Below are 230,686 nucleotides of genomic sequence, written 5' to 3' on the forward strand. Positions count from 1 at the left end.
GCCGGCCGAACTGGTCGGGCTGATGAGCGCCTTCAACGGCGCACTGGACCGGTTGCAGGCGGCCTATGAGCGGCTGGCGGCCTTCAACGCCGATGTCGCCCACGAGCTGCGCACGCCGCTGGGCAACCTGATCGGTCAGACCCAGGTCGCCTTGTCGCGCACCCGCGACGCCGACGAGCTGGAGGATACGCTGCACTCCAACCTGGAAGAGCTGGAGCGGCTGCGCACGATCATCAACGACATGCTGTTCATGGCCCGCGCCGATCAGGGGGCTCTCGCGGCCAACCTGGCGCCGCTGTCGCTGGCGGCCCTGACGCACAAGACCGCCGACTTCCTGGACGTGCTGTTCGAGGACGCCGAAGTGCGGCTCGAGGTGCGGGGCGACGCCACCGTCACCGCCGACGCCTCGCTGCTGGGGCGGGCTGTCACCAACCTGCTCGACAACGCCATTCGTCACGGCGTTGACTGCAAGACCGTGCGGGTCACGATCGAGCCTCAGGACAAGGCCGTGTGCTTGTCGGTGCGCAACAAGGGCGGCCCGATCCCCGAACCTCACCTGGCGCGACTGTTCGACCGCTTCTACCGTATGGACCGCGCCCGCGAGCACAGCGGCGAGGTCCACGGCCTGGGTCTGGCGGTGGTCAAGGCCATCGTCATCATGCATGGCGGTTCGGTCTTCGCCCGCTGTGAGGGGGGCGAGGTGCTGATCGGGTTCTTGCTGCCGAAAGCGGAGCCGGCGGCGACGGAAGGCGAGCCCGGAGGTTCGGTCGTCCTTCCGCCGCCTGAGCGAGAAGTCGTCGACGCCTAGCCGGCGCTCCAGCCGCCACCCAGCGCTCGGATCAGGTCCACGCTGGCCGACAGGCGGCGCGTCCGCAGGTCCAAAGCGTCGCGCCGGGCTTGCAGTTCGGCGGTTTGCGCCGTGACCACATCCAGATAGCTGGCTGCGCCTTCGCGATAGCGGGTCGTGGCCAGGGCTGTGGTGCGAACGGCGGCGTCGACGGCTTCGTCCTGGCGTCCTTGCGCGGCGGCCAGGCGGTTGGCCAGGACCATCTGGTCCTCGACCTCGCGGAAGGCGTCCAGCACGGTCTGACGGTAGCCGGCAGCGGTCTCGTCGAACACCGCGCGGCTGCGGGCGACCTCGGCCTTGCGCGCGCCGCCGTCGAACAACGGCACGGCGGCGGCCAGCGGGCCAAGCGCCCAGACGTGGTTGGCGGCGGTCAGCAGCTCACCACCATTGGACTGGTAACCGCCGGCGGCCGCCAGGGTCACGCTCGGGAACCAGGCCGCGCGGGCCACGCCGATGCGGGCGTTGGCGGCGGCCATCCGGCGCTCGGCGGCGGCGACGTCGGGGCGGCGCTGCAGCAGGGTCGAGGGCGCGCCGACCGGGGTGACCGGGGCGTCGCTCAGGCCTGACGTCGAAGCCAGGCTGAAGGTCGAAGCCGGCTCGCCCACCAGCACGGCGATGGCGTGTTCCAGCAGGGCGCGATTGGCCACGGCCTGTTCGTACTGGGCCTGGGTCGCCGCCAGCTGGGTCTGGGCCCGGCCGGTGTCGAGTCCGCTGGCCGCGCCGCCGGCCTGGCGACGGTTGGTCAGGTCCAGGGCCTGGCGATAGGCCTCGACCGTCGAGGCCAGCACCGCGATCTGGGCGTCGGCCCCGCGCAGGGCGAAGTAGCTGTCCGCCAGCTGGGCTTGCAAGCTCAGGCGCACCCCGGCCAGGTCGGCGGCGCTGGCCTGAGCGTCCGCCTTGCCGGCGGCCACCAGGTTGCGCACTCGGCCCCACAGATCGACCTCATAGGCGGCGCTGGCCGCCAGGGTCGTGGTGTCGAAGCGGCCGTTGGCCGGCGTGCGCTGGCGCTCAGTGCTTGCCGAGGCTCCGACGCGGGGGAAGAGGGCGCTGGAGGCCTGGCGCGACAAGGCGCGGGCTTGGTCGTAGCGGGCGAGGGCGGCGGCGAGGTCGGCGCTGCCGGTCTCCAGCCGACGTTCCAGACCGTCCAGCGTCGGGTCCTTGAAGACCGCCCACCAGGTTGCGTCGCGGGTTTCCGCTGGCGCGGCCGGGGTCCAGGGACCGGTGTCGCGGAAGGCGGCCGGCGCGACGGGCGTCGGCGGAGCGTAGGCCGGAGCCATCGAGCAGCCGGCTAGGCCAAGGCCGGCCAGGATCAGAAGGCTAGCCCTTTGCATTGGCGCCGCCCTTGGCCTTGGTCTTCACCGCATTGACCTTGTCGCCGGTCGCGATGGCGTCCGGCGGGCTGGTGACGATCCAGTCGCTGGCGGCCAGGCCCGAGGCCAGTTCCAACTCGGCGCCGTCGTCGCGGGCGATCTTGACCGGATGGATCGAGACGATGTTGTCGCCGCCGACCACGGCCACCGCCGTGCCTTCCTTGCGGAACAGCAGGGCGTTGGACGGGATCCGTACCGAGGCGGTCGAGGCCGCGCTGCCCCCCTGCAGATTCAGGCTGACCTGGGCGTAGCCGCCGGGCTTCAGCCGGCCGCCGGCGTTGTCGACCTCCAGCTGGATCAGCATCGAGCCCGACTGGGCGTCAACCGCGTCGGCCGTGCGCACCAGGCGGGCGTTGAAGGTCTGGCCGGGAAGGTCGGGCGTGGCGAAGGTCGCGCTCATGCCCGGGCGGATCTGGCCGGCCAGGCTCTGAGGCACGCTGACATAGAGACGCAGGCGCTTGGTGTCGGAGACTGTGAACAGCGGCGTGGTGCGGCCGCCGCCGGCGCTGATCAGGTCGCCCTGGTCGGTGTCGCGGCTGGTCACCACCCCGTCGAACGGGGCGACGATGCGCTTGAAGGCGGTCAGGCTCTCCAGGCGGCGCACATTGGCGATGGCTTCATTGCGCATGGCCTCGCGGGCGGCCAAGTCCCCGGCGCGTTCGTCGGCCTCCTGCTGCGAGACGGCGTTGTCGGCGACCAGGCGCTTCCAGCGCGCGGCGCTGGTGGCGGCCAGGTCGCGCTGGGCCTGGGCGGTGGCCAGGGCGGCGCGAGCGGCGACCAACTGCTGGTCGACTTCGGGCGCGTCGATCTCGGCCAACACCTGGCCCGCCGTCACCGGTTGGCCGATGTCGACATACCAGCGGCGCAGATAGCCGTCGGTGCGGGCGAAGACCGGGGCCTCGTTCCAGGCCTGCAGGCGACCGGGCAGCACCAGTTCGCCGCTCTCGCCGCCGCCGGGCTGGATGATGTTGACCGTGGTGACGGCGCTGGCCTGGCTGGTCTTCTTCAGGTCTTGGCTGGCCATCAGCCGCGAGGTCGCGCCGGCCGCCAGGATCAGGACGAAGCCGGCGGCGCCGATGAGGGCCAGGCGACGCAGACGCTTGGGGTCGGTCTTCGGAAACGTGGACTCAGACATGGGCGACGCCTTCGGGGGAGGCGGCTTCCGCGTGGGGGCGGCGGCCGTGGACGATGGAGAAGATGGTGGGGACGAACAGCAGGGACGCGCAGGTGGCGAAGATCAAGCCGCCGATCACGGCGCGGCCCAGCGGGGCGTTCTGCTCGGCGCCTTCGCCCAGGGCCAGGGCCATGGGCGCCATGCCGATGATCATGGCCAGGGCCGTCATCAGCACGGGGCGGAAGCGGGTGACCCCGGCCTCGAACGCGGCCTGCACGGCGTCGCCGGTGGCGTCCAGCCGCTCGCGGGCGAAGCTGACCACCAGGATCGAGTTGGCCGTGGCCACGCCCATGCACATGATCGCGCCGGTCAGGGCCGGGACGGACAGCGGCGTCTCGGTGGCGAACAGCATCCAGGCGATGCCGGCCAGGGCGGCGGGCAGGGCCGAGATGATCACGAACGGGTCCAGCCAGGACTGGAAGTTGATGACGATCAACAGATAGATCATCACGACCGCGCCTAGCAGACCCCAGCCCATGCCGGAGAAGGCGGTGTTCATGGTCTGGTATTGGCCGCGCAGGGTCACCTTGATCTTGGCCGGTTTGTCCTTCTCCAGCTTTTTCAGGACCTTCTGGATGTCGGCGGCCACGCCGCCCAGGTCGCGGCCTTGGGTGGCGGCATAGACATTGACCATCGGCTGGATGTTGTACTGCGAGATCACGGCGGCGGTGGAGCCGCGGCTCAGCGTGCCCAGGCCGCCCAGCACCTGCGGCGCCTGGTTCGGGGCGCGGGCGCCGGTGACCGGGATCGACGACAGCTTGTCGAAGCTGTCCAGCATGTACTCGGGCGTCTGGGCCACGACGGGGTAGGAGACCCCGTTCTGCGGGTTCAGCCAGAACACCGGCGCGGTCTGTTGGCTGCCGGCCACGGCGCCGGCCAGGCTGGCGGTGACGTCGCGCTCGTCCAGGCCCAGGGCGTGGATCCGCGTGCGGTCGGCGTCGAAGCGCAGTTCGGGGGAAGCGGCCGGCTGCTGGATACGAACGTCGGCGATGCCCTTCACCCCGCGAATGGCCCGCAGGATCTTCTGGGCGTAGGCCTGGTTGCCGGCCGCGTCGCCGCCCGACACCTGGATGTCGATCGGGGCCGGGCTGCCGAAGTTGAGGATCTGGCTGGTCACGTCGGCGGGCAGGAACGAGAAGGTCGCGCTCGGGAAGGCCTTGGGCAGCTCTTCGCGCAGCGTCTTGACGTAGTCCTCGGTCGGGTGATGGCCCTTCTTCAGGCTGATCAGGATGTCGCCGTCCTGCGGGCCGATGGTGCCCGAGGCGTTGTAGGCGGTGTTGATGCCGCTGGTGGACAGACCGATGTTGTCGACCATCGTCTCGACCTCGCCCGCCGGGATCACCGTGCGGATGTGGCGCTGGATGCGGTCGAACAGGGCCGCCGACTCCTCGATCCGCGTGCCGACCGGCGCGCGGACATGCAGGGCGATCGAGCCGGAATCCACGGCCGGGAAGAAGTTCTGGCCCAGGAACGGGATCAGCAGCAGGCTCAGCAAAGCAAAGCCCAGGAACCCGGCGACGAATACGCCACGCGCGTCCAGCGCGAACCCCAGCAGGCCCGCATAGGCGTCGCGCACCTTGGAGAAGGCCCGCTCGAAGCCGCGCTGGAAGCGGACCAGGCGGTTGCTCGACGGGGCCTCCTCGTCATGCGGGACGTGCGGCTTGAGGAGATAGGCCGCCATGGTCGGGACCAGGGTCCGCGACAGCAGGAACGAGGCGATCATCGCGAAGACCACCGACAGCGCCATCGGCACGAACAGGAAGCCCGACACGCCCGGCAGGAAGAACATCGGCACGAAGACGATGCAGATGCAGAGCAGGGACACGAACGCCGGGGTCACGATCTGGGCCGCGCCGTCCAGGATCGCCGTCTTGACGTCCTTGCCGTGCTCCAGGTGCCAGTTGATGTTCTCGATGGTGACGGTGGCGTCGTCGACCAGGATGCCGACGGCAAGGGCCAGGCCGCCCAGCGTCATGACGTTCAGGGTCTGGCCGAACGCCGCCAGGGCCGCGATGGCCGCCAGCACCGCCAGCGGGATCGAGACGGCGATGATCACCGTCGAGCGCCAGCTGCCCAGGAACAGCAGGATCATCAGCGAGGTCAGCACGGCGGCCAGGGCGCCTTCGTGCACCACGCCCTCGACGGCGGCCTTCACGAAGGTCGACTGGTCGTTCAGCGGGGTGACGGTCAGCTCCGGCGGCAGCTGCGCCTTCAGTTCGGGCAGGGCGCCCTTGACCCCGTCGACGATGGCGATGGTCGAGGTGGCGCCCGACTTCAGCACCGTCATCAGCACCGAGCGCTGGCCGTCGACGTGGACGACGTTCTGCTGCGGGGCCGAGCCATCGCGGACGTGGGCGACGTCGCCGATGCGGATGGTGGCGCCGTTGACCGTCTTGATCGGCAAGGCGTTCAACTCGTCGACCGTGCCGGGGGCGTTGTTCAGGCGCAGGCTGTACTGGAACTCGCCGATCTTGACGAAGCCGGCCGGGGTGATCTGGGTCTGGGCCGCGATGGCCGCGCCGACGTCGGATGCCGACAGGCCCTTGGACAGCAGGGCCTGTGGGTCGATGTCGACCTGGATCTGGCGGGTCTTGCCGCCGAACGGGAACGGCACGGCCGCGCCGGGCACAGTGACGAGCCGTGTACGGATGAAATTGACGCCGTAGTCGAACAGTTGCTGCTCGGACAGGCCCTGGCCGGCCAGGGCCAGCTGCACGATCGGCACGGTCGAGGCGTTGTAGTTGAGGACGAGCGGCGGGGTGATCCCCGGCGGCATCTGGCGCAGCACGGTCTGCGAGATGGCGGTGATCTGGGCGTTGGCCAAACGCACGTCGGCGCCCGGCTGGAAGTAGATCTTCACCACCCCGATGCCTTGCAGCGAGGTCGCCTCGATGTGGTCGATGTCGTTGACCGTGGTGGTCAGGGTCCGCTGGTAGGGCGTCAGGATCCGTCCCGACATGTCGGCCGGCGATAGGCCGTTATAAGTCCAGGCAACCGCGACGACGGGCACGCGGATGTTGGGGAAAATGTCGGTCGGCGTCCGCAGGATCGCCAGCACGCCGACGATCAGGATCATCGCGGCCATCACGACGAAGGTGTAGGGACGCGCCAAAGCCGTCCGCACAAGCGAGATCATACTGAATTCCGTCGTTGCGGCGGGGGAGGTTGGCCATGGTCTAGCAAGGCCAAGGGGTCCGCAGCCTGACGGCTACCTGACAAGACGGTCAGGTAGGGGCGAGATTGACGGGCAAGGCCTTATCCGGCCTTGCCATCAGGCCGTCCTAGAGGGTCTTGCCCGCGCGATCGATCAGGTCGCGCAGGAGGTCGTTGTAGGTCTCGAAAGCGGCGACCTCGGCTTCGGGCGCTTTGCCGGCCTCGTCATATTCGCGCAGACGCAAGGCCGCCTGCGCCGCCGGATCGTCTAGGAAGGTTTCGATCTCGCCGGGGCTCATCGGGCCGCCTTGCAGGGCCAGGCTTTGCAGCGAGGCCGGGCTGAGGCGCTCGTGATAGACGGGGTCGACCGCCACGCGGTAGCGCTTGGCCGCCACGTGCAGGCGGACCGGCTCGGTGACTTCGGGGCCGAAGGCGCGCGCCAGGTAGCCGGCGCTGATCTGTTCGTGGCGCGTGTCGATGCCCAGGGCGGCGGCGTGTTCTCCGATCTTCTGCATCATGTGGCCGACGTCGTGCAGCAGGGCGGCGGCGATCAGTTCGGGCGGCGCGCCGTCCTGCTTGGCGTGGTGCGCGGTCTGGATCGCGTGCTCCATCTGGGTGACGTCCTCGCCGTAGCGCAGGCCGCCCAGGCGGGTGAAGAGGTCGGTCAGTTCGGCCACGAAAGCATCGGCCGCAGGGCGAGAGGTCATCGAGTATCCGTGGGCTTTAGAGACGCATGCGGCCGATGCCGGGATCGGTGCGGCTGGCGCGGCCGGTTTCCAGGTGGCCGGCCAGTCGCTGGGTGAACGAGGGGGCGTCGGCCAGGGTCAGGGTCAGGTCGTACCAGTGGTCGCTGCCGCGCAGGTCCCAGACCGAGCGCGCCACGCGCTTGGGCGTCAGCATGACGGTCTGGCGGGCTTCCCCCTCGGCCAGCGGATAGTCTTCGGCCATGTGCAGCGTCGCCAGGCCCTGGCCAGACAGGCTGACGACCAGGCGCGAGCGGACGTCGGCGGCGACCGTCACGATCGGCTGGGTCTTGGACGTATCGCCCGCGAAGCGACGGTAGAAGCCGTTGGGGCCATGGACGGTCAGGTCGTAGGGGCCCGGCGCGCGGCCGGCCTTGTTCCAGTGCCCGGCGGCGTATTTCTGGCCGGCCGCCAGGGTGAAGCGCCAGGGCGCGTCGCGGTCGGTGTTGTCGAACACCTGGAACACCGCGCCGGCGCGACCGGCATTGACCAGGTCGATCCACAGCGCGCCGTCCTTGATCCGGGCGTCGGCCGACAGGGCGTAGGGCAGGGGGCGTGCGCCGCGTTGCGGGCCGTCCTGGGCCGAGGGGCCTTGCGTCGCCGGGATCTTCAGGCTCGGCGCGGCCTTGGAGCGCGCCACGCGTTGCATGTAGTCGGCGGTCGCCGGCAGGGTCAGCGCGGTCCAGTCTTGGTTGGGCGTGGCGAAGTCGAAGGCCGAGGTCAGGTCGCCGCAGACGGCGCGGCGCCAGTCGCTGATGTTCTCCTCGCGCACCCCAAAGCGCTTCTCCAGGAACTTCAGGGTCGAGGTGTGGTCGAACACCTCCGAGCAGACGAAGCCGCCCCGGCTCCACGGCGAGACGACGATGGCCGGCACGCGTATCCCTAAGCCCAGGGCGTGCGTGCCTTTGTTGGCTCCCTCGGCGTCAGGGCCATAGGTCTTGGTCTCGCCGGCCACCGACACCGAGCTCCAGCCCTGTTCGGGGTTAAGCGGCGGCATGGGCGGCTGCATGTGGTCGTAGAAGCCGCCGGCCTCGTCGTAGTTGACGATGAAGACAGTCTTGGCGAACACCTCGGGGTGATCGACCAGGGCCTTGATCAGCTCGGCGCAGACATGCTCGCCCTTCGACGGCTCGGCCGAGGGATGCTCCGACAGGTCGGCGGCGGTGACGATCCACGACACCTGCGGCAGGCGGTCGGCGGCGACGTCGGCGCGGAAGGCTTCGACCAACTGCACGCCGTCGGAGCGCTTGCGGTCGGGGTCGGCCTTGCCTTCGCCGACCCACGAGCGGCCGCGCGTATAGAGCTCGGAGTCTTTGGCGCAGGGGCGGAAATTCTTGAACACCGACAGGATGTTGTCGCCGAAATTGTCGTATTCCTGGTAGACCTTCCAGCTGATCCCGGCCGCCTGCAGGCGCTCGGCATAGGTCGTCCAGTCGTGCGGCCCGTTGGCCATGACCTTGTCTTCGGCCATGTCGGCGCTGGGCGTCTCGTCCTCGCCGTAGTTGCTCATTTCCGGATCGCCGCCGACCTTGCCGCCGCCATTACAGCCGGTCCACAGGTGCAGGCGGTTCGGATAGGTCTGGGTCAGGGTCGAACAGTGATAGGCGTCGCAGACCGTGAAGGCGCTGGCCAGGGCGTGGTAAAACGGCAGGTCCGAGGCCTTGTAATAGACCATCCGCTTGTGCAGCTCGCCGGTGTGGCCCCATTGGTCGTAGCGGCCGCCGTTGACGATGGTGATCGCCGCTTGGTGGCCTTGGTCGGCGCCATCGACCGTGTAGGCGTTGGTGACGGAAGCGTCGCCGTGGAACGGGGCGACGAAGCCGTCAGGATGTTCCTTGGAAGGCTGGCGCCAGACCGAGCCGCCGCCGGGCAGGCGTTGCGGGCGCGGATCGCCCAGGCCGCGCACGCCGTTCAGCGCGCCGAAATAGTGGTCGAACGACCGGTTCTCCTGCATGAAGATCACGACGTGCTCGACGTCCATGATCGTGCCGGTGCGGTGGCGCGCCGGGATCGCCATGGCCTTGGCCACGGTGGCCGGCAGCAGGCCGGCGGCGGCGCTGGCCGTGGCGGCGGCGCGCAGGAAAGAGCGGCGGTCGGTCGGCATCGGCCCAACTCCCAGTGACGTTATTTTGGTATAGACCAGTGTTGAGCGGGTGTCGGCGAAACTTTCGTGACACCGCCAGAGGGGTCAGGCGGGGGCGTTGCGCGCCCGATCCCTTTCCTTGACCCTGGAGGAGCGCCCTCCCATCCTCGCGCGGAGGCGGGATTCGACCGCTGGCCAGGTCGCCCAATGCAGCAGCCCGACAGTCTTCAGTATCTCGGCGTGCGTGACGATATCGCCGCGCGCATCGCCGGCGGCGCGTTCAAGCCGGGGGAGCGACTGCCGTCCGAACGCCAGCTGCAGGCCGGCGGCGGGGTGGCCCGGGGCACCGTCCGTGAGGCTCTGTTCCAGCTCGAGGCCGAGGGGGTCATCTACCGCAAGGACCGCAGCGGCTGGTACGTCTCGCCGCCGCCGGTGGTCTATGACCCGACGCGCTGGGAAGGCTTCATGTCTTACGTCGAGGCGCAAGGGCGTCGCCCCGAGACCGAGACGCTGAGCAAGACCGAGATCGTCGCCGACGACATGCTGGCCCAGATCTTCTCGCGGCCGGTTGGGGCGCCGATGTACTGGATCCGCCGCAGGCGCCTGATCGACGGTCGGGCCGTGCTGATCGAGAGCATCATCGTCGACGCCGCCCGCGCGCCGGGCCTGATCGACCACGATTTGAACGGCTCGCTGACCAGCGTGCTGAAGTCGGTCTACGGCATCGGCGTCGCGCGCAACAAGGTCGACATGCGGCCCTGCGCCCTGACCCGCGACGAGGCCGAGGCCTTGCGGGTCAAGTCGGGCCTGCCGGGTCTGAGCCTGGTGCGGACCTGCTACGACGCCCAAGGCGAGGTAGTCGAGTTCGACCGTGAATACTGGCGCCATGACGCCCTGACGGTCAGCGTCGACATCCGCGTCCGCTAGAGTCCGGCGAGGCTGTTCGCACCGTCACCAAGGTGTCGCGCAGTTGGTATAGACCAGAATGCTCCATCAAGGGGCATTCCCATGACGACTGGTCCTCGGCGCTGGCTGGAGCGGGCCCACCCGCTGGCTTTCACCCTGTTCGCGGGGCTGGCCGGCTTCTGCGCCTATTTCTCGATGTACGCCTTCCGCAAGCCGTTCGCGGCGGCGACCTTCGGGGCGGTCGAGGGCTGGAACTTCGCGGTCGACTACAAGATCGCCCTGGTCCTGGCCCAGGTCGCCGGCTACGCCCTGTCGAAGATGATCGGGGTCAAGGTGATCTCTGAGATCGCGCCCCGTCATCGCGGCGCGGCCATCCTGGGACTGATCGGCGTCTCGTGGCTGGCGCTGCTGGCCTTCGCCGTGATCCCCGCGCCCTGGAACGTGGCGGCGCTGTTCCTGAACGGCCTGCCGCTGGGCATGATCTGGGGCCTGGTGTTCGGCTTCATGGAAGGCCGCCGCACGTCCGAGGTGTTGGGCGCGATCCTCTGCGCCAGCTTCATCCTGTCGTCGGGCGTGGTGAAGTCGGTCGGCAAATGGCTGATGGTCGATATCCACGTCTCGCCGTTCTGGATGCCGGCCGCCACCGGCGCGATCTTCATGCCGCTGCTGGCCGTCTCGGTCTGGGCCCTGGTGCAGATGCCGCCGCCGAGCGCCGCCGACGAGGCCGCCCGCGTGCGCCGCCAGCCGATGGACCTGGCCCAGCGCCGCGCCTTCCTGGCCGCCTACGCGCCAGGGCTGCTGATGCTGGTGCTGTCCTACGTGCTGCTGACCGCTCTGCGCGACTTCCGCGACAACTTCGCCGCCGAGATCTGGACGGCCATGGGCTTTGGCGAGGCTTCGGGCGTGTTCACCGCTAGCGAGCTGCCGGTCGCCGTCGTCTCGCTGGTCGTGATGGGCGCGGTGATGCTGGTGCGCGACAACCTGCGGGCCCTGCTGGTCATGCACGGCGTGATCCTGGCCGGCTTCCTGGTGCTGGGCGGTTCGACCCTGGCTTTCCAGGCCCACCTGCTGACGCCGCTGACCTGGATGATCCTGACGGGCGCGGGCCTCTACATGGCCTACACGCCGTTCAACGCCATGCTGTTCGACCGGATGATCGCCTTCAGCGGCCGGGTCGGCACGGCGGGCTTCCTGATCTACGTGGCCGACGCCTCGGGCTATCTGGGCAGCGTGGCCCTGCTGGTCTGGCGCAACTTCGCCATGGTCGACCTCGACTGGCTGGGCTTCTTCGTCAACAGCATCTACGCGACCAGCGCCGTCGGCGCGGTCTGCACGGTGCTGGCTGGCGTCTACTTCCTGCGTCAACGACCCAAGGCGGCGAGCCGATCGGGCGCGGCGCCGTTCCCGGCCGCCGCTCAAGCGGTCGAGCCCTGACCTTGGAGCGGTCCTTCGATCTCGCCGTGGTCGGGGCCGGCATTGTGGGCCTGGCCCACGCCCTGGCCGCCGCCCGCCTGGGCAAGCGCGTGGTCGTCATCGATCGCGACGCCCAGGCCAACGGCGCCTCGGTGCGCAATTTCGGCTTCGTGACGGTCACGGGCCAGGAACGCGGCGAGGTCTGGCGGCGGGCGCGGCGATCGGCGCGGGTCTGGGATGAGATCGCTGGCCCCGCCGGGATCGAGGTGCTGCAGCGCGGCCTGACCATGGTCGCCCGCCGGCCCGAAGCCCGCGACGTGCTGCAGGCCTTCCTCGAGACCGAGATGGCCGAGGGCTGCGCCTGGCGTGACGCGACGGATCTGGCCGACCGACTGCCGGGGCAGGGCCAGGTGCTGGGCGCGCTGACCAGTTCGGTCGATATGCGGGTGGAGTCCCGCACCGCCATCCCGCGCCTGGCCGCCTGGCTGGCCGCCGCCCATGGCGTGAGTTTCCTGCGCGGCGTGGCCGTGCACAGCGTCGAGACCGGGCGGCTGGAGACCTCGGCTGGAGTGGTGCGGGCCGAGACCATCGTGGTCTGCCCCGGCGACGACCTCGTCACCCTGTTTCCCGACCGTTTCGCCCGCGCCGAGGTGACGCGCTGCAAGCTGCAGATGCTGCGCCTGGCCGCGCCGGGCTGGCGGCTGCCGGGGCCGGTGATGTCCGACCTGGGCCTGGTTCGTTACCTCGGCTACGCGGCCCTGCCGGAGGCGGGCGCCTTGCGCGCGCGTCTGGAGACGGAGCAGGGCGCCCACCTGGAGCACGGCGTCCACCTGATCGTGGCCCAGAGCGCCGACGGCTCGCTGGTGGTCGGCGACAGTCACCACTACGCCGCCACGCCCGACCCGTTCTCCCGCGAGGACGTCGACGCCCTGATCCTGGACGAGTTCGCCCAGGTATTCGGCCAGGCCGCGCCGCCGGTGCTGGAGCGCTGGACCGGCACCTACGCTTCGGCCCACGGTCACAGCCTGGTCGAGGCGCCGCTGCCGCGCGTGCGCCTGGTCGTGGTGACCGGCGGCACGGGGGCCTCCACCGCCTTCGGCCTGGCCGAGGAAGTGATCGCCGGCCTCTATGATCTTCCCCGCCAAGGAGCCGCCGCATGAGCAACAGCCCCATCCAGGCCGTGGTCTTCGACTGGGCCGGCACCATGATCGATTTCGGCTGCCGCGCCCCGGTCAAGGCGCTGCGCGAGGTCTTCGCCGAAGCCGGCATCGAGATCACCGAGGCCGAGGCGCGGGCCGATATGGGCAAGGCCAAGCGCGACCACGTGCGGGCCCTGCTGGCCATGCCGCGCATTGCGGGCCTGTGGGAGGCGCGCCATGGCGGCGCCGTGACCGAGACCGATGTCGACCGCCTGCACGACGCCGTCGAGCCGAAGATGCGCGCCGCCGCCCGCGACTGCGCCCAGCTGATCCCCGGCGCGGCCAAGCTGGTCGCCGGCCTGCGGGCACGCGGCGTGAAGATCGGCTCTTCCACCGGCTACACGCGGCCGATGATGGCCGACATCCTGCCGCTGGCGGAAAGCCAAGGCTACGCGCCCGACGTCGTGGTCTGCGCCGGCGAGACCGCGGCGGGACGACCTTCGCCGCTGATGATGTGGAAGGCCCTGGTCGAATTGGGCGCCTGGCCGGCCCGGGCCTGCGTCAAGGTTGACGACGCCGTGGTCGGCATCGGCGAGGGGCTGGAGGTCGGCGCCTGGACGGTGGGGCTGTCGGCTTCGGGCAATGGCGTCGGCCTGGAGCAGGCGGCTCTGGCCATCCTGCCTGCCGCCGAGCGCGCCGCCCGGATCGAGGCGGCCGCCCAGGCGCTGCGCGAGGCTGGCGCTCACTATGTCGTCGACAGCGTGGCCGAGTTGGGTCCGGTGCTGGCCCAGATCGAGGCGCGGATCCAGCAGGGCGAGCGACCCTGACTTAAGTCAGTTTGGTATAGTCCAAAGCGTATCAGATTTTAGCCAACACGCCACTCGGCCCGCTATGTGCGCGCCGGGGTCGCGCACCCATACCTGCAGGGATTATTGCGAAGGGCCGTTGTGTGACGAAATTCCTTTCGTCCCGGGCGCCAACTGTCACGCTGGTGTCGCCGCAAGCTGCTCTAAGCCTTCTGGTCCATACCAGTTGGAGAGCAGGGGATCTCTCATGCCAAAGCAATATTCCGTTCTGGCCACGCGCCCGAACTTCAAGAGGCTTTTGCTGGCCACCGTCGCGGCGCTGGTCGCCGGCGCCAGCCCGCGGCTTGCGCTCGCACAGCAGGCCGCCGCCAGTGACGCCGTCGACGAGGTGGTCGTCACCGGCTACCGCAAGTCGCTAGCCGACGCGCGCACCATCAAGCGTGACTCGGTGATCCAGAAGGACGCGATCGTCGCCGAAGACATGGCGAAGTTCCCGGAACTGAACCTGGCCGAGTCGCTGCAGCGCCTGCCGGGCGTGCAGATCAACCGCGAAGCCGGCGAGGGCCGACGCATCTCGCTGCGGGGCCTGGGTCCCGACTTCGCCCGCGTCCAGCTGAACGGCATGGAAGTGCTGGGCAATGTCGACTCGGCGCAGGACAGCCGCGGCCAGCGCTCGCGCGACCGCGCCTTCGACTTCAACATCTTCGCGTCGGAACTGTTCTCGAAGGTCGAGGTCGAGAAGACCTACCAGGCGGCCCAGAACGAAGGCGGCATGGCCGGCACGGTCGGCCTGTTCACCGGCAAGCCTTTCGACTACGCGCCCGGCGCCAAGGGCGCGATCTCGGTCAAGGCCGGTACCAACCAGTACACCAAGGACACCCAGCCGCGCGTCGCCGGCCTGTTCAGCTACAATTGGGACAACAAGTTCGGCGCGCTGGTCTCGGTCGCTTACGCCAAGCGCCGCACCACCGAGCAGGGCCACAACACCTATAACTACGACCAGCCCGACGCCGCCAAGCTGGCCTCGATGGTCGCCGCCGGCCTGGACATCTCCAAGCTGACGGCCGCGCAGAAGACCAAGTTCCTGTCCGGCGACCTGATCTTCGCCGACGGCAACCGTCTGTCCTCGTGGGACGCCAAGATGGAGCGCCTGGGCATCACGACCGCGCTGCAATGGAAGCCGACGGACAATCTGCTGTTCACGCTGGACGCGCTGCACGGCCGGTTCACCACCCACCGCGACGAGCTGCACCTGGCCACCCGGCCGCTGAACTCCGACGGCTCGATCGCGTTCGACGCCCCGGCCGGCGGCGTGTGGCCGGCGGCCTTCCAGAAGGGCTCGGTGATCAACAACCTGGCCTGGGACGCCAACAACTACGTCACCATGACCGACGTCACCGGCACGACGTTCGGCAGCGAGCACCGTCGCTCGCTGAACAAGAACCGCTTCAACCAGATCGCCCTGACCGGCGAGTGGAACGCGTCCGAGCGCCTGACGATCGACGGCCACGCCGGCTACGAAAAGTCGACCTACAAGACGCCGTACGACGACAAGCTGTACATGCGCGCCAAGGGCAATCTGATCGCCAACTACGGCGCGGATGGCCAATCGGCTGACTTCCAGTATCCGGGCTGGAACCCCACCGACGCGTCCACCTACGCGATGGACTCGTTCTATTACCGCGGCTTCAACAACGAGTCGGAGCTGAAGGAAGGCGTGCTGAACGCCCGCTATGAGCTCAATGACGTCCTGACGCTGCGCGCCGGCGTCGCCTATCACCGCTTCGTGCAGGGCGGCCGCGACGTGTTCTATGACGACAACGTCAACGGCACCCGCTCGAAGATGCGCGGCACGGCGGTCGGCGACGTCACCTCGGTGTTCAAGAACAGCTTCGGTTCATGGCTGATCGGCGACTACGACAAGGCCTTCGCCAAGTACAAGGAATACCACCGCTTCGAGAAGAACACGGACGGCACGGGCGGCGCGCTGCAGGACATCGAGAACGTCTACACGACCACGGAAAAGACCGTGTCCGAGTACGTCCAGGTGGACTGGGACAGCGAGATCGGCGGCATGCGTTTCCGCGGCAATGCCGGCCTGCGCGGCTATCAGACCGACACCCACAGCACCGGCTGGATCCAAGGCGACAGCTACGCCTATCTGGGCACCACCGACGTCAGCGGCAGCTATGACGGCGTGTTGCCGGCCATGAACGCGGTGCTGGAGCTGACGCCGGAAGTGCTGGTGCGCTTCGCCGCCTCGAAGAACCTGAACCGTCCGGGCCTGGGCTCGATGGCGGCCGAGGGCAGCGCGTTCAAGGACGACAGCTCGGGCGAGATCACCGCCTCGCGCGGCAACCCGAACCTGAAGCCCTACAAGGACACCACGCTGGACGTGTCGGTCGAGTACTACTTCGGCAAGGTCGGCCTGCTGTCGGCCAGCGTGTTCCACAAGAGCATCGACAACTTCATCGGCTCGCTGACCCTGGAGAACGTGCCGTTCAGTCAGACCGGCGTTCCGTACACGACCATTCCGGGCGCGACGGCCAACACCATCGTCTCGGAATTCTCGATGCCCATCAACGTGGCGGGCAAGAAGAAGCTGACCGGCGTCGAGCTGGCCGCGCAGACCGAATTCTCGTTCCTGCCCGCGCCGTTCGACAAGCTGGGCGCGGTGGCCAACTACACCTATGTCGACGCCGACGACGCCCTGACGGGTATCTCGAAGACGAGCTACAACTTCACGCTCTATTACGAGACCGACAACTGGGGCCTGCGTGGCTCGATGAGCCACCGCGACCGCTGGTACTCGGGTCGTAGCGAAGACCCGATGAGCGCCAGCACGCGGGGCTTTGAAGGGTCCACCTATGTGGACGCCGCGGCCTTCTACAACATCACCGACAAGCTCCAGCTGTCGCTGGATGCGATCAACCTGACCAACCAGAAGGACACGCAGTTCTGGGGTCAGAACCGCTACCTCTACAACCAGACCCAAAGTGGCCGGACCTACATGATGGGTCTCAGCTACAAGTTCTGACATGAGCGCACGCTAGGTTGGGCGCCCGCTTCCTTTAAGGAGGCGGGCGCCTTTCCCGTGTTTCCGGACCCATGATCGTTTCCCACAAACACCGTTTCGTCTTCGCCGCGGTGCCCAAGACCGGCACCCACGCCGTGCGCCAGGCCCTGCGCGAGCACCTGAGCGACGACGACGTCGAGCAGGTCGGGTTGTTCGTCAACAAGCGCTTCCCCTGGGAGGACCTGGCGGCGATCCAGCACGGGCACCTGTCTCTGCGCCAGGTGCGGCCCTATCTCGGCGAGGAGGCGTTCGGCGGCTATTTCAAGTTCGCCTTCGTGCGCAATCCGTTCGATCGTTTCGTCTCGTACTGCGCCTTCATGCTGCGCGGCGGCGACGTGTTCGAGCGGCAGCCGCGGGACGCTATGCGCCACTTCCTGTTCGCGGCGCCGCCGGAGCAGCACATCCTGTTCCAGCCGCAGGCCTCGCTGCTGGTGGACGAGGATGGCCAGACCTTGCTGACCGACGCGGTCGGCCGCGTCGAGGACATGCAAGGGTCGTATGACGCGATCTGCGCGCGCCTGGGCTTTGCCTCGCGCCCGCTCGACCGCGTCAACGGCACGCGGCGCGGCGACTATCGCGACTACTATGACCAAGCCCTGATCGACGGCGTCGCGGCGCGCTACGCCCAGGATCTGGAGCTGTTCGGCTACGACTTCGAGGGGCCGCGATGAGCGCCGCCCCGGCCGCCAATCCGCGCAAGACCACGACCGTGCGCCCGCTGGGTCCGGTCGATATCGGCGCGCTGCGGACGGCCGTCCTGGCGATCCCCGAAGAGGTCTGGGCGGCCGAGAACGCCGGCAAGCCGAACAAGTTCGAAGCGCTGGACGCCACACGCCACATCGTCTTCCGCTTCATCGACGGCCCCCGCGACTGGCGCGCCTCGCACGATCGTCCGGCCTGGGCCCAGTGGCGCGGCCTGCTGGAGCCGGTGCTGGCGGAGGCCGTCGGCGACTATGGCTATGCGCGCGGGGTCTTTCCCAGGGTGATGCTGGCCAGGATGCCGGCGGGCGGGGTGATCCATCCGCATGTGGACGCCAACCCGGCGGCCAAATGGCCGCACAAGATCCACGTGCCGCTGACGACCAATCCCGGAGTGGTGTCCTTCTTTGGCGGGGCTGAGCACTGCTTCCCGGCTGGCGAGGCGGTGGAGGTCAACAACCTGGGTCCGCACTGGGTGCGCAATGACGGCGACACCGATCGCGTCCACTTGATCTTCGAATATTACGACGCCGACCAGCCGGACCCGGACTGGCTGGCGCCATTCCTGTCGGCGAGCGCGGCGCGATGAGCGAGCGCGACGCCCTGCTGCGGGAAGCCCAAGACCTGCGCGCCCGCCAGCGTCTGCCGGACGCCCTGACCACACTGGCGCGGCTGGAGGCGCTGCATCCCCGGTTCAGCCGGCTGCACCAAGAGCGCGGCCACTGCCAGATCCTGCTGCGCGACGGACCGGCGGCCATCGCGGCCCTGCACGAGGCCGTGCGCCTGAATCCGACCCTGCCGGCCAGCTGGGACATGCTGGAGCAGCTCTATCGGATGGCCGGGGACCCAGGCCAGGCGGCCGCGGCGGCGCGGCAACTGGCGATCCTGCAGCAGTTGCCACCGGCGATCGTGGCCGCCAACAGCCTGCTGGCCGACGGCGACCTGGAGCTGGCCGAAGACGTGCTGCGCGATTACCTGGACCAGGATCCGCACAATGTCGGCGCCTCGCGCCTGCTCGCGCGGATCCGCCAGGAGCGCGGCGATCTGGAGGAGGCCGAGGCGGTGCTGGCGGCTGTGGTCGAACGCGCTCCGGACTATCATCCCGCTCGCTTCGACTACGCCATGGTGCTGCTGCAACGGCAGAAGCCGCTCGCGGCCCGACAGGAAACCGAGCGCCTGCTCGAACACGATCCGGGCAACCGCGACTATCTCAAGCAGTACGGCGCGGCCTGTGTCGCCCTGGGCGACCACGAGCCGGTGATCGATCTTTACGCGCGGCTGCTGGACGGCCTGCCGCCGACCGGGCCGGAGGTCGCCGATCTGCGCCTGTGGCGGGCCAACGCCCTGAAGGTCACCGGGCGGCAGGCCGAGGCGGTCGCCGACTACCGCGCCTCGTTGGCGGCCCGGACGGACAACGGTGTGGCCTGGTTCAGCCTGGCCAATCTCAAGACCTATCGGTTCACCGACGACGAGGTCACGCGGATGCGCGCCCTGGAGGCTCGCAACGACCTGCAGGACATGGACCGCGTCTATCTGGGCTTCGCCTTGGGCAAGGCGCTGGAGGATCGGGGCGAGTACGACGCCTCATGGCGATCCTATGCCCGCGGTAACGCGGTGCGGCGAGGGCTGGGCCGCTGGCGTCCGGATGTCGCCGAGGCCTGCGTGACCCGGCTGAAGTCGGTGTTCACCGCCGAGGTCTTCGCCGAGCGCGCCGGTTGGGGCGTGGATGATCCAGCGCCAATCTTCGTGCTGGGCCTGCCACGCTCGGGCTCGACCCTGATCGAGCAGATCCTGGCTTCCCATTCGCAGGTCGAAGGGACCCAGGAACTGACCGAGATCGGCCGCTATGCCGGCGAACTGTGCGGCCGCGATCCGGACTGCGGCCTGCCGCTGGAGCCCGAGGCGCTGCTGGCCCTCACGGCCGGGCAGGCGAGGGCGCTGGGTGAACGTTTCCTGGCCGAGACGCAGGTCCATCGCCGTCTGGGCCGGCCATTCTTCATCGACAAGATGCCCAACAACTTCTGGCACGTGGGGCTGATCCATCTGATCCTGCCGCGCGCCACGATCATCGACGTACGCCGCGAGCCGATGGCCTGCGGCTTCTCCAATCTCAAGCAGCTGTTCGGCACGGCCAATCAGGAATTCACCTATGGCGCCGACGACATCGCACGCTACTACCGCGCCTATCTCGACCTGATGCGCCACTGGAATGCGGTGCTGCCGGGCAGGGTGCTGCGGGTCCAGTACGAGGACGTGGTCGAGGATCTGGACGGCGGCGTGCGGCGCATGCTGGCCCATGCCGGCCTGTCGTTCGAGCCGGCCTGCCTGGACTTTCACCAGACCCAGCGCAGCGTGCGCACGCCTAGCTCCGAACAGGTGCGGCAGCCCCTGGGCCGCGAGGGCCTGACCCAGTGGACGCTTTATGCGCCCTGGCTGGACGGCCTGCGGGACGCGCTGGGCGACGCCGTCACCGGCTACAGGAACTGACCGATGCGCCTGTCGCGCCCCTTCTTTCAATTGCCCGTTCTGTTCGACGTGTCTCGCCTGCAGGCCGAGGTCTCGGCCTTGCCCGACGCGGCCTGGGTCGCCCATCCGGACCAACTTCCGGGCAACAGCGCGGCGCGCCTGATCAGCGCCGGCGGGGCCGAGACCGACGCCGTCCACGGCCAGATGCTGCCGACGCCGTGGCTGGAGGCCATGCCCTATCTGCGACAGGTCCTGGCGGGCTTCGGCGTGGTGTGGAGTCGTTCGCGGCTGATGCGCCTGGCGCCCGGCGCGGGCGTGCCCGAGCATGCCGACATCAACTATCACTGGCACACACGGGTGCGGTTGCACATTCCGGTTTTTACGCAGGCCGAGGTGCGTTTCCACTGCGACGGCGAGGTCGTCCACATGGCCGCCGGCGAGGCCTGGATCTTCGACAATTGGCGTCGCCATCACGTCGAGAACAAGGCCAGCCAAGCCCGTATCCATCTTGTCGCCGACACCACCGGCACGGCGTCGTTCTGGCGGTTCGCCAGTGGCCCGACACCGCCTCGCGAGCAGTGGCGGACGGTCGGCTGGGAGGTGGGCGGCGACCACCGGCTGCTGACCGAGAACGATCAGCGCTCTCCGGTCATGCCAGCTGCGGAGGTACAGTGGCTGATCGACGACCTACGCGCGGAGCTGACGATCGCCGCCGACACCGCTGAGGCCAAGGCGCGCGCCGCGCGGTTCAGCCTGCTGCTGGAGAGCTTCGTATTCGACTGGCGTCAACTGTGCGCCTTGCACGGCGTCAGCGGGCAGGGGCGGCCAGAATTCCTGCGGCTAGCGGGGGCCGTACGCGCCGCGGCGACGCCGCTGGCCGAAGGGCTGGTCATGCGCACCAACGCCGTCAGCGCGCTGCTGGTGCTGGAAAAGCGGGTGTTGCAGCATCTGGTCGCGGAGTAGACGCAGGCGTTCCGTGACTAGGCGACGCGCCGGCGTGGCCGCAGAGCTTGGGCGACGGCGGCGAAGAGCTCGGCGATGTGTTCGCTGACCCAGCTGACGGGGTTTTCGCCGGGGCGCTTGCGGCTGGCGACCCAGATGGCGACGCAGGCGATCGCGAAGACGGCGGCCGGCAGGCCGATCGTCAGGGCCGCTGGAAGACCTGCGCTAGACGCCATGGCGTGGCCCAGGATCATCGAGGTCTCGAACAGGAACAGCAGGACGCCGCCGGCCGCCATCGCCGAGCTGGATCCGGCCCGCTTGGCGCTGAGACCGAACGGCACGGCCAGCAGCGGCAACAGGGGCAGGATCAGCGCGCGCGACGAGCGGCTGTAGAACTCGGCTAGAAGGGTCTGTCGGGGCAGGGCGGGCTGGGCCTTGCCGAAGCCCCGTTGCGCCAGCTCGATGAGCGTCAGTTCGCTGACCTCGTCGCCACGCACGCGAAACAACTTCTGCGACAGCGATAGCGGCAGATCGAAGGACACGCGCGAGAAGTTGGCGACATAGACGCGGGCGTCGCGTGTGGTGCTGATCTGCCGGCCGTCGTGCAGTTCCAGTGTGACGGTGGGATCGCCGGGCGCCTTGTGGACGATGGCCGAGACCGCCGTCACGACGTCCTCGCGCCCATCGGCCTCGACCGTACGGATGAAGATGCGTTCCAGACGACGTCCGCTGGCGTCGGCATAGTCGGCAGTCAGGAAGACGGGACCCGTGGAGAGCAGGGCCTTGGGGCGCACGTCGCCGTTCCATCCGGCCTTCTCCGCAGCGTGCAGCACGGCGTGGTAGGCGTATCGGCTGTAGGGCTGGATGAAGCCGAACAGCAGCACGCTGAACATCATCAGCACCAGGCCGAGACCGACGAACGGGGTGGCGAAGCGGCCCAGCGAGATGCCGGCGGCCAGCATGGCGTCGATCTCGGAGCTCTTGTTGAGGCCGTTCACGACCACGAACAGGCCGATGAAGAAGCCCCCCGGCAGGGTCAGGCCGACATAGTGCGGGACCAGGTTGACCAGCAGTTCGGTCAGGAACCGGAAGCCTTCCGTCGTCTGGGACAGTAGCTGGAATGAGCGCATGAGGCGCTCCATCAGGAATGCCACCATCGTGCTGATCAGCACCGCGCCCATCGGCGTCAGGGTGCGCTTCAGCAGGTATCGGTCGAGGATCGTCGGAAACATGGGGATACGCGGAATCTCAGAGCGCCGGCGCGCCGGCGACCTGCGGGACGCCGCGCCGGTGTTCCAGGACCCGAGGCGACGGTGCGGTCGCCCGCGCGCTCAAGGCCTCGGCATAGACCTCCACGACCTCGTCCAAGATCGTTGTCCAGCGATAGGCGGCGCTACGCTCCAGCGCCTTGGCGCTCAGATCTCGGCGCGTGTCGGGCTGAAGGATGAGCTCGGACAAAGCGTCGGCATAGGCGTGCGGCTGGTCGGCGCAGAGCCTGGCGTTGTAGCCATGCCGCAGCAGGGCGCGGGTGTTGGGCGCGTCGGCGCAGACCATGGCCAGACCGCTGGCCATGGCCTCAAGATTGACGTTGCCGAAGGTCTCGGTGGTGCTGGGATTGAGGAAGATGTCGCCGCTGGCCAGGGCCGTGGCCAGGGCCTCGCCGGACAGGAAGCCCGCAAACACGGCGTTCGGTAGTCGTTCCTGGAACCAGGCGCGAGCCGGGCCGTCGCCGATCACCAGCACTTGCGGCGCGTGGCCCGCCGCCTCGAGCCGTCCGACGGTCTCGGTGAAGGCGGCCAGGCCCTTTTCCATGACGATCCGTCCCAGGAACACGATGACCGGACGGTCGGGCGCGAAGCCTTGGCTGGCCCGCCAGGTCTCGCAGCGCCGTCCGGGGTGGAACAGGTCGGGGTCGACGCCGCGCGCCCAGGTCCGCACGCGGGCGGCCAGGTTCTGGGCCCGCAACTCGTCGCCGATGGCCTCGGTCGGGGCCATGACGTAGTCGCAGGCGCCGTAGAACTTCCAGAGCTGGCGGCGCACCAGAGACTGAAGGCAGCCCAGGCCGTAATAGTCGAGATAGGTGTCGAACAGCGTGTGCAGGCTGGCGACCACCGGGGTCTTCAGCTTGCGGCCGAGCCGCAGCGCCGCCGAGCCCAGAAGGTCGGGCGCCGATAGGTGGATGAGGTCTGGCTTGAAGGCTTCGACGTCGCGGCGCAGGAAGCCGGGCAGGCCTAGCGCCAGGCGGTAGTCGTTCCGGAAGGGGATTCTCACCGACGGCGCCGAGACCAGCTCGCCCGCCGGTTCGAAGGCGGGGTTCGGCCCGGTTGGCGAATAAACCCGCACCTGGGCGCCGACCGTGCCCTCCAGGTGGCGGACCAGTCGGTTCAACGACTTGTTGGCCCCGTCCAGGGTGTAGTTGTAGTTCCCCGAGAACAGGGCGATCCGCAACGGACGCGCGCCATCGGCATGGGCCGAGATCCTAAAGTCCATGGCAGTTGTTCCCCCGTGCGCCTTAGTCCCCCGACCACGACGCACTCCCAAAGCCGCATGTAGGGCTGTTACAGCAGGTGTCGCCGTCGGTTTTATGAAGGCGACCTACGCATCACCGTCACGGTACTGATTTAGCGATGGCGTCGGGGTTCCTGGGGGAAACACGCCGGATGCGGATCGTCGACGTCGCCGAGTTCTATTCGCCCACTGGCGGGGGCGTGCGGACCTATATCGACCGCAAGTTCGAGGCCGCCGCCCAGCTGGGCCACGACCTGTTCGTCATCGCGCCAGGCCCGGAGGACAGGGTCGAGCCGCGCGGCTCGGGCGCGCTGATCCAGGTTCGCTGCCCGAGCCTGCCATTCGACGCGAACTACCACATGTTTTGGGACGCGGCGCCCGTGCATCGCTGGCTTGATTCGCTGGCGCCGGACCTGGTCGAGGCTTCCTCGCCCTGGCGTGGGGCCTGGATCGTCGCGAGCTGGCAGGCGCCCGTCCCGAGGGCCATGTTCATGCATGCCGACCCGGTGGCGATCTATCCGCAGCGATGGCTAGCCCCGGTCGCCAGTCCCGAACGGATCGACCAGCTGTTCGAGTGGTTCTGGAGCTATCTCCGCGGACTGGCCGGACGCTTCTCCTCCGTCGTCGCCGGTGGGCTCTGGCTGGCCAAGCGATTCGAGCAGCACGGCGTGGCCTCGGTGGCGGGTATTCCGCTGGGCGTCGACCGGAGCTCGTTCTCGCCCGCGCTACGCGACGAGCGCCTGCGATCCGAACTGCTCGAGGCTTGTGGTTGTCCCGACGACGCCAAGCTGGCCCTGGCCGTGGGGCGCTTCCATCCCGAAAAACGCTGGCCGATGGTGATCGAGGCGGTGAGCCGGGCCAGCGCCGACGTGCCGATCGGCCTGGTCGTGGTCGGTGACGGCATCGACCGCGCCCGCGTCCTGCGCGCCGTCGCCGGCAAGCCCAACGTCCACCTGATCCCGCCGATCCGCGACCGGCCCCGACTGGCCGGGCTCCTGGCTAGCGCGGACGCCCTCGTGCACGGCTGCGACTCCGAGACCTTCGGCCTGTTGCCGGCCGAGGCCATGGCCAGCGGCCTACCTCTGGTGGGGCCGGATCGTGGAGGCTTCGCCGATCTCGCCAAACCCTCGACCTCGGAGATCTATCGCTCTGGCGACGTCGAGGCGGCGGCGGGCGCCATCCGTCGCCTGTTCGCGCGCGATCAGAGCGCGCTAAAGGCCGCGGCGATCGAGGCGGCAGCCAGCGTGCGTCACGATACCGACCACTTCGCGGACCTGTTCGAGCACTATCAGGCGGTGGCGGCGCGGGCTTTGCCTGTAGCCTCGCACTCGGCCTCGCATCCGCTTCTGCCGGTCGGCGCGGAAGCGTGACCGACGTGACGCAACCTGACGCCATGAAGGACAGGGCCTCTGTCTGGTGGAACCTGCTGGGCGTCGCTGTCTCGTTGGGACTGGTCGGCGCCGTCGTCTTGCAAATGGGCGACGCGACGTACGAGGTCCTGAAGACGATCGGCCAGCTGCCGCCCCTGGTCTGGCCGACCCTCGTGCTGCTCTACCTCGTCCAGCCGGTTTTCGACTACGCCATCTTCCGGCGGCTCTGGAATCTGCCCCTGGCTGGCGTCGAGGCGCTGCTGCGTAAGAACGTCATCAACGAGGTCGTCCTCGGCTACAGCGGCGAGGCGTTTCTCTATGTCTGGGCGCGGCGGGCTGCGGCCGCAGTGCCCGCGCCCTTCGCCGCCATCAAGGACGTCAACATCATCTCGGCGCTGCTGGGCAATCTGCTGACCCTGGTCCTGGCAGGCATCACCGCCACGCAGTTGCGCGACCTGGATTTCGGCCAGCGACTAGGGCCGGCCCTGTGGTCAGGGCTCATTCCGGTGGCGATCTCGATCGGCGTTCTGATCTTTGGACGCCGAGTGTTTTCGCTGCGCACGAGCGAACTGGTCTATGTCGCCGTGGTCTGCGGTCTGCGCCTGGCCGCCTGGTCCGTGCTCACGATCCTGGTTTGCGCCATGGCGCTGCCAGGCGTCGAGCTCAGCCTGTGGGTCGTTCTCCTGGCCCTTCGCTCGTTAGTGTCGCGCCTTCCGCTGATCACCAACAAGGATCTGGTGTTCGGAAACCTGATGCTGCTGCTGCTCGGCGCGCATTCCGCCGTCGCCGTGCTGCTGGCGGCGTTGGCGGTCATGACGCTGGGACTGCATCTGGCGGTCATTGTCGGTCTCGGCGCGCTCGATCTGGTTCGCGGTGTGCGGCGAGCGTCCGCGTCGCGGGGCGCTCCCTCTGGTCTCGCTGTCGACGGCGTGCGACCTCCTGGTTCATGAGGCTGCGACCTGCGGTCCTGACCTTCCTGAAGGCGCTCGAGGCGGCGGGGAGCGGGCGGGAACGTCAGTTCCGCGCCCGCTCGGGTCGTCACTTGGTCGTGTAGAGGCGGCGCAGCGTCGCCAGCTTGGCGCGGTCCAGGCCCAGTTCGTCGCGGAGGTAGCCCTCGGCTCCGCCGGCATGGCCGTCGATGACCTTGAAGGTCGCTTCGATATAGCTGCGGTCGACGCCCATGAACGCTTGAAGCACCCCCGGCGGCAGCCGTCGCCAGGCCTGGGATGCGGCGTCGTCCTGGGCGAGGCCCTTCCTCGGATCGAAGTAGCGGTTGCTGAGCAGGTAGTCCTCGATGACCGTCTCGCGCGGCACGTCCAGCGCGGTCAGGATCAGGGCCGCGGCGACGCCGGTGCGGTCCTTGCCAGCCGAGCAGTTGAACGCCAGGGGCGTGTCGCCGGCCAGGAGTTGCTCGAACATCCGGCGGTACTGGCTGTTGAAGCGCACCAGCGTATGCGGATACTGCGCGGTCATGACCGCGCGGGCCTGCTCGCCGGTCCAGCTGCTGGCGGCCTTGAAGTCAAAGCCCATGGCGTCCATCCGGTAGTCGTCAGCCAGGACGCGAGGCGTCTGTCCGGCGGGCCAGCGAACCGGCGCGGCTTGGCGCTCCTCGGTGCTGCGGAAGTCGCAGACCGTGCGAATGCCCAGCTTGGCCAGGTACAGGAAGTCGGCGTCGGTCAGGCCGTTCATCGCGCCTGAGCGATAGAGCACGCCCCATTTGACGGTGCGCCCGTCGCGGGTGGGATAGCCGCCGAGATCCCGGAAGTTCTGCCCGCCTTGCAGGGGCAGCACACGGTTGTGCGCGACCTGGGCAGCGGTCGGCGTCTGGGCGTGGAGCGTCCCGGCGACCGGCGCCAGGAGGGCGAGCGCGCCGAACGCGCTGGCGAGGATGAGTTTACGCATCTTGTCCTCTCTGGATCTTAGAAGCGCAGCGTGGCGTCGAGGCCGAAGGTGCGCGGGTCGTTGAAGACGCCGTAGTCGCCAATGACAGCCCAGGCGGCGTGGCTCTTCACGAACAGGTGCTGCTCGTTGAGCAGGTTGCGCGCCCACAGGGCCAGCTCCAGCTTGCCGTCGCGCGACAGGTCCAGGCCCGCCAGCGCCAGGCGGCCGTTCACCAGGAACGAGCTGTCGGTCAGCGTCGCCTCGCCGGCCATCGAACGGTAACCGTCGGCGATGTTGGCGTCGAGGTGCGCCTTGAGCATCGCCGCGCCACCGCCGACCGGCAGGCTGTAGTCGATCGAGACGCTGCCGGCGTTCTTGGGCGTGTTGGTGACGTAGACGATCGTCGGGATGCCCTTATTGAACGGATTGGGCGCGGCCGGCAGCTTGGCCTCGGTATAGGCGTAGCTGGCCGAGATCGTCAGGCCAGGCAGCGGCGCCAGCGAGCCGTCGATCTCGAAGCCCTTGATCGTGCCGCGACCCATGGCGTTGGTGGTTTCCACCGTGGTGCGATTGGTGGCCGCCTGCGGGGCCAGGAAGTCGATCTGGATGTCGGTGTAGCGGGTCGAATAGGCCGCCAGGTTCAGGCGGGCGCGCTTGTCCCAGAAGGTGGTCTTCAGGCCGCCTTCAAAGGTCGAGACGTTTTCAGGGCCGTACGAGCGGTAGGTCAGTGAGCGCGAATTGGCGCCGCCGGCGCGATAGGCCGTGCCCCACTTGCCGTAGACCTCGACGTCGCTGCTGGGATCGAAGGCCAGGATGACCTGCGGGTCGAAGTGGCTCTTGGAGAAGTCGAAATTGTAGGCCGTGTTGGCGCCGTTGACCTTGTAGAGCTGACCGCTCTTCTCGTCGTGGGTGTAGCGGCCGCCGGCCGTCAGGCGCACCTTGTCGTCGAGGATCGGCGGGGTCCAGGTCGCCTGGCCGAAGGCGGCGTAACTGTCGGCCGTCGCCGTGCTGGCGCGATCCGGGAAGACGGTGGCGGCGCCGGCCGCGAAGGTCGGGATCGGCGTGGCGACGGTGCCGTCGGCATTCCACTTCATCGTGCTCGGGGTCCAGGCGTCGTCGTCGCCAGCCTCGTGGTAATAGTAGAGTCCGCCGACGTACTGCAGGCGAGCGGCGTCGCCGACGAACTGCAGTTCCTGGCTGAACTGGTGCTGGCGCATCGAGGCCAGGCTGTAGCGGCCGAAGTTGGCGTTCGGCACGAACGGGCCGGCGTGGGCGCCGATGCCGTTGTCGTACTGGTTCTGGCGCAGGTGGCGCCAGGCGGTGATCGAGCGGATCTCGAGATCCTCGTTCGGGCGCCAGCTCATGTGCAGGCCATAGCCATAGGTCTCGCCCACGCTGGGCTGTTCCGGCAGGCCGATATCGGCGGTGTCGGCGCGCTCCGACTGGAGCTTGACCAGCGGCGCCAGGGCGGCGGAGGCGGGGTTCTTGGTGACGAGCTGAACATAGTAGGACGTCGAGGCGTCGTAGCTGTAGTCGGCGTCGAGCTGGGCGCTGAAGCTGGCGTTCGGCTCCCACAGCGCGCCGATGTGCGCGCCGCGACGGTCGAACTGGTTGAAGTCGTCCGCGCCCTGGAAGGGGTTCTTCACGGTCCCGTCGCGCTTGGCGATCAGGCCGTCGAACTTGACGCTGACATTGTTGACGGCCGGCAGGTTCAGGTGGGTTTCGGTCGAGTAGCCGCCCAGATTACGCACGCCGATCACCTGGCGCAGGTCGAAGTCGCCGGTCGGCTTGCGCGAGACGATGCTGACGGCGCCGCCCACCGAGTTGCGGCCGAACAGCGTGCCTTGCGGGCCCTTCAGTACTTCGACGCGCTCGATGTCCATCAGCGCCATGCCCAGGCCTTGGGCGCGGCCCAGATAGACGCCGTCGATATACATGCCGATGCCGGCGTCGCGGCTGGGCTGGTTCGGGTCGCCGCCGGTGATGCCGCGCACGCCGATGCTGAGCGCCGAGTTGCGGGTGAAGGTCGGGGTGATGCGCAGCGAGGGCACGGCGCCGTCCTTCAGGTCCAGCAGGCTCTCGACGTGACGGTTGGTCAGCGCCTGGGAGTCCATCACCGAAATGGCGATCGGCGTCTTCTGAACGTTTGTCTCACGCTTTTCGGCCGTGACGATGATCTCGCTCAGCTGGGCGTCCGCCGTCGCCGCCGGCGCATCGGCCGCTTCGGCGTGCGCCGCCATCGGGAAGAGCAGGCCGAGCGCGGCGCTCGCGAGCATTGCCGCTCGCAGTGTCGAAGTAGGTTGTTGCATGGTGGTCCCCTGACTTGGTCGACCGGCCATTTAGAGCGTTTGTATGTAACCTGTGTGACGCTTGTCTTGAGCGTGCGGATCGTCGAATATCGGCTCTGGTAAGGGAGTGCTGTATGCCGGCTGGGCGATCCGAACAGAGCGAAAAAGCGCACTTGTCTGCGCAAAAACTCGTGTCAGCGACGCTTTCGGCGTGGGAGCTGGAGGGTTCTGGCGGGATTTCGGGGCGTTCCCTGGCCGGATCGGCGGGGCTGCCGATGTCGGCCATCTACTATCACTTTGGCGATTTAGAGCGTTTGTTGGAAACCGCCCAGGCGGAAGCCCGGGCCGAGGCCGAGCGCTGGTGCGCCGCCCAGCTGGACGCGATCGGGACCGAGATCCGGGGCGCGGCGGCGCTGGGGCCGCTGCTGGCCGCTCTGGTGGACGACTGGTGCGAGACGCGGCGGATTCTGGCCTTCGCTCGACGCGAGGGGCAGCTGATGGCTCTGCGCGACGAGCGCCACATTGCCGCCTGCGCCAAGTGGGACGCCTTGTGGCTGGGCTTCTGGCAGGAGGTCTGCGACCGCCTGGGACTTTCTGACCTGGGGACCGCGACAGCCTGGGTGTTCGATGGTCTGTGCGGCCTGCATCTGCTGCGATGGCGCAGGCCGGTCGACCGGGCCGCGCTGACTGAGCTGTCCGACGGCTGGGCCTGCTGGGCGGCCGGCCGGACCGCGGGGGCAAGCGCCTGGTTCGATCGCGCCAAGCTTGACGCCGCCGCCCTGATCATGCCGTCACCGCCCGAAGACGACACTGCCAGCGCCATCGCTGCCGCGGCCGCGGTGACGGTCGCCAAGCGGGGCGTAACCGGCCTGACCCATCGCGCCGTGGCCGCCGAGGCCGGGCTGACCCTGGGCGTCGTCTCCTACAAGTTCAGGACCAGCGCTGACCTGCTGAAAGCAGCATTCGACGCCGTCTACCGCCGCGTCGTGCCGCCAGGCAGCCTGGACACGCCAGCGCCGTTCACGTCTCCCGACCGGTCGGCCTTCGGTGTTCCGCAACGCGCGGACCTGCTGGGCATGGAGGAGCTGTTGGTGGCGGCGGCGCGCGATCCGGATCTCCAGGCCTTCGCCGCCCAGCTGCACTACATGCGCGGCGGCTCGGCCGGACGCTTCATGCAGGATCTTCTGGGGCCGCACGTATCGATGGCCTCGATCGACAACGTGGTCGCCTCGGCCATGATGGGCGGTCGCGTTCGCGCCTATCTGTGCGGCGGCAGGGCGCATGATCCCGATCCGCCCCATGGCGACTTCGGCCCTCTGCTGAGCCGGTTCGCCCGCCGCTAGGCCGGGTCACATGGTCGTCATCGGCGCATTGGACAATGCGCCGACAAGGGGGCGACCGTGCGCGTCAAATCATCGGAGCGGTTGAGCCTGTTCGGGCTGGTCGTCTTTTCGTCGCCCATACTGATCATGCAGGCGATCGAGATCCCGTGGCGAACCTATCTGCCCAGTCTCTTCGCCACCAAGTTCGGCCTGTCGCTGGGGGCGGTGGGCGCGCTTCTGATGGCCATCCGGCTATTCGATGGCCTGGCCGAGCCGGTGATCGCCTGGGCCAGCGACCGGTTCCCGACGCGATGGGGCCTGCGCCGGCCCTGGATGGCGGCCGGCGCGCCGCTGATCATGCTGGGGGCTGCGGGTGTGTTCTTTGACTGGCCGTGGACGAACTTGGCCACCCTGGTTGCCGCCTGCCTCGTGCTCCACCTGGGCTATGTGATGCTGGTGACGCCGCATGGCGGCTGGGGTCTTGAGCTGGCGCGGGACGCCGACGAGCGGTTGCGGATCACCGCCGGCAAGCTCTGGTTCGCCGCGGCTGGGACCATCGCGATCCTGCTGTTGCCGTCCGCGCTGGAGCGGGGTTTCGGGACGGGGCTGGAGGGGCAGGTGGCCGCGCTGGGCGTTGCGCTACTGGTCCTTTGTCCTCTGATCGTCGTGATCGTGCTGCGCCTCATACCCGAGCCCGATCTCGCGCGCGGCGACGGCGCGAAACTGGCCAATCCGCTGACTTTGTTCGTCGAACTGATGCGCTTGCCGAGGATGCGGCAGGTGCTGCTGATGCATGCCCTGGCGGGCTTTGCACCGGCGGCGAGCGGCGCCGTTTTTCTGTTCTTCGTGGAGGGCGGGCTGGGCTTGCGGGGCTGGGGAAGCACGCTGCTTCTGCTGCAGACGGCGGTGATGCTGGTGACGACGCCGGTCTGGAGCAAGTTTGGCGCGCGCTTCGACCCCCGCGCATTGCTGGCGCTGAACTATGGCTGGCAGCTGATCACCGCGCCGCTGGTCTTGATCCTACCCGTCGGCATGCTGCCGGCGGCGATCGGTTTCCTGACGTTGCGCGGCCTGTCCGCCGGCCTGGATTTTCTGGTGTTGCGCGCGATGGTCGCCGAGATCGCGCACGACAGCGCCACGGCGGGCCTGCGTTGCGGCGCCAGCTGTCATTCGGTCTGCAACATCGCCATGAGGCTGGCCATGGGCGCGGGCGCTTGGTTTGCTCTGTCGCTCCTGTCCATGGCCGGCGGCGACGGGGCGGCGCTGAGCGCGAATGCGAGCACGGCTTTCCGTGTCGTCTTCGTCTTGCCATCCATCCTGGTCGGCGCTGTGGGCCTTGTCGTCCTGGCCCTGGGGCGTCCGCGAACGGCCCTGGGCGGCGCAGGGGCGCTGCAGCCTCTGTAATAAAACCGTCGCGCAGTCGTGGTCTTCGAGCCCCTTCGGCAAGAGGCGGGGGTTCTGTGCAGCTCAGTCGTGACGCGACCGTCGACTGGGTCGCTCTCAATATCCTTCAGCACGAAGGCTTCGTGCGCGCCTGGTTGACCCGGGTCACACGTCGCTCGGCCGAGGTCGACGACATTATCCAGGAAGCTTACTGCCAGATCAGCGAGCTGGACTCGGTCGCCCACATCCGCAGCGGCAGGGCCTACTTCCTGGCGACGGCGCGCTCGATCATGCTGCAGCGGCTGCGGCGCGAACGGGTGGTGCGGATCGAGAGCGTCACCGACATCGACGCCCTGCGGCTGGCCGACGACGAGCCGTCGCCCGAACAGGTGACCGGCGCGCGCCGCGAACTGGAGCGCGTGCTGGGCCTGATCGCCACACTGCCGCCGATCTGCCGCCAGGTGATAGAGCTGCGCCGGATCCACGGGTTCTCGCAGAAGGAGACGGCCCAGCGGTTGGGCGTTTCCGAGTCGGTGGTGGAGAACAATACGATCCGCGGCCTGCGCGTGATCCTCAAGGCCCTGGCCGAGGATGCAGGCGGGGTGTCGGCCGAGGCCCTGCCGCGCCGTTCACGGGAGAGCGCCCGTGTCTGAGGCGATCGACACCAAGGCGGCCGCCTGGGCCGTGCGTCTCGACGCGGGCGAGGACGCGGGCGAGCTGGATGCCGCCCAGCGCGCCGAGCTGGAGGCCTGGATGGCCGAGGATCGCCGCCATCGTGGCGCTCTGTTGCGGGCGCAGGCGGGGCTGCGGCTGATGGATCACGGCCAGGTGGTCAGCAAGATGCTGCCGCCGCCTCGGCGTGACGCCCACAAGGCCGCCCGGGTGCGTTCGCGCTGGGCCTGGGGTGTGGGTCTGTCCGCGGCAGCGGGGCTCGCGGCGGCCGCGGTGCTGTGGGGCGCGCCGGTCAGTGACTTCAAGACCGAGGTTGGCGAACAGCGGCGGGTGGCCCTGCAGGACGGCTCGGTGGCCATGATCAACACCGACAGCCGGCTGCGCGTGAAGCTGGGCGGCGCCGAGCGGCGTCTGGCTCTACGCCAGGGCGAAGCCTGGTTCCAGGTCGCCAAGGATCACGTCCATCCGTTCATCGTCGACGCCGGGCCAGTGCATGTGCGGGCGACCGGCACGGCCTTCTCGGTCCGGCGCTTGGCCGACGGGGCTCAGGTCGTGGTCACCGAGGGGCGGGTCGTGGCCTGGAGGGACGGGCAGGGCGAGGCGCCGGTGGCGATCTCGGCCGGGCAGTCGGCCTTCGTCGCCGACAGCGCCAAGCGGGTCATCTCGGCCAAAGCTGCCCGGCCCGACGACGTCCTGGCCTGGCGGCGCGGCGAGATCGTCTTCGACGGTGACACGGTCGCCTCGGCCGTCGCCGAGTTCAACCGCTACAACGAGCGCAAGATCGTGCTGGCGGATCCGGCGATCGGCGAGCGGACGGTCGTGGGCTACTTCCTGATCGACCAGCCGGAGAAGTTCGCCCTGGCGGCCTCGCGCATGACCGGCGGCGCGATGCGGGAAGATGGCGGCTCGATCGTCATCGAAAATTCACAATAAAACCAGGCCTGTTCCTGAAGGAATTCGCCGTCGCCAAGCATCTATCGCGCACAAGTCGACAAAAGGGGTGCGACAGTGCTTGGTCATCGCGGTAACAGCTTTATTCTATCCTTGGTTGCGTCGACCGCGATCGTGGTTCCATTAAGTGCGAAGGCCGAAGTTCGTCGCTTCGACATTCCGGCTCAACCGGCCTCCAGCAGCCTGCCGCAGTTCGCGCGCCAGGCCGGCTTTCAGGTCCTGGCCCCCGCGCCGCTGACCCAGGGCGTCCAGACCCAGGCCGTGTCGGGGGCGATGGAGCCGCGCGCGGCGCTGGACAAGCTGCTGGCCGGCACCGGCTTGCGGGTCGCCTCGCAGGACGGTGTCGTCGTGACGCTGGACGCCGGTGGGGCCCGATTTCCGACCGGACAGGGTGAAGAGGCCAGCGCCGTCGAAGCCCTCGTCGTCACCGGCACCGCGCTCCAGAACCAGGAAGCCATCGCCACCCGCCGCAATGCGCTGACCGTCGTCGACGCCCTCACGCAGGACGACACCGGCGACCTGGCCGACCAGTCGCTAGCCGAGGCGCTCAGCCGTGTTCCCGCCGTCAGCACCATGCAGGTGTTGTATGGCGAGCAGGAAAGCCAATACGTCGCCGTACGCGGCATCACGCCCGACCTGAACTACGTCTCGGTCGATGGCATCGGCATGATCTCGGTCGCCAACCAGGGCGCGGGTCAGCGCCGGGTGGACCTGGCCCTGATCCCCAGCCAGGCGGCCCGCACCACCGAGATCTACAAGACCTTCACCGCAGACCAGGACGCCGGCGCGATCGGCGGCGTGATCAACATCGTGCCCTACAGCGCCTATGGCCGGGGCAAGGACAAGTTCTACGTCGACACCTTCGTCAACTACGTCACCAACAACGACGTGCCCGGCGGCAACAGCCTGGGCGGCTACAAGGACTCGCCGTGGAGCGGCGGGATCAAGGCGCTGTGGAGCCACCGCCTGGGTCCGGACGAGACGTTCGGCCTGGTGCTCAGCGGCACCTACCAGCAGCGCTCGTACGACGACGTCAAACGCAACCCCAACGCCCGCACCTACTACACGGCGACGGGCGCGGCCACGACGCCCGACCAGCCCAACTGGAACGGCTTCGATCCCGCGCCCCAGGCGATGGTCGACTACGAGTTCACCAGCTTCATCAAGACCTTCGGCGGCTCGGCGACGTTCGAGTTCAAGCCGACGGACCGCTGGTACAGCTCGCTGATGGTCTACGACTACAAGCAGACCGAAGACCAGACGAACAACGTCTTTACCCTGCGGGCCTTCGCCAACCTGTCGAACCAGACCCAGCACACCGGCACGCTGAAGGTTCCGGATGTGCGCACGGCCTTCAACTACGACCGCTTCGAGAACGAGGCGCGGGGCGCCCTGTTCAAGACCCGCTACGACATCGACGAGCGGACCAATATCGAGCTGCGGGCCGGCTACAACACCAGCACCTTCTACGACCTGGAATGGGCCAACGCCTACCAGTCCAAGCCGACGAACCTGTCGATCAACTACGACATGTCCGAGCCGTCGGTGAAGTTCACGCTGGACGGCACGGACGGCCTGACCGATCCGGCCAAATATTCGCTGCTCACCGCCGGCGACACCCTGACCAAGGCCAAGGGTACGGCCACCGAGGTCAAGCTCGACTTCTCGCGGAACTTCGACTCCGACACCCTGGGCTTCGGCTACAAGGCCGGCGTCGGGTCGCGCCGCTTCGAGGTCAGCCGCAACCTGGACCAGACCGTCTACACGCCGGGCAAGTCGACCCTGGCCGGCTACGACTATTCGCCGACCGGCTATCGGCCGTGGCTGTGGAACTATCCGGTGGTGTGGGTCAACTACGCCAAGTTCCGTCAGGACATCCTGCCGACCCTGGCGACCAACGCCGCCTCGTCGGCCAGCGCCTCGCTGGCGTCGGACTATCGCTACGACGAGACGATTTCGTACGGCTATGTCTCGGCGCTATACGCCCTGTCGCACACCCGCTTCATCGGCGGCCTGCGCCTGGACGTGGCCGACTATTCGGCCGACGTGCCGGTGTCGGTGGGCGGCGTCTTCAAGCCGGGCACGACTCGGTACAAGGGCGACTACACGCACCTCTTGCCATCGTTCAACCTGGTGCACGACTTCAGCGACAACGTGCGCCTGAAGGCCGGCTATAGCCGCACCCTGGGCCGTCCCGCGCCCGAGGACATCGCCCAGGCCGAGACCCGCAATGACGTCAGCTTCACGATCTCGCGCGGCAATCCCGACCTGAAGCCGCGCCGGGCCGACAATTTCGACCTGACGCTGGAGGCCTATTTCAACGGCGCCAAGGGTCTGGCCAGCATCGGCGCCTTCGCCAAGTCGGTGAAGGACGACATCTATGCGCTGAAGGAAGAGGAGCTGATCGACGGCTTCCGCTACACGATCAGCACCCCGATGAACGCCAACAAGTCGACGCTGCGCGGCATCGAGGTCCAGTACATCAACAACGCCTTGCCGGGACTGCCCGGGCCGCTGAAGGACAAGGTCGGGGTCGCGCTGAACGCCACGCGCACCTGGGGCGACATGGACTACATCGTCGACGGCAAGGTGCTGCACATCGACCGTCTGCTGTACCAGCGCAACTGGATGGCCAACGCGGCGGTGTTCTACAAGCTGCCGCACGATGGCGAGGCCCGGGTCGGCTATAACTGGGGCGACGCCTATTACGACGGCATCGGCGCCAGCCCGTGGCTGAACCGCGGTCCCGAGGCGCGCGGCCAGATGGACGCCACGGTGCGCTACCGCATCGCCGGCGACTGGATCGTCAAGCTGCAGGCCAAGAACATCCTCAATGAGGACCTCTACCTGGGTTACGACGCGAACCTGAAGGAACGCCGGGCCGAGATGAAGAAGGGTCAGTCCTTCTTCCTCAACGTGATCTACCGCCCGTGAGCGCCGGCATGACCCTTCAACGCAGACGCCTGATCCAGGCCGGCGGCCTCGTGCTGTTGGCCGGCGCGGCCTCCGGCCCCGTCTGGTCGCAGAGCCTGGGCGCCTATCCGTTCACCCTGGGCGTGGCCTCGGGTGATCCCGCGCCCGACGGCTTCGTGATCTGGACACGGCTGGCGACCAAGCCGCTGGAGCTGGGCGGCGGCATGCCATCGCGCATCGTGCCGGTAGGCTGGGAGGTGGCCGAGGACGAGGGCTTCACGCGTATCGTCGCCACCGGCAAGGCGCCGGCGCGGCCGGAGCTGGGTCACTCGGTCCACGTCGAGGTCGAGGGCCTGAAACCCGGCGCGCGCTACTGGTACCGCTTTTCCGCCGCTGGCGAGACCAGCCGGGTGGGCACGGTGCGTACGACGCCGGCCGCCGGCGCCCGCGCCGACCGTCTGCGGCTTGGCGTGGCCGGGTGCCAGCACTACGAGGCAGGGCTGTTCACGGCCTACAAGCATCTGAGCCAGGAGCCGGATCTCGACGCCATCTTCCACTACGGCGACTACATCTACGAGGGCGCGGGCGGGAAGGGTTGTCCGGTCAGTAAGGATGCCGACAAGGGCCGGGTCTGCTTCCGCGAGCATGCGGGCGGTGAGATCTACTCGCTGGACGACTACCGCCGTCGCTACGCCCAGTACAAGACCGACCCGGACCTGCAGGCCGCCCACGCGGCCGCCGCCTTCCTGTCCTCGTACGACGACCATGAGGTCGACAACAACTGGGCCGGCGACGACGACCAGGGCGCCACTCCGCGCGAGATCTTCCGCCTGCGCCGGGCCGCGGCCATGCAGGCTTGGTACGAGAACATGCCGGTGCGCCGTTCGTCGTTCCCGGTCGCTGGCGCGGTGCGCATGCATCGCCGGATCGACTGGGGCGACCTGCTGCGTATCCAAGTTCTCGACACGCGCCAGTTCCGCAGCGGCCAGATCTGTGGGGCCAAGGCGCTGGAGCGTTGCCTGCCGCTGGACTCGACCCCGCGCCCGACCATCCTGGGCGAGGCCCAAGCGGCCTGGCTGGAGCAAGGGCTGGGCGGGGACCAGCGCTGGAACCTGCTGGCCCAGCAGGTGATGGTGATGCCGTTCTTGTATCCAGCCACGCGGGGCGCTGGTCGCACCAATCTCGACAGCTGGAGCGGGTACGCCGCCAGCCGCGAGCGCTTGGTCGCGGCGATCCAGGCCCGAAAGCTGACCAATGTCGTGATCGCCACCGGCGACGTGCACCAGCACCATGCCGGCGTCCTGCCGGCGCGCGAGGGGGCGTGGGACAGCCTGGCCGTGGCGACGGAGTTTGTCTCGAGCTCGATCAGTTCGGGTGGTGACGGCGTGGCATTGTCGGACGAGTGGAAAGGCGTGCCGGCCGACAACCCGCACTGCAAGCTGTTCGACGCCCGTCGCGGTTATCAGATCTTCGACATCGGTCGCGACGTGTGGCGCACCGACGTCAAGGTGGTTGATAGGGTGACGACGCCCGGCGGCGCATTGTCGACCGTGGCGCGGTTCGCGGTCGACCGCCGCCGGCCGGGCTTGTCGGTCAGCTAGTCGCAGCGAGCGCCTCGCGGCGCATCCGGCGATCCGGGTGAGCCAAGCCGCGAGGCGCCGAGGCGTCGAATATGCCACGAAGCGGGGCGCCGAGGGGCCGATAGCGGCCGGAGGGTCTGTCTGAGGATTGCCGAGGTCGGCGGCGCGACCAAAGCTCGACGAACCTGGGTTTGTCGCCTTCGAGGCCCCGTTGAAACAGAGCCGCGCCGAAATCGTCGCCTTTGTCGGCGGCCAGATCCTGCCGCACGAGGCGGACGTGCGCGCATGGCTGCGCCGGTCCGGCAGCGCGCCCGCCGACATCGACGACATCATCCAGGAGACCTATTGCCGCCTGGCCGCGCTGGACAGCGTCGCCCATATCGCCAGCGGTCGCGCCTACTTCTTCCGGACGTCGCGCAACATCGCGATCGAGAAAATCCGCCGCGCTCGCATTGTTCGTATCGATTGCGTCACGGAAATCGACGCGCTGAACGTCGTAGATGATGAGCCTTCTCCCGAACGGGTGGTCGCCGGCCGTCGCGAGCTGGGGCGGGTGCAGCAACTGATCGAGGGGCTTCCCGAGCGGTGTCGGCAGATCTTCACGCTTCGCCGGATCCACGGCCTGTCGCAGAAGGAGATCGCCGCGCGGCTGGGGGTGACCGAGAATGTCGTGGAGACACAATCGGCGCGGGGCTTGCGTTTAATCCTGCGGGCCTTATCGGAAGCTTCGACGCAAGATCAACCGGCAGTCGGCAAGGCCCATGAGCTCCATTCCGTCCGCAAGCGAGATTGACGACGAGGCGGCCGACTGGGCCGCCCGCGTCGACGCGCACGGGCTGGATGTCGAGCACGATCCCGAATTGCAGGCTTGGCTGAGGGGCGACGCGCGTCGCGCCGGCGCGTTCCTGCGCGCCCAGGCGGCGATCAGCTTCCTGGATCGGGGCAGGGCGCTGGCCAGCGTCACGCCGCCGGTCGAGACCATCGTGGCCGAGCGCCCCAACCGCCGCGCTCTACTGGCCGGACTGGGCGGCAGTGTGGCGGCGGCCCTGGCGGGCGGCGTCGGCTTCTGGAGCCTGCGGCCCCGGCGGCTGGACACGGCTCTGGGCGAGATCCGCCGCGTGCCGCTTGCCGACGGCTCGCTGGTGGCGATCAACACCAAGACCTCTCTCGATGTGGCGATGAAGGCCAAGTCGCGCCGGATCGTGCTCAAACAGGGCGAGGCCTGGTTCCAGGTCGCCAAGGATCCCAAGCGTCCCTTCGTCGTGGCGGCCGGCCAAGCGCGGATCCGCGCGGTCGGTACGGCCTTCTCCGTGCGACGCAGCGATGAGGTCGGGGCCGGCGTCGACGTCATGGTGACCGAAGGCGTGGTCGAGACCTGGGTCGAGGGCGACGAGAGCTCCCGGCGACGGGTCTCGGCGGGCAACCGGGTGATCCTGGCTAGCACGGGCTCGCCCGTCGTGGCGGAGACGCCGTCCGAGATCGAGCGCAGCCTGGCCTGGCGCAACGGCGAGATCGCCCTGGACGGCGAGAGCCTCGAGCAGGCCGCCAAGCTGTTCAACCGCTACAACAGCCGCCAGATCGTGATCGAGGATCCGGTCCTGGCGCGCGAACGGTTCGTCGGCCTGTTCCAGACCAACGAGCCCGAAAGTTTCGCAGCCGCGGTCGCCGCGACCCTGGGCGCGGTGGTGTCGGACGACGCACAAGCGATCAGGATCAGTCGCGCTCATAGTTCCTGAGCATATATTTCCGACGTTGATCATAACGGCATTGAATATTGCTCATTCGCTCTCGCGATATGAGTAAATCTGACTTCTCATGCATGTATATTGACTCAGTATAAGGTGGGTTCGTCCGCCTATCGTCCTCCGATTTCCAGATCGGGGGTGTTCATGAGATTTCAGAAACATCGATTTTCTACGGAAACAACTTCCATCGTCGCGTCTGGCCATGTCGGCGCGCATCCGAAACAGGCGCCCGAAGCTGCGGCTGGCGCAAAAGCAGGCGTGTTGAGCCGTGATCGGACCAAACACGCCGAGAACCCCCGGAAAAACGGCCCAGGCCCTTCGTGCTTTCAGGAGGCCGCGTTTGGCTGGCCTCGGAACGATGGGGGATTGTCGATGCGTGTGTGGACGAACCGTTCCGCCAGACGAGGCCTGTTGCTGTCGGCCTGCGCCGTTTGGGCGCTGAGCGCCGGCGCGGCCCTGGCCCAGACGACGTTCAAGATGGACGCCCAGCCGGCGCCGGAGGGGATCCGGCAGTTCGCGCGCCAGGCGGGCGTGCAGATCCTGGTCCAGTCGGACGCGGCCGAGGGCAAGCGCACCGCGCCGGTGCGCGGCTCGCTGCCGATCGATCGGGCGTTGCAGCAGCTGTTGGCCGGCACGGGCCTCAGCGTGGTCTCCAACGACGGCAAGACGATCATCCTGGCCCCGCCGCGCTCGGGCCTGATCCGCACGGGCTGGTCGAGCGCGGCCGCCGGGGTCACGCCGCCTGCGCCGGAACCGGCTCCACCCGAGCCGGATACGCCCAGCGTCATCGAGGAGGTCATCGTCACCGGCACCCGCTCGACCTCACGCACGGTCACCGAGAGCATGGCGCCGATCGACGTGATCTCGGCGGCCGAACTGACCAAGAGCGGCAAGCAATCGACCCGCGACCTGATCTCGACCCTGGTGCCGTCGGCCAACACCTCCAACAGCGGCGCGGGCGCCAGCTTCGCGATCAAGACGGTGTCGCTGCGTGGCCTCTCGGCCGACCAAACCCTGGTGCTGGTCAACGGCAAGCGCCGGCACAACACCGCCATCCTGTTCGTCAACGGCACCACCCAGAACGGCCAGTCTCCGCCCGATCTGGACCTCATCCCCTCGGCCTCGATCGAGCGGATCGAGGTGCTGCGTGACGGCGCCTCGGCCCAGTATGGCTCGGACGCGTTGGCCGGCGTCATCAACGTCATCCTGAAGAAGAGTCCCGAGGGCGGCTCGATGACCGCCCTCTACGGCAAGACGGCCGAGGGCGATGGCGAGACCGGCCAGTTCTCCGGCAATCTCGGCATGCAGCTAGGGCAGGAGGGCTACCTCAACCTGACCGCCGACATCCGCATCACCGACCCGACCGATCGAGGCGACAAGACCCTCAACACCACCCAGATGTACTTCCCGCTGAACGCTCTGGGCCAGCCCGTCCGGGTCGGCACGGCGGGCGCGACGCTGGATCCGCGCGAGGCGACCGCCAACCGCCACACCAGCCACCCGGGCTCACCGCAAGTGCAGCTGTTCTCGCTGGGCTACAGCGCCGGCTCGCCGCTGGGCGACAAGGTCGACCTCTATTCGTTCGGCACCTTCTCCAGCCGCAACACCGCCGCGTGGCTGACCTTCCGCAACCCGAACGCCGCCAACAACATCACGGCGATCTTCCCGGACGGCTACACGCCGCGCCTGTTTCTCAAGGACCGCGACTTTCAGGTCGCCTTCGGGGCCAAGGGGACCGAGTTCCTGGGCTTCAACTGGGACCTGTCGACGACCTTCAGCCGCGACGACGTCGACTACTACACCAGCTCGCTGAACGCCTCGCTGGGCCCGGCCAGTCCGACCTATTTCTACCTGGGCACGCTGAAGTTCCAGGAGTGGACCTCGAACCTGGATCTGACGCGCGAGGTCGACACCGGCGTCTTCGCCGACCCGCTGTTCGTGGCCCTGGGCGCGGAGTATCGCGACGACAAGTTCGAGATCGTGGCGGGCGAGCCGGCCTCGTACATCAACGGCGGCTATGTCGCGCCGGCTGGCAGCCCGCAGGCGGGCGTCGTGTTCGCGGGCGGCTCGCAGGGGGTGACGGGCTTCCCGCCGTTCTCGGCCGGCTCGTTCTCGCGTGACAACATCTCGGCCTATCTGAACGTCGAGCAGAAGGTGACCGACAAGCTGGAAGTCGCCCTGGCCGGCCGCTTCGAGCACTATTCGGACTTCGGCAACGCCAAGACCTTCAAGCTCTCCAGCCGCTACGCCATCCTGCCCAAGCTGGCGATCCGCGGCACGGCCAGCACCGGCTTCCGGGCGCCATCGCTGCAGCAGCAGCACTACGCCTCGTCCAGCACCATCGGCGTGATCGTGCCGCCGGCGACGACCACCCAGCTGTACCCGGTGCAACTGCTGCCGCCGGACAACCCGGCCGCCATCGCCCTGGGCGCCAAGCCGCTGCGTCCGGAGAAGTCGGTCAACTACTCGGTCGGCCTGGTGGCCCAGCCGATCTCGCGGATGAACGTCACCCTCGACGTCTACCAGATCAAGATCGACAACCGCATCCTGCAGAGCGGCACGCTGGGTCCCAACACGGCCGTCAGCACCGCCCTGGCCAGCCAGGGCCTGAACCCGCAGCAGGCGGCGTTCTACTACGGCAACTTCGCCGACACGAAGACGCAGGGCATCGACTTCGTGGTCGACTACCGCACCGACTTCGGTGACTTCGGCAATGTGCATTGGACCTTCTCGGCCAACCACACCAAGAACAAGTTCACCCGCGTCGTGCAGCCGCCGCCGGCCCTGGCGGCCGCCGGGATCGTCTATATCGACCGCGTGAAGATCGGCGACCTGACCGTCGGCACGCCCAAGGAGAAGTACATCCTGGGCGCGGACTGGACGCTCAAGAAGTTCAACACCAACCTGCGCCTGACCCGCTACGGCGAGGTCATCCAGCGCACCGCGCTGGCGGCCAATGACGAGACCGTCTCGCCAAAGCTGATTGTCGACCTCGACCTCAGCTACGCGGTCTCTGACAACGTCTCGGTCAGCGTCGGCGCCAACAATCTGCTGGACGCCTATCCCGACAGCGTTCGCGCCGCCAATCGGGGCACGCCCGCCTTCGCCTACTACAATCAGTACGCGCCGTACGGGATCAGCGGCGGCTTCTACTACGTCCGCATGGCGGCGAAGTTCTAGGGTTGGCCTGGCCGGTCCGGCAGCCCCCGGACCGGTCCTTTTTGCGAGTTCAAGATGACCAAGACCTCCAAGCGCGGCGTCAGCCGCCGGCGGCTGTTCTCGATCGGCGGCGGGGCCATCGCCGCCTCGGGCGTCGCGGCCCTGACGCCGCCCGGCGCCAAGGCGGCCGACCAGCCGCTGGCCTCCGACACTAAGATCGTCACGGCCACGGAAGGCACCAACATCTGCGCCACGGTCTCGCCGGACGGCAAGACCGTGGCCTTCGACGTCTACGCCATGCTGTGGCTGGTCCCGATCGCGGGCGGCCCGGCCAAGCGCCTGACCGATGAGATCTACGAGATCGCCCAGCCCGACTGGTCGCCGGACGGCAAGACCATCGCCTTCCAGTCCTATCGCGACGGCAACTTCCACGTCTGGACCATCGGTGCGTACGGGCAGGGGCTGAAGCAGCTGACCAAGGGCGCGTTCGACTGCCGCGAGCCGCGCTGGTCGCCGGACGGCAAGACCATCGCCTTCTCGTCCGACCGCGGCGGGCGCTATGGCGTCCACCTGCTGGACGTCGCCAGCGGCGCGATCACCGCCTTCAGCTCGGGACCGACCGATGAGTTCGAGCCGTCGTGGGCGCCGGACGGCAAGGCCATCACCTTCACGGTCGACAAGGTCCGCATCGACGTCCAGGCCTTGGACGGGACGCGCCGCACCGTGGCCCAGGTCAAGGCCTCGGCCGACCGCTTCAACGCTGCCTCGGTGGCGAGCCCGGCCTTCACGCCGGACGGCAAGGATGTGCTGTTCACGGCCATCGAGAGCGGCAAGGCCGAGCTGCGCGGCGCGGCCGGCGTCGTTGTTGGAGGCCAGGACGTGTTTCCGTTCCGCGTCTCCTGGCTGGCGGACGGCGCGTTCGTCCACACCGCCGATGGCAAGATCAAGCTGCGCAAGCCCGGCGGGACGGCGACGACGATCGCCTTCTCGGCCGCCGTGCCGGTGCTGACGCCGCGCTACACCAAGAAAAGCCGCGACTTCCTGTCGGCCAAGACCCGGCCCGTGGTCGGCATCGGCAGCCCGGCCCTGTCGCCGGACGGCCGCCAGGTCGTGTTCCGGGCGTTGAACGACCTCTACCTGCTCGACATCGGCGGCGGCCCGGCCAAGCCGCTGGTCAACGACGGCTTCAGCAAGGTCGATCCGGCCTGGTCGCCGGACGGCAAGACCCTGGCCTATTCGACCGACAAGGGCGGAACACTGGACATCTGGCTGCGTGACGTCGCTACCGGCGCCAGCAAGCAGCTCACGCACTTTGACGGCGCGGCGGTGTCCGGCGCCTGGTCGCGCGACGGCAAGTCGATCGCCTTCCTCAGCCAGAACGGTGGCCTGTTCGTCGCTGACGCCGTCACCGGCGAGACCCGCCGCCTCTACGGCGACCTGTGGGAACCGGGCAAGCCGACCTGGGGACCGGGCGACAAGACTATCGCCTACGCCGCCTTCAAGCCGTACTCGGCCCGCTTCCGCGAAGGGCTCAGCGAGATCCTGACCGTCGATCTGGCCAGCGGGAAGGGGACCTACGCGCCCATCGCGCCCGACCGCTCGCTGGGCACGCGCGGCGACGACGGGCCGGTGTGGTCGCCGGACGGCAAGAGCCTGGCCTATGTCTTCGCCAGCCGCCTGCACGTCTCGCCCGTGGACGAGACCGGCAAGCTGCTGGGCGCGCCCAAGCCCCTGAACGACGAGGTCACAGACGCCGTCAGCGTCAGCGGCGACGGCAAGAGCCTGATCTACATCAGCGCCGGCCAGCTGAAGCTGATCTCGGCGGCTGGCGGCAAGCCCAAGACCGTGCCGCACGGCCTGACCTGGGCCAATGTCCGGCCCAAGGGGCGGATGGTCGTCCGCGCCGCCAGCCTGTGGGACGGCAAGTCGCCGGAGTTGCGCAAGAACGTCGACGTCCTGATCTCCGACGGCCGCATCGCCGGCGTCGCGCCACGCGGCGAGGTCACCGCCGACGTCAAGGTGATCGACGCCCCGACCGGCACCGTGATGCCCGGTCTGATCGACATGCACACCCACCGCCAGATGCAGGGCTACGGCTATGGCGACCGGGAAGGGCGTCTCTGGCTGTCGTTGGGCGTCACGACCACCCGCTCGCCCGGCGGTCCGGCCTATCACACGGTCGAGGACCAGGAGGCGATCGAGGCCGGCAAGCGGATCGGCCCCCGCTACTACGCCACCGGCGAGGCGATCGACGGCTCGCGGATCTTCTACAACTTCATGCGGCCGGTCACCGAGCCGGGCCAGATGGCGCTGGAGATGCAGCGCGCGGAGGCGCTGTCCTACGATCTGATCAAGACCTATGTCCGCCTGTCGGGCGAGCGCCAGAAGGAGGTCATCGCCTGGGCCCACGCCAAGGGCCTGCCGCTGACCTCGCACTACCACTATCCGGCCCTGGGTCTGGGCATGGACGGCATGGAGCACCTGGGGGCGACCAGCCGCACGGGCTATTCCCGAACGGTCAGCGCGCTGGGCGCAACCTATCAGGACGTCAACGCCGCCTTCGTGGCCAGCAAGGCCGCGCGGACGCCGACCCTGTTCACCTCGACGGCGCTCTTGGGCGACGACCGCTCGCTGGTCGACGATCCTCGTATCAAGGCGCTGTATCCGCCGTGGGAATATGCCCGGCTACTGGAGCGCGCCAAGCAGATGGCGGCCGCGGATCGCACGGCGATGCTGGCCTCGCTGTCGCGCAACGTCGCCGAGGTGGCGCGCACCGTCCGCGCGGGCGGCCGCATCACCACCGGCACGGACTCGCCGATCGATTTCAACGCCGTCAGCCTGCACATGAACCTGCGGGCCATGGTCAAGTTCGGCATGACGCCGTTCGAGGCCCTGGTCACCGCCACCAGCGCCTCGGCCGAGTATCTGGACGAGCCGCTAGGATCGGTCGCGACCGGCAACTACGCCGATCTCGTCCTGGTCGACGGCGATCCGCTGGCCCGCATCGAGGACGCGGCGAAGGTCACCACAGTGATCAAGCACGGCGAGGTCTATTCGGTCGCCGACCTGATCGGCCCGTTCGCCAGCCACGCCCAGCACGCTGCGCTGGGCTCCAAGCGGCGCTTCGTCTGCGAGGCGTCGGCCGAGTACTGGTGGCACGAGCCCGACTTCCTGGCCCACGCCCGCGCCTCGTGTTGCGACGGCGACTGCGGCTTTGCACCGACCTTCAGTCAATTCGCCTAAGTTTCGGGGACGACCATGGGCATTTCGCGACGCAACTTCCTGGGCGCGGTCGGCAAGGCCGGCGGCTACGGGGCGCTCTACACCACCATGATGGGCATGGGCCTGCTGGCCGCGCCGCGCGCCTATGCCGGTCCGCCCAAGCTGCCGGCCGGCGGCGGAGCGGGCAAGTCGGTGGCCATCCTTGGCGCGGGCATCGCCGGCCTCGTGGCGGCCTATGAGTTGCGGAAGGCCGGCTATGCGGTGACCGTGCTGGAAGCCCGTGATCGTCCGGGCGGCCGCGCCTGGTCGGTGCGCAGCGGCTCCAAGATCGTCCAGATCGGGCGGCCCGATCAGACCGTCGACTGGGCGGCGGGCAAGCACGCCTATTTCAACGCCGGTCCCGCCCGCATCCCGCAGTGGCACCACGCCATCCTCGGCTACTGCCGGGACCTGAACGTGCCGCTGGAGGTGATGGTCAACGCCAACCGCTTCGCCAAGCTGGACTTCGGCGGCAAGGTGGTGACCGAGCATCAGGCGGTCAACGACACCCGCGGCGCCTTCACCGAGCTGCTGGCCAAGGCCGTCGACAAGGGCGCGCTGGATCAGGAACTGACCGGCGTCGATAAGCAGAAGCTGCTGGGCTACCTCTCGGCCTATGGCGACCTGGGCAAGGGCTACGCCTACAGCGGCTCGACCCGCGCGGGCTTCAGCGCCAGCCCCGGCGGCTACGCCCATCCGCCCAAGGCCGGCGAACCGCTGCGCATGGCCGACATGATGAGCTCGCGCTTCTGGGGGGCCAGTCTGATCTTCGAAGAGATCGTCGATATGCAGGCCACTATGCTGCAGCCCGTCGGCGGCATGGATCGCATCGCCTATGCCCTCTACGAGCAGGTCAAGCCGGTCGTGACGTTCGAGGCGGTGGTCAAGGCGCTGCGCAAGACGCCGAAAGGCGTGAAGATCGAATATGCCGAAGCCGGCGCCGCCAAGACGCTGGAGGCCGACTTCTGCATCTGCACCATCCCGCTGCCCGTGCTGGCCAAGATCCCCTCGGACTTCGCCCCGCGCGTGAAGCAGGCCATCGCGGCGGGCGAGTACCATCACGGCACCAAGGTCGCGTGGGAGAGCCGGCGGTTCTGGGAGCAGGACGACTTCCAGTTCGGCGGCCTGGGCTGGACAGACGAGGCCAACGAACTGGTCTGGTATCCCAGCGGCGGCATCGGCGAGAAGACGGGCATCCTGGTCGGGGCCTATTCGATCGGCTTCTCGGGTCCCGACGCCCCGCCAAAATACGCCGCCATGTCGTTCGACGAGCGTTTCGCGCTGTCGCGCCGGGTGATCGACAAGTTCCACCCCGGCCACGGCAGGGACCTGAACAAGCCTTTCACCGTCTCGTGGATGCAGACGCCCTATAGCGAAGGCGTCGCTGTGGGCTGGAAGGAAGAGCAGCGGACCACCGACTATGCCGAGCTCTGCAAGCCCGACGGCGCCTTCTACTTCGCTGGCGAGCACATGAGCTATATCAACGCCTGGCAGGAGGGCGCGGCGCTGTCGGCCCACGAGGCGATCAAGCTGATCCAGGCGCGGGTCTCGGCGGCCTGAGGCGCCATGCCTGCGGGTTCCGTCCGGAACCCGCAGGCTCTGGTCCTTAGAAGTCGGCCGAGATCGTGAACTGCACCGTCCGCGGCGGGGCCGGACGGAAGCTGGCCGGCGTGTTCACCGTCGTGCTGATCGTGCCCAGATAGTCCTTGTCGAACAGGTTATCGACATTGACCCGCGCCTTGACCTGGCTGAACGGCCCGGCCGCGAAGCCGTCGCCGATGTCGATATAGGCGTTGACGATGGTGTAGCCGCCGACCTTCTCGCTGTTGACGAAGTTGGTGAAGCGGCTCTCCAGGTGGCGGGCCGAGACATTGACCAGCAGGCCATCAAACGGCTCGACCGTCACCCCGGTCGTGAACACCCAGTCCGGGAAGTCCGGCACCTTCTTGCCGGCGATCGCCAAGGTGACGGGCGCGGCCGTGGTGCTGGCGCGGTAGTTCAGGACGTCGTCCTGGAACTTGGCGTCGTTGTACGAGACGTTGGCGTTGAAATAGGCCTTGCCGGCGAAGACTTCCGGTTTCCACTGGCCGCTGAACTCGACGCCCTTGGCCTTCACCGCCCCGACGTTCTGGAAGAAGGTCTCGGTCACGCCGCCGCCGCCCGGCACCAGGGACGCGAACGACTGCAGGCGGTTCTTGAACTCCGTCTGATAGGCCACGATCGAGGCGTTGAACGTGCGGTGATTGGCGCGGTAGCCGATCTCCCAGTTGGTCGAGGTCTCGGGCAGGGGCGCGGCGACCGTCGGGCTGGCGGCCGAGAAGATGTCGTCGGCGCCGCGCGGCAGGGCCATGTTCTCCGAGTACGAGGCAAACACCTGGTCGCGGCCGGTCAGGCTGTAGACCGCGCCGACCTGGGGCAGGAAGCTGTCCTTCCAGTTGGCCTTCAGGATGGGGTGGCGGCCGTTGATGTAGTCGGCCGGGTTACGATAGCCGGCGATCTTGTAGTCGATATCGGTGGCCTTGAAGCCCAGCTCGACCTTCAGCTTGGCCTCCAGCAGGGTCAGGGTGTCCTTCAGGAAGAACTGCTTGGTCTCGCGCAGCGACTTGTAGTCCCGCTGGGCATGGACCCGCTCGTTGAACAGCGGCGCGCCGTCGGGATGGCCGTTGGCGACGTTGTAGCGGTTCTGGGTGCGGTGATAGTCGTCGTTCTCCAGCCAGAGACCGGCCTCGATCTTGTTGAAGCCGACATGCCACGAGACCTTGCCGGTCACGCCCTGGCGCACGCCGTCGACGCCGGACAGGCCGTACTGGATGCCCTTGGGCGCGACGATGCCGGCCACCTTGCCGACCTCGGCGTCATAGCTGGCCTTCGAGGTCGCATAGGCCTCGGGCGAGACGCCGTAACCGCCCTTGTCCTCGTAGTAGGCGGTGGTGGTGAGGTCGAGATTGTCGGTGATCGGTGTATTCAGCGTCAGGCCGTACAGGTGGTCCTTCCGCTTGTTGACCGCGAACTTGTAGTACTGGGCGTAGTTGGCGTTCGAATAGGTCGGGCCGCCGGCGACCGCTGGCAGATTGGTCGCGGTCTGGGCCGTGCCGGCCGCGCCAGGGTTTGGAACGACGCCCAGATAGGCGAAGTAGCGGCCCGAGCGCCCGAACACATCGCCGGCCGTGCCGTTGTACTGGGCCAGGGTGATCGACGGGCTGTCATAGTCGAAATAGTCATTGTGGACGGTCTGGAAGCTGATGTCGCCGCCGTTGGGCAGGGCGTACTTCAGCTTGCCCTCGAAGTGCTTGCGGTCGATCGTGCCCGGGCCGCGCCACAGGTCGCCCTTGATCCACGAACCGCTGGCATAGCCTGAGAAGCCGCCATGTTCGCCGGTCTCAAGCCGCAGGAGCACGCGCCGCAGGTTGTCGCTGCCCAGGGTGCCACTGAACGCGCCGCCGGCGTCCTTCGAGGGGGCTTGGGTGAAGTAGTCGACGATCGGACCCAGCGAGGCGTAGCTGGGCAGGGCTACATCGCCGGCCCCGGCTGAGGCGGTCACCCGCAGCAGGTTCTCGTTGTCGACGTAGCGATAGATCGGGCTGCCGCCGAACTGGTCGCTGCGGCCCATCGGGATGTTGTCCAGCAGAAAGCCGATTTGCTGGAAGTTGAAGGCCCGCACCGAGACCGAGTTGCCGAACTCGTACATCCCCAGGGCGTCATTGGCCTGGACGTTGAAGCCGGGCAGGGACTCCAGCATCTTCAGGCCGGTGATGCCCGCCGGCGCCGACAGCAGCGCCTCGCGGGTGATCGAGACCGTGGCGGTGGCGTGGTCGGTGCCGATCGCGACACTGGCCTCGGACAGGCGCTTGCCGGTCACCACGACGGTGTCGACCTCGGCGACCTCTTGAGCGAGGGCGGGCGTGGCGCCGCCCAGCACGGTGGCGGCCAGCAGAAGCACACGCAGACGCGCGGCCGGGTACGGACGATTTCGAACGGTCATGATGATCCCCAATCACTTTAATGGGGATAGCGTTGCCGTTGTGTCGCGGTAGGTAAATTCAGAATTTCTCAGATCTGCAACATATATTGAAATAGTCGTCGTGCTGCGCACGAGCGTTCAATTTATGAACATTGAAAATGTATATTATGAGATTTGCGAAATGACTTGCGCAACACGCTCGTCGAGCGCGGCGATGATCTGAGAACTATTGTTCCTTCTCGCTGATTTGAGCGGGGCATATGAGCGACCGTCAAGTCTGTTCGCTCGCTTTGGCGTGACGGTCGTCAGAGTGCGAACGATCACGGCGCCTGGCGCGCGAACGGCGGGCGCCGTCTTGGCCTGAGGCGCACCGGCGCCGGGCGTGAAGTTTTGATGAAATCAACGGTCCGGCGCTGAGGCCCCTCGAAGACGCGTCGTTGTTGCCGTCGGGGGCGTGGGTCGAGCGAGCGCGTTCGGCTCTCCCCGTCGCAACAAAGACTCGGGGATATCGGCAATGATCGGAACGAACACGAACAGCGGCCGCGCGCGCCGCACGGCCTGGCTAATGACCAGCTGCGCCGCCATCGGCCTGTTCGCGGCGACGGGCGCCCAAGCCCGCCAGGCCGCCGAAAGCGCCCAGGTCGACGAAGTCGTCGTCACCGGCAGCTATCGCCGCAGCCTGGAAAAGGCCGTGGACATGAAGCGCGACGCGATCGGCTTCTCGGACTCGATCGTCGCCACCGACGTCGCCAACTTCCCCGAGCAGAACCTGGCCGAAGCGCTGCAGCGCATGCCGGGCGTCACCATCGAGCGCAACAAGGGCCTGGGCGGCCGCGTCAGCGTTCGGGGCCTGCCCAGCGAGTTCACCTTCGTCACCATCAACAATCTGGCCACGGCGTCGGGCAGCGGCGGTCGTGACGTCGAGTTCGACATGTTCGCCTCGGAGATCATCCAGCAGGTCACCGTCCAGAAGTCGCCGCGCGCCTCGGACGAAGAGGGCGGCATCGCCGGCTCGGTGAACATCTCGACGGCGCGTCCGTTCGACTACAGCGGCCGCAAGCTGGTGGCCTCGGCCGAGGGCGCCTACAACTCGATCTCGGAAAAGACCGATCCGAAGGTCTCGTTCCTGGCTTCGGACACTTGGGGCAACTGGGGTGGCCTGGTCTCGTTCTCGGCCGCGCGCCGTACGAACCGCACCGACTCCAACTCGGGCATCAACTTCCGCCCGATGTTCCGCTTCTCGGAAGCCGGCGGCGTTCGCGCCTCGCAGGCCGCCGCCGTGCTGGCCCGCGACGCTGGCGTGATCATCAAGAGCAACACCAACCGCGACGAAACCGGCCGCATCATCTTCCAGGACAAGGTCGGCGACCGCGCCTACCTGAACACCCAGGACCAATGGGGCGGCACCGCGTCGCTGCAGTATAAGCCGACCGCCAATTTCGACATCGCCTTCGACCTGATGGTCGGCGCGTTCGACGGTACGGAAGACCAGTATGACGCGGCGGCCTATTCGGCCTCGAGCCGCAGCACGCTGGAGACCATCCACGAGTACGACAAGGACACCCTGTCGCAGTACGGCATGGTCGTCCTGCGCGACGTCTCCTACACCGCGACCCAGCACGAGATGCTCAGCAAGGAGCAGATCAACAAGACCGACTACGTCCAGTTCGGCTCGGAGTTCAACTGGCACGGCGAGACCTGGAAGCTGCACGGCCTGGCCGGCTATTCGGGCGCCAAGAAGACCCTGGACTACTCGAACCTGAAGCACGTGGCCTACGCCCCGTCGCGCACCCGCTGGACGGAAAAGGGCGGCGAGACCGTCAAGAGCGCCAACCCGGCCTCGATCGACATGTACAACTCGCCGTCGAAGTACCTGTTCGAGGCCTATGAGACGACCCTGGAGAAGATCCAGGACGACAAGTACGCGGCCCAGGTGGACTACACCAAGGAGTTCGCCTTCAGCTTCTTCCCCGCGCTGAAGACGATCCAGATCGGCGCCCGCTACACCGACAAGTCCAAGGAACGTCAGTACGGCGCCCTGAACATCCAGGGCCCGAGCGCGGGCAGCACCGCCTGGCTCAACACCCGCACCATGGCCGACAGCCCGCTGACCCCGATCGGCGACCTGGTGCCGGGCGGCGACTACAGCATCCGCGACATCAACTGGAGCCAGATCTCCAACGAGTACGCGCGCAAGACCTTCCGCTACGCCGGCTTCAAGACGCCGTTCACGCCGGGTGACTACTATGAGGTGGCCGAGAAGGTCACGAGCCTGTACGCCATGGCCGACCTGGGCTTCGACGTCGGTCCCGTGCCGGTCGCGATCAATGGCGGCGTCCGCTATGTGGACACCTCGATCACCTCGTCGGGCTACCACCAGATCCAGAACCCGAACGGCTCGACCGGATTCACCCCCGCGCCGGTGTCCAGCGATGGCAGCTACAACAAACTGCTGCCCAGCGTGAACTTCACCGCCGAGCTGACCGACAGCATCATCCTGCGCGCCGCGGCGTCCAAGACCCTGATGCGTCCGGCCCTGACCGACCTGGCCTACAAGCGCACGGCCAACTTCAACTCGTTCCGCTTCACCGACGGCAATCCGGGCCTGAAGCCGACCTTCGCCGATCAGTGGGAAGTGGGCCTCGAAAAGTACCTGCCGCAAGGCGGCCTGCTGGCGGTCTCGTACTTCAACAAGAAGATCGAGGGCGTCGTTCGCCAGGCCCTGACGGGCACGGTCAAGAACGTCACCAAGTACAACGCCAACGGCACGATCGACGGCGTCTACGACTTCGACGTCTACCAGCCGATCAACGCCGAGGGCTCGTACAAGGTCGACGGCGTCGAGCTGGTCGCCATCGTGCCATTCGACCTGCTGTGGCAGCCGCTGAAGGGCTTCGGCGTCAACGCCAACTACACGATCCTGGACAGCTCGCTGAGCGGCCAGTCGCTGATCAAGGTCCCGACCCCGCCGGTGGGCCTGGCCGACAAGGCCTACAATGTCACGCTCTACTACGAGAACGACAAGTTCCAGGCCCGCGTGTCCTATAACTACAAGGGCAAGTACGTCGAAGGAATCGGCTACGAGATGTATCCGATCTGGCGTTCGGGCTATGGTCAGACGGACCTTTCGGTCAGCTACAATCTGAACGAACGCGTCCAGCTGAGCCTGGAAGGGATCAACGTCACGGACGAGGCCACCCGCGGCTACACGATGGATCCGTCCTTCCCGACGATGGACGAGAAGTCGGGTCGCCGCTTCAGTCTCGGCCTGCGGATGAACTTCTGAGCCCGCTTGACGCCATCACCGGTCGCGCTCCCCCCTTCGCCGGGGGGAGCGCTTCTGTGCGTTTATTCAAGGGGAGCGGCATGAGGGGGCTGCGGGCCGAACTCGTCACGTTCCTGCAGCGACGGGGACAGTCGCTCGAGGACGCCGAGGATATCGTCCAGGAGACGTTCGCGCGCTTCCACAGGGCAGGGCACGAGCTGGGCCAGGCCGACGGCCGCCCGCTGCTGTTCGCCATCGCCAAGAACCTGCTGAAGGATCACTGGAAGCAGGCCAATCGCGAGCGCGCCCGCACCCTGCAGCTCGACGCCGACGACACGACCTCGGCCTGGGAGAATGCGCCCAGCGAGGATCCGGCCGCCGATCGCCGCTCGATCGCCCGCCAGGACCTGGCCGGGATCGCCGCCGCCATCCGTGACCTGCCGCCGCGCTGCCGCGACGCCTTCCTGCTGCATCGCTTCGAGGATCTCAGCTATCGCCAGATCGCCGAGCGTCTGGGTGTTTCGGTCAGCATGGTGGAAAAGCACCTGGCCGAAGCGCTACGACGCTTGAAAGCGGCGCGGGAGACCTGAGGTGTTCCGCTCGCCGATCGTTGTGAAGATACGTCCCTCCGCCAGTAAGGCCCCCAACGCCAAGATGCTCGACCGTTTCGCCACCTTGTTTGAACGCCAGCCGCGCAGCGCGGAGGACTGGGTCGTGCGCCTGGGCCGTCCCGACGTCTCGCGCGCCACCCAGGCGTCGTTCGAGCGCTGGCTGTCGGCCGACCCGGCGAACTTGGCCGATTACCAGGCCGCCAAGGCCCTGCTGCGCGACACGCAAAGCCTGCGCGCCGAGTTGCTGGGCGAGCTGAACCTGATCCAGCCCGCGCCTCGCAAGCGCCGCGCCGCGCCCGGCTGGACGCCCGTGGCCCTGGCCGGTGGCCTGGTCGCCGCCGTGCTGGCAGTGGCGATCATGCCGACCCTGGTGACCCGCTTCCAGGATCCGCTGTCCGGCGCGGCGACCTACACGACCGCCGTCGGCGAGATCCGCGACGTGACCCTGGCCGACGGTTCGGTCGTCACGCTGGACACCGCCACCACGCTTCGCGCCAAGATCGACGGCCGCGTGCGCCGCCTGGCCTTGGATAAGGGCGCGGCCTATTTCGCCGTGGCCCACGACAAGACCCATCCGTTCCAAGTCGCCCTGGCCGACCGTCAGGTCGTCGTGACCGGCACCCATTTCGCCACGAGCCTCCGCGACGGCCGTGCCCGAGTGGAGTTGCTGGAGGGCTCGGTCGAGGTTCGCCAGCCCCGCGTCTCGACCGAGCCCGTCCGTCTCACGCCTGGCGACCAGGTCTCGTACCTCACTGGCGGCTCGGTCCGCCGTGAGGCCCGCATCGATCCGGCGACCGCCATCGCCTGGCGTCAGCGTCGCCTGGTCTTCCAGGATGCGGCGCTGTCCGAGGTGCTGGCCGAGCTGGGGCGCTACACCGACGCCAAGATCCGCCTGGCCGACCCGTCGCTGGGCCGCCAGCGCGTCACCGCCATGCTGCCGCTGGACGGTCGCGGCACGGTCGTCGACCGCGCCTCGCGGGTGCTGCCGGTGACGCTGACGCGAACGGCGTCGGGCGAGGTCACCGCCTCGGCGCGCTAGTTTCGCGCGACTGTCACGAAGCCGAGCTACCAGACCCCTCAGGCGCTTTCACCGCGTCGGGGGTTTTTCGTCAGTCGAATTATGTCGCTTCGCCGCGTGTCCGCTCTGTCGATCGCGGCGCTGGCCCTGGCCGCGCCGCTTTCGGCGCAGGCGACGACCCGTTTCGACATTCCCGCCCAGGATGCCCGCGCCGCCCTGATGGCGCTGTGTCTGAAGGCCGGCTGCGCTTTCGCTTTGTCCACCGAACCGGGCCGGGCCTATCGCGCCAATGCGGTGTCGGGGACCATGGCCTGGCCCGAGGCGATCAAGCGCCTGCTGGCCGGTACGGGCCTGCGTTACGAGCTCAGCGACCATGCCTCGGTGCGCGTCTGGGCTGAAGCGCCGACGGCGGCTCCGCCGCGCGCCGCGCCGCGCGCCGCGCCGCGTCCGGACGAGCCGGTCGGTCTGGATGAGGTCACCGTCACCGCCGCCTTCGTAGCCGGCATCGAGGACGCTCTGCTTCAGAAGCGCCGCGCCGACGCGATCATCGACGCCGTCTCGGCCGGCCGGATCGGCGAGCTGCCCGCCGCCAACCTCGCCGAGGCGCTGCAGCGCGTGCCCGGCGTCGCGATCGAGCGAGAGGTGGGGGAAGGGCAGTTTGTCAGCGTCCGGGGGCTAGGGCCGCTGTTCCAGTCGGTGACCCTGAACGGCGCGCCGGTGGCGTTCAACGAGAACATCCGCAACTCCACCCAGAGCGGCCGCCAGTTCCGGTTCCGCGCGCTTTCGGCGGACCTGCTCGCCGGGGCCGTGGTGGCCAAGTCAGCGACGGCGGATCTGGTCGACGGTGGCATCGGCTCCAACATCGACATCCGTACGGTGCGCGGGTTGGAGGGGCCGTCATATCTGTCGGTCCGCGCCGACGCGCACGCCGAGGTGCGGTCCGGCGCGGTCTCGCCGGACTTGGCGATTTCCGGCCGCTGGCGGCGCGCGGACGACCGCCTGGGCGTGGTGGCTGGCGTCTCCACCGAACGCCGCGAAGTGCAGTACGACCGCTTCCAGGTCTCGCGCTATCGCGACTTCGTCATTGCTGGTGCGTCGTTGACCCTCCCCGAGGATATCCGCACCACGGTCGAGCAGGAGCAACGCGCTCGCGCCACCGCTTTCGCCGGTGTCGAATGGCGGGTGGCGCCTTCTGTCACCCTCTATCTCGACGCCTTGGCCTCGCGCTTCAACAACGGCATCCGCGAAGACCGCGTCGTCTACGGGATCGGCGACTTCGCGGCCCAGGTCCTGGCGGCGGGCGACGCCAAGTTCGAGGGCCGCACCCTGGTCGGCGGCCGTATCGACGCGGGCCAGATCAGCAACAATCTGGAGGTCTCCGACCAGGTCCACGACAACGTCTCGGCCAGCCTGGCCATGAAGGCCGACGCCGGCGCCTGGACGCTGGAGCCGCGCCTCAGCCTCTCCAGCGCCCGCTCGAACCTCGATACGCCGCTCCAGCGGATCGGCGCGGTCAGTCCGCTGGGCGTGTCCTATGCCTTCGACCTGGGGCCCGACCTGATCGAAAGCCGCAAGGCGCCGCTGCTGTCGACGACGTTCGACCTGACGGATCCGAACAAGCTGACCTTCTCGCGCTACGGCGTCCGCGCCACCCATGTGGAGGACCATGACGCTACCGCCCTGATCGCCGCCGAACGACCGATCGACGGGGCCTTGGGGCCGTTGCAGCTGGATAGACTGCGTCTGGGCGGTCAGCTCACCGATCGCGGGCGGAACTTCCAGCGCCGCGATCGTGAGGCCGCGGCCCGGCCCGGGATGATCATCGATCCCGGATTCTTCGACATCGCCGCCCCCCGCGCCGCCTTCGACCGCTTGGTCACGTCGCGTCCGCCGGCCTGGACCGCTGCCGACTTCAACGCTTTCCGGAGTGGGTTCTACTTGCCGGGCGAGGCCGATAGCGTGGTCGTTGACGCCAAGGACCTGGTTCCCACGGGCGCGGACCTGCAAGGCTCCTACAAGGTCGGCGAGCGGATCCTGGCCGCCTACGGGCGCCTGGATTTCTCCACCGGCGTGATGGGGCGATCGGCCAGCGGCAATGTAGGTGTTCGGGTCGCGCAGACCCACACGGACGTGGCGGGATCGCTGCAGGGCGTTTCGGGGACGGGCTACATGGAGGTGAAGCCGGTTCGTTATGCCGGTTCTCACGCGGTCGTCCTGCCCAGCGCCAACCTGGCCATCGCTCTGGACGATGACTGGCGACTGCGTCTGGCGGCCTCGCGCAGCATCACGCGGCCGTCGTTGGCCGACCTGCGCTCGGCCACGGTGCCGGCCAGCAGCCTGGTCTCGATCCTCTACCAGCGGGGTCAGGCCGAGATCGACAATCCCTCGCCGGGGACGCTGTTCTCGGGCGTGGGTGGCAATCCGGAACTGAAGCCATACCTGGCGACCAACTATGACCTGTCGCTGGAGCGCGAGTTCGAGGGCTTCGGCGGCGTCAGCCTGGCGGTGTTCCACAAGTCGATCGACGACTTCATCGTCGTCTCGGCCCAGCCCGAGCGTCTGGCCTTCGCCACGCGCGCGGGGCCGCCGGTGGTGGCGACGGTGATGATGTCACGGCCGCGCAACGCCGGTCAGGCCCATGTCACCGGTCTGGAGGCCGCCTTCAGCCGACGCTTCGCCCACGGTTTCGGCGTCTGGAGCAGCGCCACCTGGGTCGACGCCGCCAGCCGCAACGACGCCGGCCAGCGGGGGCGGCTCAACGGCGTCTCGCGACTGTCCTACTCGATCAGCCCGTTCGTCGAGCGCGGCCGGCTGCACGCCCACCTGTCGTGGACCTGGCGTTCGCCGTTCGGCTCCGAGGCCGACATGCAGGGTGGCGGCGTGTCCAGCTTCGTGGTCGCCAGCGCCGGCTATCTGGACGCCGCTGGCTCCTACGATCTCAGCCCGCGCCTCTCGATCCATGTCGAGGCCAGCAACCTGACCGACACGGTCGAGGCGGCCTACGAGAACCAGCGTAGCCGTCCGCTGCAGATCGGCCGCTCGGGTCGTTCGTTCGGCCTAGGGCTGAGGATGCGGCTCTAGGGCGCGCAGGGCGCGGTTCCAGGCCACCAGGGGCGGACCCGAGACCAGGGCGCTGGCCGTCGCCGTGACGATGAAGATCGAGTGACTGCCGGCGTCGGCGATACTGTCGATGCGGCAGTGAGCGGTCGCCAGGCCGCCGCGATAGGCCGGCGGACCTTCTTCCAACCGCCAGCGCTCCGCCGCGAAACGCTCGCCGGCGCGGGAGGAGCTGGCGAACTTCATCGCCTCGTCCTCGTCGGTCGCGCCTAGCAGGGCGACGCCGCATTCGCCCGACGCCGCCAGCGCGTCATGGCTGGCAGCCTCCTTGCGGACGCAGAATAGGAAACGGGGCGGCTCGACCGACAGGCCAGTGATCGAACTGACCAGCAGGCCGCGTGGCGTTTCGCCGTCCCAGCACGAGATGATGGCGACGCCGCTCGCCAGGTGCGCCAGGACGTCCTTGAAGTCGGCCGAGACAGGCGGAGCGGCGTCGTAGGGCATGGATCAGCTCGCGGCCCGGGCCAGGCGCAGGTCGCGCTCAGCCACCTGCTGGCGGACTAGCGGGATCAGGTCGCGGCCATAGGCGATGGCGTCCTCCACCGGATCGAAGCCCCGGACCAGGAAGGTCGAGACCCCCAGGTCATAATAGTCCAGCAGGCTCTCGGCGACCTGCTCGGGCGTGCCGACCAGGCCCGTGGAGTTGCCTTGGGCGCCGGTGACGCCGGCGACGCCCGTCCACAGGCGCTTGTCCAGGCGCGAGCCTTGGGCGGCGGCGTCCAGCAGGCGCTGCGAGCCGGCGTTGGGCGGGCGGTGGCCAGTGGTGGGCAGGCCGGCGGCCTCCCGCAGGGCCTTGGCCTTGGCGACGATGTCGTCGGCGCGCTTCCAGGCGGCTTCCTCGGTGTCGGCGATCACGGGGCGCAGCGACAGCGAGAACTTCACCTGGCGGCCGTGCTTGGCGGCGGCGGCTCGGACTCGGGCGATGGTCTCGCGCACCTGGGCCTGGGTCTCGCCCCAAAGGGCGTAGATGTTGGCGTGCTTGCCGGCTACCGGAATGGCCGCGTCGGACGAGCCGCCGAAATAGATCGGGATGTGCGGCGCCTGCAGCGGCTTCACCGCGCCGAAGCCCTGGTCGACCTTGTAGTACTGGCCGGCATAGTCGAACGGCTTGTCGCCGGTCCATTCGGCCCGGACGATGTCGAGGTATTCGCTGGTGCGGGCGTAGCGCTCGTCCTTGGTCAGGTGATCGCCGTCCTTGGCCAACTCTTCGTCCGAGCCGCCGGTGATGATGTGGACCGCCACGCGCCCGCCGGTGAAGTGATCCAAGGTCGCCAGCTGGCGCGCGGCCAGGGTCGGCTGGGTGAAGCCCGGGCGGTGGGCGATCATGAAGTTCAGTGTCTTGGTCACCGAGGCGGCGTGGGCCACGACCAGCTGGCTTTCCGGACCGGTCGAGTGGAAGGCCACCAGGGCGCGATCGAAGCCGCCTTCCTCATGCACGCGGGCGGTCTTCTCGACGTACGAGACGTCGATGGCCGGGCCGGACGGCGGATGGATCTCGGACGCGTGCTGGGTGCCAATGAAACCGATGAATTCGACGCTCATGATGGACTCCTGATGTCAGGCGATGACGGGGGCGGCTTCCTTGCGGAGCGCGCGGACGACGGAGGCGCGGGCGAAGGCGCGGGCGGCCTTGGCGCTCCAGGCGGGATAGTTCGCGGTGTCGATCTGGCGACGCTCGGCCCAGCGCCAGATCACCAGGGCGTAGGCGTCGACGGCGCTGAAGCTCTCGCCCAGCAGCCACGGGCCAGGGCCTTGGGCCAGGCGCTCGATGTCGGTCAGGGTGCGGGCGAAGCGGGCCTCGCCGGGCGTGGCCAGGGCCGCCTTGACCGTCTCGTCGTCGGCATAGCGCTCGGGCCGGGCGATCTGGGCGAAGGCCACGTGCACGGTGCTGGCGAACCAGGCCATCACCTCATAGGCCTTGGCCAGTTTCAACGGATCGGCCAGCGGCAGCAGTTCGCTGTGCGGATAGCGGTGGGCCAGATAGGTCAGGATCGCCAGCACCTCGGTCACCGGCTGGCCGTCGACCACCAGGGTCGGCACGCGGCCGCGTGGATTGACCTTCAGATACTCGGGCTTGCGCTGGTCGCCGGCCGCCAGATCCAGGCGATGGGCGGCGTAGGGGAGGTCGATCTCCTCCAGCGCCACAAGCGGGGCCAGGGACGAGGAACCGGGCGCGAAATAAAGCTGCAAGGTCATCAGATCACGTAGAAGCCGTGGGTGGCGTCGCGAGCCAGCTGGTCGACCAGGCCGAACTCCCAGTCGAGATAGGCCTGCATGGCCTCGGCGGCGTTGTCGGTGCCCTCGTAGGGGCGCTTGTAGACGTCGGTCGGGGCGTTGGCGGCGCGGGTCAGGCCCGGCTCGACGGCGCGACCGGCGGCGATCCAGGCGTCCGTGCCGCCGGCCAACACGCGCACCGGGCGGTCGGTCAGCTCTTCCAGCTCCGACGCCGCCAGAGCCGCCAGGACGCCGTCGGGTGAGGTCAGGACGATGGCCTTGTCCTTGGGCAGGGCCGCCAGGGCTTCCGGCAGCTGGGCGCGGATGGCGAACCAGGCGCCGGGCACGTGGCCCTTGCGATGGCGCGGGCTGGGGGCGAGGTCGACGACGATCACGGCCTCGTCAGCGAGCGCCTGGACCAGATCGCGTGGCGACAGGGTCTCGGGCGTCGGCAGGACGGGTAGGCGCGGCGTCCAGGCGCCGGTCTCCAGCGCGCCGTCAAAGCCGTCCAGCACGTAGACCTCCCAGCCCAGCTGGGCCAGCCACGAGGCGGTCATGTCGGCGCGCGGACCCAGGTCGTCGGCCAGCACGATGCGGCCGCCGCGCACGGGCGCGAAGACGTCGGTCTCCTGCACCAGCTGACCGCCGGGCGCCGAGCGGAAGCCGGGCAGGTGGCCGGCCGCGAACTCTTCCGGCGTACGGACGTCGAAGCGGTAGAGGGTGCGATGCGTGTCCTGGGCCAGGTCGGCCAGGCCTTGGGCGTCCAGGCGGCGAACGCCCGCGCGGTAGGCGACGTCGCGGGCGCGGGCGCGGGCTTCTTCGAGGGTCTGTTCGCGCACCTCGGGGAACTTGCGGCTCTGACCGTGTTCCAGGCTCTGCTCCGCCAGCGTCCAGCCAATGGTGCCGTTGCGCAGGGCGAAGATCGGATTGGGCAGGCCGGCGTTCACCAGCGACTGGGCGCCGATCAGGCTGCGGGTGCGGCCGGCGCAGTTGACGATGATGGTGGTCGAGGGATCCGGCGCCAGCTCGCGGGCGCGCAGGACCAGCTCGGCGCCGGGCGTGCTGATGCCGCCCGGGATGCTCATCACCGCATATTCCTCGAACCGGCGGCTATCCAGGATCACCTGGTCGGCCTTGGCGTCGATGCGGGCCTGGACCTCTTGGGCGGGCAGGGACGGGGTGTGCCGTCGCGCCTCGACAAGCTCTCCGAAGGCCTTGCTGTAGGAATTGACGTCCTGGAACAGCTCGTAGCCCGCCGCCGTCCAACCGGCGAGACCGCCGTCCAGGGCGTGGACGTTCGTGTAGCCCAGCGCCGCCAGTCGCTCGCCAGCCGGCGCGACCAGGCCTTCGCCGTTGTCGTAGAGGACGACCCTAATGTCCTGACGCGGCACGCGATCCAGGATCTCGATCTCCAGTCGGGAAAGCGGCAGTTGCGAGGCGAACAGCGGGTGGGCCTTGGCGAACGGATCTTCCTCGCGCAGGTCCAGCAGGGCGATCTCGCGGCGGGCGATCAGGTCACGACGGACGTCTTCCGGGGTGACGACAGGCAGGCTCATTCAGCGGCTCCATAGGCCAGGGCGCTGGCGCGATCGAAAAGAAGGGGCGGCGGGACATCGGCGTAGCCGGAGACGAAGGCCTTCGGCTTGCCCTCGGCGTCGTAGGTCGAGCGCTTCACCGTCCCGATGTCGGCCCCATAGACATGGATGCTGATCGAGGTGCGGTCGTCGAAGGCGTTGGCCACGCGATGGATGTCGCCGACGGTCGGCGAGACGGCTTCGACCTGACCGGCCTCCAGGCGATGGACCTCGCCGGTGGCGGCTAGGATCTCGCCGCGTCGTGAATAGGCTTGCGACAGCTCGGCCCCGCGCAGCACGCCGACCAGGCCCCAGACGGTGTGGTCATGGACCGGCGTGGCCTGGCCCGGTCCCCAGACGAAGCTGACCACCGAGAAGCGGCCGGCCGGGTCTCGATGCAGCAGGTATTGCTGGTAGCGGGTCGGATCGGGCTGGCTCTGCGGCTCGGGCAGCCAGTCGTCGGCGGCGACCAGATGCGCTAGCAAGGCGCCGCCCTCGCGCAGGATCACGGCCTCGTCGCCGGTCTGGTCCAGCAGGTCGGAGAGGTCGGCGACGAAGTCCGAAAGGCGGTGGGGACGATGCTGGCTCATGGCCTAGAGCACGACCTCGCCGGTCGGGAAGGCGACCAGATGACCCTCAGAATGGGCCGGGGCGTCGACGCCCAGGTGGCCCAGCAGGCGACGACGGATGGCCTGGAAGCGGGCGTCCGGCGCGCGGGGGCGCTCCAGGTCGATGCGCTCCTCGGCGGCGATGCGGCCTTTGTCCAGCACCAGCACGCGGTCGGCCAGAGCGATGGCCTCGTCGACGTCATGGGTGACCAGCAGGACGGCCGGGGCGTGCTCGCGCCACAGGGCCAAAACGAGGTCGTGCATCTTCAGGCGGGTCAGGGCGTCCAGGGCCGCGAAGGGCTCGTCCAGCAGCAGCAGGCCGGGCTCACGGACCAGGGCGCGGGCCAGGGCGGTGCGCTGGGCTTCGCCGCCCGAGAGGGTGCCGGGCCACGCGTCGAGGCGATGGCCAAGGCCCACCTCCTTCAGCGCCGCCTCGGCGCGGGCCCGGACGTCATTGCCCGAGAGGCCGAGGGCGACATTGCGCCAGACCTTCTTCCACGGCAGCAGGCGGGCGTCCTGGAACACCACGGCTCGTGCGTCGGGCGTCTTCACGTCCTGGCCGGCGGCGGAGTCCAGCCCGGCCAGGGTGCGCAGCAGGGTGGTCTTGCCCGAGCCGCTGGCGCCCAGCAGGGCGACGAACTCACCGGGGGCGATCGACAGGTCCAGGCCGTCGATGACGGTGTTGTCGCCGAAGCGGCGGACGAAGTTCTTCAGCTGTACGGCAGGCTCCACGGCCTGGCTCGAGCGAGAGACGACGGGACGGCGCAGGCGCGGCTGAGGGGCGGCCATGATCATTGCTCCACGAGGCTGGGGCGCCACGCCAGCGCCTTGCGCTCCAGCGTGCGGACGAGGGCGTCGGCGCCGAGGCCGAGCAGGGCGTAGACGACCAGGCAGACGACGATGATATCGGTCCGCATGAAGTCGCGGGCGTTGTTGACCAGGTAGCCGAGGCCGGCCTGGGCGTTGATCTGCTCGGCGATCACCAGCACCAGCACCGAGATGCCCAGGGCGTAGCGCAGGCCGACGAAGAACGAGGGCAGGGCGCCGGGCAGGATCACCTCGCGCACCAGGCTCCAGCCCGTGAGGCCAAAGCTACGGGCGGCCTCGACCAGCTTGACGTCGACGCCCCGGATGCCGGCGAACAGGTTCAGGTACAGCGGGAAGGTCGCCGAGACGGTGATCAGCAGGATCTTCGGCGTCTCGCCGATACCGAACCAGACGATGAATAGCGGCGTCAGGGCCAGGACCGGGATGGTCCGCTTGATCTGCATCAGCGGGTCGACCAGTGTCTCGCCCCACCGCGACAGGCCCGAGATCAGGCCCAGGGCGGTCGCCAGGACCAGGGCGATGCCGAGACCCGCGCCGGCTCGGGCCAGCGAGACCAGCAGGTTCGTGGGCAGCTCGCCCGAGACGGTCAGCGACCAGAAGGTCTCTAGAACCGTCGACGGCGCAGCCAGCACCCGCGGCGGGATCACGCCGGCGCGTGCGCCCAGCTCCCACAAGACAAGCAACGCGACGGGAGAGAGCCAACGGGCGCGGGCCAGATCGGGCCAGCGCCACGGCCTAGCTTCAGAAATTCTGTAGGTCGTCGCCAGAGACACTGCGGTCCTCTCTCGTCGGAAACCGTTGCGACGCCAGCGCCGCGGGTCCACAGAGAAGGACGTTGAATTCCTACTTGATCAATAGACTTATCCTCACATAGCTTATTAGCAATTCTCAAGGGGCCGCCGATGGTGACCAACCTGCCGACCGAACTGCTGCGAAGCTTCGTGGCCATTGTCGACTCCGGTTCGATGCTGCGGGCGACCGAGCGGGTGTTCGTCACCCAGTCGGCGCTGAGCCTGCAGATGAAGCGTCTGGAGGAGACGGTGCTGACGCCGCTGTTCCATCGCGAGGGGCGTCGGCTGGTGCTGACCCCGGCGGGCCAGACCCTGTTGCCCAGGGCGCGAGAGATCCTGGCTCTGAATGACCGCGCCGTCGTCGCCTTGACCGGCGACGCCCTCGCCGGGCCGGCGCGGGTGGGCTTCGTCCAGGACTTCGCCGAGACCCTGCTGTCGGGCGTGCTGGCGCGCTTCGCCCAGCTCAATCCCGACACCCAGCTGCAGGTGCGGGTGGCGGGCTCGCCGGAGCTGCTGGGCCTGCTGGAAGCAGATCGCCTGGACACTGTGCTGTGCATGGGCGCGGCAGACGACACGCGGGCGGCCCGCGTGGTCCCGATGGTCTGGCACGGCGAGTCGGCCCTGGCCGAGAGCGAGGTGCTTCCGATCGCCATCCTGGAGTCGCCGTGCCGCTTCCGCGACGCGGCCCTGGCGGCGCTGGAACGCGACGGACGGCCTTACCGTGTGGCGCTGGAGACGCCCAGTCTGTCGGCCTTACGGGCCGCGGTGCAGGCCGGCCTGGCGGTGACCTGCCGGACCTCCCTGTTCCTGCCCGAACGCGCGCCGCTGGCCACCAATCGCCTGCCGTCGCTGCCCGAGGTGGCCTATGTCCAGCGGACCAACGACACGCCCCACGCCTCGATCGCCAAGCTGGCGCAGCTGATCCACACCGCCGCCCTGGAGCTCTGAAGTTATGCGTTTCGCAAATACCGCCTATTGCCATGCGAGATATATAAAACTCTGAATTTGTTCAGAGAAATACTCGTTCGATCCGTCGGGCGGTCGTGGCCATGTTGCGCTTCGACCGGCTCGGAGGCCGGATTCAGGAGGTTCCTATGAGCGACGTCCTCGACAAGATTGAACAGGTCGGCCTGAGCGTGACGCCGCTCAATCCCAGCATCGGCGCCGAGATCGGCGGGATCGATCTGCGTCAGCAGCTGAACCGCGAGCAGCGCGACACGCTGAGGGCGCTGCTGCTGCGTCACAAGGTGCTGTTCTTCCGAGACCAGGACATCAGCCGCGACCAGCAACTGGCCTTCGCGGCCAATTTCGGCGAGGTCTATGCCCATCCCATCGGCGGGGTCGAGACCCACCGCGCGGTGCAGCCGATCTCGGCCGAGGCGCTGAAGCAATACGACATCCGCGAGAACCACTGGCACACCGACACCAGCTGGCGGATCAATCCGTCGCTCGGCGCGGTGCTGAAGGCGGTGCACATTCCCGAGGTGGGCGGCGACACCATCTGGGCCGACGGTCACGCGATCTGGAAGGGTCTGCCGGAGGACCTGAAGGCCAGGATCGACGACCTCTATGTGGTGCACGACTACCAGGACGCCCTGGCCAAGGCTGGTCAGCGTTATCCGCTGGTGTCCCATCCGGCGGTCCGCACTCATCCGGAGACGGGCGAGGAGATCTTCTGGATCAACTACAGCCTCAAGCCGCGCTTCGTGGACCTGGCGCCCGAGGAGAGCAGGGCGCTGCTGGCCCGTCTGTATGATGAGGTCAAGCGCCCCGAGCACCACGCCCGCTTCCGCTGGCGCAAGAACTCCGTGGCCCTGTGGGACAACCGCGCCGGCCTGCACTACGCGGTCCGCGACTACGGCGATTTCCCGCGGGTGATGGAGCGCGTGCTGATCGGCAGCGACGACATTCCGTACCGCGAGCGCAAGCCCGCCTAAGCTTCCCGCGCGCCGAGGGCAGCGGCGCGCCTCTCTTCTTATCGATCAACAACGACGCTCGGCGACCCGCCGGGCGCGGGGGATAGACTTTTGCCTTTTTCCAAGACCCAGACGACTGCCCGACAGAATACTCTCCACGCCTCGCTGCTCGCCTGCGCCTCGGTGTTGGCCCTGAGTGGCGGCGCAGCCCACGCCGCTGACGCCAATGCCGTACCGGTAGTCGACGCTCCCGTGGCGGATACCGAAGGCGCGACGGCCGTCGACAGCGTCATCGTCACGGGCGTGCGCGGTGCGCGCCGCACCGTCGCCGACAGCCCCGCACCCGTCGATGTGATCAGCGGCGACCAGCTGCTGGCCACCGGCAAGGTCGGCCTGAAGGAAGTGCTCAACACCCTGATCCCGTCGTTCAACCTGCCGGGCATCAACGGCGGCGGCACCTCGTGGACGGTGCGCGCCATCACGCTGCGCGGCCTGAACGGCGATCAGGCTCTGTTCCTGGTCAACGGCAAGCGCCGCCACACGACCTCGCTGATCAACAACCTGGCCCGCGTGGGCCGGGGCGGCGTGCCGGTGGACCTGGATTTCATCCCGGCCTCGGCGATCGAACGCATCGAGGTGCTGCGCGACGGGGCCTCGGCCCAGTACGGCTCGGACGCCATCGCTGGCGTCGTTAACATCATCCTGAAGGACGACTACGAAGGCGGGTCGTTCAGCTACACCGGCGGCCAGAACTACCTGGGCGACGGCGACACCCGCGCCGCGACGATCAACTGGGGGCGACGCCTGGGCGACAACGGCGGCTTCTTGCACCTGGCCCTGAACTGGAAGAACAACGAGGCGGCCACCCGCGCCATCCCCTCGCGCGCCCAGTACATCTACCAGCCGACCGTCACGACCGTTGGCGGCGTCACCACGGTCACGCCTGATCCGCGCGACGCCACGGTCGACCGTTACTCTTGGGGGCTGAGCTACGGCCCCGGCGAGGAAGACATCCTGGCGGCGGCCTACAACGCCGAGCTGCCCTGGCGCGACCTGAAGCTCTATTCGTCGGGCACGCTGAGCCACCGGTCGTCGAAGAAGAACACCGGCAGCTTCCTGCCCAACCTCGCGCCGGTCGCCGGCGTCACGGCCGGCCGGCCGCTGAACCGCAACTCGCTGCCTGAGGTTTATCCCGACGGCTTCAATGCTTATCGCCGGATTTTCGAGTTGGACTTCCAGACCAGCTTCGGCGCGCGCGGCGAGACGGTCGGCTGGGCCTGGGACCTGTCGACGACCCTGGCCCAGGACCACGCCCAGCTGGACGGCCAGAACACCCTGAACGCCACGCTGGGTCCGAAGAGCCCGACCTATTTCCACCTGTCGACCCACGAGTTCCGGCAGTGGACCAACAACCTGGACTTCACGCGCGAGTTCGCCGGTTGGCTGAAGAATCCGCTGCAAGTCTCCTGGGGGCTTGAACATCGTTACGAGCGCTTCCTGATCGAGGCGGGTGACGAGGCCTCGTACATCGTCGGCGATTACGTGATCCCGGCCGGCCAGCCATTCGCCGGCCTGCGCCCGAACCCGGGCCTGGCGTCGTATGCCGGCACCGCGCCGGAGGACGCCGGCTCGATTCACCGCCACAGCGGCGCGGCCTATGTCGACGTCGGGACCGACGTCACCGATACCTGGTATGTCGGCCTGGCGGGCCGCTATGAGAAGTACGGCAAGGGCGTGGGCGATACCTTCAGCGGCAAGCTGACCACACGCTGGGAGTTCCTGCCGGGCTACGCCGTGCGGGCTACGGTCAGCAACGGCTTCCGCGCCCCGTCGCTGGGCCAAACCCTGTTCGCGACCTCAACCATCAACGGCAGCCTGTGCCCGGCCGCGCCGAACAACATCTTCCGCGGCGCGCCCTGCGTTCCGGGCGAGTACCTGACCTTCCCGACCAAGGTGCTGCGCACCGACAGCGCCGAGGCGAAAGCCCTGGGCGCCGAGACGCTTAAGCCGGAAACCTCGACCAACTACAGCTTCGGCGTCACCGCCGAGCCGTTCGCCGGCCTGCGCCTGACCCTGGACGCCTACGAAATCCAGATCGACGACCGCATCGTCGACACCAGCAATCTCGACCTGTCGGTGGCCCAGCTGTCGTCGCGCGCCGATCTGGCGCCGCTGCTGGCCCGCTTCCCCCAAGGACTTACAGCCACCTACTACACCAACGCGGTGTCGACCCGGACGACGGGCGTCGACTTCGTTGGCGAGTACGGCTTCAGCCTGGGCGACTTCGGCCGCCTGAACCTCAACGCCGCCTATGCCTTCAACAAGACCAAGATCACCAAGCTGAAGGCCACGCCGGCGGTCCTGAAGGCGGTCAATCCCAGCCTCGTGCTGTTCGATCGCCAGAAGATCGCCGACCTGACCATCGGCACCCCGCGCGAGAAGATCATTGTCGGCGCCCAGTGGGCGCTGGGCGACTGGACGGCTGGCCTGCGCAACACCCGCTATGGCCGCTACACCGAGGCCGGCACGTCGGCGAGCCTGGACCGCACCTTCAGTCCCAAGTGGATCACCGACCTGGATATCGCCTGGCAGGTCCGCGAGAGCACCAACATCGCCATCGGGGCCAACAACCTGTTCGACAAGCATCCCGACAAGATCGGGATCCTCAACGCCGACCAGGGCACCGGCCAATTCGGGACCTTCTCGCCCTTCGGCATCACCGGCGGCTACTACTACGCCCGCCTGACCCAGAGCTTCTGAGGGAGGGCGCGATGAACCGACGCCAGCTACTCGTCACCGGCTTCGCCTTCGCGGGCCTGGCCGCCTGTTCCAAGACCGGAGGCGGCCAGCCCGTCCTCAAGGTCGGCAGCCAGCGCGGCGGCACCAAGGCGGTGCTGATCGCGTCCGGCGCGCTCGAGGGGGTGCCTTACAAGATCGACTGGAGCGAGTTCCCGGCCGCTGCGCCGCTGCTCGAGGCCGTGAGCGCCGGGGCGGTCGATCTGGGCGAGGCCGGCGATGCGCCGTTCCTGTTCGCCTATGCGGGTGGGGCCAAGATCAAGGCCGTGCAGGCGGGCCGCAGCGGCGGCTCGTCGACCGCGATCCTGGTCTCCAAGGACTCGCCGATCCGCTCACCCGCCGACCTGCGCGGCAAGAAGATCGCCACGGGGCGCGGCTCGATCGGCCACTACCTGCTCTTGGTGGTGCTGGAGAAGGCGGGGCTGAAGCCTGCCGACGTCTCGATCGTCTATCTGAGCCCCGGCGACGCCAAGGCCGCCTTCACGGCCGGCTCGATCGACGCCTGGGTGACCTGGGGCTCTTACGTGGCTCTGGCCCGTCTGCACGACGCGGCGCGGATCCTGATCGACGGCGAAGGTCTGCTGGGCGGCTTCGGCTACGAGGCGGCCAGCGAAAAGGCGATCGCCGAGAAGCGGCCGCAGATCGAGGACTTCCTGAAGCGCCTCGCCAAGGCCCGGCGCTGGGCGGCGGACAATCCCGACGCCTTCGGCAAGGTGCTGGCCAAGGAGACCGGGCTCTCGGAAGAGGTCGCGCTCTACACCGTGCGGCAGTACCGCATCCGGCCGACCCCGCTGGGCCAGGAGTCCGTGAACGAAGCCAAGGCGGTGCTCGACCGCTTCCGCTCGGCGGGGGCGGTGAACACCGCTCGCGACCCGGCTGCGGCATTCGACGCCTCGTTCAACGGGGCGATCGCGTGAGCGAACCGCTGACCCTCTCGACCGACGTCCTGGTCATCGGTGGCGGCCTGGCCGGCGCCTGGGCGGCCATGGCGGCGGCGCGCGAGGGGGCGGACGTTGTGCTGGTCGACAAGGGCCGTTGCGGGACCAGCGGCGTCACCGCCACGGCGGGGCCGGGCCATTGGTGGGTCCCGCCGGAACGCCGTGAGGCGGCGGTGGCCGACCGCTTGAAGCGCTCATTGGGCCTGGGCGATCCGGATTGGATGCGTCGGATCCTGGACCTGACCTGGTCCAGCCTGCCGGCCCTGGCCGACCACTACGCCTTCTCGACCGACGACAAGGGCGAGGTGCAGTACCGGGGCCTGCGCGGGCCGGAATACATGCGGGCCATGCGCGCCTACGCTCTGGCGGCGGGCGCGAGGATCCTGGACCACCATCCGGCGCTGCAGCTTCTGCGGCATGGCGATGGCTCGATCGCCGGCGCGTCGGGGATCGCCCTGCGGGGTGAGCGGCCGTGGACGATCCGGGCGGGGGCCGTGGTGCTGGCCACGGGCGGCACGGCCTTCGCCTCGCGCCTGCTGGGCTCGGCGACCAACACCGGCGACGGCCTGCTGATGGGCGTCGAGGCTGGGGCCGACCTGTCGGGGATGGAGTTCACCAACTACTACACGCCGGCCTTGGCCGGCACGAACATGGCCCGGTCAATGGCCTACAGCTTCGCGCGCTGGTTCGACGCCGATGACCGTGAGCTGGACATCCCGAACGGCCCGGACGTTACCCCGCACCTGGCGCGGGCGCTGCTGAAGGGGCCGCTGTTCTGCCGGCTCGACCGCGTGCCGGACGACATCCGTCAAGTGATGCCTGAGGTACAGCCCAATTTCGTGCTGCCTTTCCAACGGCTTGGCATCGATACCTACAGCGAGCGCTTCGAGGTCACGCTGCATGCCGAGGGCACGGTGCGCGGCATCGGCGGTCTGCGGGTCGATGACGAGGACTGCCGGAGCGCGGTGCCTGGCCTCTATGTCGCCGGCGACGCCGCCAGTCGCGAGCTCGTCACCGGCGCGATCTCGGGCGGCGGCGCGGTCAATTCGTCCTGGGCGCTATCGTCGGGCCAGTGGGCCGGCGCGGCGGCGGCGAGGCGGGCGCGGTCGACCGGCGCGCGGCAGGAAGACCTGGCGATCGCCACGGGCCAAGCCGGCCTGACGCCTCGGCTCTCCGCGCGATCGTTCGACACCGCCGGCGCCGTCCAGGCGGTGCGCGAGGAGCTGAACGCCTACGATAAGAACATCTTCCGCCGAGGCGATGTCCTGGCCGCCTCGCTGGAGCGGCTGGACGAGGTCTGGCGCGAACTGGCCGATCACGGTCAGGCCGAGGGCCGCGCCGCCCTGCGCCTGCGCGAAGCCGCCGCACTGGTCGCCGCTGGCCGCTGGAGCAAGGCCGCCGCCCTGGCGCGTCGCGAGAGCCGGGGTATGCACCGCCGCGAAGATGCTCCGGGCTTGGATCCACGCCTGGCCAGCCGCCAGCGCGCTCAGGGCCTGACGCGGGTCTTTACACGCTTCGAGCCGACGCTCGCCCAGGCGGAGGTCGCCTGATGATCGAGGTCGTCATCGAGGAGCGCTGCGGCGGCTGTGGCGACTGCGTCGACGCCTGTCCCAGCGACGTGCTGCGGGTGGGCGAGGGCGGCAAGGTGGTGATCGCCGCCCAGGCCGACTGCCAGACCTGCCTGCTATGCGAGCTCTACTGCCCGACCGACGCCCTGTTCGTCTGGCCGGAGGTCGACCGCATCGCCGGGATCACCGCCGAGCAGGCCCTGGCCTCCGGTCAGTTGGGCGCGTTCCGCCGCGATCACGGCTGGGGCGAGCACGCCGCCACCCGCACCAACCAACACTGGCGGATGGGGGCGATCTTCGAGCGCGCCTACCGCATGCAAATCGAAGGGGAGAAAACCCGATGAGCAAGAGCCTGAAAGACCGTCTGGCCGACCTGCACGCCGAGCGCGTGCGCACCTGGGATCCGGCGGCGCTGAAGATCAACATCGACCAGCGGGCCACATTGGTCGAGACCGCCGACCCGTCGCAATGGGTCAAGGTCGGCGACCGCCTGGAGCCGTTCGTGCTGCAGGACGTCGAGGGCGGCGAACTGGCCCTGGAGGCGCTGTTGCAGCGCGGTCCGGCGGTGCTGGTGTTCTTCCGCTTCGCCGGCTGCCCGGCCTGCAACATCGCCCTGCCGTACTACGATGAGACCCTGGCGCCACGCCTGCGTGACCTGGGCGCGACCCTGGTGGCCGTCAGCCCTCAGGTGCCCGAGCGCCTGGGCGAGATCCGCAGCCGCCATAACCTGAGCTTCAAGGTCGCCTCGGACCTGAATAACGACCTCGGGCGCCGCCTGGGCATCCTCTACACGGCCGACGAGGCCAGCCAGGCCGCGCAGCGCGCCAAGGGTGGCTTCATCGGCGACACGACCGGCACGGGGACCTGGGAGCTGCCCCAGCCCGCCGTCGTCGTCATCGACCACGAGCGCGTCGTCCGCTTCGTCGACGTCAGCCCCGACTGGCTGGTCCGCACAGAGGCCGATCCGGTCCTGCAGGCCGTCCGCGACATCACCCTGGTTCCCGCCGAATAAGATCGGAGCGTTTTCCCATGACTGCACAACGCCAATTGAAGCTCGGCTTCATCCTGCACGGCGTCGGCCCCGGTTGGGGCGACTGGCGTCACCCGGACGCCCAGCCCAGCGCCAGCACCGACTTCCAGTTCTACAAGCGCCAGGCCCAAGTGGCCGAGGCGGGCAAGTTCGACTTCCTGTTCGTGGCCGACAGCGTCTACATCACCGAGAAGTCCAGCCCGCACTATCTGAACCGCTTCGAGCCGCTGACCATCCTGTCGGCCCTGGCGGGCGCGACCAACAATATCGGCCTCGTGGCCACCCTGACGGTCAGCTACAGCGAGCCGTTCAACGTCGCCCGCCAGTTCGCCTCGCTGGATCACATCAGCGGCGGCCGCGCCGGCTGGAACGTCGTCACCTCGTGGCTGGAAGGCAGCGCCGCCAACTATAGCCGCGAGAAGCACTACGCCCATGACGTCCGCTACCGCCTGGCCGGCGAGTACCTGGACGTGGTCCAGGGGCTGTGGGACTCGTGGGAGGACGACGCCCTGACCTTCGACAAGAAGGGCGGGCAATTCTTTGATCCCGCTAAGCTTCACGCCCTGAACCACAAGGGCGAGTTCTTCTCGGTGAAGGGGCCGCTGAACATCAGCCGCTCGCCGCAGGGGCAGCCGGTGATCTTCCAGGCCGGGGCCTCGGAGGACGGTAAGACCTTCGCCGCTCAGCGGGCCGACGCCATCTTCGTCTCGCACGAGGACGTCGACGCCGCCCAGGCCTACTACAAGGACATCAAGGCTCGCGCCGCCGGCTTCGGCCGTGATCCGGACCAACTGCACGTCCTGCCCGCCGCTCGTCCGGTGATCGGTCGCACCGCCGAGGAGGCCGAGGCGCTCTACAAGGAACTGACCGAGCTGGTGTCACTGGACAACGCCCTGTCGATGCTGGCCCGGCCGTTTAACGAGTACGACTTCAGCCAGCACGACCCGGACGGTCCGTTCCCGCTGGAGGCGGCCGAGTTCGGGGCCAATTCCAACCAGAGCGCGGTCACCCGCATCGTCGCGGCGGTGAAGGCCGACAACCTGACCCTGCGCGAGACGGCCCTGCGCTTCGCCACGCCGCGCGGCCATTTCGTCGGCGCGCCCGAGCAGGTCGCCGACAGCCTGCAACACTGGTTCGAGACGCGCGCCTCCGACGGCTTCGTGCTGTTCGAAAGCCTGCCAGGACAGTTGGAAGCCTTTGTCGAGCTGGTCGTGCCGATCCTCCAGGCGCGCGGGCTGTATCGCACCGATTACGAAGGGGCGACTTTCCGCGACAACCTGGGCCTGGACTTCCCGGTCAACCGCTACGTGGGGGCTTTGCAGGCGGCCGAGTAGGGAGGGGATATGGGGCCGTCCCGCCGACGGCCCCACCGCTCAAGGGATCTTCCGCATCTGCGCCAGACAGGCGCCGGCGACGGCCGCCATCGCGGCGGTTCGGTTCTGCACGGCCTGGGGTCCGGAGATCAGCAGCTTGTCCACCGACGGATTGGTGATGAACTCCGCCTCGATATAGGCGGCGCGGCAGGGCGTCTGGCGGCGGTCGTTGCCCAGGCTGATGTCGTTCAGCACGCCAAAGCCCGGCAGGTCGGGATTGCCCTGGTTGTCGGGCTTGACGCCACGATCCTTGGCGCCGGGATCGACGGCCTTGAGGGCGGTGAACAGCGCCTTCTGAACCGCGCCGGCGAACTCCATGTCCGCCGCCAGGTTGATGTTGTCGTTCTCCTCGGCCCGGTAGAACGTCTCCGTGCCCCTGATCGAGGCGGTCTTGGCGCCATTGAAGTGCAGGCACAGGAAGAGCTTGGCCTTGTGGTCGAAGGCCATGGCCGCGCGGGCCTTGCCCGTCACGTTGACGTCGGTGGTCCGGGTCAGCACCACCTGAACCGTCTCATTGCGCGCCGCGGCCTGGCGCAGCAGCTCGTCGCGCAGGATCAGCGCGAAATCCAGGGTCAGCTTCTTCTCTTTGACGTTGCTGGCCGAGATCGCGTTGTTGGCGCTGCTGCCTTCGACCTTCTTTTCTCCGCCATGGCCGGGGTCGATGACGATCACGCCGAGACTAGCGGCCGGTGTGACGGTGGGCTGGACCGCCTCGGTCTCAGCCTTCTGGACATCCGCCAGCAATTTCTCGGCCTCTGGAACCAGCGCCAGGACCGCGTCGGCATAGTCGGGGCGCGGCGTATAGATCGGGCCGATGAAGCGGATGAATTGTTCGGGCGTCGCCACATTGGCTTCCCAGCCGGAGTAGGGCGTTCGGTTCAGGAAGGCCCAGTAGCCGGCGATGAAGCTCTCGAGCGTGGCGAACTTGCAGTAGAAGTCCTCGCCGTCATGGGCGGCGTACTTCACCTTGGTGGCGTAGGGCGTCATCTCCTTGCGCCACTTCAGCCCGCCGAAATTGTAGTGATCGCGCGCCAGCGGCGAGCTGCCGCGACCGCTCTCCAGCGCCCATTGCGCCAGCGTCACCGCGCGCAGCTTGGGATAGCGGATGGCTTCGCCCAGATAGATCGTCGCCAGACGCCGGAACAGCTCATTGCTCATGTCACACCCTCCCCAGGAAAGTGTGACTATAGGTGACTATTTTGCAGTTTCGCTACCATAGGATGAATTTAGCGATTGTTGCGGGCGCTAGCCGCCGGCGGAACGTAGGCCCTGCACCAGCGATTGGGCCGCGATGGCGGCCTGGGTGCGGTTGTGGACGTTCAGTTTGCGCATCAGCGCGGTCATGTGCGCCTTGACCGTGGCCTCGGCGATGCCGAGGTCGAAGGCGATCTGCTTGTTCAGCAGGCCGGAATTGACGCCTTCCAGCACCTTCATCTGGGTCGGGGTCAGGCCGCCCAGCGCCGTCTTCAGATCCCGACCGGCAACGTCCGTCGTGCTCATCGTTGAATCCCTCTGTCTCGTCCCTGCGCACCGTCCTGCGGCGGTGTGCGCCCGTTTTCTTGTTCGCCGACTCTTACGTCGACCGATCCGGGTTATCTGACTCGACGTTAGCGCTATCTGTTGGACAAGTTCAAGTGATTTTGCCGATGTGAGCGTGAACATCGCAAAATGAACCAGAAGGCTATAAAACCTGTCATACAGGTTTTGGTGTTAGAGAGAGGCTGAGGCGGGGTGGCTTTGCCATACGTCTCGAATGGCCCGATGCTGCGCCTCGAAGTGGGAGACGTAAGGGATGAGCGAGGGCCGCCTGGCCGACCGGGCCTATACCGGCATCGTCGAGATGATCAACGGCGACGGGCTGGAGGTCGGCGACCGCCTGCCGTCGGAGGCGCGCCTGGCCGAGATCTTCGGCATGTCGCGCACCATCGTGCGCGAGGCGCTGGTCCGCCTGGCCGCCGACAGCATCACCGAGGCCCGTCGTGGGGCTGGCTCGTATGTGAAGAACCGGCCGTCCGACAAGCTGGGCGCCTACATGCCGCTGTCCGAGCTGCCGTCCACCATGGGCAGCTACGAGGTGCGGTTCGTGCTCGAGGCCGAGGCGGCGCGGCTGGCGGCCGTGCGGCGGTCGGCCGACGAGATGGACGCGATCGAGACGGCGTTGTCGAACCTGCGCGCGGCGCTGCTGTCCAGCGCGCCGGCCCATGCCGAGGACATGGAGTTGCATCGCCAGATCGTGCTGGCCACCGCCAATCCAGCCTTCCTGGTCGCCTTCGAGGCGCTGGAGGCCGATGTCGACAAGATCATGCGGGCGGGCGTCGACATCTCACGCTCGCGACCGCCCGAGGCGATCGCCGAGATGATGCGTGAGCACGAGATGATCGTGGAGGCGATCAAGGCGCAGGATGGCGACCAGGCGGCGCTGGCGATGCGCTGGCACCTGTCCAGAGGCCGCAAGCGGCTGATGCCCTAGGCGCGAGCCGCCAATGCGGGCTCGGTCAGCCAGGCCTGGGTGATCTCGCACAGCCGCTCGGGCGGCTCGGCGGCGTCCAGGGTGAAGACGCCTTCGTCGGCGCCCGGCCGTTCCAGGGTCGCAAGCTGGCTGTCCAACAGGCTGGCGGGCATGTAGTGGCCCGCGCGCTGGGTCAGGCGGCGCAGCAGCTCGTCATAACCGGCGTCAAGCAGCACGAAGCGGACGGGGACCGGAATGGCCTCGCGCAGGCGTTCGCGATAACGACGCCTTAGGGCCGAGCAGGCCGCCACCACCTGTCCGCCGGAGGTGAGGGCCTCGCCCATGGCCGCGCCAATCCGGTCCAGCCACGGCCAGCGGTCGTCATCGTTCAAGGCTTGGCCGGCGCGCATCTTGGCGACGGCGTTGGCGTCGTGGAACGTGTCGCCTTCCAGGAACGGGCAATCCAGCTGCCGGGCCAGTAGCGCGCCCAGGGTCGACTTGCCGCTGCCGCTCACGCCCATGGCGATGACGGCGAGACCGGCGGGACGTACGAGGCTGGATGGCGGCGGCAAACGACGTCCTTGGTCCGGCTGGGTTGGACTTCGCTTCTACCGACGCCTTTGCGGTGCGTAACTACGACCATGGTCGAGGTGGCAGCCGACGGCCGCAGCCGTATCACTTGCCGGAAGTAGATTGGCCGAAAGTAGATTTTGGGGAGTGGCATGAGAGCGCTTGTGTTGTCGTTGTTGCTGGCGGCCTCGAGCCCCATCATGGCGGAAGCCGCCACTGCTTCCAGTTCGGCTTGGCCGGCCACGCCGGACGATCCCCGGGCGGTGACGGTCAAGGCCGTCGGCGATGGCAAGGCCGACGACACCGACGCCATCCAGAAGGCCATCGACGCCGCCCGCGACAGCACCGGCCATGGCCTGGTCTTCCTGCCTTCGGGCCGTTATCGCCTGAGCCGCACCATCCTGATCCCGCCCGGCGTGCGCGTCTTCGGCGTCGGCAAGACCCGGCCAGTCCTTCTGCTGGGGGCGAACACGCCCGGCTTCCAGGAAGGCGTAGGCACGATGGTCTCGTTCACGGGCGGCGACCAGTATCAGGTCGGCGACATCCCCGTGCCGGTGCCCAGCGTCCGGCCGACGACCGCCAAGGTGCGCGACGCCAATTCCGGAACCTTCTATTCGTCGATGGCCAATATCGACATCGAGATCGGCGACGGCAATCCGGCCGCGGCGGGCGTGCGCTTCCGCATGGCCCAGCACGCCTTCCTGAAGCACATGAACTTCCGCCTGGGCTCGGCTTTCGCCGGCGTCTACCAGGCCGGCAACATCATGGAGGACGTCCACTTTCAGGGCGGCCGCTACGGCATCGTCACCGAGAAGACCTCGCCGGCCTGGCAGTTCACCCTGGTGGACTCCACCTTCGACGGCCAGCGCGACGCGGCGATCCGGGAGCACGAGGTCGACCTGACCCTGGTCAATGTGGCGATCAAGAACACGCCTGTCGGCATCGAAATCGACAAGGGCTACAGCGACAGCCTGTGGGGCAAGAACGTCCGCTTCGAGAACGTCTCCAAGGCCGGCGTCGTCATCTCGGCCGAGGACAATGTCTTCACCCAGGTCGGCTTCGACAACGCCGTGGCCGCCAACACCCCGGTGTTCGCCCGCTTCCGCGACAGCGGCAAGACGGTCGACGGCAAGGGCAAGGCTTATCGCGTGGGCTCGTTCACCTACGGCCTGACCCTGCCGGCCATGGGCCAGATGGGCGAGTACACGACCCTGTCGGACATCACGCCGCTGAAGGCCCTGCCGGCCGCCAATGCGCCCGCGCTGCGGTCGCTGCCGCCGATGGCCGATTGGACCAACGTCAAGACATTGGGCGTCAAGGGCGACGGCTCGTCCGACGACACCGCCGCCCTGCAGAAGGCGATCGACAGCCACAAGGTGCTGTACCTGCCGATCGGCTTCTACATGGTCAGCGACACGCTGAAACTGAAGCCCGATACGGTGCTGATCGGCTTGCATCCGGCCCTGACCCAACTGGTCATTCCGGACGGCAATCCCGGCCATGTCGGCGTCGGCGCGGTGAAGCCGATCCTGGAGACCCCGCGCGGCGGCGACAACATCGTCTCGGGGATCGGGCTCTTCACCGGCCGTATCAATCCGCGCGCCTCAGCGTTGCTGTGGCGGTCGGGCGAGAAGTCCCTGGTCACCGACGTCAAGATCATGGGCGGCGGCGGCACGCCTACCGCCGACGGCAAGCCGCTGGGCGCGGCCCAGGCCCGTAGCGGCGATCCGGTCGCCGACGGCCGCTGGGACGCGCAGTACCCCAGCATCTGGGTGACGGACGGCGGCGGTGGCACTTTCGCCAACGTGTGGAGCCCCAACACCTTCGCCTCGGCGGGTTTCTACATCAGCGACACCAAGACGCCGGGCCACATCTACGAGGTCTCGGTCGAGCACCACGTGCGCAACGAGTTCGTGCTCGACAACGTGGAGAACTGGGAGTTCCTGGCCCCGCAGACCGAGCAGGAGGTCGGCGACGGCCCCGACGCGGTGTCGCTGGAGATCCGCAACTCGAAGAACATCCTGTTCGCCAACTATCACGGCTACCGCGTCACGCGCTCGTACCACCCGGCCGAGACGGCGGTGAAGCTGTTCAACTCGACCGACATCCGCTTCCGCAACGTCCACATCAACGCCGAGAGCGGCGTGGCCCTGTGTGACAAGATCGGCTGCGGCACCTATCTGCGGGCCAGCAAGTATCCGTTCGAGAACGCCATCCAGGACAAGACCTCCAAGCTGGAGGTGCGCGAGCGCGAGTTCGCCGTGCTGGACGTCAAGGGCGACCAGCCCGCGCCGACGCCGGCCGATCCGAAGGTCAAGAAGCTGGAGACCGGCTTCTGGTCGATCTCGGGCGCGACGGTCGGTGCGGATGGTGCGCTGTACTTCGTCGAGAAGCGCTTCCAGCGCATTTACCGCTGGACGGCGGCCAAGGGCCTGGAGATCGTCCGCGACAGTTCGCTGGATCCCACCAACCTGGCGGTGGACGCCTCGGGCAAGCTGATGGTGGTGTCGTCGCTAGGCCCGCAAGGCGCGGTCTATTCGATCGATCCGAATGGTCCGCACGATGCGATGACCCTGATCGCGCCGACCGCCGTGGCCTCGCGCGGGAAGGGCAAGACGCTGCTGCCGGTCAACTGGTGGAACAATGGCGAGTTCCGCGACCAGTACGATCCGGCCAAGGGTGAGTTCACGACGCTGGCGCAGATGTTCGCCCGCGATGTCGGCGCGCCCAAGGCGCAGGAATATGTCTCGCCCGACGGCAGCGTGTCGCTTCCGGCCTTCCGGGTCTGGCAGCAAGGTCCGCCGGACCATGTCGGCTGGCGCTGGGCCGACAGCCTGCAGGCCAACGGCCTGATCGGTGGCGCGGTGGGTGAGCGCGTGTTCGTCACCAACGGCTCGGAGAACAAGACCTATAGCGGTCAGGTTGGTCCTGGCGGGACACTGACGAACCTGAAGGTCTTCGCCAATCGCGGCGGCGAGAGCGTCGCGGTCGACGGGCAAGGCCGGGTGTTCGTCGCCAACGGCCAGATCTTCCAGTACGGCGCCGACGGCCAACTGGTCGGTCGCATCGACGTGCCCGAGCGTCCGCTGCAGCTGATCTTCGGCGGCGAGGGCGGGAAAACACTGTTCGTCCTGACTCACCGTTCGCTCTACGCTGTCACGCCATAACAGTCGGGTTGGGGAGTCGAGTATGAAGCGTTGGCTGGTCGCCGCGAGCGTGGCGTCTATCGCGTTGGCCTGTGCGGCGGGAACGCCGGCTTGGGCTTCGATCTCGGCTTTCGCTACGGCTCCTGACGACCCCGCCGCCATCACAGCGAAGGCCAAGGGCGACGGCCGCGCCGATGACACCGCCGCGCTCCAGGCGGCAATCGACGCGGCGGCGGCCAAGCCGGGCGGCGGTCTCGTCTTCCTGCCATCGGGTCGCTATCGGATCAGCAAGACGTTGTTCCTGTGGCCAGGCGTGCGGCTGTTCGGCGTGGGCGCGACGCGGCCCGAGATCGTGCTGGGCGACGCGACGCCAGGCTTCCAGAAGGGCCTGGCCAACATGCTGATCTTCGCCGGGGCCAAGCCCGACCCGGCGCGGGCCTTCAAGCCGGCCTTTCCGCCGCCGGGCAGCGTGCCGTTCAACAAGGACATCGCCGACGCCAATCCCGGCACCTTCTACAGCGCGATCAGCAATGTCGATTTCACGATCGGCAAGGGCAATCCGGCCGCGACGGCGATCCGCTTCCATGCCGCCCAGCACGCCGTGCTCAGCCACATGACCTTCGACATCGGCTCGGGCCTGGCGGGCCTGTACCATGTCGCCAACGAGGCCGAGGACCTGCACTTCAAGGGCGGCCGCTACGGCATCCTGGCCGAGAAGCCGTCGGCGGCCTGGGGTTTCGTGCTGCTGGACTCGACCTTCGAAGGGCAGCGCGATGCGGCCATTCGCGAGCATGAAGCCGGCCTGACCCTGGTCAATGTGGCGATGAAGGACACGCCGGTCGGGGTCGAGATCGACCGCGGCTACGGCGACTGGCTATGGGGCAGGGACGTCCGTTTCGAGAACGTGTCCAAGGCCGGCGTCGTCATCTCCAACGAGCGCAACGTCTACACCCAGGTGGGTTTCGAGAACGCTTCGGCGATCAACACCCCGGTGTTCGCGCGCTTCCGCGACAGCGGCAAGACCACGGCGGGGAAGGGCAAGGCCTACCGCGTCGCCGCCTTCAATCACGGCCTGACCGTGCCGGGCCTGGGCCAGACGGGTGACTACAAGACGACGTTCGAGGCCGAGGCGGTCTCGGCGCTCAAACCCGTCCAGCCCGCGATCCGGGCGCTGCCGCCGACATCCGAATGGACCAACGTCCGCACGCTCGGCGCCAAGGGCGACAATACGACCGACGACACCGCCGCCATCCAGAAGGCGATCGACACGCACCGCGTGGTCTATTTCCCGACCGGCTTCTACCGCGTCACCGACACCTTGAAGCTCAAGCCCGACACCGTGCTGATCGGCCTGCACCCCAGCCTGACCCAGATCGTGCTGCCCCACGCCACGCCGGCCTTCCAGGGCGTCGGCGCGCCCAAGGCGCTGGTGCAGTCGGCAGACGGCGGCGACAACATCGTCTTCGGCCTGGGGCTCTATACCGACGGCGCCAGTCCGCGCGCCACGGCCCTGCTATGGACGGCCGGCGCGACCTCGATGGTCAATGACGTCAAGTTCCAGGGCGGCCACGGCACCAACCTCTTCGACGGCACGCGCTTCAGCCCGTACAACAACAACGCCACAGCGGACGCCGACGCGACCAAGCGCTGGGGCGGGCAGTATCCCAGCCTGTGGGTGACCAATGGCGGGGGCGGGACCTTCTCCAACATCTGGAGCCCCAGCACCTACGCCTATTCCGGCATCTACGTCTCCGACACCAAGACGCCCGGCCACGTTTACCAGGCCTCGGTCGAGCACCATCTGCGCACCGAAATCAGCCTGAACCGCGTCGCCAACTGGGAGTTCCTGGCTCCACAGACGGAAGAAGAGGCGGGTGAGGGCGAAGACACCGTCTCGCTGGAGATCCGCGACTCCAGCAACATCCTGCTGGCCAACTATCACGGCTATCGCGTCACCCGCACGCGCCGTCCGGCGCCGGCGGCGGTCAGGATCTACAACTCGCACGACATCCGCTTCCGCAACGTGGCGGTTAATGGCGAGAGCGGTTTCGGCACCTGCGACGACAACGGTTGCGGCACCTTCACCCGTCTGACCAAGTATCCGTACGAGAACGCCATCCAGGACATCACCAGCGGCCTGGAGGTGCGCGAGCGCCAGTTCGCGGTGCTGGACATCGGCGGGGCGCCCAAGCCGGTCACGCCGTCGGTGTTCCCGGCCGGCGCGACGATCGAGAAGCTTGGGGATGGCTTCTACTCGCTGGGCGGCGGCGCCGTGGACGCGGCCGGGACGCTGTACTTCACCGACCGTCGCAACCAGCGGATCTACAGCTGGTCGGACGACCGCAAGCTGTCGATCTTGCGCGACAACACGCTGGACCCGGTCAACCTGGCCGTCGACGCCTCGGGTAATTTGCTGGTGCTGTCGTCGGAGGGGCGCAACGCCTCGGTCTACAGCTTCAAGCCGGGCAGCCCGGACACCGAGGTCACGGTGATCGCCCCGACGTCGGCGGGTGAGGGCGCTAACGCGGCGACGGTGCTGCCGGCTAATTGGTGGAACAACGGCGAGTTCAAGGACCAGTTGAACCTCGACACCTACCAGTTCACCACCCTGGCCGAGCTGTTCGTCCGCGACATGGCGCTGCCCAAGGCCAAGGAATATGTCTCGCCCGACGGCAGCCTGGTCCTGCCCGCCTATCGGGTGTTCTCCAACGGACCGGCGGACTATCGCGGCCTGCGATTCTCGGACTCGCTGGACACCTACGGTTTGATCACCGCCAAGCCCGGCCAGCGGGTGTTCATTGCCAACAGTTCCGAGAACAAGACCTACAGCGGCCTTGTCGGACAAAAGGGCGCGATTACCGACCTGAAGGTCTTCGCCGAGCGGGGCGGGGAGAGCGTCGCTATCGACGCCGAGGGACGGGTCTATGTCGCCAACGGTCAGGTCTTCGTCTACGCGCCCGACGGCAAGCAGGTCGGACGCCTCGATATCCCCGAAAGGCCCCTGCAATTGCTGTTCGGCGGGACCGACAAGCGCACCCTGTATGTGCTGACTCACCACGCGCTCTACGCGGTGCGGAGCAAGTAGTCCCACAACAGGAGACCAGTCCCCAAAAGGCCTACGACCATGGTCGTATAGTTAGCGGTCCCATCGTCTGACAAATTCCCAGAAGGCCAATCAGATGGCCCAATGAAAAACTGGGAGGGATGCAGGATGAGTGCTGTCGGTAGCACGCGAGGGGGATCGTCCTTTTTGAGCGCTCTGCTCGCGACGAGCGCATTCGCGACAATTTTCACAGGCGGCGCGGCCTACGCGCAAGCCACCCCGGCTTCGGACGACAGCACCGTGACGGAGATCGTCGTCACGGGCACGCGGATCCGGTCCGAGGGCTTCACCGCCCCGACGCCGACCCAGATGCTGGGTCAGCAGGACCTGGAGCGGGCGGCCCAGCCGAACATCTTCACCGCCATCACCCAGCTGCCGTCGCTGCAGGGTTCGAGCGGCGCCACCACGGGCACCTTCAGCACCTCGAGCGGCCAGCAGGGCCTGAGCTCGTTCTCGCTGCGGGGCCTGGGCACCATCCGCACCCTGACCCTGCTGGACGGCCAGCGCGTCGTGCCGGCCAACGTCACGGGCGTTCCCGACATCAGCCTGTTCCCGCAGCTGCTGGTCGAGCGGGTCGACGTGGTGACCGGCGGCGCCTCGGCGTCCTATGGCTCTGACGCCGTCGGCGGCGTGGTCAACTTCATCACCAACAAGAAGTTCCAAGGCTTCAAGGCCAACGTCCTCACCGGCGTCACCACCTATGGCGACAACCACCAGTGGCTGGCCCAGGTCGCGGCCGGCAAGAACTTCCTGAACGACCGCCTGCACGTGCAGGTCAGCGGCGAATATGACTGGGAAGAGGGCGTCCCGGCGGGCGGCTTCGGCGAAGATGCGCCGGGCAGCCGCGACTGGTACACGACCGCCACCCTGGTCAATCGCGGCGTCACCAACGACGGCGCGCCGCAGTACCTCTATCGCGAGCACGCCCAAGCTTATCAGTACGCCAAGTATGGCTTGATCAGCACCGGACCGCTGCAAGGCACCGCCTTCGACCAGAGCGGCAACCCGTTCCAGTTCCAATACGGCGGTGGCGGCGTGCCGTCCAAACTGACCACCCCCACGACTGGAGCCCCCGTCTCCGGCTGCTACACGAACGGCGGCTTCTGCGTCGGCGGCGACCTGTCGGGAAATGTCGGCATCGGCACCTCGCTGCAGTCCCGCATCAAGCGGATGGGCACCTACGGCCGCATCGGCTACGACCTGGACGACAACAACGAGATCTACGCGACCCTGAACGTCGCCCGTGTGGAAAGCAGCAACCAGCCCAATCCGGGTGCGGCCACCACCGGCCTGACAATGTCGTGCGCGAACCCGTACCTGCCCGCGTCGATCGTGGCGGCCTGCGCCGCCAACAACATCACGAGCTTCAACTTCGGCACGAGCAACGCCCTGCTGCCGCGCAACATCTCGGTCCACCCGACGCGGACCCAGTATCGCGGCGTGATTGGCGCGAACGGCAAGTTCAACGCCCTGGGCAAGGACTGGCACTACGACGCCTATTACACCCACGGCCAGAACACGACGAACATCCACGTCAAAGACATCCTGCTGATGCCGCGCTATCGCGCAGCCGTCCAGGCCATCACGGTGGGCGGACAGATCGTTTGCGCCGACCCTATCGCCCGCGCCAATGGCTGCGTGCCGATCAACATCTTCGGCGGCAAGCCCCCCAGCGAAGCGGCCCTGGCCTACATCACGCCCAAGAATGGCCCGTACCAGCACTCGGTGCAGAAGCAGGACGTCGCCAGCATCAACTTCAGCGGCGAGGCGTTCTCGAACTGGGCCGGTCCGGTGTCGCTGGCGATCGGCGGCGAGTGGCGCAAGGAACAGTACCACGTCCAAGGCGACCCCTACGGCGATGGCAACACGGACTCGCCCAACACGGCCGACTATCCCAACGATCCGGTCCTGGTTGCGTCGGGCGCCAACTGGTTCGCGGGCAACTACCACTCAGGCCGTGGCAGCTACTCCGTGAAGGAAGCCTATGCCGAAGTGAACATCCCGCTGGTCAACTCGGACGCGGCGGGCAGGGCCAACCTGAACATGGCCGGTCGTTGGACCGACTACAGCACCTCGGGCACCGTCTACACTTGGAAGGTCGGGGCCACCTGGGACACGCCGATCGACGGCGTCCGCCTGCGGGCCGTCACGTCGCGTGACGTCCGCGCACCCAACCTGTCGGAACTGTTCGCCGCGCCGGTCACCACGACGCTGCCGAACTTCACCATTCCCTCGAACGGCACGCCGCCAGCTGGCCAGCCCTCCGGCGGTGCGGTGACGGCGTTCCAGAACGTGGTGGGGAACCCGGACCTGAAGCCGGAAATCGCCAAGAACGTGACCATCGGCGCGGTGCTGTCGAACCCGCAATGGCTGCCAGGCTTCAGCGTCTCGGTCGACTGGTACAACATCGTCCTCAACGGCGGCATCTCCAGCCTGGGCGCTCAGCAGATCGTGAACTTCTGCTATGCGGGCATGACCCAGTTCTGCGGCGCATTTAATCTCAACTCACCGAACGCCTTCATCAATTCCCAGACGTTCAACCTGGCTTCGATCAAGACCAGCGGCTTCGACATCGAGAGCAGCTATCGGTTCGAACTGCCCAGCGTGCCCGGCCGCTTCACGGTCCGGGGGCTGGCGACGAACACGCACAAGTTCGTCACCAACCCGGGCATCCCCGGCGCGGTCGCCGTCGACTCGGCCGGCCAGAACTCCGGCGCCACGCCGGACTGGAAGTTCCTGGCTATCCAGTCCTGGGACACCGACCGCTTTGCCTTCAGCGTCCAGGAGCGCTGGTTCAGCGATGGCCGGTTCGGCGGCACCACCACCGACTACATCGAGTGCAAGGCCGGCAGCTGCCCGGTCTCGACCGGCAGCAACCCGACCATCGACTACAATCACATGAAGGGCGCGACCTATGTCGACATCAGCGCCTCCTACAAGTTCGGCAATGGCCTGCAGCTCTACGGCAAGGTCGACAACCTGCTGAACCGCGATCCGACGCCGTCCCCGCAGACCAATACGGGCCTGGACGCCAACCCGGCGCTCTATGACCTGCTGGGCCGGTTCTACCACGTCGGCCTGCGGTACAGCTTCTAAGTCCCGGGCCGCCCGCCTCCACCTCCCCCTGGGCGGCCTCGCCCGGGCCCTAGCGGTCTCCCCGCAGTGGCCCGGGCGTCTTTCTTTGCGCTATGGCTCGTCCATGCGCGGGAGACTCACTGATATGACAGCGCCAGCGACCCGAAAGCCTCGCCTCTCGCGCGGCGCCACCATGGCCGACGTCGCCGACCGGGCGGGTGTGTCGCGCATGACGGTGTCGCGCGTCATCAACGAGGGCGCCAAGGTCCGGGAAGAAACCAGGCTGGCCGTGTTGGCCGCGATCCGCGACCTCAACTTCGAGCCCAACCTGGCCGCCCGCAACCTGGTGATGTCCGGCGAACTGCGGATCGGCGTGGTCTATTCCAATCCCAGCTCGGCCTTCATGAGCGACTTCCTGGTCGGCGTCTTCGAGGAAGCCACCAGCGCTGGCGCGCGCCTGATCCTGGTGCGCGGCGAGAACGGCCAGCCGCCGGCGCTCGAAGAGCTGCAACGGCTGGTCGGCGCGGGCGTCCACGGCGTGGTGCTGGCGCCGCCGCTGGGCGAGTCCGCCCTGGCGCTCGACATTCTGCACGCGGCGAACCTGCCGATCGCCGTGGTCGCGGCGGGCAAGCCGCCCAGCGACGCGATCAATGTTCGCATCGACGACCGCCAGGCCAGCCAGGCCATGGCCCAACACCTGCTGGACCTTGGCCACCGGCGGATCGGCTTCATCGCCGGCAATCCCGACCAGACCGCCAGCGCCGTGCGCCTGGAGGGCGCGCGCGCCGCGATCGCCAAGGTCGAGGGGGCCGAGCTGGTCGTGGCGTCGGGCGCCTTCAGCTACGACTCGGGCCTGCGCGCCGCGGAGTCGCTGTTGGACTCGGACCGGCCGCCGACCGCGATCTTCGCCAGCAACGACGACATGGCCGCTGCAGCGGTTTCGGTAGCGCACCGTCGGCATCTGGACGTGCCGCGCGACCTGACCGTGGTCGGGTTCGATGACACGACCGTCGCCACGACGCTGTGGCCGCCGCTCACCACCATCCGCCAGCCCGTGCGGCAGATGGCGGCCATCGCGCTGGATCGGCTGATCCGCGCCCTGCGATCCAACGACGAGACCGACGAGATTTTCGCCGACCACGTCCTGGAACATGTTCTGATCGAACGGGACTCGACGGCCCCGCCGCGCGAGGTCTAGCGGCGGGCCTGCTTCTGGTCCTCGTGGATGTCCAGCAGGGCATTCATCAGCTCGGCGTCCTCGCTGGACATCACGCCCAGCACCTCGGCCTCGTCGCAGCCTTCGGCGGCCAGATAGGCGTGGCCCATGCTGGAGTCGATATAGATCGACTGGCCCTGTTCGAGCACCACAGGGTCATAGAACTCGGTCGTGACGACGATCCGGCCCTTCAGCACGAAGATGTATTCCTCGCCCGCGTGGCTGACGAGGTCGCCGAACTGCTCGGCGCTCTTGGCGCGGATCTTGGTGATCACCGGGATCATCCGTTTCCCGCGCAGCTCGGTGTGCAGGTAGTAGTAGTCGTAGTTCGGGGTCTCGACGCGCACGGCGCGGTCGACATCGCCCAGGCTGCGTCGCGCGGTCACCGCTTGAGGCGGATTGGCGTCTTCTTCCGCGAATAGCTCCGACATCCGCATACCCAGCCGCTGTGAGAGCTGTTGCAGCTTGTCGTAGGTCAGGGTCAGGCGGTCGTGCTCGACCTTGGACAGGGTCGAGACGGGGATACCGCTCTTCTCGCTCATCTGTTTGAGCGTCCAGCCCTCACGATCTCTCAGTCCACGCAGCAGGGTTCCAAGCGTGTGGGCATTGGCAGGCACGCGCCACGACTCCTCGAGGCAGTTGACGAATTTTCCAATCAGGATAGCAATTGTCCTGATCAGGATTGTTGTCTCCCAATCTATCGGCTGAGCCGAGCGGGAGCAATCCGCCAAAGGTCGAGGGAGGGCGAGGGAATGAGGGCGATCAAAAGAGTGGCGGTCGTAGTGGCCGCGGTGCTAGCGGGGCTGGGTTCGACCCAGGCGCAGACGCGGCAGGAAACGGCCACGCCGCCGGTGGCCAAGGTCGCGCCGCCGCCGGCCGCCGCGCCGGCGATTCCGTCGGCCAGCGCGACGCTGACCAAGGCCGATGTCGATCTCTGGCTGGACGGCTACATGCCCTACGCTTTGCGGGTGGGCGACATTCCCGGCGCCGTGGTCACGGTGGTCAAGGACGGCCAGATCTTGACGACGCGCGGCTTCGGCTATGCCGATCGCGACAAGAAGACGTCGGTCGATCCCTACAAGACCCTGTTCCGGCCCGGCTCGATCTCGAAGCTGTTCACCTGGACGGCCGTGATGCAGCAGGTCGAGGCCGGCAAGATCGACCTGGACGCCGACATCAACCAGTACCTGGACTTCAAGATCCCGGCCTACAAGGGCAAGCCTGTCACCACGCGCCAGCTGATGACCCACACGGCCGGCTTCGAGGAAGTGGTCAAGGAGCTGATCTTCTACGGCAAGCCCGAGCCTGAGCTGGGCGCCTATCTGAAGAACCACGTGCCCAAGCGCATCTTCGAGGCGGGCGTGACGCCGGCCTATTCGAACTACGGCACGGCCCTGGCCGGCTACCTGGTCGAGCGCGTGTCGGGCGAGAAGTTCAACGACTATATCGACCGTCACGTCACGGGTCCGCTGAACATGCGGAACACTACGCTGCGGCAGCCGCTGCCCGCCAACCTGGCCGGCACGGACGCCATCGGCTACTCCAAGCCGGGCAAGCCCTCGAAGGGCTTCGAGATCGTCGGCCCGGCCCCGGCCGGCTCGGCCTCGTCCACCGGCGCGGACATGGGCCGCTTCATGATCGCCCACCTGCAGGGCGGCGAACTGGACGGCCAGCGCATTCTGTCGGCGGAAACGGCCCACACGATGCACTACAGCCCGCTGGACAAGGTGAACCCCAAATCGCTGATCGGGCCGCTGGATCGCATGGAGCTGGGTTTCTTCCAGACCTCGATCAACGGCCGCTACGTGATCGGCCACCTGGGCGACACCGAGGGTTTCCACTCCTCGCTGCACCTCTACATGAACGAGAACGTCGGCCTGTATTTGTCGGTGAACAGCGGCGGTCGCCAGGGCGCGGCGGGCACGCTGCGCACGGCCATCTTCCGTGACTTCTCCGACCGCTATCTGCCCTATGCCGGCGCGCCGGACGGCAAGGTCGACGCCAAGACGTCCGCCGAGCACGCCAAGGCCTTGGCCGGCCCCTGGCAGGTCAGCCGCCGCGCCGACGGCAGTTTCCTGTCGCTGTTCTACATGATGGGCCAGGCCAAGGTCGCCGTCGGTCCCAAGGGTGAGCTGATCGTCCCCAGCATCCTGGGCGCCAATGGTCGCCCTAAGGAATGGGTCGAGATCGCGCCCTACGTCTGGCGCGAGGTCGGCGGTCATGACCGCCTGGCCGCCCAGGTCGTTGACGGCAAGCCCGTCCGCTGGAGCTGGGATTTTGGCTCGCCGTTCATGGTCTTCGACCGCATCCCGGCCGGGCAGAACGGCGCGTGGCTGCTGCCGGCGCTGTTCGCCAGCATTGGCGTCCTGGCCCTGACCTTCCTGTACTGGCCGGTCGTCGCCCTGATCCGTCGCCGCTACAAGACCAAGGCGGATATCTCCGGCAAGGCGCTGACGGCTTCGCGGGCCGCACGCGGCGGCGCCGGTCTGCTGCTAGCCTTGATCGTGGGCTGGGGCGTGGGCGTGACGACGATGACGTCCAGCGCGGCCGCCATGACCGGCGGCATGGACGGGATCATGCTGCTGCTCCAGGGCCTGGGCTGGGTGGTGCTGCCGCTGGCCCTGGCGACCGCCGGCTGGAACGCCTGGCTGACCTGGACCGACGGCCGCAGCTGGGCGCGCAAGCTGTGGAGCGTGGTCCTGGTGCTGGCGACGCTGCTGCTGTTCTACGTCGCCCTGACCTTCCACCTGCTGGCCATGTCGGTGCACTACTGATGGGCCGGCTGACCCTAGACATCGCCAGCGAGACGCTGCGGCTGGCGCAACCCTTCCGGATCGCCAGGCACGTGTTCGACACGTCCGACATCATCGTCGTGACGCTGTCGACTGGCAGCGCGAAGGGGCGTGGCGAAGCGTCCGGGGTCTTCTTTCTGAAGGAGACCGTGGACAGCATGCGGGCTCAGCTCGAAGCGGTCCGCGAGGCCATCGAGGCCTGGCCGACCCGCGAGGCGCTGCGCTTCATCCTGCCGCCGGGCGGAGCCCGCAACGCCGTCGACTGCGCGCTGTGGGAGCTGGAGGCGGCGCTGACTGGGCAGCCGGTGTGGAAGCTGGCGGGGCTGGACGCCCCCCAGCCGCTGCGCACCACCTTCACCCTCGGCGCCGACACGCCTGAGACCATGGCCAAGGGCGCGATCGACTACGCCCAGGCGCGGTCGATCAAGATCAAGCTGACCGGCGATCTGGCGCTCGACCAGGACCGGGTGCGGGCCATCCGCGCCGCGCGTCCGGACGCCTGGCTGGGCGTCGACGGCAACCAGGGTTTCGTCCGCGCGGATCTGGACGGCCTGGTCGAGACGCTGGTCGAGCAGCGCGTGTCGCTCCTGGAGCAACCCCTGGCGCGCGGTCATGAGCACGAGTTGGAGGGTTTCGACAGTCCCATTCCGATCGCGGCCGACGAGAGCTGCGTGTCGCTGCCCGACGTGTCGGCGGCGGTGGGGCGCTTCCAGGTCATCAACATCAAGCTCGACAAGTGCGGCGGCCTGACCGAGGGCCTGCTGATGGCCGCCAAGGCGCGGCGGCTGGGTCTGGGGGTCATGGTCGGCACTATGGTCGGTACCAGCCTGGCCACCGGTCCGGGCTTCGTGCTGGGCCAGATCTGCGACCTGGTCGACCTGGACGGCCCGACCTTCCTGGCCAAGGACCGGCCGCCCGGCGCGGTCTACAAGGACGGCACGGTCTGGGCGGGCGAGGGCGTGTGGGGCGCTCCGGCCTCGGCGGCGGCCGCATGACCGACAAGGTTCTCGAGCCGTCGCCGTGGTTTGGTCAGCCGCGCGGCCTGACCGTCCTGTTCCTGACGAACATGTGGGAGCAGTTCTCCTACTTCGGCATGCGCGCGCTGCTGGTCTACTACATGACCAAGCAGCTCTTGATCGCCCAGGGCACGGCGTCCCTGATCTACGGGACCTATACGGCCTGCGCCTATTTCACGCCGATCGTCGGCGGGGTGATCGCCGATCGGCTGCTGGGCAAGCGGCGGGCCATCATCATCGGCGCCAGCGTCATGGCCGCCGGCCATTTCATGATGGGTTTCGAGAACCTGCTCTATGTCGCCCTAGCGACGATCGCGCTGGGTAACGGCCTGTTCCTGCCGACCCTGCCCAGCCAGATCAACGACCTCTATGCCGAGGGCGATCCCCGGCGGGGCTGGGCCTACAACGTCTACTATCTGGGCATCAATATCGGCGGCTTTCTCGCGCCCCTGCTGTGCGGGACGCTGGGCGAGGTGTTCGGCTGGCACGTCGGCTTCGCGGTGGCCGGCCTGGGCATGCTGGCGGGCCTGCTGATCTACCTTTGGGGACAGCGCTACCTGCCCGCCGAGCAGGGCAGGGTCGTCGCCGCGTCGGCGGCTCCGCGTGGGCGGATGGGCCTGCCGACCGTGCTGGTCCTGGCGGGCGTGGCGCTGTCGGTCACCGTCTTCCGCGGCGCCTACGAGCAGGCCGGCAACACCGTGGCTCTCTGGGCCGACGCGGGCGTGAACCGGGGGCTGGGCTCCTGGACCGTGCCGATGACCTGGTTCCAGTCGCTGAACCCGCTGCTGGTCATGGCCATGACGCCGATGCTGCTGGCGGGTTGGAAGAAACGCGCCGACCACGGCCGCGACACGTCGCCGGCTCAGCGCATGGCGACCGGGGCGCTGATCGTGGCCGGGGCCTATCTGCTGCTCTGCGCCGTCGACGCCTTCAGCGGCGGCGCGGCGCACTGGCTGTGGCTGGTGGTCTTCTTCGGGATCTACACCTTCGGCGAGCTGTTCATCCTGCCGACGGGCCTCGGTTTATTCGCGCGCCTGGCGCCGCCGGGATTCGGCGCGACCACCGTGGCGGCCTGGTACCTGACCATCTTCGCCGGCAGCCTCAGCGCCGGCCTGGTCGGGACGTTGTGGAGCAAGATGTCCCACACGGCCTATTTCGCGCTGCTGGCGGGCCTGGCCGTCACCGCCGCGATCCTCCTGCGTCTGATCGATCCGTGGGCGCGCCGCGCCGAGGCCGGCGAACCGTCCGCCTAGCCGCGCAATTGTCGTTGACAATTCTCTGATTGGGATAACAGTGTCCTGAATAGGATTAAATTTGCGTAATGGGCTGAGGTCGGAAACGGGGAACCCGGACGACCTCTCAAGCGCCGGCGGGAAGAGGGCGGCATCGCCCCGGGGGCCGTCCGGCGCACACAACAACGAGGGGACTAGAATGAAGCTCAAGCGTACGACCCTGCTCATCTCCAGCGCCGTCGGCGCGCTGCTGACCCACTCCGCCGCCATGGCGGCCGATGAGGCTCCGAAGGTCTCGACCGTCGAAGAGATCGTCGTCACCGCCCAGAAGCGCGAACAGACGCTGATCGACATTCCGCAAGCGATCTCGGTGGTGTCGGGGGACGCCCTGGAGATCCATGCGGCGACCAACTTCAGCGACTACCTCAAGCTCGTGCCCGGCCTGCAGCTGGTGCAAAGCACGCCCGGCCAGGGCCGCCTGGTCATGCGCGGCGTCAACACCGGCGGCGTCGCCTCGACCGTGGCCGTCTACATGGACGAGACCCCGTTCGGCTCGAGCAGCGCCCTGGTCAACGGCGCGGTGCTGGCCGGCGACTTCGACACTTTCGACGTCGCCCGCATCGAGGTGCTGCGCGGCCCGCAAGGCACGCTGTACGGCGCCAGCTCGATGGGCGGCCTGCTGAAGTTCGTGACCAATACGCCCGACACCAAGGGCTTCACGGCCCGCGCTCGCGGCGCGCTCGAGGACACCAAGGGTGGCGCGATGTCGTATCGCACCACGGCGATGGTCAACATCCCGCTGGGCGAGACTGTGGCCCTGCGCGCCTCGGGCTTCTACCGCAAGGATGGCGGCTTCATCGACTCGATCGGCACCAGCGGTTCGGACGTCGAGAAGGACATCAACGACGCCAAGGTCTATGGCGGCCGCGCCTCGCTGCTGTTCAAGCCGACCGACAAATTCGACCTGCGCCTGACCGCCGTGCTGCAGGACATCAAGGCCGACGCCCCGACCGTGGTCGAGAGCGATCCCAACACCCTGAAGACCAAGTACGGCCGACCGACCTTGTCGCAGTTCGTGCCGGCGTTCTCGGACGTCGACTACCGCGTCTACAACGGCGTGGTGAACTACGACCTGGGCTTTGCGACCTTCACCTCGTCCAGCAGCTTCAGCAAGCTGAACCAAACCAAGCGCGACGACGCCACTTTCAATCTCAGTGGCCTGATCAAGTCGGCGTTGGGTTTCACCAACGAGCTCTACCTGGCCCAGAACACCAACAACCGGAAATACACCCAGGAAGTCCGCCTGGCCTCGAACCCCGGCGCCAAGTTCGACTGGATGGTCGGCGGCTATTTCACCGACGAGAAGGGCCTGATCCACCAGGAATATATCGCCGTCACGCCGGGCACTCTGACCCAGCTGACCGGCATCCCGCTATTGGCCAATCTGGATCTGAGCTCGCGGTACAAGGAATATGCCGGCTTCGCCAACGCCACCGTGCATCTGAGCGACCGGATCGACGTCGATGTCGGCGGCCGCTACAGCCACAACAAGCAGAGCGCCAGCCAGGCGGCCAAGGGCGTGCTGGCCGGCGGCACGCCGATCGCCAGCAACCTGACCTCGTCGGACAACGTCTTCACCTATTCGCTGGCCCCGAAGTTCAAGCTGGACGATCGCCGCTCGATCTACGCCCGCGTCGCCAAGGGCTATCGTCCCGGCGGTCCGAACGTGATCCCGCCCAGCGCCCCGGCCGGCACGCCGGCCAGCTTCGATCCGGACACCGTCACCAGCTACGAGGCCGGCTTCAAGGGCGAGACCGCCGATCATCGCCTCAGCCTGGACGTCGCCGCCTTCCATATCGACTGGAAGGGCATCCAGCTGCTGACCGTGGTGAACAACTTCGGCATCAACGCCAATGGCGCGGACGCCAAGAGCGACGGCGTCGAGTTCAACGCCACGGCGCGCTTGACCAACGGTCTTACCGTGTCGGCCAACGGCGCCTATACCGACACCAAGCTGTCGGGCGACACCAGCGCCCTGGTCGGCGGCAAGAAGGGCGACCAGCTGCCGTTCACGCCGAAGATCAGCCTGGGCTTCAACGGCGACTACAGCTGGTCGATCGGCGAGAACCAGGCCTATGTCGGCGCCTCGCTGCGGGTCATGGGTAAGCAGAGCGGCACGTTCGATGCGACCTATCGCACCGCCAATGGCAAGCAGCGCGAAGTCCCGTCCTACGAGGTGGTCGACTTCCGGGCGGGGATGAGCTTCGGCAAGGTCGACCTGGAAGCCTACGTCAAGAACGCCTTCGACGCCGACGGCAAGGTCTCGAGTTCGGCGATCACGGCCAGCGGCCTGCCGGTCTATCCGACGGGTGCGATGGGTACGGGCGTGATCCGGCCGCGCACCATCGGCGTCAGCCTGACGGCCGGCTTCTGATCGCATGAGCGCCATCGCCAGAGCCACGCGTGATGAAGTCCGGGAGGAGGTCGGCGGCCTGCCGTCGCCCTACCTCCTGTTCCTCGGCGACACCGTCGAGCCGGGCTACGCCAAGACCGCTTTCGGCCTGCGTGACTGGGTCGGCGAGCGCTGTGTCGGCGAGTTCGTCCTGCCCGGCGGACGCGTCAGCACCGGCCTGCCGGCCCTGGCCCCCGCGCAAGCGGCGGCCGAGGGCGCGCGGGGCCTGGTGATCGGTGTCGCCAATGCTGGCGGGATCATCCCGTCGGCCTGGATCGCCGGCCTGGTCGAGGCGCTGGAGGCCGGACTGGACATCGTTTCGGGCATGCACGCCAAGCTCGGCGACATCCCGGAGCTTAAGGCCGCCGCCGAGCGGACCGGACGCCGGCTGATCGACGTCCGCACCCCGCCGCCGGGCATCCCCGTCGGCTCGGGCAAGCCGCGCTCGGGCCGCCGGATCCTGACCGTCGGCACCGACTGCGCTCTGGGCAAGAAGTACGCGGCCCTGGCCATCAGCCGGGGGCTGAAGGGCAGGGGGCTGGACGTCGATTTCCGCGCCACCGGCCAGACCGGCATCATGATCGCCGGCTCCGGCATGCCGATCGACGCCGTGGTCTCCGACTTCATCGCCGGGGCCGCGGAGATGCTGAGCCCGGCCGCGCCGGCCAGCCATATCGACGTGATCGAGGGGCAGGGCTCGTTGCTGCACCCGGCCTATGGCGCGGTGTCGCTGGGCCTACTGCAAGGCAGCCAGCCGGACGCCTTCGTAGTCTGCCACGAGCCGGGGCGGACCGAGATCCTCGGCCATGCGGGTCACGCCGTCCCGTCGATCGAAGCGGTGATCGACGCGACCATCGCCCTGGGACGGGTGACCAGTCCAAACATCCGCTGCGCCGGGATCAGCCTCAACACCGGCAAGCTGTCGGCCGAGGCTGCCCAGGCAGAGATCGAGGCGGTCGCCGCGCGACTAGGTCTGCCGACTGCTGATCCGCTACGGGGCGGCGCCGCGTTCGAACGCCTGCTGGACTCCTGCCTCCTATGAGTGGCCAGGCGTCAGGCTGGTTCAGCCGCTGGCTGCTGCCGGGCCTGGCCTTCAAGGCCGCCGTCATCGGCGGTGGCTATGCCACGGGCCGCGAGATCGCCGAGTTCTTCCTGCCCGCCGGCCCATGGGGCGGCTTGGCCGGCCTGACCCTGGCGACGCTGATCTGGAGCGGCATGTGCGTTCTGACCTTCCTGTTTGCGCGAGCGAGCGGGGCGCGGGACTATCGCAGCTTCTTCCAGGCGCTGCTGGGCAAGGGCTGGATCGCCTTCGAGTTGGCCTACGCCTTCTTCGTCATCATCGTGCTGGCCGTGTTCGGCGCGGCGGCGGGCGAGATCGGCCACGCGGTGTTCGGCGCGCCGAAGTGGGCTGGGATGCTGGCGCTGCTCGTGGGCGTCACCGCCTTCGCGGCGTTCGGCAACAAGGTCGTCGAGCAGCTGTTCGCCTGGGTCTCGATCCTGCTTTACGGCGTGTACGGCCTGTTCCTGATCCTGGCCCTGACGACTTTTGGCCACGATATCGCCGCCGCGTTCTCGGTTCCAATCCCGTTCGGGACGGACGCATTGGTCGGCGGCGGGACCTATGCCGGCTACAACATCATCGGGGCGGTGATCATCCTGCCGGTGACCCGCCACCTGCTCAGCGATCGTGACGCCGTCACTGCCGGCCTGATCGCCGGGCCGCTGGCCATGATCCCGGCCTTCGTCTTCTTCGTCTGCATGTGCGCCTATGCGCCCGAGGTCAGCGGGGCGGCCCTGCCGTCCGACGTGCTGCTGGCCAAGCTGAACCTGCCGATCTTCCGCCTGCTGTTCCAGGTGATGGTGTTCGCGGCCCTGCTGGAGAGCGGTACGGGCGCGGTGCACGCCATCAACGAGCGTGTGGCCGGCGCCTTTCAAGCCCGGATGGGGCGGGCCTTCGGCGTCCGCGCTCGCGCGCTCTGCGCCCTGGCTCTGCTCGTCTTCTGCATGGTCCTGGCCGAGCGGGTCGGGCTGGTCCGCCTGATCGCCGGCGGCTACCGGCTGCTCGCCTACGCCCTGATCGCGCTCTACGTCATTCCGCTGGCGACCCTGGGCCTTGTCCGCCTCGCCCGGCGTCCCGCCTTCCAACCGGAGGTCTCATGATCAGCCTCATCCTCGCGGCCGCGCTCGCGGCCGGTCCCATCGTCCAGCCGCCCAAGGGCTTCGACGCCCATGTCGAGGCGCTGCGCCAGAAGGTCGGCGCGCCGGGCCTGTCGATCGCCATCGTCGACGAAGGCCAGACCGTGCTGGCCAAGGGTTATGGCGTCCGCAAAATCGGCAGCCCCGAGAAGGTCGACGCCGACACCCTGTTCATGACCGGCTCGACTGGCAAGGCGGTCACCGTGGCGGCCCTGGCCACCCTGGTCGACGCCGGTAAGCTGTCCTGGGACGACAAGGTCACCGACCGCCTGCCAGGCTTCCAGATGTACGACCCGTGGGTGACGCGCGAGCTCACCGTGCGCGACCTGCTGGTCCATCGCAGCGGCCTGGGGCTGGGGCAGGGCGACCTGCTGTTCGTGCCGCGCAGCAACATCCCGCGCGCCGAGGCCGTGCGTCGCCTGCGCTATCTCAAACCCGCGACGAGTTTCCGCAGCGGCTACGCCTACGACAACGTCCTCTACATGGTGGCCGGCCAGCTGATCGAGGCGGTCACCGGCCAGACCTGGGAGGACTATGTCCGCGAGCACGTCTTCGCCGCCGCGGGCATGACCAGTTCGACCACCGATGGTCGTCGTTTCCAGATCGCCAACCGCGCCCAGCCACACGCCCGCATGAACGGCGGCTTGCGCGGGGCGGGCGACCAGGAGGTGCTGGACGAGCGCGACGAGCTGTCGACCAGCGCCGCCCCGGCCGGCGGCATGGCCGTCAGCGCCAACGACATGGCCAAGTGGCTGAAGCTGCAGCTGGCCCATGGCGCTCTGCCGGGCGGCAAGCGCCTGTTCAGCGAGGCCCAGTCCAAGGCCATGTGGCAGCCGACGGTGATCCAGCCGCTGGACAAGGTCCCGCCGGGCTTCGAGGTCACCAAGCCGACCTTCCAGGCCTACGCCCTGGGCTGGGAGATCCAGGATTATCGCGGGACCCAGATCGTCTGGCATGGCGGCGCGGTGTTCGGCTTCAAGACCGTGGTCGTGCTGATCCCCGACCGCAATGTCGGCTTCTCGATCGAGCTGAACAGCGAGGACGGCGAGCTGCCGCGCGGCCTGATGTACGAGCTGTTGGACCACTATCTGGGCCTCAAGCCCGAGCCGTGGACCGAGCGCTACATCACCTACAAGAAGCAGCTGGTCGGCGGGGCGTTGAAGGCCTTGGGCGGCGCCCAGGCCAAGCCGGCCGGCGTCGGGCCTTCGTTGCCGGTCGCCAAGTATGCCGGGACCTACAGCGATCCCTGGTACGGCGACATCGCGGTAACCCAAGGCGACGGCGGCCTGCGTATCGATTTCAAGTCGACGCCGCGCATGGCCGGCAAGCTGGAGCACTGGCAGTACGACACCTTCGTCACCCGCTTCGACGACAAGGCGTTGGAGCCGGCCTATGTCACCTTCGGCCTCAATGCCGATGGCGGCGTGGAGCGGGTGACCATGAAGGCGGCCTCGCCGATCGCCGATTTCAGCTGGGACTATCACGACCTGCTGTTCACGCCGAAGCGCGGCGACTAGGCGGCGCAAGTGAACCAGATCAGACCCGGACCGCCGCATCTTTCGCGCCAGGCGCCGGCCCCGCGCGTCGGGCTGGAGGCGGACCTGGAAATCCTGGCCCAGCTGGAGGGCAAACCGCTGCCGACGGTGGCTGAACTGGCCCAGATGTTCGACGTCTCGCAGACCACGGCGCACCGGATCATCACGCGCTTCAAGCAGAGCGGACTGCTCAAGCTGGTTGACCGGGTGCGGCTGCCGGGCGACGTCTGCCACTGCATCGCCGATCTGCGCACGCGACTGCTGGAGGTGCGCGACCTCGACCAGTTCGAGGCCCGTCTGCGCGATGACCCGGCCGTCTCGGCTGCCGCCGCCGTCACCGGTAAGCACAGCTATCGTGTCACGGCCCTGCATCGCGGCGTGGCCGAGGCGAACCTGTGGTTCAAGGCCCTGCTGAACGAGCCGGCCGTCATCGACGGCGCTCTGACCTTCTTCCGCCCGATCATCGATCGCCAGCACTACGCCCGCGCTTTGCTCGGCGACTAAGCCCAGCCTTCACGCCACGACGGGCATGTCCTTCAGCAGCTTGTCCAGCGTGACCGGATACTCGCGCACCCGCACGCCGGTGGCGTTGTAGATGGCGTTGGCCACCGCCGCGCCGACGCCGCAGATGCCCAGCTCGCCCACGCCCTTGGCCTTCATCGGCGAGGACATCGGGTCGGTCTCGTCCAGGAAGATCACCTCCTGGTGCGGGATGTCGGCATGGACCGGCACCTCGTAGCCGGCCAGGTCGTGATTGACGAAGAAGCCCAGCCGCTTGTCGACGACCAGCTCCTCCATCAGCGCCGCGCCGGCGCCCATGGTCATGGCCCCGATCACCTGGCTGCGGGCGGCCTTGGGGTTGAGGATCCGCCCGGCGGCGCAGACGGCCAGCATGCGGCGGATGCGGATCTCGCAGGTGGCGACGTCGACCCCGACCTCGACGAAGTGGCCGCCGAAGGTCGACTGCTGGTGGGTCTTGGTCAGGTCGCCATATTCCATGGCGTCCTCGACGACGATCGGCGCGTCGGCGGCGGCCTGGGCCAGCGGCAGGCTCTGGTTGCCGAGCTTCACCCGGCCATCCGAGAACTCGGCGGTCGCCGGATCCAGGCCCAGCTTGGTCGCGACGGCTTCGCGCAGTTTCACGCAGGCCGCATAGACGCCGGCCGTCGAGCTGTTGGCACCCCATTGGCCGCCCGAGCCGGCCGACACGGGGAACGAAGAGTCACCCAGTTTCACGGTCACCTGATGCAGCGGCACGCCCATCATCTCGGCGGCGGTCTGGGCGATGATCGTGTAGCTGCCGGTGCCGATGTCGGTCATGTCGGTCTCGACCACGATCTGGCCGGTGGTCTCCAGCCGCACGCGGGCGGCCGACTTCATGACCAGGTTGTTGCGGAAGGCCGCCGCCACGCCCATGCCGACGAGCCAGCGGCCGTCGCGGACCTGGCCGGGACGCGCGCTGCGCTTGGCCCAGCCGAACTTGTCGGCGCCGGTGCGCAGGCACTCGACCAGCTTGCGCTGCGAGAACGGCCGGCCGGGCTTTTCCGGGTCGACCTGGGTGTCATTGATGACGCGCAGCTCGATCGGGTCGATGCCCAGCTTCTCGGCCAGTTCGTCGATCGCCACCTCCAGCGCCATCAGGCCCGGGGCCTCGCCTGGCGCGCGCATGGCGTTGCCTTCTGGCAGGTCCAGCACGGCCAGCTTCATCTTCATCATGCGGTTGGCGCCGGCATACAGGAGGCGGGTCTGCTGGGTGGCGGTCTCGGGGCCTCCCTCGGGCAGGTCTCCGGACCAGCTTTCGTGGCCGATGGCGGTCAACTTGCCGTCGGCCGTCGCGCCCAGGCGGATGCGCTGGATCGTCGCCGGGCGGTGCGGGGTGTTGTTGAACATCAAGGGCCGCTGGAGGGCGATCTTGACCGGCCGGCCCGCCGCCTTGGCGCCCAGCGCGGCCAGTATCACGTCGGCGCGGATGAACAGCTTGCCGCCGAAACCGCCGCCGATATAGGGCGAGACCAGTCGGACATTGTCCTTGGGAATGCCAAGAGTCTTGGCCACGTCGCCCCGGCTCCAGGCGACCATCTGGTTGGCGGTCCAGACCGTCAGCTTGTCGCCTTTCCAGGTCGCGATGGTGGCGTGCGGCTCCATCATGGCGTGGGCGTGGTCGGGCGTCGTGTAGGTCTCGTCCAGCTTGACCGGCGCGGCGGCGAAGGCCGTGTCGAAGTCGCCGACGGCGGTATCGGGATTGCTCTTGCCGACCGGCGGCGCGCCGTCCTTGGCCGAGGCCAGGTCGAAGGTCCCCTTGGCGCGCTCGTAGTCCACCTTGATCAGGGCAGCGGCGGCGCGAGCCTGCTCGAAGGTCTCGGCGACCACGACCGCGACGGCCTGGTGGTAGTGCTGGATGTCGGGGCCGCCCAGCAGCTTGGCGGTGTTGAAGTCACCCTTGCCCAACTTTCCGGCCGTCTGGGCGGTGACCACGGTCACGACGCCCGGCGCGGCCTTGGCGCGGCTGACGTCCATGGACTTGATGCTGCCCTTGGCGATCGCCGAGCCCAGGATGTAGCCGTAGGCGACGTTCTCCAGCGCGTCGTGCCGCTCATAGGCATAGGGCGCCATGCCTGTGGTCTTCAGCGGGCCGTCGATGCGGTCGGTCGGCTTGCCGACCACCTTCAGCTGGTCGATCGGATTGGTCGTGGCGGGGGTGTCGAACTTCATGGCTGTTAGGCTTTCGCTTCGGCGATCGCCGCGCCCAGGGCGCGCTCGGCCAGGGTCAGCTTGAAGGCGTTCTGGGAGGTGGTTTTGGCACCGGCCAGCAGGAGTTCGGACACCGACTTGATGCCCTGCGGCAGAGCGCTCTCGGCCGCCTCGATCCGCCAGGGCTTGTGCGCCACACCGCCCAGGGCCACGCGGCCCGTGCCATCCTTGTGCAGGATGGTCGCCACCGAGACGAGGGCGAAGGCGTAGGACGCCCGATCGCGGACCTTGTGATAGGCGTGCGTCCCCCCGACCGGCTTGGGCAGGGTGACGGCGGTGATCAGCTCGCCCGGCGTCAGCGCGGTTTCGACGTGCGGCGTGTTGCCAGGCAGGCGATGGAAGTCCGCGATCGGGATCGTCCGGGTGGCACCATCCGGCTTTACGGTCTCGACCGAGGCGTCCAGCAGCCGCATGGCCACGGCCATGTCGCTGGGATGGGTGGCGATGCAGGCCTCGCTGGTTCCCAACACCGCGTGAGAACGGGTGAAGCCGCCGATCGCCGAACAGCCCGCGCCGGGCGTGCGCTTATTGCAGGGCATGTTGGTGTCGTAGAAGTACGGGCACCGGGTCCGCTGGAGCAGGTTGCCGGCCGTGGTGGCCTTGTTGCGCAGCTGGCCCGAGGCGCCGGCCAACAAGGCGCGCGAGAGGACGCCATAGTCCTTGCGCACGCGCTTGTCGGCCGCCAGGTCGGTGTTTCGCACCAAGGCGCCGATGCGCAGGCCGCCGTCCTTGGTCGCCTCGATCTTGTCCAGCTTCAGGCCGTTGACGTCGATCAGCCGGCGGGGCGTCTCGATCTCCAGCTTCATCAGGTCCAGCAGATTGGTGCCGCCGGCGATGAAGCGGGCGGTCGGGTCCTTGGCGACGGCCGCGGCGGCCTGTGCCGGGGTGCGAGCGCGTTCGTAAGCGAAGGCTTTCATGCCAGGCCTCCCGCGACGTCGGCGATGGCTTCGACGATGTTGGAATAGGCCCCGCAGCGACAGATATTGCCGCTCATCCGTTCACGGAGTTCCGCCTCTGTGACCTTAGGGGCGTCGGTCAGGTCGGCCGTGACGTGGCTGGGGACGCCGGCCTTGATCTCGTCCAGCACCGCCTTGGCCGAGCAGATCTGGCCCGGCGTGCAGTAGCCGCACTGGTAGCCGTCGTGCTTGATGAAGGCCGCCTGCAGCGGGTGCAGCTTGTCGGGCGTGCCCAGGCCTTCGATCGTGGTGATCTCGTCGCCCTCGTGCATCACCGCCAGGCTCAGGCAGGCATTGATCCGCCGTCCGTCGACCATGACCGTGCAGGCACCGCACTGGCCGTGGTCGCAGCCCTTCTTGGTGCCGGTCAGCCGCAGGTGCTCGCGCAGGGCGTCCAGCAGGGTGGTGCGGGTGTCCAGGTTCAGCGACCGCTTCTGGCCGTTCACCTTGAAGGTCACCTGGTGCAGGCTGGGCGCGTCCGGCGTCGCGGCGCTGGCCGCGGCGGGCGCGCCGGCGATGGCGGCCGAGGCCGCACCGGCGGCCATCAGGTCGCGCCTCGAGAGGCTGAGGTCTTCGATGTCGGCCATTTCATTCTCCGATCCTCCGCGGACGCCGCGACTATAAGCGGCGGGAACGGCGGGTAGTTGCCGCGCAAAGGCAGGGCGCAGGCTATCGGACCATCGAGGGGACGATTAGTCCGTTTTGCTCCACATGCTGATGAATTGGATTCATCAATCGCGCGTTCCGTCACTCTAACGCAAATTGGCATGACCGATATCTAAAATTGGCCTGTCCAAATCCCGTTCGCGCCGCCATGGTGCCCCCAATAATGACGGAGGGGCGGATGACCGGGCAGGGCGCGGGACTTTCACGCAGGGGGATGCTGGGCGTCTCGACGGCGGCGGCGCTGGCGCCGGCCGTGGCGAGGGCCGCCATGCGAGCCGACCTCCAGCCCTATGAGCGCCTGCTGAAGACCTGGTGCGACGGGCTGCTGGCTTACCAGGTGACGGGCTTGGCCGGGGAGGGCGCCAATGGCGGTTTCCTATGTCCGGGCTGCGGCATGGTCCACGGACGCGTCGCCGACACGGTCTATCCGTTGTTGCGCATGGCGCGGACCAGCGGTGATGTCCGTTATATCCGCGCCGCCAAGGCGGCTCAGACCTGGAGCGAGCACAATGTCAGCCGGCCCGACGGCAGCTGGGTCAACGACGTCTTCCTGAACGACTGGAAGGGCATCACCGTCTTCCGCGCCATCGCCCTGTCGGAGACGCTGCTGCACCACGGCGACCTGCTGGACGCGGCGACGCGCGAGGCCTGGCGGGCGCGACTGGCCAAGGCCTTCGACTTCCTCGACGGCTTCATGAAGATCGACACCGGCAACATCAACTATCCGATCTCGACGGCCTACGCCTTCTCGCTGGGCGCCGAGGCGCTGGGGCGAGACGCCTATGTCGCCAAGGCCCGCGACTTTGCTCAGGCCAGCCTCGACTTCTTCACGCCGAACGGCCTGCTGTTCGGCGAGGGTCATCCCCAGCGCGGTCGCACCCCCAAGGGACGGCCGCCGGTCGACCTAGGCTACAATGTCGAGGAGTCGTTGCCGGCCCTGGCCATGTATGGCCTGCGTGTTGGCGACCAGGCGCTGCTGGATCAGGTCGTGACCAGCCTACGCGCTCATATGGAGTTCATGCTGCCCGACGGCGGCTGGGATAACAGCTGGGGCACGCGGAACTTCAAGTGGACCTGGTGGGGCAGCCGCACCAGTGACGGGTGCCATCCGGCCTATCGCCTGCTGGCCGATCGTGATCCGCGTTTCGCCGAGGTCTCGGCGCGCAACCTGGCCCTGATGGCGGCCTGCACGCACGATGGCCTGCTGTACGGCGGTCCGCACTATCGCGCCGCCGGCTATCGGCCGTGCATCCACCACACCTTCAGCCACGCCAAGGCGCTGGCGGCGGTGCTGGACCTTGCCGAGCCGATCGCGTCTTCGCCACGCGCCGAGCTGCCGCGAGACAAGCCTTATGGCCTGAAGCCATTCCCTGAGATCGGGACGCACCTCGCCTCGCTCGGCCCCTGGCGAGCGACCTTCACCGACTACGACTTCGACTACCTGGCCCCGGCTGGCGGCGGTCACGCCTCGGGCGGCGCGATCTCGTTGCTGCATCACCAGGTGCTGGGCCCGGTGCTGGCGGCCAGCATGACGCGCTACAAGGCCGTCGAGATCAGCAACCAGCAGGTCCCGATCGACGCCGCGCACCAGCCGCTGACCCTGCGGATCGAGGTGGTCCAGGGCAAGGACGTCTTCACTAGCATCGCCGATTTGGCCGCGACGCTGGAAACCGTCGAGCGGGACGGCGCGGTCGTCGCCACGGCGTCCGGTCGCTTGAAGACGCCCGAGGGGCGCGAGCTGGAGCCGCCGGTCGCTTTCACCGTGGCCTATAGGGTGACGCCGCGCGGGTTGGAGCTGAGCGCGAAGGTTTCCGGCCTGGGTGATCGCGCCGCGCATCTCGTCGCGCCGGTCGTGGCGAGCAAGGATGAGTTCGCCACGCGCCGAGACGCTCGTTCAGTCGCCATCGCCAAGTCCCGTGGCATGATCGAGGTGTCCAGTCCGGACGCCGACCTGACCGGCGACGTTGCGGCGCGGATCTTCAATCTCGTGCCTGGTCTGCAAGCCGTGCTGCTTTCGATCAAGCTGCGGGACGGGCAAGTCGCTAGCCTGGCGATCAGCGCCGCTTGACGCGCCCGCTCGGGGCGGTAGAGCCGGCGCCAAGCTTCACCAGAGCGCGGACGCCATGCACGACTTTCCCGACGACATCTTCACCGAACCGGAGGACGTGGATCCGGACACCCTGGCCAATCTGGGTCCGCTGCGCCGCCTGGCCGGCGTCTGGGAGGGGATGAAGGGCGTCGACCTCAACCCCAAGGCCGATGGCCCCGAGCGCCGCGAGTTCCTCGAGCGCATCGAGATGCAGCCGATCGATCCGCAGGCCAACGGCCCGCAGCTGCTGTACGGCCTGCGCTACCACGTCCACATCGTCGCCTCGGACGAGGACACCACCTTCCACGACCAGGTCGGCTACTGGCTGTGGGAACCCGCCACGGGCCTGATCATGCAGACCTTGGCCCTTCCGCGCGGGCAGACCGCTCTGGCCGCCGGCCGCGCCGCCGAGGACGGCTCCGGCCTGGTCGTTCGCGCCGAGCGCGGCAGCCCCGGCTACGGCATCAGCTCGACCGACTTCCTGGAATGGGCGTTCCGGACCGATTCCTACGAGCTGGACGTGCGCTTCGAGGACGACGGTGGCTGGTCCTACACCTCGACCACCATGCTGCAGGTGCGGGGCAGGGCGGCGCCGTTCCGGCACGTCGACCGCAACACCCTGCACAAGGTCGCCGAGCCCCGCCCCAATCCGTCGGCGCGGATCGCCGCCGGCCAGGCCAGCCTGGTCGAAGCTCACGGCTTCGTCTCGATCGCGCCGCCGGAAAGCGTGGACTAAAAACCCCCGAGACCCGGCAGCGGATCACCCCCGCTGCCGGGAAATCGCGACCGTGAAAAACCCGCTTGTACGATAAATTCGCCTCGGTTAATTAAAGCATATTAAATAAAAGATTCCGGGGACGGTGAGGCGACGCACGTCGAACTCACCGCAAACGGCGGTCCGCTCGGTCAACCGGCTTGGCGGCAGTTTTCAGGGGTGGAAACGTGAAGGCAATCAACAGGAAAAGTGTGCTCTTGGCGTCGGTCGCGGCCGTCGCCTGGTCTGGCGTGCTGGTCGCATCGGCCCAGGCCCAGACAACTACGGCTGGCGGGGACAGCGCTGTCGATCAGGTGACCGAAGTCGTGGTCGTCGGCCAGCGCAAGGCGATCCAGTCGGCCCAGGACCTGAAGAAGAATTCCGAGGAAATCGTCGACTCGATCACCGCCGTCGATATCGGCGGCCTGCCGGACCGTTCGGTGACGGAGGCGCTGCAGCGCGTGCCGGGCGTGACCATCGGCCGGACCAATCAGCCGCGCGACGTTGACCGCCTGAACGCCGAGGGCTCGGGCATCCAGATCCGCGGCCTGACCTGGGTGCGCTCGGAACTGAACGGGCGCGACATGTTCTCGGCGCGTGGCGGCCGGGCCATCTCGTGGGAAGACGTGACGCCCGAGCTGTTCGCCGGCGTCGACGTCTACAAGAACCCGTCGGCCGACATCGTCGAAGGCGGCTTGGGCGGCACGGTGAACCTGCGCACGCGCATGCCGTTCGACCAGGCCGGCCGGCAGATGGCCTTCTCGGCCGACTACACGCGCGGCGACCTGCGCAAGGAAGGCACGCCGTCGGGCAGCTTCCTGCTCAGCGACCGCTTCGACACCAATCTGGGCGAGTTCGGCATGCTGGTCAGCATGTCCAGCTCCAAGCTGAAGACCGCCGTCAACTCGATCGCGGTCGACCCGTACAACGCCCACGGTCTGGGCGTGAAATCCTCGTACGACGGCGGCGCGACCTTTAACTTCAATGGCGACAATGCGATCGCTGGCCAGGGCAAGGCCCGCGTCTTCGTGCCGGTCGGCGTACAATATCGCAACAACGAGCAGGACCGGAACCGCAACGGCTTCTACGGCGCCTTCCAGTGGCGGCCGAACGACAATCTGGAACTCTATACGACCCTGTTCCGCACCGAGGCCAAGCAGACCTTCCAGGACCGCTTCGCCCAGACCTCGGCCTGCTGCTCGGCGACCAACAACCAGTCGTTCGTGGTCGGTCCGGCGACGGGGACCGCGTTCACCTTCGACTCTGACGGCAACTTCCTGAAGGGCCAGCTGGTCGACGGCGGCGGCGGCGGCAACGGCGTGGCCAACTCGTTCCTGCTGAACCTGGGCACCCGCTATGGCGTCGTGAAGGACAACACCAACGACGTCTCGGCCGGCTTCAAGTGGAGCAACGACCACTGGCAGGTCACCGGCGACCTGCAATACGTCTATTCGCATCGGGGCAGCACCGACCTGACGGTCTACAACACCGTCACCCTGGCGGGCGGCTTTGGCCTGGATCTGACCGGCGAGCTGCCGAAGATCACCATGAGCAACGTCACCAGCACCCCGTCGGCGTTCAACCTGTACGCCGCGATGGACCACATCGACGACAACGACGCTCGGGAATATTCGGGCAAGTTCGACGCGACCTATTCGTTCGACGACGACAAGTTCCTCAAGGACATCAAGCTGGGCGTGCGGGCGACCTCACGCGACGCCAACTCGCGCGACACGGCCTACAACTGGAACCTGATCTCGGCGCCCTGGGCGACGCGCGTGACCGCGACGGCCGACAAGTACACCCAGCACCAGGACAAGGTCAGCTTCGACAACTTCTTCAAGGGCGACCTCTCGGTCCCCGGCCTGATCATGCCGTCGTTCGACTTGGCCAAGAGCCCGACGGCGCTCTACGCCTATCTGAAGAACACCATCTGGAACGGCCCGATCCCCGGCGGCGGCCCGGCCTATAACGACGGCGAGTACGGCTACTACCCGCGCGGCGGGCCCAACGGCACGATCCCGACCTGGTCGCCAGCGGGGGGAAGCTACAGCCCGTTCACCCAAGGCACCCTGATGAGCTACATGCCCATCTGGGCCGCGCCGACCGGCAGCATCAGCTACTGGCAGCCGCTGGGCGACGTGAACACCAGCTTCACCAACTCGGGCGGCCGCGGCGTCAATCGCCAGTGGGAAGACACCACCGCGATCTACGGCAAGGTCCGCTTCGGAACCGACCTGCCGTTCTCGTGGGGCGACCAGGGCATGAGCTGGGACGGCAACTTCGGCCTGCGCGTCGTCCGGACCAAGACCGACGCCAACGGCTTCGGCACGATCAACCTGATCGACCAAGGCCAGCGGCGCTTCGCCTCGTCCACGGCCTCGACCAAGATCACCTATGCCGACGGCCGGGCCTTCACCACGACCGGCGGCACGGATTACACCGACGTCCTGCCCAGCCTGAACCTGCGCCTGAAGGCCCGGGACAATGTGTTCGTGCGCTTCGCGGCGTCCAAGAACATCGTCCGGCCCGACTTCAACCAGCTGGACCCATCGATGTCGGTGTCGGGCACGCTGCAATCACGCCCCGCCACGGTGGCGGACGGCCTCATCAACGCGCAGACCGGCGTCGCCTACACCCAGGCCGAGTTGACTGCCGCGGCGGCCGGCGGCTCGGCGGTCCAGTACCACACGGACGTGGCCTTCGGTTACTTCGGGGGCAATCCGAACCTCAAGCCGATGCGGGCCAATTCGTTCGACCTTTCGGGCGAGTGGTACTTCCGCGGTGGCATGCTGGCGGTCGGCGCCTTCAAGAAGGACGTCTACGACTACATCCAGTCCACGCCGACCCTGCTGAACATCGCGACGTCGAACGGCAGCACCGTGCAGGCCATCGGCACCGTGCCCCAGAACATGGGCCACGGCAAAATCTACGGCATGGAGTTCCAGTACCAGCAGTACTACGACTTCCTGCCTGGCGCGCTGGGCGGACTGGGCACGGAATTCAACGCCACGATCCTGGACAGCAAGGGCACGCAGAACGTGTCCAGCAGCACCACGGACGCTTCGCAGATCAACGCCTCGAAGCTGGACCTGCCGCTGGAGCAGCTGTCGCGCTACACCTACAACGCCACGCTGCTCTACAGTAAGTACGGCATCGACGCCCGCCTGGCCTACAACTGGCGCTCGCGTTACCTGATGAGCGCCTCGGCCTCGAACCTGATGGTGCCGGTCTATGCCAAGGCTTACGGCCAGCTGGACGGCTCGGTGACCTACGGCCTGACCCCGCAGGTCAAGGTCGGCCTGCAGGTCGTGAACCTCCTGAACTCGCGCTACGATCTGGAGATGGATCAGCGCGACAGCTGGTACCTGGGCACGCAGGGGAACTTCTCGAAGTCCCTGGTCCGCACCCATAGCTGGACCGTCAGCGACCGCCGTGTTTCGTTCATCGTGCGCGGGACCTTCTAGGCCCCCTGTAACCCCGCCGGCGTCTCGCCGGCGGGGGTCTTTTGGATGAGCGAAGGCGGCATGGAAAACGCGGGAAAGATCTCACACCTGGTCATCGTCGGCGGGGGCACGGCCGGCTGGATGTCGGCGGCGTTCTTCTCGAAGGTCTTCACGCCGCAGCAGATGAAGATCACCCTGGTCGAGTCCGCCGACATCGGCACGGTCGGTGTGGGCGAGGCGACGATCCCGCCGATCACCTTCTTCAACCAGGTGGTGGGCGTCGACGAGCGGCGGATGCTGACGGCGACGCAAGGCACGTACAAGCTAGGCATCGAGTTCGTCGGCTGGGGCGATCCCGGCGACGCCTACATGCATCCGTTCGGCAACTACGGCCCGCCGATGGACGGGGTGTCGTTTCACGCCTTCTGGCTGCGGGCCCGCAAGCTGGGCTACCAGGCCGACCTGTCCGAGTTCTCGCTGAGCTGCGTGGCCGCCAAGGCCGGCAAGTTCGATTGGCGCGTGGAGGATCCGCGCGACCCGCGCGCGGCCATGGCTCACGCCTATCATTTCGACGCCTCGCTCTACGCCAAGCTGCTGCGCGAGGTGGCCGAGGGGCGCGGCGTCAAGCGTGTCGAGCGCACGATCAAGGGCGTGACCCTCGACTCGCTGGACGGAACGATCGCCTTGCTGACGCTGGATGACGGCGAGACCCTGGCGGGCGACTTCTTCGTCGACTGCTCGGGCTTCCGAGGCCTGCTGATCGGCGACGCCCTGGGCGTGCCCTACGAGGACTGGTCGGAATTCCTGCCCGCTAACCGCGCCGTGGCCGTGCCGACGGCGCGCTACGAGGATCCGATCCCCTATACCCGCGCCACCGCCGATACGGCCGGCTGGCGCTGGCGCATCCCGCTGCAGCACCGCACCGGCAACGGCTATGTCTATGTCAGCGATCACATCAGCGACGACCAGGCGGCCGACGACCTGCTGGCGGCCCTGGCGGCCGAGCATCCGGGCAACAAGGTGCTGGCCGATCCGCGCTTCCTGCGGTTCACCACCGGCCGGCGCAAGCGGTCAAGGGTCAAGAACTGCGCGGCGATCGGCCTGTCCAGCGGCTTCCTGGAGCCCCTGGAGTCGACCTCGATCCACCTGATCCAGCACGGCCTGATCAAGCTGGCTGGCAGCTTCCCGCTGGCCAAGATCGATGCGCCGGTCGCCGATCTCTACAGCCAGATGATGGGCGAGGAGATGGAGCAGATCCGCGACTTCCTGATCTACCACTACCACGCCAACCGCCGCGTCGGTCAGCCGCTGTGGGACCGCATGCGGCACATGACCATCCCGGACTCGCTGAAGCTGAAGATGGAACTATTCCGCAGCCGAGGGGCGACGATCTTCCCCAACCAGACGATCTTCCAGGAGCCGAACTGGCTGGCGATCATGGTCGGGCAGGGCGGCATGCCGGACGGCCACGACCCTCTGGCCGACCTGATGGACGAACGTCTGATGGCCGAGCGGCTGCAGCACGTCCGGATGGCCTGCCGCCGGGCCGCCGAGCAGATGCCGACCCACGCCAGCATTCTGGAGCGCGTGTCCGCGCCCGATCCGATGAAAGGAACCGTTGATGCCTAGGCCATCCCAGCGTCTGATCGCCTTGCTGGCGGCCGCCGCGCTGATCCTGCCGACCGCTGTTTTCGCGGCCGACAAGGACCCGCCGCCGCGCGTCGCCAACGGCCTGGCCCAGACGCCGCCGATGGGCTGGAACAGCTGGAACAAGTTCGCCTGCAACATCGACGAGGCCACCGTGCGCCGCGTCGCCGACGCCATGGCTGGCAACGGCATGAAGGACGCCGGCTATCAGTACGTGGTGATCGACGACTGCTGGCACGGGCCGCGCGATGCGAACGGCTTCATCACCTATGACGCCAAGCGCTTTCCCGGCGGGATCAAGGCGCTGGCCGACTACGTGCATTCGAAGGGGCTGAAGTTCGGCATCTATTCCGATGCGGGCCGGCAGACCTGCGGCGGTCGCCCGGGCAGCCAGGGGCATGAGTACCAGGACGCCAAGACCTATGCGTCGTGGGGCGTCGACTATCTGAAGTACGACTGGTGCGCGACGGGCACGCGCAACGCCGAGGAAGCCTATACCCTGATGGCCGACGCCCTGCGCGAGACCGGCCGCGACATCGTCTTTTCCATGTGCGAGTGGGGCACGGCCAAGCCGTGGCTGTGGGCTAGCGCCGTCGGCAATCTGTGGCGCACCACCGGCGACATCACCGACAAGTGGGACGGCAAGCACGACTATTCGCTGGGCGTGCTGCGTATCGTCGACCTGAACGAGCCGCTCTATCCATTCGCCGGTCCCGGCCACTGGAACGATCCCGACATGCTGGAGGTCGGCAATGGCGGCCTGACCACGACCGAATACCGCTCGCACTTCAGCCTGTGGGCCTTGATGGCCGCGCCGCTGATCGCCGGCAACGACGTCGCCAACATGGACAAGGACACGCGCGACATCCTGCTGAACAAGGAGGTCATCGCGGTGAACCAGGACCGCCTGGGCGCGCAGGGCCGCAGGGTGCGCGACGACGGCGACCTGGAGGTCTGGTCCAAGCCGCTGGCCGATGGCAGCCGGGCGGTGATCCTGTTCAACCGAGGCGAAGCGGCCAAGCCGATCGCGGTCGACTGGACCGAGTTGGGTTATCCGGCGACGCTGAAGGCCCAGGTGCGCGATCTGTGGGCCGGCAAGGACCTGGGCGCCGTGAAGGGCCGGTTTGTCGCCACCGCACCGTCGCACGGCGTGGTGATGGTTCGCATCACGCCTTAGCGCGTCCGTCTTTCCTGTTTCTCCAACCAACGCTGACGCGGGGGCAGAGCCCCTTCGCGCGCTATCGAGGCTTTCCAGTGATCCAGATTGGTGTCGATTTCGGCGGGACCAAGATCGAGGCCGCCGCCCTGGCGCCCGACGGAGAGGTCATGGCCCGACTGCGGACGCCGACGCCCGCAACCTACGACGCCGCCTTGGCCGCTGTCCGGGATCTGGTGGAACGTATCGAGGCGCAGACGGGCCAACCCGGCTCGGTCGGCGTCGGCGCGCCGGGCTCGATTTCGCCGCGCACCGGTATGATGCGCAACGCCAACGCCGTGTATCTGAATGGCCGCCGCTTTCGCGAGGACCTGTCCCAGGCGCTGGCGCGGCCGGTGCGTCTGGCCAACGACGCCAACTGCCTGGCCCTGTCGGAAGCCGCCGACGGCGCAGCGGCCGGGGCGCGGGTGACCTTCGCCATCATCCTGGGCACTGGCTGCGGTGGCGGTCTGGTGGTCGACGGCCGTCTGGTCGAGGGCGGCGACGGCGTGGCCGGGGAGTGGGGCCACATTCCATTGCCATGGCCTAGCGTCGACGAAGCGCCTGGACCCGATTGCTGGTGCGGCCAGAAGGGATGCCTGGAGACCTGGGTGTCCGGCACCGGCCTGCAGCGCGACTTCAAGGCCCGCACGGGTCGTGACCTGGACGGCGCGACCATCGTCGCCGACGCCTTGGCCGGCGAGCCGGAAGCCGCCGCCGCCTTCGATCGGCTGGTCGATCGCCTTGGTCGGGCCATGGCCGTGATCTGCAACATCGTTGACCCCGACGTCTTCGTCTTGGGCGGCGGTCTGTCGAACGTCGAGGCGCTCTATGCGCGACTGCCCAGTGTGATCGGCGCCCGCATCTTTTCCGATGGCTTTTCGGCCAAGATCGCGCCGGCGCGCTGGGGTGACAGTTCGGGCGTGCGGGGCGCGGCGCGTCTGTGGTCGCCGGGGGAAGCGGGCTAGGCTTGGGCGGTGTTCCGCAGCACCGAACGCACCGGCAGGTAGCGCGCCATGATCGGCAGGATGGCCGCGCCCAGGGCCGGCGCATCGGCGGCGAGCGCCGCGTGGCGCACCGGGGCCATGGCCAGCGCGAGGTTCCGGGCGGCCAGCTTGTCGTTTACAGCCTGGGCCAAGCGGTCAATCAGCGAGCCGGGCAGGCGGCCGCCGATGAACACGGCTTGCGGGTCGATCAGGCAGCTGATGGCGACCAGCGGATCGCACAGCCGCTCGGCCGCGATGTTCAACCATGCATCAATCCGTGCGCGGCCTTCCGGCGGCAGGTCCGCGAGCTGCGCGGGGTCGGTCGGCGCCAGGTCGCCCAGCGCCTCGTTCAACGACGACAGCGAGACGAAGTCCTCCAGCGTCGCCGAGCCTGTGGCGTTCACCGGCAGGAAACCCAGCTCGCCGCTGCGGCCATGCGCGCCGCGGAAATATTCGCCGTCGACGACCAGGCCGCCGCCCAGACCCGAACTGACCAGCATGTAGAAGAAGCTGGGATTGCGCATGCCATGGCCGAAGTGCAGCTCGCCCAGGGCGGCCGCGGCGGCGTCGTTCTCGACCATGATCGGCCAGTCATGACCGGGCGAGAGCAGGGCGCGCAGATCGACCGTGTTCCAGGCTTCGTAGTCCGCCGGCCGGTGGGGCAGATCACCCTTGGCCAGATCGTCAGGCACGGCCACGCCGACGCCGATGATCCGGTCGGCCTGAATGCCCTTCAGCTTACGGAACGCCTTGCGGTGCTGCTCGAAGAACGCGGCCACCTGCTCGGGGCTGGCGAAGGCGATCTCGCGTGAGGCGCGGGCGCGGACCTTGCCGGCCAGGTCCAGCAGCACGATCGTGATGTGGTCGCGGTCGATATTGAGGCCGATCGAGTAGCAGCCGTCCGGATTGATCGTGAAGGTCATGGCCGGCTGGCCACGCGCGCCATGCAGCTTGCCAGCCTCGATGACCAGGCCTTCCTCGAGCAGACGGTTGGTGATGTTGGTGATCGCCGGGACCGTCAGGCCCGTATAGGTGGCGACTTCCTGTTTGGTCTTGGCCAGGCCGATGCGGATCGATTGCAGGGCGACGCGCTGATTGTAGTCGCCGGCCCGCTCGATATTGGTGCCGGACAGGCTGGCCCGGTCGTCGTGCGGCTTGCGGGAACGCCGGCTGTGCGCCTCGGACATGGTCGCGCTGTCTCTCCTGGGATTGGAAGCGATACCATCCGCGTGGCCATTAAGAAAACTGGTTTTATTATTTCAAGGGCAAGGCCAAGCGCCGTCAGGGTTTCGTCATCGGGCGGATCATTTTTGGAGATGATTAACCGTGAAGCTTGGCCGTTCCTTAGGGCTTCGGCGCGATAACCATCCCCATCAGATCCAAGCGTTGCTCGCACAGGGAATGGGGCCAATGAAACTCTCGATCGCACTCGCCGCCGGCGTCGCCGCCAGCTTCTTCGTCGCTCAGGCCGCTTCGGCCGCTGGCGGTTTCGAAGACCAGATGGGCCGCTGCCTGCAGCAGTTCGCCAACACCCGCGACGCCGCCCAGGTCATGCTCGAGTGCAACGCCGCTGACGGCAAGCTGTCGGACTGCAAGGTCGTCGACAACAGCGCCGGTGGTAAGGGCTTCGACAAGGCCGCCATGTGCATCGCTGAAAAGCTGCCGATGGGCGCCAAGACCGGCACCGTGAAGGTTCCGTTCCGCTTCCCGGGCGGCGCGTAAGACTTAACCGTCCATACGGTACGAGCAATCGCCTCCGCTGGTTCGCCCAGCGGAGGCGTTGTTGTTTCTGGGCGCGGGCGCCTATGCTGCCGCTCTCGATAGGGAGCGGGAACGAAAATGAAGCGTAGCAGCGTTCTGGCGTTCGCCATGGTCGGCGGCCTGGCGGCCGTGTCTTTGGCCGTGGCCCAGACCAAGCCGGAAGAGACCGAGGTCTGGAAGCCGCCGGTCCCGGTGGTGGCGCCGGCTCAGGACGCAGGCGGCGCGCCGGCCGACGCGATCGTCCTGTTCGACGGCAAGAACCTCGACCAATGGGTCTCGGCCCTGGACAAGTCGCCGGCCGGCTGGACGGTTGAAGGCGGAGTGTTCACCGTCAACAAGGCGCGCGGCAATATCGAGACCAAGCGGTCGTTCCGCGACTACCAGCTGCACCTGGAATGGCGCGTCCCGGCCAACATTACCGGCTCAGGGCAAGCGCGGGGCAACAGCGGCGTCTTCCTGGCGTCCACCGGCCCGCGCGACCAGGGCTACGAGGTGCAGATCCTCGACAGCTACGGCAACGCCACCTACGTCAACGGCCAGGCCGCCAGCGTCTACAAGCAGCATCCGCCCCTGGCCAATGCCAGCCGCAAGCCCGGCGAGTGGCAGACCTACGACATCATCTGGCATCCGCCGACCTTCGGCGCCGAAGGAGCGCTGTCCAGGCCGGCGACGGTCACGGTGCTGCACAATGGCGTGTTGGTGCAGGACAACGCCGTGCTGGCCGGTGAGACGGTCTATATCGGCAAGCCGACTTACAAGCTGCACGGGGCCGCCCCGATCAAGCTGCAGGCGCATGGCGATCCCAGCGAGCCGATCAGCTTCCGCAACATCTGGGTTCGCGAGCTGCCGACGCCGCTAGGCTGACGGCGGCGCGGTGCTGGAGCGCACCACCAGCTGATGGGGCAGGGTGACGTTCTGCAGGGTGCTGGTCCGGTCGGCCAGGATGTCCAGCAAGAGGCGCACCACCTCGTGGCCGATCTGCTCCTTGGGCTGGCGCACCGTGGTCAGCTGTGGGTGCAGGTATTGGGCGAAGCGGATGTCGTCGAAGCCGACCAGCGACACGTCTTCGGGGCACCGCAGGCCGCGCTGGCGGATCGCCTCCAGCGCGCCCATGGCCATCTCGTCGCTGAAGCAGAAGATCGCCGTCGGCCTGCCGGGTTCGTCCAGCAGTTCGCCGGCCTGGCGCACGCCCGACTCGATCGAGAAGTCGCCGATGGCGATGCGCAGGGCGCTGGCGCGACCATGACGCTGGGCGGCAGCCAAGACGCCGTTCAGGCGGTCGCTGCTGATCGGACTGGCCAGCGGGCCGGTCACCGCGCCGACGCGAGTGTGGCCGAGTTCATAGAGGTACTCGACGGCCTCGGCGGCGGCGCGCTCATTGTCGATATGGGCGCTGGAGACGGCCAGGCCTGGGCGGAACTCGCAACCGTTGACGATCGGGGTCTTGGGCCCCTTGGCGGCGACCATTTCGGCCAGCACGTCGGGCAGGCGGTGACCCAGAAAGATCAGGCCGTCGGCCTCCTTGCGGCGGAACATGGCCGCGTACTGCTCCTCGCGCGCCTCCTCGTGACGGGTGTCGCCCAGCAGCACCGAATAGCCGGCGGCCAGGGCGGCTTCCTCGACGCCCCGGATCACCTGCGAGAAGAATGGGTTGGAGATGTCCGGCACGGTGACCAGGATCTTTTCGGTGCGCAGGGTGCGCAGGCTCTTGGCCGCGAAATTGGGCTCGTAGCCCAGGCGGTTGACCGCCTCCATCACCTTGTTGCGCGTGGTCTCCAGCACCAGTTCGGGTGCGCTGAACACCCTCGAAACGGTGGCTGTAGAGACGCCCGCGTCGCGGGCAACGTCTTGAATGGTCGCCATTGGCCGGACACTGGCGACTAGCCGACAGCTTGGCAAGCAGGCGGACCCCTGTTATCGATGATTTCGATTACATCGGAGCGGAGGCCGTCCAAAACGGACGAAACCAACCGCCCAAAACTGGTCGGGGAGGGCCAGGTCCATGAACACGAGCTTCCGGCTCTTCGTGATGATGGTGCTGCAGCTGGCGATCTGGGGCGCCTGGGCGCCGAAGATCTTCCCCTACATGGGCATGCTGGGTTTCGAGCCCTGGCAGCAGTCGCTGGTCGGCAGCTCTTGGGGCGTGGCCGCCCTGGTCGGCATCTTCTTTTCCAACCAGTTCGCCGATCGCAACTTCGCGGCCGAGCGGTTCCTGGCCGTCAGCCACCTGATCGGCGGCCTGGCCCTGGTCGGCACGGCCTTCGCCACCGACTTCTGGCCGTTCTTCGCCTGCTATCTGGTGTTCAGCCTTGTCTATGTGCCGACCCTGTCGGTGACCAACTCGATCGCCTTCGCCAATCTGAAGGATCCGGCCGCCGGCTTCGGCGCGGTGCGGATGGGCGGGACGGTCGGTTGGGTGCTGGTCAGCTGGCCGTTCGTTTTCCTGCTGGGCGCTCAAGCCTCGGTCGAGCAGGTGCGCTGGATCTTCCTGGTCGCGGCGATCGTCTCGTTCGCCTTCGCCGGCTATGCCCTGACTCTGCCGCACACGCCGGCCCGCAAGGATGCGCCGGGCATCGACAAGCTGGCCTGGCGCCGCGCCTTCAAGCTCTTGGCCGCGCCGTTCGTGCTGGTGCTGTTCATCGTCACCTTCATCGATAGCGTCATTCACAACGGCTATTTCGTGATGGCCGACGCCTTCCTGACCAACCGGGTCGGCATCGCCGGCAACCTGTCGATGGTCGTGCTGAGCCTGGGCCAGGTGGCCGAGATCCTGACCATGTTCGTGCTGGGCCGCGTGCTGGTCCGTCTGGGCTGGAAGGTCACGATGATTGTCGGCGTGCTGGGTCACGCCGCGCGTTTCGCGGTCTTCGCCTTCTTCGCCGACAGCATCCCGGTGATCGTCGCCGTCCAGCTGCTGCACGGCATCTGCTACGCCTTCTTCTTCGCCACCGTGTACATCTTCGTTGACGCGGTGTTCCCCAAGGACGTCCGCTCCAGCGCCCAGGGCCTGTTCAACCTGCTGATCCTGGGCATCGGCAATGTGGTGGCCAGCTTCCTGTTCCCCGAACTGGTCAGCAAGCTGAGCGCAGGAGGGGCCGTGGACTACACCACCCTGTTCCTGGTCCCGACCGGCATGGCCCTGGCCGCCGTCTGCCTGCTGGCGGTGTTCTTCCGCCCGCCGTCGCACGGTCCGGTCGCCGAGACCGATGACGTTCCCGCCACCGCCTCTGCGGCTCAAGTCTAAGGAAAGCCCCGTGAACCAACACCTTTCTCGACGTGGCCTTCTGGGCGCTGGCGCGGCTCTGATGGGCGCGACCCTGGCCGGCTCGGCCAGCGCGGCGTCGGCGCCGTTCTTCCAGCGCCACAAGCAGCCTGTCGGCATCCAGCTCTACAGCCTGGGTCCGGACCTGGCCAAGGAGCTGGACGCCCAGCTCGCCACGGTATCCAAGATCGGCTTCAAATCGGTCGAGCTGGCCGGCTATCTGGGCCGCACGCCGGCCGAGCTGCGCGCGGCCTTCGACAAGGCAGGCCTGGTCTGCCCCAGCGCTCACATCTCGCCCAAGGGCCCCAACGGCTTCAGTGGCGACCTGAACAAGCTGGCCGACGAGCTGCACGTGATCGGGGTGAAGTCGGCGATCATGCCGATCCTCTACATCCCCGATCGCCTGGGCAACGACCTGCGCGCGGCCGGCGTCCAGATGACCGCCGACGATTGGAAGTGGAACGCCGACTTCCTCAACGAGAAGGCGGCCGTGCTGAAGAAGGCCGGCATCATCAGCGGCTATCACAACCACAATTTCGAGTTCGCCCCGCTGGGTGACACGACCGGCATGGAGATCCTGCTGAAGGGCACGGATCCGAACCTGGTCACCTTCGAGATGGATGTGGGCTGGGTCACGGCCGCCGGCCACGATCCGCTGGCCCTGCTGAAGGCCCATCCGGGTCGCTTCACCCAGATGCACGTCAAGGACGTCAAGGCGACGACCAAGACCAATTTCGAGCTGAAGCAGGACCCGACCGAGGTCGGCAGCGGCATGATCGACTGGAAGACGCTGCTGCCCGCCGCCTACGCCGCCGGCATCCGCGGCTTCTATTACGAGCAGGAGCCGCCGTTCGCCCATCCGCGCCTGGAGTCGGCCAAGATCAGCTACGACTATCTGGCTAAGGTCGTCGCCTAATGGCTTTGCGGATGGCCATGGTCGGTGGCGGTCCGGGCTCGTTCATCGGGCCCGTGCACCGCATGGCCGCCGAGCTGGACGGGCATATCCGGCTGGTCGCCGGGGTGTTCAGCCGCGACGCGGCCAAGAACGCCCAGGCGGCCGCCGCCTGGGGCGTCGCGCCCGATCGGGTCTATCCGGACCATCACGCGATGATCGCCGCCGAGCGGGCGCGTGAGGACGGCGTCCAGCTGGTCTCAGTGGTGACGCCCAACCACCTGCACTTCGACGTTTCGGCCGCCGCGCTGAAGGGCGGGCTGCACGTGATCAGCGACAAGCCCGCCACTCTGAACCTCGCTGAGGCCCAGGAGCTTGCCAGCATCGTCGCGGCGTCGGGCAAGCTCTATGGCCTGACCTACACCTACACCGGCTATCCGATGGTCCGCGAGGCGCGCGAGATCGTGGCGCGCGGCGACCTGGGCGCTGTGCGCAAGGTGGTGGTCGAGTACTCGCAAGGCTGGCTGTCCAAGCCGCTGGAACTGGACGAGGCCAACAAGCAGGCCAGCTGGCGCGGCGATCCCAAGCAATCGGGCGTCGGCGGCTGTATCGGCGACATCGGTGTCCACGCCTTCAACATCGCCGAGTTCGTCACCGGTCACCGCGTCGAGCGCCTGTGCGCCGACGTCTCGACCGTCGTGCCGGGGCGCAGCCTGGACGATGACTGCAACGTGCTGCTGCGTTTCGCCGGCGGCGCGCGCGGGGTGCTGATCGCCTCGCAGATCTCGGCCGGCGCCCGCAACGGCCTGACGCTCAGCGTCTATGGCGAGAAGGGCGGCCTGACCTGGTCGCACGAGGATCCCAACGTGCTGACGATCGACTGGCTGGACGGTCCCAGCCAGGTGCTGCACGCCGGTTCGGGCTATTTGGGCGCGGGCGCTCGCGCCGTGACGCGCCTGCCGACGGGCCATCCTGAGGGCTTCATCGAGGCATTCGCCAACATCTATCGCGACTTCGCCGACGCCATTGAAGGGCAGGGCGGGGCGCTCGTGCCCGACATCGGCGAGGGCGTGCGCGGCATGGCCTTCGTCGAGCGCGCCGTGGCCGCCAGCCGCGACGACGCCGGCTGGGTGTCGCTTCAAGGAGACGGGCGATGAAGACGCTCAAGGGACCGGCCATCTTCCTGGCCCAATTCATCGGCAGCGAGCCGCCGTTCGACAAGCTGGAGACCATGGCCAAATGGGTCGCCGACCTCGGCTATCTCGGCGTGCAGATGCCGACGGGCGGGGCGGACTCGTTCTTCGATCTGGCCTTGGCCGCTGAGAGCCAGACCTATTGCGACGACATCGCGGGCCTGCTGGCCGAGTACGGGCTGGAAATCACCGAACTCTCGACCCACCTGCAGGGCCAGCTGGTCGCCGTGCACCCGGCCTATGACGAGCTGTTCGACGGCTTCGCGCCGCCCGAGCTGCGCGGCAAGCCCAAGGCGCGTCAGGAGTGGGCGGTCGGGCAGGTGAAGGCCGCCGCCGTCGCCAGCCGTCGCCTGGGCCTGAAGGCTCACGCCACCTTCTCGGGCTCCCTGGCCTGGCCCTATGTCTATCCGTGGCCGCAACGGCCTGCGGGCCTGATCGAGGAGGCCTTCGCCGAGCTCGGCCGGCGCTGGAAGCCGATCCTGGACGTCTTCGAAGAGAACGGCGTCGACGCGGCCTACGAGATCCATCCCGGCGAGGACCTGCACGACGGCGCGACCTTCGAGCGGTTCCTGGATGAAGTCGGCGGCCACCCGCGCGCCAACATCCTGTTCGATCCCAGCCACTTCGTCCTGCAGCAGCTGGACTACCTCGGCTACATCGACCGCTACCACGAGCGCATCAAGGCGTTCCACGTCAAGGACGCCGAGTTCCGGCCCACGGCCCAGTCGGGCGTCTATGGCGGCTACCAGGGCTGGGCCGAGCGGCCGGGCCGGTTCCGGTCGCTGGGCGACGGCCAGGTGGACTTCAAGGCGATCTTCTCCAAGCTGGCCCAGTACGACTTCGACGGCTGGGCGGTGCTGGAGTGGGAGTGCGCGCTGAAGCATCCCGAACAGGGCGCCCGCGAAGGCGCGCCGTTCATTCGCGACCACATCATCCAGGTCACGGACAAGGCCTTCGACGACTTCGCTGGCAGCGCGCCAGACGCCGGTCGCAATCGCCGGCTATTGGGTCTGTAAGGCCGCCGCCAAATTCTGACGGAGAGTTTCCTCGATGAAGTTCAAGCTTATGCTCGCCGCCATCCTGATGGGCATGGCGACCAGCGCCGCCGCGCAGGTCTCGGGCCAGCAGGTGTTCGAGCAGAAGTGCACGATGTGTCACTCGCTGCAGCCCGCGCCGGGCAAGATGGGGCCGCCCCTGGCCGGTGTCGTCGGTCGCAAGGCCGCGACCGCGCCGGGCTTCGCCTACAGCAACGCCCTGAAGGCCTCGAACATCACCTGGACCGCCGACCAAATGGACGCCTTCATCAAGGCCCCAGGTAAGACCGTGCCGGGCACCAAGATGCTGCTGGGCGAGGCGGACGCCGCCAAGCGCGCCGCCGTCATCCAGTACCTGACCTCGGTGAAGAAGTAGCCGGTTCTGACGGCGCCTAGCGGGCCGTCAGCTCCTGGATCTGAATGTCCTTGAACTCGATCGGGTGGCCCTCGCTCTGCAGCGCGATGTAGCCCTCGGTCACCGGCTGGGCGCCGCGCGCGAGGATGTAGGGCTTGGCCCCGCCGGCGACGGTGTCATCCGGATCCAGGGTCACGCCGGCGTAGTGGTGCACCGCCACGCCGTTGATCTTCTGGGTGATTTCGCCATTGGGCAGGACTTCAAGCTCGGCCTGGACCCAGGTGCCGTTCGGGATGGTCGGGGCGTTCTTGGAGATCGTGCAATGCTCCTTCACCTTCGTCCCGTCGATGGTGATGGTCAGGCCGGGCGTGCAGACCGAGCCGGTGGAGCGAGGCGCATCGCCGTCCTTGCCCAGCAGCTGGAACTCGACCGAGACCGGGAACGGCTGCTCGACGGTCATGCTCTCGGGGCTCTGGCTCAGGAACATGATGCCGCTGTTGCTGCGCGCCCAGGCCGGGGTGTCGGCCAGACCGCCCTCGGTCAGGAAGCGGTAGGTCAGCTTCAGGCGATAGGCCTTGAACGGGGTCTTGTAGAACAGGTGCCCGAACTGGCCGTCCAGCGTGTCGTACTTGGCGTACGAGACCCGGATCGCGCCGTGGTCGACCACGAAGGTGTCACGATAGTTCTCGCCGGCCGGATGCTTGGCGACCTTGGGCGTCCAGCCGTTCAGGGTCATGCCGTCGAACAGCGGCCGCCAGGGGCCGGCCTTCACGTCTTCGGCGTGCGCCACACCCGCGCCAAGCGCCAGCAGCAGGGCCAGCGCCCCGCCGGTCGATCTGATCATCCTTGTCCTCCCAGACGCTCGCCCATTTTTGACATGAAATGCCGAGCTTTCTTGCAATGTAACCCATTTCATGGAAGCCTCCAGGCAAGAATGAAGGGTTCGCCGAGGTCGGGGCGTCGCGTTGCTTAAAGCTTCCGGCGTGGTCCATCGAGCGGCCGCAAAGGGAGCGAACATGGCCAATGTGAGCGGCCGCGCGAAGCGCAAGAACACCTACGATGCGATTGTTGTTGGTAGCGGTATCACTGGGGGCATCGCCGCCAAGGAGCTGACTCAGAAGGGCCTGAAGGTCCTGGTTCTCGAGCGGGGCCGCATGGTCAAGCACCTCGAGGACTATCCGACCGCCGTCCTCGATCCTTGGCAGACCCAGTACCCGCAAGGGCAGCTGCCGGAAGCCGAGCTGGAGGCGCACTATCAGGTGCAGCGCCGCACCAACTACACGATGACGGAGTACACCCGGCACTTCTTCGTCAAGGACGACGAGCACCCCTATACCGAAGAGAACCGCTTCGACTGGATCCGCGGCTATCACGTCGGCGGCCGGTCGCTGACCTGGGGGCGGCAGAGCTATCGCCACAGCCAGCTGGACTTCGAGGGCAACGCCCGCGACGGGATCGCTGTCGACTGGCCGATCCGTTACGAGGACCTCGCGCCCTGGTACGAGCACGTCGAGCGCTTCATCGGCGTCTCGGGGCAGCACGAAGGCCTGAGCCACTTCCCCGACGGCCACTACCAGCCGCCGATGGAGATGAACTGCGTCGAGAAGGCCTTCAAAGCCAAGTCCGAGGCGCGCTTCCCCGAGCGCCGGATCAGCATGGGCCGCACCGCCCACCTGACCGATCCGACCGAGGAACAGCTTAGCCTTGGCCGCACCAAGTGCCAGTACCGCAACATGTGCATCCGCGGGTGCCCGTTCGGCGGCTACTACAGCTCCAACTCCGGCGGCCTGGTGGCGGCCGAGCGCACCGGCAACCTGGTGATCCGCCCGAACTCGATCGTCACTGAGATCGTCTATGACCCGAAGGCCGGCAAGGCGTCGGGCGTGCGCATCCTGGACGCCGAAACCAAGAAGGACGAGGAGTTCCACGCCGACGTCATCTTCATCTGCGCCTCGGCCTTCAACTCGGCCTGGATCCTGATGAACTCGACCAGCTCGCGGTTCGAGAACGGGTTCGGCAACGCCAGCGACCAGCTGGGCCGCAACGTCATGGATCACCACCTGGGCGTCGGCGCCACCGGCGAGGCGCCCGAGTTCGCCGACATGTACTATTCGGGTCGCCGGCCCAACGGCATCTACGTGCCGCGCTTCCGCAACCTGGGCGACGAGGCGACCAAGCGCAGCGACTACCTGCGGGGCTTTGGCTATCAGGGCGGCGCGGCGCGTTCGACCTGGGATCGCGACCTGGGCAACCGCGCCAAGGGCGCCAAGGGGTTCGGCGCGGCGCGCAAGGCCGCGCTGACCCAGCCCGGGCCCTGGACCATGGGCCTGGGCGGCTTCGGCGAGATCCTGCCCTATGCCGACAACCGCATCACCCTGAATCGCGACAAGACGGATGCGTTCGGCCTGCCGACCCTGTCGATCAACGTGACCATGCGTGAGAACGAGATGGCCATGCGGCGCGACATGCAGAACGCGGCGGCCGAGATGCTGGAGGTCGCCGGCTTCAAGAACGTGAAGGGCCATGACGGCGGCTTCTCGCCTGGCCTGGGCATCCACGAGATGGGCACCGCGCGCATGGGCCGTGATCCCAAGACCTCGGTGCTGAACGCCCACAACCAGGTGCACGAGTGCACGAACGTCTACGTCACCGACGGGGCGGCGATGACCTCGGCCTCGTGCGTGAACCCGTCCCTGACCTACATGGCCCTGACGGCCCGCGCCGCCGACCATGCGGTGAACGCTCGCAAGCGGGGAGACATCTGATGCTGAACCGACGTGATGCGATGCGCGGCCTGGCCTTGGCGGTCGGCGTCGCCTCGACGGGCTGGGCGCAGCGCGCCCTGGCCGCCGCCTCGCCGGCGCCGGCGCTGAGCTGGACGCCTAAGGCCCTGACGGTGGATCAGGCCCGGCTGCTGGATGTGGTGGCCGAGCTGATCATCCCGGCCACGGACACCCCTGGTGCTCGCGCCGCCGGCGTTCCGCAGTTCATCGACCGCGCCGTGGGCGACTATTACACCAAGGATCAGGTCGGGCAGCTGCTGGACGGCCTGGCGCGCATGGACGCCGACGCACGCACAGCCCATGGCGATGTCTTCATCGCCCTGACGCCGGAGCAGCAGGTGGCGCTGCTGACGGCCTACGACCAGGAGTCCGGCATCGCGCGTGGCCAAGGCCAGTCGCATTTCTTCCCGGCGTTGGAGGACATGGTGACGGTCGGCTACTTCACGTCCGAAGTCGGCGCGACCGAGGCGCTGAAGTACGATCCCGTGCCCGGCGCCTATCACGGCTGCGTGCCGATGGCCGAGATCGGCAAGGCCTGGGCGACGCGCTAGCTCAGCCCAGGTCGTTCAGCTCGGCGACGAAGTCATAGGCGTCGCCGCGATAGTACGAGTGCGAGACCTCGACTGGTCGGCCGTCGCGCAGGAAACCGCGGCGCTCGACCAGCAGGCCGGCGTCCTTGGGCTTCACGTGCAGCAGTTCGGCGTGCTCGGGCGTGATCAGCACGCCGCGCAGCCGCTGCAGCGCGCGCGTGGGGCGGTGGCCGGTGGCCGCCATCGCTTCGTACAGCGACGCGCCGACGATCTCGATCGAGGGCAGGGCGAAGGCCGCGATGGTGGTGTATTCGATGGCCATCGGCGCCCCGTCGGCGCAGCGCACCCGGTGGAAACGATAGACCGGCGCGCCGGGCGACAGGCCCAGGGTCAGCGACTCCTCGGGCGTCACCGCGCCTTCCATGCGGGCGATCCACTCGCTGTGTGGCGTGCGGCCACGCGAGATCATGTCCTCGGTGAAGCAGGTCAGTTTCGAGAAGTTCTTCTCGACGCGCGCGGCGACGAAGGTGCCCGCGCCCTGGCGGCGGGTCAGCAGGCCCTCGCTGACCAGGCCGTCCAGCGCCTTGCGGACGGTGATGCGCGAGATGTTGAAGTCCCCGGCCAGATCGCGTTCAGGCGGCAGCGCGTCATCGGGCGCCAGGACCTTGTCCTGAATAGCCTCGCGCAGGGCCTTCTGCAACTGCTTGTAGAGCGGCGCTGAGTCCCCCTGGCCCAAGGGGCCGATCTGGGTGGCCAGCGACATGACAAGCGCTCCTCAATGCGACTCGCTTCGAGGGTGAAGCGCGAATAGGTCGGATCAAAAAGATACCAATTTAGATCCTATTTCAACCGACCTTATCGGCGACGAAATGACGAGTTCTACGAAAATCTTGCGTAAACAAGATGATCTGCACGGTTTGGCTTCAGGTGGTGTCTTATTGGTATTAATTTGGTCTCTGAAATGTGACGCTAGGTCAGCGCCGCCAGTACGGTTCCGGCCACGGCGGCCGCCTGGCCACGGATGTCCGGCACGGCCGTGATCTCCCACGAGGTCCCGCGCGTGGCGGGGCCGACGGCCAACAGGGTCGGCGAAGCTTCACCGGAGACGTCGCGCACGCGGTAGTCGTCATCGACGTCGAAGCCCAGGCGCAGCGCGTCGGGCCGGGCCAGGCCGCGCTTGACCAGATCCTTGATCAGCGGATCGGTCGAGGTCAGCACGTCGCCGGTCGGGCCCGTGCAGTTGATCACAGTCGCCGCGCGGAAGACGTAGCCGGTCCGCTCGCCGCGTCCGCGCCAACGGCACAGGGCGAAGCCGTCGGCCTCAAGGCGCAGGCTGCGGATCTTGCCGGCGGCCAGGGTCAGCTGGCCCGTGGCGCGCATGGCCCCGATATGGCGCGCGACCAGTGGCGCCAGGCGGTGGCGGTGGATGTCCCAGAAGGGCCGGGCGTGGCGCAGGAAGGCTTGCTTCTGCTGGGCCGACCAGCCGCGCCACAGGCTCTGGGTCGCGGGGCGGGTGGCGTCGATGGCCGTGCGCCAGCCATGCTCGGCCGCCGCCGTCCGCAACCAGCCGAAGGCTTCCAGCGGCGAAAGGTCGTTGGCGGGCGGCAAGGGCAGGGACAGCGGCGGCGCGCCGTCATGCTCCAGCGGCGCCAGGCCGCGCCGCGACAGGGCCAGCATCGGCCGGCCGGGCTGGGCCTGGTTCAGGGACAGGGCGACGTCGACCATGGTTAGGCCCGTACCGATCAGTAGCACCGGTCCCGACGGCAAGTCGGCGGCGTTCCAGCGCCAGGGATCGGCGACATAGGCGTCGGAGGCGGCGAAGGCTTCGTCGATGCCCGGCGGCCTGGCGGGCGGCGGATTGCCCAGGGCCAGCACGACCGCGTGGGCGGTGACCGCATTGCCCATGGCGCAGGTCAGCCGCCAGCCGTCGCCGCCGGGCTCGATGCCGATCACGGCGTCCGGAACCACCACCAGCCGCCCGGCGCCGGCGGGGCCTTCGGCAACCTCGGCCACCTGGCCCTGGAGGTAACGACCATAATCGGCGCGGGTGGCGAAGTCGGCGGGGCCGAGGCCGAAGCGCTCCTTGCGAATCCACTCGACGAAGTGACCCGGTCGGTCGGGCCAGGCGCTCATATTGCCGGCGCGGACGTTCAGGCGATGGCCGGGATTGTGCGTGGCATAGGCCGCGCCCAGGCCCACGGGCGTGCGACGCTCGAACAGGATGACCTTGGCGTCCGCCGAGCGTCTCAGGATGTTGAGGGCGGTCATCACGCCGCTGAACCCCGCGCCGACCACGGCGATGACAGGCGCTGGCTTGGGGGGCATGCGGATACTCTACGGCGTCGGTGGGGATTTCTCGACGATCCGCCCCAATCTGGCAAGGTCCCACGAAAAAGGGGAGCGCCTCGCGACGCTCCCCTCCGTCATTTGTGCAGATGGTCTACTTCTGGACGGTCAGCCTGAAGACCATGGTGTTGCTGTACTTCTGGCCCGGATCCAGGCGGACCGGCGCGAACTGTGGCTTGTTTGGCGCGTCGGGGAAGTGCTGCGGCTCCAGCGCGATGCCGTCGCCCTGGCGATAGATCTTGCCGCTCTTGCCGATGGTCGTGCCGTCGATGAAGTTGCCGGCATAGAACTGGATGCCCGGCTGGTCGGTCAGGATTTCCAGAACGCGACCGCTCTTGGGATCGGCCAGCCGACCGCCAAGACGCAGTGCGCCGCCAGCCTTGCCGTTCAGGACGTAGTTATGGTCGTAGCCGCGGCCCGCGACGATCTGCGGGTCGCTGGCGTCGCGGATACGGTCGCCGACGGCCGTGGGCTTACGGAAGTCGAAGACCGTGCCGGCCACCGGCGTGGTCTGGCCGGTCGGGATCAGCTCGGCGTCGACCGGCGTGTAGCCGTCGGCCGGGATGGTCAGGACGTTGCCCATCGCGCCTTCCGCCGCGCCTTCGCCGGCGACATTGAACAGGGCGTGGTTGGTCATGTTGACGATGGTCGGCTTGTCGGTCGTGGCGCCGTAGGTGATCGTCAGGTTGTTCTGCTCATCCAGGGCATAGGTCGCCGTGGCGGTCAGGGTTCCGGGATAGCCTTCCTCGCCGTCGGCGCTGACATAGCCGAAGGTCACCGAGGCCGTCGGACCGGACTTGGCGTCCAGCACCTTCCAGACCACCTTGTCGAAGCCCTTCACGCCGCCGTGCAGCGCCGCGACCTTGTTGTTGTTCAGAGCCAGCTGGTAGGTCTTGCCGTCCAGGGTGAAGCGGCCCTTGCCGATACGGTTGGCGAAGCGGCCAACCGAGGCGCCGAAATAGCTGGCGTTCTTCTCGTAGGTCGCGGCGTCGCCAAAGCCCAAGGCGATGTCGGCCTTCTTGCCCGTGCGGTCGGGGCCGATCAGCGACTGCAGGGTCGCGCCGTAGGTGATGATCGTGGCGCTGACGCCCTTGGCGTTGGTCAGCGTGATGGCCTCGACCGCCTCGCCGGATGCGAGGGCGCCGAACGGTTTGCGCGACAACTCGGCGGCATTGGCCGAGATCGCAACGAGGGCGAGTGCGCTACCTAGCGCGATGGTCTTCAGCTTCATGTTTCTCTCCCTTTGTCGTTCTTGATTATTCGATGAAGGCCGCCGCCGCGACCCGCTCGCTGAGCAGGAAGGCGTCGGCCACATGCCTTAGCGGACTGACATCCACGTCGCTGGCGCCATCGGCGATCAGCCTGGCGAAGGCGTCGTACAGGCCCGGATATTCGCGGTCCGGACCTTCCTGCAGCAGTTGGCCGTCGATGTAGAGCTTGGCGCCGCCGTGGGTCAGTTTCAGCTGGCCGTCGTCGGTGTCGACCTCGATGTCCCAGCTTTGCGGACCGGTTTGCAGGAAGTCGAGCTCGGCGCGGATCGGGGCGCCGGCCGCGTCGCGGAAGTCCAGCTCGGCCTGGATCGGTGACTGGCAGTTCTCGGGCACGTGCAGCACGCCCTTCGACAGGAAGAACGGACGCGGCAGGATGGCCGTGACGATCGACAGGGCGTTGATGGCCGGGTCGAAGACGCCCAGGCCGCCGGCCTGCCAGATCCAGTCCTGGCCGGGGTGCCAGACGCGGACGTCTTCCTTCCAGTTGATGCGCACGGCCTTGACCGAACGCTCGGCCAGCCATTGGCGGGCGGGCTCGACGCCGACGGCGTAGCGCGAGTGCCAGGTGGTCTGCAGGGTCAGGCTCCGCTCGACGGCGGCCTGGCGCAGGTCCTCGACCTCGCTCAGCGTCGCGCCAGGCGGCTTCTCCAGCATCACGTGCTTGCCGGCCGCCAGGGCCAGGTGGGCCAGGGCGTGGCGCGGCTGGGGCGGGGTGCACAGCGCCACCGCGTCCACCGCCACGTCGCTGGCCAGCAGGTCGGCCAGGTCGGTGAAGTGCGCGACCCCATCCAGCTCGGCATTGCGGCTGACGATAGCGGCCAGCGTAAAGCGCGGATCGGCGGCGATCGACGGCAGGTGCTGGTCGCGAGCGATCTTGCCCAGGCCGACCAGGGCCAGACGAATAGGCGTCGTCGTCACAGCGACTTCACCACGACCGGCCGGGCTTGCGCCTGGGCCAGCGGGTTGCGCACCGGATAGCGGAACGGCGCGGCCTCGATCTCGAACACGTCGCCGACCTGGGTCTGGAAACCTTCCGAGAAGGAGAGGGTGGCCGTGCCGAAGAAGTGGACGTGGAGATCACCCGGGCGACGGAAGATGTCGTACTTGAAGTGATGGTGTTCCAGGTTGGCGATCGTGTGGGACATGTTCGCCTCGCCTGACAGGAACGGTTTTTCCCAGACGGCCTGGCCGTCGCGGACGATGCGGCTGGCGCCGCGCACGTCGGCGGGCAGCTCGCCGGTCAGCAGTTCCGGACCCAGGGCCGCGTTGCGCAGCTTGGAGTGGGCCAGCCACAGATAGTTGCCGCGCTCGATCACGTGGTCCGAGAACTCATTGGCCAGGCAGAAGCCCAGGCGGTGCGGCGTGCCGTCAGGACCGATCAGATAGACGCCGGCGATCTCGGGTTCCTCGCCGCCGTCCTTGGCGAAGCTGGGCGAGGTGAGAGGCTGGCCCGGACCGATCAGCTGCGTGCCGTCGCCCTTGTAGAACCATTCCGGCTGCACGCCTTCCTGGCCGGCCGCAGGTTTGCCGCCCTCGACGCCCATCAGGAACATCCGCATGGAGTCGGTCAGCTGCTCGCCAGCCTGGGCGGCCTTGTGCATCTTGTCGCGACCTTCGGCCGAGCCGAGGTGGGTCAGGCCTGTGCCGGTCATGGCCAGGTGGGCGGGATCGGGATGGTCGATCGGCGCCAGCACGCGGCCTTCGGCCAGGGCGGCGGGGATGTCGATCTCCTCACCCAAGGCGCGGGCCTGGGCCGCTTCGGCCAGGGTAGCGTCGACCTTCAGGGCGACCTGGGCCAGGTCATAGAGGGTGTCGGCGACCTCGACTTTGCGGGCGCGGCCCGAGTCGTCGACGGCGGCCAGCTGCCTCGTACCGCCCGAGGTCTTCAATTGCACGAACCGGAACACCACGGCGACGACCCTCTGAAGCTTTCTAATAGTCCGACAAATATCGTGGCGGCGCGCGCTGTCAAACGACGTTTCGTACGACTAGGCCCAAGAAATTCGCCGACGGCGCGTTCCGTAGGGAAACTTTGAAGTCCAATTCGTCGTACATTTGGGCCGAGGCGTGGCTCCGGCGCGCCTTGGTCACCCAGGCGAATTCGCTTGTTCTCCGACAATTGGTCTCGCTAGAGTCGCCGGCAGGGCGCACACAGCGACCCGGGATCTGCGCAACGGGAGCGAAATACGCGTGTCGAAGGCCAAGGAAGCGGGCGTTGGCGGTGACGGCGAACGCGAAGAAGGCTTCTCGGGCCGGATCCACGGGTCGATCGCGCGGGCGCTGGGGATCGCCATCGTGTCGGGCAAGCACCAGCCCGGCGACGTCCTGAACAACGAGATCGACGCGTCCGAGCAGTTGCAGGTCTCGCGCAGCGCCTATCGCGAAGCCATCCGCATCCTGGCCGCCAAGGGGCTGGTCGAGAGCCGTCCCAAGACCGGCACTCGCGTCAGCGCCCGCACGCGCTGGAGCCTGCTGGACCCCGAGGTCCTGGCCTGGTTCTTCGAATCGGAGCCCAGCGAGGCTTTCCTGCAGGAACTGTACGAACTGCGGATGATCGTCGAGCCGGCCGCCGCGGCCCTGGCCGCCGAGCGCCGCGATGACGCCCAACTGGAGCGCATGCGCGCCGCCCTGGTGGCCATGCAGCACCACACCCTGGCCACTGAAGCCGGCCAGGCCGCAGACCGCGACTTCCACGACACCGTGCTGAGCGCCGCCAACAATGCGCCGCTGTTCACCCTCTCCAGCAGCATCGGCGCGGCCGTGCGCTGGACGACCATCTTCAAGCAGCGCGACCGCGAGCTGGCGCGCGATCCGATGCCCGAGCACTGGAAAGTGTTCGACGCCATCGCCGCCGGCCGCGCCGACCAGGCCCGCCAGGCGATGGAGAAGCTGGTCAGCCTGGCCCTGGACGATACGCGCGGGGCGATCGAGCGCCGTCCGGGGCGCTAGGCGCCAATCATCGGACAAGGACCTGCCGCGAAATCCGAAGTTGCGTCGGCTCTTGTGACGCACTCGCAATGCCGCTCGCCCTGATTGACGCTCCATACCGCACGGTATAGTCAGACAAATACGATCTAGCGGGGCCGTGAACCGGTGAGCGCGCGATTCTCGCGCCGGGTTTACAAGTTCGTCGGTGTCCCGCTGCCCCGTCGACAAGGCGCTTCGCCTTCAAGGATTGTCATGAGCGTTCCTCCCGTTTCGCCCCGCGCCCTCCGCTCGCGCGCCTGGTTCGACAATCCCGACAATATCGACATGACCGCGCTCTATCTGGAGCGTTACCTGAACTTCGGCCTGTCGCTGGAGGAGCTGCAGTCGGGCAAGCCGATCATCGGCATCGCCCAGACCGGCTCGGACCTGTCACCCTGCAACCGCCATCACCTGGTGCTGGCCGAACGCGTGCGGGAAGGCATCCGCAGCGCCGGCGGCATCGTGCTGGAATTCCCGGTCCATCCGATCCAGGAGACCGGCAAGCGCCCGACGGCGGGCCTGGACCGCAACCTGTCGTACCTGGGCCTGGTGGAGCTGCTGTACGGCTATCCGCTGGACGGCGTGGTGCTGACGATCGGCTGCGACAAGACCACGCCCGCCTGCCTGATGGCGGCGGCGACGGTGAACATTCCCGCTATCGCCCTGTCGGTCGGCCCGATGCTGAACGGCTGGCACAAGGGCCAGCGCACGGGCTCGGGCACCATCGTCTGGAAGGCCCGCGAGATGCTGGCGGCCGGCGAGATCGACAATGCCGGCTTCATCAAGCTGGTGGCCAGCTCGGCCCCGTCGACCGGCTACTGCAACACCATGGGCACAGCCACGACCATGAACTCGCTGACCGAGGCCCTTGGCATGTCGCTGCCCGGCTCGGCGGCGATCCCGGCTCCGTATCGCGACCGGCAGGAGAATGCCTACCGCACCGGCCTGCGCATCGTCGACATGGTGCATGAGGATCTAAAGCCCTCGGACATCCTGAGCCGCGAGGCGTTCCTGAACGCCATCGTCGTCAACTCGGCCATCGGCGGCTCGACCAACGCCCCGATCCACCTGAACGCCCTGGCCCGTCACGTCGGCGTCGAGCTCAGCATCGACGACTGGCAGCAGACCGGCGAGGAGGTGCCGCTGCTGGTCAACCTGCAGCCGGCCGGTGAGTATCTGGGCGAGGACTACTACCGCGCCGGCGGCGTGCCGGCTGTGTTCGGCCAGTTGATCGAGCAGGGTCTGATCCGCGAGGAGGCCCGCTGCGTTTCCGGCCAGAGCATCGGCGAGCAGTATCGCGGCGCCGAAATCGAGGACGAGAACGTCATCCGTCCGTTCTCGCGCCCGTTGGTCGAGCGCGCCGGCTTCGCGGTCATGCGCGGCAACCTGTTCAACTCGGCGATCATGAAGACCAGCGTGATCAGCCAGGAATTCCGCGACCGCTATCTGTCGAACCCCGATGATCCGGATGCCTTTGAGGGCGACGCCATCGTGTTCGACGGACCCGAGGACTATCACCACCGGATCGACGATCCGTCGGTCGGCATCACTGCCAACTCGATCCTGTTCATGCGTGGCGCCGGTCCGATCGGCTATCCGGGCGCGGCCGAGGTCGTGAACATGCGGGCCCCCAACTACCTGATCAAGCAGGGCATTCACCAGCTGCCGTGCATCGGCGACGGTCGTCAGTCGGGCACTTCGGGCTCGCCGTCGATCCTGAACGCTTCGCCCGAAGCGGCGGCGGGTGGCGGCCTGGCCCTACTGAAGAGCGGCGACAAGGTGCGCTTCGATCTGCGCAAGTCGCGGGTGGACGTGCTGGTCTCGCCCAGCGAGATCGTCGAACGCCGCAAGGCCCTCGAGGCGGCCGGCGGCTTTGCCTATCCGGAAAGCCAGACGCCGTGGCAGGAGATGCAACGCGCCGTCGTCGGCCAGATGGACACCGGCGCCGTGCTCGAACCGGCTGTGAAGTACCAACGCATCGCCCAGACCAAGGGCTTGCCGCGCGATAATCACTAGCTAGCGCGGAAGATCCTGGCCTCGAACACCGCCGCCCACTGGTTGGCGGCCATCTCGAACGTTACCGTGATCTTGCTCTTTCCGTCCGTCAGAGCCTGGGGCAGGGCGTAGGTCTTCACGTTCAGCGTCGCGGTGCGATCGCCCGACAGCGCCTCGCGCGCCACCTCCTGGCCCTCGACCAGGATCCGGAAGGCCTTGTTCCGCGCCGCGCCGTCATAGGTCACCTGCAGGGTCAGCGGGCCAGGCGCGGTGGCCATCTGGAACGCGATCGAGCCCTTGTTGAGGATCCGGCTGCGGACCGTCAGGTTGCCGGTGTCCTGGGTGCCGGGGCTGGCCTTCAGGGCGTGGTCGACCTCGGGCTGTTGCTCGCCGAAGCGGATGGTGTCGACGGTGCGCTCGCGGATGTCGGCGCGGACCTTGGCCTCGGCGACCAGACGCGGCTCGGCCTGCGCCCACTGCGCTGGCGTCAGGCGGCGAAAATAGACGGCCGTGCGGTTGTGGTGCTGCTCGAAGTAGGGGCGCAGAGCCAGGTTCTGTGGCCGGCTGTGATCGGCCAGCGAGAACCGTTGCGGGCCGCTAGCCGGCATCAGGGCAGCGGTCCCGACCACAACAGGATCGAAACTGTCCCACGGCTGCTCTGACGAGCCCAGATCGGCGGCCAGGACCAGCGGGCCGTTCAGGAAGGCGATCAGGTCCGGATCGTCGGGCATGGCCTCCGTCCGCACCGACATCGGCATAGTCAGTGTGACCTTGTCGCCGGCGCGTAGAGTGAGATCGATATAGCCGTTCTTCGGCGCAACCCGCTGGGCGCGGCCGTTGACGGCGACCGACGGCGTCTCGCACCAGTTCGGGACCCGCAGGGACACCGGCGTCGGCGTCTTGGCCTTCGCCAGCGTCAGGGTGACCTGGTCGCTGTACGGAAACTCGGTGTCGATCTCGAGCTTCACGCCCTTCTCGGCCCAGTCCAGCGTCGACGGATAGTACAGGTTGACCCGCACCCGCTCGCCGTCGCGCCAGAAGATGCTGTCGCCGAGTTTGGAATAGTTCTCCATGCCCGTGCCGACGCAGCACCAGAACGAGTCCGTCGGCGTCGAGTGGCCCCGCGCATAGCCCGAGGCCAGCGGCGAGAAGTAGGTGAACATCCCGGTGTCCGGATCCTGCTGCGACAGGATGTGGTTCAGGTGGGCGCGTTCGTAGAAATCGAAGTATCGGCTCTCGCCCGTCCAGGCGTGCAGATGCCGCGACAGCTTCAGCATGTTGTAGCTGTTGCAGCACTCGCAGGTCTGCTGGCCCAGGCGCGTCGACAGCTGGCGCGGCTTGCCCAGGTGCTCGAACTCGGAATTGCCGCCGATCACGTAGCTGTGGTCGTGGACGACCGTCTCCCAGAAGAACATCGCCGCCCTGGCCGCATCGGCGTCGCCGCCGGTCTCGTAGAGCCGGGCCTCGCCGATCAGCTTGGGGATCTGGGTGTTGGCGTGCTTGCCGGCCAGGTCGTCGCGGCCGGCGATCAGGGGATCGATGATGTCGGTGTGCTGGACGCGGCGGGCCAGATCCAGCCAACGTTGCTGGCCGGTGCAGGCGTGCAGTTCGGCGAAGCTCTTGACGATGCCGCCATGCTCGACGCGCAGCACGGTCTGGACCTGCGTGGCGTCCAGCGCCTCGAACATCCGGCCTAGATAGTCGCCGAGGCCGATGGCGACGGTCAGGGCTTTGGGATCGCCGCAGTACAGGTGGGCGTCCAGGGCCCCGGCCAGCACCTTATGATAGGTGTAGATCGGCACCCAGCCGCCGTTCAGGCCGCCGGCGGTGTCGATTTTGCCGGCGCGGATCTCTTCGTAGACGACCTTGCCATCGACCGCCTTGCCGCCGCGCTCGACCGTCGTGCCGCCGGTGTAGCCGTCACCGTTCGCGGCCTGGCACACGGCCAGCTCCTCGACGATGTAGGCCGCGCGCTGCTTGAAGGCCGGATCGCCGGTCTGGGCCCACATCAGCGACACCGCCGACAGGTAGTGGCCCAGGCTGTGGCCAGCGATGCCGGCCGCCTCCCAGCCGCCATAGACCGCGCCCTTTGGCGGAAGGCCCGCGCCGGCGCGGAAGTTGTGCAGCAGGCGATCGGGCTCTAGCGACAGGAGATAGCGCTGGTTGGTCTCCATCGCGGTGCGGAAGCGCGAGGGTTTCAGTCGCACCTGTGACAGCGGAAATGGCTCCAGCCGCGTCTTGGCGGGGCTTGCGAAAGCGGGCGAGGCCAGGACCGCCGCGCCCAGCGCGGCGCCCGTCTTCAGGGCTGTGCGGCGCGACGGTCCGGTCATGAGCGCGCTCCCTATTCGACGTGCTGGTCGGGCAGGGCGTTGGTCGCCTTAGAGCCCCACAGCGCATAGAACAGCACGTAGATCTCGCAGGCCGCCGTCAGCAGGAACGAGGTCTGCAGGCCGAAGGTGTCGGCCAGCCAGCCCTGCACGATGACCAGCGCGCCGCCGGCGATGGCCATGATCAGCAGGCCCGAGCCTTCCTCGGTCAGCGGGCCCAGGCCCTTGATGCCCAGGGTGAAGATGGTCGGGAACATGATCGAGTGGAAGAAGCCCACCGCGATCAGCGACCACATGGCCACCGGGCCGTGGGCGAAGGTGGTGATCACCATCACGATAAAAGCCCCGATCGAGAAGGCGGCCAGCACGTGCTCGGCGGCGAAGCGGCGCATCAGCACGCTGCCCAGGAACCGACCGACCATCATGCCGCCCCACAGGATGGCCAGGTAGCGCGAGGCCTCCTCGTGGGTGATGTTGGCGATAGTGGGCTGCGAAACGAAGTTGATGAACAGGTTGGCCACCCCGATCTCTGCGATCAGGTAGATGAAGATGGCCGGCACGCCGAAGACCAGGTTGCGGTGTGACCACAACGACAGCTTCTTGCGCTCCTCGCGCGACGAACGCTGGGTGGCCTGGCCGATGGCCGGCAACTTCACGCGGCCCATGACCACGGCCAGCAGGATCAGCGCGATGGTCACCAGCACATAGGGCAGGATCACCGACTGCGCGTCGGCGTAACGTTCGGCCTGGGTGAGGACGACGTCGGTCCCGGCCGTGCCGCTCTTGGAGCGTCCCAGGATCAGATAGCCGGCGAACAGCGGCGCCAGGGTGGTGCCCAGCGAGTTGAAGGCCTGCACTAGGTTCAGCCGCGCCGAGCCGGTCTCAGGCGGTCCGATGACGGCGACATAAGGATTGGCCGCCACCTGCAGCAGGGTGATGCCGCTGGCGATCACGAACAGGGCGGTCAGCACCAGGCCGTACGACGCCAGCATCGCCGCCGGGACCATCATCGCCGCCCCGACCGCCATACCTAGCAGGCCGACGACGATGGCCTTCTGGTAGCCGATCCGCTCGATCAGCTTGGCCGACGGGATCGAGGCCACGAAATAGGCGATGAACCACACGGACTCGATCAGGGTCGTGCGGGTGTAGTCCAGCACAAACACGCTGCGCAGGTGCGGCAGCAGCGTGTTGTTGATGACCGTGATGAAGCCCCACATGAAGAACAGGCTGGCCAGCAGGCTCAGGGCCGAGCCGTAGCGTTGCTGCGGGGCGTCGGCGCTGGCCGTGGGCGGCGCGCTTTGCGGAATGGCGGGCATGGTTTCCTCTCCGTCGATGCGGGCTACGGCGGCTGGCGGCCGCTCTCGATCTATTGTCCGAGTATAGTCTCGCCGCCAAGCCGTCAACGCGCGAGCTTTAGTGTGTCCCATAAGCTGGGATCACCGGAAGCGACGCGGGTTATTGTAGGACAAAAATAAGCCTGCTACCAAAACGGCCAACGACTTTCAGGGGCGGCTTACAGCCCCGGCAGGAGGGAACCCCTATGGCGAAGGCCAAGATATTCCTGGGCGCGGCGATCGCGGCCCTGACGATGGCGGTGAGTGCGCAGGCCGCCGAACTGACGGCTTCGGCGACCTTGAAGGCCGACCAGCCGGGCGCGCCGATCTCGCGCTACATCTACGGCCAGTTCTCCGAACACCTGGGCGCGGGCATCTATGACGGCGTCTGGGTCGGGACCAATTCCAAGATCCCCAACGTCCGCGGCATCCGCACCGATGTCGTCACGGCGCTGAAGGACATCCATGTGCCGGTGATCCGCTGGCCGGGCGGCTGCTTCGCCGACGAGTATCGCTGGCGCGACGGCATCGGCCCGCGCGACAAGCGGCCCTCGCGCAAGAACAACTGGTGGGGTGGTTCGCCCGAGACCAACGCCTTCGGCACCCACGAATTCATGGACTTCGCCGAGCAGGTCGGCGCCGATCCATACGTCTCGATCAATGTCGGCTCGTCCAATCCGACCGAGATGCGCGAGTGGATCGAGTACATGATCTCGCCGGGCCAGGACACGCTGGCCCAGGAGCGCCGCGCCAACGGCCGCGACAAGCCGTTCAAGGTGCCCTTCATCGGCATCGGCAACGAGAGCTGGGGCTGCGGCGGCGAGATGACGCCGGAGTACTACGCCAACGAATACCGGCGCTTCTCGGCGTTCTTCCACAAGAACGACGACAATCCGGCCGTCCGGGTCGGCTCGGGCGCCAACTCGTTCGACGTCAACTGGACCGACGTCGTCACCAAGATCGCCGGCAAGCGGATGGATGCGATCTCGCTCCACTACTACACGATCCCGACCGGCGACTGGAAAACCAAGGGCGCGGCCACCGGCTTCGACAAGGCCGCCTGGGGCAAGACCATGGCCCAGACCCTGCGCATGGACGACCTGATCCAGAAGCACATGGCGGTCATGGACAAGAACGATCCGGCCAAGCGGATCGGCCTCTATGTCGACGAGTGGGGCACCTGGTACGACGTCGAGGCCGGCACCAATCCGGGCCATCTCTACCAGCTGAACACCCTGCGCGACGGCGTGCTGGCGGCGGCGAACTTCAACATCTTCCACCGCTATACCGAGCGCGTGAAGATGACCAACATCGCCCAGACCATCAACGTTCTGCAGGCGATGATCCTGACCCAGGGCGACAAGATCGTCCTGACCCCGACCTACTATGCCTACAAGATGTACGTGCCCTTCCAGGACTCGACGGCCATCCCGCTGGACGTGACCGCGCCCGAGATCGACGTGGCCGGCAGCAAGATCCCGGCCTTCAACGCCTCGGCCGCCAAGGGCAAGGACGGCAAGACCTATATCGCCATCGCCAACATGGCGCCGGACGACAGCCTGAAGCTCTCGGTGGCCCTTGGCGCGCTGAAGGCCAAGGCCGTGTCGGGCCTGGTGCTGACCGCCGACAAGATGGACGCCATGAACGCCTTCGGCGCCAAGCCCACTGTGGCGCCGGTCGCGTTCAAGGGCGCGAAACTGTCGGGCGACAAGCTGACGCTGGATATCCCGTCCAAGTCGGTTGTGGTCGTCGCTGTCGAATAGCCGCTTGCGGGAGCGCCGTCGCCGACGGCGCTCCCGTGATTTCATATTTGACCATCTAGTTCATATATGATGTCCATTGCTCCAGGCGCTCGACCAAAAGAGGCGCCGGAGGAAACATCCATGTCTCAAGGCTCGAGCCCGCGTACGGGCTGGGCGCCGTTGGTGCTGATCGTCGCCCTGTTCTTCTTGTGGGGCGTCGCCAACAACCTCAACGACGTCCTGATTCCCCACCTGAAGAAGGCCTTCTTCCTGACCGACCTGCAGTCGGGTCTGGTGCAGTCGGCGTTCTATCTGGGCTACTTCTTCCTGGCCCTGCCGGCCGGTCTCTTGATGCGCCGCTATGGCTACAAGGCCGCGGTGATCGTGGGGCTGGTGCTGTTCGGGGCTGGGGCCTTGCTGTTCTGGCCGGCCGCCGAGCTGCGCCGCTACGAGTTCTTCCTCAGCGCCCTGTTCGTCATCGCCTCGGGCCTGGCGTTCCTGGAGACCTCGGCCAATCCGCTGATCACGGTGCTAGGCGACCCGGCCAAGGCCGAGCAGCGCCTGAACCTGGCTCAGGCCTTCAATCCGCTGGGCGCGATCACCGCCGTGGTCGTCGGGCGTCAGTTCATTCTCTCGGGCGTGGAGCCGACCAAGGCCGAATTCGCGGCCATGACCCCGGCCCAGCTGTCGGCGTTCCAAGCGGTCGAGGCCAAGTCCACCCAGCTTCCGTACCTGATCATCGCCGGCGTCGTGATCCTGTGGGTGGTGCTGGTGGCGATCACCAAGTTCCCGCCCCAGGCCAGCCGCCCGACTGAAGCGGACCAGCATGACGAGCGCGTCGACAAGCCGATCCTGGGCCTGTTTGCGCGCCCGCGCTTCCTGTTTGGCGTGGCGGCCCAGTTCTTCTATGTCGGCGCCCAGGTGGGCGTGTGGAGCTACATGATCCGCTACGCCCAGGACCAGGTGCCGGGCATGGGCGAGAAGACCGCCGCAGCCTATCTGTCCTGGTCGCTGGTCGGCTTCATGGCCGGGCGCTTCGCCGGCACGGCGCTGATGAGCAAGGTCGATCCCTCGCGCCTGATGGCGGTGTTCGCGGCGGCCAACGTCGGCCTGACCCTGGTCGCCGTCGCCATCGGCGGACATCTGGGCCTGCTGGCGCTGGCTTCGACCAGCTTCTTCATGTCGATCATGTTCCCAACCATCTTCGCCAGCTCGATCAAGGGGCTGGGGCCGCTGACCAAGACCGGCTCGTCCTTCCTGGTGATGAGCATCATCGGCGGGGCGGTCCTGACGGCGGTGATGGGGGCGATCTCGGACGCCAGCGCTATCCACTTCGCGATCCTGGTGCCGTGCGTCTGCTTCGCGGTTGTTGGTCTCTTCGGCCTGACCGCCAAGCGCCGTGAGGTCTCCGCGCACGACGCCGTGCTGGCCGGAGGTCACTGAGGATGATGGATGTGCTGGTCTGCGCCGCGCCGGGTGAGCTCAAGCTCGAGCAACGGCCCGCGCCGACGCCCGGTCCTGACGAGGTGCTGCTGCGCGTGCGCCGGGTCGGGATCTGCGGCACCGACATGCACATCTATCGCGGCACGCAGCCTTATCTCAGCTATCCGCGCGTCATGGGCCATGAGCTCTCTGGCGAGGTGGTCTCGGCGCCGGACGGCAGTGACCTCGCGCAAGGCGACCACGCCTATGTCATGCCCTACCTGTCGTGCGGGACGTGCGCGGCCTGCGCCAAGGGCAAGCTCAACTGCTGCATGAACATCCGCGTGCTGGGCGTGCACATGGATGGCGGGCTTTGCGAGTACCTGGCCGTGCCGGCCGGCTTCGTGCGCAAGGTCGAGGGCGTCTCCCTGGACGAGGCCGCCATGGTCGAGTTCCTGGCCATCGGCGCCCACGCCGTTCGCCGCGCCCGGATCGAGCCGGGCCAATCGGTGCTGGTGGTCGGGGCGGGGCCGATCGGCATCGCCGCGACCCTGTTCGCCAAGCTGGCCGGCGCGAACGTTACGGTGCTGGACGCGCGGGCTGATCGGCTGGTGTTCTGCCATCAGCATCTCGGCGCCGACCGCGTGGTGGGTCTCTCGGATGACACGCCGGCGCTGCTGTCCGAGATGACCGGCGGCGTCTTCTTCGACGTGGTGTTCGACGCGACCGGCAGCGCCGCGGCCATGCAGCAGGGCTTTGCCTATGTCGGCCACGGCGGGACCTATGTGCTGATCTCGGTCGTCGCGGCCGACATCACCTTCTCGGACCCCGAGTTCCACAAGCGCGAGATGTCGCTGTTGGCCAGCCGCAACGCCACGCTGGAGGACTTCGATCACGTACTGGCCGCGATCCGTGCGGGGCAGGTGCCGACGAAACAACTCAATACACACAGTGCTTTGCTGAAAGATCTTCCAGCAGCCTTGCCGGGCTGGATGGAGCCCTCGGCCGGCGTCATCAAGGCCATCGTCGCGTGCTGATCGACGCTCACTGCCATGTTTGGCGCATTGGCGAGAATGACCACGAATGGCCGACGCCGGACCTGCCGGCGATCCATCGCGACTTTAGTCTCAGAGATCTGAAGCAAGTTTCTAATTTTAATGATCTTTCTGGCGTCGTGCTCGTGCAATCGCAGCCGAGTGAACGCGACACGGTATGGCTGCTGAGCCTGGCTGCCGCAGACCCGCTGGCGTTGGGCGTTGTCGGCTGGACCGACCTGGCCGCATCTGATGCGCCAGAGCGGATCGCGGCCCTGGCGCGAGACCCGTGGCTGATGGGGTTGCGGCCGATGCTGCAGGACCTGGCCAGCGATTGGATTCTCGACCCGAAGCTGGCGCCCGCCATCGAGGCGATGATCGCGGCGGACCTGTCCTTCGACGCCCTGGTCAAGCCGCGCCACCTGCCGGCCATGCTGGACCTAGTCCGTCGCTGGCCGGAGCTGCGCGTCGTCATCGATCACGGCGCCAAGCCCGAGATCGTGGCAGGGCGCCTGGATCCCTGGCGCGAGCAGATGGCGGCGCTCGCCGAGCAACCCGGCGTCCATTGTAAGCTCTCAGGCCTGCTGACCGAAGCCGGCGACACACCGACCGCCGAGGTCGTCGCGCCCTTTGCCGCCCACCTGATCGAGGTCTTCGGACCCGACCGCCTGATGTGGGGCAGCGACTGGCCGGTGCTGAACCTGGCCGGCGACTATCCGTCCTGGCGCGCCATGTGCGAGGCCTGGGTTCCGCCGGAGCACCAAGCAGCGCTATTCGGCGAGACGGCGCGGCGATTCTATCGCTTATAGGAAGACATGTCCGACGTGCCCGCCAAGAAGCGAGAATACCGCGCGCCCGCCCTGGAGAAGGGCCTCGACGTGCTGGAACTGCTGGCCGCCCATCGCGGCGGCCTGACCCTGGCCCAGATCTCCAACGCCCTGGACCGCTCGTCCAGCGAGCTGTTTCGGATGGTCCAGGTGTTGGAGGCGCGCGGCTATGTCGGTCGCGCCGCCGACGAGGATGGCCTCGTCCTGACCAACAAGCTGTTCGCCCTGGGCATGACCCGCGCCCCGGCCAAGGATCTGCTGGAGGCCGCCCTGCCGGTCATGCGCGCGGTCGCCCAGAAGGTCGGCCAGTCGTGCCACCTGGCCGTGGCCAGCGGCGACCAGATGGTCGTCGTCGCCCGCATCGAGGCGCCGGGCGACCAGGGGTTCTCGGTCCGGGTCGGCTATCGCCGCCCGATCGTGGAGGCGACCTCGGGCCTGGTGCTCTACGCCTTCCAGCCGGACGGCATCCGCGCGCGCTGGGACGAGACGCTGAAGGGTGGGACCTCGGCCGCGACCTGGAAGGCCTTCCAGGCCAGCGCCGCCCAGGCTCGCAGCGACGGCCATGTCCGCGCCGACAGCTATGTCACCAAGGCCGTGGTCGACCTGTCGGTGCCCATCCATGGCCCGGACGGCGTGGCGGCGGCCCTGACCTGTCCTTATGTCGATACGCCGTCCGCCGTCCCCATGGCCGACACTGTCGCGGCCCTGCAGAAGGCCGCCGCCGAGATCACCAGCGAGATCCGGCCGACGGCCTAGGTGGGCGAGGTTTTCGGGCGGCCGTCGATTGACTTGCCGCGCCCGGAATGGAATTTTATCAGCAAGATCGATTTTATAAATAAACGGGATGGAAGCGCAGATGATGGACGACGCACAGCGGTCGGAAACCTTGGCGCGCCTGCCGCGCCTGGGGTTCGGCGGCGCGGCCGTCGGCAATCTTTACGCGCCCGTCTCGGACGCTGACGCGCATGCGGTGATCGACACCGCGCTGGCCGCCGGCATCGGCTATTTCGACACTGCCCCGCACTACGGCTTCGGCCTCAGCGAGACGCGCCTGGGCGAGGTTCTGGGCGGCCGAGATGTGATGATCTCGACCAAGGTCGGCCGTCGCCTTGAGCCGATCCAGACCGCCGAGCGCGAGCGCCACGGCTTCGTCGACGCCGCGCCGTTCGAGCCGGTGTTCGACTACACCCGCGACGGCGTCCTGCGGTCCTTCGAGGACAGCTTGCGCCGCCTGAAGCGCGACCGGGTCGATGTCCTGCTGGCCCACGACCTAGGTCGCGCAACCCATGGCGACGCCCATGCCCGCCATATGCGCGACTTCCTCGAAGGCGGCTACCAGGCCATGCGCGAGTTGAAGGACAGCGGCGTGGTCGGCGCGATCGGCCTGGGCGTCAACGAGCAGGCGGTCTGCGAGGAGATCCTGGACCACGCCGATGTCGACGTCTTCCTGCTGGCCGGCCGCTACACGCTGCTGGAGCAGACGGCGCTGGAGCACTTCCTACCGCGCTGTGTCTCGCGCGGCGTCGGCGTCATCGTCGGCGGTCCGTTCAACTCCGGCGCCTTGGTCGAGACCGGCGGGACGCTGCACTACAACTACGAGGCCGCGCCCCACGAGATCGTCGAGCGGGTAGAGCGCCTGCGCCGGGTCTGCGCCGCGCACGGCGTGCCGCTGGCCGCGGCGGCGCTGCAGTTCCCGCTGGCCCATCCGGCGGTGCTGAGCGTCATTCCAGGCATGTCGACGCCGGATCAGGTCGTCGACGCAACACGCTGGCTGGACATGACTATTCCGGACGCGCTCTGGTCCGATCTGAGAGGCGAGGGCTTGATCCGCACCGACGCCCCTGCCACGCGAGCCGCCGCATGAAGCCGATCCTGCTGCATCCCGACGACAACGTCCTGGTGCTGGCCGAACCGATCCAGGCGGGCCAGACGATCGAGATCGATGGTGCCGAACTGGTCGCGCCAGGTGACGTCGCGGTCGGCCACAAGATCGCCCGCCGCGCGCTGGTCGCTGGCGAGAAGATCCTGAAGTACGGCGCGCCGATCGGCTCGATGACCGCCGCAGCGGCGGCAGGCGAGCACGTCCACATGCACAACATGAAGAGCGACTACATCGCCAGCCATACTCGGCTGGCCACGGGTGAAAGCTGATGAGCATCCAGGGCTACCTGCGCGCCGACGGCCGCAAGGGCATCCGCAACGTCGTGGCCGTGGCCTATCTGGTCGAGTGCGCCCACCACGTCGCACGGACCATCGTCACCAAGAGCGACCACCCTGACGTCCACCTGATCGGCTTTCCGGGTTGCTATCCAAACGCTTACGCCCTGAAGGTCATGCAGGCGATTGGCACGCACCCCAACATCGGCGGCGTGCTGCTGATCTCGCTGGGCTGCGAGAGCTTCAACCGCGAGGCCCTGCGCGCGGCCATCGTCGCCAGCGGCCGCCCCGTGGAGACCCTGGTCATCCAGGAGAGCGGCGGCACCGCCGAGACCATCCGCAAGGGCGTCGAGGCCGTGGCGCGCCTGAAGGCGGTCGCTGACCAGACGTCGCGCGTTCCGATGGATGTCTCCGAGCTGGTCATCGGCACCATCTGCGGCGGTTCGGACGGCACCAGCGGCATCACCGCCAACCCCGCCGTTGGCCGGGCCTTCGACCGTCTGGGCGCGGCCGGGGCGGGCTGCGTGTTCGAGGAGACAGGCGAGTTGGTCGGCTGCGAGAAGATCATGGCCGACCGGGCCATCACCCCCGAGTTGGGCGCCGAACTGGAAGCCAGCGTCCGCAAGGCCGAGGCCTACTATACGGTCATGGGCTACGGCAGCTTCGCACCCGGCAACGCCGAAGGCGGCCTGACGACCCAGGAAGAAAAGTCGATGGGGGCCTATTCCAAGTCGGGCTCGGCCCCGATCGTCGGCATCCTCAAGCCCGGCGACCTGCCGCCCTCAGGCGGGCTCTACTTGCTGGACGTAGTGCCCGACGGCGAGGTGCGGTTCGGTTTTCCCAACATCTCCGACAATGCCGAGATCGTCGAACTGATCGCCTGCGGGGCCCACCTGACCCTGTTCACCACCGGGCGCGGCTCGGTCGTCGGCTCGGCCGTTTCGCCGGTGATCAAGGTCTGCGCCAACCCCGAGACCTACCGCAAGCTGACGGGCGACATGGATGTCGACGCCGGCCGGATCATGGAAGGTCGGGGCACGCTGGACGAGGTCGGCGACGAGATCTTCGACCTGGTTCTGGCCGTGGCCGGCGGCGAGCGGACGGCGTCCGAGGCGCTGGGCCACCAGGAATTCATCCTCACCTACAAGGCCTTCGACCCGATCGGTCCGGCCTGCCTGCCGCTGCGGCGCGCGAGTTAAGGGGCGTATCATGGGACGACTGACCGGAAAGACCGCGCTGGTAACGGCGGCGGCGCAGGGCATCGGCAAGGCCAGCGCCGAGCTGTTCGCCCGCGAAGGCGCACGGGTGATCGCGACAGATCTCAACGAAGAGCTTCTGGCCAAGGTCGAGGGCTGTGAAGGCCGCCGCCTGGACGTGCTGGACCTGGACGCCATCAACGCCCTGGCCGCCGAGCTGGGCGCGATCGACGTGCTGTTCAACTGCGCTGGCTATGTCCATGCCGGTACGATCCTGGACTGCGACGAGAAGGCCTGGGCGTTCTCGAACGACATCAACGTCACGGCCCAGTACCGCACCATCCGCGCCTTCCTGCCGGCCATGTTGGCGGCGGGCAAGGGCTCGATCGTCAACATGGCCTCGGTGGCCAGCTCGATCAAAGGCGTGCCCAACCGCTTTGCCTACGGGGCCACCAAAGCGGCTGTGATCGGCCTGACCAAGGCCGTGGCGGCCGACTTCGTGGGGCAGGGCGTGCGTTGCAACGCCATCTGCCCGGGCACGGTCGACACGCCGTCTCTGAACCAGCGCCTGGCAGACACCGGCGACTACGAAGCCGCCCACAAGGCCTTCACCGCCCGCCAGCCCATGGGCCGCCTCGGCAAGGCCGAGGAGCTTGCGCAACTGGCCCTGTACCTGGCCAGCGACGAGTCGAGTTTTACCACCGGCCAGATCCACATCATCGACGGCGGCTGGATCAACTGACATGCGCCAGTGCCTGGCCCTCGACCTCAAGGACGACCTGGCGCTGATCGAACGTTACGAGGCCTGGCATGCGCCAGGCGCCGTGCCGGCCGCCGTGATCGCCTCGATCCGCGCGGCCGATATCCGCGACATGCAGATCTGGCGGCTGGGAGCGCGCCTCTTCATGATCATGGAGACCGGCCCGGCCTTCTCGGCGCAGGCCAAGGCCACCGCCGACATGGCGTCGGAAGACGTCCAGGCCTGGGAGCGCCTGATGTGGGAATTCCAGCAGCCAGTGCCCGGCGCGCCCGACGGCGAGAAGTGGCTGGCGATGCGCCAGATCTTCGCCCTGGCCGACCAGCGCTAGCGGTATCGGTAGCGTAGCCCCAGCCGGAAATCCCGGCCCGTGCGGTGCTGGTAGTTGGGGATGCGGCTGCGGTCGATGAACTGGCGGGCGACCGCGTCGGTCAGGTTGGCCAGGTCGGCCGCCAAGGTCAGCTGTGGCGAGATCTTGTAGCGCACTGAGATGTCGACCGTGGTCAGGGCGTCGAAGCCCTCGGCGTCACCACCGGTCACGGCCGGAACCGCGCCCAGGTAACGACCGCGGTGGCTGACACCGGCCCGCGCGTCCAGGCGGCGGCCGTCATAGTTCAGCGCCAGATTGCCCACGAAGCGCGGCCCGCCCAGCGAGTCCTGGATCGTCTCCATCGCGCCGTTCGGCATCCGGTAGAGCACCTTGGAGCGCGTATAGGCCAGTGAGCCCTGCAGCCGCCAACGGGCCAGGGGCGAGCCCGGCGCGCCCAGCGGCGTCATGCCGGAGATCTCGATCCCGCTCAGTCGGCCCTTGCCGGTATTGGCGGGGCGCACGAACTGCCAGATCGGCAGGGCGGGATCGCATCCGGGCGTGCTGCCACACGCCTCGGCCGCGACGCTGTCGGGCAGGCCGTAGGGGTTGGTCGAGAACGGCGCCGGCGGGCTGTAGGTCTGCTGGATGATCGAGGCGATCGCCTTGTGATAGGCCGAAACCGTCACCGCGCCGCCGTTCGGCGCGTACCATTCCGCGCCCAGGTCGAAGGTCGTGGCGCGGGTGGGTGTCAGGTTCGGATCGCCGGCCGAGACGCTCTTGAGGCTGGGCGTCGAGATGGTGAAGCCGGGGCGCAGACTGCGCAGGTCCGGACGCACCATGACCCGCGCCGCGCCCATCCGCACGGTCAGGTCGTCGGCCGGCTCCCAGACAAGGTTGGCCGACGGCAGCAGGTCGACATAGCTGCGCTTGGCGCGGACCGGCTTCAACGTTCCGTCGGCCTGGACCTGCGAACCGCGGGCGTCCTGCGCGGTCCGCGCCAGGCGCAGGCCGACATCGCCCCACAGTCGGCCATCGTTCTGGCGGGGGCGCGAGAGCAGGACGTAGGCGGCGTCGTCGCGCTCGCCGATCGCGTAGTTGGTGGCCGCGGCGGGTTCGGGCCCCAGGTGGAAGGCGTCGCAGCCGGCCTGGGCGCAGGCCTGGCGCAGCAGAGCCAGGCCCCGGAAGATGTCCGGCGCCAGCCACTGGCTGGGCGGGTTCACCGCGCCGAACGAGGCGCCAGCGCCGACCATGCGCGCATAGTCACCGATCGGCACGCCTGCCAAGGCGGCCGGGATCAGGCCGTTCAGATTGGCGGTCGTGCCATCGGATCGCGACAGGCTGACGGCCTGTGTCCGGTAATCCTTGTGCAGCACGCCCGCGCGCCATTCCAAGCCGCGCGCCACGCCTTTCAGGTCCAGGCCCGCGGTCTTGTAGCTGTTGTCGACCCAGTTGGGATCGTCGCGGACCTCCGACAGCGTCCAGGCCGAGGGTTTGTCCAACACCGCGTCCCCGTAGCCGATGTACGGGCGCGAGGCGTCGCGGAAGTCGTAGACGAAGCCGTCCACGCCGTACTGGTCCATGTGCAGGGTGTTCTGCACGGGGTTGCTGAAGTCCGAGCGCGAAAAGCCCAGCAGCGCTGTGGCCTCGATCCCATAGGCCAGCTGGTGGGTCGCCAACAAGGTGGCCTGGCGGAAGATGGTGTCGAGCTCGTCGTAGCGGGACTCGGACTTCACATCGACGCCATCGAAGACGCCGGCCAGCAGGACGTCGGGGCCCTTGCCGGTGCGGATCACCGGATCGATCGCGGTCACCGCGTTCAGCCCACAGATCGGCGCTGCTGTCGGGCCGCAGGGGCCGGCGGTGCGGAAGGTGAAGCTTTCCAGCAGATATTCGTGCCGCCGGGCGCGCAGGCTGGCGTACAGCAGGTCCAGTGAGACGCGGGTGCGATCCGAGGGGCGCCAGTCCAGGGCGCCGGTCAGGCCCAGGCGCGACTGGTCGGCGGTCATCAGCTCCAGGCGCGGAATGCGGGCGTGTAGGGCGGCGTTGACCTGATCCAGGCTGGCGCTGCCTCGCGTTCCGCCGAAGCCGGGATACAGCGCATCGCCCGTCTGCCAGCCGCCGGCCGTGGTCCCGGCGTCGACGGCGTAGCGGCGCGAATAGGCGGCCGAGACCAGCACGCCCAGCCGGTCGTCGGCGAGGCGTCGCGACACCACGATCGAGCCGCGCGGGGCCAGGCGGTCGGCGCGGCTGTTCCAGCTCTGCTCGCCGTACAGCAAGACGCTCTTGTCACGCAGGTCGAAGGCCGAGCGGGTGCGGATGTCGACCGTGGCCCCCAGCGAGCCTTCGTCGACATCGGCGGTGGCGGTCTTCTGCACCTTGATCTGCCGGAAGAGGTCGGCGGCGAAGACGTTGTAGTCGAACGCCCGGCCGCGATTGGTGCCGCCGCCGACATTGGCGCCGCCGAAGGTCGCCAGGGTCTCCATGCCGTTGATGCGCACGCGGGTGAAGCGGCTGGCCGTGCCACGCAGGGCGATCTGACGGGTCTCACCGCCGTCGCTGACCGCCGCCGCGCCAGGCAGCTCCCGCAGGGCGTCGCCCAGGCTGATCGCGCCGGAGCGGGCGATCTCGTCCTCGGTCAGGATGTCGACGGGCGAGGGCGTACGGCGCTTGAGGTAGGCCGGCAGGTCGGCATTGGCGATGGCCGTGACGCTGACCGGCGCGACCTCGGCGGGCGGCTCATCATCGAACCGGTGCGGAACGGATGGGAGCGGGAGAGGGCGCTTGGTCGGTCGGATGGCCTGTGGCGCGGCGATGATCGTGACTACCCCGTCGGCGCCGATCACGAAGGTCAGTCGCGATCCTACCAGCAGGGTCGAGAGGGCCGTGGGCAGCGACAGGTTTCCGTGGAGGGCTGGCGCCTGTCGGCCGGCGACGAGGGCGGCCGGGGCCAGGACGACGACGCCGGTGCGCTCGGACACCGCCAGCAGGGCGCGGGCCAGGGGCTGGGCGGGTTGGTCGAAGGCATAGGTGGTCGGACTAGGCGCGGCCAGGGCCGGAACGGCGGCCAGGAGCGCGGCCAGAGCCGTCGCCAGTCCAAGCGTCTGGGGCGTTCTCATAGGGTGCGCGCAAGCGCGTGGGCGGCCCGATTACGCCAAACCACACACTCAACGATTCGACGCTTCGGCCGCTCCGCCCCGGACACCGCCACTCCCCGATTGTTCTCGGTATCCTTGTTGCCGGCGACGATGCGGGGGATCGTCGCGCCGATCAATGGCTTGTCGGACAATTGCGGCCAATCCCGAACTTTTTTGTGCGGATCGGCGGGCATGAAACGTTGTTGAAATCTAGTTTCGCGAGGGCAAGGAAAGTTCCGATATTTCTACAAGTTACCGGTAACTTTCCGCTTTTTCCAGTTCTCTGGGCATGCTTATCTCCATGACACCGGTGACAGAGATCCGGTGAGAACGGCCCCTGGATGGCCGCCAGTTGGGGAGGGAATGATGACTACGCCACAGCGCGCGCCGCGCCGTTCGGCCATCCGCGATTCCCTCTCCGCCCATCCCGAAATCACCGCCTCCAGCGTCCCGGGCCGACAGCGTTTTGTCGGCCGGACCTAGGCGTTCGAGACCACCTCCTCCCGAGGTGCCAACTGGGGCGGCGTCGGTCCCCGACGCCGCTCATCTTCTTCGGAGTAATCCATGCGTTTGAAGGCCCTGGCACTGGCCGCCGCCCTGGCGCTGACGCCGCTGGCTGTCCAGGCCCAGGCGGTTGATGTCACGCCGCCGAAGTTCCGGGCCATCAAGATCGTGCTGGTCGGGGACTCCACCAGCGCCGTGCAAGGTGGCTGGGGCCCCAGCTTCTGCGGCTGGCATGTCACGTCCTTCGCCGCCTGCATCAACCTGGCGCGCGGCGGCCGTTCCAGCGGCAATTACCGCGCCGAGGGCTCGTGGGCGCTGGCCATGGACGAGATCAAGTCGGGCGGCTTCACCGACACCTATGTGCTGATCCAGTTCGGCCACAACGACCAGCCGGGCAAGCCGGGCCGCTCGACGGACCTGGCGACCGAGTTCCCGGTCAACATGAAGCGCTACGTGGATGAGGTGCGGGCGGCGGGCGGCAAGCCGATCCTGGTCACGCCGCTGACCCGTCGCTCGTTCAAGGACGGCAAGCTGCTGGATGACCTGGGTCCCTGGGCCGACGCGGTCCGCAAGGTCGCGGCCGAAACGGGCACGCCGGTGGTGGATCTGCACGCCCGTAGCCAGGCCGCTGTCCAGGCCATGGGACCGGTCGAGGCCATGAAGTTCGCCCAGCGTCCGCCCTCAACCGAGGTGCTTGAGGCGGCGACCAAGACCGGCACGACCATCGCCGCCAGCACAGGCGTTCCGGTCGCTCCGGGCGCGCCGTCCGTTGCCCAGAACAACGCCACGGTCGAGCCAATGGGCCAAGCCAAGCTGTCGTTCGACTACACCCACCTGGGCGTCGTGGGCGCTGACTATTTCTCGGCTATCGTCACCGACGAGCTGTCGAAATCCGTGCCGGCCCTGCGCCGCTACCTGATCCAGTAGGCCTTCGATGACCCTGACCCGCCGCTCTACGCTCGCCGTCCTGGGCGCCGCCTCGGCCCTGACCGCCGCGCCGGCGCGGGCCCAGGCCAAGGCGGGACCGCTGCGCCTGTGGTACCGCCAGCCCGCCAAGGAATGGGTCGAGGCCCTGCCGGTCGGTTCGGGCAAGCTGGGGGCGATGATCTTCGGCGGCGTGGCGGCCGAGCGGTTGCAGTTGAACGAAGACACCCTGTGGGCCGGCGGTCCGTATGAGCCGATCAATCCGGAGGCCAACAGCGCGTTGCCGGAGATCCGCAAGCTCATCAACGCCGGCGAATACGCCAAGGCCACCGAACTGGCCGACGCCAAGTTCATGGGCCTGCCCAAGCGCCAGATGTCGTACCAGACGATCGGCGACCTGAAGCTGGACTTCCCAGGGCTGGGCGAGGCTGGGAGCGACTATGTCCGCGACCTGGATATCGATGGCGCGATCGCTACGACCAGCTTCACGGTCGGCGGCGTGCGCTATGTCCGCGAGGTGATCGGCAGCGCGCCGGATGGCGTGATCGCTGTGCGCCTGACGGCCAGCAAGAAGGGCGCGATCAGCGTCGACCTGTCCTTCGCCAGCCCGCTTAAGTCCAAGCCGGTCTCGTCGGTCGAGGGCGCACAGCTGGTCCTGGCCGGGATCAACGAACCCTCGCAGGGCATCGACGCCAAGCTGAAGTTCGAGTGCCGCGTCGATGTCCGCGTCAAGGGCGGCAAGGTCAGCGGGCAGGGCGGTGTGCTGTCGGTCAAGGGCGCCGACGAGGTGCTGCTGCTGATCGCGGCCGCTACCAGCTATCGCCGCTATGACGACGTGTCGGGCGATCCGGCGGCGCTGAACAAGGCGACGCTCTCCAAGCTGGCGACCAAGCCGTGGGCCAAGATGCTGGCCGAGCACCAGGCCGATCACCGGGGCCTGTTCCGCCGCGTTGGCGTCGACTTCGGCCGCACCCGCGCCGACCTGCTGCCGACCGATGAGCGCATCAAGCAGTCGCCGACCACCGACGATCCGTCGCTGGCGGCGCTGTACTACCAGTACGGCCGCTACCTGCTGATCGCCTGCTCGCGCCCGGGCAGCCAGCCGGCCAACCTTCAGGGCATCTGGAACGACAAGACGTTCGCGCCCTGGGGCGGCAAATATACGATCAACATCAACACCGAGATGAACTACTGGCCGGCCGAGCCGACCAGCCTGCCGGAGCTGGTCGAGCCGCTGATCGCGCTGGTGAAGGACATCTCGGAGACCGGCGCCCGGATGGCCAAGGCCATGTACGGCGCACGCGGCTGGGTCACCCACCACAACACCGACCTCTGGCGCGCCACCGCGCCGATCGACGGCGCCAAGTTCGGCGTCTGGCCGACCGGCGGCGCCTGGCTGTGCAAGCACGTCTACGACCACTACGACTACAATCGCGACAAGGCTTATCTCGAGCGGGTCTATCCGCTGATGAAGGGCTCGGCGCGGTTCTTCCTCGACACCCTGGTGGTCGATCCCAAGTTCGGGGTTCTGGTCACCAACCCGTCGATCTCGCCGGAGAACAACCACGGCCATGGCTCGTCGATCGTGGCCGGCCCGACCATGGACCAGGCCATCGTCCGCGACCTGTTCGACAACTGCCTGAAGGCCGAAGCCATCCTGGGCGCGGACGAGGCCTTCGTCGCCGAGCTGAAGGCGGCGCGTGACAAGCTGGCCCCGTATAAGATCGGCAAGGACGGCCAGCTGCAGGAGTGGCAGGAGGACTGGGACGCCGACGCCAGCGACATCCACCACCGCCACGTCTCGCACCTGTACGGCCTGTTCCCGTCGGACCAGATCTCGGTCGACACCACGCCGAAGCTGGCAGCGGCGGCCAAGACGACCCTGGTGACACGTGGAGACCTCTCGACCGGCTGGGCCATCGCCTGGCGCCTGAACCTGTGGTCGCGGCTGGGCGAGGGCGACCATGCCCACAGCATCCTGAAGCTGCTGCTGGGTCCCGAGCGGACCTATCCGAACATGTTCGACGCCCACCCGCCGTTCCAGATCGACGGCAATTTCGGCGGGACTTCGGGCATGACCGAGATGGTCCTGCAAAGCCGCAACGACTGCATCTACCTGCTGCCGGCCCTGCCGTCGGCCTGGCCGACCGGCCATATGACGGGCCTGCGGGCGCGCGGCGCGGTCGGCGTCGATGTCCGCTGGGCTGGCGGCAAGCTCTCCGAGGCGGTGCTGACGGCCAAGGCCGATGGCGAGCATGCCGTGGTCCATTCCGGCTCGACCCTGAAGGTCGCGCTCAAAAAGGGCCAGAGCGCTCGCCTCGTGGTGCGCAACGGCGCCCTGGTGCGCGCATGATCGGCAAGCGTCTGTTCCTGGGCCTGCTGCTGGCCACAGCCCTCAGCAACGGCGCCTTCGCCGAGACCCTGCGGGTCGGCCCCAAGGCCACCTATAAGACCCTGACCGCCGCCGTGGACGCTCTGCCGGCCGATGGCGGTACGATCGAGCTTCAGCCCGGCGAGTACCGGGAGAAGGTGACGATCGCCAAGCCGAACGTCCGCCTGGTCGGCAAGGGCGCCAAGCCGCAGGACGTGGTCATCGTCTGGAGCGACGGCGCCCGCACCGCTGGCGGCACCTTCAAGTCGTTCACGATGAACGTCACGGGCGACGGCTTCCGAGCCAAGAACCTGACGATCCAGAACGACTACCACCTGAAGGACCCGCAGCCCTCTCAGGCCGTGGCCCTGGCCATCACCGCCGACCGCGCCGTGCTGGAGAAGGTGCGTCTGCTCGGCGCCCAGGACACGCTGTACGCCGCGTCCAAGAAGGACAAGCCCAGCCGGCAGTACTTCAAGGACTGCTATGTCGAGGGCCATGTCGACTTCATCTTCGGCGACGCCAAGGCGTTCTTCGACCGCTGCCACATCCACGGCATCGCCCACCAGAGCGTGATGATCACGGCGCAGAGCAAGGTCAGGCCCGACCAGGACAGCGCCTATGTCTTCGACCGCACCCTGATCACCGCCGACAAGGACGCCACGGGCATCTTCTTCGGTCGCGCCTGGCGGCCGCTGGCCACGGTGATCTTCATGCGCTCGCGCATCGAGGCCCCGCTGGATCCCGCCGGCTGGCGCGAGTGGACGCCGGGCAAGACCGACACGCTGAACACGGCCTATTTCGCCGAGTACGCCTCGACCGGCCCGGGGGCCAGCCCCAAGACCCGCGAGCCGCGCACCCATCAGCTGACCGACGCCCAGGCCAAGGCCTGGGATCGTCGTAAATTCCTGGCCGGCTCTGACGGCTGGAACCCCTAAGCACGAGTATCCCATGCGTCTCGACCGCCGCAGCTTCCTGACCACCAGCCTGGGCGTCGCCGCCGCTACGGGCTTGACTCCAACGACTGGCTTCGCCGCTGAACCGACCCTGGCCATCCCCGACGATGGCTGGCGGCTCTGGATCGACCAGGGCGCGGCCTGGAAGGACGACGTCATCCACCTGCCGGGGACGTTCGAGCTAGCCAAGCTGCCGGTGAACCCGCCGACCGGCGGCTGGGGCGCCCTGGCTTCGGGCGAGGCGATCAGCGTCACCCTGCCGACCACGGTCGAGCAGCATTTCTGGGGCGCGTTCGGCACGCGGCCCTATGGCGCCGACGAATATCGCTACGCCGAGGACGACGACGTTCCGAAGTACGGCGCCTATAAGGGTGTGTCGTGGTGGAGCCGGACCATCGATATCCCGGCCTCGGCCAAGGGCCAGCGGGTGTTCCTGAACATCCGCGGCGCGCGCATGCGGACCGAGGTGTTCCTGAACGAGCAGCTGGTCGGCTATTCGATCATGTCGGAGCTGCCGATCCACTGCGATCTCAGCGACGCCATGAAGCCCGGCGAGGCCAACCGCCTGTCGATCCGCATCACCAATCCGGGCGGCCGTTTCGACTGGCGCGACTCCACGACCATGATGTGGGGCAAGCTGAAGTTCTTCGCCTCGCACGGCTTTGGCGGCATCGATCGCGGCCTGACCCTGAGCGTCCACCCGCGCGCGGCGCGGATCGACGACGCCTGGGTGCTGAACACGCCGAACGCCCGTCAGGTCACCGGCTTCATGGAGGTCGTGCTCGACAAGCCGCTGCCCAAGGCCGGCCTGGACAAGCTGAAGACCAAGGCCGCCGTCGAGCTTACCGACGATAGGGGCGCGCCGGTCGCGGCCGCCGTCACGGTCGAGGCTGTCGAGGCGCTCGACGAGCACCGCCTGCGGGTCCGCTTCACGGTCTCTGCGCCCAGCGCCCAGATCTGGGATCTGAAGGCCCCCGTCCTGCACCGCCTGCGCTTCCGCTGGACCGAGGCCAAGAGCGCGGTCGACACGCGCGAAGTGCGGTTCGGCTTCCGCTGGTTCGGCGTCGACGGCGTCGGGACCGACGCGCTGCTGCGCCTGAACGGCCGCCGCGTGCGGCTCTATTCGGCGATCTCGTGGGGCTATTGGGGCTTCAACGGTCTGTGGCCGACGCCCGAGCTGGCCAAGCGCGAGGTCACCTCGGCCCATGCCCTGGGCCTGAACGCGCTGCACTTCCACCGCAATGTCGGCAAGCCCGAGGTGTTCGACGCGATGGACGAGATGGGCCTGCTGCGGGTCATGGAGCCCGGCGGCGGCCGCCACGCCATCGGCCGCGACCTGAAGCCTGGCGAGAAGCTGTCGGAGGCCGACACCTTCAGCCGCGACTTCCTGCTCGAGAAGTGCAAGGCCATGGTCCGCGCGTTCCGCTCGCGGCCGTCGCTGGTGCAGTACACCCTGCAGAACGAGATCGGCGCGAACCTGGCCAATCCCGACGTGCAGATCGTGCTGAAGGCCATGCACGACCTGGATCCCAGCCGGGCGGTCGTGCTGAACGACGGCTTCGTCAAGCGCGGCGCGGCCCAGGCGATGTACCTGCCGTACAACGACCACTACTACCGCTCGGACGTCGAGGAGTGGGGCGGCTGGTGGGTCGAGCACCAGGGCGCCGGCGACCAGTGGTATGACCGCTTCTACAAGTCCAAGAACGACTACATCCACATGCAGAAGGGCAAGCCCTTCATCGTCGAGTTCGGCGAGATGCAGGGCTGCGCCACGGCCGACAACCACGAGGCCATGGTCGTCGAGATCCTGGCCAAGGGCGGCAAGAGCTACGACCTGCAGGATCACAAGGACATCGTCGCGGCGACCAACAGCTATATCGAGCGCTGGGGCTTCAAGTCGGCGTTCCCGACGTCCGAGAAGCTGTGGCTGTCGGTGGGCCGCAAGGTCTACGAGTCCTGGCGCAACTACCTTGAGAACATCCGCCTGGGCGAGACGGTCGACGTTGCGGCGATCTCGGGCTGGGAGACCACCTCGATCGAGAACCACTCGGGCATCGTCGACGCCTTGCGCGGCTTCAAGGCCGATCCGACGCTGATGAGCCAGGCCCTGCGGCCGGTCATGGCGATCGCCAAGCCCCGCGCCCTGGCCTACGCGGCCGGCGAGACCGCCGAGCTGGACATCTGGTTCTTCAACGACAGCGGCCAGGCCGCGACCGGTGAGGTCGTGCTGAGCCTGGCAGGCGAAGGCGGCGCGGTCCAGGAGCTGGGTCGCTGGCCGGTCCCGGCCCAGACGCCGGACCAGTTGAGCTACCTGCTGGCCGAGAGCTTCCATACGCCGGCCCTGACCCGCGCCGGGATGAACACCCTGCGCGTGGCGTTCGGCGACGTGGTCTCTGATCGTGAGATCTGGGTGACGGCCGCCGCGGTCAAGCCCGCCAAGCCGATCAAGCTGGGCGTCTCGGGCATCGCCAAGAGCCTGCGTGAGCAGCTCACGGCCTTGCCGAACGTCGCGGTCGAGGACTTCAAGCCGGGCGTGCGTTACGCCGGCATCGTCGCCTCGGGTCTGAAGACCGACGAGATCATCCGCCGCCAGGTGGGCGAGCAGACCGGCCTCGAGGCTCAGCCCAAGAAGGGCGAGAAGCCGGTCGTGGTCCTGGGCGAACTGCCGCCCGAGGTGCTGGCCGCCGCCAAGGCTGGCACGCCGCTGTTGGCCATGGTCCAGGAAGACGGCCTGGCCGACGGCGTCGCCAAGCAGCTGCAGAGCCTGGGCCTGTTCAGCTATGCCGGTCAGGTCGGCGGGCTGCGCGCGCCGTGGATGGGCAACTGGAACTTCGTTCGCGCGCACGCGACCTTCGCCGGCATCCCGTCAGACATGGCCATGAGCGTGCTGCATCAGGTCGAGGGCCAACCGTCGAACGGCCTCGTCATCGATGGCGACGGTATCGAGGTGATCGCCGCCTATAGCCGCGACCATGATCGCAAGAACGGCGCGGCCAGCTTCACCGTCCGCAAGGACAAGGCCCGCGTGCTGGTCCATCGCCTGCCGGACATGGTCAAGCCGCTGCAACAGCGGTGGCTGGCCAATGCGGTCAACTGGCTGGCGACCGGCGCTTAAGAACAAGTATAGAGGGAGGGGTTTCGATGTTCACCCGACGCGATACGCTGCTGGCCGCCGCCCTGGCGGCGACGCCCGGCCTGGTCATGGCCGCGCCCCGCAAGGCGCCGTTCGAACGCCTGGGCTGGGCGGGCAAGACGCCCGGCGGCGACGGCGGCAAGGTCATCCGGGTCAAGACGCTGGCCGGCGGCGGTCCGGGCTCGCTGCGGGAGGCCATCGCCGCCAAGGGGCCGCGCACGATCGTCTTCGATGTCGGCGGGGTGATCGACCTGGCGCGTCACAGCATCAAGGTCACCGAGCCCTTCCTGACCATCGCCGGCGAGACCGCGCCGTCGCCGGGCATCACCCTGATCAAGGGCAGCCTGGCCATCGAGAGCCACGACGTCATCGTCCGCCACATCCGCGTGCGGGCCGGTCGCGACGGCGAGGCCAGCAAGAGCGGCTGGGAAGTCGACGGCATCACCTGCTGGAAGGCCTATGACGTCATCGTCGACCATTGCTCGACCAGTTGGGCCACCGACGAGAACCTGTCGGCCTCGGGCCCGCGCTTCACCGGCGGCGAGGACCCGGCCAAGTGGCGTGACGGCACCTCGCACCGCATCACCTTCAGCAACAACATCGTCGCCGAGGGCCTGTCGAACGCCAGCCACGTCAAGGGCGAGCACTCCAAGGGCAGCCTGATCCACGACAACGCCTATGACGTGCTGATCGCCCGCAACCTCTATGCCCACAACCGCGAGCGCAACCAGCTGTTCAAGGGTGGGGTCGAGGCCGTGACGGTCAACAACTTCATCTACGACCCGGGCACCCGCTGCATGCACTACGCCCTGAACGCCAGTGAGTGGGTCGGCCATCAATGGCGCGTCGGCCAGCTGGCGATCGCCGGCAATGTCGTGAAGGGCGGCGCCTCGACCCGGCCGGATCTGCCGTTCCTGATCGTCGAGGGGCAGGGGGACCTGGAACTCTACGCCTTCGACAACCCGGCCCACTATGCCGACGGCACCGAGATGCCGCCGGTACGGATCCTCAACACCGACCCGTTCCCCAAGATCAAGCACCTGACCAAGCCGCCGTTCTGGCCGGAGGGGCTGAAGCTGCTGCCCTCCAGCCAGGTCGAGGCGTACGTGCTGGCCAATGCCGGCGCGCGGCCCTGGGACCGCGACGCCGTCGATCGCCGGATCATCCGCGAGGTGAAGGCCGGGACGGGCAAGGTGATCGACGACGAGCAGGAGGTCGGCGGCTATCCCAAGGCCTAGGCCGGGACCTTGTCGAGGAAACCCGTCACCACGCTGAGACGACCGTTCTGGACGACGCCAAAGTCGGTGCCCTCGACCAGGCTCTGGCCGTCCGGGCCCAGGGTCCACGAGAAACGGACCTTGTCGCCGTAGCCGTCCGGCGTACCTGCCAGGGCGAAGCGGAAGCCGGGGAACTGCTGGTGGACGCCGGCGATCAGGGCGTCGATCTGGGCGCGGCCTTGGCCGGCCATCATCGGATCGACGTAGCGGGCGTCTTCGGTCCAGAGAGCGGCGATCAGGTCGGCGCGGCGTTCGGCGTCGGTCTCGTTCCAGCTGTCGACATAAAGTTGGGCGATCTGGGCGGCGTCGGTCATGGCGGGTCTCCGTCTTGCAAAGCGCCTGGCGTCTCCAGGCCCGCTCTTGATGCCCTCGCCAGAGAGGCTGCGCGATTACGCGGGAGGTAAAGGCGACGCCGCGACGTCTCGCCCGGATGGCGCGCGGGCGCGGTTCCGGCTAAGACGCGCGCCATGCTGCGTATTTCGGAATTGAAGCTGCCGCTCGGCCACGCGCCGGAGGCCATGGCGCCGGCCATTGTCGAGCGTCTCGGGATCGCGTCCGAGGACCTGATCAGCCACGTCGTCGCCCGCCGGGCCCACGACGCGCGCCGCAAAGCGGCGATCCTGATGATCTATTCGGTCGATGTGGAACTGCGCGACGAGGCGGCCGTGCTGGAGCGCTTCAAGGGCGACCATCACGTCCGTGTCAGGCCCGACACCGACTACAAGTTCGTGGTCAAGGCGCCGGCGGGTTTCGACGGCCCGCGCCCGGTCGTCATTGGCGCCGGCCCTTGCGGCCTGTTCGCCGGCCTGATCCTGGCCCAAATGGGCCTCAAGCCGATCATCGTCGACCGCGGCAAGGTCGTGCGCGAGCGGACCAAGGACACCTGGGGCCTGTGGCGCAAGAGCGAGCTGAACCCGGAGTCCAACGTCCAGTTCGGCGAGGGCGGGGCGGGGACCTTCTCGGACGGCAAGCTCTACAGCCAGATCAAGGATCCGCGCTTCCTGGGCCGCAAGGTGCTGGAGGAGTTCGTCGCGGCCGGCGCGCCCGAAGAGATCCTGACCGAGGCCCATCCGCACATCGGCACCTTCCGCCTGGTGCACATGGTCGAGCAGATGCGCGCGCTGATCGAGAGCCTGGGCGGCGAATATCGCTGGCAGCACCGGGTCGAGGACTTCGACATCGAGGTCGCTGAGGACGGTTCGCGCCGGCTGAAGGGTCTGCACATCACCGGGCAGGATTACCTGCCGACCTCGCATGTGGTCATGGCCTTGGGCCACAGCGCCCGCGACACCTTCGAAGTCCTGTACGAGCGCGGCGTCCACATCGAGGCCAAGCCGTTCTCGATCGGCGTGCGCATCGAGCACCCGCAGTCGTGGATGGACAAGGCGCGCTTCGGAACCTGCGCCGGCCATCCCGACCTGGGCGCGGCCGACTACAGCCTGTCGCACCACTGCGCCAACGGCCGCACGGTCTATAGCTTCTGCATGTGCCCGGGCGGCACGGTGGTGGCGGCGACGTCCGAGCCGGGCCGCGTCGTCACCAACGGCATGAGCCAGTATTCGCGCAACGAGCGGAACGCCAACTCCGGCTTCGTGGTGGGCATCGATCCCGAGCGCGACTATCCGGGCCATCCGCTGGCCGGCATCGAGTTCCAGCGCAAGTGGGAGAGCCTGGCCTATGTGGCGGGCGGCTCGACCTACCAGGCGCCGGGCCAGAAGGTCGGCGACTTCATGGCCGGCAAGCCCTCGACCGAGCTGGGCGAGGTTCAGCCGTCCTACAAGCCGGGCGTGACCCTGACGGACCTGTCGGCCTGCCTGCCGGACTTCGTGATCGAGGCCATGCGTGAGGCGCTGCCGGTCTTCGGCCGCCAGATCGCCGGCTATGACCATCCCGACGTCCTGCTGACCGGCGTCGAGACCCGGACCTCGTCGCCGATCCGGATCACGCGCGGCAAGGACTTCCAGAGCCTCAACACCGCCGGCCTGTTCCCGGCCGGCGAGGGCGCGGGCTATGCCGGCGGTATCCTTTCGGCGGCGGTGGACGGCATCAAGGTCGCTGAGGCCGTGGCGCAAGCCTACATCGCCGAGGGCCTGCTGACAGGATCGGGCGCCGAAGCCTGATCTAAGCAGGGCCATGAACACGGTCCTCGAACTCCGCCAGTACAAGATCGTCCCCGGCCGCCGCGACGACATGATCGACGTGTTCGAGCGCTGGTTCTTCGAGAGCCAGGAAGAACTGGGTATGCGCCTGGTTGGCCAGTTCCGTGACCAGGACGATCCGAACCGCTTCACCTGGATCCGCAGCTTCGCGGACATGGAAGCGCGTGAGCGCGGGCTGAACGCCTTCTATTTCGGCCCGGTCTGGCAGGCGCATCGCGACGAGGCCAATCCGCTGCTGCTGGACAACGACAACGTCCTGCTGCTCAAACCCCTGACGCCGGAGCTGGCTTTCGCCGACATGGAGCGTCGGGAGACGCCGGAGCCGGGGGGCTTAGTCGTGGCGACCATCTTCTATCTCTGGAAGGATTCGGCCGAGGGCTTTGGCCAGCTGTTCGCCGAGCGCGCGGCGATGGCGGGTGCGTCGACGCTGGGCGTCTATGTGCCCGAGACAAGCGAAAACACCTTCCCGCGCTTGCCGGTGCGGCAGCACGAGAAGGTGCTCGTGTGGTTCTCGAGGGCCGAGGACCGGGCCTGGCTGGAGGCCGATCCCGACATCGCGGACGCCCTGGAGCGCCCGGCCCAGGTTCTGCGCCTGGACCCGACGCCCCGGTCGCGCCTGCGTTAGGCGACTTCCGTCACCTGTTCCAGCGTCGGGTAGTCCGTGTAGCCTTCAGCGCCGGGGGCGTAGAAGGTGGCCGGGACCGGCGCGTTCAGCGGGGCGTTCTTCTGCAGGCGCTCCACCAGGTCCGGGTTGGCGATATAGGCCTTGCCGAACATGACGGCGTCGGCCTTGCCGGCGTCGATCGCGGCATTGGCCGTCGCGAGGTCGAACTTCTCGTTGGCGAAATAGACGCCCCCGAAGGCGGCCTTCAGCGCCGGGCCCAGGCTGTCGGCGGCTTCATGCTCGCGGGTCGAGATGAAGGCGATCTTGCGCTCGCCCAGGGCCTTGGCGACATAGCCGAAGGTGGCCGGCAGGTCGCTGTCGCTGATGCCGTGGCTGTCAGCGCGCGGCGCCAGGTGCACGCCGACGCGGCCGGCGCCGAACACCGAGACCACGGCGTCGGTGACTTCCAGCAGCAGGCGGGCGCGGTTCTCGATCGGACCGCCGTACTGGTCGGTGCGCTGGTTGGAGCCGTCCTGCAGGAATTGGTCGAGCAGGTAGCCATTGGCGCCATGGATCTGCACGCCGTCGAAGCCGGCGTCCTTGGCGTTCTGGGCGCCTTGGCGGAAGGCCTCGACCACGCCGGCGACTTCCTCGGTGGTGAGGGCGCGCGGGGTCGGGTAGGGGCGCTCGGGACGCAGCAGGCTGACATGGCCGCTGGCCGCGATGGCGCTGGGGCCGACCGGCAGTTCACCGTTCAGGTGCTCAGGGTCCGAAATCCGGCCGACGTGCCAGATCTGCATGAAGATGCGGCCGCCCTTGTCGTGCACGGCCTTGGTCACTTGCTTCCAGGCCTGGACCTGGTCCTGGGACCAGATGCCCGGGACGCCGGCATAACCGACGCCTTGCGGCGTGACCGGCACGCCTTCGGTGATCAGCAGGCCCGCCGAGGCGCGCTGGCCGTAATATTCGGCCATCAGGGCGTTGGGGGTGTGGGTCGAACCGGCCCGCAGGCGGGTCAGCGGCGCCATGACGACGCGGTTGGGAAGGGTCAGGTCGCCGACGCGCAGCGGGTCGAACAGGTTAGTCATCGCAGTATCCGTGAAAACGGGCGCCAACCCTCCGTCGGCGTCTGCGCAGCTATTTGGGGGCGGCGCGGCCTATCGCAACCGAAACAGGTTCTATTTCGTCTGAAAGCGACCCCGCCAAAAACTGAAAAACTTAATCTGAAAATCTAAACCGGCTTCAGCTCTTGCAGCATGGTCGGGATCAGCTCGGAGACGGTCGGGTGGATGTGCACCGCCCGCGAGATCACCGTGTAGGGCGCCTTGGCGTACATCAGGTCGATCATGCCGTGGATGGCTTCGTCGCCGTTCAGGCCCAGGATCGCGGCGCCCAGGATCTCCTTGGTCTCGGCGTCGACCACCACTTTCATGAAGCCTTGGGTTTCGCCTTTTTCGACGGCGCGGCCGACGCGGGTCATCGGTCGCTGGCCGATCAGCAGTTTGCGGCCGCTCGCCTTGGCCTCGGCCTCGGTTATGCCCACGCGGCCCAGCGGCGGATCGACGAACAGGCCGTAGCAGCTGATGCGGTCGCTGACCTTGCGAGGATCATTGTCCAAGAGGTTGGCGGCGATGATCTCGAAGTCGTTATAGGCCGTGTGGGTGAAGGCGCCCTTGCCGTTGCAGTCGCCCATGGCCCAGACGCCGGGGACATTGGTGCGCAGCTGGTCATCGACGACGACGTAGCCGCGCTTGTCGATCTCGATCCCGGCCTTGTCCAAGCCCAGGTCGTCGGTATTGGGCTTGCGGCCCACGGCCAGCAGCACGTGGGTGCCGGTGACCTGCGGCGCGCCGGCCTCGCAGGTGACGTGGACGCAGACGCCGTCCTCGTGTGGGGCGAAGCTGATGCATTCCGAGTTAAGGCGGAAGGTGACGCCCTCGGCCTCCAGGATCTCGCGGATCGTGTCGGAGACTTCCGGATCCTCGCGGCCAATCAGGCGCGGGCCCATCTCGACCACCGTCACCTGGCTGCCGAAGCGGCGGAACATCTGGGCGAACTCCAGCCCGATATAGCTGCCGCCGACGATCACCAGGTGCTCGGGCAGCGTCTCCAGCTGCATCATGCCGACATTGGTCAGATAGGTGATGTCGTCCACACCCGGCATGTCCGGCACGTTGGCGCGGCCGCCGACGTTCAGGAAGATCTTCGGCGCGGTCAGCAAGTCGTCGCCGACGCGGACGGTGTCGGCGCTCTCGAAGCGGGCGTGGCCCTGGATCACAGTGATGCCGGGCATGCCGCGCAGCCATTTCTCGACATTGCCGCGGGCGTTCTTGACCACCGTCTGCTGGCGGTCCTTGACCCGCTTCATGTCGATACCGACCGGGCCGTTCAGCACGACTCCGTAGTCGTCCGCCCGGCGCGCCAGGTGGGCGGCGTAGGCGCTGGCGACCAGGGTCTTGGTCGGCATGCAGCCAGTGTTGACGCAGGTGCCGCCGAAGTCCTTGCGCTCGATCAGCGCCACCGTCTGGCCGGCGGCGGTCAGGCGGCCGGCCAGGGGCGGACCGGCCTGGCCCGCGCCGATGATGATGGCGTCGAACGCGCGCGGACTGCTCATCGGGCCAGGGCCACGATCAGCAGGCCGCCGACGACAGCGATGGCGTCCTCGATGAAGGCGGCCGGGGCGTCCTTGCCGAACTTGGCGGCCAGGCGACCGCGCACCTCGGCGCCGCCCAGGGTGCCGAGCACCGCGCCAACAGCGCCGATGACCGCGCCGCGCAGCCAGTGGCCGCTGGGCATCATCAGGGCCGCGCCGCTGAAGGCGCCGGTCAGGATGCGCGTGCCGAACTGGTGCGGGACCTTGCGGCTGGGAGTCTTGGGATTCTGGTCGGCGACCAGCTCCAGCACGGCCAGCACGGTGAACACGCCCACGGCGATCCAGCCGCCCAGCCAGGCCAGCGGAAAGCCCGCCAGGGCCAGCCAGCCGAGTTTGGCGCCCCAGGCGACGGCGGCCGGCGCGGTCATGGCGCGAAGGCCGGCGATCACGCCGATCAGAAGGGCGAACACATAGAGGGTCATCAAAGGCTCCGCTTGGTCTACGCGCCGATCTGGCGCGTTCGCGCAAGGCAACGCAAGGTCGATTGACGGTCTTGCACGTTCTCGTCGCATTGGTGCGACGCCCAAGGAATAATCGTCGGCGCCCGCTTTCTGAGCGGATGTCGATGCGGACGCCCCTGACGGGGGAAAGTTCCCCCGCGCGGCCCGGCGCCGCTTAGGACCAAGGCGATGCGGGTGCTTGTCATTGATCCAGATACCGCGCGCGCCGCCCTGGTGGCCGAGGGGCTGGAGGGCGTGCAGCCGCTCGAGGTGCGCCGCTCGGCCGTCTATGACGAGGCTGAGGTCATGGCCTTCGCGCCGGACGTGGTGGTGATCGCCGCCGAGAGCCCCGATCGCGACACGCTCGACAGCCTCAAGGACTATGGCCACGGGCGGCCGGTAGTGATGTTCGTCGACCGTTCCGAGCCGGGACTGGCCGAGCAGGCTGTGCGCGCCGGCGTGGCGGCCTATGTCGTCGACGGCCTGGCGGCCAATCGCGTGCGCTCGATCCTGGACGTGGCCATGAGCCGCTTCGCCCTGACCCAGCAGCTGCGCGGCGACCTGGCCAAGGCCAAGGCCGACCTGGAATCCCGCAAGACCGTCGAGCGCGCCAAGGGCCTCTTGATGAAGGAGCGCGGCCTGGACGAGGACGGCGCCTACCGCCTGCTGCGCAAGCTGGCCATGGACCGGGGCAAGCCGATCGGCTCGGTCGCTGCCGACCTCCTGGCCTTCGCCGGGGTGCTGAAGGGCGACGCCTCGTGAGCGGGCTCTCCGAGCTGAAGCTGGGCTTCATCCCGCTGACCGACTGCGCGCCGCTGGTCGCCGCCCAGGCGCTGGGCTTCTTCGAGGAAGAGGGACTGGCCGTCGAGCTGGTCCGGGAGGCCTCGTGGGCGACGATCCGCGACAAGGTCGCCGTCGGCGCTTTGGACGGCGCTCACATGCTGGCCCCGATGGCCCTGGCGGCGGACGGCGAGGTGCTGGCCCCGCTGGCGCTGAACCAGAATGGTAGCGCGGTGACGGTCTCGACGGCGCTGGCCGCCACGGTCGGCGCCGCGGGCGAAGGTCTGGCCGAGGTGGTCGCCGCGCGGCGGGCCGGCGGGCAGGGGCTCCTAACCTTCGCCGTGGTCTTCCCGCAGTCGATGCACAACTACCTGCTGCGCGACTGGCTGGTTAAGGGCGGCGTCGATCCGGACCACGACGTCCGCATCGTGGTCATCCCGCCGCCACGCATGGTCGAGCAGATGCGGGCCGGCGCGGTGGACGGCTTCTGTGTCGGCGCCCCCTGGAACGCGGTGGCCGAGGCCGAGGGGTTGGGCCGCATCCTGGTCACGGCCTCGCAGCTGTGGGCCGGCGGGCCGGACAAGGTGCTGGGCGTGAGGTCAGAGCTGGCCCTGCATCGCCCGGACGAACTGCGCGCCGGCCTGCGGGCGGTGATCCGCGGCGCGGCCTGGGCCGATGATCCCGCCAACCGTGAGGACCTGATCGCCATCCTGGCCCACCCGGATCGCGTCGACGCGCCGCCGGCCGCCATCGTCCGCGCCCTGGAGCACGAGATCGTCTTCCACCGGGACGGCGCGGGCCTGCCGCGTCGCGAGCACGGCCTGTGGATGGCGTCGCGGATGGTCCGCCTGGGCCAGCTTGAGCCCGGCGCGGACCTCGAAGCGCTGGTCGACCGCGTCTACCAGCCCGAGCTCTATCGCGCCGTGGCGCTGACGCTGGACTTGGTTCCTGCCTGATCTGCACAAGTCTCGGGCGCCGCTGACGCCTGTTTGCTGAGCGATCGTGCGCCGCACACGTCATTGGCGCCGCAACGCGGCATTGCCGATGACATCCCGCGAATAACGGGTCTCACATAGGCTCAAGGCCAACGAACAACGGCGTTCGCGGCTGCCAGAGGACCGCTCGGATGCGGTCAGCCACCCGGAGCGATGACGCTCCGCTCTCGCAGACACGCAACCCGTCGAGGCCGACAATGATCTCCCGCGACTTCCTGAAGGCCGGCCATGCGCCGACCCTGTTCGCAGCGTTCCTGTACTTCGATCTCAGCTTCATGGTCTGGGTGATCCTGGGCCCGCTGGGCGTGGCCATCGCCAAGGACTTCCACCTGGATCCGGCCCAGAAGGGCCTGATGGTCGCCATCCCGGTCCTGGCCGGCGCGGTGCTGCGCCTGGTCAATGGCGTGCTGGTCGATCGCATCGGTCCCAAGAAGACAGGCATGATCGGCCAGATGATCGTGTTGACGGGTCTGGTCCTGGCCTGGGCGGTCGGCATCCATAACTACCATCAGGTGCTGGTGCTGGGCATCATCCTTGGTGTCGCCGGCGCCTCGTTCGCCGTCGCCCTGCCGCTGGCCTCGCACTGGTATCCGCAGGAGCATCAGGGCTTGGCCTTGGGCATCGCGGGCGCGGGCAACTCCGGCACGGCCCTGGCGGCCCTGTTCGCCCCGGCCCTGGCCAAGGCGTTCGGCTGGCAGACCGTGATCGGCCTGGCCGCCATCCCGCTGGCCGTCGCCTTCGTCGTCTACATGCTGCTGGCCAAGGACGCCCCCGAGCAGCCCGCGCCCAAGAAGCTGGCCGAGTATCTCGACGTCCTGAAGGTCCCGGACGCCTGGTGGCTGATGCTGCTGTACGGCGTGACCTTCGGCGGCTTCGTCGGCCTGGCCTCGTCGCTGACCATGTACTTCAACAGCGAGTACGGCCTGGATCCGGTCGTGGCTGGCTTCTTCACCGCCGCCTGCGTCTTCTCCGGCTCGTTCATCCGCCCGGTCGGTGGGGCCCTGGCCGACAAGTTCGGCGGCGTGCGCACCTTGAGCTTCGTCTACATCCTGGCCGCCCTGGGCCTGGCCACCGCCAGCTTCCAGCTGCCGACCGCCTGGTTCGCCCTGGCCGCCCTGATGTTCTCGATGCTGGCCCTGGGCGCGGGCAATGGCGCGGTGTTCCAGCTGGCCCCGCAGCGGTTCCGCCGCGAGATCGGCGTCATGACCGGCTTGATCGGCATGACTGGTGGCATCGGCGGCTTCTACCTGGCCTCGACCTTGGGCATGGCCAAGAAGATGACCGGTTCCTACCAGTCCGGCTTCCTGGGTTTCGCCCTGCTGGCCCTGTTCGCCTTCGGCGCCCTGTTCAGCCTCAAGGCCCGCTGGCGCGCCATCTGGCCGACCCTGCACGGCGACGCCGCCAGCGTCCGCGTCTGATCCTTCCTCAAAGAACGAGATAGCCATGACCAAGCAACGTCTGGTCGTCATCGGCAACGGCATGGCCGGCTGCCGGGCGGTCGAGGAAGTGCTCAAGCGCGACCCGAGCCGCTACGACGTCACCATCTTCGGCGCCGAGCCGCGGGTGAACTACAACCGCATCATGCTGTCGCCGGTGCTGGCGGGCGAGAAGAGCTTCGCCGACATCGTCATCAACGACGAGGCCTGGTACCGCGACAACGCCATCACCCTGCACGCCGGACGCGCCGTCACGGCGGTCGACCTGGAGGGCCGCAAGGTGGTCGCCGAGGGCGGTCTGGAGGTCGCTTACGACAAGCTGATCCTGGCCACCGGCTCGGATCCGTTCCGCCTGCCACTGCCGGGTTCGGACCTGAAGGGCGTGGTCACTTTCCGCGACCTGGACGACGTCGAGGCGATGGTCGAGGCCTCCGGCAAGCCTAGCGCCCGCGCCGTGGTTATCGGCGGTGGCCTGCTGGGCCTGGAAGCCGCCTACGGCCTGGCCCGTCGCGGCATGGGGGCCACGGTCGTCCACCTGATGGACGTGCTGATGGAGCGCCAGCTGGACGAAAGCGCCGGCTACCTGCTGCGCGAGGCCCTGGCCGAACGCGGCGTCGAGACGGTGCTGGGCGCGCACTCCGAAGAGATCGTCGGCCAGGACGGCAAGGTCGCCGGCCTGAAGCTGAAGGACGGCCGTGTCCTGCCGTGCGATCTGCTGGTCATGGCGGTCGGCATCCGGCCGAACTCGACTTTGGCCAAGGCTTCGGGCCTGCAGGTCAATCGCGGCATCGTCGTCGACGACGTCATGCGCACCTCGGACCCGGCCGTGTTCTCGGTCGGCGAATGCGTCGAGCACCGCGGCAACTGCTACGGCCTGGTCGCGCCCATCTGGGACATGTGCCGGGCGCTGGCCGAAGAGCTGACGGACGGCGAGGGCGGTTATCAGGGCTCGGTGCTATCGACCCGCCTGAAGGTCTCGGGCGTTGACGTCTTCTCGGCCGGCAAGTTCGCCGGCGGCGACGGCTGCGAGGACATCGTGTTCCGCGACGCCGCGCGCGGCGTCTACAAGCGCGTGGTCATCGAGGACGGCAAGGTCGCGGGCGCGGTGCTGTTCGGCGACGCGGCCGACGGTGGCTGGTACTTCGACCTGATGCGGGCGGGGACCGAGGTCGCCGACATCCGCGAGACCCTGATCTTCGGGCAAGCGATCACGGAGGGCCTGTCTGGCCTGGACCCTAGCGCGGCCGTTGCGGCCATGCCCGACACGCAGGAAATCTGCGGCTGCAACGGCGTTTGCAAGGGTGCGATCACCGGCGCCATCGCGGCCCAGGGCCTGACCACGCTGGACGACGTCCGCGCGGTGACCAAGGCCTCGGCCTCGTGCGGGTCGTGCACGCCGCTGGTGGAGCAGGTCATTCGCCTGACCCTGGGCGACGGCTTCAAGGCCCAGACCGGGCCGAAGCCGATGTGCAAGTGCACGCACCATCCGCACGGCGACGTGCGCAAAGCGATCGTCGAGCTGGAACTCAAGTCGATGCCGGCCCTGTTCCAGGCCATGGAATGGACCACGCCCGACGGCTGCGCCTCGTGCCGTCCGGCCCTGAACTACTACCTGCTGTGCGCCTGGCCGGGCGAGTACGCCGACGACAGCCAGTCGCGCTACATCAACGAGCGGGTCCACGCCAACATCCAGAAGGACGGGACCTATTCGGTGGTGCCGCGCATGTGGGGCGGCATGACGACGCCCGACGAGCTGCGGGCCATCGCCGACGTCGCTGACAAGTACGCCATCCCAGCCGTGAAGGTGACCGGCGGCCAGCGCATCGACCTGCTGGGCGTCAAGAAGGACGACCTGCCGGCGGTGTGGGCCGACCTCAACGCGGCTGGCATGGTCAGTGGCCACGCCTACGCGAAGGGCCTGCGCACGGTAAAGACCTGCGTCGGCAGCGACTGGTGCCGGTTCGGCACTCAGGACTCCACCGGCCTGGGGATCAAGCTTGAGAAGTTCATGTGGGGCTCGTGGGCCCCGGCCAAGGTCAAGCTGGCCGTGTCGGGCTGTCCCCGCAACTGCGCGGAATCGACCTGCAAGGACATCGGCGTGATCTGCGTCGACAGCGGCTACGAGATCCACGTCGGCGGCGCGGCCGGCCTGCACATCCAGGGCACGCAGTTGCTGACTCGCGTCCCGACCGAGGACGAGGCGATCCAGGTCATCTCGGCCGTCATGCAGATGTACCGCGAGGGCGGCTGGTACCTGGAGCGGATCTACAAGTGGATGGCCCGCATCGGGCTGGACACGATCCGCGCCCAGACCGTGGACGATCTCGACAACCGCGCGGCGCTGTTCGCCCGCTTCGTGGTCTCGCAGGAAACCGCCCAGATCGATCCGTGGGCCGCGCGCGCCTCGGGTCGCGTGGCGGCCGGCGAGTTCAAGCCCATGGCGACCCTTCCCCTGGAGATGGCGGCCGAATGACCCTGCAAGCTCACATCGATCCCGATTGGCGTGACGTCGGCGCCGTGACCGACATCCCCGAGCGCGGCGCGCGACGGGTGGCCACGGCCCAGGGCGACGTCGCCGTGTTCCGCACCGGCGACGGTCAGGTCTTCGCCCTGGTCGACCGCTGTCCGCACAAGCACGGCCCTCTGAGCCAAGGCATCGTCCACGGCCACGGCGTGACCTGTCCGCTGCACAGCTGGGTCATCGACCTGGCGACAGGTCACCCGACCGGGGCCGACGCCGGCAAGGGCTGCACGCCCGTGGTGCCGGTGCTGGTCAAGGACGGCCGTATCCTGCTGGCCCAACCGGCGATGGCTGACTGATGGCCGACGGCTCCGCCTCGCTCCCCACGATCAAGACCACCTGTGCCTATTGCGGCGTCGGTTGCGGCGTCGCGGGCATGGTGGGCGAGGGCCGTTCGGTGTCGATCGCCGGCGACGCGGTCCACCCGGCCAATCTCGGTCGCCTGTGCTCGAAGGGCTCGGCGCTGGGCGCGACGGTCGGACTGGAGGGGCGACTGCTGGAGCCGACGATCAACGGCAAGGTCGCGTCCTGGGCCGAGGCCACCGCCCTGGTGGCCAAGCGCTTCAAGGACACGATCGCCCGCCACGGCCGTGACAGCGTGGCCTTCTATGTCTCGGGCCAGTTGCTGACCGAGGACTACTACGTCGCCAACAAGCTGATGAAGGGCTTCATCGGCTCGGGCAATATCGACACCAACAGCCGCCTCTGCATGGCCTCGGCGGTCGCCGCTCACAAGCAGGCGTTCGGCGCCGATCTGGTGCCCGGCTGCTATGAAGACCTCGACCTCGCCGATCTGGTGGTGTTTAGCGGCCACAACGCCGCCTGGACCCATCCGGTGCTGTTCCGCCGCATGGAGGCGGCCAAGGCGCGGGGCCAGAAGCACGTGGTCATCGACCCGCGCCGCACCGACACCGCCGAGGGCGCCGACCTGCACTTGGCGATCGCGCCGCAGAGCGACGTGCGCCTGTGGAGCGGCCTGCTGGCCGACCTGATCCGGCGCGGCGCGATCGATCGCGAATACATCGCCCAGCATGTGAACAATTTCGACCAAGTGGTCGCCGCGCTTCTGGAAATGGACCAGTCGGTCAGCGCCGTCGCCGCCGACTGCGGCGTGCCGGTCGAGGCGGTGCAGGACTTCTACGATCTGTTCGCGCAGCACGAACGGACGGTCAGCCTGTTCTCGATGGGGGCCAACCAGTCGGCCCAGGGCGTGGCCAAGGGCCTGGCGATCATCAACGCCCACCTGGCCACCGGCCGGATCGGCAAGCCGGGCGCTTGCCCGTTTTCGATCACCGGCCAGCCCAACGCGATGGGCGGCCGCGAGACCGGCGGCATGGCCAACACCCTGGCCGGTCACATGGACTTCGCGCCGGAGGATCGCGACCGCGTCGCCCGCTTCTGGGGCGCGCCCGACACCGTCCGCGCGCCGGGCCTGAAGGCCATCGAGATGTTCGAGGCGGTCCGCGATGGCCGGATCAAGGCGATCTGGGTGATGGCCACCAACCCCGCCGTCAGCCTGCCCGACAGCGGCGCGATCCGCGACGCGCTGGCCAAGTGCCCGTTCGTGGTGGTCTCCGACTGCGTCGAGACCGACACCACGGCCTTCGCCAACGTCAAGCTGCCGGCCCTGGGCTGGGGCGAGAAGGACGGCACGGTCACCAATTCCGAGCGCCGCATCTCGCGCCAGCGGACCCTGTTCCCGGCGCCGGGCAATGCGCGGGCCGACTGGAAGATCATGGCCGATGTCGCCACAGCCATGGGCTTTGACGGCTTCGGCTGGGCCAGCAACGCCGGTGTGTTCCGCGAATGGGCGCGCCTGACGGCCTATGAGAACGAAGGTCGCCTGCTGAATATCTCCGGACTTTCGACTTTGACGCCAGAGGCTTATGGCGAACTCCTGCCGATCCAGTGGCCGGTGAAGGCCGACGGCAAAGGCACGCCCCGCCTGTTTGTTGACGGGCGTTTCCAGACCCCCGACGGCCGCGCCCGCATGGTCCCGACCCGGCCGCGCGGTCCGGCCGAGGCCGTCAGCGGCGCCTTCCCGATGTCGCTGAACACCGGCCGCATCCGCGACCAGTGGCACACCATGACCCGCACGGGCTTGGCCCCGGACCTGTGCCGCCACGCGCCGGAGCCCTATGTCGAGATCCATCCCGAGGACGCCCAGGCCCGGGGACTGAAGGACGGCGCCCTGGCGCGGGTGATCACCGGGCGTGGCGAGGCCGTCGCCGTGGCCAAGGTCACCGACCGCCAGCGGCGCGGCGGCCTGTTCATGCCGATGCACTGGACCGACGCCTTCGCCCCGTCGGGTCGCGCCAACGCCCTGGTCGCGCCGAACATCGACCCGACCTCGGGCCAACCCGAGTTCAAGCACACCCCCGCCCGGATCAGCGCCTATCGCGAGACCTGGACGGGCTTCTTTCTCACCCGGTCCAGCCTCGCGTCCCCCGGTGGGCTGGACCTCGTCTGGCGGCGTATCCCCCACGACGCCTGCCAGCAGCACGAGTTCGCCGGCCGGGGCGACGCCGCAGAGCGCGACGCTCTCCGCAAGGTCCTGTCCAAGGGCCTGGCCGGCGAACTCGTCACCTATGAGGACGCCGCGACCGGCGCCCGCCGTCAGGCCTGGATCGACGATGGCCGCCTGGTCGCCGTCCTGTTCATGACCACCTCCGGCCGCCTGCCGGCGCGCGACTGGCTGGCTGAACTGTTCGCGCAGGATGACCTGACCGCCGAGGCCCGTTCGACCCTGCTGTTCGGCCGTCCGCCCGGCGCGGCGGCCGACAAGGGCCCGATGGTCTGCGCCTGCCTGAAGGTCGGGGCCAAGGCGGTCGACGCCGCCATCGCCGCCGGCGCCAGAACGCCGGACGCCGTCGGCAAGGCGACGGGCGCGGGGACCAATTGCGGGTCCTGCCGTCCGGAAATCGCTCGCATGATCAAAACCCTGGCCACGACTTCTAAGGAACCCGCCCATGTCGGTTGAGAACACGCTCGGCAAGGTCCTGCTGGTCGGCGCGGGGCCGGGTCCCGTGGACCTGATGACCGTCCGCGCCGTCCGTGCGGTCGAGAGCGCCGGCGCGCTGCTCTACGACGCCCTGTGCTCGGAAGAGGCCATCGCCCTGGCGCCGCCCGGCTGTGTACGCATCCAGACCGGCAAACGGGCCGGCAAGCCCAGCATGAAGCAGGACGAGATCAACCGCTTGATGCTGCGTCTGGCGCGTAAGGGGCTGAAGGTTGTTCGGCTAAAAGGCGGAGATCCCTCGATTTTTGGTCGTGTCGGTGAGGAGGCGGCCTTCCTAAACGGCTTTGGCGTCGAGACCGAGGTCGTGCCCGGCGTCACCGCCGCCTGCGCCGCCGCCGCCCAGTTCGGTTTCCCGCTGACCCACCGTGGCGAAGCGCGCCGCGTGGTCTTCACCACCGCGCGGCTGGAGGCCGGCAAGCTGTCGGGCGACTGGAGCGCGGCGGCCGATCCCGAGGCGACCCTGGCGGTCTATATGGGCGGCGACGTGGCCGGGGACCTGGCGCAGCGGATGATCCAGGCGGGCCGTCCGGCCGACACCCCCGCCGTCGCCGTCGAGAAGGCCGGTGGCGCCGACGCGCGGCTCTACACTGGCACGTTGGCGACCCTGGCTGAACGGATCGCCGAGGCCGGCGACGGGCCGCTGCTGATCGTGGTCGGCGAGGTCGCGGCGCAGGCCCATGCCGTTGCCGAGATCGTCGAGCAATCGCGTCTCACGGCCTGATACTGACAGTAGGGTGGCAGCAGGCCCTCGCTAGAACGGCGTTCAACAAACGACGCCAATCGAGAGGGACGACCCATGCTGAAAACCTACACCGGCGGCTGCCACTGCGGCGCGGTCCGTTACGAGGCTAAGATCGACCTGGCGGCCGGCACGGGCCGCTGCAACTGCTCGATCTGCGCCAAGACCCGCTCGTGGGGCGTGTTGATGAAGCCGAACGCCTTCCGCCTGCTGGCGGGCGAAGACAAGCTGGGCGCCTATCAGTTCGGCACGATGAGCGGGGACCACCGCTTCTGCATGACCTGCGGCGTGCGGGTGTATGGCGAGGCCAATGTCGAGCAACTGGGCGGCGAGGTCGTCTCGGTCCAGGTGGCGACGCTGGACGCCGAGCCCGAGGAACTGGCCGCCGCGCCCATCAACTACGGCAATGGTCGCGACAATCTCTGGTGGGAGCAGCCCAGCGCGGCGGAAATGCGCTACCTCTAGGGCCATCATGACCAGCCTTCGCTACCGCGCCCGGATCGACATCAACGGCATCAACCCGTTCGTGCCGGTCGATCCTGAGCAGGCCCGGAGCCTGCGCGAAGGCTGGCGCAAGCCGATGCCGGTGCTCGTCCAGATCAATGGCGCACCGGACGAGCCGTGGCGGATCAACATGATGCCGCGCGGCGATGGCGGGTTCTTCCTCTATCTGCACGGCATCGTCCGCGAGGCCGCCGCCGGGGTCGAGGTGGGCGACGAGGTCGAGGTGTCGGTGGCCTTCGACGAAGCCTATCGCGGCGGCCCGGCCCATCCGATGCCGGAGGCCTTCGAGCAGGGCCTGGCGCGCGACCCGGCGAGCGCCGAGGCCTGGGCGGCGCTGCCGCCCAGCCTGCAGAAGGAGATCCTGCGCCGCTTCGACAGCGTGAAGTCCGACGCCGCCAGGACCCGCAACATCCAGGACGCTTTGACCGCATTGGGCGGCGCCGAGGTTCGCTTCATGGCCCGCGCCTGGAAGGACGGCGCTGTCGTCTAGACCAGCTTCTCTAAGCCGCGCTCCAGGTCGGCCTTCAGGTCGTCGACGTTTTCCAGACCGATGTGGAAGCGCAGCAGCGGACCTTCCAGGTTCACCGGCACGCTACGGTTTTTGAGCTGCGGATCGCAATGGATGGCCAGGCTCTCATAGCCGCCCCACGAGAAGCCCAGGCCAAACAGCTTCAGCTCGTCCAGGAAGGCGTGGACGGCGCGCTGGCTGGCGGGCTTGAGCACCACGCCGAACAGCCCGCAGGCGCCGGTGAAGTCGCGCTTCCAGACGGCGTGGCCGGGATCGCCGGGCAGGGCGGGATGCAACACCCTCGACACCTCGGGCCGGCCCTGCAGCCAGCGGGCGATGTCGAGGCCGCTTTCCTGGTGGCGCGGCAGGCGCGTAGCCAGGGTCCGCAGGCCGCGCAGCATGGTGTAGGCGTCGTCGGGCGATACCGACCAGCCGATGTCCCACATGGCGTTGCCCAGCTCGTTGCCGATATCGACGTCCATGGTCGTGGCCGAGCCCATGAAGCAGTCCGAGTGGCCGCCGACATACTTCGTCAGGGCCTGGACGCTGATCGTCACGCCATGCGCCAGCGGCTTGAAGTAGAAGCCCGCCGCCCAGGTGTTGTCGATCAGGGTGATGATCCCCCGGTCGTTGGCCGCCTTGGCGATGGTCGGGATGTCCTGCATCTCGAAGGTCAGGGAGCCGGGCGCTTCCAGCAGGATCATCCGGGTCTTTGGCGTGACCAGCGCCATCAGGCCGTCGGCGTCCAGCGCCGGGTCGTGGTAGGTGGTCGCGACGCCAAAGCGGGTCAGGACGCGGTCGCAGAATCGGCGCGTGGGCTTGTAGGCGCTGTCGACCACCAGGATCTCGTCGCCGGCCTTCAGCACGGCCAGCATGGCCCCGGTGATCGCCGCCAGCCCCGACGGGTACAGCGTCACGTCGGGTGAGCCCTCCAGCTCGGCCAGGGCGCGTTGCAGAGCGGCGGGCGAGGACAGGCCGGTGATGCCGTAGGTGATCTGGTCGTCGTCATACAGCGACGCGGCATTGGGCAGCAGCACCGTCGAACCGCGCTGGATCGGCGGATTGACCACACGCGCCAGACTGGTGGGCTCGGAGCCTGTACGGATCAGACGGGTTTCTTCATCCATGGCGGGACTCTTCGGCGACGCGGCGTAATCGTTGTGGTTTAAGGCCCCGCGCGCGCGGTTCAAGGAGCGATCGGTGTCTGTGCGGTTCGGCTTGGTGATTTTGGTTGTGCTAGCTCTGGCTGGCTGCGAACGGCCCGCGTCCAAATCAGAGACCAAGCCGGTCGAGGCCGCGCTTCCGATCAAGCCCGCCGCGCCCAGCAAGACCCTGAAGGCCATCAAGGCGCGCGGCGAGTTGCGCTGCGGCGTGAACCCCGCGCTGCCGGGCTTCGCCTTCCAGGACAATGGCGGGCGCTGGCGCGGCTTCAATGTCGACTTCTGCCGCGCCCTGGCCGCCGCGGTGCTGGGCAAGCCCGACAAGGTGACCTTCGTACCGCTGGGCAATGAGGAGCGGATCGCCGCCCTGCGCTCGGGCAAGGTCGACGTCCTGTGGCGCAACACCTCGTGGACCTTCTCGCGCGACGCCGGCGACCAGCTGGACATGGCGGCGATCTCTTATTTCGACGGCCAGGGTTTCCTGGTGCGTCGCAGCCTGAACCTGACCAGCGCCGTAGAGCTCAACACCGCCAAGATCTGCGTCCAGGGCGCCGCCACCTCGTCCCAGAACCTGGAGGACTTCTTCCGCTCGCGCGGCATCGCCTACACGGCCATGGTGTTCGACAGCGAGGAGCAGGCGCGGGCGGCCTACCAGGCCGACAAGTGCGACGCCTTCACCGCCGACATCTCGGCCTTGGCGGCGACGCGGACGCTGATGGACGACCCTGGCGCCCACGTGATCCTGCCCGACGCCATCTCCAAGGAACCGCTGGGCCCGCTGGTGCGCCAGGACGACCCGGCCTGGACCGACATCGTCCGCTGGACCCTCTACGCCCTGGTCCTGGCCGAGGAGCACGGGGTGACCAAGGCCAACGTCAAGGACATGAAGACCGGCGCCGATCCCGAGGCGCGACGACTGCTGGGCGAAGGCGCGTATGGCGCCAAGCTGGGCCTCGACGCCGACTGGGCCGCGCGCGCCATCACGGCCGGCGGCAACTACGGCGAGATCTTCGATCGTGATGTGGGGCAGGGTTCGGCGCTGAAGCTGGACCGGGGCCTGAACGCGCTTTGGAATGCGTCCAAGCCCGGCCTGCTTTACGCGCCACCGATGCGCTAGGTCGCGGGGCCGGTGGCCACGGGCACATCGGCCAGACCGCCCCATTCCGTCCACGAGCCGTCATAGACCGCCGAGCGCGGCTTGCCGAGGCGCGCCAGGGCCAGGGCCACGACCGAGGCGGTGATGCCCGAGCCGCAGGTCGAGACGATCGGCTTGTCGATATCGACGCCGGCCTGTTCGAACACCGTCTTCAACTGGTCGGCGGGCAGCATGGTCGCGTCGGAACCCAGCAGAGCCGACAGCGGGATGTTGCGGGCGCCGGGCATGTGGCCACCGCGCAGGCCGGCGCGGGGCTCGGGATCGCGGCCCTCGAAGCGGCCGGCGGCGCGAGCGTCGATGATCTGTTCCTTGCCGGTCTCGACGATGCCGCGCATCTGGTCGACCGAGCGGTAGATGTCGGCCTGGTAGCGCGGCGTGAAATGGCGCTCTTGCGGCGAGGCCGGGCCGTCTTCGACCGGGCGACCCTCGGCGATCCACTTGGGCAGGCCGCCGTCCAGCACCACCACGTCCTCGTGGCCCATGGCGCGGAAGTGCCACCAGGCGCGGGCGGCCGGCAGGATGCCGATGCTGTCATAGACAACGATGCGCGAGCCGTCGCCCAGACCCAGCTTCTTGACGCGCGAGGAGAACTTGGCCGCCGTCGGGATCATGTGCGGCAGGTCGCTCGTCTCGTCCGAGATGTCCTCGATGTCGAAGAACACCGCGCCGGGGATGTGGACCTTCAGGAACTCCGCGCCCGGATCGCGCTGGGCCGCCGGCATGTGCCACGAGGCGTCGACCACGCGCACGTCCGGGGCGTCGAGATGCTCGGCCAGCCAGGCGGTGGAAACCAGCGGATCGGACGGGATGGCCATGAGGGACGCCTTTCAGATTCGAACTGGGTCGCAGCCTACATCCAAGGCGGGACGGGGAGGCCCTTTTCCGCCAGGAATTCGCGGTTGAACAGCTTGGACTGATACCGCGAGCCGTGGTCGCACAGGATGGTCACGATGGTGTGGCCGGGACCCAGTTCCTTGGCCAGCTTGATGGCGCCGGCGACGTTGATGCCGGTGGAGCCGCCCATGCACAGGCCCTCGTGCTGCACCAGGTCGAAGATCACCTCCAGCATCTCGGTGTCGTCGACGCGGAACGGATAGTCGATGATCAGGTCCTCGAGATTGGCGGTGACCCGACCCTGGCCGATGCCCTCGCTGATCGAGGTCCCTTCGGACTTCAGCTCGCCGTCCTTGTACCAGCTGTAAAGGGCCGCGCCGTACGGGTCGGCCAGGCCGATCTTCACGCCGGGCTTGCGCTCGCGCAGGGCCTGGGCGACCCCGGCCAGGGTGCCGCCCGAGCCGACCGCGCAGATGAAGCCGTCGACCTTGCCGCCGGTCTGCTCGAAGATTTCCGGGCCAGTGGTCTGGTAGTGGGCCTCGCGGTTGGCGACATTGTCGAACTGGTTGGCCCACACGGCGCCAAGTTCTTCAGCCAAGCGCCCGGAATAACGGACATAATTGTCGGGATTGGAGTAGGGGACGGCGTTCACCTCGACCAGCTCGGCGCCCAGCAGGCGGATGGCGTCCTTCTTCTCCTGGCTCTGGGTGCGCGGGATGACGATCGTCGTTTTGTAGCCCAGGGCCGAGGCGACCATGGCCAGGCCGATGCCGGTATTGCCGGCCGTACCCTCGACGATGCGGCCGCCGGGCTTGAGTAGGCCCTTGGCCTCGGCGTCGCGGATGATGCTCAGCGCCGCGCGGTCCTTGACCGACTGACCGGGGTTCATGAACTCGGCCTTGCCCAGGATCTCACAGCCCGTGGCCTCGCTGGCGCGGTTCAGGCGGATCAGCGGGGTGTTTCCAATAGCGTCTAGAACGCTGGGCAGGGCGGTCATGGTCGGCCTTCGAGAGGAGCTTTCGGATGGCTGGTAGATCGTGCGGCGGCCCGCCCGCGCAACCCCAATTTTCCTGAAGGCGGTTTAGCCGTGTCCACAAACCTTGAGCTTGGCCATGGGCTTGGCCAACTATCCACAAGGCATTACCGGAAATACTGAGCTTCAAGGCTAGGTGTTACCCGCGACTGAGACCCAACTGGATCACATTCGTTCGCTCGGTCCGGAAGCCGGCTTCGCAATAGCTCAGATAGAACCGCCACAGCCGGCGGAAACGCTCGTCGAAGCCGTCCTTGCGGATCTCGCTCCAGGCGGCCTCGAAACTGCGCGCCCATTCGGCCAAAGTGTCGGCATAATTCTGGCCGAAGCGCTTGAGATCGCTCCATTCCAGGCCCGCGCGCTCGGTCTCTTCTTTGAGGCGCGCTTCGCTGGGCAGCATGCCGCCCGGGAAGATGTAGCGCTGGATGAAGTCGGTGCGTCCGCGGTAGTGGGTGAAGAGCTCGTCGCGGATGGTGATGATCTGCAGGCCGGCGCGGCCGCCGGGTTTCAGCACGTCGTGGACCTTGCCGAAATAGGCCGGCCAATAGGCCTCGCCGACCGCCTCGAACATCTCGATCGAGGCCACGGCGTCGAACTGGCCGCTGACGTCGCGATAGTCGACGAGCCGGATATCGGCCTTTTCCGAAAGACCCTGTTCGAACAAACGCTTGCGCGCGAAATCGTACTGGGCTTGCGAGATGGTGATGCCGGTGACCTTGGCGTCGACCTCCTTGGCCGCGAACTCGGCGAAGCCGCCCCAGCCGCAGCCGATTTCCAGCACGTGCTTGCCGGGTGAAAGATCGATGGTCCGGGCGAGGGCGGCGTATTTGGCGGTCTGGGCCTCGCGCAGCGGCTGATCCGGGCGCTCGTAGAGGGCCGACGAGTAGGTCATGCTGGGATCGAGCCAACGCGAATAGAAGGCGTTACCCAGATCGTAGTGGGCGTGGATGTTCTTGCGCGAGCCGTCTCGGCTGTTGCGATGAAGAAGGTGGTAGAGAAAGTTGACGACCCGCATGGCCGGGTTGCCGTCCACCAGCGCTGACAGCTTGTCGAAGTTCAGCGAGAACGCCTCGAGCACGGCCGACAGGTCGGGGGTGTCCCACTCGCCGGCCATGAAGCCCTCGGCGAACCCGATGTCGCCGGACGAGAAGGCGCGGCGGACAAAGTTGTAGTCGTGGATCCGGATCGTCGCGGCCGGGCCCGGCTGCCCTCCCGAGATGGTCAGGGGCGCGCCGGTGGGCAGGACGAACGTGATCGAACCGGTTTCCCAGTTGCCGACCGCCACCCGAAGGGCGGTGCGGAAGGCGGCCGGGGCGGCCTTCAGGTCGGGATGGTTCCAGAGCACAGTATCCAAGGCGGGGCCTCGCATCCGGTGACGCGTTTATTAACGCTGTTAACCACCTGATCGTAAAGGCCCGGCACAGCTAGAGGCTCCGATAGGCCTCCATCGCGCGTTCGCGCGCCGCGCCGTGCTCTACGATCGGCTTGCCATAGAGACGTTTGGCGTCGGCCGGCAGATGCAAGGCCCACTCCCACGGCTTGTGGATAACTTCATCGGGAACGTTCGTCAGTTCCGGCACCCAGCGGCGCACATAGACGCCGCGCGGGTCGAACTTCTCGCCCTGGGCGATGGGATTGAAGATGCGGAAATAGGGCGAGGCGTCGGCGCCACTGCCGGCCACCCACTGCCAATTGCCGACATTGTTGGGTAGGTCGGCGTCGACCAACGTGTCCCAGAACCAGGCCTCGCCCTCGCGCCAGTCGACCAGCAGGTGCTTGATCAGGAACGAGGCCACGATCATGCGCACGCGGTTGTGCATGAAGCCGGTGGCCCACAGTTCACGCATGCCAGCGTCGACGATCGGGTAGCCGGTCTCGCCCTTGGTCCAGGCTTCGAAGGCGGCGTGGTCCTTGGCCCACGGAAAGCCGTCGAACTCGGGTTTGAAGTTGCGAGTCAGGAGCTCCGGCCAATGGAACAGGATCGAGTGGTTGAACTCGCGCCAGCCGACCTCGGAGAGGAACTTTTCGACCTCGCCGGCCGGCGCGTCGCCATGCTCGGCGGCGTTGCGGGCGGCCAGCCAGACCTGGCGCGGGCCGATCTCACCGAAATGCAGGTGGGGCGACAGGCCCGACGTGGCTTCGACGCCGGGGATGTCGCGCTTCTCGCCGTAGCCGTCGACGGGCCCCGATAGGAAGTCGTCCAGCCGCTCCAGCGCGCCGGCCTCACCGGGCGTCCAGAGGTCGAAACCTTTGGACCAGTTAGGCTTGGTCGGATGCAGGTTCCAGCCGGACAGGCTTTCGGTACGCGGGAAATGCTCCGGTGATTTCAGCGACTTCGGCGCGGGGTCTACGACGACGTGGGTCAGGTGCTCGCGGGCGGCGCGCCAATAGGGGGTGAAGACCTTGTAGGGCTGCTTGGAGCCGTTCTGGACCGTCCAGGGCTCGTTCAGCAGGCCGGCGTTGAAACTCTGACAATCGACGCCGGCGTCCTTCAGGTCGGCCTTGATCTGGGTGTCGCGGTCGATGCTGGCCTTGTCGTAGAGCCGGTTCCACAGCACGCAGGTCGCGCCGGTGTGTTCGATGATGTCATCCAGCACCTGCGCGGCGACGCCTTTGCGCAGGATGATCTTATTGCCAAGCGTCTCAAGGCTTTCGCCCAGGCTCTTCAGCGACTTGTCCAGCCACCACAGCGAGGCCGCGCCCATCGGACGGATGCCTGGCGTCTCATCAAGGATGTAGAGACAGATCACCGGCCGGCCGCTGTCGGCGGCATGGCGCAGGGCGGGATTGTCAGCTATGCGCAGGTCGTTGCGGAACCAGACGATGATGGCCTTGCTGTCGTCACTGTTCTTCCGCACTTGCACCGTCCTGCCCGAAGGGTCACCTCTTGGGCGCCCGAAGTCCTAATACGCCGGAATACTCGCCTTGGATCAGCCGCAAGCCGTCGCCCCGAATGCCGTTGTCGAGATCAAGACTCCGACCGGCGCGCCCGTCCGCATCGGCAACGGCGAGAAGCTGTCGATCATCGCTGGCCCCTGCCAGATGGAAAGCCGCCAGCACGCGCTGGAAACGGCGCATGCGCTGAAGGAGATGGCCGACCGCCTGGGCGTCGGGCTGATCTACAAGACCTCGTACGACAAGGCCAACCGCACCTCGGCCAATGCGCAGCGCGGCATCGGCCTGCATGACAGCCTGCCGATCTTCCAGGAGATCCGCGAGGTCACCGGCCTGCCGACCCTGACCGACGTTCACGAGACCAGCCACTGCCCGATCGTGGCCGAGGCGGTCGACGTCATCCAGATCCCGGCCTTCCTGTGCCGCCAGACCGACCTGTTGCTGGCGGCCGCCGCGACGGGCCGGGCAATCAATATCAAGAAGGGTCAGTTCCTGGCCCCGTGGGACATGAAGAACGTCATCGCCAAGGTGACCGGCGCGGGCAATCCCAACGTTATGGCCTGCGAGCGCGGCGCCTCGTTCGGCTACAACACCCTGGTCAGCGACATGCGGTCCTTGCCGATCATGAAGGAGATCGGCTGCCCGGTCGTCTTCGACGCGACCCACAGCGTCCAGCAACCGGGCGGGCAGGGCACGTCCTCGGGCGGCCAGCGCGAGTTCGTGCCGGTCCTGGCTCGCGCGGCCGTGGCCGTGGGCGTGGCCTGCGTCTTCATCGAGACTCACCCCGACCCCGACCATGCCCCGTCGGACGGCCCCAACATGGTGCCGATGAGCCAGTTCGAGGCCCTGGTCGGCAACCTGCTGAAGTACGACGCCCTGACCAAGGCGGCCTAAGGCATGAGCCGACGCATCGTTCTCGTCACCGGCGGCGCGGGCTTCATCGGCAGCAACGTCGTCGCCCGGCTCTGCGAGGATCCGGCCCTGGACGTCGTGGTCTGCGACCGCCTGCGCGATGCGGCCAGCGGCAAGTGGCGCAACATCGCCAAGCACCCGATCGCCGATTTCGTCGCCCCCGAGCATCTGTTCGACTGGCTGGCCAAGCGCGGCGCCGAGGTCGAGCTGATCGTCCACATGGGCGCGGTGTCCTCGACCACCGAGCAGGACGCCGACAAGATCGTGCAGTCCAACTTCGTGCTGTCTCGCGATCTGTGGGACTGGTGCGTCCAGCACGGCAAGCGCCTGATCTATGCCTCGTCGGCGGCGACCTATGGCGACGGGACCTTGGGCTTCGAAGGCAAGGACGATCTGGACAGTCTCCAGGCCCTGCGCCCGCTGAACGCCTATGGCTGGTCCAAGGCCCTATTCGACATCTATGCGGTGCGCGAGGCCCATCGCGGCCGCGCGCCCGTGCAGTGGGCGGGCCTGAAGTTCTTCAACGTCTATGGCCCCAACGAGGACCACAAGGGCGGCATGAAGTCGGTCGTGGCCCAGATCTGGCCGCGCGTCGCCGCCGGCGAAGGCGTGAAGCTCTTCAAGTCGCACCATCCCGACTACGAGGACGGCGGCCAGCTGCGTGACTTCGTCTATGTGCGTGACGTGGTCGACGTGATCGCCTGGCTCTCCAAGAGCCCGGCCGTGAACGGCGTCTTCAACCTGGGCTCGGGCCACGCGCGCTCGTTCCGAGACCTGGCCGTGGCGACCTTCGAGGCGGTGAACCGCGAGCCGGACATCACCTATATCGACATGCCCGAGGTGCTGCGCGGCAAGTACCAGTACTACACCCAGGCCGACATGAGCCGCCTGCGGGCCGCCGGCTACAACGCGCCGATGACCTCGCTGGAGGACGGCGTGGCGGACTACGTGGCCGGCTACCTCAACACCGAGGATCCTTTCCGCTGACGTCAGGGCACGGTTGCCGCTCACGGCAGCCGGCGTAGGCTGACCTCTGAGATCGGGCGCAAAGCCCGGCGTCAGGGAGTTGGTCATGGCCGGAATCGCCGCCTGGGGCGCCTATGCGCCGCGTCTGCGCTTGAGCCGCAAGGCTGTGACCGAGGCCAACGCCTGGGTCGCGCCGAACCTGAAGGCCAAGGGCAAGGGCGAACGGTCGATGGCCAATTGGGACGAGGACGCCCTGACCATGGCGGTCGAGGCGGCCCGCGACGCCCTGGGTCCGGGCGATGACCGCGCTCGCATCGACAGCCTCTACTTCGCCTCGACCACCGCGCCGTTCGCCGACCGGCTGAACGCGGGCATCGTCTCGGCGGCCCTGACGCTGGAGAAGTCGATCGCCGCCAGCGACGTCACTGGCTCGCAACGCTGCGGCCTGACGGCGCTGGGCCAGGCGCTGGCGGCCGGCGGAACCTCGCTGGTGGCCGTCGGCGAGCACCGCAAGGCCCGCGCGGTCTCGGCCCAGGAGCTGGACTTCGGCGATGGCGCGGCTGCGTTCGTGGTCACTGACGATCCCGGCGCGGCCGAGCTGTTGGGACGCGGCAGCGTCACCGACGACTTCGTCGATCACTTCCGCGGCGACGACGGCGGCTTCGACTACTACTGGGAGGAGCGCTGGATCCGCGACGAGGGCATCGTCAAGCTCGTCCCGCCGGCGATCCGCAAGGCGCTCGAGGTCGCCGGTCTAAGCGCTTCTGACGTCGACCATTTCTGCTTCCCGTCGACCTTCGCCGGCATGGCCGCGACTCTGGCCAAGTCGGTCGGGATCACGCCCGAGGCCGTGCGCGACAACCTCGCCGCCGTCATGGGGGAAGCCGGCTGCGCGCACGGGCCGATCATGCTGGCCCACGCGCTGGAGGAGGCCAAGGCTGGCGAAGTCATCCTGGTCGCCCAGTTCGGCCAGGGCGCCGAGGCCCTGGTCTTCCGCGCCACCGGCGCCGGCCAACGTCCCGCGCGCGGCGTCACGGGATCCCTGGCCGACCGCCAGGAAGAGACCAACTATCTGAAGTTCCTGACCTTCAACGGCCTGGTCGAGTGGGACAAGGGCATGCGGGCCGAGAAGGACAACAAGACGGCCCTGACCACCCTCTACCGCAACGAGGACATGATCCTGGGCCTGGTCGGCGGCCGTTGCCGCGAGACCGGCGTCGTGCAGTTCCCGCGCACCCGCATATCGGTCGCGCCGAACAACCCCGCCGTCGACACCCAGGAGCCGTATCGCTTCGCCGAGCGCCGCGCGTCGGTGCTCAGCTACTCGGCCGACTACCTGACCTTCTCGATGGCCCCGCCAAACCACTACGGCATGATCGTCTTCGAGGGCGGCGGGCGGATCATGATGGACATCACCGACGTCGCGCCGGGTGACGTCGAGACCGGCCTGCCGGTGCGGATGGTGTTCCGCATCAAGGAGGTCGACGAGAAGCGCGGCTTCGTTCGCTATTTCTGGAAGGCCACGCCCGACCGGGCCGCTGCCTCCACCCAAACCGCTCAAGCCGCCGAATAAGGGAGACCGTCATGCCTCAGGGTATCCGGGACAAGGTCGCCATCCTCGGGATGGGCTGCAGCAAGTTCGGCGAGCGCTGGGACGCCGGCCCCGATGACCTGATGGTCGAGGCCTATCTGGAGGCGATGCAGGACGCGGGCATCGATCAGACCCAGCTGGACGCGGCTTGGTTCTCCACGCACATCGACGAGATCGGCACGGGCAAGGGCGGCACGCCGCTGTCGATCGCCCTGCGCCTGCCCAATATCGCCGTCACCCGGGTCGAGAACTTCTGCGCCTCGGGCTCGGAAGCCTTTCGGGGCGCGGTGTATGCCGTGGCGGCGGGCGCGGCCGACATCGCCCTGGCGGTCGGGGTCGAGAAGCTGAAGGACACCGGCTACGGCGGCCTGCCGGTCGCCAATCCCGGCACGCTCAATCCGCAGGTCATGCCGAACGGCTCGGCCCCCGGCAACTTCGCCCAGCTGGCCAGCGCCTATCGCGCCAAGCACGGCGTCTCCAAGGACGACCTAAAGCGCGCCATCGCCCACGTCTCGGTCAAGAGCCACGCCAACGGCGCCAAGAACCCCAAGGCCCACCTGCGCAAGCCGATCACCGCCGAACAGGCCCTGGCTGCGCCGATGATCGCCGAGCCTTTGGGCCTTTTCGACTGCTGCGGCGTCTCGGACGGCGCAGCGGCGGCGATCGTCACCACGCCCGAGATCGCCCGCAGTCTGGGCAAGCACGACCTGGTCACGGTGAAGGCCCTGCAACTGTCGGTCTCAAACGGTTACGAGAGCCAGTACAACGGCTGGGACGGCAGCCACTTCCACACCGCCCGCATCGCCGCCGGCAAGGCCTACAAGGAGGCCGGCATCGAGCGACCGCGCGAGCAGATCTCGATGATGGAGGTGCATGACTGCTTCTCGATCACCGAGCTGGTGACGATGGAGGACCTGTTTATCTCGCCCGAGGGACAGGGCTGGCGCGACGTGCTGGACGGCTTCTACGACGCCGACGGCGGGGTGCCGTGCCAGATCGACGGTGGCCTGAAGTGCTTCGGCCATCCGATCGGCGCCTCGGGCCTGCGGATGCTGTACGAGATGTACCTGCAGCTGCAAGGCCGCGCGGGCGAGCGGCAGCTGGCCAATCCCGTCTTCGGCATGACCCACAATCTGGGCGGTGCGCCGGCCAGCAATGTCTGTTCGGTGGCCATCATCGGCCAGGAAGGCGCCTAGCGGAAAAGAGGCTTAAAGCCGCTCGACGCTTGGTGTAACCCAGAGGCATGGGCGGTACGGTCAAAGGCTTCAAGCGCTGGATCTTCGGGGGGCTGGCGCTGTTCGTCGCGCTGTTCGTCGCGGCCGCCTTCATCTTCCGCTACGACATCCTCAGCAACGCCCTGGACCCCAAGGTCCCGTTCCTGACCTATCATCCGCCGCCAGCGCCGGACTACGGCAAGCGCGACTCCTGGGCGCTGCTGCCACGCGAAGTCGCGGCGCCGGCCGACCAATCCGTCGACGTCTTCTTCGTCCACCCGACCACCTTCGACGGCGGCCGCGACTGGAACGGCGGCATCGACCAGCCCAAGGCCCAGCGGTTCCTGTCGCGGGTGGTGCTCCCCAACTATGCCGGGCCGTTCCATCGCGTGGGCCGGGTCTTCGCGCCGCGCTATCGCCAGGCCAGCCTCTACACCTACCTGACCCTGCGCGATGACGCCCGCGAGGCGCGGCGCTTCGCCTATGGCGACGTCCTGCAGGCGTTTCGCGCCTATCGTGTCCGTTATGGCCAGGATCGACCGTTCCTCATCGTCGGAGTGGAGCAGGGCGGCTCACTGGCCGCGCGCCTGCTGCGCGAAGAGATCGCCGCCAAGCCGGAACTACGCAGTCGACTGGTCGCGGCCTATCTGATCGAGACCGCCGTGCCGGCCGATGAGTACGCGCCGGACGCCCCGTTGCCGGCCTGCGAGCGCAAGGGCGAGACCGACTGCGTGGCCGCCTGGATCTCGGCCCCCGAGGGCGACTTCCAGCGCGTGCAGGAGCTGATCGGCCGCTCGCTGATCTGGGACCGTTCGGACCAATTGGTGAATCTCGAAGGCCGTGCGCCGCTATGCTTCAATCCGCTGCTGGGCGGTGTTTCGCTGGAGAAGGCCCCGGCGCGGCTGAACCTGGGCGCGACCAACGCCACCGGGCTGGACTGGGGCGCCCGGCCGGCCTTCCTGCAGCGTCAGGTCTCGGCCCGCTGCGAGAACGGCGTGCTGCGCACCAGCAAGCCGAAATCCAGCTCGCTGCGCGACAGCGGCTCGTGGGCCGACCGTCGCAAGGTCGACGCCTACAACCTGTTCTATGCCGACCTCGAAGCCGACGCGCTGGCGCGAGCGGCGGCGATGATCGGCAAGCCGCTAGCCGTCGAGCAGGGCCGCTAGGCCGCCATAGGTCGGCTGGTCGATGGCGATCTGACCGATCGCCGTAGTGCGCAGGTGGGCCAGCAGGGCCGGATCCAGCGGATCGATCGCGCCGTCTCTCAGGGCTTCGCAGAGCTTGGCGTTCAGAGCCGCGTAGTCACCAGTCTCGCCCATCAGTTTCGTGAGCCGCTCGACCGCCTCTGCCTCCAGTCGCGCGCCGTGCTCGGCCTCGCGGGCCAAGGTGGCGCGGGCGTTGTCGGTCACGCGGGCCAGGAAGGCCTGGCGGGCGTTGCCGGGAATGGAGGGTTCGGCCTCGAAGGCGGCGATGGCCTCGTTCAGTTCGGCGGCGGTCGGGTGGGAGATCATGCTGTCTCCATCAGCTTGACCAGGTCGATCTCGGTCTCGCTGGTCCGCCGGCCGATCATGGCGCGTTCGATCGAGCGGTCCTGACCCGTGGCGAAGCTGGAATACATCATCAGGCACATGACGCCCCACTTCAGCGAGCCCAGGGCCTGCCAGAAGCGGACGCGGTCCAGGCTGATGCCGCCGCCATAACCGTCCAGCAGCTCGGCATAGTCGCCAAAGCCGCCGACGGGCTTTCGCCATTCGCCGAAGCGCCAGGAATTGACGCAGATCCAGCCCAGGTCCTCTGCCGGGTCGCCCAGATGGGCCAGCTCCCAGTCCAGCACCCCGACCAGGCCGTCTTCGGGATGGATCATCAGATTGCCGTTCCGAAAGTCGCCGTGGACCAGCACCGGCCGTTCGAGCGGCGGCGGGGCGATGGCCTCTAGCCAGCGGAAGGCGGCCTCCAGGATCGGTCGCCGGGCGCCCAACTGGCGATAGATGGCCTCGTATCGCTCAAGCTCGCCCCGCGCGTCGGAGGTCGCCAGCTCTGGCAAGCCCTCGGTCGGGACGGCGTGGATGCGCGCCAGCACCTCGCCACAGCGTCGGGCGAGGCCTGGGCGCACACCCGCAAAGACCTCGTCGCGCACGATCCGCCGGCCCAGGGTCTCGCCCTGCAGCCGACGCATGACATAGGCCTCGCCCAAGCCGTCGTCGGGATCGCAGACATGGACCACGCTGGGCGTCGGGGCTCCGGCGGCATCCGTCGCCCGGATCAAGGCGGCCTCGGAGGCCAGGGCAAGAGCGGTTTCGCGCATGGCAGCGCCGTCTGGCCGTCGGCGCAGGATCAGCGGCGTCCCATCGTCGAGGTCGAAGGCCCAGGTCTCCAGGCTCGCGCCGCCCGAAAGCCGGCGGGCGTTCACGGCGCCGGTCGCGGTCGGCGACAGGCGCGAAGCGAGGCGGTCGAGGGCGGAGGCGACGTCCATGGAACGAGCTTCCAGCTTTCACCTTACGTCAGGCAAGGGCCTCGCGACTTTACGGCGAGCCCGGCGCGCCTTACGCACTGGGGCTCAACTCTGCTTAGGACCTCCCATGCCTTCCGGCCTTGCCGCGCTGCTCGATGACGTCGCGGCCATCACCAAGATCGCCGCAGCCTCGCTGGACGACGTCGGGGCCGCCGCCGGCAAGGCGGGGACCAAGGCCGTGGGCGTGGTGGTCGACGACGCGGCGGTGACGCCGGGCTACGCCATGGGCTTCACGCCCGACCGCGAGCTGCCGATCGTCTGGAAGATCGCGATGGGCAGCTTGCGCAACAAGCTGCTGTTCCTGCTGCCGGGCGCGCTTCTGTTGTCGGCCTTCGCGCCCTGGGCCGTGACCCCGATCCTGATGGTCGGCGGCGCCTATCTGGCCTTCGAGGCCACCGAAAAGATCCTGGAGGCCTTCACCGCCGAAGCCGAGGGCGAGGCGATCGAGGAGCTGGCGCTGAGCGGTCCCGAGCTCGAGAAGGAAAAGGTCAACGGCGCCATCCGCACCGACCTGATCCTGTCGGGCGAGATCATGGCCATCGCCCTGGCCGAGGTCGCGCACCTGAACTTAGGCATGCAGGCGGCGGCCCTGGCCATCGTCGGCGTCCTGCTGACCGTCGTGGTCTATGGCGCCGTGGCCCTGATCGTGAAGATGGACGACATCGGCCTGCACATGTCGCGTCGCGACAACAAAGGCGCGCAGGCCTTCGGTCGTGGCCTGGTCAAGGCCATGCCGGTGACCATGGAGGCCCTGACCGTGATCGGCACGGCGGCCATGCTGTGGGTCGGCGGCGGCATCATCGTCCACGGCCTGGAGCACTTCCACCTGACGCCGATCCCGCACTGGGTCGAGGGCTTCTCGCACTGGGCGCACGGCGTCCCGGGCATCGGCGCGGTGACCGGCTGGCTGGCCTTCGCCCTGGGGTCGGCCGTGGTCGGCCTGGTGGTCGGCGGCGTGCTGGCCGGTCTGATGCACCTCTGGCATCACCGCAAGGGCGCTGCGGCGCACTAACCCGCTTCGTTCAGCGGCGAAGCCGGCTTCCAGTCGAACAGTTCCTGCATCGTCCGCAGGGCCTGGCCGCGCGGTGACGTGAGGTCCGGATCTCTCGCCAGGATCAGCCGCGCGTCGTCGGCCGCCACGGCGATCAGGTCGCGGTGCGCCACCGGATCGGCCAGGCGGTAAGCGGGGAAGCCGCTCTGCTTGAGGCCTAGCGGGTCGCCGCCGCCGCGTAGTTCCAGGTCCTTCTCGGCGATCTCGAAGCCGTCGTCGCTGCGGCGCAGGATGTCGAGGCGCTGCTGGGCCACTTCCGAGAGCGGCGGATCGTAGAGCAGGACACACGAGCTTTCCCGCGTGCCCCGGCCGACGCGGCCGCGCAACTGGTGCAGCTGGGCCAGGCCGAAGCGATCGGCGTGCTCGATGACCATGATGCTGGCGTTGGGGACATTGACCCCGACCTCGACCACCGTGGTGGCGACCAGCACGCTGACTTCGCCGTCGACGAAGCGCTGCATGACCGCGTCCTTCTCGGCCGGCGGCATCTGGCCATGGACCAGGCCGACGCCGGGTAGGTGCTTGGCAAGGTCAGCGGCACGGTCTTCGGCGGCGCGCAGGTCGACCTTGTCGGACTCCGAGACCAGCGGGCAGATCCAGAAGGCCTGGGCCCCGCTGGCGATGGCGCTGCGCAGACGATCGACGATCTCGGGCACGCGCGGGGTGGGCGCGGCGCGGGTGGCGACGGGCGTGCGGCCGGGCGGCTTCTCGTCGATCCGCGAGACGTCGAGGTCGCCGAAGACGGTGAGTTCCAGGGTGCGCGGGATCGGCGTGGCGGACATGGCCAGCAGGTGGACGCCTTCGCCCTTGTCCTGCAGGCGACGACGCTCGTTGACGCCGAAACGGTGCTGTTCGTCGATGATGGTCAGGGCCAGGCGGTCGAAGACCACGTCGTCCTGGAACAGGGCGTGCGTGCCGACGGCGACCTGGTGGCGACCGTCCGCCAGGGCCAACAGCTTGGCCGAACGGCCGGCGCCCTTGTCACGGCCGGTCAGCAGCACCGGAGACAGGCCCAGGGCCTGGAGCGGCGCGGCGATGGTCTCGAAGTGCTGGCGGGCCAGGATCTCGGTCGGGGCCATCAGGGCCGACTGGAAGCCGGCGCTGGCGGCGTCGGCCATGGCCAGCATGGCCACCACGGTCTTGCCCGAGCCGACGTCGCCTTGCAGCAGCCGGCTCATCCGCTCGCCGGAGGCGAGGTCGCCGCGAATCTCCGAGAGGCTGCGGATCTGGGCGCCGGTCAGCTTGAAGGGCAGGGCCTTCTCGGCGGCGTCCGACAGCGGGCCAGAGGGAATGACCGGGCCTGGCGTCGCGCGTCGCGAGGCCTTGCGCTGGGCCAGGGCCAGCTGGTGGGCCAGCAGTTCGTCATAGGCCAGGCGCCGGCGCGGCCGGGCCAGGGGCGAGATATCGGCCTCGCTGGCCGGGGCGTGCATCGCGGCCAGGGCCTCGCGCCAGCCTGGCAGCTTCTCGCGCTCGCGCCAGGCGGGGTCCTGCCATTCGGGAAGCTCGGGCGTGCGCGCCAGGGCCTCGAGGGCGAACTTGCGGAAGGTGCGCGAGGGCAGGCCGTGGGTGGCGGGGTAGACGGTCTCGATCTGCGGGATCTCGCCGGCCCGCTCCTCGTCGACGATATAGTCGGGGTGAGCCATCTGCAGTTCGGAAGCGTAGCCGTTGGGCCGCTCGACCTTGCCGCTGACCGCGCGGCGGGCGCCCTTGGGGTGCTGGCGCTCCAGATGCGGGCCCTGGCCCTTGAACCAGATCAGCGTGAGAAAGCCCGTGCCGTCCCAGGCCCGTATCTTCCAGGGCTGACTGGGGCGCTGCGACGGGAAATGGGCGTCGATCGTGACGACGAAGGTCTGGACCTGATCCTCGACGGCCTGGTCGACCGTGGTCACCGTCCGCCGGATCAGGCCCGTCGGCGCGGTGAACAGCACGTCCCGCGTGATCGATCCCGCCAGCTTTTCGAGCAGCGGCGCGACACGAGGGCCCACGCCCTTGAGCGTGGACACCGAGGTGAAGAGAGGAAAGAGAATCTCCGGGCGCATTTGACGGGACCTTAGCCGCGTCCGCGCCCGGACAGCAGACCTTAGTCCGCTTTATTCATGATCGGCTGCAGGGCGATCACGATGTCGGAATACTCGTCGGCTCGCGAGGCGCCGGAGACGTTCAGACGCGTGTACAGCCAGGTCGCGCCGTGACGCGAATAGGCCTCGGACCAGCGACCCTTGGAGTCGATCAGGTTGTTGGCCTCGCCCGCATAGATCACGGTCCCCTTGGAATCCACATAGACATAGTTGCCGGCGATCGTGGTGTTGGGATCACCATTCTCAGCCAGCTTATAGCGGTAGACCGCGCCCGAGGCGCCCTTGAGTTCGATATAAGGCTTCACGCTGTCCTCGCCATAAAAGCCACCCGGCGTAGGGCTTTGGATTCAAATGTTTAGAGCGCGTGTGAGCAGCGAGGCCGCCTACGCATTCGCCTTACGCGCTAGCAGGACGTGCAGCGCGCCGTGGGCCAAATTATGGCTGGAGCACACCCGACCTGGCTAGGAACCGACGGGTCCGTTCCTCGCGCGGAGCGGCGAGAAGCTGACGTGATGGTCCTTGCTCCACGATGACGCCGCCGTCCATGAAAATCGTGCGGTCGGCCACATCTCGCGCGAAATCCATCTGGTGAGTGACGATCACCATGGTGCGTTTTTCGGCGGCCAAGTCGCGGATCACGGCCAGCACCTCGCCGACCAGCTCGGGGTCGAGGGCCGAGGTCGGTTCGTCGAACAGGATGACTTCCGGGTCCATGGCCAGGGCGCGCGCGATCGCGCAGCGCTGCTGCTGGCCGCCCGACAGCGCCGCGGGATAGGCGTCGGCGCGGCCCGACAGGCCGACCTTTTCCAGCAGGGCCAGGCCCTTGGCGCGCGCCTGGGCGGGATCGGCCTTGCGGACCACGATCGGCCCTTCGATCACGTTCTCCAGCGCGGTCTTGTGCGGGAAGAGGTTGAAGTTCTGGAAGACGAAGCCGACTCGGCCGTTCAGCGCCTTGGCCAGCGGAACCTTGCCGCCTTGCGTCACGCCCGCGATGGTCAGGTCGCCGGCGTTGAGGGGCTCCAGGCCCGCCAGGCAGCGCAACAGTGTGCTCTTGCCCGAGCCGCTGGGCCCGATGACGGCTACAACCTCGCCGGGGCTCACGGTCAGGTCGACGCCGGCCAGGACGGGGGTGTCGCCGTAGCTCTTCTTCAGGCCCTTAGCCTCGATCGCGCTCATCGGCGGCCCTCCGAGGCGCGGCGCTCGAGGCGCGCCTGCACGGCTGCCAGGATCGTGGACATGATCCAGTAGATGGCCGCCGCGGCCAGGTACATGGTGAAGATCTCGTAGGTCCGTGCGGTGATCAGTTGGGCCTGGCGGAACAGCTCGGGCACCTGGATCGTGGCGGCCAGGGAGGTGTCCTTGACCAGGCCGATGAAGCTGTTGGACAGCGGCGCCACGGCGGTGCGGGCCGCCTGGGGCAGGATCACCCGGCGCAGGGTCTGGCCGCGGCTCATGCCCAGCACGCTGGCGGCCTCCCACTGGCCCTTGTCGACGGCGGCGATGGCGCTGCGCAGGATTTCGGAAGCGTAGGCGGCGACGTTCAGCGAGAAGCCGATGCCGGCGGCGACCAGCGGCGGCATCTCCAGCCCGAACTGCGGCAGGCCGTAATAGATCAGGAACAGCTGGACCAGGAGCGGCGTGCCCCGGAAGGCCGAGACATAGACGCCAGCCGGCCAGCGCAACAGCGGCGAGCGCGACAGCCGCATCAGGGCCAAGCCAAAGCCCAGCACGACGCCGACGCCCATGCCGATGACGCTGAGCAGCACCGTGTAGCCGGCGCCCTTGGCCAGCAACGGCGCCGACTGGCGCAGAAGGTCGAGACCCGTCTCCATGAGGAACCTAGTGCGTCACGTCCTGGCCGAACCACTGCTGCGAGATGGCGGCCAGCTTGCCGTCGGCGCGCAGGGCGTTGATCGCCTGGTCGATCACGACCTTCAGGCCCGGATCCTTCTTCATCGCCACGCCCGCGCCCTGGGCCGCGAACGGCGGGCCCGAGGCGACGAATTCCGGCGAGGTCTTGATGAAGTCGGCGGCGACCAGGCGATCGTTCAGCACCGCGTCGGTGCGGCCCGCCCGCAGGTCCTGGTACTTGGTGGGATCGTCGTCATAGGTGCGCACGTCGGCGGTCGGCACGTTGGCGCGGATCCACTGCTCGTAGTTGGTGCCCAAGCCCACGCCGACCTTCTTGCCGGCCAGGTCCTCGGGCTTGTCCAGGCCCGGCTTGTCCTTGAGCTTGATGATCTGGATGCCCGACACCGTGTAGGGCTCGGAGAAGTCGTACTTGGCCTGCCGGTCGGGGGTGATGGTGATCTGGTTGATCACCACGTCGACGCGGCCCGATTCCAATGCGCCCAGCAGGCCGGCGAACGGTGCGGGGCTGAACTCGGCCTTCAGGCCCAGCTGGGCGGCCAGGGCCTTGGCGAAATCGACCTCGAATCCGGCCAGCTGGCCAGCCTTGTCCTGGAAGTTGAACGGCGGATAGGTGCCTTCCAGGCCAACGCGCAGCACGCCGGAGGCCTTGATGCGGTCCCAGCTGCTGCCGGCGGCTTCCGGCTTCTTGCCGCAGGCGGCCAGGAGGGCAAGGCCGAGACCGGCGACGACGGCGCGGCGGGCAGGGAATCGCATCGGACGACCTTCAGACGAAACAATCCCGCGCAGTTCTATACGCGCGAGCGCGGTTCGCCATCCCTGAACGTCGCCCTGTCGGCCGCCTACGGAGCATGAGCACGATTTAAGCTGCGCCGAGCGCGGACTTGGGGCTAGCTCATCAGCTCAATCTCCGGGGGAGGGGACCCATGGCTCAATCTTTCGATCCGGCGGCCGCGACGGCCGCCTATCTGGCGCAGCTGCCGCCTGACGCGCACGTCAAGGCGCAGCACTACACCCAGGGCGGCCACTGGCTGCTGCTGTGGGGCTTCGTCGTCTCAGTGCTGGTCGCCTGGATCATCATCCGCACGGGCGTGCTGACCCGGCTGCAGCAGGGCGTCGAGAAGAAGAAGGCGCGGCCGTTCCTGGCCAGCCTGGTCGTGGCGTCGGTCTATGTCGCCGTCAGCTGGGTGCTGGAGCTGCCCTGGTCGGTCTATGCCGATTGGTGGCGGCAGAAGCAGTACGGTCTGACCAGCCAGGCGTTCGGCGGGTGGCTGGGCGAGAACCTGATGGCGACCGCGATCTCGATCGTCTTCACGGCGCTGTTCCTGGCGCTGCTGTACCTGCTGATCCGCAAGGCGCGCCGCCTGTGGTGGCTGTGGGCCGGCGGACTGACGGCGGGCTTCATCATCTTCGGCATGCTGATCGCGCCGATCTATATCGAGCCGCTGTTCAACAAGTACACGCCCGCGCCGCCCGGACCGGTCCGCGACGAGGTGGTGGCCATGGCCAAGCAGGTCGGCATCCCGCACGACAAGATCTTCGTCTATGACGGCTCCAGGCAGTCTAACGCCTATACCGCCAACGTCTCGGGCCTGGGCGGCTCGGCGCGGGTGGCGATGAGCGACGTGATGTTCAAGAAGGGCGCGGACATCGCCGAGGTGCGCGGTGTCGTGGGCCACGAGATGGGTCACTACGCCCACCAGCACAGCCTGTGGATCACCGGCATTTTCGCCGTGCTGGCGATCGTCGCCTTCTTCATCGCTGACCGGGTGTTCCCGTGGTTCGCCACGGTCCTCAACGCCAAGGGCGTGACCGGCATCGCCGACCCGGCCGGCCTGCCGGTGCTGGCGGTGATCATGGCGGTGCTGGGCCTGCTGGGCGGGCCGATCACCAACACCCTGGTCCGAGAGGTCGAGAGCGACGCCGACCGCTACAGCCTGGTCCACTTCAACGAGCCCGACGGCCTGGCCAAGGCCCTGGTCAAGACCATCGAGTACCGCGCCGCCACGCCGTCCAAGCTCGAAGAGGTGCTGTTCTACGACCACCCGGCGGTGAGTGTGCGGGTGCGCCGGGCCCTGGACTGGAAGGCGGCGCATCCGAAGGGATAGGCGCGAAAAAGCCCCGCGCTTTCGGGCGCGGGGCTCGCTTTCGTTCTGGCCCGGAGCGCCTAGCGCTTGCGCACAAACACCGTACCGGCCGAGTAACCCGCCCCGAAGCTACAGATCAGGCCCGTCTCGCCGGCCGCGAAGTCGTCATTGGCGGTGTGGAAGGCGATGATCGAGCCGGCCGAGCTGGTGTTGGCGTACTCGTCCAGGATGATGACGTTCTCACCCGGCGCCGGATCGCGACCCAGCACCTTGCGGCCGATCATCTCGTTCATGTTGATGTTGGCCTGATGGAGCCACAGGCGCTTCAGGCCCGTCGGGTCGATGCCCAAATCGCCGGCGTGCTCGACGATCATCTCGCTGACCATCGGCACCACCTCGCGGAACACCTTGCGACCTTCCTGGACGAACAGCTTGTCGCGCGCGCCTTCGCCTTCCGGGGCGGCGCGGTTCAGGAAGCCGAAGTTGTTGCGGATGTTGTTGGAGAACTGGGTCTTCAGGCGCGTGCCCAGGATCTCCCAGCCGCCTTCGGCCTGCGAAGCGTCCTCGACGATCACGGCCGTGGCCACGTCGCCGAAGATGAAGTGGCTGTCGCGATCCTTGAAGTTCAGGTGGCCCGAGCAGATCTCGGGATTGACCATCAGCACGGCCTTGGCGCTGCCGGTCGTCACGAAGTCGGCGGCGGTCTTGATGCCGAAGGTGGCCGACGAGCACGCGACGTTCATGTCGAAGGCGAAGCCCTCGATGCCCAGGGCCTGCTGGATCTCGATCGCCATGGCCGGGTAAGGGCGCTGCATGTTCGAGGCGGCGCAGATCACCGCGCCGATCTCGGAGACGGGCTTGCCCCAGCGTTCGATCGCCTGCTTGGCGGCCTCGACGGCCATCTCGGCCAGGATCGAGAGTTCGTCGTTGCTGCGCTCGGGGATGATCGGGCGCATCAGGTCGGGATCGATGATGCCGTCCTTGTTCATGACGAAGCGCGACTTGATGCCCGAGGCCTTCTCGATGAACTCGGGCGAGGACGGAGCCAGGGCGACCACGTCGCCAGCCGCGATGGCCTCGGCATTGGCGGTGTTGAAGCGCTCGACAAAGCTGTTGAAGGCCTCGACCAGCTCGGTGTTGGAAATGCTGTGGGGCGGGGTGAACAGCCCCGTGGCGGCGATGACGGCTTGCGGCAAGACGGCGGTCCCGATGATACGCGCGAGCCTCGTCCACTGAGAGCGGGCCCGCGTTCTGACGCTTGTTTGAACCCGTAGATAACACGGAAGCCGACGCCGTCATCCCCCGTGACTTTTCGGCAACGACACGCAACAGCCTCAAACCGGACCGTGAACCGCCCCATGCCCGCCGCGTTATCCGCCTAGCCCTAGGCTGGCTGAGGGAGCTGAAGACTACGAGTAGAATTGGAGTACAAGAATGAAGACTCTCATCGCCACTACCCTGATCGCCGGTTCGGTTCTCGCGGTCCCGTTCGTTGCACAAGCCCAGAATTCGACCGAGGTCTATGGTTCGGTGAACTATGGTCAAACTCGGACGCGCGGCGCCGACACCGGCGCTATTCAAGGGCGCGTAGGCGCCAAGTTTACGCCTAATTTTGGCGTCGAGGCCGAGGTGGCCGGCGGCGTCGACGGCGACAAGACCTACACGCCCGGCGGTCCGGCCAATGTGAAGATGGAACACCAGGCCGCCGCCTATGCCGTCGGCTTCCTGCCGGTGACCCCCAATCTCGATCTGATCGGTCGCGTCGGCTACGGCACGACCAAGTTCGAGACCAAGAATCCGGCCGCCACGGAATTCGACGGCAGCCGCGACAGCTGGAACTACGGCGTGGGCGCCGAGTACAAGCTGGACGACAAGAACGGCATCCGCGCCGACTACACCAAGTCGGAATATACCAAGAGCGATCTCAGCTCGAACACGATGTCGGTGGGTTACGTCCGCCGCTTCTGACGCGGTCCCTTAAGACCTGACAGCGGCGCGCCTCGCGAGGGGCGCGCCGTTTTCGCGCCTTGACGACAGCCCCGCGCCCGGCAATCTAAACGGCAATAAGTTACGGGGGGATGCGTCGGTCTTGGACAAGGCGCTGTTGATTCAGTTGGGCGGCTCGATCACGGCCGTCGCTTTGCTTGTGGCGTTCGCGGCGTGGCTGGGGGTGGCGAGGGCGACCCCGCCGCTCGACGCTGAGTCGGCCAAGGCGCTGCTGGATCTGGAATTCCCCGATCACAAACCGGACGCCGTCTGGATCGCCGCCGACGGCGCCGCTCTGATCGCCCGCGAGGGCGCTCTGGCGCTGGTGCTGTACCGGCGCGGCGACGGCTATGTCGCCCGCGACCTGCCGTGGAGCGCGGTCGCCGCCCTGAAGCCGACCAACGGCCGGCTGACCCTGCGCCTGTCCGACGCCCGTCCCGTGTTCGCCGTCAATGACGACGCCTGGCCGCCGAAAGAGCTCGCCTGATGCTGAAAGCCGCCTTCGATCCCGTCCAGCTGGCCATCCCGTTCTTCGTGCTGGCCATCGTGCTGGAGATCCTGCTGGGGCGCTTTGGCAAGGCCAAGGCCAACTACGAGACGCGCGATACGGCGATGTCGCTGTCGATGGGGTTCGGCAGCACCGTCGCCGGCCTGCTGTTCGGCGGGGTGATCTTCGCCTTGACGGTCTGGGTCTGGAACCACCGGATCTTCACGATCCCGATGACCGCGATCTGGGCGTGGGTCGTACTGTTCCTGCTGGAGGACCTGACCTACTACTGGTTCCACCGCCTGGCGCACGAGCGCCGTGTCTGGTGGGCCAGTCACGTCAACCACCACACCTCGACCCACTACAACCTGTCGACCGCCCTGCGGCAGACCTGGACCGGCGGCGTCGCCGGCACCTGGCTTTTGTGGCTGCCGCTGACCTTCCTGGGCTTCCCGCCGGCCATGGTGGCGATCCAGAAGGGGATCAGCCTTGTCTACCAGTTCTGGATCCACACCGAGGCGATCAAACGCATGCCGCGCTGGTTCGAGGCGGTGTTCAACACGCCCTCGCATCACCGGGTGCACCACGCTCGCAACGCCCGTTATCTGGACGCCAACTACGCCGGCATCCTGATCATCTGGGACAAGATGTTCGGCACCTTCATCCCCGAGGTCGACGAGGAGCCCTGCCGCTACGGCACGGTCAAGAACCTGGGCAATTTCAACATCCTGCACAATGTCTTCCACGAGTGGATCGGCATCGCCAAGGACGTGGCCGCCTCGCCGCGTCACGCTCTGGGCTACATCTTCGGTCCGCCCGGCTGGAGCCATGACGGTTCGCGCGACACCTCCCACACGCTGAAGGCCAAGTGGCGAGCGCGGATCGAGGCAGGCGAGGGCGCGCCGCCGCAATAAAGCCTCGCTGTGGCGCGCTGATCCTGGGTTGAGTGGCGTCTCCCCGAAAGCTCGCACGGAGCGTTCCAATGCCTCGGTTCCTGGGTCTGCTGCTGGCGACCCTGATCGTCTTTGCGTCCCCGCCGGCGCAGGCGGAGATCCGCGACTTCACGATCGCCTCCAAGGCCTTCGACGGCAATAAGATCGGCGTCAGCGGCCAGCGGCGCGTGCGGGTCTATCTGCCGAAGGGTTACGAGACCTCAGGCCGGCGCTACCCGGTCGTCTACTACCTGCATAACCTGTTCGAGGACGAGAAGGTCGCCTTCGACCGCGACGGCTTCGGGCGGTTGCTGGACAGAGCCGCCGCGCCGATGATCGTGGTCGCCGCCGACTTCAGCACGCCGCTGGGCAGCTCGATCTACACCAGCTCGCCCATCACCGGCCGCTGGGACGACTTCCTGGCCGTCGAGCTGGTCGGATGGACCGACAAGACGTTCCGCACCCTGGCGCGGCGCGACAGCCGAGGCCTGGCCGGCGACCGCATGGGCGGTTACGGCGCGATGGCCATGGGCATGCGGCACGCCGACGTGTTTGGCGCGGTCTATGCCCTGCATCCTGTTGGCGCGGGTGTTGGCCTGCAGCCGATGTCGTCACGGCCAAACCTCGAACTGCTGCAGAACGCCAAGTCCCTGGACGATCTCAAGGTCGACGGCTTCTCGCAGCTCTTCACCGCCATCTATCAGGCGCACCTGCCCAATCCCGACAAGCCGCCGCTGTATGTCGATCTGCCGGCGCGCAAGGTAGACGGCAAGGTGGTGGTCGACGCCAAGGTGACGGCGCGCCTGATCGACAGCTTCGCGCTGGATCACCAGGTGCTGCGCCACGCCGACGCCCTGAAGACCCTGCGCGGTCTGAAGTTCGACTGGGGGCGTAACGATCCCAATCCCGACCACGTGATCTCCGCCCAGGCCCTGTCGCGCATGCTGACCGAACTGGGCGTGCCGCATGAGGCCGAGGAGTATGTCGGCGGCTGGGGCGATCGGACCTGGGGCGAGACGGGCCGCGTCTCTACCGCCATGCTGCCGTTCTTCGCCCGGACCCTGGTCGTCGACTAGCGGACCGTCAGGTCGACCGTGATCTGCCGCACGACGCCGTCGGGCGAGGAGCCTTGCAGCACCAGCCGGTCGTGGCCCGCATAGCCGGCGGCGGCGGTGTAGTAGGCCTGATGGCCCGGCACCTTGCGGGTGTTGCAGGCCGAGCGCGGATTAGCGGGCGGGAAGGCGGCGAAGTACGGCTCGTCCTTGATGGTCGCCACGCCGTGGGCCGGCTGTTCCAGCACGGTCAGGGTGGCGCCGGGCTGATGCTCCGAACAGTCCGGATCGATGGCGGTGTTGGCCCAGACGCGGATCGGCGTGGCGCCGATCGCGGCCTTCTCGATACGCACCTTCTGGTAGCCCGAGGCTTTGGCGGCGGGCTTCACCGTCACCTCATAGCGGCGGGTCTGGGCGACGGCGGCCGTCGCAACGGCGGCGCCGAGGCACGCCAGGACAAGCAGTTTGGATCGCACGACCGGTCTCCAGCGGTGAGCACGACCAAAAGCTGCGCCGCCTTTGTTGCGGGTCTATTGCGGTTGTATTGCGGTCATTCGCAGACGTCCGACCACTTCTGCTCGAGGGCGTCGGTGCCGTCGACCTCCTCGATCGTCAGGCCGCCTTCCGAGAAGACGTAGCGCTCCTCGCCGTCGAACGAGTCGTCCTTCTCGACGATGTCGACGCGGCCACAGACCGATGGGACCTCGCCGTCCCAGTGGACGAAGGTCTTGCCGAAATTCAGCTGGGCGTCGGGGAAGCGGTTCTCCAGGGCGATCTTGGCGCCGGCGATCTGCAGCGGATCGTCCTTGTTGTCCGCCGTTTCCTCGCTGTCGGCGTCGCGCAGAACGTAGCCGGTCAGGCCCACGCCGACCGCGCCCAGTACGACGGCCGCCACAGCGCCCGCGACGATCATGAGTTTCCGGTTCGCCATCTTGAGGCGAGCTTAGGGCGAACCTCGCCCCTCTATCAATCCCGCAGCAGCGGCAGCGACAGGCCCGTCGCCTGGCGGGTGGCCAGCATCTCGCGGCGGAAGCGGAACAGCTCGGCCGGCCGGCCGCCGGTCTCGGCGTCCAGGCGGCCCAGGCCCTCGACCAGCTCCTCGCGCTCGACCACCCGACGGAAGTTCTGCTTGTGCAGCGGGACGCCGGCAATGGCCTCGACCGTGCGCTGCAGGGTCGAGAGCGTGAACTCCTCGGGCGTCAGCTCGAACACCACCGGGCGGTACTTGATCTTGCCGCGCAGGCGCGACAGGCCCGTGGCCAGGATCCGCCGGTGGTCCGAGATCATCGGCTCGCCCAGCGCCGCCGACAGGGCGGCGGGCTCGGCCGGGTCGTGGCCGTCGGCGCGGGCCCGGTCGCGGGCGGCCTCGGGCGCCAGGCCGGCCTCGTAGAGCAGCTCGTAGCGCTCCAGCACCCGTTCCTCGTTCCAGGGGGCGCCGTCCAGGGCGAAGGCCAGGCGCGCGCGCGACCACTTGGCGGCGTCGTCGCCAGCCCAGCGTTTCAGCGCGGGCGCGATCGCCTCGTCCAGCAATTCTGGGCGGCCGCCGCGCCAGTCTTCCCAGGGGAAGAACCGCGTCCACGGCGCCCAGGCGGTGTCGGGCGCGTCGGTGTCGATCGCCTTGGGCGTCAGGCCCAGATAGCCGACCGAGACCACGCGCGCCGCGCCGGCCCCGACCTCGGCGCGCGGGGCGTCACGGCCCTTGTCGCCGAAAGTGTAGAGCTGCTCGACATAGCCCGGCTGGAACCGGGTCTGGGCGGTCACGAAGGCGCGCAGGCCCAGCTCGAAGGTACGGTGCGCCTCGGGATCGAACGGGCCGAACGGCAGGCCCGACAACGAAGAGGCGACATCGGTGATCGCATCGTGCGGTCGCACGGTCAGGACGACGGCCTCGCCGTCGCGGATCGCGACGACCACCGCCGACAGGCCGATGACGACCGAACTGGTCATTCGGTCTCGAACGCCGCGCTTGGGGACGACTCGAAGCCCGCCGCCTTCGACAGCACGTGGAAGCGCTGGACGTAGCGGGCCTGGGCCTCGAACGGCGGCTGTGGCGTGATCTTCAGGTCGTAGCCGGCCGGCGGCGCGCCGAAGATCGACAGCGATTCCGCGTGCTCGAAGCCCGCCAGCTGCGTGGCCTCGAAGAAGGCGCAGGCGCGGTCGGCCTGCTTGATCAGTTTCTTGATCGGGGCGGGAGTCTTCACCGGCAGTCCGAAGCGGATGTGGATGGCGTCTTCCAGCCTAGCCTCGAAATCCTTGTAGCTCACCCCCAGCGCCGCCTTGAACGGGCTGATCATGTCGCCGATCACATATTCGCTGGCGTCGTGCAGCAGGGCGGCCAGGCGCCAGCGCGGCTCCAGGTCGGGCTTGATGTGCGCGGCGATCTCCTCGACCACCAGGCTGTGCTGGGCCACCGAGAAACCGTGGTCGCCGACCGTCTGGCCGTTCCAGCGCGCGACGCGGGCCAGGCCATGGGCGATGTCCTCGATCTCGATGTCCATCGGCGACGGATCGAGCAAGTCGAGCCGCCGTCCGGAGAGCATTCTTTGCCACGCGCGGGGCGGTGCGCCCCTATGCAGCCCTTTGGCCACGAGATCGTTCCTTACGGTGAAGGTGGTTGACTGGCCCATGGATTGAGAAAGATCAATGTGGCCGTCGCCGTCATCTGTGGAAATGCCCTTGAAGGGAGTTCGATCATGAGTTGGGCGAGAATTATGGTTCCGCTGGCCGGAACCCCGAACGACAAGGGTGTCCTGACCTCCGCCGCGGCCCTGGCCGGGGCCTTCCAGGCCGAACTGGCTTGCGTGCACGCGCCCGCCGACATGGCCGACCTGATGCCCTGGATGGGTGAGGGGTTCATGGGCGGGGTGCAGGTCACCGCGCTGGAAAGCCTAAAGGAAGCCGCCCAGGAAGGCGCTAGGGCCTGCGGCAAGCTGGCGGCCGAGACCGGCTATTCGCGCACCCGTGTGATCAGCCTGGATTCGCCGGTCTGGGCGGGCCTGGCCATGGAAGGCCGCCTGTCGGACGTCATCGTGTTCGACGACGCCTCGGCGCGCGGGAAGGGGCCTTTGGCTGAGTCCTTCCAGCAACTGGTCGCCGACGAGCAGCGTCCGACCCTGGTCGCGCGTCCGGGCTTCCAGGTCAACGGCACTGCCCTGGTGGCCTGGGACGGCGGCAAGGAAGCCAGCCGCGCCATGCGCACGGCCCTGCCGCTGCTGCAGAAGGCCGGGTCGGTGATCGTGGCCGGCGCGCCGGGCGCCTCTTCGCGGGCCTTCGAGCTGGACCGCCTGGTCGAGTTCCTGGCCGCGCGCGGCGTTCGCGCCACCGTGAAGACCCTGGACGGCAACGGCGACGCCGCCGGCCTGCTGCTGGGCGCGGCCAAGGAGACTGGGGCGAACCTGCTAGTCGCCGGCGCGTTCGGTCACCCCAGGCTGCAGGAATTCATCTTCGGCGGCACGACCCGCACGCTGCTCAACAGCGACGGTCCCTCGCTGTTCCTGTCGCACTAAGGCCCTGAAACTCAAAGAAGAAGGGAGACTCTCAATGTCTCTGTCCCGCATCGTCATGCGCCTTGCGCGCAATCCGGGCACCGAGTTCGCCGGCGGCGACGACCATCGCGGCTACGCCCTGACCGCGCCGCTGACCGAGGACGGCCATATCGACGAGGGCGCTTACGCCAAGGTGAAGGGGTCGTGCAGCGTGCGCCGCTTCGCGCCCGACGAGGATGCGGTAGATGGTCGCCTGAACAAGCGCGGGACGCGCTGGTTCTTCGACTATGACGACGAGGATGTCGCCGACGACGAACCGCTGCATCGCCTGGGCGAGCACCGCTTCGCCCTGGGCGAATACGTGACCGTCACCGACGAGGACGGTCGGCCGCTGACCTACAAGGTGATGCAGGTCGAGCCGGTCACGCAGTAAGGCTCGCTAGCCCCCCACGTTGTGGCGGACCAGGGCCTTCATGTCGCGGAAGATGTCGTGATCGTCGGTGTCGCGGGTCTTGGCCTTGACGACGGCGACGGCCAGCGGGCCGCCCTTGGGGCCCCGCGCTTCGTAGCCGGCCAGGCGATAACCCTTCGGGGCCTTGTCGTTGGCCAGGATTAGGGTCGAGCGGACGATGTCGCCCTTTTTCTTGGTGCGGATCTCGGCGCCGTGGTCGTCGGCCTTGATGGTGACGTCGCCCTCGTGCTCGTCATTGGCCGAGACATTGACCGCGCCGTGCGCGTCGTCGCCGCGGATGTTGACGTTCTTATTGACCTTCACCTCGGCCGCGCCGCCGTCGCTGTTGATGGTCAGGTGACCGATGCGGATGTCGGCGCCGTCGTCGCTGGCGTTGATCTTCACGCCGGGCAGGTTGATGGACGTGCGGTTCTTGCCGGTCTTGCCCTTGCCCTCGACGGGTTTCGGCGCGGCCGGTGGGGTCGGCATGATTTCTTTCAGCTCGCCTTCGATCGGGGCCAGGGCCGCCTCGGCGTCGCCGCCGTTCAGCCGCACCAGCCGCAGATCGACCGTGGCCTCACCGGAATGATAGCTGCAGGACTGACCGTCGGCGGCGACGCTGACGCGCTTCAACTCGCCTTGGCGTTCGGGACAGTCGAGTTTGTCGATGACGTGGACCGGTTCGCGGCGACCTGGGCGGCGCTCGGATTGGCCTTGGTCCGACGGGGTGCGGTGGCAAGCGGTGAGCGCGCTCGCACCGACGCTGATCATCAGCGCCGCGGCCAGCCATTTCGAATAACGCATGGGTATCCTTAAGGCCTTCCCTCGATGCGCGGGAAGGTGGGCGCACGCCTAGCGCGCGTCCAGTGAAATCAAGTTAACGACCAAATGGTCGCGGACGCCTATTGTCCAGGACGCGCGCCCGAACCCTCGCGACGGGCCAGGAAGGCCAGACGCTCGAACAGGTGCACGTCCTGTTCGTTCTTCAGCAGGGCACCGTGCAGGGGCGGAATCAGCTTGGTCGGGTCCTTCTCGCGCAGGACCTGATCGTCGATGTCCTCGACCAGCAGAAGCTTCAGCCAGTCCAGCAGCTCGGACGTCGAGGGTTTCTTCTTCAGGCCGGGCACCTTGCGCATGTCGTAGAAGATGCGCAGCGCCTCGGCGACCAGCTTCTGCTTGATGCCGGGGAAGTGGACGTCGACGATGGCCTGCATCGTCGCTTCCTCGGGGAAGCGGATGTAGTGGAAGAAGCAGCGGCGCAGGAAGGCGTCCGGCAGTTCCTTCTCGTTGTTCGAGGTGATGATGATGATCGGCCGGACCTTGGCCTTGATCGTCTCATTGGTCTCGTAGACGTAGAACTCGTTGCGATCGAGTTCCTGCAGCAGGTCGTTGGGGAACTCGATGTCGGCCTTGTCGATCTCGTCGATCAGCAGCACCGGGCGCTGTTCGCTCTCGAACGCCTCCCAGAGCTTGCCCTTCTTGATGTAGTTCTTGACGTCCTTGACGCGCTCGTCGCCCAGCTGGCTGTCGCGCAGGCGGGTGACGGCGTCGTACTCGTACAGGCCTTGCTGGGCCTTGGTCGTCGACTTGATGTGCCAGGTGATCAGCGGCGCGCCCATCGCCTTGGCGACTTCGTAGGCCAGCACCGTCTTGCCGGTGCCGGGCTCGCCCTTGATCAGCAGGGGACGCTCCAGGGCCACGGCGGCGTTCACCGCGACCTTCAGGTCGTCGGTCGCCACGTAGTCGGAAGTGCCTTCGAAGCGCTGGCTCATGAGTCGGATCCGGTTCGAACAGTTGTTCAAATGAACGAACCAAACTACCGGCGTCTCCGCGCTTGGCAAGTCTGACGATGGGGAAGGGCGGGCTCAGGCTGCCCGGGATGGGGTCGCCTGAATATCGAAACCCTTGTCGCGCAGGCGTTGGGCCATGGCCTCGCGGCGCGTGGCCCAGTCGGAGGCCAGGAGGCCCAGGCCCACGACGTCGACCTCGTGGCCGTTCTTCATCACGTGCTCGCGAAACAGGGCCTCGCGCTGGAAACCGTACAGCTCGTGCAGACGCCAGACCCCCTCGTTGGAGATCAGCACCTCGCACCACAGCTTGTTCAAGGCGAGCTCGCTGAACACGTGCTCGATCACCGCGAACTCGACGAACGAGCCGACGCCCAGGCCCCGCACGCTCGGGCTGGCCAGGTAGTAGGCCCAGGCGCAGCGGCGGTGGGTCATGTCGATGTCGGCCAGGTTGGCCAAGCCGACAGGCTCGCCGTTCGCCTCGATGATCCAGTAGCGGCGGCGCGCATCGTGGCGCACGACGTCGAACCAATGATCGTGCTCGTCGGGACCGATCTTGTGGTCGGAATACATGTAGGCCGCGACCTCGGCGCTGTTGCGCCAGGCCAGCAGCCGCTCGCGGTCGTCCTCGCGCACGTCGCGCAACCGCACTTCCGTCTTACGCATCGCCGTCGTCCCGTTCCGGCGGGCGCACACATAGCCGCCGGGTCAGGACGTGCAGCTACGCCGTGAATCGGCGCGGAAATGCGGACGATCCGTGTCGGAGCGGCAACAAAGCCGCGGCCGACCGCAACTATCTGGCGACGAACTCGCCCAGGGCTTCAGCCATGTTCGCCATGGCCTCTTCCCAATGGCCGTACTGCTGCGTGACGAAGCAGCGCACGCTCGGATACCAGGGGTAATAGTCGGTGCCCAGGCGCGTCCACGAGGCCGCGCCGGTCAGCATGAAGCTGGGCGTCCCGACCGCGCCGGCCAGGTTCATGGTGGCGTTCGAATAGCCGACCACGAGGTCGACCGCGGCGCACAGGGCCGTGACGTCGTCCAGGTCCTTCTTCAGGTCGATGCCCGGCGGCTGCCAGATCTCGATGCCGAAGGCTTCCTTGGCGAAGGCGATCTCCGCCTCGCAGTCGCCGTACTGCAGATTGACGAAGGTGACGCCCGGCGTCTTCAGCACCGGCTCCCATTTTTCGAACGCCGAGAACTGACGGGCGCGCTCAGATGTGAGGTTGGCGCTCTTCCACAGCATGCCGACCTTGGGCGCAGAGCCCAGTTTCTCAAGCTCGGCCTTCCAGTGGGCGCCGCGCTCGGGATCGGGGGTCAGGAAGGCGCGGCGATCCGGGAAGGCGTCGACCGTGGGGCGCAGGCTGGGCAGGAAGTCGCCCATCGCGGCCCAGTAGTCGAATTGGCTGTAGTCGGTGATTTCCGGGAAGGTGCGCCAGATGCGGCCTTCGTAGGACACCGTCCTGTGCCGGGTGACTTCGATATCGGGATACGAGCGCTGGAACAGCGGGATCAGGCGGGGCTCGACCGCCAGGGTCAGCTTGCCCTCAGGGCCCAGCAGCGCCCGGGTGTCGGCCAGCAGGTTGGCCAGCATGACCTCGTCGCCCAGGCCTTGCTCGGCGCTGAGCAGCAGGTGCTTGCCCGTCAGGTCCTGGCCGGACCAGCGCATCCCGGCGACATAGAACTGCGGCGCGTCGGTCAGTTCGCGCGAGAAGCGGGCCTCATAGGCCTTCCAGCCTTCGTCCATGCGACCCAAGGCCAGCAGCAGGGTGGAATAGGCGAACTCCATGATCGCGTGATCGTGCGGCGTGCTGGGGCGCTTCATCGCCTCTTCGCAGTCGGCCAGAGCGCCCTCGACGTCGCCCATGTCCGATTTGGCGAAGGCGCGGTTGTGTAAGGCCTTGCTGTACGTGGGCTCCATGCGCAGCGCTTCGTCGAAGAACACGATCGAACCGGTGGCGTCGCCCGTGTTGCACAGCACCGTGCCCAGGGTGTTCCAGAGCGCGGGGCTCTCGGGATGCGTGGCGATCGCGTCCTTCAGCACTTCGATCGCCTCGCTCTCGCGATTCAGCTCGCGCAGCGCCGAAGCCAGGTTGTTGGCGGCCTCAAGGTCGTTTGGGCGGGACAGGCGGAAGTGGGCGAAGAAGCCGACCGCAAGTTCGGGCATGCCGATTCGCAGGGCCAGGCGGCCCAGGTCTCCGGCGACCGAGCCGTGGTCGGTCAGCAAGGCCAGCGCCGCTTCGTACGCGCGCAGGGAAGAGGCGTAGTCGCCCTTCTTTTCACGCGCGATGGCCAGGACGTGCCAGGCCAGGCCCAGCCGGTTGTCGGCATCCAGCAGCTTCAGGGCCAGCTTGTCGGCTTTGTCGAACTCCTGCTTGTGCACCGCCTGGATGGCGCGGTTCAGAAGCTTGCTGTTCTCGGCGTTCTTGACGTCCTGGGTGGCGCGCTTAAGGCGCTCCAGGGCGTCGCTGGACGCCGAATCGCCCATGGCGGTGCTCATCTGCCCCGCGTAAATCGGCCCGGCGCCGACCGCCTCGGCCTGGGCGAGGCCGCTGGCGGACATTTCGAGAGCGCGTTTGCGGGACATCGTTGAAACCTTACGCTTGGTGTTAACCATGTTTTGAGGCGCTATGCTTAATCGAGTCCTAAGCTGCGTCTCACGGTCGCAAGGGCGATCATGGGGCGGCAAGACAGCGTTAACACGTGCGCGGCTAGCTTTCCGCTCGAACCCGTCGACATCGGCGGATCCGGGCGAAGCGGCGTCAACAAAGGAGCGGCCTTAGTGCCTTTGAAGCTGTCGCTGAAGCCCGGCGAAAAATTCGTTCTCAACGGCGCCGTGGTCCAGAATGGGGATCGGCGCGGGGTTCTGGTTCTCCAGAACAAGGCCTCCGTCCTTCGCGAGAAGGACATCTTACAGCCGGATCAGGTCACGACGCCCGCGCGTCGGATCTATTTCCCGGTGATGATGATGTACCTGGAGGAGGGGAACGCCGAGAAGTTTTATGAGGAATTCGCCACTCGCCTTAACGATTTTATGGGTGTTGTGCGTAATCCTACGGTCCTTCAGGACTGCATCGCCATTTCGAAGCACGTGATGGCGCGTGAGTACTACAAGGCTCTGATGTTGAGCCGTAAGTTGATTGAATACGAAGACGAGAGGTTGGGGCATGTCTCTTCGGGCGTATCAGCAGGCGGCGACGCGGGCTGAGAATCCCCGTGAAATGGAGTACCGCCTGTTCGGGCAGGTGACGCGCGCCCTCATGGACGCGTCGCAAGCCCCGACGGACGACTTCGCCACGCGGATCGACGCATTGGATTGGAATCGCAAGGTCTGGTCGGCCTTGGCGACCGACTGCGCCTTGCCCGAAAACCAGCTGCCGATGCAGCTGCGCGCCAGCATCATTTCGCTCAGCCTGTGGGTTGGCCGTCACTCCAGCGCCGTGATGCGCAAGGAGGAAGAGTTCGAGCCACTGATCGAGATCAACCGCATGATCATGCAGGGCCTGTCGGGACGCGCCGACGCCGCCTGATTCTTCGGTTTTCGCAAGACTGAACGTCTTGCCTACCAGCTCCGGAAAAACCTGCCGCCCGGCGAATGTTGCATTCGCCGGGCGGTTTCGTTTTGGCCCTGGCTGATTCAATAATTCCAATAAAATCAATATTTTACGCGATGGCGCCGAACGCGGTTCGGTTGGCCCGCCGCTTGCGATGGTTCACGCGGGCAAAACGCCCGCCCGGCAATACGCCGGACAAATCCCACCAAAACGGTAGGTATCAAATGCTGAATTCGATCAACACGAATCCGGGCGCGATGATCGCGCTCCAAAACCTGAACTCGACCAACACGGAGCTCGCCACCACCCAGAGCCGTATCAACACCGGCAAGAAGGTCGGAAGCGCTAAGGACAACGGCGCGATCTGGTCGATGGCCAAAATGCAGACCGCGAGCTCGAGCTCGTTGAATGCCGTGAAAGACTCGCTCTCTCGCGGTCAGTCGACGATCGACGTTGCTCTCGCGGCCGGCGACACCATCACCGATCTGATCTCGAAGATGAAGGAAAAGGTTCTCGCCGCTTCCGACACTTCGCTGAACACCGCTTCGTTCAACGCCCTGAACGCCGACTTCGTCTCGCTCCGCAACCAGATCCAAAAGGCTGCGGAAAATTCGAAGTTCAACGGCGTCAGCCTGGCTGACGGCACGACCACCCAGCTGGCCTTCCTGGCCAATTCGGACGGCGGCACCTTCACGGTCTCCGCCCAAGATTTGAGCCTGACGGGCCTTGGTCTGACGTCCGCTGCGACGACCTTCACGAACGCCGCTGAGGCCAAGTCGCTGATCGCGACCCTGACCTCTGCGTTGCAGACGGCAACGAACAAACTGTCTTCCCTGGGCACTGCCTCGACCGGTCTGGATACTCACCTGACCTTCGTGGGCAAGCTGCAGGACAGCCTGGACGCCGGCGTGGGCAACCTCGTCGACGCTGACCTGGCCAAGGAAAGCGCGAAGCTGCAGTCGCTGCAAACCAAGCAACAGCTGGGTGTGCAGGCTCTCTCGATCGCTAACCAAACGCCGCAGTCGATCCTGTCGCTGTTCAAGGGGTGAGCCCGATACGCCGGGCGGCCGTCAAAAGCCGCCCGGCGCCTCTTTCCTGCTGGGTGCGCATTATGTGCCCGGCAACAATTGCCTATGTCGAAAGCCCCCCCGGCAAAAATTGCCGGGGGGCTTCGTCGTTAATGGACCTATAACGCAGTAATTTCAGTGATTTAGCGAGATTGTCGCAGCTCGGCAGAATTGGCCCGGCAATTGCTACAGACCTTTTCGAGCAAAACGCTCCCGGCAGCCAAAATGGCGTCGGATACCTTGAAAAGGATCTACTCGTATGCCGCTGAACAGCATCAATACGAACGCGGGCGCCATGATCGCCCTGCAAAACCTGAACACCACCAACAACGAGCTTCAGGTTACCCAACAGCGCATCAACACCGGCAAGAAGGTCGGTAGCGCTAAGGACAACGGCGCCATCTGGGCCATGTCCAAGAACCAGTCGGCCACGGCCTCGTCGCTGAACGCCGTCAAGGACTCGCTGCAACGCGGTCAATCCACCATCGACGTGGCGCTCGCCGCCGGTGACACGATCACCGACTTGCTCGGCAAGATGAAGGAAAAGGCTCTGGCCGCTTCCGACACCTCGCTGAACACCGCCTCGTTCAACGCCCTGAACGCTGACTTCGTCTCGCTGCGCGACCAGATCTCGAAGGCCGCCTCGAACGCCAAGTTCAACGGCATCAGCATCGCTGACGGCAGCACCAACAGCCTGACCTTCCTGGCCAACACCGACGGCTCGGGCTTCACGGTGAAGGCGCAGTCCCTGACCCTGGCTGGTCTGGGCCTGGCGACCACGACCCCGGCCTTCGCCACGGCCAGCGCGGCCAAGGCGATGATCGCCAGCATCGACACGGCCATCGGCACCGCCACCAACAAGCTGGCGACGCTGGGTACGTCTTCGACGGGCCTGGACACCCACCTGACCTTCGTCGGCAAGCTGCAAGACAGCCTGGACGCCGGCGTCGGCAACCTGGTGGACGCCGACCTGGCCAAGGAAAGCGCCAAGCTGCAGTCGCTGCAAACCAAGCAACAACTCGGCGTGCAGGCGCTGTCGATCGCGAACCAGTCGTCGTCGTCGATCCTGAGCCTGTTCCGCTAACGAACGGGAGGAGGCGGGTCCTGGTGGCCCGCCTCCGACTTTCGTTCCGCTTTCGTCAAAAGCGTATTTCCAGAACCAAAGAGGAGGGGCCGGCTCAAAACGTCGGCAAATAGAAAATGGAACCAAAAGCCGCATTGTCGGCCATCCGAGACTTCATCGCTCCCGTTTCTCCCGCCAACGCCCCGGACCCGTCCGAGGGCGCGAACGTCGTTTCGGGGCAAGCTCAGACGGCCGCGCCGCAACAGGTCCACGAGGCCGAGAAGGCTGAAAAGGCCAAGGTCGTCGATGATGGTCCGCAGCCGGGCGACCTGCGTCTGGTGATCGAACAGGACGATGACTCGGGCGACTACATCTACAAGACGGTCGATCGTCGTACGGGCGAGACGCTGAATCAGTATCCGCGCGAGCAGATCCTGAAGCTGCGTGACGAGGTCCACTACGCGTCGGGCGACGTCTTCGACGGCCAGGCCTGAGGGCGAACTAGATCGGGAGAGAAGGGGAGGTGCGACCGCGGGCCACACCGGTAAACAGACATGGTTTATAAGCGTTAACCATAATCTTACCTTCTGACCCCAACTTGGGCGGCGAGTAGATCGCTCGCCGAATCGCGCGCGGTCGCAACCAACGGCAAAAGCCAGTCGGAGGCCGCGCATGACGCTGAGCGTCAACACGAACCAGCCCGCGCTGATCGCGCTGCAGAATCTGAATCGCACCAACGATCAGATGCAGTCGGTGCAGACCCGCATCAATACGGGCGAGTCGATCTCGACCGCCAAGGACAACGCGGCCATCTGGTCGATCGCCCAGGAACAGCGCGCCGACATGAGCGCGCTGGGCGCGGTCAAGATGAGCCTGGACCGCGCGACCTCGATCGCGGACGTGGCCCTGGCCGCCGGCGAGTCCGTTTCCGACCTCCTGAAGCTGATGCGCGAGAAGGTGGTGGCCGCCAAGGACACCTCGCTGACCTCGACCTCGCTACAGTCGCTGAACGCCGACTTCCAGGGTCTGCTGAAGAACCTGCAGCAGGTGATCAGCAGCGCCGTGTTCGACGGCGCCAACCTGCTGGACGGCAGCCAGGCGGCCGACATGACCTTCCTGGCCGACGCCGACGCGGCCCAGGCCATTACGCTGAGCCTGCAGAACCTGACGATGGGCGGCGGGATCAATACCCTCGACCCTACCGACAACATCCTGAGCTCGGCCAACGCCACCTCGGTCCTGACGCGCCTCGATTCGACGATGAGCGCGATCAACCAGGCCGTCGGCAACATCGGCACCCAGTCCAAGCAGATCGACGCCCACAACAGCTTCGTCTCGCGCCTGACCGACGTGCTGGAAACCGGCGTGGGCAACCTGGTCGACGCCGACCTGGCCAAGGAAAGCGCCCGCTTGCAGGCCCTGCAGGTCAAGCAACAGCTTGGCGCTCAGGCCCTGTCGATCGCCAACGGCGCGCCGCAGATCATCCTGTCGCTGTTCAAGGGCGGCTAACGCTAGGTCGATGCGCGTGGCCGGGCTAAGCTTCCGCAGGGTTTGCTTGGGATTCGGCGACGCGCATGATCGAGCTGCGAGACTTGCGGGACGAGGACGAGGCGGTTCTCTTTCAATGGCGTTCCGAGCCCGAGGTCGACCGCTGGATGTCGGACGCCGACCTGCCCAGCCGGGAGGCGCACGCCGTCTGGTTCCAGGCGCTGCGCGCCGATTCCGACATGCGGGGCTGGATGATCACGCGCGCCGGCGCGCCCATGGGCCTGCTCACCCTGACCGGCCTCAACAGCCATCATCGCCGCGCCAGCTGGAACTGGTTCCTGGGCTCGGCCGAGGCGCGGGGCAGGGGCGTTGGTCGCGCAGCCCAGGTGCTGGGTCTGGACCGCGCCTTTGGCGAGCTCTCCCTGCACAAGGTGTTCGCCGAGGTGATGGCCGACAACGACGCGGCCCTGAAGGCTCAGTCGGCCGCCGGTTTCCGTCGCGAAGGCTATCTGCGTGGGCATGTCCTGAAGGACGGCCAGCCACGCGACGTGGTGCTGCTGGGCATCCTGGCCGACGAGTGGCGCGAGCTGCGCGAAGACGCCCGCCGGGCCTTGTCGGACGCCAACCTTATCGCGGCTTAACCCAAGGTCTTAACGAGTCGTCAGCGAACCTCTGGCACAGGTACCAGCGGGGGATTTTGCGTCCCGCACAGGATTGGCCGTGATCTCGTTCGATTCGAACATTCTGCTCAGCTACTATCAGGCCCGCGCGGGCGTGACGGGTGCTGCCGCGTCTGCGCCGACGACGAGCTCCTCCGGCACGAAGGCCGTGGTGCCCAAGGCGCCGTGGCTGTCCGACGCCGCGCCGGCCAGTGAACTGGTCCGCTCCGCGCTGAACGGCCGCAAGCTGGTCGACGAGGGCGCCAACACCTCGGCGCTGAAGGGCGTCAGCCCTGACTACAAGAAGCTGTTCGCCACCTATCAGGCCCTGAACACCCTGTCGGCCCTGTCGACCCGCGCGGGTGAGAAAGGCGTCACCGATGGCGAGCTGACCAAGCTGCAGTCGACCCTGACCAAGGGCCTGGGCGAGATCAGCAGCTATGTGCAGAATCTTTCGCTGGATCAGCTGCGCCTGACGACAGGCCAGGTGATGACCAGTGACAAGTCGACCGTGGGCGTGCCCAAGGCGACCTATTCCTATACGACCGACACCCTCTACAGCGGCCAGGTGGACGACGAGGTGCCCAAGTTCCAGGGCGATGTGTCGTTCGGCGTCGCCGTGAAAAGCTTCGGCGTCACCACCAACGTGACCATGGACCTGTCCGAAATGGGCTCCAAGCCCCGGACCATGTCCAACGTCGTCAGCTACATGAACGACAAGCTGAAGGCGGCCGGTTTCAACACCAGTTTCTCGGTGCAGCGCACGACGGGCCAGGAGCGCACCGTCCAGGTCAATGGCAAGCCCGTGACCCTGCCGGCGACCGGCGACAACTTCGCCCTGAAGGTCAATGGCGACTCCGTCGAGCAACTGACCTTCAGCGCCCCGACCACGGCGCCGGCGGTCTATGTCACGACCAAGGCCGGCAATCCCGATCCTGACAAGAACGCGCTGACCGACGACGGGGTCTATGAAACGACCCTGACCAAGTACAGCGCCGCCGGGACCAATGGCGGCGCCAATGCCGGCGCGCCGGGCGGCAAGGTCTTCACGGAAACCCTGCAGGGCACGATCAATACCGTTCGCAAGTCGGTGACCGGGGCCGACGGCTCGATCTACATGCTGGCCGACGTCGATACGGCGGTCGACGGCAAGACCGACCTCAACGGCCAGGTCATCAAGGGCGAGAGCGACGTCGCGCTGCTGAAGTACGACAGCGCCGGACACCTGCTGTACGCCCGGACCCTGGGCGCGACTGACGAGGCCAACGGTCTGTCCCTGGCCGTCGCCGACGACGGCAGTGTCGCCGTGGCCGGCTCGGTCAGCGGCCGCTTGGCCGGCGCGGTCAACGGCCCGATCAACAACGGCGACTCATCGACCACCACCGACAGCTTCGTCACCCGCTACGACGCCAAGGGCGACGAGCAGTGGACGGTGCGCCGCGGCGGCCTGCAGGAAGACGAGGCCACGGCCCTGGCCTTCGGGTCGGACGGCGTTCTCTATGTCGGCGGTCGTTCGAAGTCGGATCTGCCAGGCGCGGTCGGCACGGATCCCAGCGGCGGCTACGACGCCTATCTGTCGGCCTTCGCCACGGACGCCCAGGGCCAGCCCAAGGCGCTGTTCACCCAGAAGTTCGGCACGGCCGAGAACGACAGCGTCTCGGACATCGTCGTCAACGGCTCGCAGGTCATCGTCGGCTCGAAAGAGAACGGCTCGGCCAAGTTGCGCAGCTTCGACGTGTCGGCCAATGTCGTGACCGAAAACGTCACCAAGCTGGACCAATACGGCGCTTATCAGAGCGTGCCGGTCACCTACACCAAGACCGCCACCCTCACGGCCGGCGCCACCCGCGACCTGGGCACGCTGAAGGGCGGCGACCTGGTCGGGCTGAAGATTGACGGCGGCCAGCTCTATGTCGGTGGCTCCACGGCCAATGGCGCGATGTCGATCGGCGGTGCGAACTCGGCGTCAGGCGGCCTGGACGCCTTCGTCGGCCGGGTCTCGCTGGACCTGTCCGACACCGGCTCCGACGCCATGACCTACTATGGCGGGGCGGGCGACGACACGGTCACCGGCTTCGACGTCAAGAACGGCACGGCCTGGGTGGTCGGCTCGGCCGGCGCCAATCTGGACGGCCAGGCGACGGTCGGCAGCAAGGACGGCTATGTCGCCCAGCTGAACGTCAGCACGGGCGCGGTTGACTGGAGCCAGCGTCTGACCGGCAAGGACGGCTACGCGACCCCAACCTCAGTCTCGGCCTCGGTGTCGGGCGCTTCCAGCCTGGACCTGTTCGGCCTGCCCGCTGGTAAGATGGACTTCAGCCAATCCGACCGCATCGTCTCGGCGACGGCGGCGCGGGCCGGTGACACCTTCCAGATCCGCACCCGCGAGCGCGGGACCCTGAGCACGATCAAGATCGAGGCCAACGACACGCTCGAGACCCTGGCAGACAAGGTCAAGAAGGCCTCGGGCTACCGCGCCAAGGTCGAGGTCGTGTCCAGCGGCAACAGCCGCGTGCTCAAGATCAGCCCGGCCTCGAACACCTCGACCATCGAGGTCGTGGCCGGCAAGGGCGGCACCGACGTGCTGACCTCGCTGGGCCTGGCCGGCGGTGTCGTGCGCGCCACCAAGACCGACGACGGCAAGACCGTCTCGGCCGACGGCAGCGGCCCGATGTACGGCCTGCAGCTGCCACCTGAACTGGACCTGACGACCGAGGCGGGCCGCAAGAACCTCAATACGGTCATCCAGCGGGCCATGTCCTCGATCCGCACCGCCTATCGCGAGGTCTCCGACGCGGCGATGGGGGTCAAGAGCGATAGCGGCACGGGCGCGGGCAAGTCCGGCGGCACGGTGCCGGCCTATCTGACCGCCCAGATCTCGAACTATCAGGCGGCCCTGAACCGCCTGACCGGCGGCGGCTAACCCTTTTTCCGAGGTCGCCGAGCTTGAAAGCGTCATCGACGCGTCGTAGCCAGTGGCCATGGACTTTCTGAAAGATCGACGGATCATCATCGGCGGCGGCGCGACGCTCGCGCTGCTGGCTGGTCTGGGCATCGCCGTGGCCCTGATGTCGGGCCACGACAAGAAACCCGCCGAGGAGCCGCCGGCCTCGCGCGCCGGCCTGATCGTCGAGACCGGACGCGACGACGACGCCAAGCTGGACCCGGCGCGCCCGCTGCGGTGCTTCGTGGGCGGCAGCTTCGTCGGCGAGATCACCCTGGCCGAGTGCGCCAAGAAGAACGGCGTGGCCACCGGCGCGCTGGACGTCGGCGTGGACGAGACCGGGGCCCTGGCCGCGGCCGACCAAGCCGGCACCGTCCTGACCCCGCTGCCGCCGACCCCGACCGTGACCGCGCCCGCCGCGACCACGCCGTCGAACCCGTCGACGCCTTCGACGCCCGCCAGCGCCTCCAACAACACCCCTCTGGCCGCCTGCTGGCGTTACGCCGGCAACGAGTGGCGACGCCTGCCGGGCGACATCACCCTGAACGCCTGCGCCCAGCAGCTGTTCGGCGGCCGCTGCGAGCGTTCGGGCGGCGCCACCTATGGCCGCTGGGGCGAGGAAACCCTCCGCCTGGTGCCGGGCCGCGTCGAGATCTCGTCGGACAACCGCAGCTTCCACACCGCCTTCGATCAGGGCCCGAACTGCTCTATCCCGAACGGCTGATTGGTTTTATAAGTGTAATCCATGAAGCACGCCGTCCTCGCCACCGCCGCCGTCCTGGCCGTCTCCGCCCTCGGGCTCTCGGCCTGCGAGAAGCAGACCAAGGCGCCGTTCGAGACGGGCGTCTGCTTCCAGGTGGCGACCAACAAGGACGGCACGCTGCGCTACAACCCCTTGGCCCGCAACGTGGCCCAGATGGAGCTGTGCGCCGCCGAGCTTGAGGGCGCGCGCATGCGCTTTGTCCGCCTGGGTCAGTCCAACAGCCAGAGCATGGTCGGCGCCTATCAGGGGTCCTTCATCTTCCTCGAGAAGGAAGGGATCTATGTGGGCCAGACCTATGAAGGCCCGCGCTTCATGTCGCTGGTCCGCACGGGCGACGGCCGCCTGGCCGTGCCGGGCGCTATCCGCCGCGAGCCCGCCCAGTAGCGCTTCGACGGAAGAGGGCGGGGCGGTTCGTCAGTCCACAGCCCTCTTGCTCGTCCACAAGAACGTTCCGGGAACAAAACTTGCATCCCGCTTAAGCGCTCGTTAACGTCCGCCCTCAGATTCCGGCGCAAGGGTCGCTGGGCGAGAACAAGGGCGAGCGATGGCTGGCAGCGTCAACAAGGTCATTCTGGTGGGCAATCTGGGGGCCGATCCCGAGATCCGCAGCCTGGGTTCGGGCGACCGCGTCGCTAACCTCCGTATCGCCACCTCGGAAACCTGGCGCGACCGCAACAGCGGCGAGCGCAAGGAAAAGACCGAATGGCACCGCGTCGTGATCTTCAACGACAACCTGGTGAAGGTCGCCGAGCAATACCTGCGCAAGGGGTCGACCGTCTACATCGAGGGCGCCATCCAGACCCGCAAGTGGACCGACAACACCGGCGCCGAGAAGTACTCGACCGAGATCGTGCTGCAGAAGTTCCGTGGCGAACTGACCATGCTGGGCGGTCGCGGCGATAGCGCCGGCGCCTCGTCGGGCGGCGGTGACGAATACGGCGGCGGCTATTCGGGCGGCGGCGGCGGCAACTTCGGTGGCGGCGGCGGTCAGCGCAGCCAGCCCAGCGGCCCGCGCGAGAGCTTCTCGGCCGACCTGGACGACGAGATCCCGTTCTAGGAAAACGATCATTTCACCGGGTGTGCGGATCGTCACAGTTCGATCCGCGCCTCGGCCTTAGACAAGACCGGTCTGCTTCTTGTGGGAGTCGGACCGGTGGGGACAGTGGAGAGCCCGGACGGCGGCCTCGAGCCAATGACGGAGAGCCCTCCACGGGGGCGAACGGCGAGCGGACCTCAGATGGTCCCTCGCCGTTTTCTTATTGGTTCACTTCACGACAAAGCGGACCAGGCCGTAGCTTTCGTCCTTGGCCGTCGCAACGCCAGAGGTTTGACCAAAGGTGGCTTCAAACCAGATCTTTCCCGTGACCTTCTGGGCGTAGGCGATCGCGTAGCGTTCGAACTTGTCGGTTGCTAAGCCAGCCTCTTCATAGTCGCGTTTGTTCCAGGCGGCCGACGCCGAAATGGACCATGTATTGTCAGCATTCTTTTTGCTGAGGACGACGCCGAACTGGCTGACCTTGGCCGATTTCGTCGCGCTCGCCACCGTTACCTTGTCGTCGCTGCTGTAGTGGGCGAAGGCGGTCAGGTTGCCGGGCGGGGACAGGCATTTGCCGTCCCTGTGGGTCTCGATCTCGCTGGCCTCCAAGGCCATGGTCTCGGTGGACTCCTTCGATTTCGATCGGCAGTCCTTATAGGCTCCCAGGGGCAGGCGGAACGCGGCCCACGCCTTGCCGCCGGTACTCTTCATGTTTGACAGGCTGTAGGTGTCGGACGCCCATCCCGTACCGCCGGCCACTTGCAGGCTGACCGTGTTTTCAGCCGCCAGCTTCGCGCGCTTGAAGCAGCGGGCGACCCTGGCCTTGTATTTCGTTTCTGCCGCTTGAGAAGCGGACAGGCTCTCGACTTGCTGGTTCTTCCAGGCCGTGATGACGTCTCTGAGCAAGGGGGGCAGGGCCATTTGAACGCTTGAGATGCTGTCGGCGGTCTGAAGCGCTGCAGGAGGCGGCGTCGAGCCTAGGGCAGTGATCGCGATCACCTTGGCCTCGGCGACCTTCGCCGGATCGGTGTTGAGAGCCGCGATAAGCGTGTTCCGGATGTGGCTAACTTCCTGCCCGCTGTCCTTAAGGCAGGTTAGATGCGCATCATTGAAGCGCGGATCCGCTTTATCGAGCAGTTCGGTGGATAGGCCGACCGCGGCGCCCAGCCCTTTGGACGCGTCGGTTACGACGGGGGCGCCTGCGGCGCTGAAAACCGTTCGCGCTGCGGTGCGCGTGAACCAACTCGTGTCCTTCTGGTAGTTGTCTGGAGTTAGGTAAAGGCCCGCTCCAGAGACCCAATAGGGACGAAGCGCTACGGCGAAGCCGGGTTTTTCGCCCGTGAGAATGACTTCCTTGCTGAGGTCGGGGCCGAAGGGCGCGGAGAAGCTGAGCTCCGGAGTGTTCTCGACCATGCCCAGCGCCGGCGCCGCCGGTACGGCGGTATCGTACTCGTATAGCTTTGCGTTTTTGATGTCCCCGTAGCTCTGGAGCTTGAGCTCCTTTTGGTCCTCAGCTGCGGCTACGCCCGCAAACAAGGCGAAGCTAGTGCTGGCAAGGATCAGGAAATGACGGGCCATTTTCTACGCCTCCAGGAAGAGGTCGATGGATTCGTCGGGCATCTCCACGACGGTGTCCTGAGCCGGTTGGCCTTGCGGATCGGCGCCGATGGCCGTCAGCGGGGTTCCATCAAGGGTGACGACGACCCGTACAGGTTCTTCCTGGCTCGTGACTGGATTTGTCGCCCGCGCCGCTAGCGAGAAGTGAAATATTGGTGGCGCCCCCGCACTGCTTGGAGGGAGGGGGGCTGAGCCCGGATCGGCCGGCTTGAGCGCTGGGCCGTCCTGAACTTGGAATGTCCACGAATGGGCGTCGCCCGGATCCGGTTCAATGGTTGCGGTGTTTGCTCCTGGACCGAACAAGAGAAGATCGCAGCCAGGTTGTGACGCGTTAGCGCCGAAGGTGGAGATCTTGAGCACACCGGGTTGGATCGCGCCGAGATAGCTCGGCGCCAGCATTTTGGTCGTCATAACAGCCCCCTCTGTTAACCACAGAGAACGCTGATATTCTAAATTGCGCAACCATCAGGTGTTCTGATTTTGGGTTCCTGTTCAGATTGTTTGCAGGTCCTGAGGTAACAACGCCTCCGGATCCGCCCACCGATACCGCACCACCTCCACCTCGCGGCCGCCCGGGACCTCCTCGCGATACCGCGCCGCCTCGACGCCGCCCTTGCGGATGTAGAAGCCCAGCGCTGCCTCATTGGGCGCATAGACCTCCAGGTGCAGCGGCGCGCCGCCGTGGCTCTCGATCAGCCACCGCGCGACCTCGGCCAGCAGGGCGCCGCCCAGGCCGCCGCCCTTGCGCTCGGGTGCGACGTGCAGGTTGTCGAGCAGGCAGCCGACCTGCGGGTTCAGCCGGAACGAGGCATAGGCCAGGCCGACCGTCGTCTCGCCGTCCATCGCCGCCAGGATCAGGTCCTTGGCCGGGTCGAAATCGTCGAACCGCGCTCGCCACGTCGCTCGCGAGACCTCGAACAGTTCGTGGTCCAGGAAGGCGTCGCCATAGAGGCCGCGATAGGCGATCTGGCGGCTGCGGGTGTGCAGGTCGGCGATCGCATCCGCGTCGTTTCGGGGCGTTTCAGAAGCGTGGCCGAGTCGGACGATGTGCGGATCCATGCACACATGGAAGCTTTTCGCGGTGCGAAGACAACCCGCCCCAATCGTCCGGTTTCGGCCCAAGTCGCGGCTTTGCGGCGCGGATGTTCGAAATCTGGCCAGGCCTATCGACCGGACAACGTTGTCATTGGAATTATTTGCCGAATTCTATTGTTATCGCTTGGAACGCGAAGCGCCAGTGGACGCGTTCTTGGACGAAGTGCTACTGAAACGCCCGGATATTGCACTGCGGGATCACGACATAGCAGTGCTGTTCCAGGGCGAGACGACCTCCAAAGAGAGGCGCGGCCTTCTTCACTATCGCAGGGTGAGAACAAATGCCGGTTGAGACGTTGACCAAGGCCCGTTGGGTGTACGCTTTCGGTGGAGGCGGCGCTGACGGCGACGCCTCGATGAAGAACCTGCTCGGGGGCAAGGGGGCCAATCTCGCGGAGATGTCGGCCCTGGGCCTGCCGGTGCCGCCGGGCTTCACGATCACCACCGAGGCCTGCGTCCACTACTATTCCAACGACAAGCAGTACCCGGCCGAGCTGGCCGACCAGGTCAAGGCTGGCCTGGCCAAGATCGAAGAGATCACCGGCAAGAACTTCGGCGACGTGGCCAACCCGCTGCTGGTCTCGGTGCGCTCGGGCGCCCGGGCCTCGATGCCAGGCATGATGGACACGGTGCTGAACCTGGGCCTCAACGACGAGACCGTCGAGGGCCTGGCCAAGCTGTCGGGCGACCGCCGCTTTGCCTATGACAGCTATCGCCGCTTCATCCAGATGTACTCGAACGTCGTGCTCAATCTGGAGCACCACATGTTCGAGGAGATCCTGGACGACCACAAGGATCGCCTGGACGTCCAGGTCGACACCGGCCTGACCGCCGACGACTGGGCCGACGTGATCAAGGACTACAAGAACGCCGTCCGCGACCAGCTGGGCAAGCCGTTCCCGCAGGACGCCCAGGAACAGCTGTGGGGCGCCGTCGGCGCCGTGTTCGCCAGCTGGATGAACGACCGCGCCAAGTTCTATCGCCGCATGCACGACATCCCCGAGAGTTGGGGCACGGCCGTGAACATCCAGTCGATGGTGTTCGGCAATATGGGCGACACCTCGGCGACCGGCGTGGCCTTCACCCGCAACCCGTCGAACGGCGACAACCGCCTGTACGGCGAGTTCCTGATCAACGCCCAGGGCGAGGACGTGGTGGCGGGCATCCGCACGCCGCAGTCGCTGACCAAGGCCGCCCGCGAAGAGATGGGCGACGTCGCCCCCTCGATGGAAGAGGCGATGCCGGAGGTGTTCGCCCAGTTCAAGTCGGTGGTGGAGACGCTGGAGCGTCACTATCGCGACATGCAGGACATCGAGTTCACGGTCGAGCGCGGCACGCTCTACATGCTGCAGACCCGCAACGGTAAGCGCACCGCCAAGGCCGCGCTGAAGACGGCGGTCGACATGGCCGCCGAGGGCGTCATCAGCAAGGAAGAGGCCGTCGGCCGCGTCGAGCCGGCCTCGCTGGACCAACTGCTGCACCCGACCATCGATCCCACCGCCCATCGCGACGTGATCACCACGGGCCTGCCGGCCTCGCCCGGCGCGGCGACCGGCAAGATCGTGTTCGACAGCGACGCCGCCGAAAAGGCCAACGCCGCCGGCGAAAGCGTCATCCTGGTGCGCGAAGAGACTTCGCCGGAAGACATCCACGGCATGCACGCCGCGCGCGGCATCATCACGGCTCGGGGCGGCATGACCAGCCACGCCGCCGTCGTGGCGCGCGGCATGGGCCGTCCTTGCGTCTCGGGCGCCGGCGACGTGTCGATCTTCGCCAAGGAAGGCCTGTTCCGCGTCCGTGGGCGTGAGTTCAAGGCCGGCGAGATCATCACCATCGACGGCTCGACCGGCGAGATCCTGGCGGGTTCGCCCAAGATGATCGAGCCCGAGCTGACCGGCGACTTCGCCACCCTGATGGGCTGGGCCGACGAGGTGCGCCGCCTGAAGGTGCGGGCCAACGCCGAGACGCCGCTGGACGCCAAGACCGCCCGCCAGTTCGGCGCGGAAGGCATCGGCCTGTGCCGCACCGAGCACATGTTCTTCGACGACACCCGGATCGCCGCCGTGCGCGAGATGATCCTGGCCGACGACGAGAAGGGCCGCCGCACGGCTCTCGCCAAGATCGCGCCGTTCCAGAAAGCCGACTTCGTCGAGCTGTTCACGATCATGGAAGGCCTACCGGTCACGATCCGCCTGCTGGATCCGCCGCTGCACGAGTTCCTGCCGCACACCGAGGAAGACGTCGAAGCCGTGGCCCAGGCCACCGGTCTGGACGCCGCCAAGCTGCTGCGCCGCGCCAAGGAACTGCACGAGACCAACCCGATGCTGGGCCACCGCGGCTGCCGCCTGGGCGTCTCGTATCCCGAGATCTACGAGATGCAGGTCCGGGCCATCCTGGAAGCCGCTTGCGAGATCGCCAAGTCGGGCAAGGCTGCTCCGGTCCCCGAGATCATGCACCCGCTGGTCGCCAAGGGCGAGGAGATGAAGTACCTGCGCGACCTGACCGACCGCGTCGCCAAGGCGGTGCTGGAAGAGCAGGGCGTGGACCTGAAATATACCGTCGGCACCATGATCGAGCTGCCCCGCGCCGCTCTGCGCGCCGCCGATCTGGCCGCCAATGCCGAGTTCTTCAGCTTCGGCACTAACGACCTGACCCAGACGACGTTCGGCATCAGCCGTGACGACGCCGGCAAGTTCCTGGGCGCCTATATCGACAAGGGCATCTTCGAAAAGGACCCCTTCGTCAGCCTCGACCAGGACGGCGTCGGCGACCTGATCCGCATCGCCGCCGAACGTGGCCGCGCGGCCCGTCCGGACGTCAAGCTGGGCATCTGCGGCGAACACGGCGGTGATCCGGCCTCGATCGGTTTCTGCGAGAAGGTCGGCCTCGACTACGTGTCGTGCTCGCCCTATCGCGTGCCGATCGCCAGGTTGGCGGCGGCGCAAGCCGCCTTGGCCAACAAGGGCTAACTCAGTGCGTGGTCCTCGTCCTTCGACAAGCTCAGGATGAGGACCATAGCTGAGGCCTTTCAGTCGATAACCTCATCCTGAGCCTGTCGAAGGACGAGGTTATCGCCCCCACGCTGGACACCGTCTAACCCAGCCCCTATCCCCGGAACACATCTCGGGGGAAGTTCATGGCCTATCTGCGCTGGCGCCGGTTCACGGAACTGATGTCCCTGGACCGTCCGTGGCTGGGCGAGCTGTTCATGCGTAAGCGGAACAAGCCGATCGTCGCCGCGCCGGTCGAGAAGTGGGACGCCGAGTACCAGGACGGCGTCTATGACCGCCTGAACCGCTCGGACCAGCGCCATCATCATCGCCTGCTGGCCGCCGTGATCGCCGACCGCTGGCCCAATCCGCGCGTGCTGGAGATCGGGGCGGGCGAGGGGGTGTTCTACGAGGCCCTGCGCGCCCACCGGCCGGCGCGTTATGTCGGCGTCGACTTCTCCAAGCCCGCCATCGATCGCGGCGAGACCCGCCTGGCGCCCGAAATCGCCATCGGCGAGGTCAAGATGCTGCTGGGCGACGGCCGCACGTTCGAGACCGACGAGACCTTCGACGTCGTGGTGTTCTCGGAATGCATCGAGCACCTGGGCGAGGTCGAGGACCTGGTCGCTCACTACGCCCCGAACCTGAAGCCCGGCGGCGCGGTCGGCCTGACCATGTGGCTGGCGCTCAAGCCCCTGCGGCTGTGGCATCGCCTGAAAGCCATGGGCGAGGTGCTGGACGAGGCGGTGATCAACACCCCGTGGGGCGGCGGCTGGCTGATCGCGCTGGTGCGGCCCAAGGCCGACTGATCGGTTGGATTATCCAATTTCCGATTTTGGCTAGACCAATTTTCGGCGCGCGCTATATCCGGGAGCAAGAGACTTCTGGAGGAAGCACGATGCTGGCGATCCTGGCTTTTGTGGCGGGCGTTTCGTCCGAGCCGCTGACGCTTCCGACCGCGATCGACCTGGCCAAGGCCGCGATCGACGCCTGCGCCGCCAAGGGCGCGCACGTCTCGGCCGCCGTGGTCGACGCCAAGGGTAACCCGCTGGTCGTCCTGCGCGATGAGCAAAGCCCCAAGCCCCCGATCGCCGCGCCGCGCAAGGCCAATGCCGCTGTGGTCTTCGACCAGCCTGGCAGCGTCATGGAGCCGCGCGAGAAGACCGACCCCGACTTCGCCGCCAAGATCAAGGCCGACCCCGACCACCTGAACCCTCACGCCGGCTCGTTGCCGCTGCATGTCGGGGCGACCGTCGTTGGCGGGCTGGCAATCGCCGACACCACGCACGAGGGCGCGGATGCCTGCGCTCGCGCCGCCCTGGCCAAGTTCCCGCAATTCCACTGAGGCGTTTCCGATGATGAAGACCCTGGTCCTCGCTTCCGTCCTGGCCCTGTCGATGGGAGCTGCCCAAGCTCAGGAACATGCCCCGGCCACGCCGCTGGCCAAGCCCGACGCCGAGGGCCAGAAACCTCGCGCGGCCGTCACCCTGGCTCCGTACCGCTTCAATGACATCCTGTGGGAGAACGACCGCACGGCTCACCGGATCTACAGCCGCGACCTGGAGAAGGCCGAGCCCCCGTCGACCTCGGGCATCGACGCCTGGGGCAAGAGCGAGCGCTGGCCCTATATGGACCGCCAGCTGCGCACCGGCGACCAGCACGCCAACCATGGCGAGGGCCTGGACTTCTACGACGTCGGCACCGGCCGTGGCGCGGGCGGCTTGGGGATCTGGCAGGACAACAAGCTGTGGACCTCACGCAATTGGTCCAGTTGGAAGGTCATCAAGAACGGGCCGGACGTGGCCTCGTTCAGCGTCGACTACGCCCCGTGGCCGGTCGACGTCGATCGCAAGGTCTGGGAGACGCGGACCTTCACCCTGCCGCTGGGCACCAACTTCACGCGGATGGTCTCGACCATCAGCTCCGACAAGCCGGGCCCGCTGGTGGTGGGCATCGGCATCACCAAGCGTAAGCGCGCCAGCGGCACGGGCGTGTTCAAGAAGGACCTGGCCCCGGGCCGGGTGACGTTCTGGGAGCCGGCCGATCCGGAAAAGGGCTCGATGGCCATCGCCCTGATGGTGGATCCCGCCTCGGTCGTCGAGGTGCGCCAGGACTTCGACAACTACCTCGTCCTGATCAAGGTCGAGGCCGGCAAGCCGTTCGTCTACTATATGGGCGCGGCCTGGGATAAGGGCCTGGACTTCCATACGCCGGCCGAGTGGGACGCCTACGTCACCGCCCAGAAGCCGGACTTCGACCCCAAGCACTAAACGAAATCCGCCCCGAGGCTGGGAGGGAAAGCCTCGGGGCGGTTCGTGGTCGTCCGCCTTGGGGGAGGGCGCGGACGACCTGGCTACGGCTGTGGGGGATCAGCCGTGCAGCTTGAGGGCGGTCTCAGCGATCTTGCGGCCTTGATAGCGGGCGCCGACCAGCTCGTTTTCGCTGGGCTGACGCGAGCCGTCGCCGCCGGCGATGGTGGTGGCGCCGTAGGGGCTGCCGCCGGTGACTTCATCCAGGGTCATCTGACCGGCATGACCGTAGTCCATGCCGACGATCACCATGCCGAAGTGCAGCAGGTTGGTGATGATCGAGAACAGCGTGGTCTCCTGGCCGCCGTGCTGGGTGGCGGTCGAGGTGAAGGCCCCGCCGACCTTGCCGTGCAGCGCGCCGCGGGCCCACAGGCCGCCAGCCTGGTCGAGGAACGCGGCCATCTGCGAGCTCATGCGGCCAAAGCGCGTGCCGGTGCCAACGATGATGGCGTCATAGTCGGCCAGGTCCGCGATGGCGGCGACCGGAGCTTCTTGATCCAGCTTGAAGTGGGCGTTCTTGGCGACTTCGAGCGGCGCGGTTTCCGGCACGCGCTTAATGTCGACCGTCGCGCCGGCTTCGCGGGCGCCTTCGGCCACGGCCTTGGCCATGGTCTCGATGTGGCCGTACGACGAGTAGTAGAGGACGAGAACCTTGGCCATGGCGGCCTCCTTGGAGCGAATGTCGGTGGGTTAAGTCGGCGCGAGGATTTCAGTTTCCTCGCGCCTTCTCTTGAACGGAACGGTCGCGCTTAGGCGGCGTCGACCAGAACCAGTTCGGCGTCTTCCAAGGCCGTGATGGTGATCACGTCCTCGTTCTTGATGCCGGCGCCGTCACGGGCGTTCAGCTTGACGCCGTTGACTTCGACGACCCCGACGGCCGGGACCAGGTAACCGCTGCGGTCCTTGCCCAGAGCGTAGGTCGTGCTCTCACCGGCCTTCAGCGTCGCGCCCAGAACACGGGCGTCGGTGCGGATCGGCAGGGCGTCGGTGTCGTCGGCGAAGCCCGAAGCCAGGGTCACGAACTTGCCCGAGCGGTCGCCCTTGGGGAACGGCTTGGCGCCCCACGAAGGAGCCGCGCCGAAGGTCTTGGGCTCGATCCAGATCTGGAAGATCCGGGTCGTTTCCGGCTCGAGGTTATACTCCGAGTGGCGGATGCCCGTGCCCGCGCTCATCACCTGGACGTCGCCGGCCTCGGTGCGGCCCTTGTTGCCCAGGTTGTCCTGGTGGGTGATCGCGCCGTCGCGGACATAGGTGATGATTTCCATGTCGCTGTGCGGGTGCGGCGGGAAGCCGGTGTTCGGGGCGATTTCGTCGTCGTTCCAGACCCGCAGCGCACCCCAGTTCATGTTGCTGGGATCGTAGTAGCTGGCGAACGAGAAGTGGTGCTTGGCATTCAGCCAACCGTGGTCGGCGCCGCCAAGATTATCGAACGGCTTGTGGACGATCATGGCTCTAAACCTTTCTGTACCCTCTGGAGTGCGCCGCGTCGGCGCGTCCTGTTGAGGAGAAGATAGGCTTCTGTGCAGGATCCGAAATGGAAACTGTTGAAACTCATTGTTTCCAAAACTAAGCTATTGCCATGTCCAAGCTTCCCGACCTCGAAGGCCTCGCCGTATTCGCCAAGGTGGTGGAGCTGCGCTCGTTCGCCGCCGCCGCCGATGACCTGGCCATGTCCAAGGCCACCGTTTCCAAGGCCGTCACCCGGCTGGAAGAGCGCCTGGGCGCGCGCCTCTTCAACCGCACCTCGCGGCGCCTGGCTCTGACCGACGCCGGCCAGTCCCTGGTCGAGCGCGCGACCCGTGTCCTGGCTGAAGCTCAACAGGCCGAGGAGGAAGCGTCCAACCAATCCTCGGCCCCGCGTGGGCTGGTGCGGATGGCCGTGCCAATGTCGCTGGGCATCACCAGCCTGGCGCCGGTGCTGCCGGGCTTTTTTGAGCAGTATCCGGACGTCTCGATCGACCTGCACCTGTCGGACGCCACCATCGACCTGGTCGGCATGGGCTTCGACCTGGCCTTGCGCGTCGCCTCCTTGCCGGACAGTTCACTGGTCGCCCGTCGCCTGCGGGCGGTGAAGCGACACGTCGTGGCCTCGCCTGGCTATTGGGACCAGCATGGCCGCCCGAGCCATCCGGCCAGCCTGGCCGAGCATCGCGGCCTGACCTATGGCCACCAGTCCGCGCCCGAGACCTGGCGTTTCCAGAAGGGCGCCGAGGAGGCTTCGGTGCGGCCCCGGTCGGTGATCCGCGCCAACAACGGCGACGTGTTGGTCCCGTCCCTGATCGCCGGCGTCGGCGTGGCGGTGCTGCCGGACTTCATCGTCGGCGCGGCCGTCGCCGATGGCCGCCTGGAGGAAGTGCTGGTCGACTGGGTCGCCGCGCCGATCGCCCTGCACCTGGTCATGCCGCCCGGCGGACCGCGGCCGACGCGGGTCGAGGCCCTGGCCAACTATCTGGCCAAGGCGCTGGGCCGCTAGCGAACCCGCTTGAACGTCAGGCTCTGATCTGGCGGGCCGGGTACGCCGTCGACATCCTGCTCGACCTTGAGCGTGTCGGTGTCCGCCAGCCAGACCTTCATCGACTGCTTGCGGCCGGTCTTGTTGCTGGTGACGGCGCTGATGCCGCGCGGGCCGTCGCGGTGGACGCTGATCATAACGATCTGGGTGTTGACCACGGCCTTGGTCGGCGTGCCGTCCAGCGGCGCGTCGGCGAACTGGATGGCGGCCAAGCCCTCGGCGTCTTCCTCGATCAGGGTCCAGGCCAGGCTCTTGCCGTCGTCCTTGGTGACGTCGACCTCGGCGGCCAGCGGCGCGGGACCGGTCAGGGCCTCGTTGAAGGTCGAGGCCTTGAGGTCGATCGTCCAGCGCCCGGCCGCGCCCAAGGGGCCGTTCTGGGCGAAGGCCGGCGTCGCCATCAGGGCGGCGACAACAAAGAAGGGAAGGGCGGTGCGGGTCATGAAACGCCTCCGTACGGGACCGCCATCAGACGCCCGCCAAGCCTTGGCCGTCTAGAAGCTTTCTTACAGGCTTTCCACCTGGGCCGGCGTGAAGGCTCCAACCTGCATCGGCGTCATGGCCGCCAGGTTGGTGGTCGACAGATAGTCCAGCTGGTTGATGGTCAGGCCGGGGATCTGGGCCGGTAGGATGTAGCCGATCTGGGTCGTGGTCAGGCCGGCGATCACGGAGGTCGACAGCGAGCCCAGCTGGGTGGCGGTCAGGCCCTGGACCTGGGTGGCGTTGAACTGACCGAAGGCGGCCGAGGACAGGCTGCGCAACTGGAAGGCCGAGAAGCCCTTCATCGCCGAGGGCGACAACGCGCCGATCTGCTCGAACGCCATGGCCCCCAGGTTCGTCACCGAGAACGCCACGATCTGCGACGCGGTGAGGGCCGAGACCTGGGTCGTGGTGAACTCGCCGATGTCGGTCGTCGAAAGCGCGCCCAGCTGGGTGGGGCTGAGGCCGGCGACCTGGCTGCTGCTCAGCGCCTGGAAGGCCGTGACGTCCATCCCGGCGATGCGGCTGGCCGCCAGGCCGCCGATCTGGGTTCCCGAAAGCGCATAGACCTGCGAGGTCGAGAACTCGGCGTAGTCGGCGTCCGTCAGCCCGCCCATCTGGGTGGCGGTCAGCCCGGCCAGCTGGGTCGAGGTCAGGGCCGAGACCTGGTCCTGGCTCAGGCTGTTGAA

General features: G+C 67.7%; 188 protein-coding genes (2 of these 188 cut by a window edge). 121 read left to right on the forward strand and 67 right to left on the reverse strand.

Going from position 1 to position 230,686, the window contains the following annotated elements; translation table 11 throughout:
• Positions 1–808 carry the 3' portion of a heavy metal sensor histidine kinase gene (locus AC1RRR_RS02645; protein WP_492810340.1) on the forward strand. Its footprint begins 623 nt before the window's first position, so only the last 808 of its 1,431 coding nucleotides appear in the window; its start codon lies beyond the left edge, outside the window; its stop codon occupies positions 806–808.
• On the opposite strand, the gene AC1RRR_RS02650 is transcribed toward AC1RRR_RS02645, so the two are convergent.
• The 5 genes from AC1RRR_RS02650 to AC1RRR_RS02670 form a co-directional block, all read right to left on the reverse strand.
• Positions 805–2,178: an efflux transporter outer membrane subunit gene (locus tag AC1RRR_RS02650; protein WP_492810342.1), complete on the reverse strand. Its 1,374-nt coding sequence runs from the start codon at positions 2,176–2,178 to the stop codon at positions 805–807. The genes AC1RRR_RS02645 and AC1RRR_RS02650 overlap by 4 nt on opposite strands.
• Entirely contained in the window at positions 2,165–3,352 is a 1,188-nt protein-coding gene (locus tag AC1RRR_RS02655; protein ID WP_492810344.1) for an efflux RND transporter periplasmic adaptor subunit, read from the reverse strand. The genes AC1RRR_RS02650 and AC1RRR_RS02655 overlap by 14 nt, the downstream gene beginning before the upstream one ends.
• Positions 3,345–6,527 carry an efflux RND transporter permease subunit gene (locus AC1RRR_RS02660; protein WP_492810346.1) on the reverse strand — a complete coding sequence of 1,061 codons (3,183 nt, stop codon included), beginning with the start codon at positions 6,525–6,527 and terminating at the stop codon, positions 3,345–3,347. The genes AC1RRR_RS02655 and AC1RRR_RS02660 overlap by 8 nt, the downstream gene beginning before the upstream one ends.
• Positions 6,528–6,672: 145 nt before the next feature.
• Positions 6,673–7,251: an HD domain-containing protein gene (locus AC1RRR_RS02665; RefSeq protein WP_492810347.1), complete on the reverse strand. Its 579-nt coding sequence runs from the start codon at positions 7,249–7,251 to the stop codon at positions 6,673–6,675.
• Positions 7,252–7,267: 16 nt separating this feature from the next.
• On the reverse strand, positions 7,268–9,391 hold the full coding sequence (locus tag AC1RRR_RS02670) for a phosphocholine-specific phospholipase C (RefSeq protein ID WP_492810348.1): 2,124 nt from the start codon (positions 9,389–9,391) through the stop codon (positions 7,268–7,270).
• A gap of 186 nt (positions 9,392–9,577) precedes the next feature.
• On the opposite strand from AC1RRR_RS02670, the gene AC1RRR_RS02675 reads away from it, so the two are divergent.
• The 9 genes from AC1RRR_RS02675 (at position 9,578) to AC1RRR_RS02715 (ending at position 20,838) form a co-directional block, all read left to right on the forward strand.
• Complete coding sequence (locus AC1RRR_RS02675; protein WP_492810349.1) at positions 9,578–10,297, forward strand: UTRA domain-containing protein; 720 nt, start codon at positions 9,578–9,580, stop codon at positions 10,295–10,297.
• An 81-nt stretch (positions 10,298–10,378) separates the two neighbouring features.
• Positions 10,379–11,710, forward strand: a complete 1,332-nt coding sequence (locus tag AC1RRR_RS02680) for a DUF5690 family protein (RefSeq protein WP_492810351.1) — start codon at positions 10,379–10,381, stop codon at positions 11,708–11,710.
• A 2-nt stretch (positions 11,711–11,712) separates the two neighbouring features.
• Positions 11,713–12,849, forward strand: coding sequence for a TIGR03364 family FAD-dependent oxidoreductase (locus AC1RRR_RS02685; RefSeq protein WP_492810352.1), 1,137 nt, complete (start codon positions 11,713–11,715; stop codon positions 12,847–12,849).
• On the forward strand, positions 12,846–13,655 hold the full coding sequence (gene phnX / locus AC1RRR_RS02690; RefSeq protein ID WP_492810354.1) for a phosphonoacetaldehyde hydrolase: 810 nt from the start codon (positions 12,846–12,848) through the stop codon (positions 13,653–13,655). Before AC1RRR_RS02685 ends, phnX begins: the two co-directional genes overlap by 4 nt.
• A gap of 226 nt (positions 13,656–13,881) precedes the next feature.
• Positions 13,882–16,671: a TonB-dependent receptor gene (locus tag AC1RRR_RS02695; RefSeq protein ID WP_492810355.1), complete on the forward strand. Its 2,790-nt coding sequence runs from the start codon at positions 13,882–13,884 to the stop codon at positions 16,669–16,671.
• A gap of 71 nt (positions 16,672–16,742) precedes the next feature.
• Entirely contained in the window at positions 16,743–17,381 is a 639-nt protein-coding gene (locus AC1RRR_RS02700; protein WP_492810357.1) for a sulfotransferase family 2 domain-containing protein, read from the forward strand.
• Positions 17,378–17,998 carry an aspartyl/asparaginyl beta-hydroxylase domain-containing protein gene (locus AC1RRR_RS02705; RefSeq protein ID WP_492810359.1) on the forward strand — a complete coding sequence of 207 codons (621 nt, stop codon included), beginning with the start codon at positions 17,378–17,380 and terminating at the stop codon, positions 17,996–17,998. The genes AC1RRR_RS02700 and AC1RRR_RS02705 overlap by 4 nt, the downstream gene beginning before the upstream one ends.
• Positions 17,995–19,896: a tetratricopeptide repeat-containing sulfotransferase family protein gene (locus AC1RRR_RS02710; RefSeq protein WP_492810360.1), complete on the forward strand. Its 1,902-nt coding sequence runs from the start codon at positions 17,995–17,997 to the stop codon at positions 19,894–19,896. Before AC1RRR_RS02705 ends, AC1RRR_RS02710 begins: the two co-directional genes overlap by 4 nt.
• 3 nt (positions 19,897–19,899) lie before the next feature.
• Positions 19,900–20,838 carry an aspartyl/asparaginyl beta-hydroxylase domain-containing protein gene (locus tag AC1RRR_RS02715; RefSeq protein ID WP_492810362.1) on the forward strand — a complete coding sequence of 313 codons (939 nt, stop codon included), beginning with the start codon at positions 19,900–19,902 and terminating at the stop codon, positions 20,836–20,838.
• A 17-nt stretch (positions 20,839–20,855) separates the two neighbouring features.
• Here the strand turns inward: AC1RRR_RS02715 and AC1RRR_RS02720 are convergent, their stop codons facing one another.
• Positions 20,856–22,049: an LptF/LptG family permease gene (locus tag AC1RRR_RS02720; protein ID WP_492810364.1), complete on the reverse strand. Its 1,194-nt coding sequence runs from the start codon at positions 22,047–22,049 to the stop codon at positions 20,856–20,858.
• A 16-nt stretch (positions 22,050–22,065) separates the two neighbouring features.
• Positions 22,066–23,307, reverse strand: coding sequence for a glycosyltransferase family 4 protein (locus AC1RRR_RS02725; RefSeq protein WP_492810366.1), 1,242 nt, complete (start codon positions 23,305–23,307; stop codon positions 22,066–22,068).
• A 170-nt stretch (positions 23,308–23,477) separates the two neighbouring features.
• On the opposite strand from AC1RRR_RS02725, the gene AC1RRR_RS02730 reads away from it, so the two are divergent.
• Together AC1RRR_RS02730 and AC1RRR_RS02735 are read left to right on the forward strand one after the other, a co-directional pair.
• The gene (locus tag AC1RRR_RS02730) at positions 23,478–24,695 is read left to right on the forward strand and encodes a glycosyltransferase (protein ID WP_492810368.1); all 1,218 of its coding nucleotides are present in this window, start codon (positions 23,478–23,480) and stop codon (positions 24,693–24,695) included.
• Positions 24,692–25,645 carry a hypothetical protein gene (locus tag AC1RRR_RS02735; protein WP_492810370.1) on the forward strand — a complete coding sequence of 318 codons (954 nt, stop codon included), beginning with the start codon at positions 24,692–24,694 and terminating at the stop codon, positions 25,643–25,645. The genes AC1RRR_RS02730 and AC1RRR_RS02735 overlap by 4 nt, the downstream gene beginning before the upstream one ends.
• Before the next feature lie 88 nt (positions 25,646–25,733).
• On the opposite strand, the gene AC1RRR_RS02740 is transcribed toward AC1RRR_RS02735, so the two are convergent.
• Positions 25,734–26,597, reverse strand: a complete 864-nt coding sequence (locus tag AC1RRR_RS02740) for a tyrosine-protein phosphatase (protein WP_492810372.1) — start codon at positions 26,595–26,597, stop codon at positions 25,734–25,736.
• A 17-nt stretch (positions 26,598–26,614) separates the two neighbouring features.
• Complete coding sequence (locus AC1RRR_RS02745) at positions 26,615–28,852, reverse strand: TonB-dependent receptor (protein ID WP_492810373.1); 2,238 nt, start codon at positions 28,850–28,852, stop codon at positions 26,615–26,617.
• A gap of 287 nt (positions 28,853–29,139) precedes the next feature.
• On the opposite strand from AC1RRR_RS02745, the gene AC1RRR_RS02750 reads away from it, so the two are divergent.
• From AC1RRR_RS02750 to AC1RRR_RS02800, 11 genes are all read left to right on the forward strand, one after another.
• Positions 29,140–30,207, forward strand: a complete 1,068-nt coding sequence (locus AC1RRR_RS02750) for a TetR/AcrR family transcriptional regulator (RefSeq protein ID WP_492810375.1) — start codon at positions 29,140–29,142, stop codon at positions 30,205–30,207.
• 57 nt (positions 30,208–30,264) lie between these two features.
• A complete protein-coding gene (locus tag AC1RRR_RS02755) occupies positions 30,265–31,590 on the forward strand; it encodes an MFS transporter (RefSeq protein WP_492810377.1) in 1,326 nt (441 codons plus the stop codon).
• A 56-nt stretch (positions 31,591–31,646) separates the two neighbouring features.
• Complete coding sequence (locus AC1RRR_RS02760; RefSeq protein WP_492810378.1) at positions 31,647–32,222, forward strand: RNA polymerase sigma factor; 576 nt, start codon at positions 31,647–31,649, stop codon at positions 32,220–32,222.
• Positions 32,215–33,174 carry a FecR family protein gene (locus AC1RRR_RS02765; protein WP_492810380.1) on the forward strand — a complete coding sequence of 320 codons (960 nt, stop codon included), beginning with the start codon at positions 32,215–32,217 and terminating at the stop codon, positions 33,172–33,174. The genes AC1RRR_RS02760 and AC1RRR_RS02765 overlap by 8 nt, the downstream gene beginning before the upstream one ends.
• Positions 33,175–33,285: 111 nt before the next feature.
• On the forward strand, positions 33,286–36,126 hold the full coding sequence (locus AC1RRR_RS02770) for a TonB-dependent receptor (RefSeq protein ID WP_492810381.1): 2,841 nt from the start codon (positions 33,286–33,288) through the stop codon (positions 36,124–36,126).
• Positions 36,127–36,134: 8 nt separating this feature from the next.
• A complete protein-coding gene (locus AC1RRR_RS02775) occupies positions 36,135–37,706 on the forward strand; it encodes an alkaline phosphatase D family protein (RefSeq protein ID WP_492810383.1) in 1,572 nt (523 codons plus the stop codon).
• Positions 37,707–37,896: 190 nt separating this feature from the next.
• A complete protein-coding gene (locus AC1RRR_RS02780) occupies positions 37,897–38,478 on the forward strand; it encodes an RNA polymerase sigma factor (protein WP_492810385.1) in 582 nt (193 codons plus the stop codon).
• Positions 38,447–39,421 carry a FecR family protein gene (locus tag AC1RRR_RS02785; RefSeq protein WP_492810387.1) on the forward strand — a complete coding sequence of 325 codons (975 nt, stop codon included), beginning with the start codon at positions 38,447–38,449 and terminating at the stop codon, positions 39,419–39,421. Before AC1RRR_RS02780 ends, AC1RRR_RS02785 begins: the two co-directional genes overlap by 32 nt.
• A 381-nt stretch (positions 39,422–39,802) precedes the next feature.
• Positions 39,803–42,610: a TonB-dependent receptor domain-containing protein gene (locus AC1RRR_RS02790; RefSeq protein WP_492810388.1), complete on the forward strand. Its 2,808-nt coding sequence runs from the start codon at positions 39,803–39,805 to the stop codon at positions 42,608–42,610.
• Between the two features lie 54 nt (positions 42,611–42,664).
• A complete protein-coding gene (locus AC1RRR_RS02795; protein WP_492810389.1) occupies positions 42,665–45,832 on the forward strand; it encodes an amidohydrolase family protein in 3,168 nt (1,055 codons plus the stop codon).
• A gap of 15 nt (positions 45,833–45,847) precedes the next feature.
• A complete protein-coding gene (locus tag AC1RRR_RS02800; protein ID WP_492810391.1) occupies positions 45,848–47,410 on the forward strand; it encodes a flavin monoamine oxidase family protein in 1,563 nt (520 codons plus the stop codon).
• Positions 47,411–47,456: 46 nt separating this feature from the next.
• On the opposite strand, the gene AC1RRR_RS02805 is transcribed toward AC1RRR_RS02800, so the two are convergent.
• On the reverse strand, positions 47,457–49,844 hold the full coding sequence (locus AC1RRR_RS02805) for a TonB-dependent receptor (RefSeq protein ID WP_492810393.1): 2,388 nt from the start codon (positions 49,842–49,844) through the stop codon (positions 47,457–47,459).
• A gap of 481 nt (positions 49,845–50,325) precedes the next feature.
• Between AC1RRR_RS02805 and AC1RRR_RS02810 the strand changes: the two genes are divergently transcribed.
• The 4 genes from AC1RRR_RS02810 (at position 50,326) to AC1RRR_RS02825 (ending at position 57,786) form a co-directional block, all read left to right on the forward strand.
• On the forward strand, positions 50,326–53,097 hold the full coding sequence (locus AC1RRR_RS02810; protein ID WP_492810394.1) for a TonB-dependent receptor: 2,772 nt from the start codon (positions 50,326–50,328) through the stop codon (positions 53,095–53,097).
• Between the two features lie 80 nt (positions 53,098–53,177).
• On the forward strand, positions 53,178–53,666 hold the full coding sequence (locus AC1RRR_RS02815; RefSeq protein ID WP_454759820.1) for an RNA polymerase sigma factor: 489 nt from the start codon (positions 53,178–53,180) through the stop codon (positions 53,664–53,666).
• 64 nt (positions 53,667–53,730) lie between these two features.
• Positions 53,731–54,726, forward strand: coding sequence for a FecR family protein (locus tag AC1RRR_RS02820; RefSeq protein ID WP_492810396.1), 996 nt, complete (start codon positions 53,731–53,733; stop codon positions 54,724–54,726).
• Between the two features lie 96 nt (positions 54,727–54,822).
• Complete coding sequence (locus AC1RRR_RS02825) at positions 54,823–57,786, forward strand: TonB-dependent receptor (protein WP_492810398.1); 2,964 nt, start codon at positions 54,823–54,825, stop codon at positions 57,784–57,786.
• On the opposite strand, the gene AC1RRR_RS02830 is transcribed toward AC1RRR_RS02825, so the two are convergent.
• Genes AC1RRR_RS02830 through AC1RRR_RS02860 form a run of 7 tightly spaced genes read right to left on the reverse strand, consistent with a single transcriptional unit; the run spans position 57,763 to position 63,693 of the window.
• Positions 57,763–58,266, reverse strand: a complete 504-nt coding sequence (locus AC1RRR_RS02830) for a flavin reductase family protein (protein ID WP_492810399.1) — start codon at positions 58,264–58,266, stop codon at positions 57,763–57,765. The genes AC1RRR_RS02825 and AC1RRR_RS02830 overlap by 24 nt on opposite strands.
• A 3-nt stretch (positions 58,267–58,269) precedes the next feature.
• Positions 58,270–59,364 carry an LLM class flavin-dependent oxidoreductase gene (locus AC1RRR_RS02835; RefSeq protein ID WP_492810401.1) on the reverse strand — a complete coding sequence of 365 codons (1,095 nt, stop codon included), beginning with the start codon at positions 59,362–59,364 and terminating at the stop codon, positions 58,270–58,272.
• A 15-nt stretch (positions 59,365–59,379) separates the two neighbouring features.
• Positions 59,380–60,018, reverse strand: coding sequence for a glutathione S-transferase family protein (locus tag AC1RRR_RS02840; RefSeq protein WP_492810403.1), 639 nt, complete (start codon positions 60,016–60,018; stop codon positions 59,380–59,382).
• Positions 60,018–61,592 carry a rhodanese-like domain-containing protein gene (locus tag AC1RRR_RS02845; RefSeq protein WP_492810404.1) on the reverse strand — a complete coding sequence of 525 codons (1,575 nt, stop codon included), beginning with the start codon at positions 61,590–61,592 and terminating at the stop codon, positions 60,018–60,020. Before AC1RRR_RS02845 ends, AC1RRR_RS02840 begins: the two co-directional genes overlap by 1 nt.
• Positions 61,589–62,200: a cysteine dioxygenase family protein gene (locus AC1RRR_RS02850; protein WP_492810405.1), complete on the reverse strand. Its 612-nt coding sequence runs from the start codon at positions 62,198–62,200 to the stop codon at positions 61,589–61,591. The genes AC1RRR_RS02845 and AC1RRR_RS02850 overlap by 4 nt, the downstream gene beginning before the upstream one ends.
• A gap of 3 nt (positions 62,201–62,203) precedes the next feature.
• Positions 62,204–63,007: an ABC transporter ATP-binding protein gene (locus tag AC1RRR_RS02855; protein ID WP_492810407.1), complete on the reverse strand. Its 804-nt coding sequence runs from the start codon at positions 63,005–63,007 to the stop codon at positions 62,204–62,206.
• A 2-nt stretch (positions 63,008–63,009) separates the two neighbouring features.
• A complete protein-coding gene (locus AC1RRR_RS02860) occupies positions 63,010–63,693 on the reverse strand; it encodes an ABC transporter permease subunit (protein ID WP_492810409.1) in 684 nt (227 codons plus the stop codon).
• 255 nt (positions 63,694–63,948) lie between these two features.
• On the opposite strand from AC1RRR_RS02860, the gene AC1RRR_RS02865 reads away from it, so the two are divergent.
• From AC1RRR_RS02865 to AC1RRR_RS02900, 8 genes are all read left to right on the forward strand, one after another.
• Positions 63,949–64,785 carry a LysR substrate-binding domain-containing protein gene (locus AC1RRR_RS02865; protein WP_492810410.1) on the forward strand — a complete coding sequence of 279 codons (837 nt, stop codon included), beginning with the start codon at positions 63,949–63,951 and terminating at the stop codon, positions 64,783–64,785.
• Between the two features lie 146 nt (positions 64,786–64,931).
• Complete coding sequence (locus AC1RRR_RS02870) at positions 64,932–65,774, forward strand: TauD/TfdA dioxygenase family protein (protein WP_492810412.1); 843 nt, start codon at positions 64,932–64,934, stop codon at positions 65,772–65,774.
• Positions 65,775–65,864: 90 nt separating this feature from the next.
• Complete coding sequence (locus AC1RRR_RS02875; RefSeq protein ID WP_492810414.1) at positions 65,865–68,513, forward strand: TonB-dependent receptor plug domain-containing protein; 2,649 nt, start codon at positions 65,865–65,867, stop codon at positions 68,511–68,513.
• A gap of 11 nt (positions 68,514–68,524) precedes the next feature.
• A complete protein-coding gene (locus AC1RRR_RS02880) occupies positions 68,525–69,466 on the forward strand; it encodes an ABC transporter substrate-binding protein (protein WP_492810415.1) in 942 nt (313 codons plus the stop codon).
• Complete coding sequence (locus tag AC1RRR_RS02885; protein ID WP_492810417.1) at positions 69,463–71,037, forward strand: FAD-dependent oxidoreductase; 1,575 nt, start codon at positions 69,463–69,465, stop codon at positions 71,035–71,037. The genes AC1RRR_RS02880 and AC1RRR_RS02885 overlap by 4 nt, the downstream gene beginning before the upstream one ends.
• Positions 71,037–71,399 (forward strand): 4Fe-4S dicluster domain-containing protein, encoded by a 363-nt coding sequence (locus AC1RRR_RS02890; RefSeq protein WP_492810419.1) that lies wholly within the window; start codon positions 71,037–71,039, stop codon positions 71,397–71,399. The genes AC1RRR_RS02885 and AC1RRR_RS02890 overlap by 1 nt, the downstream gene beginning before the upstream one ends.
• The gene (locus tag AC1RRR_RS02895; protein ID WP_492810421.1) at positions 71,396–72,067 is read left to right on the forward strand and encodes a peroxiredoxin-like family protein; all 672 of its coding nucleotides are present in this window, start codon (positions 71,396–71,398) and stop codon (positions 72,065–72,067) included. The genes AC1RRR_RS02890 and AC1RRR_RS02895 overlap by 4 nt, the downstream gene beginning before the upstream one ends.
• Positions 72,068–72,084: 17 nt before the next feature.
• Complete coding sequence (locus AC1RRR_RS02900) at positions 72,085–73,419, forward strand: LLM class flavin-dependent oxidoreductase (protein WP_492810423.1); 1,335 nt, start codon at positions 72,085–72,087, stop codon at positions 73,417–73,419.
• Between the two features lie 39 nt (positions 73,420–73,458).
• Here AC1RRR_RS02900 and AC1RRR_RS02905 read toward each other — a convergent pair whose 3' ends face one another.
• Both AC1RRR_RS02905 and AC1RRR_RS02910 read right to left on the reverse strand, forming a co-directional pair.
• Entirely contained in the window at positions 73,459–74,616 is a 1,158-nt protein-coding gene (locus AC1RRR_RS02905; protein WP_492810425.1) for an N-acetylmuramoyl-L-alanine amidase, read from the reverse strand.
• A gap of 87 nt (positions 74,617–74,703) precedes the next feature.
• Positions 74,704–74,958, reverse strand: coding sequence for a helix-turn-helix domain-containing protein (locus AC1RRR_RS02910; RefSeq protein ID WP_291877043.1), 255 nt, complete (start codon positions 74,956–74,958; stop codon positions 74,704–74,706).
• A 292-nt stretch (positions 74,959–75,250) separates the two neighbouring features.
• Between AC1RRR_RS02910 and AC1RRR_RS02915 the strand changes: the two genes are divergently transcribed.
• Positions 75,251–75,928, forward strand: coding sequence for a FadR/GntR family transcriptional regulator (locus tag AC1RRR_RS02915; protein ID WP_454715901.1), 678 nt, complete (start codon positions 75,251–75,253; stop codon positions 75,926–75,928).
• Here AC1RRR_RS02915 and AC1RRR_RS02920 read toward each other — a convergent pair.
• Entirely contained in the window at positions 75,925–76,479 is a 555-nt protein-coding gene (locus AC1RRR_RS02920; RefSeq protein WP_492810427.1) for a gluconokinase, read from the reverse strand. The genes AC1RRR_RS02915 and AC1RRR_RS02920 overlap by 4 nt on opposite strands.
• Positions 76,480–76,629: 150 nt before the next feature.
• Between AC1RRR_RS02920 and AC1RRR_RS02925 the strand changes: the two genes are divergently transcribed.
• The 4 genes from AC1RRR_RS02925 (at position 76,630) to AC1RRR_RS02940 (ending at position 86,999) form a co-directional block, all read left to right on the forward strand.
• A complete protein-coding gene (locus AC1RRR_RS02925; RefSeq protein WP_492810429.1) occupies positions 76,630–79,644 on the forward strand; it encodes a glycosyl hydrolase family 28-related protein in 3,015 nt (1,004 codons plus the stop codon).
• 22 nt (positions 79,645–79,666) lie between these two features.
• Complete coding sequence (locus AC1RRR_RS02930; protein WP_492810431.1) at positions 79,667–82,708, forward strand: glycosyl hydrolase family 28-related protein; 3,042 nt, start codon at positions 79,667–79,669, stop codon at positions 82,706–82,708.
• Positions 82,709–82,834: 126 nt separating this feature from the next.
• Positions 82,835–85,822 (forward strand): TonB-dependent receptor plug domain-containing protein, encoded by a 2,988-nt coding sequence (locus AC1RRR_RS02935; protein WP_492810433.1) that lies wholly within the window; start codon positions 82,835–82,837, stop codon positions 85,820–85,822.
• Between the two features lie 124 nt (positions 85,823–85,946).
• A complete protein-coding gene (locus AC1RRR_RS02940; protein ID WP_492810434.1) occupies positions 85,947–86,999 on the forward strand; it encodes a LacI family DNA-binding transcriptional regulator in 1,053 nt (350 codons plus the stop codon).
• On the opposite strand, the gene AC1RRR_RS02945 is transcribed toward AC1RRR_RS02940, so the two are convergent.
• Positions 86,996–87,634, reverse strand: a complete 639-nt coding sequence (locus AC1RRR_RS02945) for a helix-turn-helix domain-containing protein (protein ID WP_492810436.1) — start codon at positions 87,632–87,634, stop codon at positions 86,996–86,998. The genes AC1RRR_RS02940 and AC1RRR_RS02945 overlap by 4 nt on opposite strands.
• Positions 87,635–87,787: 153 nt before the next feature.
• Between AC1RRR_RS02945 and AC1RRR_RS02950 the strand changes: the two genes are divergently transcribed.
• From AC1RRR_RS02950 to AC1RRR_RS02985, 8 genes are all read left to right on the forward strand, one after another.
• A complete protein-coding gene (locus tag AC1RRR_RS02950; protein WP_492810437.1) occupies positions 87,788–89,791 on the forward strand; it encodes a serine hydrolase domain-containing protein in 2,004 nt (667 codons plus the stop codon).
• The gene (locus tag AC1RRR_RS02955) at positions 89,791–90,804 is read left to right on the forward strand and encodes a dipeptide epimerase (RefSeq protein ID WP_492810438.1); all 1,014 of its coding nucleotides are present in this window, start codon (positions 89,791–89,793) and stop codon (positions 90,802–90,804) included. The genes AC1RRR_RS02950 and AC1RRR_RS02955 overlap by 1 nt, the downstream gene beginning before the upstream one ends.
• Positions 90,801–92,078 carry a peptide MFS transporter gene (locus tag AC1RRR_RS02960; protein WP_492810439.1) on the forward strand — a complete coding sequence of 426 codons (1,278 nt, stop codon included), beginning with the start codon at positions 90,801–90,803 and terminating at the stop codon, positions 92,076–92,078. The genes AC1RRR_RS02955 and AC1RRR_RS02960 overlap by 4 nt, the downstream gene beginning before the upstream one ends.
• 178 nt (positions 92,079–92,256) lie before the next feature.
• A complete protein-coding gene (locus AC1RRR_RS02965) occupies positions 92,257–94,491 on the forward strand; it encodes a TonB-dependent receptor (protein ID WP_492810440.1) in 2,235 nt (744 codons plus the stop codon).
• A gap of 4 nt (positions 94,492–94,495) precedes the next feature.
• The gene (locus AC1RRR_RS02970) at positions 94,496–95,551 is read left to right on the forward strand and encodes an N-acetyltransferase DgcN family protein (RefSeq protein WP_492810442.1); all 1,056 of its coding nucleotides are present in this window, start codon (positions 94,496–94,498) and stop codon (positions 95,549–95,551) included.
• Positions 95,548–96,669, forward strand: a complete 1,122-nt coding sequence (locus AC1RRR_RS02975; RefSeq protein ID WP_492810444.1) for a YkvI family membrane protein — start codon at positions 95,548–95,550, stop codon at positions 96,667–96,669. Before AC1RRR_RS02970 ends, AC1RRR_RS02975 begins: the two co-directional genes overlap by 4 nt.
• Positions 96,666–98,222 (forward strand): serine hydrolase, encoded by a 1,557-nt coding sequence (locus tag AC1RRR_RS02980; protein WP_492810445.1) that lies wholly within the window; start codon positions 96,666–96,668, stop codon positions 98,220–98,222. Before AC1RRR_RS02975 ends, AC1RRR_RS02980 begins: the two co-directional genes overlap by 4 nt.
• A gap of 9 nt (positions 98,223–98,231) precedes the next feature.
• The gene (locus AC1RRR_RS02985; RefSeq protein ID WP_492810446.1) at positions 98,232–98,744 is read left to right on the forward strand and encodes a MarR family transcriptional regulator; all 513 of its coding nucleotides are present in this window, start codon (positions 98,232–98,234) and stop codon (positions 98,742–98,744) included.
• Positions 98,745–98,753: 9 nt separating this feature from the next.
• Here the strand turns inward: AC1RRR_RS02985 and paoC are convergent, their stop codons facing one another.
• Genes paoC through paoA form a run of 3 tightly spaced genes read right to left on the reverse strand, consistent with a single transcriptional unit; the run spans position 98,754 to position 102,534 of the window.
• Positions 98,754–100,952 (reverse strand): aldehyde oxidoreductase molybdenum-binding subunit PaoC, encoded by a 2,199-nt coding sequence (paoC, locus tag AC1RRR_RS02990; RefSeq protein ID WP_492810448.1) that lies wholly within the window; start codon positions 100,950–100,952, stop codon positions 98,754–98,756.
• Between the two features lie 5 nt (positions 100,953–100,957).
• The gene (locus AC1RRR_RS02995) at positions 100,958–101,908 is read right to left on the reverse strand and encodes an FAD binding domain-containing protein (RefSeq protein WP_492810449.1); all 951 of its coding nucleotides are present in this window, start codon (positions 101,906–101,908) and stop codon (positions 100,958–100,960) included.
• Positions 101,905–102,534 (reverse strand): aldehyde dehydrogenase iron-sulfur subunit PaoA, encoded by a 630-nt coding sequence (gene paoA / locus AC1RRR_RS03000; protein WP_492810451.1) that lies wholly within the window; start codon positions 102,532–102,534, stop codon positions 101,905–101,907. The genes AC1RRR_RS02995 and paoA overlap by 4 nt, the downstream gene beginning before the upstream one ends.
• Positions 102,535–102,791: 257 nt before the next feature.
• Between paoA and AC1RRR_RS03005 the strand changes: the two genes are divergently transcribed.
• The 6 genes from AC1RRR_RS03005 to AC1RRR_RS03030 all read left to right on the forward strand — a co-directional run bounded on the left by AC1RRR_RS03005 (position 102,792) and on the right by AC1RRR_RS03030 (position 112,712).
• Positions 102,792–104,681: an ulvan lysase-like protein gene (locus AC1RRR_RS03005; protein WP_492810452.1), complete on the forward strand. Its 1,890-nt coding sequence runs from the start codon at positions 102,792–102,794 to the stop codon at positions 104,679–104,681.
• Between the two features lie 55 nt (positions 104,682–104,736).
• Positions 104,737–105,438 (forward strand): FABP family protein, encoded by a 702-nt coding sequence (locus AC1RRR_RS03010; protein ID WP_492810454.1) that lies wholly within the window; start codon positions 104,737–104,739, stop codon positions 105,436–105,438.
• Positions 105,439–105,674: 236 nt separating this feature from the next.
• On the forward strand, positions 105,675–108,923 hold the full coding sequence (locus tag AC1RRR_RS03015; RefSeq protein ID WP_492810456.1) for a TonB-dependent receptor: 3,249 nt from the start codon (positions 105,675–105,677) through the stop codon (positions 108,921–108,923).
• A gap of 60 nt (positions 108,924–108,983) precedes the next feature.
• A complete protein-coding gene (locus AC1RRR_RS03020) occupies positions 108,984–110,531 on the forward strand; it encodes a tryptophan halogenase family protein (protein ID WP_492810457.1) in 1,548 nt (515 codons plus the stop codon).
• Entirely contained in the window at positions 110,524–111,726 is a 1,203-nt protein-coding gene (locus AC1RRR_RS03025; RefSeq protein ID WP_492810459.1) for an alpha-galactosidase, read from the forward strand. The genes AC1RRR_RS03020 and AC1RRR_RS03025 overlap by 8 nt, the downstream gene beginning before the upstream one ends.
• A 77-nt stretch (positions 111,727–111,803) precedes the next feature.
• Positions 111,804–112,712, forward strand: a complete 909-nt coding sequence (locus AC1RRR_RS03030; RefSeq protein ID WP_492810461.1) for an ROK family protein — start codon at positions 111,804–111,806, stop codon at positions 112,710–112,712.
• Here AC1RRR_RS03030 and AC1RRR_RS03035 read toward each other — a convergent pair.
• The gene (locus AC1RRR_RS03035; protein WP_492810462.1) at positions 112,709–113,917 is read right to left on the reverse strand and encodes an ROK family transcriptional regulator; all 1,209 of its coding nucleotides are present in this window, start codon (positions 113,915–113,917) and stop codon (positions 112,709–112,711) included. The genes AC1RRR_RS03030 and AC1RRR_RS03035 overlap by 4 nt on opposite strands.
• Before the next feature lie 223 nt (positions 113,918–114,140).
• Between AC1RRR_RS03035 and AC1RRR_RS03040 the strand changes: the two genes are divergently transcribed.
• Positions 114,141–114,452 carry an energy transducer TonB family protein gene (locus tag AC1RRR_RS03040; protein WP_291876993.1) on the forward strand — a complete coding sequence of 104 codons (312 nt, stop codon included), beginning with the start codon at positions 114,141–114,143 and terminating at the stop codon, positions 114,450–114,452.
• Positions 114,453–114,569: 117 nt separating this feature from the next.
• Positions 114,570–115,355 carry a 3-keto-disaccharide hydrolase gene (locus tag AC1RRR_RS03045; protein ID WP_492810464.1) on the forward strand — a complete coding sequence of 262 codons (786 nt, stop codon included), beginning with the start codon at positions 114,570–114,572 and terminating at the stop codon, positions 115,353–115,355.
• Here AC1RRR_RS03045 and AC1RRR_RS03050 read toward each other — a convergent pair.
• Complete coding sequence (locus AC1RRR_RS03050) at positions 115,347–116,354, reverse strand: LacI family DNA-binding transcriptional regulator (RefSeq protein ID WP_492810465.1); 1,008 nt, start codon at positions 116,352–116,354, stop codon at positions 115,347–115,349. The two genes, AC1RRR_RS03045 and AC1RRR_RS03050, sit on opposite strands and share 9 nt — an antisense overlap.
• A 139-nt stretch (positions 116,355–116,493) precedes the next feature.
• On the opposite strand from AC1RRR_RS03050, the gene AC1RRR_RS03055 reads away from it, so the two are divergent.
• The 5 genes from AC1RRR_RS03055 to AC1RRR_RS03075 are packed head-to-tail and all read left to right on the forward strand — an operon-like array spanning position 116,494 to position 121,248.
• A complete protein-coding gene (locus tag AC1RRR_RS03055; RefSeq protein WP_492810467.1) occupies positions 116,494–117,735 on the forward strand; it encodes an MFS transporter in 1,242 nt (413 codons plus the stop codon).
• On the forward strand, positions 117,698–118,669 hold the full coding sequence (locus AC1RRR_RS03060; RefSeq protein WP_492810468.1) for a sugar phosphate isomerase/epimerase family protein: 972 nt from the start codon (positions 117,698–117,700) through the stop codon (positions 118,667–118,669). The genes AC1RRR_RS03055 and AC1RRR_RS03060 overlap by 38 nt, the downstream gene beginning before the upstream one ends.
• Positions 118,669–119,802: a Gfo/Idh/MocA family protein gene (locus AC1RRR_RS03065; protein ID WP_492810469.1), complete on the forward strand. Its 1,134-nt coding sequence runs from the start codon at positions 118,669–118,671 to the stop codon at positions 119,800–119,802. Before AC1RRR_RS03060 ends, AC1RRR_RS03065 begins: the two co-directional genes overlap by 1 nt.
• Positions 119,799–120,854 carry a sugar phosphate isomerase/epimerase family protein gene (locus AC1RRR_RS03070; protein WP_492810471.1) on the forward strand — a complete coding sequence of 352 codons (1,056 nt, stop codon included), beginning with the start codon at positions 119,799–119,801 and terminating at the stop codon, positions 120,852–120,854. Before AC1RRR_RS03065 ends, AC1RRR_RS03070 begins: the two co-directional genes overlap by 4 nt.
• Positions 120,855–120,888: 34 nt before the next feature.
• On the forward strand, positions 120,889–121,248 hold the full coding sequence (locus AC1RRR_RS03075; protein ID WP_492810472.1) for a c-type cytochrome: 360 nt from the start codon (positions 120,889–120,891) through the stop codon (positions 121,246–121,248).
• Between the two features lie 16 nt (positions 121,249–121,264).
• On the opposite strand, the gene AC1RRR_RS03080 is transcribed toward AC1RRR_RS03075, so the two are convergent.
• Positions 121,265–122,071: a 3-keto-disaccharide hydrolase gene (locus AC1RRR_RS03080; RefSeq protein WP_492810473.1), complete on the reverse strand. Its 807-nt coding sequence runs from the start codon at positions 122,069–122,071 to the stop codon at positions 121,265–121,267.
• Between the two features lie 172 nt (positions 122,072–122,243).
• On the opposite strand from AC1RRR_RS03080, the gene AC1RRR_RS03085 reads away from it, so the two are divergent.
• The gene (locus tag AC1RRR_RS03085; RefSeq protein ID WP_492810474.1) at positions 122,244–123,992 is read left to right on the forward strand and encodes a GMC oxidoreductase; all 1,749 of its coding nucleotides are present in this window, start codon (positions 122,244–122,246) and stop codon (positions 123,990–123,992) included.
• Positions 123,992–124,561: a gluconate 2-dehydrogenase subunit 3 family protein gene (locus AC1RRR_RS03090; RefSeq protein WP_492810475.1), complete on the forward strand. Its 570-nt coding sequence runs from the start codon at positions 123,992–123,994 to the stop codon at positions 124,559–124,561. Before AC1RRR_RS03085 ends, AC1RRR_RS03090 begins: the two co-directional genes overlap by 1 nt.
• Position 124,562: 1 nt before the next feature.
• Here AC1RRR_RS03090 and AC1RRR_RS03095 read toward each other — a convergent pair whose 3' ends face one another.
• The 5 genes from AC1RRR_RS03095 to araD1 form a co-directional block, all read right to left on the reverse strand.
• Positions 124,563–125,303, reverse strand: a complete 741-nt coding sequence (locus tag AC1RRR_RS03095; RefSeq protein WP_492810477.1) for a GntR family transcriptional regulator — start codon at positions 125,301–125,303, stop codon at positions 124,563–124,565.
• Between the two features lie 206 nt (positions 125,304–125,509).
• Entirely contained in the window at positions 125,510–126,865 is a 1,356-nt protein-coding gene (locus tag AC1RRR_RS03100) for an FAD/NAD(P)-binding protein (protein ID WP_492810478.1), read from the reverse strand.
• A 115-nt stretch (positions 126,866–126,980) separates the two neighbouring features.
• The gene (locus AC1RRR_RS03105) at positions 126,981–128,117 is read right to left on the reverse strand and encodes an aldose epimerase family protein (RefSeq protein WP_492810480.1); all 1,137 of its coding nucleotides are present in this window, start codon (positions 128,115–128,117) and stop codon (positions 126,981–126,983) included.
• 25 nt (positions 128,118–128,142) lie between these two features.
• Positions 128,143–129,075 carry a Gfo/Idh/MocA family protein gene (locus AC1RRR_RS03110; RefSeq protein ID WP_492810482.1) on the reverse strand — a complete coding sequence of 311 codons (933 nt, stop codon included), beginning with the start codon at positions 129,073–129,075 and terminating at the stop codon, positions 128,143–128,145.
• Positions 129,072–130,067 (reverse strand): AraD1 family protein, encoded by a 996-nt coding sequence (gene araD1 / locus AC1RRR_RS03115; RefSeq protein WP_492810483.1) that lies wholly within the window; start codon positions 130,065–130,067, stop codon positions 129,072–129,074. Before araD1 ends, AC1RRR_RS03110 begins: the two co-directional genes overlap by 4 nt.
• Before the next feature lie 280 nt (positions 130,068–130,347).
• Between araD1 and AC1RRR_RS03120 the strand changes: the two genes are divergently transcribed.
• Together AC1RRR_RS03120 and AC1RRR_RS03125 are read left to right on the forward strand one after the other, a co-directional pair.
• Positions 130,348–131,106, forward strand: a complete 759-nt coding sequence (locus AC1RRR_RS03120) for a FadR/GntR family transcriptional regulator (protein WP_492810484.1) — start codon at positions 130,348–130,350, stop codon at positions 131,104–131,106.
• 231 nt (positions 131,107–131,337) lie between these two features.
• Positions 131,338–133,140, forward strand: coding sequence for an IlvD/Edd family dehydratase (locus tag AC1RRR_RS03125; protein ID WP_492810486.1), 1,803 nt, complete (start codon positions 131,338–131,340; stop codon positions 133,138–133,140).
• On the opposite strand, the gene AC1RRR_RS03130 is transcribed toward AC1RRR_RS03125, so the two are convergent.
• On the reverse strand, positions 133,137–135,449 hold the full coding sequence (locus tag AC1RRR_RS03130; protein WP_492810488.1) for a beta-L-arabinofuranosidase domain-containing protein: 2,313 nt from the start codon (positions 135,447–135,449) through the stop codon (positions 133,137–133,139). The two genes, AC1RRR_RS03125 and AC1RRR_RS03130, sit on opposite strands and share 4 nt — an antisense overlap.
• Positions 135,450–135,460: 11 nt before the next feature.
• On the reverse strand, positions 135,461–136,765 hold the full coding sequence (locus tag AC1RRR_RS03135) for a sugar MFS transporter (protein ID WP_492810490.1): 1,305 nt from the start codon (positions 136,763–136,765) through the stop codon (positions 135,461–135,463).
• A gap of 224 nt (positions 136,766–136,989) precedes the next feature.
• On the opposite strand from AC1RRR_RS03135, the gene AC1RRR_RS03140 reads away from it, so the two are divergent.
• The 10 genes from AC1RRR_RS03140 (at position 136,990) to AC1RRR_RS03185 (ending at position 146,249) form a co-directional block, all read left to right on the forward strand.
• Positions 136,990–138,546, forward strand: coding sequence for an alpha-N-arabinofuranosidase (locus AC1RRR_RS03140; protein WP_492810491.1), 1,557 nt, complete (start codon positions 136,990–136,992; stop codon positions 138,544–138,546).
• 120 nt (positions 138,547–138,666) lie between these two features.
• Entirely contained in the window at positions 138,667–139,968 is a 1,302-nt protein-coding gene (fucP, locus tag AC1RRR_RS03145) for an L-fucose:H+ symporter permease (protein WP_492810493.1), read from the forward strand.
• A 2-nt stretch (positions 139,969–139,970) separates the two neighbouring features.
• A complete protein-coding gene (locus AC1RRR_RS03150; RefSeq protein ID WP_492810494.1) occupies positions 139,971–140,984 on the forward strand; it encodes a zinc-binding alcohol dehydrogenase family protein in 1,014 nt (337 codons plus the stop codon).
• Entirely contained in the window at positions 140,978–141,790 is an 813-nt protein-coding gene (locus AC1RRR_RS03155) for an amidohydrolase family protein (protein WP_492810496.1), read from the forward strand. Before AC1RRR_RS03150 ends, AC1RRR_RS03155 begins: the two co-directional genes overlap by 7 nt.
• Positions 141,791–141,796: 6 nt before the next feature.
• On the forward strand, positions 141,797–142,564 hold the full coding sequence (locus AC1RRR_RS03160) for an IclR family transcriptional regulator (RefSeq protein ID WP_492810497.1): 768 nt from the start codon (positions 141,797–141,799) through the stop codon (positions 142,562–142,564).
• A 100-nt stretch (positions 142,565–142,664) separates the two neighbouring features.
• A complete protein-coding gene (locus AC1RRR_RS03165) occupies positions 142,665–143,672 on the forward strand; it encodes an aldo/keto reductase (protein WP_492810498.1) in 1,008 nt (335 codons plus the stop codon).
• On the forward strand, positions 143,669–143,959 hold the full coding sequence (locus tag AC1RRR_RS03170; RefSeq protein ID WP_492810500.1) for a UxaA family hydrolase: 291 nt from the start codon (positions 143,669–143,671) through the stop codon (positions 143,957–143,959). Before AC1RRR_RS03165 ends, AC1RRR_RS03170 begins: the two co-directional genes overlap by 4 nt.
• On the forward strand, positions 143,959–145,164 hold the full coding sequence (locus AC1RRR_RS03175; RefSeq protein ID WP_492810501.1) for a UxaA family hydrolase: 1,206 nt from the start codon (positions 143,959–143,961) through the stop codon (positions 145,162–145,164). The genes AC1RRR_RS03170 and AC1RRR_RS03175 overlap by 1 nt, the downstream gene beginning before the upstream one ends.
• A gap of 10 nt (positions 145,165–145,174) precedes the next feature.
• Positions 145,175–145,903, forward strand: coding sequence for an SDR family oxidoreductase (locus AC1RRR_RS03180; RefSeq protein ID WP_492810502.1), 729 nt, complete (start codon positions 145,175–145,177; stop codon positions 145,901–145,903).
• 1 nt (position 145,904) lies between these two features.
• Positions 145,905–146,249 carry an L-rhamnose mutarotase gene (locus tag AC1RRR_RS03185; RefSeq protein WP_492810504.1) on the forward strand — a complete coding sequence of 115 codons (345 nt, stop codon included), beginning with the start codon at positions 145,905–145,907 and terminating at the stop codon, positions 146,247–146,249.
• Here AC1RRR_RS03185 and AC1RRR_RS03190 read toward each other — a convergent pair.
• Positions 146,246–149,344, reverse strand: a complete 3,099-nt coding sequence (locus AC1RRR_RS03190; protein WP_492810505.1) for a TonB-dependent receptor — start codon at positions 149,342–149,344, stop codon at positions 146,246–146,248. The two genes, AC1RRR_RS03185 and AC1RRR_RS03190, sit on opposite strands and share 4 nt — an antisense overlap.
• 582 nt (positions 149,345–149,926) lie before the next feature.
• Between AC1RRR_RS03190 and AC1RRR_RS03195 the strand changes: the two genes are divergently transcribed.
• Genes AC1RRR_RS03195 through AC1RRR_RS03215 form a run of 5 tightly spaced genes read left to right on the forward strand, consistent with a single transcriptional unit; the run spans position 149,927 to position 158,488 of the window.
• Positions 149,927–150,793 (forward strand): rhamnogalacturonan acetylesterase, encoded by an 867-nt coding sequence (locus tag AC1RRR_RS03195; protein ID WP_492810507.1) that lies wholly within the window; start codon positions 149,927–149,929, stop codon positions 150,791–150,793.
• A 7-nt stretch (positions 150,794–150,800) separates the two neighbouring features.
• Positions 150,801–153,143, forward strand: a complete 2,343-nt coding sequence (locus AC1RRR_RS03200) for a glycoside hydrolase family 95 protein (protein ID WP_492810508.1) — start codon at positions 150,801–150,803, stop codon at positions 153,141–153,143.
• Positions 153,140–154,099, forward strand: a complete 960-nt coding sequence (locus AC1RRR_RS03205; RefSeq protein WP_492810510.1) for a pectinesterase family protein — start codon at positions 153,140–153,142, stop codon at positions 154,097–154,099. The genes AC1RRR_RS03200 and AC1RRR_RS03205 overlap by 4 nt, the downstream gene beginning before the upstream one ends.
• A gap of 13 nt (positions 154,100–154,112) precedes the next feature.
• The gene (locus AC1RRR_RS03210) at positions 154,113–157,232 is read left to right on the forward strand and encodes a sugar-binding domain-containing protein (RefSeq protein WP_492810512.1); all 3,120 of its coding nucleotides are present in this window, start codon (positions 154,113–154,115) and stop codon (positions 157,230–157,232) included.
• A 26-nt stretch (positions 157,233–157,258) separates the two neighbouring features.
• Positions 157,259–158,488 (forward strand): pectate lyase family protein, encoded by a 1,230-nt coding sequence (locus AC1RRR_RS03215; protein WP_492810514.1) that lies wholly within the window; start codon positions 157,259–157,261, stop codon positions 158,486–158,488.
• Here AC1RRR_RS03215 and AC1RRR_RS03220 read toward each other — a convergent pair.
• Complete coding sequence (locus tag AC1RRR_RS03220) at positions 158,485–158,841, reverse strand: nuclear transport factor 2 family protein (protein ID WP_492810516.1); 357 nt, start codon at positions 158,839–158,841, stop codon at positions 158,485–158,487. The two genes, AC1RRR_RS03215 and AC1RRR_RS03220, sit on opposite strands and share 4 nt — an antisense overlap.
• 153 nt (positions 158,842–158,994) lie before the next feature.
• On the opposite strand from AC1RRR_RS03220, the gene AC1RRR_RS03225 reads away from it, so the two are divergent.
• Positions 158,995–160,647, forward strand: coding sequence for an NAD(P)/FAD-dependent oxidoreductase (locus AC1RRR_RS03225; RefSeq protein WP_492810518.1), 1,653 nt, complete (start codon positions 158,995–158,997; stop codon positions 160,645–160,647).
• Between the two features lie 13 nt (positions 160,648–160,660).
• A complete protein-coding gene (locus AC1RRR_RS03230; protein ID WP_492810520.1) occupies positions 160,661–161,311 on the forward strand; it encodes an NIPSNAP family protein in 651 nt (216 codons plus the stop codon).
• Here the strand turns inward: AC1RRR_RS03230 and AC1RRR_RS03235 are convergent.
• From AC1RRR_RS03235 to AC1RRR_RS03245, 3 genes are all read right to left on the reverse strand, one after another.
• Positions 161,308–162,378 carry an alkene reductase gene (locus AC1RRR_RS03235; RefSeq protein WP_492810522.1) on the reverse strand — a complete coding sequence of 357 codons (1,071 nt, stop codon included), beginning with the start codon at positions 162,376–162,378 and terminating at the stop codon, positions 161,308–161,310. The genes AC1RRR_RS03230 and AC1RRR_RS03235 overlap by 4 nt on opposite strands.
• Before the next feature lie 143 nt (positions 162,379–162,521).
• Positions 162,522–163,904: an FAD-containing oxidoreductase gene (locus AC1RRR_RS03240; protein WP_492810524.1), complete on the reverse strand. Its 1,383-nt coding sequence runs from the start codon at positions 163,902–163,904 to the stop codon at positions 162,522–162,524.
• Entirely contained in the window at positions 163,901–164,365 is a 465-nt protein-coding gene (locus AC1RRR_RS03245) for a DUF4126 family protein (protein WP_492810526.1), read from the reverse strand. The genes AC1RRR_RS03240 and AC1RRR_RS03245 overlap by 4 nt, the downstream gene beginning before the upstream one ends.
• 207 nt (positions 164,366–164,572) lie before the next feature.
• Between AC1RRR_RS03245 and AC1RRR_RS03250 the strand changes: the two genes are divergently transcribed.
• The 9 genes from AC1RRR_RS03250 to AC1RRR_RS03290 all read left to right on the forward strand — a co-directional run bounded on the left by AC1RRR_RS03250 (position 164,573) and on the right by AC1RRR_RS03290 (position 174,867).
• Positions 164,573–165,145 carry an ANTAR domain-containing response regulator gene (locus tag AC1RRR_RS03250; protein ID WP_492810528.1) on the forward strand — a complete coding sequence of 191 codons (573 nt, stop codon included), beginning with the start codon at positions 164,573–164,575 and terminating at the stop codon, positions 165,143–165,145.
• A complete protein-coding gene (locus tag AC1RRR_RS03255) occupies positions 165,142–166,119 on the forward strand; it encodes a CmpA/NrtA family ABC transporter substrate-binding protein (protein ID WP_492810530.1) in 978 nt (325 codons plus the stop codon). Before AC1RRR_RS03250 ends, AC1RRR_RS03255 begins: the two co-directional genes overlap by 4 nt.
• Positions 166,120–166,355: 236 nt before the next feature.
• A complete protein-coding gene (locus AC1RRR_RS03260) occupies positions 166,356–167,576 on the forward strand; it encodes a nitrate/nitrite transporter (RefSeq protein ID WP_492810532.1) in 1,221 nt (406 codons plus the stop codon).
• Between the two features lie 25 nt (positions 167,577–167,601).
• A complete protein-coding gene (gene nirB / locus AC1RRR_RS03265) occupies positions 167,602–170,067 on the forward strand; it encodes a nitrite reductase large subunit NirB (RefSeq protein ID WP_492810533.1) in 2,466 nt (821 codons plus the stop codon).
• Positions 170,064–170,414: a nitrite reductase small subunit NirD gene (gene nirD / locus AC1RRR_RS03270; protein WP_454715989.1), complete on the forward strand. Its 351-nt coding sequence runs from the start codon at positions 170,064–170,066 to the stop codon at positions 170,412–170,414. Before nirB ends, nirD begins: the two co-directional genes overlap by 4 nt.
• On the forward strand, positions 170,414–173,095 hold the full coding sequence (locus tag AC1RRR_RS03275) for a nitrate reductase (RefSeq protein WP_492810535.1): 2,682 nt from the start codon (positions 170,414–170,416) through the stop codon (positions 173,093–173,095). Before nirD ends, AC1RRR_RS03275 begins: the two co-directional genes overlap by 1 nt.
• Positions 173,085–173,855: a uroporphyrinogen-III C-methyltransferase gene (gene cobA / locus AC1RRR_RS03280; protein ID WP_492810536.1), complete on the forward strand. Its 771-nt coding sequence runs from the start codon at positions 173,085–173,087 to the stop codon at positions 173,853–173,855. The genes AC1RRR_RS03275 and cobA overlap by 11 nt, the downstream gene beginning before the upstream one ends.
• A gap of 75 nt (positions 173,856–173,930) precedes the next feature.
• Positions 173,931–174,338 (forward strand): GFA family protein, encoded by a 408-nt coding sequence (locus tag AC1RRR_RS03285; RefSeq protein WP_492810537.1) that lies wholly within the window; start codon positions 173,931–173,933, stop codon positions 174,336–174,338.
• A 7-nt stretch (positions 174,339–174,345) separates the two neighbouring features.
• The gene (locus AC1RRR_RS03290) at positions 174,346–174,867 is read left to right on the forward strand and encodes a YdeI/OmpD-associated family protein (RefSeq protein ID WP_492810539.1); all 522 of its coding nucleotides are present in this window, start codon (positions 174,346–174,348) and stop codon (positions 174,865–174,867) included.
• On the opposite strand, the gene metC is transcribed toward AC1RRR_RS03290, so the two are convergent.
• Positions 174,864–176,012, reverse strand: a complete 1,149-nt coding sequence (gene metC, locus AC1RRR_RS03295; RefSeq protein WP_492810541.1) for a cystathionine beta-lyase — start codon at positions 176,010–176,012, stop codon at positions 174,864–174,866. The genes AC1RRR_RS03290 and metC overlap by 4 nt on opposite strands.
• Positions 176,013–176,118: 106 nt before the next feature.
• On the opposite strand from metC, the gene AC1RRR_RS03300 reads away from it, so the two are divergent.
• Entirely contained in the window at positions 176,119–177,162 is a 1,044-nt protein-coding gene (locus AC1RRR_RS03300; RefSeq protein ID WP_492810543.1) for an amino acid ABC transporter substrate-binding protein, read from the forward strand.
• Here AC1RRR_RS03300 and sseA read toward each other — a convergent pair.
• The 4 genes from sseA to AC1RRR_RS03320 form a co-directional block, all read right to left on the reverse strand.
• A complete protein-coding gene (gene sseA / locus AC1RRR_RS03305) occupies positions 177,159–178,016 on the reverse strand; it encodes a 3-mercaptopyruvate sulfurtransferase (RefSeq protein ID WP_492810545.1) in 858 nt (285 codons plus the stop codon). The genes AC1RRR_RS03300 and sseA overlap by 4 nt on opposite strands.
• Positions 178,017–178,051: 35 nt before the next feature.
• A complete protein-coding gene (locus tag AC1RRR_RS03310) occupies positions 178,052–179,032 on the reverse strand; it encodes a cysteine synthase A (RefSeq protein WP_492810546.1) in 981 nt (326 codons plus the stop codon).
• A 175-nt stretch (positions 179,033–179,207) separates the two neighbouring features.
• The gene (locus tag AC1RRR_RS03315; protein ID WP_492810547.1) at positions 179,208–180,437 is read right to left on the reverse strand and encodes a class I SAM-dependent methyltransferase; all 1,230 of its coding nucleotides are present in this window, start codon (positions 180,435–180,437) and stop codon (positions 179,208–179,210) included.
• A 55-nt stretch (positions 180,438–180,492) separates the two neighbouring features.
• The gene (locus AC1RRR_RS03320; protein ID WP_492810548.1) at positions 180,493–181,932 is read right to left on the reverse strand and encodes a cryptochrome/photolyase family protein; all 1,440 of its coding nucleotides are present in this window, start codon (positions 181,930–181,932) and stop codon (positions 180,493–180,495) included.
• A gap of 61 nt (positions 181,933–181,993) precedes the next feature.
• Between AC1RRR_RS03320 and kdsA the strand changes: the two genes are divergently transcribed.
• From kdsA to AC1RRR_RS03345, 5 genes are all read left to right on the forward strand, one after another.
• Positions 181,994–182,857 (forward strand): 3-deoxy-8-phosphooctulonate synthase, encoded by an 864-nt coding sequence (kdsA, locus tag AC1RRR_RS03325; protein WP_492810549.1) that lies wholly within the window; start codon positions 181,994–181,996, stop codon positions 182,855–182,857.
• A gap of 3 nt (positions 182,858–182,860) precedes the next feature.
• On the forward strand, positions 182,861–183,862 hold the full coding sequence (gene rfaD, locus AC1RRR_RS03330) for an ADP-glyceromanno-heptose 6-epimerase (RefSeq protein WP_492810551.1): 1,002 nt from the start codon (positions 182,861–182,863) through the stop codon (positions 183,860–183,862).
• A gap of 85 nt (positions 183,863–183,947) precedes the next feature.
• Complete coding sequence (locus tag AC1RRR_RS03335) at positions 183,948–185,414, forward strand: OB-fold domain-containing protein (RefSeq protein WP_492810553.1); 1,467 nt, start codon at positions 183,948–183,950, stop codon at positions 185,412–185,414.
• A gap of 11 nt (positions 185,415–185,425) precedes the next feature.
• A complete protein-coding gene (locus AC1RRR_RS03340; protein WP_492810555.1) occupies positions 185,426–186,628 on the forward strand; it encodes an acetyl-CoA acetyltransferase in 1,203 nt (400 codons plus the stop codon).
• Positions 186,629–186,675: 47 nt separating this feature from the next.
• Positions 186,676–187,812, forward strand: a complete 1,137-nt coding sequence (locus tag AC1RRR_RS03345; protein WP_492810557.1) for a DUF3089 domain-containing protein — start codon at positions 186,676–186,678, stop codon at positions 187,810–187,812.
• On the opposite strand, the gene AC1RRR_RS03350 is transcribed toward AC1RRR_RS03345, so the two are convergent.
• Both AC1RRR_RS03350 and AC1RRR_RS03355 read right to left on the reverse strand, forming a co-directional pair.
• Positions 187,789–188,157: a DUF6285 domain-containing protein gene (locus AC1RRR_RS03350; RefSeq protein WP_492810559.1), complete on the reverse strand. Its 369-nt coding sequence runs from the start codon at positions 188,155–188,157 to the stop codon at positions 187,789–187,791. The two genes, AC1RRR_RS03345 and AC1RRR_RS03350, sit on opposite strands and share 24 nt — an antisense overlap.
• Positions 188,154–189,119, reverse strand: coding sequence for a phosphotransferase family protein (locus AC1RRR_RS03355; protein WP_492810560.1), 966 nt, complete (start codon positions 189,117–189,119; stop codon positions 188,154–188,156). The genes AC1RRR_RS03350 and AC1RRR_RS03355 overlap by 4 nt, the downstream gene beginning before the upstream one ends.
• A 106-nt stretch (positions 189,120–189,225) precedes the next feature.
• On the opposite strand from AC1RRR_RS03355, the gene AC1RRR_RS03360 reads away from it, so the two are divergent.
• On the forward strand, positions 189,226–190,170 hold the full coding sequence (locus AC1RRR_RS03360; protein WP_492810562.1) for a DUF808 domain-containing protein: 945 nt from the start codon (positions 189,226–189,228) through the stop codon (positions 190,168–190,170).
• On the opposite strand, the gene recG is transcribed toward AC1RRR_RS03360, so the two are convergent.
• The 5 genes from recG to tcyJ form a co-directional block, all read right to left on the reverse strand.
• Complete coding sequence (gene recG / locus AC1RRR_RS03365) at positions 190,167–192,248, reverse strand: ATP-dependent DNA helicase RecG (RefSeq protein ID WP_492810564.1); 2,082 nt, start codon at positions 192,246–192,248, stop codon at positions 190,167–190,169. The two genes, AC1RRR_RS03360 and recG, sit on opposite strands and share 4 nt — an antisense overlap.
• A 41-nt stretch (positions 192,249–192,289) precedes the next feature.
• Positions 192,290–192,592: a hypothetical protein gene (locus AC1RRR_RS03370; protein ID WP_291874127.1), complete on the reverse strand. Its 303-nt coding sequence runs from the start codon at positions 192,590–192,592 to the stop codon at positions 192,290–192,292.
• A gap of 130 nt (positions 192,593–192,722) precedes the next feature.
• Positions 192,723–193,463 carry an amino acid ABC transporter ATP-binding protein gene (locus tag AC1RRR_RS03375; RefSeq protein ID WP_492810566.1) on the reverse strand — a complete coding sequence of 247 codons (741 nt, stop codon included), beginning with the start codon at positions 193,461–193,463 and terminating at the stop codon, positions 192,723–192,725.
• The gene (tcyL, locus tag AC1RRR_RS03380; protein WP_492810568.1) at positions 193,460–194,119 is read right to left on the reverse strand and encodes a cystine ABC transporter permease; all 660 of its coding nucleotides are present in this window, start codon (positions 194,117–194,119) and stop codon (positions 193,460–193,462) included. Before tcyL ends, AC1RRR_RS03375 begins: the two co-directional genes overlap by 4 nt.
• 7 nt (positions 194,120–194,126) lie before the next feature.
• Positions 194,127–194,912, reverse strand: coding sequence for a cystine ABC transporter substrate-binding protein (tcyJ, locus tag AC1RRR_RS03385; protein WP_492810570.1), 786 nt, complete (start codon positions 194,910–194,912; stop codon positions 194,127–194,129).
• Positions 194,913–195,082: 170 nt separating this feature from the next.
• Here tcyJ and AC1RRR_RS03390 point away from each other — a divergent pair, with 170 nt between their 5' ends.
• The gene (locus tag AC1RRR_RS03390; protein ID WP_492810572.1) at positions 195,083–196,264 is read left to right on the forward strand and encodes a M48 family metalloprotease; all 1,182 of its coding nucleotides are present in this window, start codon (positions 195,083–195,085) and stop codon (positions 196,262–196,264) included.
• Positions 196,265–196,323: 59 nt separating this feature from the next.
• On the opposite strand, the gene AC1RRR_RS03395 is transcribed toward AC1RRR_RS03390, so the two are convergent.
• Positions 196,324–197,439: a beta-ketoacyl-ACP synthase III gene (locus AC1RRR_RS03395; protein WP_492810574.1), complete on the reverse strand. Its 1,116-nt coding sequence runs from the start codon at positions 197,437–197,439 to the stop codon at positions 196,324–196,326.
• 238 nt (positions 197,440–197,677) lie between these two features.
• Here AC1RRR_RS03395 and AC1RRR_RS03400 point away from each other — a divergent pair, with 238 nt between their 5' ends.
• The 4 genes from AC1RRR_RS03400 (at position 197,678) to AC1RRR_RS03415 (ending at position 200,724) form a co-directional block, all read left to right on the forward strand.
• Positions 197,678–198,211: a porin family protein gene (locus AC1RRR_RS03400; RefSeq protein WP_492810576.1), complete on the forward strand. Its 534-nt coding sequence runs from the start codon at positions 197,678–197,680 to the stop codon at positions 198,209–198,211.
• A 121-nt stretch (positions 198,212–198,332) separates the two neighbouring features.
• Positions 198,333–198,716, forward strand: a complete 384-nt coding sequence (locus AC1RRR_RS03405) for a hypothetical protein (protein WP_492810577.1) — start codon at positions 198,333–198,335, stop codon at positions 198,714–198,716.
• Positions 198,716–199,630, forward strand: coding sequence for a sterol desaturase family protein (locus AC1RRR_RS03410; RefSeq protein ID WP_492810579.1), 915 nt, complete (start codon positions 198,716–198,718; stop codon positions 199,628–199,630). The genes AC1RRR_RS03405 and AC1RRR_RS03410 overlap by 1 nt, the downstream gene beginning before the upstream one ends.
• Before the next feature lie 68 nt (positions 199,631–199,698).
• A complete protein-coding gene (locus tag AC1RRR_RS03415) occupies positions 199,699–200,724 on the forward strand; it encodes an alpha/beta hydrolase (protein WP_492810580.1) in 1,026 nt (341 codons plus the stop codon).
• Here the strand turns inward: AC1RRR_RS03415 and AC1RRR_RS03420 are convergent.
• The 4 genes from AC1RRR_RS03420 to AC1RRR_RS03435 all read right to left on the reverse strand — a co-directional run bounded on the left by AC1RRR_RS03420 (position 200,721) and on the right by AC1RRR_RS03435 (position 203,288).
• Complete coding sequence (locus tag AC1RRR_RS03420; RefSeq protein WP_492810581.1) at positions 200,721–201,176, reverse strand: hypothetical protein; 456 nt, start codon at positions 201,174–201,176, stop codon at positions 200,721–200,723. The genes AC1RRR_RS03415 and AC1RRR_RS03420 overlap by 4 nt on opposite strands.
• 74 nt (positions 201,177–201,250) lie before the next feature.
• Positions 201,251–201,613, reverse strand: a complete 363-nt coding sequence (locus tag AC1RRR_RS03425) for a hypothetical protein (protein ID WP_492810583.1) — start codon at positions 201,611–201,613, stop codon at positions 201,251–201,253.
• 53 nt (positions 201,614–201,666) lie between these two features.
• Positions 201,667–202,647 carry an NUDIX hydrolase gene (locus AC1RRR_RS03430; protein ID WP_492810585.1) on the reverse strand — a complete coding sequence of 327 codons (981 nt, stop codon included), beginning with the start codon at positions 202,645–202,647 and terminating at the stop codon, positions 201,667–201,669.
• Positions 202,644–203,288, reverse strand: a complete 645-nt coding sequence (locus AC1RRR_RS03435) for a YfbR-like 5'-deoxynucleotidase (RefSeq protein ID WP_454716031.1) — start codon at positions 203,286–203,288, stop codon at positions 202,644–202,646. Before AC1RRR_RS03435 ends, AC1RRR_RS03430 begins: the two co-directional genes overlap by 4 nt.
• 105 nt (positions 203,289–203,393) lie before the next feature.
• Here AC1RRR_RS03435 and AC1RRR_RS03440 point away from each other — a divergent pair, with 105 nt between their 5' ends.
• Both AC1RRR_RS03440 and AC1RRR_RS03445 read left to right on the forward strand, forming a co-directional pair.
• Positions 203,394–204,206 (forward strand): universal stress protein, encoded by an 813-nt coding sequence (locus AC1RRR_RS03440; protein ID WP_492810587.1) that lies wholly within the window; start codon positions 203,394–203,396, stop codon positions 204,204–204,206.
• Between the two features lie 34 nt (positions 204,207–204,240).
• Positions 204,241–204,618 (forward strand): hypothetical protein, encoded by a 378-nt coding sequence (locus tag AC1RRR_RS03445; protein WP_492810589.1) that lies wholly within the window; start codon positions 204,241–204,243, stop codon positions 204,616–204,618.
• Positions 204,619–204,624: 6 nt separating this feature from the next.
• Here the strand turns inward: AC1RRR_RS03445 and AC1RRR_RS03450 are convergent, their stop codons facing one another.
• From AC1RRR_RS03450 to AC1RRR_RS03465, 4 genes are all read right to left on the reverse strand, one after another.
• Entirely contained in the window at positions 204,625–205,440 is an 816-nt protein-coding gene (locus tag AC1RRR_RS03450; protein ID WP_492810590.1) for a hypothetical protein, read from the reverse strand.
• A 98-nt stretch (positions 205,441–205,538) separates the two neighbouring features.
• Positions 205,539–206,408 carry an AAA family ATPase gene (locus AC1RRR_RS03455; RefSeq protein WP_291874171.1) on the reverse strand — a complete coding sequence of 290 codons (870 nt, stop codon included), beginning with the start codon at positions 206,406–206,408 and terminating at the stop codon, positions 205,539–205,541.
• Positions 206,409–206,501: 93 nt separating this feature from the next.
• Positions 206,502–207,089 carry a UDP-4-amino-4,6-dideoxy-N-acetyl-beta-L-altrosamine N-acetyltransferase gene (gene pseH, locus AC1RRR_RS03460; protein ID WP_492810593.1) on the reverse strand — a complete coding sequence of 196 codons (588 nt, stop codon included), beginning with the start codon at positions 207,087–207,089 and terminating at the stop codon, positions 206,502–206,504.
• Positions 207,090–207,216: 127 nt separating this feature from the next.
• Positions 207,217–209,010: a tetratricopeptide repeat protein gene (locus AC1RRR_RS03465; RefSeq protein ID WP_492810595.1), complete on the reverse strand. Its 1,794-nt coding sequence runs from the start codon at positions 209,008–209,010 to the stop codon at positions 207,217–207,219.
• A 195-nt stretch (positions 209,011–209,205) separates the two neighbouring features.
• Between AC1RRR_RS03465 and flbT the strand changes: the two genes are divergently transcribed.
• The 11 genes from flbT to ssb all read left to right on the forward strand — a co-directional run bounded on the left by flbT (position 209,206) and on the right by ssb (position 219,018).
• Positions 209,206–209,631 (forward strand): flagellar biosynthesis repressor FlbT, encoded by a 426-nt coding sequence (flbT, locus tag AC1RRR_RS03470; RefSeq protein ID WP_492811747.1) that lies wholly within the window; start codon positions 209,206–209,208, stop codon positions 209,629–209,631.
• Entirely contained in the window at positions 209,591–209,953 is a 363-nt protein-coding gene (gene flaF, locus AC1RRR_RS03475) for a flagellar biosynthesis regulator FlaF (protein ID WP_295106582.1), read from the forward strand. Before flbT ends, flaF begins: the two co-directional genes overlap by 41 nt.
• A 248-nt stretch (positions 209,954–210,201) precedes the next feature.
• Positions 210,202–211,026 carry a flagellin gene (locus tag AC1RRR_RS03480; RefSeq protein ID WP_492811749.1) on the forward strand — a complete coding sequence of 275 codons (825 nt, stop codon included), beginning with the start codon at positions 210,202–210,204 and terminating at the stop codon, positions 211,024–211,026.
• Between the two features lie 277 nt (positions 211,027–211,303).
• Complete coding sequence (locus AC1RRR_RS03485) at positions 211,304–212,128, forward strand: flagellin (protein WP_492810597.1); 825 nt, start codon at positions 211,304–211,306, stop codon at positions 212,126–212,128.
• A 134-nt stretch (positions 212,129–212,262) separates the two neighbouring features.
• Positions 212,263–212,601 (forward strand): flagellar protein FlaG, encoded by a 339-nt coding sequence (locus AC1RRR_RS03490; RefSeq protein WP_492810598.1) that lies wholly within the window; start codon positions 212,263–212,265, stop codon positions 212,599–212,601.
• Positions 212,602–212,779: 178 nt separating this feature from the next.
• Positions 212,780–213,616, forward strand: coding sequence for a flagellin (locus tag AC1RRR_RS03495; protein ID WP_492810600.1), 837 nt, complete (start codon positions 212,780–212,782; stop codon positions 213,614–213,616).
• 65 nt (positions 213,617–213,681) lie between these two features.
• A complete protein-coding gene (gene pseH, locus AC1RRR_RS03500) occupies positions 213,682–214,236 on the forward strand; it encodes a UDP-4-amino-4,6-dideoxy-N-acetyl-beta-L-altrosamine N-acetyltransferase (protein WP_492810602.1) in 555 nt (184 codons plus the stop codon).
• Between the two features lie 79 nt (positions 214,237–214,315).
• Positions 214,316–217,177, forward strand: coding sequence for a hypothetical protein (locus AC1RRR_RS03505; protein ID WP_492810604.1), 2,862 nt, complete (start codon positions 214,316–214,318; stop codon positions 217,175–217,177).
• A gap of 58 nt (positions 217,178–217,235) precedes the next feature.
• Positions 217,236–217,922, forward strand: a complete 687-nt coding sequence (locus tag AC1RRR_RS03510) for a hypothetical protein (RefSeq protein ID WP_492810606.1) — start codon at positions 217,236–217,238, stop codon at positions 217,920–217,922.
• Between the two features lie 21 nt (positions 217,923–217,943).
• Positions 217,944–218,345, forward strand: coding sequence for a hypothetical protein (locus AC1RRR_RS03515; protein WP_492810608.1), 402 nt, complete (start codon positions 217,944–217,946; stop codon positions 218,343–218,345).
• Positions 218,346–218,505: 160 nt separating this feature from the next.
• A complete protein-coding gene (gene ssb / locus AC1RRR_RS03520) occupies positions 218,506–219,018 on the forward strand; it encodes a single-stranded DNA-binding protein (RefSeq protein WP_492810609.1) in 513 nt (170 codons plus the stop codon).
• Between the two features lie 207 nt (positions 219,019–219,225).
• Here ssb and AC1RRR_RS03525 read toward each other — a convergent pair whose 3' ends face one another.
• The 3 genes from AC1RRR_RS03525 to AC1RRR_RS03535 form a co-directional block, all read right to left on the reverse strand.
• A complete protein-coding gene (locus AC1RRR_RS03525) occupies positions 219,226–220,575 on the reverse strand; it encodes a hypothetical protein (RefSeq protein ID WP_492810610.1) in 1,350 nt (449 codons plus the stop codon).
• Between the two features lie 3 nt (positions 220,576–220,578).
• Complete coding sequence (locus tag AC1RRR_RS03530) at positions 220,579–221,025, reverse strand: hypothetical protein (RefSeq protein WP_492810612.1); 447 nt, start codon at positions 221,023–221,025, stop codon at positions 220,579–220,581.
• Positions 221,026–221,106: 81 nt separating this feature from the next.
• Positions 221,107–221,673: a GNAT family N-acetyltransferase gene (locus tag AC1RRR_RS03535; protein WP_492810613.1), complete on the reverse strand. Its 567-nt coding sequence runs from the start codon at positions 221,671–221,673 to the stop codon at positions 221,107–221,109.
• A gap of 317 nt (positions 221,674–221,990) precedes the next feature.
• Between AC1RRR_RS03535 and ppdK the strand changes: the two genes are divergently transcribed.
• The 4 genes from ppdK to AC1RRR_RS03555 all read left to right on the forward strand — a co-directional run bounded on the left by ppdK (position 221,991) and on the right by AC1RRR_RS03555 (position 226,969).
• Positions 221,991–224,678, forward strand: coding sequence for a pyruvate, phosphate dikinase (gene ppdK, locus AC1RRR_RS03540; protein ID WP_492810615.1), 2,688 nt, complete (start codon positions 221,991–221,993; stop codon positions 224,676–224,678).
• Positions 224,679–224,845: 167 nt separating this feature from the next.
• Complete coding sequence (locus AC1RRR_RS03545) at positions 224,846–225,508, forward strand: SAM-dependent methyltransferase (protein ID WP_492810617.1); 663 nt, start codon at positions 224,846–224,848, stop codon at positions 225,506–225,508.
• Between the two features lie 89 nt (positions 225,509–225,597).
• Positions 225,598–226,044 (forward strand): heme-binding protein, encoded by a 447-nt coding sequence (locus AC1RRR_RS03550; RefSeq protein ID WP_492810618.1) that lies wholly within the window; start codon positions 225,598–225,600, stop codon positions 226,042–226,044.
• A gap of 10 nt (positions 226,045–226,054) precedes the next feature.
• Positions 226,055–226,969, forward strand: coding sequence for a DUF4861 family protein (locus AC1RRR_RS03555; RefSeq protein WP_492810620.1), 915 nt, complete (start codon positions 226,055–226,057; stop codon positions 226,967–226,969).
• Between the two features lie 99 nt (positions 226,970–227,068).
• Here the strand turns inward: AC1RRR_RS03555 and wrbA are convergent, their stop codons facing one another.
• Together wrbA and AC1RRR_RS03565 are read right to left on the reverse strand one after the other, a co-directional pair.
• A complete protein-coding gene (gene wrbA / locus AC1RRR_RS03560) occupies positions 227,069–227,668 on the reverse strand; it encodes an NAD(P)H:quinone oxidoreductase (protein ID WP_492810621.1) in 600 nt (199 codons plus the stop codon).
• An 89-nt stretch (positions 227,669–227,757) separates the two neighbouring features.
• Positions 227,758–228,456, reverse strand: coding sequence for a pirin family protein (locus tag AC1RRR_RS03565; RefSeq protein WP_492810623.1), 699 nt, complete (start codon positions 228,454–228,456; stop codon positions 227,758–227,760).
• 131 nt (positions 228,457–228,587) lie between these two features.
• Between AC1RRR_RS03565 and AC1RRR_RS03570 the strand changes: the two genes are divergently transcribed.
• Entirely contained in the window at positions 228,588–229,481 is an 894-nt protein-coding gene (locus AC1RRR_RS03570) for a LysR family transcriptional regulator (RefSeq protein ID WP_492810624.1), read from the forward strand.
• Here the strand turns inward: AC1RRR_RS03570 and AC1RRR_RS03575 are convergent.
• On the reverse strand, positions 229,478–229,960 hold the full coding sequence (locus tag AC1RRR_RS03575; RefSeq protein WP_492810626.1) for a hypothetical protein: 483 nt from the start codon (positions 229,958–229,960) through the stop codon (positions 229,478–229,480). The genes AC1RRR_RS03570 and AC1RRR_RS03575 overlap by 4 nt on opposite strands.
• 63 nt (positions 229,961–230,023) lie before the next feature.
• Positions 230,024–230,686, reverse strand: partial view of a hypothetical protein gene (locus AC1RRR_RS03580; protein ID WP_492810627.1) — the final stretch only. Its footprint extends 1,941 nt past the window's final position; 663 of the gene's 2,604 nt are visible here — the last part of the coding sequence; the start codon falls outside the window, past its right edge; the stop codon is at positions 230,024–230,026.

The organism is Caulobacter sp. GW821-FHT12D05 (assembly GCF_058807295.1).

What these genes read in the sequence shown, in the direction of transcription:
- AC1RRR_RS02650 (WP_492810342.1), bottom strand. Translation starts at nt 2,178, where the DNA reads ATGCAAAGGGCTAGCCTTCTGATCCTGGCCGGCCTTGGCCTAGCCGGC.
- AC1RRR_RS02655 (WP_492810344.1), bottom strand. Translation starts at nt 3,352, where the DNA reads ATGTCTGAGTCCACGTTTCCGAAGACCGACCCCAAGCGTCTGCGTCGC.
- AC1RRR_RS02660 (WP_492810346.1), bottom strand. Translation starts at nt 6,527, where the DNA reads ATGATCTCGCTTGTGCGGACGGCTTTGGCGCGTCCCTACACCTTCGTC.
- AC1RRR_RS02665 (WP_492810347.1), bottom strand. Translation starts at nt 7,251, where the DNA reads ATGACCTCTCGCCCTGCGGCCGATGCTTTCGTGGCCGAACTGACCGAC.
- AC1RRR_RS02670 (WP_492810348.1), bottom strand. Translation starts at nt 9,391, where the DNA reads ATGCCGACCGACCGCCGCTCTTTCCTGCGCGCCGCCGCCACGGCCAGC.
- AC1RRR_RS02675 (WP_492810349.1), top strand. Translation starts at nt 9,578, where the DNA reads ATGCAGCAGCCCGACAGTCTTCAGTATCTCGGCGTGCGTGACGATATC.
- AC1RRR_RS02680 (WP_492810351.1), top strand. Translation starts at nt 10,379, where the DNA reads ATGACGACTGGTCCTCGGCGCTGGCTGGAGCGGGCCCACCCGCTGGCT.
- phnX (WP_492810354.1), top strand. Translation starts at nt 12,846, where the DNA reads ATGAGCAACAGCCCCATCCAGGCCGTGGTCTTCGACTGGGCCGGCACC.
- AC1RRR_RS02695 (WP_492810355.1), top strand. Translation starts at nt 13,882, where the DNA reads ATGCCAAAGCAATATTCCGTTCTGGCCACGCGCCCGAACTTCAAGAGG.
- AC1RRR_RS02700 (WP_492810357.1), top strand. Translation starts at nt 16,743, where the DNA reads ATGATCGTTTCCCACAAACACCGTTTCGTCTTCGCCGCGGTGCCCAAG.
- AC1RRR_RS02705 (WP_492810359.1), top strand. Translation starts at nt 17,378, where the DNA reads ATGAGCGCCGCCCCGGCCGCCAATCCGCGCAAGACCACGACCGTGCGC.
- AC1RRR_RS02710 (WP_492810360.1), top strand. Translation starts at nt 17,995, where the DNA reads ATGAGCGAGCGCGACGCCCTGCTGCGGGAAGCCCAAGACCTGCGCGCC.
- AC1RRR_RS02715 (WP_492810362.1), top strand. Translation starts at nt 19,900, where the DNA reads ATGCGCCTGTCGCGCCCCTTCTTTCAATTGCCCGTTCTGTTCGACGTG.
- AC1RRR_RS02720 (WP_492810364.1), bottom strand. Translation starts at nt 22,049, where the DNA reads ATGTTTCCGACGATCCTCGACCGATACCTGCTGAAGCGCACCCTGACG.
- AC1RRR_RS02725 (WP_492810366.1), bottom strand. Translation starts at nt 23,307, where the DNA reads ATGGACTTTAGGATCTCGGCCCATGCCGATGGCGCGCGTCCGTTGCGG.
- AC1RRR_RS02730 (WP_492810368.1), top strand. Translation starts at nt 23,478, where the DNA reads ATGCGGATCGTCGACGTCGCCGAGTTCTATTCGCCCACTGGCGGGGGC.
- AC1RRR_RS02740 (WP_492810372.1), bottom strand. Translation starts at nt 26,597, where the DNA reads ATGCGTAAACTCATCCTCGCCAGCGCGTTCGGCGCGCTCGCCCTCCTG.
- AC1RRR_RS02745 (WP_492810373.1), bottom strand. Translation starts at nt 28,852, where the DNA reads ATGCTCGCGAGCGCCGCGCTCGGCCTGCTCTTCCCGATGGCGGCGCAC.
- AC1RRR_RS02750 (WP_492810375.1), top strand. Translation starts at nt 29,140, where the DNA reads ATGTCGGCCATCTACTATCACTTTGGCGATTTAGAGCGTTTGTTGGAA.
- AC1RRR_RS02775 (WP_492810383.1), top strand. Translation starts at nt 36,135, where the DNA reads ATGACCCTTCAACGCAGACGCCTGATCCAGGCCGGCGGCCTCGTGCTG.
- AC1RRR_RS02785 (WP_492810387.1), top strand. Translation starts at nt 38,447, where the DNA reads ATGAGCTCCATTCCGTCCGCAAGCGAGATTGACGACGAGGCGGCCGAC.
- AC1RRR_RS02790 (WP_492810388.1), top strand. Translation starts at nt 39,803, where the DNA reads ATGCGTGTGTGGACGAACCGTTCCGCCAGACGAGGCCTGTTGCTGTCG.
- AC1RRR_RS02795 (WP_492810389.1), top strand. Translation starts at nt 42,665, where the DNA reads ATGACCAAGACCTCCAAGCGCGGCGTCAGCCGCCGGCGGCTGTTCTCG.
- AC1RRR_RS02800 (WP_492810391.1), top strand. Translation starts at nt 45,848, where the DNA reads ATGGGCATTTCGCGACGCAACTTCCTGGGCGCGGTCGGCAAGGCCGGC.
- AC1RRR_RS02810 (WP_492810394.1), top strand. Translation starts at nt 50,326, where the DNA reads ATGATCGGAACGAACACGAACAGCGGCCGCGCGCGCCGCACGGCCTGG.
- AC1RRR_RS02815 (WP_454759820.1), top strand. Translation starts at nt 53,178, where the DNA reads ATGAGGGGGCTGCGGGCCGAACTCGTCACGTTCCTGCAGCGACGGGGA.
- AC1RRR_RS02820 (WP_492810396.1), top strand. Translation starts at nt 53,731, where the DNA reads ATGCTCGACCGTTTCGCCACCTTGTTTGAACGCCAGCCGCGCAGCGCG.
- AC1RRR_RS02830 (WP_492810399.1), bottom strand. Translation starts at nt 58,266, where the DNA reads ATGCCCTACGACGCCGCTCCGCCTGTCTCGGCCGACTTCAAGGACGTC.
- AC1RRR_RS02835 (WP_492810401.1), bottom strand. Translation starts at nt 59,364, where the DNA reads ATGAGCGTCGAATTCATCGGTTTCATTGGCACCCAGCACGCGTCCGAG.
- AC1RRR_RS02840 (WP_492810403.1), bottom strand. Translation starts at nt 60,018, where the DNA reads ATGACCTTGCAGCTTTATTTCGCGCCCGGTTCCTCGTCCCTGGCCCCG.
- AC1RRR_RS02845 (WP_492810404.1), bottom strand. Translation starts at nt 61,592, where the DNA reads ATGAGCCTGCCTGTCGTCACCCCGGAAGACGTCCGTCGTGACCTGATC.
- AC1RRR_RS02850 (WP_492810405.1), bottom strand. Translation starts at nt 62,200, where the DNA reads ATGAGCCAGCATCGTCCCCACCGCCTTTCGGACTTCGTCGCCGACCTC.
- AC1RRR_RS02855 (WP_492810407.1), bottom strand. Translation starts at nt 63,007, where the DNA reads ATGGCCGCCCCTCAGCCGCGCCTGCGCCGTCCCGTCGTCTCTCGCTCG.
- AC1RRR_RS02865 (WP_492810410.1), top strand. Translation starts at nt 63,949, where the DNA reads ATGGTGACCAACCTGCCGACCGAACTGCTGCGAAGCTTCGTGGCCATT.
- AC1RRR_RS02870 (WP_492810412.1), top strand. Translation starts at nt 64,932, where the DNA reads ATGAGCGACGTCCTCGACAAGATTGAACAGGTCGGCCTGAGCGTGACG.
- AC1RRR_RS02880 (WP_492810415.1), top strand. Translation starts at nt 68,525, where the DNA reads ATGAACCGACGCCAGCTACTCGTCACCGGCTTCGCCTTCGCGGGCCTG.
- AC1RRR_RS02890 (WP_492810419.1), top strand. Translation starts at nt 71,037, where the DNA reads ATGATCGAGGTCGTCATCGAGGAGCGCTGCGGCGGCTGTGGCGACTGC.
- AC1RRR_RS02895 (WP_492810421.1), top strand. Translation starts at nt 71,396, where the DNA reads ATGAGCAAGAGCCTGAAAGACCGTCTGGCCGACCTGCACGCCGAGCGC.
- AC1RRR_RS02900 (WP_492810423.1), top strand. Translation starts at nt 72,085, where the DNA reads ATGACTGCACAACGCCAATTGAAGCTCGGCTTCATCCTGCACGGCGTC.
- AC1RRR_RS02905 (WP_492810425.1), bottom strand. Translation starts at nt 74,616, where the DNA reads ATGAGCAATGAGCTGTTCCGGCGTCTGGCGACGATCTATCTGGGCGAA.
- AC1RRR_RS02910 (WP_291877043.1), bottom strand. Translation starts at nt 74,958, where the DNA reads ATGAGCACGACGGACGTTGCCGGTCGGGATCTGAAGACGGCGCTGGGC.
- AC1RRR_RS02915 (WP_454715901.1), top strand. Translation starts at nt 75,251, where the DNA reads ATGAGCGAGGGCCGCCTGGCCGACCGGGCCTATACCGGCATCGTCGAG.
- AC1RRR_RS02925 (WP_492810429.1), top strand. Translation starts at nt 76,630, where the DNA reads ATGAGAGCGCTTGTGTTGTCGTTGTTGCTGGCGGCCTCGAGCCCCATC.
- AC1RRR_RS02930 (WP_492810431.1), top strand. Translation starts at nt 79,667, where the DNA reads ATGAAGCGTTGGCTGGTCGCCGCGAGCGTGGCGTCTATCGCGTTGGCC.
- AC1RRR_RS02935 (WP_492810433.1), top strand. Translation starts at nt 82,835, where the DNA reads ATGAGTGCTGTCGGTAGCACGCGAGGGGGATCGTCCTTTTTGAGCGCT.
- AC1RRR_RS02940 (WP_492810434.1), top strand. Translation starts at nt 85,947, where the DNA reads ATGACAGCGCCAGCGACCCGAAAGCCTCGCCTCTCGCGCGGCGCCACC.
- AC1RRR_RS02955 (WP_492810438.1), top strand. Translation starts at nt 89,791, where the DNA reads ATGGGCCGGCTGACCCTAGACATCGCCAGCGAGACGCTGCGGCTGGCG.
- AC1RRR_RS02960 (WP_492810439.1), top strand. Translation starts at nt 90,801, where the DNA reads ATGACCGACAAGGTTCTCGAGCCGTCGCCGTGGTTTGGTCAGCCGCGC.
- AC1RRR_RS02965 (WP_492810440.1), top strand. Translation starts at nt 92,257, where the DNA reads ATGAAGCTCAAGCGTACGACCCTGCTCATCTCCAGCGCCGTCGGCGCG.
- AC1RRR_RS02970 (WP_492810442.1), top strand. Translation starts at nt 94,496, where the DNA reads ATGAGCGCCATCGCCAGAGCCACGCGTGATGAAGTCCGGGAGGAGGTC.
- AC1RRR_RS02975 (WP_492810444.1), top strand. Translation starts at nt 95,548, where the DNA reads ATGAGTGGCCAGGCGTCAGGCTGGTTCAGCCGCTGGCTGCTGCCGGGC.
- AC1RRR_RS02980 (WP_492810445.1), top strand. Translation starts at nt 96,666, where the DNA reads ATGATCAGCCTCATCCTCGCGGCCGCGCTCGCGGCCGGTCCCATCGTC.
- paoC (WP_492810448.1), bottom strand. Translation starts at nt 100,952, where the DNA reads ATGAAGTTCGACACCCCCGCCACGACCAATCCGATCGACCAGCTGAAG.
- AC1RRR_RS02995 (WP_492810449.1), bottom strand. Translation starts at nt 101,908, where the DNA reads ATGAAAGCCTTCGCTTACGAACGCGCTCGCACCCCGGCACAGGCCGCC.
- paoA (WP_492810451.1), bottom strand. Translation starts at nt 102,534, where the DNA reads ATGGCCGACATCGAAGACCTCAGCCTCTCGAGGCGCGACCTGATGGCC.
- AC1RRR_RS03005 (WP_492810452.1), top strand. Translation starts at nt 102,792, where the DNA reads ATGACCGGGCAGGGCGCGGGACTTTCACGCAGGGGGATGCTGGGCGTC.
- AC1RRR_RS03010 (WP_492810454.1), top strand. Translation starts at nt 104,737, where the DNA reads ATGCACGACTTTCCCGACGACATCTTCACCGAACCGGAGGACGTGGAT.
- AC1RRR_RS03020 (WP_492810457.1), top strand. Translation starts at nt 108,984, where the DNA reads ATGGAAAACGCGGGAAAGATCTCACACCTGGTCATCGTCGGCGGGGGC.
- AC1RRR_RS03025 (WP_492810459.1), top strand. Translation starts at nt 110,524, where the DNA reads ATGCCTAGGCCATCCCAGCGTCTGATCGCCTTGCTGGCGGCCGCCGCG.
- AC1RRR_RS03035 (WP_492810462.1), bottom strand. Translation starts at nt 113,917, where the DNA reads ATGTCCGAGGCGCACAGCCGGCGTTCCCGCAAGCCGCACGACGACCGG.
- AC1RRR_RS03040 (WP_291876993.1), top strand. Translation starts at nt 114,141, where the DNA reads ATGAAACTCTCGATCGCACTCGCCGCCGGCGTCGCCGCCAGCTTCTTC.
- AC1RRR_RS03045 (WP_492810464.1), top strand. Translation starts at nt 114,570, where the DNA reads ATGAAGCGTAGCAGCGTTCTGGCGTTCGCCATGGTCGGCGGCCTGGCG.
- AC1RRR_RS03050 (WP_492810465.1), bottom strand. Translation starts at nt 116,354, where the DNA reads ATGGCGACCATTCAAGACGTTGCCCGCGACGCGGGCGTCTCTACAGCC.
- AC1RRR_RS03055 (WP_492810467.1), top strand. Translation starts at nt 116,494, where the DNA reads ATGAACACGAGCTTCCGGCTCTTCGTGATGATGGTGCTGCAGCTGGCG.
- AC1RRR_RS03060 (WP_492810468.1), top strand. Translation starts at nt 117,698, where the DNA reads ATGACGTTCCCGCCACCGCCTCTGCGGCTCAAGTCTAAGGAAAGCCCC.
- AC1RRR_RS03065 (WP_492810469.1), top strand. Translation starts at nt 118,669, where the DNA reads ATGGCTTTGCGGATGGCCATGGTCGGTGGCGGTCCGGGCTCGTTCATC.
- AC1RRR_RS03070 (WP_492810471.1), top strand. Translation starts at nt 119,799, where the DNA reads ATGAAGACGCTCAAGGGACCGGCCATCTTCCTGGCCCAATTCATCGGC.
- AC1RRR_RS03075 (WP_492810472.1), top strand. Translation starts at nt 120,889, where the DNA reads ATGAAGTTCAAGCTTATGCTCGCCGCCATCCTGATGGGCATGGCGACC.
- AC1RRR_RS03080 (WP_492810473.1), bottom strand. Translation starts at nt 122,071, where the DNA reads ATGATCAGATCGACCGGCGGGGCGCTGGCCCTGCTGCTGGCGCTTGGC.
- AC1RRR_RS03085 (WP_492810474.1), top strand. Translation starts at nt 122,244, where the DNA reads ATGGCCAATGTGAGCGGCCGCGCGAAGCGCAAGAACACCTACGATGCG.
- AC1RRR_RS03090 (WP_492810475.1), top strand. Translation starts at nt 123,992, where the DNA reads ATGCTGAACCGACGTGATGCGATGCGCGGCCTGGCCTTGGCGGTCGGC.
- AC1RRR_RS03095 (WP_492810477.1), bottom strand. Translation starts at nt 125,303, where the DNA reads ATGTCGCTGGCCACCCAGATCGGCCCCTTGGGCCAGGGGGACTCAGCG.
- AC1RRR_RS03100 (WP_492810478.1), bottom strand. Translation starts at nt 126,865, where the DNA reads ATGCCCCCCAAGCCAGCGCCTGTCATCGCCGTGGTCGGCGCGGGGTTC.
- AC1RRR_RS03105 (WP_492810480.1), bottom strand. Translation starts at nt 128,117, where the DNA reads ATGAAGCTGAAGACCATCGCGCTAGGTAGCGCACTCGCCCTCGTTGCG.
- AC1RRR_RS03125 (WP_492810486.1), top strand. Translation starts at nt 131,338, where the DNA reads ATGAGCGTTCCTCCCGTTTCGCCCCGCGCCCTCCGCTCGCGCGCCTGG.
- AC1RRR_RS03130 (WP_492810488.1), bottom strand. Translation starts at nt 135,449, where the DNA reads ATGACCGGACCGTCGCGCCGCACAGCCCTGAAGACGGGCGCCGCGCTG.
- AC1RRR_RS03135 (WP_492810490.1), bottom strand. Translation starts at nt 136,765, where the DNA reads ATGCCCGCCATTCCGCAAAGCGCGCCGCCCACGGCCAGCGCCGACGCC.
- AC1RRR_RS03140 (WP_492810491.1), top strand. Translation starts at nt 136,990, where the DNA reads ATGGCGAAGGCCAAGATATTCCTGGGCGCGGCGATCGCGGCCCTGACG.
- fucP (WP_492810493.1), top strand. Translation starts at nt 138,667, where the DNA reads ATGTCTCAAGGCTCGAGCCCGCGTACGGGCTGGGCGCCGTTGGTGCTG.
- AC1RRR_RS03150 (WP_492810494.1), top strand. Translation starts at nt 139,971, where the DNA reads ATGATGGATGTGCTGGTCTGCGCCGCGCCGGGTGAGCTCAAGCTCGAG.
- AC1RRR_RS03160 (WP_492810497.1), top strand. Translation starts at nt 141,797, where the DNA reads ATGTCCGACGTGCCCGCCAAGAAGCGAGAATACCGCGCGCCCGCCCTG.
- AC1RRR_RS03165 (WP_492810498.1), top strand. Translation starts at nt 142,665, where the DNA reads ATGATGGACGACGCACAGCGGTCGGAAACCTTGGCGCGCCTGCCGCGC.
- AC1RRR_RS03170 (WP_492810500.1), top strand. Translation starts at nt 143,669, where the DNA reads ATGAAGCCGATCCTGCTGCATCCCGACGACAACGTCCTGGTGCTGGCC.
- AC1RRR_RS03175 (WP_492810501.1), top strand. Translation starts at nt 143,959, where the DNA reads ATGAGCATCCAGGGCTACCTGCGCGCCGACGGCCGCAAGGGCATCCGC.
- AC1RRR_RS03180 (WP_492810502.1), top strand. Translation starts at nt 145,175, where the DNA reads ATGGGACGACTGACCGGAAAGACCGCGCTGGTAACGGCGGCGGCGCAG.
- AC1RRR_RS03185 (WP_492810504.1), top strand. Translation starts at nt 145,905, where the DNA reads ATGCGCCAGTGCCTGGCCCTCGACCTCAAGGACGACCTGGCGCTGATC.
- AC1RRR_RS03190 (WP_492810505.1), bottom strand. Translation starts at nt 149,344, where the DNA reads ATGAGAACGCCCCAGACGCTTGGACTGGCGACGGCTCTGGCCGCGCTC.
- AC1RRR_RS03195 (WP_492810507.1), top strand. Translation starts at nt 149,927, where the DNA reads ATGCGTTTGAAGGCCCTGGCACTGGCCGCCGCCCTGGCGCTGACGCCG.
- AC1RRR_RS03200 (WP_492810508.1), top strand. Translation starts at nt 150,801, where the DNA reads ATGACCCTGACCCGCCGCTCTACGCTCGCCGTCCTGGGCGCCGCCTCG.
- AC1RRR_RS03205 (WP_492810510.1), top strand. Translation starts at nt 153,140, where the DNA reads ATGATCGGCAAGCGTCTGTTCCTGGGCCTGCTGCTGGCCACAGCCCTC.
- AC1RRR_RS03210 (WP_492810512.1), top strand. Translation starts at nt 154,113, where the DNA reads ATGCGTCTCGACCGCCGCAGCTTCCTGACCACCAGCCTGGGCGTCGCC.
- AC1RRR_RS03215 (WP_492810514.1), top strand. Translation starts at nt 157,259, where the DNA reads ATGTTCACCCGACGCGATACGCTGCTGGCCGCCGCCCTGGCGGCGACG.
- AC1RRR_RS03220 (WP_492810516.1), bottom strand. Translation starts at nt 158,841, where the DNA reads ATGACCGACGCCGCCCAGATCGCCCAACTTTATGTCGACAGCTGGAAC.
- AC1RRR_RS03225 (WP_492810518.1), top strand. Translation starts at nt 158,995, where the DNA reads ATGCTGCGTATTTCGGAATTGAAGCTGCCGCTCGGCCACGCGCCGGAG.
- AC1RRR_RS03230 (WP_492810520.1), top strand. Translation starts at nt 160,661, where the DNA reads ATGAACACGGTCCTCGAACTCCGCCAGTACAAGATCGTCCCCGGCCGC.
- AC1RRR_RS03235 (WP_492810522.1), bottom strand. Translation starts at nt 162,378, where the DNA reads ATGACTAACCTGTTCGACCCGCTGCGCGTCGGCGACCTGACCCTTCCC.
- AC1RRR_RS03240 (WP_492810524.1), bottom strand. Translation starts at nt 163,904, where the DNA reads ATGAGCAGTCCGCGCGCGTTCGACGCCATCATCATCGGCGCGGGCCAG.
- AC1RRR_RS03245 (WP_492810526.1), bottom strand. Translation starts at nt 164,365, where the DNA reads ATGACCCTCTATGTGTTCGCCCTTCTGATCGGCGTGATCGCCGGCCTT.
- AC1RRR_RS03250 (WP_492810528.1), top strand. Translation starts at nt 164,573, where the DNA reads ATGCGGGTGCTTGTCATTGATCCAGATACCGCGCGCGCCGCCCTGGTG.
- AC1RRR_RS03260 (WP_492810532.1), top strand. Translation starts at nt 166,356, where the DNA reads ATGATCTCCCGCGACTTCCTGAAGGCCGGCCATGCGCCGACCCTGTTC.
- nirB (WP_492810533.1), top strand. Translation starts at nt 167,602, where the DNA reads ATGACCAAGCAACGTCTGGTCGTCATCGGCAACGGCATGGCCGGCTGC.
- nirD (WP_454715989.1), top strand. Translation starts at nt 170,064, where the DNA reads ATGACCCTGCAAGCTCACATCGATCCCGATTGGCGTGACGTCGGCGCC.
- AC1RRR_RS03275 (WP_492810535.1), top strand. Translation starts at nt 170,414, where the DNA reads ATGGCCGACGGCTCCGCCTCGCTCCCCACGATCAAGACCACCTGTGCC.
- cobA (WP_492810536.1), top strand. Translation starts at nt 173,085, where the DNA reads ATGTCGGTTGAGAACACGCTCGGCAAGGTCCTGCTGGTCGGCGCGGGG.
- AC1RRR_RS03285 (WP_492810537.1), top strand. Translation starts at nt 173,931, where the DNA reads ATGCTGAAAACCTACACCGGCGGCTGCCACTGCGGCGCGGTCCGTTAC.
- AC1RRR_RS03290 (WP_492810539.1), top strand. Translation starts at nt 174,346, where the DNA reads ATGACCAGCCTTCGCTACCGCGCCCGGATCGACATCAACGGCATCAAC.
- metC (WP_492810541.1), bottom strand. Translation starts at nt 176,012, where the DNA reads ATGGATGAAGAAACCCGTCTGATCCGTACAGGCTCCGAGCCCACCAGT.
- sseA (WP_492810545.1), bottom strand. Translation starts at nt 178,016, where the DNA reads ATGGCCATCCCGTCCGATCCGCTGGTTTCCACCGCCTGGCTGGCCGAG.
- AC1RRR_RS03310 (WP_492810546.1), bottom strand. Translation starts at nt 179,032, where the DNA reads ATGACCGCCCTGCCCAGCGTTCTAGACGCTATTGGAAACACCCCGCTG.
- AC1RRR_RS03315 (WP_492810547.1), bottom strand. Translation starts at nt 180,437, where the DNA reads ATGCGAGGCCCCGCCTTGGATACTGTGCTCTGGAACCATCCCGACCTG.
- rfaD (WP_492810551.1), top strand. Translation starts at nt 182,861, where the DNA reads ATGAGCCGACGCATCGTTCTCGTCACCGGCGGCGCGGGCTTCATCGGC.
- AC1RRR_RS03335 (WP_492810553.1), top strand. Translation starts at nt 183,948, where the DNA reads ATGGCCGGAATCGCCGCCTGGGGCGCCTATGCGCCGCGTCTGCGCTTG.
- AC1RRR_RS03340 (WP_492810555.1), top strand. Translation starts at nt 185,426, where the DNA reads ATGCCTCAGGGTATCCGGGACAAGGTCGCCATCCTCGGGATGGGCTGC.
- AC1RRR_RS03345 (WP_492810557.1), top strand. Translation starts at nt 186,676, where the DNA reads ATGGGCGGTACGGTCAAAGGCTTCAAGCGCTGGATCTTCGGGGGGCTG.
- AC1RRR_RS03350 (WP_492810559.1), bottom strand. Translation starts at nt 188,157, where the DNA reads ATGATCTCCCACCCGACCGCCGCCGAACTGAACGAGGCCATCGCCGCC.
- AC1RRR_RS03355 (WP_492810560.1), bottom strand. Translation starts at nt 189,119, where the DNA reads ATGGACGTCGCCTCCGCCCTCGACCGCCTCGCTTCGCGCCTGTCGCCG.
- AC1RRR_RS03360 (WP_492810562.1), top strand. Translation starts at nt 189,226, where the DNA reads ATGCCTTCCGGCCTTGCCGCGCTGCTCGATGACGTCGCGGCCATCACC.
- recG (WP_492810564.1), bottom strand. Translation starts at nt 192,248, where the DNA reads ATGCGCCCGGAGATTCTCTTTCCTCTCTTCACCTCGGTGTCCACGCTC.
- AC1RRR_RS03375 (WP_492810566.1), bottom strand. Translation starts at nt 193,463, where the DNA reads ATGAGCGCGATCGAGGCTAAGGGCCTGAAGAAGAGCTACGGCGACACC.
- tcyL (WP_492810568.1), bottom strand. Translation starts at nt 194,119, where the DNA reads ATGGAGACGGGTCTCGACCTTCTGCGCCAGTCGGCGCCGTTGCTGGCC.
- tcyJ (WP_492810570.1), bottom strand. Translation starts at nt 194,912, where the DNA reads ATGCGATTCCCTGCCCGCCGCGCCGTCGTCGCCGGTCTCGGCCTTGCC.
- AC1RRR_RS03390 (WP_492810572.1), top strand. Translation starts at nt 195,083, where the DNA reads ATGGCTCAATCTTTCGATCCGGCGGCCGCGACGGCCGCCTATCTGGCG.
- AC1RRR_RS03400 (WP_492810576.1), top strand. Translation starts at nt 197,678, where the DNA reads ATGAAGACTCTCATCGCCACTACCCTGATCGCCGGTTCGGTTCTCGCG.
- AC1RRR_RS03410 (WP_492810579.1), top strand. Translation starts at nt 198,716, where the DNA reads ATGCTGAAAGCCGCCTTCGATCCCGTCCAGCTGGCCATCCCGTTCTTC.
- AC1RRR_RS03415 (WP_492810580.1), top strand. Translation starts at nt 199,699, where the DNA reads ATGCCTCGGTTCCTGGGTCTGCTGCTGGCGACCCTGATCGTCTTTGCG.
- AC1RRR_RS03425 (WP_492810583.1), bottom strand. Translation starts at nt 201,613, where the DNA reads ATGATCGTCGCGGGCGCTGTGGCGGCCGTCGTACTGGGCGCGGTCGGC.
- AC1RRR_RS03430 (WP_492810585.1), bottom strand. Translation starts at nt 202,647, where the DNA reads ATGACCAGTTCGGTCGTCATCGGCCTGTCGGCGGTGGTCGTCGCGATC.
- AC1RRR_RS03440 (WP_492810587.1), top strand. Translation starts at nt 203,394, where the DNA reads ATGAGTTGGGCGAGAATTATGGTTCCGCTGGCCGGAACCCCGAACGAC.
- AC1RRR_RS03445 (WP_492810589.1), top strand. Translation starts at nt 204,241, where the DNA reads ATGTCTCTGTCCCGCATCGTCATGCGCCTTGCGCGCAATCCGGGCACC.
- AC1RRR_RS03450 (WP_492810590.1), bottom strand. Translation starts at nt 205,440, where the DNA reads ATGCGTTATTCGAAATGGCTGGCCGCGGCGCTGATGATCAGCGTCGGT.
- AC1RRR_RS03455 (WP_291874171.1), bottom strand. Translation starts at nt 206,408, where the DNA reads ATGAGCCAGCGCTTCGAAGGCACTTCCGACTACGTGGCGACCGACGAC.
- pseH (WP_492810593.1), bottom strand. Translation starts at nt 207,089, where the DNA reads ATGCGTAAGACGGAAGTGCGGTTGCGCGACGTGCGCGAGGACGACCGC.
- AC1RRR_RS03465 (WP_492810595.1), bottom strand. Translation starts at nt 209,010, where the DNA reads ATGTCCCGCAAACGCGCTCTCGAAATGTCCGCCAGCGGCCTCGCCCAG.
- flaF (WP_295106582.1), top strand. Translation starts at nt 209,591, where the DNA reads ATGTCTCTTCGGGCGTATCAGCAGGCGGCGACGCGGGCTGAGAATCCC.
- AC1RRR_RS03480 (WP_492811749.1), top strand. Translation starts at nt 210,202, where the DNA reads ATGCTGAATTCGATCAACACGAATCCGGGCGCGATGATCGCGCTCCAA.
- AC1RRR_RS03485 (WP_492810597.1), top strand. Translation starts at nt 211,304, where the DNA reads ATGCCGCTGAACAGCATCAATACGAACGCGGGCGCCATGATCGCCCTG.
- AC1RRR_RS03495 (WP_492810600.1), top strand. Translation starts at nt 212,780, where the DNA reads ATGACGCTGAGCGTCAACACGAACCAGCCCGCGCTGATCGCGCTGCAG.
- pseH (WP_492810602.1), top strand. Translation starts at nt 213,682, where the DNA reads ATGATCGAGCTGCGAGACTTGCGGGACGAGGACGAGGCGGTTCTCTTT.
- AC1RRR_RS03510 (WP_492810606.1), top strand. Translation starts at nt 217,236, where the DNA reads ATGGACTTTCTGAAAGATCGACGGATCATCATCGGCGGCGGCGCGACG.
- AC1RRR_RS03515 (WP_492810608.1), top strand. Translation starts at nt 217,944, where the DNA reads ATGAAGCACGCCGTCCTCGCCACCGCCGCCGTCCTGGCCGTCTCCGCC.
- ssb (WP_492810609.1), top strand. Translation starts at nt 218,506, where the DNA reads ATGGCTGGCAGCGTCAACAAGGTCATTCTGGTGGGCAATCTGGGGGCC.
- AC1RRR_RS03525 (WP_492810610.1), bottom strand. Translation starts at nt 220,575, where the DNA reads ATGGCCCGTCATTTCCTGATCCTTGCCAGCACTAGCTTCGCCTTGTTT.
- AC1RRR_RS03530 (WP_492810612.1), bottom strand. Translation starts at nt 221,025, where the DNA reads ATGACGACCAAAATGCTGGCGCCGAGCTATCTCGGCGCGATCCAACCC.
- AC1RRR_RS03535 (WP_492810613.1), bottom strand. Translation starts at nt 221,673, where the DNA reads ATGGATCCGCACATCGTCCGACTCGGCCACGCTTCTGAAACGCCCCGA.
- ppdK (WP_492810615.1), top strand. Translation starts at nt 221,991, where the DNA reads ATGCCGGTTGAGACGTTGACCAAGGCCCGTTGGGTGTACGCTTTCGGT.
- AC1RRR_RS03545 (WP_492810617.1), top strand. Translation starts at nt 224,846, where the DNA reads ATGGCCTATCTGCGCTGGCGCCGGTTCACGGAACTGATGTCCCTGGAC.
- AC1RRR_RS03550 (WP_492810618.1), top strand. Translation starts at nt 225,598, where the DNA reads ATGCTGGCGATCCTGGCTTTTGTGGCGGGCGTTTCGTCCGAGCCGCTG.
- AC1RRR_RS03555 (WP_492810620.1), top strand. Translation starts at nt 226,055, where the DNA reads ATGATGAAGACCCTGGTCCTCGCTTCCGTCCTGGCCCTGTCGATGGGA.
- wrbA (WP_492810621.1), bottom strand. Translation starts at nt 227,668, where the DNA reads ATGGCCAAGGTTCTCGTCCTCTACTACTCGTCGTACGGCCACATCGAG.
- AC1RRR_RS03565 (WP_492810623.1), bottom strand. Translation starts at nt 228,456, where the DNA reads ATGATCGTCCACAAGCCGTTCGATAATCTTGGCGGCGCCGACCACGGT.
- AC1RRR_RS03570 (WP_492810624.1), top strand. Translation starts at nt 228,588, where the DNA reads ATGTCCAAGCTTCCCGACCTCGAAGGCCTCGCCGTATTCGCCAAGGTG.
- AC1RRR_RS03575 (WP_492810626.1), bottom strand. Translation starts at nt 229,960, where the DNA reads ATGACCCGCACCGCCCTTCCCTTCTTTGTTGTCGCCGCCCTGATGGCG.